Here is a 230,686-nt window from a genome sequence, read left to right on the forward strand (position 1 = left end):
CTGGGTCCAGCCGAAGACCCAGGGGATGGCGCGCAGGCCGTCGAGCGAGACGCCGGAGCCGGGGCGGCGGGAGGGCCGGGAGCCCAGGTGCAGGTCGGCGAGCTGGTCGACCGGGGTGGAGGCGAGGAAGTAGGTCGGCAGGTCCGGGTCCTCGACCAGCTTGCGGTAGGCGGCGTGGGCGGCGTCGGAGACGACGTCCATGGCGGCGTCCCAGCGGGCGAGGGCCTCGTCGGACTGGCGCGGGGCGGTGTGCAGGGCGGAGGCCTGGAGGGTGGCGGCCACGGTGAGTTCCAGGTTCTCGCGGGCGAGCGAGGGCACCAGGTACTTGTCGGAGATGACTTCGCCCTGCTCGGTGACCTTGATCTCGCCTTCGAGGGTGCCCCAGGGCTGGGCGAGGATGGCGTCGTGCGAGGGGCCGCCGCCGCGGCCGACGGTGCCGCCGCGGCCGTGGAAGAGGCGCAGGCGCACGCCGTAGCGGTGGGCGACGTCGCGCAGGCGGCGCTGGGCGCGGTGGATCTCCCACTGGCTGGTGGTGATGCCGCCGAACTTGGAGGAGTCGGAGTACCCGAGCATGACCTCCTGGACGTCGCCGCGGAGCGCGACGAGCCTGCGGTACGAGGGGTCGGCGAGCATCTCGTCGAGGATGACGTCGGCGGCGCGCAGCTCGTCGGTGGTCTCCAGGAGCGGCACGATGCCGATCTTGGCCCAGCCGGCGTGCAGGTCGAGCAGGCCGGCCTCGCGGGCGAGGACGGCGGCGGCGAAGACGTCGTCGGCGCCCTGGCACATGGAGATGATGTACGACTCGATGACCTCGGGGCCGAAGACCTCCAGGGCCTTCCGCACGGTCTCGAAGACGCCGAGGGTCTTGTGCCCGGCGGCGTCGAGGGGGGCCGGGGACGGCGCGAGCGGGCGGCGCGACCTGAGCTCCTTGGCGAGCAGCTTCTGCCGGTACTCGCGGGGCATGTCGGCGTAGCGCCAGGACTCCTCGCCGAGCCGGTCGAAGAGCTGGCCGAGGGCGTGGTGGTGGGCGTCGGCGTGTTCGCGTACGTCCATGGTGGCGAGCTGGAGGCCGAAGGCGGCGAGGGTGCGGATGGTGCGGTTCATGCGGCCGTCGGCGAAGAGGGCGCCCTTGTGGGCGCGCAGCGACGTCTGGATGAGCGTGAGGTCGTGCAGGAGCTCGGTGGTGCCCAGGTAGTCGCGGCCGGGTTCGTGCGCGGTGCCCTTGGCCAGGCGCTGCTTGGTGTTCTCCAGCTTCTGGCGGACGCAGGTGGCCTTGAGGCGGTAGGGCTCCTCGGCGTTGAGGCGCTTGTAGCGGGGGCTGATCTCGGGCAGGCGCTCCAGGTCGGCCTGGAGGGAGGCGAGGAGCTCCTCGGTGGCGCCGGTGTAGCGGATGGAGTTCGACAGGAAGCTGCGGAGTTCGTCGATGGTGTCGAGGGCGTCGTTGATGCCGTGCTCGTGCTGGAGGATCAGGACGTCCCAGGTGACCTCGGGCGTCACGTTGGGGTTGCCGTCGCGGTCGCCGCCGATCCAGGTGCCGAAGGTCAGCGGGCGGGTGCCTTCGGGCAGCTGGACGCCGACGCGCTCCAGTTCGGCGGTGAGGTCCTCCAGGACGTCGCCGACGGCTCCGGCGTGCAGTTCGTCGAGGTAGTAGATGGCGTTGCGGGCCTCGTCGGCGGGCTCGGGGCGGACCACGCGCAGTTCGTCGGTCTGCCAGACGAGGTCGATGTTCTCGGCGAGGCGGATGTCGTGGCGGCGCCGGTCGGAGGGGATGACCGGGGTTTCCAGGAGTTCGGCGACGCGGCGCAGCTTGTTGAGGACGGAGCGGCGGGCGGCCTCGGTGGGGTGGGCGGTGAAGACCGGACGCACGTTGAGGTGCTCGACGGTCTGGCGCAGGTGCTCGGGGTCGGCGTCCTTGAGCCGGTCCGCGGTGCGGGCGAGCAGGCCGCCCTCGGCGGCGCGGCGGGCGCGGAGCTCACGGCCGCGGTGCACCTGCTCGGTGACGTTCGCGAGGTGGAAGTAGGTGGAGAAGGCCCGTACCAGCTTGGCGGCGGTCTCCAGCTCGGTGCCGCCGAGCAGCTTGGCGGCGGCCTCGCCGTCCTCGCGGGTCAGGCGGCGGACCTTCTCGACGAGGTCGAGGAGCTCGGGGCCTTCCTGGCGGACGAGGGTCTCGCCGAGGAGGTCGCCGAGGCGGCGGATGTCGGCGCGCAGCTCGCTGGTGGCCGTGGCCGTCGCGGTGCTCGCGGCGGCCTGCGGGGCGGTCTGGTCGTCGGCACTGCTCACAGGTGCGGCTCCTTGCGGTGAATCCCGGCCCCGCGGGGCGCTGGGAGACGGTGGGCACGTCTGGGAGGGGTCCCGGTGGGTGAACCGGGGGAGATAACAGAGCGGACCGCGCTGTCCGACCGATCCAAGGATAGGTGTCGATGCGTTCCGGCTGTCTCGCGGCCTCTTGCCGCCGGGCCGCGCGCTGCGATACTTACGTGCCCGTAGGTTACGGTCCCGTAGGCGCGGCATGCGCCGGCCGCGGCGCGGGCACTCGCTCTCATGGCACATGGCCTGCGCACACACCCTCGACCCCCCAGGGGAACGCCCAATGACCACAAGCCCCGATGTCATCGAAGAATCTCAGGGGGCGCCGAGCGGCGCCCCGCTCCCGTCCGCGACGCTGGGCGGCGAGCAGAAGGGTTCCCTGGAGCAGATCACGCTGCTCCTGTTCATCGCCGTCCCCTTTGTCGCCCTGGTCGCGGCGGTGCCGCTGGCCTGGGGCTGGGGGGTGAGCTGGCTCGATCTGGGTCTGCTCGTCTTCATGTACTTCGTGGGCTGTCACGGCATCACGATCGGTTTCCACCGGTACTTCACGCACGGCTCGTTCAAGGCCAAGCGTCCGCTGCGGATCGCCCTCGCGGTGATGGGTTCGCTCGCGGTCGAGGGCCCGCTGGTGCGCTGGGTGGCCGACCACCGCAAGCACCACAAGTTCTCCGACGCGGAGGGCGACCCGCACTCCCCGTGGCGGTACGGCGAGACGGTGCCCGCCCTGATGAAGGGCCTGTGGTGGGCACACATCGGCTGGCTGTTCGACCAGGAGCAGACGTCTCAGGAGAAGTACGCGCCGGATCTGATCAAGGACCCGGCGATCCGGGCCGTCTCGCGTCAGTTCGTTCTGTGGACGCTCGTGTCGCTGCTCTTCCCGCCGCTGGTCGGCGGTCTGGTGACGATGTCGTGGTGGGGCGCGGTCACGGCGTTCTTCTGGGGCTCACTCGTCCGGGTGTCGCTGCTCCACCATGTGACGTGGTCCATCAACTCCATCTGCCACGCGGTGGGCAAGCGGCCCTTCAAGTCCCGTGACCGCTCGGGGAACGTGTGGTGGCTGGCCGTCCTCTCCTGCGGCGAGTCCTGGCACAACCTGCACCACGCCGACCCGACGTCCGCGCGGCACGGTGTGATGCGGGGGCAGATCGACTCCTCGGCGCGCCTGATCCGCTGGTTCGAACAGTTCGGCTGGGCGTACGACGTGCGGTGGCCGTCGCGGTCCCGGATCGACGCGCGCCGCAAGCCGGCCGACGCGATCGATGCCCCTGGCAACCGTCGGGCCGCTGACGCGGCATGATGGAACACGTGGCGACCGACTCCAGCACTCCGGGCACGAAGGGCTCCTCCCGGGCCCCGAAGAGCCCGTCGAATTCGAACAACGACAAGCCCCGGCGTACCCGCCGGACCCGTATGACCGGCGCCGAGCGCCGCGAACAGCTGCTGGACATCGGCCGCACCCTGTTTGCCGCCAAGGGCTTCGAAGGCACCTCCGTCGAGGAGATCGCGGCGAAGGCCGGCGTCTCCAAGCCGGTCGTGTACGAGCACTTCGGCGGCAAGGAGGGCCTGTACGCGGTGGTCGTGGACCGCGAGATGCGGCAGCTCCTCGGCATGGTGACGGGGTCCCTGACCGCCGGGCATCCGCGGGAGCTGTGCGAGCAGGCGGCCTTCGCCCTCCTCGACTACATCGAGGAGTACACGGACGGCTTCCGCATCCTGGTCCGCGACTCCCCCATCCCCCAGTCCACGGGCTCCTTCGCCTCGCTGATCTCCGACATCGCGACGCAGGTCGAGGACATCCTCGGGCAGGAGTTCAAGACCCGCGGCTTCGATCCGAAGCTGGCGCCGCTGTACGCGCAGGCGCTGGTCGGCAGCGTGGCCCTGACCGGGCAGTGGTGGCTGGACGTGCGCAAGCCCAAGAAGGCGGAGGTGGCCGCGCACCTGGTCAACCTGGCCTGGCACGGGCTGGACGGGCTGGAGCCGAAGCCGCGGCTGATAGGCCACCGCAAGGCCTGACGACGGTTCGCGAGCCCCCCACCGCTACCGCGGCGGGGGCGTCTCCCACCCGCCCGGCGGGGCCTCTCCCACCTGCCCGGCGGGGGCGTCTCCCACCTGCACGGCGGCGGCCTCCCCCGCCCGCCCGGCGCAGGCCTCCCCCGCCCGCCCAGCGCAGGCCTCCCCCGCCCACCCAGCGGGGCCTTTCCACCCACCCGCCCGAGGCTCCCCGCCTTGCGAGGCCGGGCCCTGACGCGGAGCACCACCCCCGAGGCCGCGATCCCGCAGCTGACGCGCGCGGTTCCCTTCCCACCCACCCACCCGAAACTTTCGGCCTTGCGAGGCCGGGCCCCGACGCGCAGTGCCGCCCCCCAGGCCACGGTCCTGCGGCTAACGCGGCGGTTCCTTCCCCGCCCACCCGCCCGAAACGCCCCCGCCTTGCCAGGCCGGGCCCCGACGCGCAGCGCCACCCCCGAGCCCACGGCCACCGCAGCGGTCCCCTCTCCCACCCACCCGCCCGAAACTCCCTGGCCCACAGCGCGGGACGCCTGCCGTCGGTGCCCCACGCTGGCGCCCCGGTGACACGGGGCTTGCGCTGCGCGCCCCCGGGCGGTCCCACCCACCCGCCCCCACCGGGGCCGGGCTCTCCCAACGGGAACGCCCCGCCCTTGCGAGCCCACCGTCTCAGCGCGGGGCGCTACCGCGGCGGACGGCTTCCCACCCGCCCACCCGAATCCCCCCGGCTTCGCGGGCTCGGCCCCGACGCGGAGCGCATACGGCCCCCACCCGGGGTGGGGGCGGGCGGCGGGACCGCCCCGCCCTTGCACGGCCCGACCCGACGCACAGCACTTACGGGTAACACCGCCAGACCTCCACCCCAGGCCGGGGCAGGAGGCGGGCCCCGGCATTGCACGACTCGGCCCCAACACGCAGCGCTCACGGGTAACACCGCCAGACCTCCACCCCAGGCCGGGGCAGGAGGCGGGACCCGGCATTGCACGACTCGGCCCCAACACGCAGCGCTTACGGGTGACGCCCCCAGACCCCACCTCAGGCGGGGGCAGGACGCAGGACGCACCCCCGCCCTTGCACGGCCCGGCCCGACGCACAGCGCTCACGGGTGACACCGCCAGACCTCCACCCCAGGCGGGGGCAGGAGGCGGGGCCACCCCGCGGCATTGCACGGCCCGGCCTCGACACGCAGCGCTACGGGTGGCGCCCCCAGAGCCCACCCCGGGCCGGGGGGGGGCGGGCGGCGGGACCGCCCCGGCTTTCCACGGCCGGGCCCCGACGCGGAACGCATGCCGCTGACGCCCCTCCAACCTCCGTCCCAGGCTGTGCACGGCCTGCCTCCGGTACGGGGCGCTTGCCGCTGGCGCCCCCAGACCCCACCTCAGGCGGGGGCGGGAGACGGGCCCCCGGCATTGCACGGCCCGGCCCGACACGCAGCGCTTGCGGATGGCGCCACAGCCCCCCCACCCCGGGCCGGGGGGGGCGGGCCCCGGCGTTGCACGGCCGGGCCCCTCCACAGCGTGCTTGCGGGTGGCACCCCCAGGCCCCCGCCCGGGGCGGGGGGCAAGCGGGCTGCGAGACGCCCCCCGGCATGGGGCAGCCCGGCCCGACGCGAAGCGCATGCCGCTGACGCGCCATCCCCCAGCCCGGCGGCACCGGGCCGCGCTGCGCGCCACCGGGGCAGGCCCACCCGCCCACCTCACCTGGCCGAACTCCCCGGGCGGGACCACCCTCGACGTGCGAAGCCCGGCCCCGGCGCGGAGGGCTGCCCCCGCAGACGTCTCCCACCCAGCTCAACTCCGCCGACCCGGCCCCGACGCGGAACCCTTGCCGGTGATGCCCCACAGCCCCCGGCCCGGGCTGCTCAAGCCCCATGCGGGCGCTCGCGGTCGGTGACCCATCGACCCCACCCCGGGTGGGGGCGGGCGGTGGGACCATCCCCCGCCCTGGGCGGCCCGGCCTCGGCAAAGGCGCTTGCGGTCGGCGCCCCCAGCGGCACCGCCCCGGGTGGGGGCGGGTGGCGGGACTGTCCCCGGCCTCGGGCGACCCGGCCTCCGCGGAAGCGCTCGCGGGTGGCGCCCTTCACCACCGCCCTGGCCCGGGCGAAGGGCGGGGCGGGACCACCCCGGCGCACCGGTGGTGCCCATGGACTCCCGGCCTGGGTGGGGGCGGCGGGAGGGCTCCCCCCCCCGGCTCTACCCGGCTTGGCCCCGGCGAAGGCGCGGGCAGTGCGAGGCTGCCCCCGGCTCCACGCGACTTGGCCCCGCCGAAGGGGCGGGCGGCGGTCCCCCACGGAACTCGTACCGGGCGGGGCGGGTGGCGGGGCCGTCCTGGTCCGGCGAAGCCTGACTCCGGCGTGGGGTGAGGGGCCTACGGGCCGGGCCCCTGACCGCCAGGTACCGCCCCGGCGGCGCGCAGCGCAGCCCCGTGTCGCCGAGGCCGCGGGCGAGCACCCCGCCTCGGGGCCCCGCGGCCGGGCGGTGAGGCGGCCCCCTCGGCGGAGCCCATGCCCGGACCGTGGGGCGGCGAGCGGGGAGCCCTCCTCGCTGGGGCCCATGCCCAGGCCCTGGGGCGGCGACCGAAGAGCGCCCTTCGGTGAAGCCCAGGCCCGAGCCGTGGGGCGGCGGGCAGGACCGACCCTCGGTAGAGCCCATGCCCGGACCGTGGGGCGGCGGGCGGGGAGCGCCCCTCGGCGGAGCCCGCGCGCGGGCCCTGGGGCGGCGGGCGGGGAGCGCTCCTCGGTAGAGCCCGCGCCGGAGCCCTGGGGCGGCGACCGGCGCTCCTCGGTGGGGCCAGCCGCGGGGGCACGGTCCGAGGGCCCCGGGTGGGGCTCAGGCCCGGGCGGACGGTTCCAGGAACTCCAGGCGGTTGCCTGCCGGGTCGTGGGCGTAGAAGCGGCGGTGGCCAGGGAGCGCGTCGTCCCAGACGACGCCGACCCCGTGGGCCACGAGCCGCGCGGCGTACGCGTCGATGCCGACGACCCGCAGCCCGGGATGGGCCTTGCGTGCGGGCCGGAAGCCGTCCTCGATCCCGAGGTGGAGCTGGACGGCCCCCGCCCGGAACCAGCAGCCGCCGCGCGCCGCGAGCCCCGGCGGCTTGGGCACCTCCTCCATCCCGAGGGCGTCCGCGTAGAAGGCGCGCAGGGACGGTTCGCTGCCGGGCGGCGCGGCCAGCTGTACGTGGTCGAGGGCGGTCAGCATCACACCGCCTCCTCGGCCCCGGCCTTGCGGGCCACCGCGAAGAGGCGGCGGAAGGGGAAGACCGTGCCGTGGTCCCGCCGGGGGTAGGCCGCGCGCAGCAGGGCCCCGTACTCGTCGAGGAAGTCCCCGGTGGCCCGGGGGTCGTCGGCGAGGGCCGTGAGGACGGGCCGGAGTCCGGTGCCCTTGACCCAGTCGAGGACCGCGTCCTGACCGGGCAGGACCTGGAGGTAGGTGGTCTCCCAGACGTCGGCGGCGCAGCCGAGCCCGCTGAGGAGGTCGAGGTAGGCGGCGGGTTCGAGGACCGCGTCCGCGTGGCGCAGGCGCCCGGCGAGGCGTGTGCGCCAGCGCGGCGCCGCCGCCAGGTCCCGCATCAGCGCGTGGCTGGGCGCGTCGAAGTTGGCCGGGACCTGGAAGGCGAAGGTGCCGCCGGGCGCGAGGGCGTGGATCCAGGCGGCGAAGGAGTCGGCGTGCCCGGGCACCCACTGGAAGGTGGCGTTGGACAGGATCAGGTCGTACGGCTCCGGCGGCGCCCACCGGGCGAGGTCGGCGTGGGCGAAGTCCACGCGGCCCCCGCCGGGCGTGGCCCCGGCGTGGTCGGCGGCGCGCTCCAGCATCTCGGGCGAGTTGTCGTAGCCGGTGATGTGGGCGCGGGGCCAGCGTTCGGCGATGAGCGCGGTGGAGTTGCCGGGCCCGCAGCCGAGGTCGGCGATGCGCGGGGGCCGCCCGTCGGCGGGCGCGCTCACGTGGGCGAGCAGATCGGTGAGGGCGCGATTGCGGTGGCCCGCGTGGCGCAGGTACTGGTTCGGGTCCCAGGTGGGGGACGCGGGAGACGGCGTGGACGGCATGAGGGGGCTCCTCTGCGGCGCACGGGCGCGTGCGTACGGCGATCGCGTGCGTACAGCGGTCGCGTGCGTACAGCGATCACGTGCTTACAGCGATCGCGTGCGTACGACGGTCGCGTGCGTACGGCGATGACGTAGGGGCGCGGGTGCGGACGGGCGGGGCCGTACGGGAGGGGCGCGGCGGCGGGCGTCCGCGCGCGGCCCGGGGTGTGCGCGGCGCGTGGCGCGCACACCCCGGGCGTGCGGATGCACGCCGTACGGCCACCCCGTGCGGACTGGGCGTGCCGATCGGTCCTCGCCATCCTCACCCCCCAACTATCTTGACGTCAAGAGACTTCATGTCGACAGACCCCCTACACTGATCGTCATGGAGGACGAGGTCGACCGGCTGGTCGCTGCATGGCGTCGGGAGCGCCCTGACCTCGACGTGGAACCGCTCGAGGTGCTGAGCCGCGTGAGCAGGCTGGCGCGCCATCTCGACCGGGCACGTCGGCTGGCGTTCTCCGAGCACGAGCTGGAGCCCTGGGAGTTCGACGTACTGACGTCGCTCAGACGCGCGGGCGCCCCCTATCAGCTGTCCCCGGGCCAGCTCCTCACCCAGACCCTGGTGACCTCGGGCACGATGACGAACCGCATCGACCGGCTCGCCAAGAAGGGGCTCGTGGAGCGCCTGCCCGATCCGAGCGACCGCCGTGGCGTGCTCGTGCGGCTCACTGATGAGGGCCGCGACCGCGCCGACCAGGCCCTCGCGGGACTCCTTGAGCAGGAGCGGGCGATCCTCGGCGAGCTTTCGCGCGCCCAGCGCGGTGAACTGGCGGCGCTGCTACGCCAGTTGACCGCCCCGTTCGACAACGTCCCCGGCTAGGTCGACGGGCCCGACCCCGGCCCTGCGGGCGAGGGCGACGGCGGCGAGCGTGGAGTGCACGCCGAGTTTGCCGAGCACGTTCTGCATATGGGTGCGGACGGTGTGCGGGGACAGGAAGAGGCGTTCGGCGACGGCCTTGCGGCCGAGTCCCGCGACCATGCAGCGCAGCACCTCGCGCTCGCGCGGCGTCAGGGACTCCACGAGCCGCTCGGACTCCGTGCGGTGCTTGCGGGCGGCCGTCAGCTCGCGCAGCACGCCGGTGAGCAGGGCGGGCGGCAGATGCGTCTCGTCCCGCAGTACGCCGCGGATGACGGTGAGCAGCCGGGACAGGGAGCAGTCCTTCGCCACCCAGCCCGAGGCCCCGGCCTGGAGCGCGAGCGCGGCGCGGCGGGGGTCGTCCTTCTCCGCGAGGACGACGGTCCGCACGGCGGGCTGCGCCGAACGCACGCCCGTGACCAGGGAGATGCCGTCCACGAGCCCGTCCGCCTGGCCGTCGTGCACCGGCACCGCCGGGCGGGCCGCGCTGTGCAGCACGGGCGCGGTGCCGCCGAGGTCGGCGTCGACGAGCAGCACGTCGTATCTGCGGCCTTCGGCGGCCGCGCGGTCAAGGCAGCGCAGCGCCGCCGGGCCGCTGCCCGCGGCGGACACGTCCACGTCGGGCTCGGCGGCGAGCGCGGCCGCGAGCGACTCGGCGAAGATGCGATGGTCGTCGACGACCAGGACTCGGATACGAACCACGGAAACCCCCACAGGCTGGAGGACGGTGGACCAAGTGCGGATACGGCGCCCGGCATGAGGGAGCGCCACAGCCGCACGGCCGCCGCCGTGCTGTGACTGCCACCCCCAGGCCGGGCGTCGTACCCGACTGTCTCGCCCCCTGAACGGCGCCGGCCCCCACCGGCGCTGTCCTTCAGAGTACGGACGGGGGCCCGGAGCGGAAGTGGATTTGCAGAACTGATTGTCCGGCGCGTTTATGGTGAGCCGTATGTTTCGTATTGAGACGGGAGTCGACAAAGAACGGCTTCGTCTGCTTCGGGCGCGCCTGCGGGCGGCCAATACGGACGCCTCACCCGTGCTGCGGGCGATGCGGGGGACCCCTGCCGAGCGGGAAGTTCCGCTCGGGATCTGGGCGTTGGGGGACGACGACGCGCTGGTCGGGGGCCTGTCCGGGCACACGTGGGCGGGGTGGCTGCACGTGGGCCTGCTCTGGGTCGCGCCGGGCGCGCGGGGCGCGGGCCTCGGCGCGCGGTTGCTCGCGCGGGCGGAGGCGGTGGCCCTGGCGGAGCGGGGCTGTCGCAACTCGCGCCTGGAGACCTGGGACTTCCAGGCCCCCGCGTTCTACGAGAAGCAGGGCTACGCGGTGGTGTGCGCCATCCCCGACTACCCGGAGGGCGTCACGGAGTACACCTTGACGAAGCGCTTGGGCTAGCCCTGCCGGGGGCCTCCCCAATCCCGCCCCTTCCCGAAACTGGGGGCTCCGCCCCCAGACCCCCGCTCCTCAAACGCCGGAGGGGCTGGAATACAGCGCCGTTTTCGGGGGTCCGAGGGGGCGGAGCCCCCTTGTTCGGGAAGGGGCGGGTCTGGGGCGCTCCGCGAGGGCTAGGCCAGGCGGCAGGCCCCCCGCGACGGCTCCGCCTCGAAGATGCGGGGGGCGGGGAAGCCCGCACGGGCGAAGGCGGTGCGGAGGGCCTTCGTGAGGGCCTCCGTCTCGCCCGCCTCCGCGAGGACGACCGCGGAGCCCCCGAACCCGCCCCCGGTCATGCGCGCGCCCAGCGCCCCCGCCCCGCACGCCGTCTCGACGGCGAGGTCGAGTTCGGCGCAGGAGATGCGCAGGTCGTCCCGGAGGGAGGCGTGGCCTTCGGTGAGGAGCGGCCCGATGCCGCGTACGTCGCCCGCGTCGAGGAGCGCCGCGACCCGCTCGACCCGGTGGTCGTCGGAGACGACGTGCCGCACGTAGCGGCGGACGCGGTCGTCGCTCAAGCGGTCCAGGGCCGCGGGGAGTTCGGCGTGCGGGACGTCGCGCAGATGGGTCACGCCGAGCGCGCGCGCCCCGGCCTCGCAGCCCGCGCGCCGCTCGGCGTACGCCCCGTCGCCCAGCTCGTGCTTCACGCGCGTGTCGACGACGAGGAGGCGTAGGCCGTGCGCGGCGAGGTCGAAGGGGACCTGGCGCACGGACAGGTCGCGGCAGTCGAGGTGCAGCACGTGGCCGGGCTCGCAGACGGCGGACGCCGTCTGGTCCATGACGCCGCACGGCACGCCCACGAACGCGTTCTCGGCGCGCTGGGCGATGAGTGCCAACTCCCGCCGGTCTAGGCCGAGTTCGTAGAGGTCGTTCAGGGCGAGCGCCGTCACCACCTCCAGCGCCGCCGAGGAGGACAGGCCCGCCCCGGTCGGCACCGTGGAGGCCAGGTGCAGATCCGCGCCGGCGACCGGGTGCCCGGCCTCGCGCAGCGCCCAGACGACGCCGGCGGGGTAGGCGGCCCAGCCGCCGCTGTCGGAGAGCGGCTGCAGGGCGGCCGCGCCGAGTTCGACGACGGGTCCCTCGACGTCGGCGGAGTGCAGCCGCAGGATCCCGTCGTCGCGGCGGGCGACCGCGGCCACCGCCGTGTGCGGCAGGGCGAGCGGCATCACGAAGCCCTCGTTGAAGTCCGTGTACTCGCCGATGAGGTTGACGCGGCCCGGTGCCGCCCACACCCCGGCGGGTTCGTATCCGTAGAGGGTGGTGAACTCCTCGGCGACGGACATGGGCCGGTTACCCCTTTCGCTGGGCGAAGGCCCAGGCGTCGGCGACGATGCCCGCGAGGCCGGCGCGGGCGGGCCGCCAGCCGAGGCGCTCGTGGGCGGTGGCGGCGGAGGCGACGAGGACCGCCGGGTCGCCGCCCCTGCGCGCGGCCACGACCTCGGGGATCGGGTGCCCGGTCACCTTGCGGACGGTCTCGATGACCTCGCGCACGGAGAAGCCGCTGCCGTTGCCAAGGTTGCAGATGAGGTGTTCGCCCGGCGCGGCGGCGTCGAGGGCGCGCAGATGGGCGTCGGCGAGGTCGGCGACGTGGATGTAGTCGCGCACGCAGGTGCCGTCGGGGGTGGCGTAGTCGTCGCCGAAGACGGAGATCGCCTCGCGCCTGCCCTGGGCGACCTGGAGGACGAGCGGGATGAGGTGGGACTCGGGGTCGTGGCGCTCGCCGAACTCTCCGTAGGCGCCCGCCACGTTGAAGTAGCGCAGGGAGACCGCGCCCAGGCCGTGGGCCTTCGCCTCGCCCGTGATCATGTGGTCGACGGCGAGCTTGGAGGCGCCGTAGGGGGAGGTCGGCGCGGTGGGGTCGGTCTCCTTGATGGGGGTGCTCACCGGTTCGCCGTAGGTCGCGGCGGTGGAGGAGAAGACGAGGGTGCGCACGCCCGCGTCGCGCATGGCGGCGAGGAGCGCCATGGTGCCGCCGACGTTGTTGTCCCAGTACTTCTCGGGCTTGGCGACGGACTCGCCGACCTGGGAGAAGGCGGCGAAGTGCAGGACGCCCGCGTACGAGGAATCCAGCCACTTGGCGGCATCGCGGATGTCGCCCTCGATGAAGGTGGCGCCCGCGGGGACGGCTTCGCGGAAGCCCGTGGCGAGGTTGTCGAGGACCGTGACCTGGTGCCCGGCCTCGATCAGATGCTGTGCGACGACGCTGCCGACATAGCCCGCGCCGCCCGTGACCAGGTACTTCGCACTCATCAACTCGCTACCTCTCGCAGTCGCTCGGCCGCGGTCTCCGGCGGCACGTCATTGATGAACACACTCATGCCGGATTCGGAACCCGCGAGGAACTTCAGCTTGCCCGAAGTGCGGCGAATGGTGAAAAGCTCGAGGTGGAGCGCGAAGTCGTCGCGGTTGACGCCGTCGGGGGCGGCGAAGGGCGCCTGGTGCCAGGCCGCGATGTAGGGGGTCGGGGACCCGTCCGCGGCGAAGAGGCGGTCGAAGCGCTTGAGCAGCTCCAGATAGACGCCGGGGAACTCGGCGCGCGCCGCCTCGTCGAGGGCGAGCAGGTCGGGGACGCGGCGCTTGGGGTAGAGGTGCACCTCGTAGGGCCAGTGCGCGGCGTACGGCACGAAGGCCACCCAGTGCGCGGCGTCCAGGACGACGCGTTCGCCCGCGCGCTCGTCGGCGAGGACGTCGTCGAAGAGGTTGCGGCCGCCGGTGGTCTCCTTGTGCGCGGCCAGGGAGCGCAGCATCAGGGCCGTGCGGGGGGTCACGAAGGGGTAGGCGTAGATCTGGCCGTGCGGGTGGCCGAGGGTCACGCCGATCTCCGCGCCCCGGTTCTCGAAGCAGAACACCTGCTGGACGGCGGGCAGGTGGGACAGCTCGGCGGTGCGGTCGGTCCAGGCGTCCAGGACGAGGCGGGCCTGCTCCTCGGTGAGGTCGGCGAAGGACGCGGCGTGGTCGGAGGTGAAGCAGACGACCTCGCAGCGGCCCGCGTCGCCCGCGAGGGAGGGGAAGCGGTTCTCGAAGACCACGACGTCGTACGTGGACTCGGGGATCTCGGTGGGCCGCTCGGGGGTGGAGGGGCACAGGGGGCACTGATCGGCCGGGGGGTGGTAGGTGCGGCCCTGGCGGTGGGAGGCGATCGCGACGCTGTCGCCGAGGAGGGGGTCCCGGCGGATCTCGGAGGTGGTGGCGACGGCGTCGAGGGGGCGCCGGTCGGGGGCGGCGCGGACGGTGTCGTCGCGCGCGTCGTAGTAGATGAGCTCACGACCGTCAGCGAGACGCGTCGAGGTCTTCTTCACGTGTGGGGCTCCTCATCCGGCCCGCCAACAGAACCGAACATAACAAACCACAAGCCAACAGCATCGTCAATGCCCACCGCCGGTGCGCATCCCCCACACCGTCAGTAATCACGTAAACCAGGCGCCCAGAGGGACTCGATCACAATCAAACAAAGAACATCAACAGAACTGTTCACTTACTGAAGCGGGCGGCGTAGGTTCCCGTCTGATCGGTTCGCGTGCCGAAGCGAGTTCTCATCGGATCCCGGAGTTCTGCATGCCCGCACCCACGTACACCCTGGCCGAGGGGCTCCGGCTGCCCACCAACGGCCTCGACTACACCATCCTCGCCCTCTACTTCGTGGTCGTCCTCGGCATCGGGTTCGCCGCCCGGCGCTCCGTGCGGACCAGCCTGGACTTCTTCCTGTCCGGCCGCTCGCTGCCCGCCTGGGTGACCGGCCTCGCCTTCGTGGCCGCCAACCTCGGCGCCACCGAGATCCTCGGCATGGCCGCGACCGGCGCGCAGTACGGCGTCGCCGTCGTGCACTGGTACTGGATCGGCGCCATCCCCGCGATGGTCTTCCTGGGCCTCGTGATGATGCCCTTCTACTACCGCTCGAAGGTGCGCTCGGTCCCCGAGTTCCTGCTCCAGCGCTTCGACAGGTCCGCCCATCTGCTCAGCTCGGCGCTCTTCGCCTTCGCCGCGATCCTCATCGCGGGCGTGAACCTCTACGCCCTGTCGATCGTCGTGGAGGCGCTGCTCGGCTGGCCGCAGTGGGTGGCGATCGTGGTCGCCGGGATCTTCGTGCTCGCGTACATCACCATCGGCGGCCTTTCCTCGGCGATCTACAACGAGGTCCTCCAGTTCTTCGTCATCCTCGCCGCGCTCATCCCGCTCTGCGTCATCGGCATGAAGAAGGTCGGCGGCTGGGACGGCCTGAGCGGCAACCTGGAGAAACAGCACGGGGACAACTTCCTCACCGCCTGGGGCGGCACCGGCATCGGCGACCCCAACCCGCTCGGCGCCAACTGGCTGACCATCGTCCTGGGTCTCGGCTTCGTGCTCTCCTTCGGCTACTGGACGACCAACTTCGCCGAGGTGCAGCGCGCCCTGTCCGCGAAGAACCTCTCCGCCGCGCAGCGCACCCCGCTGATCGCCGCGTTCCCGAAGATGTTCATCGTGTTCCTGGTGATGCTGCCCGGCCTCATCGCGGCCGTGCTCGTCCCGAAGATCGGCACGGCGGACTCGGACCTCACCTACAACGACGCGATCCCCTATCTGATGCAGGAGCTGCTGCCCAACGGCGTCCTCGGCATCGCGGTCACCGGCCTGCTCGCCGCGTTCATGGCGGGCATGGCGGCCAACGTGTCCTCCTTCAACACCGTGTTCACGTACGACATCTGGGCGCGGTACGTGGTCACGGGGCGCGAGGACGGCTACTACCTGAGGTTCGGCCGGCTCATCACCGCGATCGGCGTGCTCGCCTCGATCGGCACGGCCTTCATCGCCTCGTCCTTCTCCAACATCATGGGCTACCTCCAGACGCTGTTCTCCTTCTTCAACGTCCCGATGTTCGTGGTCTTCGTCATCGGCATGTTCTGGAAGCGCGCCTCCATGAAATCCGGTGTGTGGGGCCTGGTCGCGGGCACCAGTGCCGCGATGCTCAACTACTTCTGGATCTACAAGCAGGGCGTCGTCGACATCCCCACCGACCAGGGCGCCAACTTCGTCTCCGCGATCGTCGGCTTCGTCGCCGGCGCGGTGGTGATGGTGGTGGTCACGCTCTTCACCGCGCCCAAGCCCGAGGCCGAGCTCGCCGGGCTCGTGTACGGCACCGCGTCGCCGGGCCTGGAGGACGACGGCGCCGAGCCGGGCGACTCCGCCTGGTACCGCAGGCCCGCGCTGCTCGGGTGGGGCGCGGTGGTGCTCGCCGCGGCCTGCTACGTCCCCTACTCGTTCTGACCGGAGGTCCGAGCCACCATGTCCGACCTGCAGAAGGAAGTCTCCGACCTGGAGCGGAAGTCCGCGACGGCCGCGCGCCTCTTCGACATCCGGCGCATCATCGGGGGCCTGTTCGTCGTCTACGGCGTGATCGTGACGATCGCGGGGATCACGGCGTCCGACGCCGACCTCGACAAGGCCGAGGGCATCAACATCAACCTCTGGACCGGCCTGGGCATGCTCGCCCTCGGCCTCTTCTTCCTCACCTGGCTGTGGCTCCGGCCGACGCCGCCCCCTGTCCGGGAGGACTGACCCACGTGGGACGCCCCTGACCCGCCCCTTCCCGCTCCGGGGGCTGCCGCCCCCGTACCCCCGCTTTTCGGCGCTCCGCGCCTCGTCCTCAAACGCCGGACGGGCTGGATGTCTCCGGTGCGGGCCGCGTCTCGTCCGCAGGCCGCGGACCCATCCCGGCCGGCAGACGGGATGCGGCGCGCAGCGGCACTCTTCAGCCCGTCCGGCGTTTGAGGACGAGGCCGGAGGCCGATAGCGGCCGGGCCACGGTGGGCTGTGGGGGCTACTGGGGCGTGCCCGAGTTGTTCACGCGGCCGCCCGAGGCGGGGCGTTCCGCGCGGTCGAGGAGCCCCGTGCGGGCAGCGAGGGCGGCCGCTTCGAGGCGGGAGCCGACGCCCAGTTTCATCAGCACGCGCTGCACATGGGTCCGCGCCGTACTGGGCGCGATCCCCATGCCCGCCGCGATGAGCCGCGTGTCCTCACCGTCCGCGACCCGTACGAGCACCTCGACCTCACGCGGCGTGAGCATCTGGAGGAGCCGCTGCCCCTCGTCGTCGGGCTGTGCCGCGGGGTTGAGCAGCTCGCTGAAGGCGCCTTGGAGCAATTGGGGCGCGACGGCGGCCTCACCGGCGCGCGCCTTCATGATGGCGCGCTCGACTCCTTCGATGCGCTCGTCGTGCCGTACGTACCCGGAGGCGCCGGAGGCGAAGGCCGCCGCGATGCCGCGCGGCGACGGCACGGGCCCGAGCACCACCACGGCCACCTGCGGACGCTCCCGCTTGATCTTGACCACGGGGTCGAACATGCCCGGCTCGGCCGGTGTCGCCGTGCCGAGGAGGCACACCTCGGGGGCCCTGCTGATGACCAGTTCGGCCGCGCCCGCGGCCGGGGCGGCCGCGGCCAGCACCCGGTGCCCGCGCAGCTTGAGCGCCGACGCGAGCGCCTCGGCGAGCAGACGGTGGTCGTCGACCACCATGAGCCGCACACCCATCGAGCAACCCCCCAATGTCCCCCACGGATTCCCCCACTGGTCCCCCCACGGACCCGGGGCCCCGGCCCTCCATCCCCCGGAAGCTACACGCTTGTTCGACGTTGCGCTGCCCCTACCGTCCAGATGCAGCCCTGGATGCCGAAATCACTGCCTTTGGGGTAGCGGCAGTACGGGAGTACGGAGAGTGAACGGCCCCGGAGACGGGAAAGGCCCCGGACCGCGTGGTCCGGGGCCTTTCGTGGCGGTGTGTGACCGGTGCCCGAACGGTCGGGCACCGGTCGCACACCGGCTCACTCCGTGGTGAAGCCGAGCGCGATGTACTCCTTGTCGTCCTTGGAGTACGGCTTGCTGATCAGCTCCTTGCCCATGAACAGATGGCCGTTGCCGTACAGGACCTCGTTGGACTTGGGGACCATGCCGCTGATGGCGCTGCTGACCGATTCGGTCGCGGGCGTCTCCAGGAGCGTGGTCTCCTTCATCGACTTGCCGTCGAGCGAGACGACCTTGGCGCCCTTGTTGTAGCCGCCACCCTTGTACGCGAGGACGTTGCCGCCGTCCATGCGCAGCGGGAACATCTCGCCGTCCTTGCCCGCGTCCGCGCGGTCACCGGTGGTCTTGCCCGTGGCCAGCGAGAAGCCGATGATCTCGTTGGTGAAGCCGTAGCCGGAGCCGCCCGCGTCGTGCTGGCGCGTGGGCACGTACAGCTTGTCGTTGCCGACGGCGATCGCGCGGCAGCTGTAGACCTTGTTGACGTCGCAGTCGTGGGAGTACTTGCCGTCCTCCAGCTTGATGCGGGCGCGCAGCTTGCCGTTGTTGCTCAGCGAGAAGACGTCCGTGGCACCGCTGGCGGTGATCTCCTCGGTGTCCTGGCCGAAGACGACCGGGCTGGTCGAGATGATCTTGGCGTTGTCGATGCCCGCGGCCAGCGCGTAACTCCACTTGACGTCGCCCGACTTGGGGTCGATCAGCTGGATCTTCAGCTTGGGGTCGTCGTAGTCGCCGCACTTGCGGACCGCGACGAGCTGCTCGCCGCCCGCGTAGCCGACGTCCTTGCACTTGTCGCCGATCTGCGGCTTCCACAGGAGCTTGCCGGAGAGGTCCCAGGCGGCGCCGGTGCCGCCGGTGCCGGAGCCCGCGGCGATGGTGGAGCCGGAGATGGTGATCTCCTCGAACTCCACCTTCATGCCGCTGTTGGTGACGTCCTTGGTCCACAGCTTCTTGCCGGTCTTCACGTTGACCGCGGAGACCTGGCTGCAGTCCGGGTACTTGTTCGCCTTGGTGGCCTTGGCGTCCTTGGCGACGACCGCGGCGATGCCGTCCTTGGTGATCTCCTTGGAGACCGCGCAGGTCTCGCCGGTGAGCGGAACCGACCACTTCTGCTTGCCGGACGCGGGGTCGTAGGCGATCAGGGCGTGGTCCTTGTCCTTGCCCTGGTAGCCGGACTTGACGACGACGTCGTCGGTCAGCCAGGAGCCCTCGACGCTCCACACGTCGTCCTTGGGGACGGCCGGGGCGGGGACCTGGAAGGCCACCTTGGCGCCGGTGTCCGCCGGGGCCTTCTCCTTGGCGGGGCCGCCGGAGGGCAGGTCCTTCTTGTCGCCGCCCTTGCCGTCCTTGCCGCCGTCCTTCTTGGCGCTGGCGCTCTTGTCGTCGTCCTTCTTCGTGGACGCGTAGATCACGCCGCCGCCGACGATCAGCGCGATCGCGGCGACCGCCGCGACGATGATCGTCATCTGCTTCTTCTTGCCGCTGGCACCGCCGGGGCCGCCGGGGCCCGTGGGCTGCGGCTGCATCGACACGGTGGGCGGCTGCGGGTAGCCGTACTGCTGCTGTCCCGGCGCGCCGGGCTGGCCCGGGTAGCCGTAACCGGGCTGCTGGCCGTAGGCGGGCGCGGCGGGCTGGCCGTACGCGGGGGCCGCGGGCTGGCCGTACGCGGGGGCCGCGGGCTGGCCGTACGCGGGGGCCGCGGGCTGGCCGTACGCGGGGGCCGCGGGCTGGCCGTACGCGGGGGCCGCGGGCTGGCCGTACGCGGGCGGGGCGGGCGGCGCCTGCGGCGGAGCGGCGGGCGGCGGGGTCTGCGGCGGGGCCGCGGGCGGCGGCGTCTGGGGCGGCGGCGTCTGGGGCGGCTGCGGGGCCTGGGGCGCCTGGGGCGCCTGCGGGTAGCCGTACGGCGCCTGGCCCGGCTGGCCCTGCGGGGGCGGCGGCGGGGTGCCCGGTGCCTGCGGGTAGCCGTAGCCCGGCTCCGGGGCCTTGCCGAAACCGCCGGACGGCGGTTCCTGCGGGGCGCCGAACCCGCCCTGCGGGGGCTCGTTGGGCGGCTGAGGCGGCTGAGTCATGACGTGTTTTCCTTGGGGGGACGGAAGGGGAACGAGGCGTGGGGGAGGGTCACTTGCCGTAGGCGAGCATCAGCTTCTCGCGGCCCTGCGCGCTGCCGGACAGCCGCGTGGTGGAGAGGTAGAAGCGCCCGTCCACGTAGTCGATCGCCTTCGAGAAGAAGCCGTTCTCGATCTTCGCCGTGCCCTCGGGGTTCCTGAGGAGCGTCTTCGGCGCGTGCGAGCCGCTCGGCGCGATGGAGACGACCTGACCACCGGTGCTGTACGACGGCTTGACGTAGGCGACGAGCCGGCCGTCCTGCATCTTCATCGGCATCATCGAGGTGTCCGACGGCGACTTGACGCGCCAGTTCGCCTTGCCGGTGTTCAGACCGATCGCGACGATCTCGTTGGCGCCGCTCGTCTTCTTGGTCGGCAGGTAGAGGTACGTGTCGTCGGCGACGGCGCCCTCGCAGCCCTGGAGGTCGCTCACCATGACGCCGCCCCAGCCGCACTCGGGCGCGAAGTCCTCGTTGACCCGGACCTCGGAACGGGTCGCGGAGCTACCCGGCTTGAGCGTGGTGATGTTCCACTGCTTCTTGTCCTCGTTGGTGAGGTAGAGGACGGCCGGGGTGGTGGAGTAGACCTTGTTCAGACGCCAGCCCTTGGGGAACTTCTTCGTCCACTTGGCCTTGCCCGTCTTCGGGTCCAGCTCCTGGACCTCGTCGTGCTCGGTGGGCGTGCTGGCGCCGCAGGACAGCGCCCGCAGCATCCGGTCACCGCCGGTGAAGCCGTTCGGGAAGCAGGTGCCCTCGTCCTTCTTGCGGGAGACGAAGAGCTCGTCGCCGCCGCTCATGCTGTACGCGGTGCCTGACTGCGAGCGGCCGACCATCAGCGTGTCGCCGGTGATGGTCAGCTCGATGCTGAGCGTGGAGTCGAAGAGACCTTCCTCCTTGATCTGCTTCTGCCAGCCCTTCTTGCCCGTCTTCAGGTCGACGACCTGGAGCTGGTCGCACTTGGCGTCGCTCTTGGTGCCGCCCTTGTACGCGATGACGACCTTGCCGTCCTCGCTGACCTGCTTGGACGCCGCGCAGATGTCCTGGGGCAGTTCGAGGGCGGGCCAGGCGGGCTTGCCCGACGCGGCGTCGTAGCCGAGGACTTCCTTGTAGACGGCCTTCACGGCGACGCCGTCCTGGACCCACATGCCGGGGGCGTCCGCGCCCTTGCCGGGGGCCTTGGGGGCCTCCTTGTACCAGAGCACCTTCGACTCGCCGGGCTTGCGGCCCTCGTTGAGGTCCTCCTTGCCCGCGTGGCCGTCGCCGCTGCCGTCGCCCGGGTTGACCGGGGCGGAGGCGGTGGGCTTGGGGCCCTTGTTCTTGGACTCGGACTTCTTCTCGTCGTCACCGCCGCTGGTGAGCGCGTACACCGCGCCGCCCGCGACGAGCAGGGTGGCCACCGCGGCCCCGATGATCACCGCGGTCTTGCCCTTGAAGGGGCTCTTGCCGCCGCCACCGCCGGGCGGGGGCGGGGTCGCCGGGCCGCCCGGGTACTGCTGCTGCGGGAAGCCGTAACCGGCGGGCTGCTGCTGGCCGTAGGGGCCGGGCTGCTGGGGCTGGCCGTAGGGGCCGGGCTGCGGGGGCTGGCCGTACGGGCCCGGCTGCTGGGGCTGGCCGTAGGGGCCGGGCTGCGGGGGCTGGCCGTACGGGCCCGGCTGCTGCGGATAGCCGTACGCGCCGGCCTGCGCGGGCGGCTGCTGGGGCCGGCCGTAGCCGGGCTGCGGGGCCGGGGGAGGCGACTGTGGCGGACCCGCGGGAGGCGACTGCGGCTGCCGCGGGTCCTGTGGATCCTGTGGAGCTCCGAAGCCGCCGTGCGGCGGCTGATTGGGCGGCTGAGTCATCAGCGCTTCCCCCTTCACTGATTTTTCGGCACGCCAAGTGGTGCTCAGGCCGACCTTTCTATCACTCCAATCAAGCCATGGCCGGGACCGGTCCTGACCCTGTACCCAAGGGCGGACCGGCCCGTGATGCGTCTGTTATGCGATGCTCACGCGTTCTCCGCGAGCTCCAGCCAGCGCATTTCCAACTCTTCACGCTCGCTGCCGAGTTCGCGCAGTTCGGCGTCCAGTTTGGCCACCTTCTCGAAGTCTGTGGCGTTATCGGCGATCTGCGTGTGGAGGGTGCTCTCCTTGGCCGAGATCTTGTCCAGCTGCCGCTCGATCTTCTGGAGTTCCTTCTTCGCGGCGCGCACGTCGGCGGCGGAGGCCGCCTTGGTCTCCGGCTCGGGGCGCGCGGCGGGCGCCGGGGCCGCGGCCTCGGTCATCCGCTGCCTGCGCTCCAGGTACTCGTCGATGCCGCGCGGCAGCATCCGCATCGTGGCGTCGCCGAGCAGCGCGTGTACCCGGTCCGTGGTGCGCTCGACGAAGAACCGGTCGTGGGAGATCACGATCATCGAGCCGGGCCAGCCGTCGAGCAGGTCCTCCAGCTGCGTCAGGGTCTCGATGTCGAGGTCGTTGGTGGGCTCGTCGAGGAACAGCACGTTCGGCTCGTCCATGAGGAGGCGGAGCAGCTGGAGCCTGCGGCGCTCACCGCCGGACAGGTCGCCGACCGGCGTCCACTGCTTCTCCTTGCTGAAGCCGAACGTCTCGCACAGCTGGCCCGCGGTCATCTCCCGGCCCTTGCCGAGGTCGACGCGCTCGCGCACCTGCTGCACGGCCTCCAGGACGCGCGTGGCCGGGTCGAGCTCGGCGACCTCCTGGGAGAGGTAGGCGAGCTTCACGGTCTTGCCGACGGCGATCCGCCCGGCCACGGGCTGCGTCTCGCCCTCGGAGCGGGCGGCGTCCGCCATGGCCCGCAGGAGCGAGGTCTTGCCCGCGCCGTTCACGCCCACCAGGCCGATGCGGTCGCCCGGGCCGAGCTGCCACGTCAGGTGCTTCAGGAGCAGCTTGGGACCGGCCTGGACGGACACGTCCTCCAGGTCGAAGACGGTCTTGCCGAGCCGCGTGGTGGCGAACTTCATCAGCTCGCTGGTGTCGCGCGGCGCCGGGACGTCCTTGATCAGCTCGTTGGCGGCCTCGACGCGGAAGCGCGGCTTGGAGGTGCGGGCGGGGGCGCCGCGGCGCAGCCACGCCAGCTCCTTGCGGACCAGGTTCTGCCGCTTGGTCTCCTCGGTGGCGGCGATGCGCTCGCGCTCGGCGCGCGCGAAGACGTAGTCGGAGTAGCCGCCCTCGTACTCGTAGACGTCTCCGCGCTGGACGTCCCACATGCGGGTGCACACCTGGTCGAGGAACCAGCGGTCGTGCGTCACGCACACGAGCGCCGAGCGGCGCTCGCGCAGGTGCCGGGCGAGCCAGGAGATGCCCTCCACGTCGAGGTGGTTGGTGGGCTCGTCGAGCACGATCAGGTCCTGCTCGGCGATGAGCAGCTGGGCGAGCGCGATGCGGCGGCGCTCGCCGCCGGACAGCGGGCCGATGACGGTGTCGAGGCCCTGCGGGAAGCCCGGCAGGTCGAGGCCGCCGAAGAGGCCCGTGAGGACGTCCCGGATCTTGGCGTTCCCGGCCCACTCGTGGTCGGCGAGGTCGCCGATGACCTCGTGCCGCACGGTCGCCGCGGGGTCGAGCGAGTCGTGCTGGGTCAGTACGCCGAGGCGCAGGCCGCCGCTGTGCGTGACGCGCCCGGTGTCGGGGTCCTCCAGCTTGGCGAGCATCCGGATGAGGGTCGTCTTGCCGTCTCCGTTGCGTCCGACGACGCCGATGCGGTCGCCCTCGGAGACGCCGAGCGAGACGCCGTCGAGCAGCGCGCGGGTGCCGTACACCTTGCTGACTGCCTCGACATTGACGAGGTTGACGGCCATTTCACTCCTGACGACGGAAGACGAACCCGACCGTCCAGCGTAGTCGCCCGCCGCACGGACCTCCGGCGCCAGGAGCGCGCGGAACCGGCAGAGCGCGCGGGCTAGCGGAGCGCGCGGGGCTGACGGAGGGCGCTGGGCCGGCGGACCGTGGCCCCGGGCGCGGGCGAGGTCGCCGTGCGGGCCGTGCGGCAGGTGCCGGACGCGCGCAGGGCCGCGGCGACCTGCTCGGCGGCGTCCGCGTCCTTGACCAGGAAGGCGGTCGTCGGGCCCGAGCCGGAGACCAGGGCGGCGAGCGCGCCCGCCGCGGTGCCCGCCGCCAGGGTGTCGGCGAGCGCGGGGAACAGCGAGAGCGCGGCGGCCTGGAGGTCGTTCGACAGGGCGGCCGCGAGGGCCGTGGCGTCGCCGGTGCGCAGCGCCTCCAGGAGGGCCGTGGAGGCCTGCGGGGCGGGGGCGTCGGGGGTGAGGCGGTCGAACTCGCGGTACACGGCGGGCGTGGAGAGGCCGCCGTCGGCGAGGGCGAACACCCAGTGGAAGTCGCCGCCCACCGCCAGTTCCTGGAGCCGCTCGCCGCGCCCGGTGCCGAGGGCGGCGCCGCCGACCAGGCTGAACGGCACGTCGCTGCCCAGCTCGGCGCAGATGTCGAGCAGCTCGGCGCGGGTCGCGCCGGTCCCCCAGAGCGCGTCGCAGGCGAGCAGGGCGCCCGCGCCGTCCGCACTGCCGCCCGCCATGCCGCCCGCGACGGGGATGTCCTTGGCGATGTGGATGTGCACGTCGGCGGAGCGGCCGTGGCGCTCGGCGAGGGCGAGGGCCGCGCGGGCCGCGAGGTTGCCGCGGTCCAGGGGCACCTGGGCGGCGTCGGGGCCCGAGCAGGTGACGCGCAGCTCGTCGGCGGGCGCCACCGTCACCTCGTCGTAGAGGCCGACGGCGAGGAAGACGTTGGCGAGGTCGTGGAAGCCGTCGGGGCGGGCGGGGCCCACGGCGAGCTGCACGTTGACCTTCGCGGGGACGCGGACGGTGACGCTCACGCCGCGGCCCCCTTGTGCTCGGCGATCCGCGCGAACTCCTCGACGGTCAGGGACTCGCCGCGCGCCTGCGGGGACACGCCCGCGGCGACCAGGGCGGCCTCGGCCGCGGCGGCGGAGCCCGCCCAGCCGGCGAGGGCGGCGCGCAGCGTCTTGCGGCGCTGGGCGAAGGCGGCGTCCACGACGGCGAACACCTCCTGCTTGGAAGCCGTGGTCTTGACCGGCTCGGCGCGGCGGACCAGGGACACGAGGCCGGAGTCGACGTTCGGCGCGGGCCAGAAGACGTTGCGCCCGATGGCGCCCGCGCGCTTGACGTCCGCGTACCAGTTGGCCTTCACGGACGGGACGCCGTACACCTTCGAGCCGGGGGCGGCGGCGAGGCGGTCGGCGACCTCGGCCTGCACCATCACGAGGGTGCGCTCCAGGCTGGGGAAGGTGTCCAGCATGTGCAGCAGCACGGGGACGGCGACGTTGTACGGGAGGTTCGCGACCAGGGCCGTCGGGGCGGGGCCCGGCAGCTCGCGCACCAGCATGGCGTCGCTGTGCACGAGGGCGAAGGAGTCCGCCTTCGCCGGGAGCCGGGCCGCGATCGTCGCCGGGAGGGCCCCGGCCAGCACGTCGTCGATCTCCACGGCGGTGACGTGCGCGGCCGTCTCCAGGAGCGCGAGGGTCAGCGAGCCGAGGCCCGGGCCCACCTCGACCACGACGTCGGCGGGGCGGACCTCCGCGGTGCGGACGATGCGGCGGACGGTGTTCGCGTCGATGACGAAGTTCTGGCCGCGCTGCTTGGTCGGCCGGACGCCGAGGGTCGCGGCCAGCTCGCGGATGTCGGCGGGGCCCAGGAGGGCGTCGTGCTCGGTGCTACTCACCGCCCCAGGGTATCCGCGTGCCGCCCTGCCCCCGGCCGGACGGCACCCCTGACCCTGCGGGCCGATGGGCAGGTGGGCGGGGCCCCGGTGATCGCTGCTGGTCGGAGCCCGGGGCTAGAGGCGTTTGCCGCAGTGCGGCCAGGGGCTCGCGCCGCGCTGGACGTAGAGCTTCTTCGCGCGGTGGGTCTGTTCGGCGGCGGGGGCGTCCTGGGGGCGTCCGGAGCCGCCGAGGCCCTGCCAGGTGCGCGTGTCGAACTGGTAGAGCCCGCCGTAGGTGCCGGAGGGGTCGACCGCGTTGGGCCGTCCCCCGGACTCGCAGTGCGCGAGGGCGCCCCAGTCGAGCCCGTCGGCCCCGGGCACGGACGTGGGCGGGGCCTTCGTGCCGACCTTCACGATGCGCGTCTGCGGCTCGCGCACCACCTCGCTCTTGATGCGCCGCGGCTTCTGCTTCACGCCGTTGACGGTGCGCAGCGCGTAGGTGACCCGCCGGGCCCCTGCGTGCCCGGCCTGCACCACGGCCTCCGTGCCGCGCAGCAGCGAGGCGTCCTCGGTCTTGCGGACCTCGAAGGGGATGACCTCCTCGCGCACCTCCTTGCGGCCGGAGATGCGCATGACGGTGATGGTCTGCCCGTCGCGCGGGAAGCTGTCCGGCGGCACGGACGTCGTGTCGGAGCCGCGCAGGGTGACGCCGGACTCCTCCACGGCCTCGCGGACGGTCGCGGCGTTGGTGCGGAGGGTGCGGGCCCGGCCGTCGGCCATGACGGTCACGGTGCGCTCGGTGCGGACGTCGAGTTCGAGGCCCTCGCGGGCGATGCGCTTGCTGCGCGAGGCCGACAGATAGGCGCCCTCGGCGCGCACGCCGAGCTGGCGCAGCGCGCCGTCGACGGTGCGGGCGGTGGTCCACACCTGGCGGCTCCTGCCGTCGAGGGTGAGTTGCACGGGGCGGCCGTAGCGGACGGCGATCTCGTCGCCGCTGGCGAGCACGGTCCCGGCGGTGGGCGCCACGATGTCGTGGGTGCCGACGTCGACGCCCTCGTCGGCGAGGAGCTCCCCGACGTCGTCGGCGAAGGTGTGCAGGGTGCGGGACTTGCCGTCGACGCTGAGCTGGATGGCCTTGTCGTTGGCGACGAAGGCGGAGGTGCCGCCCGCGAGGAAGGCGACGACGAGGGCCTGCGGGACGAGCCTGCGCAGGCCGTCGGGCCGCTCGCCGCTCCGCTTGCGCCGCGCGGCGCGCCGGGTCCGGGCGCGCCCCGCGCTCCGGGGCCCCTCGGCCTGCCGGGGCAGCGGGGGCACGGTGTCGGCCTCGGCATCGGCGTCCTGGGCGGGCTCGGCGCTCCCGGGCCCGCCCGGGTCGTCCAGGGCCCCGGCCCCGGCGTACTCGACGTGCCCGTCCTGCTCGGCGTATCCGCCGTACTCCGTGGCGCCGGGCGCGCTCCCGTCGCCGCCGACCGCGTACGCGCCGTACTCCCCGGCCCCCGGGGCCATTTCGTACGCGGGCCGGTACGGATCCTCGTACCCTCCGTGCCCCACGGCGGCCGTGCCGCCCCCGTACGGCTCGTGGGGCGCGAACGGCGCCTGCCCATACGTCTCGTACTGCGGTGTGCTCACGGCGACGCTCCAGCTGACATGTGAACCACTGACAAGCCATGTGCAGATCGGCTTGCAGAACCTAGCGGAGCGGCCGTCACTCTCCAAAGCAGGGTGACTACTCTGTGTCGCGGCACTGCCCCAGGCTGTCAGGCCCTGGAACGCTTCGGCCGTTATCGATCAGTAAGCAAAGGCGCGGGCCGTGTTCGCCGAGACGGCCGCGGCCATGGCGTCCTCGTCGAGACCCTTCACCTCGGCCATGGCGCGCAGCGTGACCGGAATGAGATACGGGGCGTTGGGCCGTCCGCGGTAGGGCGCGGGGGTCAGGAACGGGGCGTCGGTCTCGACCAGGACGAGCTCCAGCGGGGCCACGGCGAGCGCCTCGCGCAGGTGTCCCGCGTTCTTGAAGGTGACGTTGCCCGCGAAGGACATGAAGTAGCCGTGCTCCGCGCACACCTCGGCCATCGCGGCGTCGCCGGAGTAGCAGTGGAAGACGGTGCGCTCGGGGGCGCCCTCCTCCTTGAGGACGCGCAGCACGTCGTCGTGGGCCTCGCGGTCGTGGATGACCAGGGCCTTGCCGTGCCGCTTGGCGATCTCGATGTGGGCGCGGAAGGACCGTTCCTGCGCGGCCATGCCCTCCGGGCCGGTGCGGAAGTGGTCGAGGCCGGTCTCGCCGACGCCCTTGACGTGCGGCAGCGCGGCGAGCCGGTCGATCTCGGCGAGCGCCTCGTCGAGCGCGGCCTCGCCTCCGGCCGCGCGCGCCCCCTGCCGCGACCATCCGTCGGGATCGCCGTGCACGATCCGCGGCGCCTCGTTCGGGTGAAGGGCCACCGCCGCGTGGACGGCGGCGTGCGCCGCGGCGGTCTCGGCGGCCCACCGGGACCCGGCGACGTCGCAGCCGACCTGGACGACCGTGGTCACGCCCACCGACGCGGCCTTGGCGAGCGCCTCCTCGACGGTGGCGGACTGCATGTCCAGGTGGGTGTGGGAGTCGGCGACCGGGACCCTGAGCGGGGCGGGGGCCGGGGGCGGGGTGGTGTCGGCGGGCATGCCCCGATCCTACGGAGCCCGTCCTGCGGAGCCCGGCCGCGGGCCCCCTCGCCCCGCCCCCGCGCCGCAGCGGGCCTCAGCCCGCCTTGCGGTGGTTCTGGAAGGGGTGCAGCAGGTCCGAGAGGTGCCAGTGGTGCTTGGCGGAGCCCTCCGCGTCCTCGGCGGAGCCGTCGCTCGCCGGGACCTTCGTGGCGGACGGCGGGTGCTCGGTGTGGGGCTGGCGGTGCATGGACTCAAGAGCGGACCGCACGGTCGACACCTGGCCCGCGCGCATGATCCGTACGACGTGGCCCCCGCAGTTCAGGCAGGTGGGCCGGGTGAGCGGGGACGGCACGCGCTGCCCGCCCGCCAGATACATCACGAACTCCTGCCCCTTGGCGTCCACGTGGTGCTCTATCTCGTACGACTGTTCCCAGCCGTGCCCGCAGCGCATGCAGGCGAACGCGTAGGACTCATGGACGACGTCGACAGCCGTGCGGTGACCGGTGTCTGCGATCTCACTCATGCGAGCTCCTCTTGTCCGCAGGACAAGCGCCACCGGCCCGGAGCGTCCTGCCCGGACCCGGGCCTGGCGGCGAGGGACGGGTGCGTCCCTGACCACCAGTGGACGCCTTTCCCGCAGCGAGTGCACCAGACCTGTGCACTGTTGGGCCCGATTTGGCATTCCCATAGGAATTCGGCCGGACGCGGGGCCCGCGCTTTTGCCTTTCACGATAGTCCTTTGCCAGGCGATGGGCCGCTCGGAGGAATAAAACCCCCGCGCCCCCGACGCCCGGCGGGGACGTAAAAGGTGCAGGTAGCAAGCGTGTGCGCCGGTATCTCACGCCCCTGCGCACACGCTGTCGCACCCGTCTCGCGCCACGCCTCAGGGCGCGTGCTTCGCCGCGACCACGGCGTCGAAAACGCGCCGCTTGGGGAGCCCGGCGTCGGCGGCCACGGCGGCGATCGCCTCCTTGCGCCGCTCCCCCGCCTCCTCGCGCACCCGGACCCGGCGCACCAGCTCGTCGTCGTCGAGCGCGTCGGCGCTGGGCTCGGGCGCGCCCGTCACGACGACGGTGATCTCGCCGCGCACCCCGTCGGCCGCCCACTCGGCGAGCTCCTTGAGGGGGCCGCGGCGGACCTCCTCGTACGTCTTGGTCAGCTCGCGGCAGACGGCGGCCCGGCGCTCGGGCCCGAAGGCCTCGGCCATCGCGGCGAGGGCGTCGGCCAGGCGGTGCGGGGCCTCGAAGTACACCAGGGTGCGCCGCTCGTCGGCGGCCTCGCGCAGGCGGGCGAGGCGTTCGCCCGCCTTGCGGGGCAGGAAGCCCTCGAAGCAGAACCGGTCCACGGGAAGCCCGGAGAGCGCGAGCGCGGTCAGCACGGCGGAGGGCCCGGGCACCGCGGTGACCCGGATGCCGCGCTCGACGGCGGCCGCGACCAGGCGGTAGCCGGGGTCGGAGACCGACGGCATGCCCGCGTCGGTCACGAGCAGCACCCGCGCGCCGCCTTCGAGCGCGTCGGCGAGCTCGGGCGTGCGCGCCGATTCGTTGCCCTCGAAGTACGACACCACGCGGCCGCCCACCGTCACGCCGAGCGCCTGCGTCAGCCGCTTGAGCCTGCGGGTGTCCTCGGCGGCCACGACGTCGGCGCGCTCCAGTTCGGCGGCGAGCCGGGGCGGGGCGTCCGCGGTGTCGCCGATGGGGGTGCCCGCGAGGACGAGCGTGCCGGTGCCGCCGGGAGAGCCCGCGGGCGTGGTGCCGGGCGTGCCGTCGGGGCTTGAGTCTGCGCTTCCTGTCACGGTTCCATCCTCGCAGGGGCGGGCCGCGGGACTGTCACAGTCTGGTTCCCTACGATGGCGCGGTGACCAGTACCGCGTCGTCCCCGGACACTCGTGAGGGCCGCCGAGCCGAGGAACAGCAGCCGTCGCCCTGGCACCGCAGACTGCGCCGCTTCGGCCACGCGGCCCGGACCGGAGCCGACGTGCGGGCCCGGCTCGTCCCGCCGTACGCCGAACCGGGCGCGCGGATCTGGGCGGCGCTCGGGGTGCCCCCGGACACCGCGCGGCGGCTGACCCGCTGGTCGGGCTGGGGCGGGCCGCTCCTGGTCGCCCTGGTGGCGGGGCTGCTGCGGTTCTGGAACCTGGGCAGCCCGAAGGCGGTGATATTCGACGAGACGTACTACGCCAAGGACGCCTGGGCGCTGCTCCACCGCGGCTACGAGCTGAGCTGGCCCGACAAGATCAACGACGCGGTCGTCCAGCAGGGCGACGGCATCGCGCTGCCCACGGACGCCGCGTACGTGGTGCATCCGCCGGTCGGCAAGTACGTGATCGCCGTCGGCGAGTGGCTGTTCGGCTTCGACCCGTTCGGCTGGCGGTTCATGACGGCGGTGCTCGGCACCCTGTCGGTCCTGATGCTGTGCCGGATCGGGCGGCGCCTGTTCCGCTCCACGTTCCTCGGCTGCCTCGCGGGCGCGCTGCTCACCGTGGACGGGCTGCACTTCGTGATGAGCCGGACCGCGCTGCTCGACCAGGTCCTCATGTTCTTCGTGCTCGCCGCGTTCGGCTGCCTCCTGGTGGACCGGGACCGGGCGCGCGCCCGGCTCGCGGCGGCGCTGCCGCCGGACGCCGACGGCGCGGTGCGCCCGGACCGGCGCGTCGCCGAGACCACGCGCCTGGGGTGGCGGCCGTGGCGCTGGGCGGCGGGGCTCTGCCTCGGCCTGGCCTTCGCGACCAAGTGGAACGGCCTGTACGTCATGGTGTTCTTCTGCCTGATGACCGTGGCCTGGGACGTGGGCGCGCGCCGCGTGGCCGGGGCGCGGCGGCCGTACGCGGCGGTGCTCAGGCTGGACGTGCTGCCCGCGTTCGTCGCGACGGTGCCGGTCGCCGTCGGCACGTATCTGCTCTCCTGGCTCGGCTGGATCCTCTCGCCGAGCGACGGCACCGGCGGCTACTACCGCAACTGGGCGGCGACGGACGGCAAGGGCGGCAGCTTCACCTGGCTCCCGGACTGGCTGCGCAGCCTGTGGCACTACGAGAACAAGGTGTACGACTTCCACGTCGGCCTGTCCTCGCCGCACACCTACCAGTCGAACCCGTGGAGCTGGATCGTCGACGGCCGTCCCGTCTCGTACTTCTACGAGTCGCCGCTGCCCGGCAAGGACGGCTGCCCGGCCGACACCAAGGAGAAGTGCGCCCGCGAGGTCCTCGCCCTCGGCACCCCGCTGCTGTGGTGGGCGGCGGGCGCCGCGCTGCTCTACGTGCTGTGGCGGTGGTTCTTCCGCAGGGACTGGCGCGCGGGCGCGATCGTCTGCGGGGTCGCGGCGGGCTATCTGCCGTGGTTCATGTACCAGGAACGGACCATCTTCTACTTCTACGCCGTGGTCTTCGTGCCGTTCCTGTGCCTGGCCGTGGCGATGCTCGTGGGCGCGCTGATCGGGCCGCCGGGCTCCAGCGAGCGGCGCCGGGTGGCGGGCGCGGCGAGCGCGGGCGTCCTGGTCCTGCTGATCTTCTGGAACTTCATCTACTTCTGGCCGATCTACACGGGCACCGCGATCCCGATCGAGTCGTGGCGGTCGCGGATGTGGCTGGACACCTGGGTCTAGCCGGGGGGGGCGGGCGGGGCTCAGCGCACCGGGAAGCCGAAGGAGTAGCCCTGCCCCTTGAGCCAGGGCAGGAGGCGGCGCAGGGCCTCGACGGTCTGGGTGCGGTCGCCGCCCGCGTCGTGGAAGAGCAGCGTCGGGCCGTTGGACAGCTCGCGCTGGACGGTGGCGACGATGGCGTCCGTGCCGGGCCGCTCGAAGTCCTTGGTGTCCACGTTCCAGCCCAGCGGGCGCATGCCGCGGGAGGCGGCGAGCTTGCGGCTGTAGGGGGTGAAGGCCCCGCCGGGCGCCCGGTAGTACATCGGCCGCACGCCCCCGGACGCCTTGGTGATCATGCGTTCGGCGTCGAGTATCTGCTTCGACTGGTAGGCCTGGGTGTCCTTGTCCATGGCGGTGTTGTGCGACACCGTGTGGTCGCACAGCCGGTGCCCCTGCGCGACCACCTTCTTGACGAGGTCCGGGTGGGCCTGCGCCTGCGTGCCCACCATGCAGAACGTGGCCTTCACGTCGTACTGGCGCAGCAGGTCGAGCATCGGCGGGGTCCACTGGGGGTCGGGGCCGTCGTCGATGGTGATGTTGACGGCGCGTCGGCCCTTCTCCGAGGCGTGCGCGATGGACTCCGGGACCGGCTTGACGGCGGGCTCGGCGGGGCCGGTCGCCTGCGGTGCCGCGTCCTCGGCGTCACCGGCCTGCGCGGTCCACACCGAGGCGCCGGTGGCGAGCAGCATCACCCCGAGCGCCGCCCCGACCACCTTGCCGTACCAGCCCCGCCCGCCGCTGTGCCGCGCCATGTCCGCCCCTCTCAACAGTCCCCAGCCCGTCCCCGGTCGCCTCGCGACCGCACGGCAAGATGAGGCGCGGCGGCCGGAGGATCCCGCTGTTACGGATCACGGACAATTCCGGGAGGGTTCGCGGACAACTCCCCCGCACGGCGGCTGGAACCACGCCAGTTGGCCCGATCCCGCCCCCGCTCCTTCCGGGCCCTTTCCGGGCCCTTTCCGACCGATCCTCAACGGATCCGTGATTCGCACTGATTAATCACGATCGAGAATGCGCCAGAACATCCGGCCAGGACCCGCCTGCCCTTGTGAAAGCCCGGGTGGAGCGCTCTTCCTCCTCCTAAAGTGAGGGCATTCCTGGGGAGGGAGCGCTTCATGCGCAAACGAGTGAAGAGCGTCATCGTCGGCGGGGTCTTCGCCGTCATGGTGGGGGGCGCCGGCTACGGCACGTACAACGTGGTGAACGCGCTGAACGACGACGGCGGTTCGGCCTCGCCCGCGGCGGCGCGGAAGAGGCCGCTCGACGCGAAGGAGGTCCGCGACACCGCGCGGACGTTCCTCGCGGCGTGGGCGAAGGGGGACGCGGACACGGCGGCCGTGTACACGAACGACCAGGAGAGCGCCGCGCGCGCCCTGACCGGCTACCGCGAGGACGCGCACATCCGCCGCGTGCGCCTGACGGCGGGCCGGATCGACGGCACGCACGTGCCGTTCTCGGTGCGCGCCACCGTGTCGTACGAGGGCACGTCCAAGGCCCTGGCGTACGAGTCGTCGTTCGAGGTCGTGCGCGGCCGGACCACCGGGCGGCCGCTGGTCGACTGGGAGGCGTCCGTCGTGCACCCCCGGCTGCACGACGGCGAGAGCCTGGAGACGGGCGAGGCCTCGGCGCCGCCCATCAGGGCCGTGGACCGCGACGGCAGGGTCCTGACGGCCGACGCCTACCCCTCGCTCGCACCGGTGCTCGCGGAGCTGCGGTCGGCGTACGGCGAGAAGGCGGGCGGCCGCCCGGGGATCGAGCTGTATGTGAAACGGGCCTCGGAGGACGCCGGTACGACGACGCTGCTCACGCTCGCCGAGGGCAGACCCGGCACGCTGCCGACGACGCTGAGCGCCGCCGCGCAGCGGGCCGCCGAGGACGCGGTCGCCCGGCACCCCGAGTCGTCGGCGGTCGCGGTCAAGCCGAGCACCGGTGAGGTCCTCGCGGTCGCCAACCACCGCGAGGACGACTTCAACGCGGCCTTCCAGGGCAAGCTGGCGCCCGGCTCCACCATGAAGATCGTGACCGCGGCGATGCTCATCGACAAGGGCGTCACCAAGGCGGGCGGCCCGGCGCCGTGCCCCTCGACGGCGACCTGGCAGAGCCAGACGTTCACCAACCTCACCGGCCTCGCGCCGGACGACGGGGCCACGCTCGCGGACAGCTTCGCGCGCTCCTGCAACACCGCGTTCGTGAAGCTCGTCGACGAGAAGCCGCTCACCGACGCCTCGCTCGCCGAGGAGGCGCGCGACAACTTCGGCCTGGGGCGCGGCGACTGGCGCACCGGCATCCCCTCCGCGGACGGCTCCGTGCCCGCCTCCACCGGCCCCGACCGGGCGGCGAACGCCATCGGCCAGGGCCGGGTGCAGCTCAACCCGCTGAACCTGGCGTCGGTGACGGCCACGGCCATGACGGGCGCCTTCCGCCAGCCCGTGCTCGTACCCAAGTCGTTCATCGACGGCGAACCGGCCACCGCGCGCGGCCTGTCCGGGACCACCTCCGCCCAGCTGCGCCAGATGATGCGGCGCACCGCGCTGTCCGGCACGGGCGCGCGGGCCATGGCGGGCCTCGGCCCCGGCGTCGGCGCGAAGACCGGCTCGGCGGAGGTCGACGGGCAGCAGAAGCCCAACAGCTGGTTCACGGGCTACCGCGGGGACGTGGCGGCCGCGGCGGTGGCCCAGGAGGGCGGCCACGGCGGGGACACGGCGGGCCCGATCGTGGCGGCGATCCTGCGAGCCACCCGCTGAACGGGCCCCGAAGGGGCGCGGGGCTGTGTCCCTATGCGGCTCCGCCGCGCGGGCGCGCCCAGCCACAACCGTCCCGCAGGCTGAACACAGCCCGATCCGACGATACTGCGAACCGTGCCCGGACGGGCGCCCGCTAGGTTGGGCCCTCGGTGAGTTGAGCAGAGTGCGGCGGGGGCCGACGGGGAATCGCGGAGGGCTGGTTCGTGGGCAAGAGAAGACGTGTCGCCGAGCGCAAGAAGGTGCGTCCGGGCGTGCTCGGCGGGGCCGCGGTCGCCGTCGTGTGCGGCGTGGGCTTCGCCGCGTACGCCCTGGCCGGGGAGCCGGAGAAGGGCGGCTCCGGCGGGGCGGACGGCAAGCCGGTGGCGACGGGCCCGCCGACGGCCGCGGAAGTGCGCACCACCGCACGGGGGTTCCTCTCGGCCTGGGCCGCGGGCGACGTGGACCGGGCGGCCGCGCTGACGGACGACCGCGCGGCGGCCCGGACGGCCCTGCGGTCGTATCAGAAGGACGCCCGGATGACGAAGGTGCGGCTCACGCCGGGCAGGCCCGCGGGCCGCACGAGCCCGAAGGTGCCGTTCAAGGCCGCGGCGACGGTCTCGTACGAGGGAAACCGCAGGGCCGAGGGCGCGGTGGGCACGGTCCGCAAGCCGTACGCGTACGCGTCGGCGCTGCGGGTGGTGCGCCGGGCGTCCGACGGCAGGACGCTCGTCGACTGGCGCCCGTCCGTCGTCCACCCGGAGCTGAAGCCCGGCGACCGCCTGGTCACCGGCGAGGCGGGCACCCCGCCGATCAAGGCCCTGGACCGCGACGGCGGCGCGCTGACGGCCGCGAAGTACCCCTCGCTCGGCACGGTCCTCGACGGCCTGCGCGACAAGTACGGCAAGAAGGCGGGCGGCACCGGCGGCATCGAGCTGCGGATCGTCCGCAAGGACGCGCGGGACGCGGCGCGCACGAAGACCAAGAGCGACGACGCGAAGGTGACGCCCGACAAGACGCTCCTGACGCTCGCGCCCGGCACCCCGGGCACGCTGAAGACGACGATCAGCCCGAAGGCGCAGGCGACGGCCGAGCGGGAGACGGCCAGGCGGAAGCGGGCGTCCGTCGTGGTGGTGAGGCCGAGCACCGGCGAGATCCTGGCCGTCGCCAACTCCAGCCCCGGCGGCTTCAACACGGCCTTCCAGGGCTCGCTCGCGCCCGGCTCCACGATGAAGGTCGTGTCCTCGGCGATGCTCCTGGAGAAGAAGCTCGCGGGCGTCGACAAGAAGCACCCCTGCCCCAAGTTCGAGACGTACGGCGGCTGGAAGTTCCAGAACGACGACAAGTTCCAGATCAAGAACGGCACGTTCCGGGCGAGCTTCGCGCGGTCCTGCAACACGGCCTTCATCAGCCAGGCGAAGAAGCTCTCCGACGACGACCTGACGAAGCAGGCCCGGGACGTCTTCGGGCTCGGCAACGACAACTGGTCGATCGGCGTGTCGTCGTTCGACGGCGCGGTGCCGGTGCAGTCGGACGCGCAGATGGCGGCGTCGCTCATCGGCCAGGGCGGGGTGCGGATGAACCCGCTGAACATGGCGTCGGTGGCCGCGACGGTCAAGTCCGGCGCGTTCCGGCAGCCGTACCTGGTCTCCCCCGCCCTGGACAAGCGGAAGCTGGCGACGGCCGCGCGGAGGATGTCCCCCGCCACGGCGTCCGCCCTGCGCGACCTCATGCACTACACGGCGGTCGCGGGCACCGCGGTCAAGCCGATGTCGGGCCTCGGCTCCGACTCCGGCGCGAAGACCGGCTCCGCCGAGGTCGACGGGCAGAAGAAGCCCAACGGCTGGTTCACGGCCTACCGCGGGGACGTGGCCGCGGCGGCGGTGGTGCAGGCCGGCGGCCACGGCGGCGACTCGGCGGGCCCGGTGGTACGGGCGGTGCTGCTGGCCGGGGGCTGAGGGCCGCGCGACGGGGCGGCGGGGCGGCGGGACCGCGGGCTGACGGATCGGCGTGCTGACGGGGCGGCAGGCCGGCGGGGCGGGCCGTCCGGTCTGCGGATACCTGGTCGCGTGGCGCGTACACGCACCGCTAGCGTGCGCCGCATGGGTACTTCTGCGAGCGACGCGTACGACACCGGCGGTTCAGCCGCGCACCCCCGATTCGCCAGGGCCCTGCGCGAGCTCGGCCTCGGCGAACTGAGCGGCGCGGTCCGGCGGTTCCCCGACCGGACCCGGACCGCCGCCGAGGCCGCCGCCGCGATCGGCTGCGCGCTGAGCCAGATCTGCAAGTCCCTGGTCTTCGCCGCGGACGGGGTGCCCGTCCTCGTCCTCCTGGACGGCGCCTCGCGCGTCGACGTCGAGCGGGTGCGCCAGGAGCTCGGCGCGCGGCGGGTCACGCGGGCCGACGCGGCCCTCGTCCGGGAGACCACCGGGTACGCCATCGGCGGGGTGCCGCCCTTCGGGCACGCCACCAGGACCCGGGTCCTCGCCGACCGTTCGCTGCTCGCCCACGACGTGGTGTGGGCCGCCGCGGGCACCCCGCACACGGTGTTCCCCATGGCTCCCGAGGCCCTCGTCGCCCACGCCGGGGGCACCCTGGTGGACGTGCGCGAGGCCGCCGGAACCGCTCGATGACCCCGCTGGTCACCGCGGCCGTCCTGCTCGCCGCCGTCGCCCACGCCGCCTGGAACGCGCTCGCCCACCACATCACCGACAAGCTCGTCGGCTTCACGCTCATCTCGGGCGGCGGCGCCCTCATCGGGCTGCTGCTCGCCCCCTTCGTGGCCGTCCCCGACGCCGGGGCCTGGCCCTGGCTGCTGCTCTCCGCCGTCCTGCACGTCGCCTACTACGCGCTGCTCATGTGGTCCTACCGGCTCGGGGACTTCGGGCAGGCCTACCCCATCGCGCGCGGCACCGCGCCGCTGGTGGTGACCCTGCTCGCGGCCATGTTCGTGGGCGAGGTGCCCGGCGGGTGGCAGGCCGCCGGGGTCGCCGTCTGCTCGGCCGGGCTCACCGGGCTCGCCCTGTGGGGCATCCGGGGCTCGGGGCGGCGGCCCGACTGGACCGCGCTCGGCGCCGCGCTCGCCACCGGCGTCTCCATCGCGGCGTACACCGTCGTCGACGGGCTCGGCGTACGGGCGTCCGGCTCGTCCCTCGGGTACGTCGCCTGGCTCATGCTCGTGCAGGGCACCGTCGTGCCGCTGTACGCGCTGTGGCTCTGGCGCGGGGGGTTCGTGGGGCGGGTGCGGCCGGCGGCGCCGCTCGGGCTGATCGGGGCGGCCCTCTCCGTCTCCGCGTACGCGCTCGTCCTGTGGGCGCAGACGCGGGCCGATCTCGCGCCGATCTCCGCGCTGCGGGAGTCCTCGATCATCGTGGGGGCGGGGATCGGGGCGGTGTTCTTCAAGGAGCGGTTCGGGGCGCCGCGGATGCTTGCTGCGGGCGTGATGGTGGCGGGGATCGGGCTGATGCTGCACGCGGGCTGATGCCCTCGCGGGGCGCCCCGGACCCGCCCCTTCCCGATCCGGGGGCTGCCGCCCCCGTGCCCCCGCTTTTCGGCGCTCCGCGCCTCGTCCTCAAACGCCGGACGGGCTGGAAGACCCAGCCCCTCCGGCGTTTGAGGAGCGGGGGGTCTGGGGCGCCTCCCGCGAGGGCTACGCCGGTACCGTGCGCAGGGCGCGGAGCACCGCCTGGGGCCGGGCGTCCGCCGTGATGCCCTTGGCCATGGTGTTGGTGACGTAGGCGAAGGCGAGGGCCGAGTCGGGGTCGGCGAGGGCGAGGGTGCCGCCGCGGCCGGGGTGGCCGAAGGAGCCCGGGGACAGGAGCGGGGCGGCGGGGCCGTGGAGCATGTAGCCGAGGCCGAAGCGGGTGCGGGTGACGAGGACCCGGTCGGGCCCGGCGGACGCCTCGCCGCGGGCGAGGGCCAGCGTCGGCGGCGCGAAGAGGCGCCCGCCCCCGTCGACGTCGCCGATGAGCGAAGCGTAGAAGCGGGCGAGCCCGTCGGCCGTGGCGACGCCGTTCGAGGCGGGCAGGGCCGCCGCGCGGTGGGCGGGGTCGTTCTCGTCGGGCGCCGGGTCGATGACCGCGAAGGCGCGCCGCGTCAGGGAGGCGGGGTCCGCGTACGCCGCGGCGACCTCCGGCTTGGGCCGGGCGCGCAGCCCGCCGCGCCCGGTGCCGGCCGTGAGGGGGCCGAGCCGCCCGACCCGGGGGGCCTGTGCGTCGGGCAGCCCCAGCCACAGGTCGAGGCCCAGCGGCCCCGCGACCTCGTCCGCGATCCAGTCGCCGATGGCGCGGCCGGTGACGCGGCGCACCAGCTCCCCGGTGAGCCAGCCGAAGGTGTGCGCGTGGTAGCCGTGGTCGGTGCCCGGCTCCCAGGCGGGCGCCTGCGCGGCGACGACCGCGGCCGCGAGGTCCGGCGAGTACGCCTCGGCGGGGGTCAGCGGCCGGTCGAGGACCGGCACCCCGGCCCGGTGGGCGAGCACGTGCCGCACGAGCGCCCGCTCCTTGCCGCGCGCCTTGAACTCCGGCCAGTACTCCGCCACGGGCGCGTCCAGGTCCAGGCGCCCGCGCTGGTGCAGCAGGAGCAGCGCGGCGGCGGCCACGCCCTTGGTGGCGGAGCGGACGATCTGGGCGGTGCCGGGTTCCCAGGGGGCGGGCGCGTCGGCGTCGCGCGTGCCGCCCCACAGGTTCACCACGCGCCGCCCGTCTCGGTACACGACGACCGCCGCGCCCCGCTCGCCGAGCGCGGTGAAGGTGCGCCGGAAGGCGTCCGCGACCGGTTCGTACCCGGGGGCGACCGTGCCGTGCACGTCCGTGTCCGCCCCCGCCACAGCCACTACGTCAGCGTCCATACCTGAGCCAACCAGCCCGCGCCGCCGAAGATTCCGCTAGCGGGCCGCTCCCGCTGTCTTCGGATCGAAGCCGAAGGGGAGTTCGAGGCGGTGGCTGCGCATCAGCTCCTCGTCGGCGAGCAGCTCGCCGGTGGCGCCGTCGGCCGCGATGACGCCCTCGCTGAGGACCAGCGCCCTGGGGCACAGTTCGAGCGCGTACGGCAGGTCGTGCGTGACCATCAGGACGGTGACGTCCAGCGCCCGCAGGATGTCGGCGAGTTCGCGGCGCGAGGCCGGGTCGAGGTTCGACGAGGGCTCGTCCAGGACCAGGATCTCCGGCTCCATCGCGAGGACCGTCGCCACGGCGACGCGGCGCCGCTGGCCGAAGGAGAGGTGGTGCGGCGGGCGGTCGGCGTACCCGTCCATGCCGACCCGGGCGAGCGCCCGGTGCACGCGGGCTTCGAGCTCCGGGCCGCGCAGGCCCGCCGCCGCGGGGCCGAAGGCGACGTCCTCGCGCACGGTCGGCATGAACAGCTGGTCGTCCGGGTCCTGGAAGACGATGCCGACCTTGCGGCGGATCTCCGCCATGTGCCGTTTGCCGACGGGCAGTCCGGCCACGGTGACGGTTCCGGCGCCCGCGGTGAGGATGCCGTTGAGGTGGAGCACGAGGGTCGTCTTGCCCGCGCCGTTGGGCCCGAGCAGGGCGACGCGCTCGCCGCGGGTGATCGTCAGGTCCACGCCGAACAGGGCCTGGTGGCCGTCGGGGTAGGCGTAGGCGAGGCCACAGACCTCCAGGGAAGCGGTCACAGGGTCCATCCCAACAGGCAGACGACGAGGGCGGTCACGGGCAGGGCGAGGGCGTACGACCACTGGGCGCGGCTCGCCGTCACCTCGTCGATGACCGGCATGGAGCCCGTGTAGCCCCGGCTCATCATCGCCAGGTGCACGCGCTCGCCCCGTTCGTAGGAGCGGATGAAGAGCGCGCCCGCAGACTTGGCGAGCACGCCCCACTGGCGTACGCCCCTGGCCTCGAAGCCGCGGGACTCGCGCGCGACGCGCATGCGGCGCATCTCGTCGGCGATGACGTCGCCGTAGCGGATCATGAAGGAGGCGATCTGGACGAGGAGCGGCGGGAGCCGCAGGCGCTGGAGGCCGAGGAGCAGTTCGCGCAGTTCGGTGGTGGCGGCGAGCAGCACCGACGCGGCGACGCCGAGGGTGCCCTTGGCGAGGACGTTCCACGCGCCCCACAGGCCGCTCTCGCTGAGCGAGAGGCCGAGGACGTGCACGCGCTCGCCCTGGGCGACGAACGGAAGCAGCAGCGCGAACCCCACGAAGGGGAGCTCGATCAGGAGCCGCTTCAGGACGAACAGGGGCGGTACGCGGGCCGCGTACGCGACGGTCGCGAGCAGCGCGGCGTACGCGGCGAAGGCCCAGAGCGCCTCGCGCGGGGTGGACACCACCACGACCACGAAGCAGAGGACGGCGGTGAGCTTGGCGTGCGGCGGCAGCGCGTGCACCGGGGAGCGGCCGTGGCGGTACAGGCGGTGCGCGTGGCCCGCGCCCACGTCAGGCGCTCTCGGCGGGCTCGGTCACCGCGGCGGTCCCCGCCGGGTCCGCCTGGTCCGCGTACGGGGCGCGCCGCCTGCGCAGCGCCCAGAAGACGCCGGTGCCCGCGACGACGGTCACGCCGACGCCGATGACGCCCGCGAGGCCGCCGGAGAGGCGGCTGTCGGTGATGCCCTGCACGCCGTAGTCGAAGAAGGGCGAGTCCTTGGCGGCGTGCTCCTCCTCCTTGCGGTCGATGCCCTTGTCGTGGGCGACCTTCTCCAGGCCGTCGGGGTTCGTGGAGGCGTAGAAGGAGACGAATCCGGCGAGGACGAACGAGGTGACCAGGCCCGCGGCCCACAGCTTGCGGTGGGAGGAGCGGGCCGCCGGGGCGGGGGCGGCGGCGGGCGCGTCGACGAGTGCGCCGCCCACGCGCAGTTTGAGCGGCGCGCTCAGGCCGCGGGCGCCGTACACCAGGTCGGGCCGCACGGCGATCACCGCGCCGACCGTGAGCGCGGTGATGGCGGCCTCGCCGACGCCGATGAGGACGTGGACGCCGATCATGGCGGTGGCGACCTTGCCGATCGGCACGTCGGTGGTGCCGCCGACGGCGTAGATGAGGGTGAAGGCGGCGGCCGCGGCCGGCACGGAGAGCAGGGCCGCCGTGAACGCGGCGGCGGTGAGCGAGCGGCGGCCGCGCGGCAGGAGCCTCGCCAGGCCCCGGAAGACCGCGTACGCGACGACCGTGGTGACGACCGCCATGACGGTGATGTTCACGCCGAGTGCGGTCAGGCCGCCGTCCGCGAACAGGACGCCCTGCATGAGCAGCACCACGGAGACGCACAGGACCCCGGTGCAGGGGCCCACGAGTATCGCCGCGAGGGCGCCGCCGAGGAGGTGGCCGCTCGTCCCGGCGGCGACGGGGAAGTTCAGCATCTGCACGGCGAAGATGAAGGCCGCCACGAGACCCGCGAGCGGCGCCGTGCGCTCTCCCCCGCTCACGGCTTCGCCCGGGCGGGAGGCGCCCCCCTGTTCACGCCGTGCCCCGCGCAGCGCGACGGCGACGGCACCCACCGCGGCCACGCCCGCGGCGGCGGATACGGGAGCGTTGATGAATCCATCGGGGACATGCATGCGCGCGCTCCTGGAAAGGTGCATGTCGTGAGCGTGGGGAGGCACTCACGCGAAATGAGCGGATCGCTCCCGAGCGGGACGCTCGTGAACCTTCCAATGATGTGCGCTCTTGCGAAAAGGTCGCAAGAGCGTAGGAGCACCAATACGCGCCCCCGCCCGCGCCCCGGAACAGCGCCCCTCCCAGCGCCTCAATATCTGTACATATGCGACATTGGGGAGAGGGCCTCCGCCTGTGCGCGGGCCGGGACGACGAGAGGACAGAGCCATGTCAGTGGTCGAACAAGTCACCCGGGCCCACCTCGTCACCGACTCCCCCGACGACCACGTCGTCGTCCCCGTCGCCCTGCGGTACGACCCGCAGACCGATCCGCGCTCGGTGCGCATCGGCCTGCCCGGCACGGTGGCCGCGGACCACCCCGGATCACCCGACTGGGTCCTCGACCGCGACCTCCTGGAGCGCGGGCTGAGGGCCCCCGCGGCCGACGGCGACGTACGGATCTGGCCGTGCGGGCGGGTGCAGGCGGTGGTGGAGTTCCACACGCCCAAGGGCGTGGCGGTCGTGCAGTTCGACTCGTCCGCGCTGGTGCGCTTCCTGCGTCGTACGTACACGGCCGCCACGCCGGTCAGTCACTGAGCGCCCGGGGGCGCGGGCGTCACACGCCCACGGGCTCCCGCCGCTCGTCGCGGTCGCCGGTGGCCGGGGGTGCCATGTCCTTCAGGCCCTCGCCCTCGACGTCCACGTTCGGCAGCGCGCGGTCGAGCCAGCGCGGCAGGCTCCAGGCCTTGCGGCCGAGGAGCGCGAGCACGGCCGGGACGATCGCCATGCGCACGATGAACGCGTCGAAGAAGACCGCGATCGCGAGGCCGAAGCCGATCATCTTGACCATCTGCTCGCCGGAGCCGATGAAGCCCGCGAAGACGGCGATCATGATGACGGCGGCCGCCGTCACGACCCGCGCGCCGTACTTGAAGCCGGTGACGATCGCGTCCTCGGGGCTCTCCCCGTGGACGTACGCCTCGCGCATGCGGGTCACCAGGAACACCTCGTAGTCCATCGCGAGGCCGAAGACGACGCCCACCATGAAGATCGGCATCATGCTCATGATCGGGCCGGTCTGCTCCACGCCGAACAGCGAGCCGAGCCAGCCCCACTGGAAGACCGCGACCACCGCGCCGAGCGCGGCGAGCACCGAGAGCAGGAAGCCGAGCGCCGCCTTGAGCGGGACGAGGACCGAGCGGAAGACGACGATCAGGAGCAGGAAGGCCAGGCCCACGACCAGCGCGAGGTAGGGGATCAGCGCGTCGTTGAGCTTCTGCGAGACGTCGATGTTCATGGCCGTGGTGCCGGTGACCATGACCTCGGCGCCGCTGTCGGCCTTGACGTCCGCCGCCTCGGCGCGGATGGCGTGGACGAGGTCCTCGGTCTCGGTGCCGCTCGGCTTGGAGGACGGCACGACGCTGATGATCGCCGTGTCGCCCGCCTTGTTGAACACCGGCGGGCTCACGCTGAGCACGTCGTCCAGGCCGCCGATCTTCTTGGCGACGGCGGCGGCCTCGCCCTTGGGGTCGGCGACGCCCTTGAGGTCGGTGACGGTCATCAGCGGGCCGTTGTAGCCGGGGCCGAAGCCGTCCGCGATGAGGTCGTAGGCCTTGCGCTGGGTGGTGGAGGTGGGCTGCGCGCCGTCGTCGGGCAGGCCGAGTTCGAGGCCGGCCACCGGCACGGCGGCGGCGCCGAGGCCCAGCACGCCGAGCAGCAGGACGGCGAGCGGGCGGCGGACCACGAAGCGGGCCCAGCGGGTGCCGAGGTTCTCCTTCGCGGGCGCGGCGGACTCCGCGGCCCGCGGCGCGCCCTTCCGGCCGCGGCCGAACCGCTTGCCCTGCGTGCCCGCGGGCCTGACCTTGCGGCCCGCGTACCCGAGCAGCGCCGGGACCAGGGTGAGCGCGATCAGGACGGCGATGGCGACCGTACCGGCCGCCGCGACGCCCATCTTGGTGAGCATCGGGATGTTGACGACGGCGAGGCCGACCAGCGCGATGACCACCGTCAGACCGGCGAAGACCACGGCGGAGCCCGCCGTGCCGACGGCCCGGCCCGCCGCGTCCTCGCGGTCGCGGCCCTCGGCCAGCTCGGCGCGGTAGCGCGAGACGATGAACAGGGCGTAGTCGATGCCGACCGCGAGGCCGATCATCATGGCGAGCGTCGACGTGGTCGTACCGAGGTCGAGCGCGCTGGCGAGCGCGGCGATCGACGAGACGCCGATGCCGACGCCGATCAGGGCGGTGAGCAGCGGAAGCCCGGCCGCCACGAGCGAGCCGAAGGTGATGACAAGGACGACGGCGGCGACGGCGATGCCGATGACCTCCGTGGCGCCGGTGTGCGGCACGGCCTGGAGGGCGTCACCGCCGACCTCGACGGTCATGCCGCCGGTGCGGGCCTTGTCGGTGGTCTTCTCCAGGGCGTCCCGGCTGTCGTCGGACAGCTCCATGGAGGTGACCTTGTACGTCACCGACGCGTACGCCGTGGTGCCGTCCTTGGAGACCGTCCTGGCCGCGAACGGGTCGTCGGCGCGCGCCACCTGGTCCGATCCTGACGCGAGGGCGCCCACGGTCTTGGAGATCGCGGCCTTGTTGTCCGGATCGGTGACCTTCTCGCCGTCCGGCGCCTTGAACACCACCCGGGCGCTCGCGCCGTCGGCGCTGGCCTCGGGGGCGCGCTTCTCCAGGAGGTCGAAGGCCTGCTGGGCCTCCGTGCCCGGGATCGAGAAGGAGCTCGACGCGGCGGTCGGCGCGGAGGCGGCGCCCACTCCGGCGAGGGTCAGGAGCGCCACCCAGATCAGGGCGACGAAGTGCCGTCGCCGGAAGGCGATTCGGCCTAGTTTGTACAGGAACGTGGCCACGAGGGGGTACTCCCGGTCAGGTCGTGGGGTGGCTACAGGGCAGGGGGGATCGGCCCGACGACGTGAGCGGCTCGCGTCAGGTGGAACGTTCTTCGAGGGGGCCCGGGCTTCGAGGAGGTCCCGGGTCAGACGCCGAGGGCGGGGAGGATCACGGCGTCGATGTACGTGATGAGGAACTCCTGGTCGACCGTGCGCTCCTCGATGAGCTCACGGGCGGCGAAGCCGCCGACCAGCATGTGGATGACGTACTCAAGGGCCGGGTTGTCCGCGGCGACCTCGCCGCGCTCGACCGCGCGCCGCAGCATCGCGTCGAGCCCGGTGAGCTCCGGTTCGATGAGCAACTGGCGCAGCGCCTGGTGGAGTTCGGGATTGCCGTGGATGGCGTGGAACAGGCCGCGCATCAGGGCGTGGTCCTGCTCCATCTTGCAGTCGTCCTGGAGGGTCGCCATGCGCATGAGGTCGCCGCGCAGCGAACCGGTGTCGATGTCCGCGAGGGACGCCGGCTTGTTGTGCCTGAGCGCCCGCGCGACGAGCTCCGGCTTGCCGCCCCACTGGCGGTAGAGCGTGGCCTTGCTGGAGCGGGTGCGGGTGGCGACGGCGTCCATCGTGAGGTTCTCGTAGCCCACCTCGCGCAGCAGCTCGAGCACGGCCTCGTACAGCTCCGCCGCGCGCTCGGGGGAGATCCGGCTGCGCCGGGCCGTTGCCGTCTCCGCCATGACCGTCGCCTTTCCTCTCACTGGTTGCCCCGCACACTGTACGCGGATCCCGTATCGAAACGAAACGGTTTCGTTCATGAGCTGGGTCACACACATCCAGCCCGTCCGGCGATTGAGGACGAGGCGCGCAGCGCCAATGAGGGGGAAAGGGGCGAAGCCCCACAAGTTGCAGCGACCGGCGCGCCGGAAAAGCATGGGGGCGTGCCCCAGGCGTACCTCCGCTTCCCCCACATCAGCGGCGACCGGCTCTGCTTCGTCGCCGAGGACGACCTGTGGGTGGCCCCGCTCGCCGCGGCGGGCGCCCCACCGGGCCGGGCCTGGCGGGTGACGGCCGACCGCACCAAGCTCGGCCACCCGCGCTTCGCCCCGGACGGCCGCCACATCGCGTACACGAGCTGGCGCAGCCTCGACCCGGAGATCCACCTCGCCCCGGTGGACGGCGGGGCCGCGCGGCGCCTGACCTACTGGGGCTCCCCGGACACCCGCGTCTGCGGCTGGACGCCCGACGGGCAGATCCTCGCCGTGTCCTCGCACGGCCAGCCCTTCTCGCACTTCTGCTGGGCCTACAGCGTGCCCACCGACGGCTCCCCCGGCGGCAAGCTGCCCTGGGGCCCGGTCCACGACATCGCCGTCGACGACCTCGACGGCGAGCGCAAGACGCTGCTCCTGACCGGCAAGCCGCCGCACGAGCCCGCCGCCTGGAAGCGCTACCGGGGCGGCGCCACGGGCCGTCTGTGGCTGCACGGCGAGCACGTCCTGAAGGACCTCGAAGGGCATCTGGACGCGCCCATGTTCGTGGCCGGGCGCCTCGCGTTCCTCTCCGACCACGAGGGCGTCGGCAACCTCTACTCCTGCCTGCCCGACGGCAAGGACCTGCGGCGCCACACCGACCACGACGCCTTCTACGCCCGGCACGCGGCCAGCGACGGCACCCGCGTCGTCTACCAGTGCGCGGGCGAGATCTGGCTCGTCGACGACCTGGCTCCCGACGCGGAGCCGCGCCGCGTCCCGGTGACCATCGGCGGCCCGCGCGCGGGCCGCCGCACCTACCAGGTGCCCGCCGCCCACCACGTCGACGCCCTCTCCGTGGACACCACGGGACGGGCGAGCGCGGTCGTCGTCCGGGGCAGCCTGTACTGGCTGACCCACCGCGACGGCCCCGCCCGCACCATCGCCGACACCCCCGGCGTCCGCGTCCGGCTCCCCGAGATGCTCGGCACCGGCGGGCAGGTCGCCTACGTCACCGACGCCGAGGGCGAGGACGCGGTCGAGATCGCCCATCTGCCCCGGGCCAGCGGCGAGCGCGCACCGCGCCGCCTCGCGGCCGGGGAGCTCGGCCGGGTCCTGGAGCTGGTGTCCGACCCCGACGGCGAGCGGCTCGCGATCGCCTCGCACGACGGACGGCTGCTCCTCATCGACGCGACAGAAGACTCCAACGGCGAGGTCACCGAGCTGATCCGGTCCCTCAACGGGCCGGTGCGCGACCTCGCCTTCTCCCCCGACGGCGCCTGGCTCACCTGGTCGCACCCCGGCATCGGCCGCTCCCTGCGGCAGATCAAGCTGGCCCGGATCGAGGGCCCGGGGGTGCGCACGGTCATCGACGTCACCAACGGCCGCTTCGAGGACGAGAACCCGGTGTTCACCCGGGACGGCCGCTATCTCGCCTTCCTGTCCTGGCGCGGCTTCGACCCCGTCTACGACGTGCACACCGGCGACCTGTCCTTCCCGCTCGGCTGCCGCCCCTACCTCGTACCGCTGTCCTCCGCCACGCCCTCCCCCTTCGCGCTCCTTCCGGACGGGCGGCCCGCGGCGGGCGGCCTCGACCCGGACGACGACGAGTCCCGGGACGGGCAGGTGACCGTGGAGGCGGAGGGCCTGGAGAGCCGGGTGACGCCGTTCCCCGTGTCGGCGTCCAAGTACTCGGCGCTGTACCCGGTGAGCGGCGGCGGCCTGGTGTGGCTGCGCTGGCCGATCTCGGGCGCCCTCGGCGAGACCTTCGCCAACCCGGCCGACACCTCGGGGCGGCCGACCCTCGAGTACTTCAACATCACCAAGGCCAAGAAGTCCGAACTCGTCGACCACCTCGACTGGTTCGCGCTCAGCGGCGACGGCAGCAGGCTCGTCGTCGTCGACGAGGGCGAGCTGCGGGCCGTGCCGTCCACGGAGTCCGGCGACGGCGACACCACGGTCTGGATCGACCTGCGGCGCATCCTGCACGACGTCGACCCGGCCGCCGAGTGGCGCCAGTCCTTCGACGAGGCGGGCCGGCTGATCCGCGCCTACTTCTGGGACCCCGGGATGTGCGGCATCGACTGGGACGCCGTCCTCGACCAGTACCGGCCGCTCGTGGAGCGCGTCGCGTCGCCCGACGAGTTCGCCGACCTGCTCCGGGAGGTCCTCGGCGAGCTGGGCACCTCCCACGCGTACGTGACCGCCGCCCGGCGCAACGAGGGGCCCGCCCACTACCAGCGCGCCATCGGCCTGCTCGGCGCCAACCTCGTGCGCCGCGACGACGGCTGGATGGTGAAGCGCATCCTGCCCGGCGAGTCCTCCGACTCCAAGGCGCGCTCCCCGCTCGCCGGTTCGGGCATCCGGGAGGGCGCCGTGCTCACCCACGTGGACGGGCGCCCGGTGGACCCGGTGACCGGCCCGTCCCCGCTGCTCGCGGCGGCGGGCGGGACCACCGTGGAGCTGACCTTCGAGCCCGCCGAGGGCGAGGGCCGCGCCCGGCGCGTCGCCGTCGTACCGCTGATCGACGAGCGGCCGCTGCGCTACCAGGACTGGGTCGCCAAGCGCCGCGGTGTCGTACGGGACCTCAGCGGCGGCAAGTGCGGCTATCTGCACATCCCCGACATGGGCGGCTCCGGCTGGGCCCAGTTCAACCGCGATCTGCGCCTGGAGGTCTCCCGGCCCGCGCTGATCGTCGACGTGCGCGGCAACGCGGGCGGCAACATCAGCGAACTCGTCGTGGAGAAGCTGACCCGCAAGATCCTTGGCTGGGACCTCACGCGCGACGCGCAGCCCGTGTCGTACGCCTCCAGCGCGCCCCGGGGCCCCGTGGTGGCCCTCGCGGACGAGGCGACCTCGTCCGACGGCGACATGATCACCGCCGTGTTCAAACTCCTCGGGCTCGGGCCCGTGGTGGGGCAGCGGACCTGGGGCGGCGTCGTCGGCATGACCGGGCGCCACGTGCTCGGCGACGGCACGGTGATCACCGTGCCGATGAACGCGGGCTGGTTCGACGCGTACGGCTGGGGCGTGGAGAACCACGGCGTCGAGCCCGACCTCGCCGTGCTGCGCACCCCGCTCGACTGGGCCGAGGGGCGCCACGCCCAGCTCGACGACGCGGTGCGGCTCGCGCTCGACCTCCTCGCCGCGCGCCCCGCGGCCGTCCCTCCCGGGTACGACGACGTGCCCGACCGGCGGCGGCCGCCGCTCCCCCCGCGCGCGTGAGCGGAGCGTAACTGTCCGACATGCGTGGGATGTCGGGCCGTGTCAGGCTGGTCGAGGCCCAATCCCCTCACCCACATTGGGAGTGAACCTCCATGGGCATCAAGGACCAGTTCCAGGACAAGGCGCAGGAGCTCTCCGAAAAGGCCAAGCAGGCCGCGCAGCGGGGGCGCGGCGAGGCGGGCGAGCGGTCCTCGCAGGCGCGCGAGCAGTCGCAGGAGTCCCTGGACGACGCACAGCGGGAGGCGGAGGACCGGTTCAACCGGGACTACGACGCGTAACGCTGCGCTGTGCTCGGGCGGGTGGGCGCCCCTGCCGCTATCGCGGCAGGGTTTCGCCCACCCGCCCACCCATGTCTCCCCAGCCTTGCGAGGCCCGGCCCCGACGCGGAGCGCCGCCGCCGGGTGGGGGCGGGCGGGCGGGACCGCCCCGCTCCCCGCTGTGGGCAATCGTCCCGCAGGGCGGGACGGGTGGGCACAGCACCGAGGTGCCGCCCGGCCGTTCCGCCAGGGCCCAAGGCCCAGCCGGGGTGCCGCCCGGCCGCTCCACCGGGGCCCGAGGCCCAGGCGCCGCCCGGCCCCTCAGTGCGGGCGGGCGGCCTCGTCGGCGGTGCCGCCCGCGCCCACCAGCCCCCTGGACACCTGGCCGAGCCGCGGCTCCAGACGCCGCATCTCGCGCTGCCCGACCCCCGCGATGATCCCGGGCAGATAGGGCCGCGCCCCCTGCAGCCCCCGCAGCCACCACTGCCCGTAGACATGGGCGGAGCGCCGCTCGATGCCCGCCACGAGCCGGTCGACCGCGGGCCCCAGCGGATAGGTCTTGTTGGAGGGCCACGGCAGCCGCTGCCGCAACTCCCGCATCACGTCGTCCTGGTCGGCCCCCCGCACCATGTCGGTGTCCGTCCAGGACAGATACCCGACCCCCACCTTCACGCCCTTGTACCCGACCTCGGCCCGCAGCGCGTGCGCGTACGCCTCCACGCCGGACTTGGACGCGCAGTACGCGGTCATCATCGGCGCGGGAGTCATCGCCGCGAGCGAGGCGATCTGCAGCAGATAGCCCCGGCTCTCGGCGAGCACGGGCAGGAACGCCCGTGCCGTCACCGCGCTGCCGATCAGGTTGACCTCGATGACCCGTCGCCAGGCGACGGGGTCGGAGTCCATGAAGGGCCCGCCGCTGGCGACGCCCGCGTTGGCGACCACGACGTCGGCCTTGCCGAAGCGCTCCTTGACCTCCGCGGCCACCCGCGCCATCGCCCCGTGGTCGGTGACGTCCGCGTACCAGAAGTCGCTCTCGGTGTGCAGCCGCCCGCTGACCCGCTTCAGCTCCTCCGGTTCCAGGCCGACGAGCGCGACGCGCGCGCCGCGTGCCGACAGCTTGCGGGCGAGGAGTTCACCGACCCCCCGCGCCGCCCCGGTGACGACCGCGACCTGCCCCTCCAGGCTGACCCTGCTCACGCGCCCTCCTTCAGTCGTGCGGACGTTCCGTCCAGGTAGGTGTCGGCGAGGTCCGCGACGGCCCGCGTCACCGCCTCCGGTGCCTCCACCGGTGTCATGTGCCCGATCCCGACCAGCTCGGTCAGGCCGGTGCAGTGCGGCAGTGCCGCCGCGAGCCGCCGCGCGTGGACGAGGGGTGTCAGCCGGTCCGCGGTCCCGGCGAGCACGGCCGTGGGCACCGTCAGGTCGGCGAGCCCGGCGTCGAGCCCGAGCCCGTCGAGCACGTGCGCCCAGCGGTACCGCGGCACGCGCGGGCACGCGTGCACGATCCGCGCGCACGCCTCGACCCGCTCGGGGGCCGAACCGGGGCCCATCGTCGCGTACTTGAGCAGCCTGCGGGCGAGCGGTGTGACCGGGCCCAGCGGCGCCCGCGCGGCGAGCACCCGCCGGGTGAGCAGGGTCCGTGCCGCGCCCGCCCGCAGCGGCAGCACCGTCGACTCCGCGACCAGGCGCGAGCTGCCCGTGCTGCACAGCAGCGCCGCCGCCGCGTGCGCGCGCACCGCTGGCCGCGCGGCCGCCGCCATCAGCGTCATGCCGCCCATGGAGTGCCCGACGAGCACCGCCCGCTCGCCGGGCGCCAGCGTCGCGGCGAGCACGGCCTCCAAGTCGTCGGCGAGCGCCCGCGTGCTGTATCCGGCGGCCTCCACCGGCACTCCGCTGCGTCCGTGCCCGCGCTGGTCGTACGCGATGACGCGGCGCGTGGCCGACAGGGCGCGGAGCTGCGCGGCCCAGAACGCGGTCGAGCAGGTCCAGCCGTGGACGAGGACCACGGCGGGCGCGCCGTCGGGCCCGTGCGCCTCGACGTGCAGCCGGGTGCCGTCGGCCGACACGGCGCTCAGCTCGCGCGCGGGTACGGGCGGCGCGAACGGACCGGCCAGGACGTGCCCCCGGCCCCTCACGCGGAGACCTCCACCGCGTGGCCGCCCCGGGCGGCGGGGACCGGGGCCGGGGGCCGCAGCACCTCGTACTCGTTCAGGTCCACACCGCGCGTCGCCGCGCGGAACTCCGTCGTGGTGCCGGGCCAGACCGTCGTGTTGACGCCGTTGGCGTCCAGGTACCAGCTGGTGCAGCCGCCGGTGTTCCACACGGTGCGCTTCATGCGCTCCTGGACGCGGCGGTTCCACGCGTTGACGGCGCTCGGCCGGGCGGCGAGGGCGGCCCGGCCGCCGAGGACGTCCAACTGCCGCAGATAGTCGGCCAGGTAGTTCAGCTGGGACTCGATCATGAGGATCATGGAGGAGTTGCCCAGGCCCGTGTTCGGGCCGATGACGGTGAGGAAGTTGGGGAAGCCCGCCGCGGTCGCGCCGCGCAGGGCCTTCATGCCGTCCTTCCAGGTCTCCATGAGCGTCCTGCCGTCGTCGCCCACCACGCGGTCGGCGATCGGCATGTCCGTGACGTGGAAGCCGGTGCCGAAGACGATCGCGTCGACCTCGGCCTCGGTGCCGTCGGCGGCCACGGCCGTGGAGCCGCGCACCTCCGCGAGGCCGCTCGCGACCACGTCCACGTGCGGCTGCGCGAGCGCCGGGTAGTAGCTGTTGGACAGCAGGATCCGCTTGCAGCCGATGCGGTACGTCGGGGTCAGCTTGGCGCGCAGCTCCGGGTCCTTGATGGCGCGTGCCATGTTCCGCTTGGCGATGCTCTCGACCAGGCCCAGCTCGTTCGGCCGCTTGGTGAACGCCTGCACCTGGAGCTCGCGGATGCCCCACAGCAGGCCGCGCCGCAGCTGCGTGGTGAACGGCAGCTGCCGGTGCAGCCAGCGCTCGGCCCCGGTGATGTCCCGGTCCGCGCGCGGCATGACCCACGGCGGCGTGCGCTGGAAGAGCGTGAGGCGGCGTACGTCGCGCTGGATCTCCGGCACGATCTGGATCGCGGACGCCCCGGTGCCGATCATCGCTACGCGCTTGCCGCGCAGGTCGTAGTCGTGGTCCCAGCGGGCGGAGTGGAAGACCTTGCCGGGGAAGGTGTCGAGGCCCGGGATGTCGGGCGTCTTCGGGTCGGACAGCGGCCCGGTGGCGGAGACCACGACGTCGGCGGTGAGGTGCCCCTGGCTGGTCTCCAGCTCCCACAGCAGCCGCTCGCCGTTCCAGCGCGCCCCGCGGACCTCGGTGTCGAGGCGGATGTGCGGCCGCAGCCGGAAGGTGTCGGCGACCCGTTCCAGGTAGTCCCAGATGTGCTCCTGGCCGGAGAAGGTGCGCGGCCAGTCGGGGTTGGGCGCGAAGGAGAACGAGTACAGATGGGACGGCACGTCGCAGGCGCAGCCCGGATAGCTGTTGTCGCGCCAGGTGCCGCCGACCGCGCCCGCGCGCTCCAGGACGACGAAGTCGGTGACGCCCTCGCGGCGCAGGCGCACGGCAGCCCCGAGGCCGCCGAACCCGGATCCGATCACCGCCACCCGGACGTGCTCCTGCGCCTTGTCGCGTACCCGCTTGCGCTCGGCCATGCCGCCGCCTCCCGAAGTCCATGACTCTGCCAGTAATCGCTGGCACAATCGGAGCGTAGAGCAGCTCCGTACTCATGGGTAGGGGTCGACGGAGGAAAGTTACCGACGGTAGGGCTCGGGCCTGCGCATAGGGTGCGGGTTGTGGCGGGAGACGGGGCGGACGCGGTGACGGACGGAACGGCAGGAGCGGCGGGCGCGGGCGACGGCCGACCGCCGGTGCGCGAGTACCGCATGGACGAACTCGCCGCGGCGGCCGGGATCACCGTGCGCACCGTGCGCTTCTACCGCGAGCGCGGCCTCATCCCGCCCCCGCGCCGCGAGGGCCGCATCGCCTGGTACGACGACCACCACCTGGCCCGCCTGCGCACCATCGCCGCCCTCCTTGAGCGCGGCCACACCCTCCAGGGCATCGCCGAGCTGGCCGAGGCCTTCGAGAAGGGCCGCGACGTGGCCGAACTCCTCGGCATCGACGGCCCGTCGGAGGAGACCCCGGTCCGCCTCACCCCCGAGGAGCTGGCCGACCGCTTCGCGGGCCAGGTCACCCCGGAGAACCTGGCGGCCGCGATGGAGTTCGGCTATCTGGGCACCGACGGCGACGACATCGTGCACGTCAGCAACCGCCTGCTCGACGCCTCGGCCGCCCTGGTGCGCAAGGGCATCCCGCTGGCGTCCGTCATGGAGGCGGGCCGGCGCATCCGCGAACACGCCGACGCGCTGGCCGAGTTGTTCGTCGCGTTCACCGTCGAGCACGCCGCCGAGCACCCGGAGGTCACCGCGGACGAGCTGCGCCCGCTCGCCAAGAGCGTGGTGGAGGCGGAGCTCTCCCTGGCCCTCGACCGGCGCCTGAACCGGCCCTGAGACCGCCCGCCCCGGCCCGGCGGCCAATCGGCCCGGTCAGCTCGGCAGCCACCAACGCGCCTTGTAGATGCCCCCGTTGACCAGGTGATAGCTGCCGCTCGGCCGGTGCACGCCGACCCGCGTCGTCCACCAGGTCTCCCCCAGGCCGCCCTCCGGCACGGTGCTGAGCACCTGCCCGGTGCGCGGGTCGTTGCCGACCGCCTTCACCTTCTCCCGGTCGATCAGCTCGTGGCCCGCGTAGTCGCGTACGAAGGCCCCCGTCCGCTTCTCGTACTGGAAGACCGCCGCGTTGGTCGTCACCCAGAGCCGCCCCGGCCGCCCCGCCACCGGGAACAGGTCGTGGCCGCCCGCCGTCCGCCCCGGCACGGCCACCGGCAGCGGCGTGGCGGAGGTCCGGGTGAGCGCGGGCCGCGCGGGCTCCCCGCCGACCTCGTACGTCACCAGCTCGTCGTCGCCGACCGCCCACAGGACGCGCCGCGCCCGGTCCCAGTGCAGCCCGTGCGCGCCCTTGAGGCTCGCCTGCGCGTACCGCGTGGCGCCGGGGCCGCACGAGGCGGCGTACAGGCGCACCAGCGCGCCGGTGCTGCACGCGACCGCCACGTTGCCGTCGGGCAGCAGCTCGGCGGAGTGCGGGTTGAACAGGTCGTCGCCGGGGCCGATCGCGGTCCCCCAGTAGCGGCGGCCCGACGGGTGCTCCACGGCGGCCACGAACCCGAAGGACGCCGTCGTCAGGACCAGCGTGCGGCCCCGCAGCCGCCGCGGCCTCGCCTCGCACGGGTAGACCCAGCTCTCCTCGGGCCGCAGGTCCGCGTAGCGCGGGTCGCCGAGCGGCGAGAACTGCCAGCGCACGACGGACGGATCGGCGGCCGGGTCCCACTCCCGCCGCCTCGGGTCGAGGACGAGCAGGCGCTTGCTCGCCTGTTCGGTGACGAGCACGGGCGGGGTGCCCGCGGGCACCCCGCGCGGCGCGGCCCCGGCCGCGGCGGGGGCCGCGCCCAGCGCGCCCGCGGCGCCCGCCCCGATCAGAAAACTCCGTCTGGAAAGACCAGCAGCCATGAAGCCCCCTCGTCCGACCGGCAGTTGACGCGCTCGCCGTGTACGCGTCCGCAATCTGCCATGCCGCACGGAGGCGGGACAGCCCTCCGCCGGACCTTTCACCGGCGGTTCGCCCGGAGGGCGCAAGCAGGCGGCCTCCCGGGCCGGGCCGCTCGTACCGGGCCTACTCGTAGACGACGGTCACCGGGGCGTGGTCCGACCAGCGCTCGTCGTGCGTCGCGGCCCGCTCGACGAAGCCCTTGACCGCGCGGCCCACGAGGCCGGGCGTCGCGACGTGGTAGTCGATGCGCCACCCCGAGTCGTTGTCGAAGGCGCGGCCCCGGTAGGACCACCACGAGTACGGGCCCTCGACGTCCGGGTGCAGGACGCGCATGACGTCGCCGAACTCGGCGAACACCTCCGACATCCAGGCGCGCTCCTCCGGCAGGAAGCCGGAGTTCTTCTTGTTGCCGCGCCAGTTCTTGAGGTCCGCCTCCTGGTGGGCGATGTTCCAGTCGCCGCAGACGAGGACCTCGCGGCCGTCGGCGGCGGCCCGCGCCTTCAGGTCCTTCAGATACGCGAGGAACTCCCCCATGAACCGGATCTTCTCGTCCTGCCGCTCGGTGCCGACCTCGCCCGAGGGCAGATACAGGCTCGCGACCGTGACGCCCGGCAGGTCCGCCTCCACATAGCGCCCGCTCCCGTCGAACTCGGCGGACCCGAAGCCGACCCGCACGCGCTCCGGCTCCCGCCGCGAGTACAGCGAGACGCCCGCGCGGCCCTTCGCCGCGGCCGGGGCGTGCGTCACGTGCCAGCCCTCGGGCGCGCGCACCTCGTCCGGCAGCTGGTGCGGCTCGGCGCGCACCTCCTGGAGGCACAGCACGTCGGCGCCGGTGCCGTCGAGCCACTCCACGAACCCCTTCTTGGCGGCGGCCCGCAGCCCGTTCACATTCACGCTGGTCACAGTGAGCATCCCGGCACCCTACCGGCACACTGGAGGCGACCGTCGCAGCCACCACACCTCTGCATAGGGATACGATTCATAGCATGGACATACGCCGGGTCGCCTTCGACCACCCCGACGCCGTGAAGCTCAACGACCGTGTCCAGGGCGAGTACGCCGAGCGCTACGGGGACGAGGGCGACGTCACGCCGCTGGACCCGACGATGTTCCGGCCGCCGCGCGGCCTCTACCTCATCGCGTACGACGCCGCGGACGTGCCCGTGGCGACGGGCGGCTGGCGCGTGATGGACGCGAACGGCGAGGGGTACGCGGACGGCGACGCCGAGATCAAGCGCATGTACGTCGTCCCCGAGGCGCGGGGCCTCGGGCTCGCCCGGCGGATCCTGGCCGCCCTGGAGGAGGACGCCCGTGCGGCGGGGCGGGCCCGCATGGTCCTCGAAACCGGCACCAAGCAGCCCGAGGCCATCGCCCTCTACGCCTCCAGCGGCTACGCCCTCTGCGAGCGCTTCGGCTACTACCGCTTCCACGACCTGAGCCGCTGCTACGCCAAGCCCTTGCGCTGAGCTCCGCGCCCCCCGGCCCACGCCGGGCCGCGCCGGGCCGTCGTCCGTCTACCGGCCCGTCTCGGCCGCTCGCGCAGTTCCCCGCGCCCCTGACGGGGCCCTCCACCCGCCGGGCCACACCGGGCTGCGCCGGGCCGTGCCGGGCCGCCCCGCGCCGTCGTCCGCCTGCCGGTCCGTCGCGGCCGGTCGCGCAGTTCCCCGCGCCCCTGACGGGGCCCTCGCCCACCCGCTGTGGGCAATCGTCCCGCAGGGCGGGACGGGTGGGCACAGCACCCGGGCGCCGGGCAACCGTGGAACCAGGCCCCCGCCCGGGGAAGGGCCAGGGCGGCTACCCCCCGCCCGGGGCGGCCCGCACAGCGGCACTGAGGTCAAGGGTCGCCACCGCCCCACCCCCCTCATTGGCGAAGCGCACCGAGGCGCCCAAGACCTCCGCCTGCCCCCGCGCGATGGTCAGCCCGAGCCCGAGCCCCGTCTCCCTCGCCCCCGTACGAAACCGCTGCGGCCCCCCGGCGAGCAGCGCCTCCGGGAACCCGCCCCCCTGGTCCCGCACGGACACCACGCCCCCCTCCACCGCCACCACCACCGGCACCCGCCCGTGCCGCAACGCGTTGGTGACGAAGTTCGCCACGATCCGCTCGACCCGCCGCGGGTCGGTCGCCACCTCCACGTCCCGCACCACCCGCACGGACACCCCCTCCGCGTCCCCCACCGCCCCGCCCACGGCCCGCCGCACCACGTCCCCGAGCCCGCACACCTCCGTGCGGACCTCCTCGCCCGCCGCGTCGAGCCGCGCCACCTCGATCACGTCGTCGACGAGCTCCCGCAGCCGCCCCGCGGCCTCCCGTACGAGCTCGGCGGGGCGCCCCGGCGGCAGCAGCCCCGCCGCCGTGACCATGCCCGCGACGGGCGTCCGCAGCTCGTGGGCGATGTTCGCGGTGACCTCCCGCTCGGCCCGCAGCCGCGCGGCGAGCGCGTCCGCCATGGTGTTCACGGCGGCGGCGAGCCGGGTGATCTCGTCCTTGCCGTGCAGCGGCAGGCGGGCCGTCAGATCGCCGTCCGCGATCCGCTGCGCCGCGTCCGCCTTCGCGGTGAGCCGGCGCCCCAGGCGCGTCGCGACCAGCAGCCCGGCCACGCACGCGAGCGCGGTGCCGATGCCGCCCGCGGCCCACAGCACCCGGTCCAGATCGCGTACCGTCTCGGTCTCCCAGCGGTACGGCCACTTCACGGCGACGATCTCGTCGCGGTACCCGCTGGCCGCCCAGAGCTGCGGCACCTTCCCGCTCCGGTCGAGGAACACGCCCCACTTGCCCGCCCGCGCCGCGTGCGCCAGGGGCCTGGGCAGGTCGGGCGGGTCGATGAGGGTGCGGTCGCCGTCGATCCCGGCCGCGTGGTCCTGCACGGCGGTCCGCAGCCGCTCCCCGGCCTGGCTGCGCGCGCTGTCGTACTGCGCCTCGACGGTGCGGTGGTGCACGAGCAGCCCGATCACCACGGACACGACGGCCGCCGTGCCCGCGATGGCCAGGCCGATCTTCGTCCGCAGTCCCATGGGCGCCCCGGCCTCAGAAGTCCGGCGCCATCAGCCGGATGCCCTGGAACTGCACGTTCACGGCGGCGGGCGGCAGCGCCTCGGGCTTCGCGGGCTCGACGGTCGCCCGCCGGTAGTAGGCGGCGGAGTCCTCCCGCTCGACCCCGCTGAGCGTCAGCGTCGCCTCGTACGGCTCCCGGCCGCAGCCCGGCAGGCACCAGCTGCCGCTGAGCCGCCCCGTGGCCCGCGCGGTGGGCCCGCCCCAGTCCTTCCAGCGCAGCGAGGACATGGCCACGTCGTCGGTGACGCCGAAGGCCGTGGGCCGCTGGAGGGGCCGCGCGAGCGCGTCGGCGACGTACACCGGACCGCTGATCCGCGTCGGCTTGAGCGCGGAGCCCTCGACGTGCAGCCCCTCGTGCTCCGCGCAGCCCCCGGCGAGCACGACGGCCAGCGCCGTCCCGCCGACGGCTCCGGCACGCCTCCTCCAGCTGCCCCGCATGCCCCAAATGTAACGATCACCCCATTGGGGCACGCGCGGAGACCAGCCGGAGGAGGGACGCCCGGCCCCGGGGCCCTCCCCGGCCTAGAACGACTCCGCCAGCTCCCCCACCGCGTCGCGGGCCCCGGCGAGCGACCGCTCCCCGAGCTCGCGGAACCGCCCCAGCGCCGGAATGTCCGCGGCCCGCGTCAGCTCGGCCCGCACCACGCGCAGGTTCTCCTCGGCCACCCCGAGCTGCGCGAAGTACGCCCGCAGATACGGCAGCTGGAAGTCGCACCCCTCGCGCGGGGTGCCGGGACCGTAGCCGCCCCCGCACGCGGCGGCCACCACCACCCGGGTCCGGGCGAGCAGCGGCCGCCCGCTGTCCGGGTCGGCGTACGCGCCGGGGAAGGAGACCCGGTCGATCCAGGCCTTCAGGGCGGCGGAGACGGAGAAGTTGTACATGGGAGCCCCGACGAGCAGCGTCGTGGCCGCCCGCACCTGGGTGACCAGCGGCAGCGTCGCCGCCCACTCCCGCTCCTCGTCGGCCCCCTCGGCCAGCGCGGCCACCTTCTCCAGGGGCAGCGCGCCCTGCCGCTCCGCCCGTGTCCCGAGCCGGACGTACCCCTCGCCGACGAGCGGTACGGGCTCCGCGGTCAGGTCCCGGTACCGGTACTCCGCGCCCGGGTGCCGGGCCAGCCAGCCGCGCGCGTACGCGGCGCCGAGGGCGCGGGTCACCGAACCGTCGCTCCGGTCGGCACTCGAATCCAGGTGCAGCAGCACCGGTGCCTCGGTCCGTACGGCCTCATCCATGTCTGTTCACTCCTGTCACCACAAGGTGGTTGGCTACGTCACGGCCCTGACGGAGCGACCCGGGAAAAGGTGACCGATGGACGAGCGGCACGAGGCGGACGGCCTCGCGGACCTCTTCGAGACGCACCGCGGCCGCCTGCGGGCCGTCGCGTACCGCATGCTCGGCTCCGCCACCGAGGCCGACGACGCCGTGCAGGAGACCTGGCTGCGGCTCGGCCGCACCGACGTCACGGGCGTCGAGAACCTGCCGGGCTGGCTGACCACGGTCGTCTCCCGCGTCTGCCTCGACATGCTGCGCACGCGCGCGTCGCGCCGCGAGGCCTTCCTGTCCGACGAAGGCGCCCTCGACCGCGTCCCCGGCCGCACCACGCCGACCCCCGAGGAAGAGGCCGTCCTGGTCGAGTCCGTGGGGCGCGCCCTGCTCGTGGTCCTGGACACGCTCGGCCCCGCCGAACGGGTCGCGTTCGTGCTGCACGACACCTTCGCGGTGCCCTTCGACCGGATCGCCCCCATCGTGGAGCGCTCCACCGTCGCCACGAAGAAGCTGGCGAGCCGCGCCCGCCACAAGGTCCGCGGCACCCCCGCCCTGCCCGGCGCGGAGCTGGCCCGGCACCGGGACGTCGTGGAGGCCTTCCTCAGCGCGGCCCGCGGCGGCGACCTCACCGCCCTGCTCGCGGTCCTGGCCCCCGACGTCGTCCGCCGCGCCGAGGCCGCGGCGCTGCCCGCGCGCACGCCGCCGGAGATCCGCGGCGCCGACGCCGTCGCCCGCGAGACGGTGGTGCTCGCCCGCAACGCCCGGTTCGCCGCCCCGGCCCTGGTCAACGGCCGCCCCGGCCTGGTCGTGGCCCCCCACGGCCGGCTGCGCCTGGCCCTGACCGTCACCGTCGAGTCCGGCCGCGTCACGGCGTACGAGGTGATCGCCACCCCGTCCCGCCTGCGCGCGCTCGACCTCGCGCTCCTGCCGGACTGAGGCCCGCCGGGCCCCGTACGGACACGGCTGCGCGGGATCGACGCCTGGCGGAAGCCACGTTCCCGCAGGTCAGTCGATCCCGCCGGTGGCCCTAGGGGATGACGAGTAGCTTGCCGGTGGTACGCCGAGCCTCCAGATCGCGGTGAGCCCGGGCGGCCTCGGCGAGCGGGTAGCGGGCCGTCACGGTGGTCTCGAGCGCCTTGGTGCGCACCAATTCAAGGACGTCGGCGGCGCGTCGGAGCAGCTCGGACCGGTCGGCGATGAAGTGCCCGAGGCTCGGCCGGATCAGGGTCAGCGAACCGCCCTGGGCGAGCCGCATGGGGTCGAAGGGCGGCACCGCACCACTCGCGGCGCCGAAGAGCACCAGGTGGCCGCGGGGTCGCAGGCTGGCGAGGCTCGCATCGAAGGTGTCCCTGCCGACGCCGTCGAAGACGACGGGCAGGCCCTGGCCGCCGTGGAGCCGCTTCACCTCGGCCGCGAGATCGTCCACCGCGGAGTAGAGGATCACCTCGGCGGCCCCGGCGCGCCGCGCCAGCTGGGCCTTCTCCGGTGTCGAGGTCGTGCCGATCACTCGGCCGCCGAGATGGGTGATGAGCTGGGTCAGCACAAGCCCCATGCCACCGGCGGCAGCGTGCACGAGCACCGTGTCGCCCGGCTGGACCGGATAGGCGTCCTTGACGAGGTAGTGCGCCGTCATGCCCTGCAGCAGCACGGCGGCGGCGGCCTCGAAGCCGACGCCGTCGGGCAGGGGCACGAGCCGGGAGGAGTCCACGACGGCCCGCTCGGCATAGGTGCCGGGAATCTCCACCCAGCCGACCCGGTCTCCCACAGCGACGTGGGTGACGCCGGGTCCGACCTCGAGGACCGTGCCCGCGCCCTCAGTGCCCGGGGTGAAGGGCAGCGGGAGGGTGTACCGGCCCTGGCGGTGGTACACGTCGAGGAAGTTGACGCCGGACGCGGCGACCTCCACGACCGCCTGGCCCGGGCCCGGCGTCGGTTGATCCATGTCGACCAGGCGCAGCACCTCGGGACCGCCCACTTCGGAAACCTGAATCGCTCGCATGACCCCTCCTGGAACGGCTGACTTCCCTCACCAACTCCGGTCGTGGCGATCCGATTCCCGCTCGCGGTGAGGTGTCGTACCGACGCAGGACGAACCATCACACACGACGATCACGGCACCACACCGCCGCAGGGCAACGCGTCCACGGCTGCGGATCGCCGTCATCGCTCACCCTGAACAGCCTCGAACAGACCCCGGAAACGACGAAGATCCCGCGCGATCATGATGATCGCCGGGATCTCGTCAACCGACCTTGAGCCAACTCAAGAACGGCTGTGCAGTGGACCTGAGGGGATTTGAACCCCTGGCCCCCTCGATGCGAACGAGGTGCGCTACCGGACTGCGCCACAGGCCCTTGCAACGAGTGAAACTCTAGCACCCCCACGGGGGTGCTTGGAAATCCGTTCCCCGCTGGTCAGCGAGCGGGACCCCGCGACGGCGCGACGGGGTCCCGGGGTGTGCCGCCGGTCACTCGTTCGCGGCGCGCGGGCGGCCGTCGGCGGAGGCGCCGTCGTCGTACTGGTCGAACAGCGGGGTGCGGCCGCGCTCGCGGGAGCGGCGGGCGGACGCGGCCCTGCGGGCGTCGCTGCGGGCGTCGTCCCCGGCGGCCTCGGCGCGCTCCTCCCGCTCCGGGTGCTCCTGCTCGGCGCGCTCGGCCCCGTCCCGCCCGGCGCGGTCCGCCGTGCCGTCCGCGGCCGGTTCCGCCGTGCTCGACCGGGCCGAGCTCCAGGTGTCGGGCGCGCCCAGGTCGACGCTGCCGGTGGCGCGCGGGGCGACCGGGGCCGTCACGTACGTCGGAAGGGGCACCGGGACCGGGTCCCAGCTGTCGCCGCGGGCGGGGCCGTGCCGCCGCTCGCGCTGCTGGTCGACCCACTCGGCGTGGTCGGTCTGCTCGACGAGCGCGCGCCGGTCGGCGGCGAGCGCGGACAGACCGGGGTCGGCCTCCGGGACGGGCTCCTCGGCGACGGGCTCGGCACCGCGCTCGGGCCTGCGCGGCTGCCGCTCGCGCAGCTGCCGTGCGGCGGCCTCGGCCCGGCGCCGGTCCATCGTGTACGTGAAGCGCCGCCGCTCCTGGCGGCGCAGATAGACGATGTACGCGCTCAGCAGCGCCGCGGGCACGCCGGGCACCCACAGGAGCCCCACGCCGCCGACCGCGGCGACGACCGCGGCGAGCGTGAAGGCGAGGAACAGCATCACGGTGGTGCGGCGGCGGCGCGCGAGGACCTTGGAGCGCCGGGCCCGGGCCGCGGCCTCGGCGGCACCGCGGGCGGCCTGCCGGTCGGCCGCCGCGCCGCGGGGGTTCCCGCGGTGGGCCTGCTGCCGGTCGGGGGCCTGCCGGTCGGGGCCCCTGCGCCGGTCCGCGGCGTCCGGCGCGGACGGCTGCCGGCCGTGCGGCTCCGTGTCCACGCCCGCCTGGGACCGGGGCCGTTGCCGCCCCGTCGCCCGGCCGCGGGGCTCGGTCGCCACGTCCTCGTCCGGGAGCATGGCGAAGGCCCGGACGTCCACCGAGTCGGTGGCGGCGTCCGGTTCGGCGCGCGACTCCTCCTCGGACGAGTCGGACGTACGCGCGCGCAGGTCCTTGGCGTATCGGCGCTCCATGCCCGCCCGTCCGGACAGCAGCCGGATGGCGGTGCTGAAGCGTTCCGTCGGACGGGCTTCATTGAGCTCGTCCTGCCTACGGAGCCACATCGGCACCAAGTAGGCGGCCCAGGCCCCGACGATGACTGCGTAGAAGAGGCCGCTGCTGCTCACGCCTCACACGGTAGAGGGGTTTTGTCGAGGCCATCCGCCAATTGGGCCGGTGTGTCGCACGATCTGGCTGATATCTCAAACTTTTTTTGCGACTGATGCGATCAACAGGCCGCGCCCGCAAGGAATTTAACGGTCACTCACCGAGCAATTTCGAACAGGTATTTCATTTATGAGAGAGGCAGCATCCGCGCCCCGCGGCCACCGCGGAGCGCCAACTCGCCCCGTCCGCGCGCCGAAGCACCCAGGTGAGCACCCTCCTCGACCGCTCCGGACGAGGCGTTGCGCCTGCGCCGCGCACACGCTCCGCTACGCGGTGTGCCGTGGCCGGGCCCGGTGCCAGCGGTGCAGCAGGCCCTCCGGGACCTCCTCCGCGGTGAGCGCGAACACGAGGTGGTCGCGCCAGGCCCCGTCGATGTGAAGATATCGTGGACGAAGCCCCTCCTCACGGAATCCGAGTTTCTCCACGACCCGGCGGCTCGGCGCGTTCTCCGGCCGAATGCAGACCTCGACGCGGTGCAGCCCGACCGTCCGGAAGCAGTGGTCGACCACGAGCGCCACGGCGGTCGGCATCACCCCGCGCCCCGCGACGGACTCGTCCACCCAGTACCCGACGTGCCCGGAGCACATCGAGCCCCAGGTGATCCCGGCGACCGTCAACTGCCCGACGAGCCGCCCCTGGTACTCGATGACGAACGGCAGCATCCGGCCCGCGCCGGCCTCCGCCCGCAGGTGCCGGACCATCTGGCGGTACGTGGGCCGGTGCGCGACCGGGCCGCCGGGCGTGGGCGGCGGAATCGTGGCCTCCCAGGGGCGCAGCCAGTCGCGGTTGCGCCGGTTGACCTCGCGCCAGGCGCGCTGGTCACGCAGCTTTATGGGGCGGAGGGTGACATCACCGTCCGTCAGCTCGGCGGGCCAGCTGGGGGCGTTCAGCTCGCACCCCCGTCGGTTCTCGGATGGTCGCCGCCGCGCAGCTGGTCGACGGCGTGCCGCAGCAGCGGCCCCAGGACCGCGAGGCCGTCGCGCACCCCGCCGCTGGAGCCGGGCAGGTTCACGATCAGGGTGCGGCCCGCGACCCCGGCCAGGCCCCGGGAGAGCGCGGCCGTGGGCACCTTCTCGCGGCCGTACGCCCGGATCGCCTCCGGGATGCCCGGCACCTCGTGGTCGAGGACGCCGCGGGTCGCCTCGGGCGTGCGGTCGGTGGGCGAGACGCCGGTGCCGCCGGTGGTGAGGATGACGTCGTACCCGGCCTCGACCCCGGCGCGCAGGGCCCGCGCCACGGGGTCGCCGTCGGGCACCACCCGGGGGCCGTCGACGGCGAAGCCGAGCGCGGCGAGCCCCTCGGCGAGGATCGGTCCGCCCGTGTCCGCGTAGACACCGGCGGCGGCGCGGTTGGACGCGGTGACGACGAGTGCGCGGTACGGGGCCGGGGAGCCCGGGGCGGCGCCGGTGGAGGCGCTCACGCGCCCTCCCCCTCGCGGCTCCAGGTGCCGGACTTGCCGCCCGTCTTCTCCTCCACCCGTACGTCCGTGATGACGGCCCCCTTGTCGACGGCCTTCACCATGTCGACGACCGTGAGCGCGGCGACGCTCACCGCCGTGAGGGCCTCCATCTCCACGCCCGTGCGGTCCGTCGTCTTCACGGTGGCGGTGATCTCCACGGCGTCGTCGGCGACGGACAGGTCGAGCTTCACCCCGGAGACGGCCAGCGGGTGGCAGAGCGGGATCAGGTCGGGCGTGCGCTTGGCGCCCATGATGCCCGCGATCCGGGCGGTCGCCAGGGCGTCGCCCTTCGGGACGCCCTCGCCGCGCAGCAGCTCGATCACGCGTGGCGCGACCAGGACGCGCCCGCTCGCCCGCGCGGTGCGCGCGGTCACGTCCTTCTCCGATACGTCGACCATGCGGGCGGCACCCGCTTCGTCGATGTGCGTCAGTCCCTGCTGGGTGCTCATGTGCTGTGGCGCTCCTGGTCCGGACCCCGCGCGGGCGCGCGGCCTGCTGTGCGCGACACCGTACCGCCCGTCCGTCGCGCGCGGTCGCCCCACCCGAGCCCGGCGCCCCTCGTCCCCGCCCGGGGCGGGCGTCAGCCGAGGAGCACCACGTCGACCTCGGTGCCCGGCTCGACCGACGTCGTGTCCTCGGGGACGACGATCAGCGCGTCCGCCTGCGCGAGGGCGGCGACGAGGTGCGACCCGCTGCCGCCGACGGGCGTCACCGTGCCCGCGTCCGCGTCGTGGCGGCCGCGCAGGAACTGGCGCTTCCCGGGCGGCGACGCGAGCGCCTCGGCGGCGCCCAGCCGTGCCCGGACGGTGGTCCTGTGCACGTCGGGCAGGCCCATCAGGGTGCGCACGGCGGGCCGCACGAAGACCTCGAAGGAGACGTACGACGACACGGGGTTGCCCGGCAGGGCGAGCAGCGGGGTGTGGTCGGGGCCGATCGAGCCGAAGCCCTGCGGCTTGCCGGGCTGCATGGCGAGCTTGCGGAACTCCACGCCGCCGCCCGCCCCGAGGCCCTTCTCGTCGTCCGGGTCGCCGATCGCGGAGAGGGCCTCCTTGACGACGTCGTACGCGCCGACGCTGACGCCGCCGGTGGTGACCACGAGGTCGGCGCGGATGAGCTGGTCCTCGATGGTGGAGCGCAGGGTCTCCGCGTCGTCGGCGACGGCGCCCACCCGGTAGGCGATCGCCCCGGCCTCGCGGGCGGCGGCGGTGAGGGAGAAGCTGTTGGAGTCGTAGATCTGACCGTCGGCCAGTTCCTCACCGGGCTGGACCAGTTCGCTTCCGGTGGACAGGACGACCACGCGCGGGCGCGGGCGCACCGTGACCGTGCCCCGGCCGATCGCGGCGAGCAGGGCGATCTGCGCGGCGCCGAGGACCGTGCCCGCGGTCAGGGCGCGGTCGCCCGCCCGCACGTCGCTGCCTCGCGGGCGGACGTGGGCGCCGGGCTTCGCCGGGCGGTACACCCGGACCTCTCCAAAGGCGCCCTCGGGGGCCGCGCTGTGGGCCCGCATCCCGGAGACCGGGCCCTCGCCGAGCCCGCCGTCGGTCCACTCCACGGGCACGACCGCCTCGGCGCCGGGCGGCAGCGGGGCACCGGTCATGATGCGGGCGGCCTGCCCGGGGCCGACGGTGGGCGGCTCGCCCTGCCCCGCGGCGACGTCGCCGACGACGGTCAGGACGGCGGGGAACTCCGCGCCCGCGCCCGCCACGTCGGCGGCGCGGACCGCGTACCCGTCCATGGAGCTGTTGTCGAACGGCGGCAGCGACACGGGCACCGTGACGTCCTCGACCAGGACGCAGCCCTGGGCGTCGAGGAGCTGGAGCTCGATGGGCTCCAGCGGGCGGACGGCCGCCAGGATGTCCTCCAGGTGCTCGTCCACCGACCACACGTGCTCCTGGCCGGTGTCCTGCCCGCGGGGCACCCCGGTGCCGTCGTGCGTCGTCGTGCCGCTGCTGCTCAAGTGCTACATCTCCTCGGTGACGTAACTGCGGAGCCAGGCCTTGAAGTCGGGGCCCAGGTCTTCACGTTCGCACGCGAGTCTGACAATGGCACGCAGATAGTCGCCGCGGTCGCCGGTGTCATAGCGGCGGCCCTTGAAGACCACGCCGTGCACGGGACCGCCGACCTTCTCGTCGGCGGCGAGCTGCTGGAGGGCGTCGGTCAGCTGGATCTCGCCGCCGCGGCCCGGCTCGGTCTTGCGCAGTATGTCGAAGATGTGCGGGTCCAGGACGTACCGGCCGATGATCGCGTAGTTCGAGGGGGCGTCCGCCACGTCCGGCTTCTCGACCAGGTCGGTGACCTTCACGACGTCGTCCTCGTCGGTGGCCTCGACCGCCGCGCAGCCGTAGAGGTGGATCTGCTCGGGCGCGACCTCCATGAGCGCGATGACGCTGCCGCCGCACCGGTCCTGGATCTCGACCATGCGGGCGAGCAGCGGGTCGCGCGGGTCGATCAGGTCGTCGCCCAGGAGCACCGCGAAGGGCTCGCGGCCCACGTGCGGGGCGGCGCACAGGACGGCGTGACCGAGGCCCCTGGGGTCGCCCTGGCGGACGTAGTGCATGGTGGCCAGGTCGCTGGACTCCTGGACCTTCGCGAGCCGGGATTCGTCGCCCTTCTTCTCCAGGGCGGACTCCAGCTCGTAGTTGCGGTCGAAGTGGTCCTCCAGGGGGCGCTTGTTGCGGCCCGTGATCATGAGGACGTCGTCCAGGCCCGCGGCGACCGCCTCCTCCACCACGTACTGGATCGCCGGCTTGTCGACGACCGGCAGCATTTCCTTGGGCGTGGCCTTGGTGGCGGGCAGGAAGCGCGTGCCAAGACCAGCTGCGGGGATGACAGCCTTGGTGATCTTGGGGTGAGACTCAGTCATGCCCGTCACCATATCCGGTGCCTATGCGGAGAATCTGCGGCTTCGGATTATTGGCCCATATTCGAGCACAATAGGAAGGATGTGTGACTTCGCCATGGATCACCCCGACTCCGGCAAGGGAATCAAGCGCACATTGCGTGCGGAGATCCTCGCGGCAAGAAGGGGGTTGCCGCCAGATGACGCACACAAGGCGGCGGCCGAACTGGCCGGGCGCGCGCTGGATCTGCCCGAACTCGCCACGGCCCGCACGGTCGCCGCGTACGTCTCCGTGGGCGGCGAACCGGGCACCCGCGCGCTCCTCGACACCCTCCACGCGCGCGGGACCCGCGTCCTGCTGCCGGTGCTGCTCCCGGACAACGACCTGGACTGGGCGGCGTACACCGGACCGGGTTCGCTCGCCCGCGTCCAACACCCCGGCAAGATGGCGCTGTTGGAGCCCTCCGGCCCGCGACTCGGGCCGGACGCCGTCCTGGAGGCCGACGCCGTGCTGCTCCCGGGACTCGCGGTGGACGGGCGCGGCACGCGCCTGGGGCGCGGCGGCGGCTCGTACGACCGGGTCCTGGCGCGCCTGGAGCGGGCGGGCGTCGATCCGGCGCTCGTCGTGCTCCTGTACGACGCCGAAGTCGTCGCGCACGTCCCCGGAGAGGCGCACGACCGCCCGGTGCGCGCCGTCGTGACGCCTTCAGGGGTACGGCGTTTCGACTGAGGCCCCCGAAGAGGCCCGCATGCGAAAGGGCCCTCCACGCGTGCGTGGAGGGCCCTTTCGCAGCACCTGCCCGTGCGGGCCTCAGCTCCGGCTCAGGGCTTGAGCACCAGGGTGTCGCTCGTGCTGTCGTCGACGCCCTTCTTGGAGTAGGACCACGGCAGCAGCTCGCCCTTGACCCACTTGCTGGTCTGGTCGGTGTAGTGGTCGCTGTAGGCGTGGCCCGAGGCGCCGGTGAGGTTGATCCACTTGGACTTGTCGAAGTCCTTCAGGTTCACCACCATCCGCATCGACGGCACCCAGATGACGTCGTAGCCGCCCGCCGCGTTCCAGCCGGTGGCGTTGACCGTGGCCTCGCCGCCGCCGAGCTTCCAGGGGCCGCGGTTGAGCACCCACTGGATCCAGCCGGGGCCGTCCGTGCCGAGCGTCTGGTTCTTCAGCGTGAGCCGGTGCAGACGGCCCCAGCTCCAGGTGTCGATGTCCTTGCCGAGCTTGGCCGTCAGGTCCCAGCGGGCGTCCGCGAGAGCACGGGCGAACAGCTGGTCGCGGTTCTTCGTCTCCTTGTCGGTGCGGTTGCCCGGGGTCTTCCACCAGTCGTTGCCCTCGTCGTTGAGGATCTTGCGGATGACCTCGAAGTAGCGGTCGCCGCCGTCGGGCTGCGCCGAGTCCGCGTCGCGCTCGCCGCACTCGCGGACCTTCTTGTCCTCGTCGGCGGGCTGGGTGTCGCTGGTGCGCTCCACCCACAGGCACTGGCCCTTGACGCGCAGCTCCTTGGGCAGCTTGTTGCCGATGGACAGCTGCAGGATCGAGCGCCAGACGGCGTTGAAGTACGCGGCCGCCGCCGAGTCGGCGTCCTGGGTGTAGTCCCAGCCCTCCAGGAGCTTCTGCGCCTCACGGACGTGCTTGTCGCCGATGTCGACCTTGAGCAGCTTGGGCACGAGCAGGCGTGCGATCTCGCTGCTGTTGTCGGTCTGCATCAGCCGCATGTCCTCCGTGGAGATCTTGCCGCCGTTCTTGGTCTTGGCCTTGATCAGGTCCTCGATGCGCTGGCTGCGCGCGCCGTAGCCCCAGTCCGTCGTGAGCTTGTACGGGTACTTGTCGCTGACCACGGCCTGGTTGGCGGTGACGATGTAGCCGCGCTTGGGGTTGTACTCCCAAGGGAGTTCATCCTGTTTGATGTAGCCCTTCCAGCGGTACTTGGAGTCCCAGCCCGGTGCCGGGAGCGAACCGTCGCTGCCTCCGCCACGCTTAGGGATCCTGCCCGGCGCCTGATAGCCAATGTGACCCTTGGTATCGGCGTAGATCAGGTTCTGCGAGGGCACTTCGAAGGAGCTGGCTGCCTTGCGGAACTCCTGGAAGTCCTTGGCCCGGTTCAGCTCGAAGACGGCGTCCATGGACTTGCCGGGCGTCAGTGCGGTCCAGCGCAGGGAGATGCCGTAGCCATCGCCGCGGTCGGGAGCCACCGCGTCGACCGGGGCCTTCCGGCCGACCTTGCGAAGTTCCTCGTCACGGTCGGAGATCAGTGGGCCATTGCTGGTCTCACGAACAGTGATCGTCTTGGTCTTGCCGCCCGCGACCTTGATCTTTTCCTCGCGCGACTTGAAGGGCACCGTTTTGCCGTCGTACTGGTAGCCGTCGCTGCTGAACTTCTCCAGATAGAGGTCCGTCACGTCGGCGCCCAGGTTCGTCATGCCCCAGGCGATGTCCTGGTTGTGGCCGATGACCACACCGGGCATCCCGGAGAACGTGTAGCCGCTGACGTCGTACTGGCACTTCGCCGAGACAGAGCGGCAGTGCAGGCCCATCTGGTACCAGACGGACGGCAGCTGCGGCGCCAGGTGCGGGTCGTTGGCCAGCAGGGGCTTGCCGGTGATGGTGTGCGCGCCGGAGACGACCCACGAGTTGGAGCCGATGCCGTTGCCGTTCGAGCCGAGGCCCGCGTCCGGGACCTCGTCGAGCACGTCGGAGAGGCCGGAGAGCTGCGACTGGAGGCCGTTGGGGGGCGGGGTCCCGCCCGCGACACCGGTGCCCGCCGTGCCGGTGCCGGTGCCCCCGGCGCCAGTACCCGTGCCCGTGCCGGTGCCGGTGCCGGTACCACCGGTGCCCGTACCCGTACCGGTGCCCGTGCCGCCGGTGCCGGACTGCGTCTGGGAGTCGTCCGTGGCGTCGCTGCTGAACTTCCCGGCGACCGGGTCGTACGCGCCCTCCTGGACGATCGGCTTGTTCCGGTCGTACGGGTAGTCCGGGTACAGGTCCTTGATCTGGGACGGGCCGAGGCGGCTCGTCATCAGGGAGCGGTCGATCTCGTCCTGCATGTTGCCGCGCAGGTCCCAGGCCATGGCCTTGAGCCAGGCCACCGAGTCGACCGGCGTCCACTTCTGGGGCTTGTAGTCGTTCTCGAACTCGAGCGCCGCGTACTCGAGCGAGATCTCCTTGCCCCCCTTGCCGTCGAGGTAGGCGTTGACCCCCTTGGCGTACGCCTGGAGGTACTTCTTCGTCTCGGGCGAGAGCTTGGAGTCGTACTCCTTCTTCGCCACCCGGTGCCAGCCGAGGGTGCGCAGGAATTCATCGGTCTTGACCTGGCTCTTGCCGAACATCTCGGAGAGCCGCCCGGAGGTCATATGGCGGCGGACGTCCATCTCCCAGAAGCGGTCCTGCGCCTGCACGAAGCCCTGGGCCATGAACAGGTCCTCGGCGGAGTCGGCGTAGATCTGCGGGATGCCGTTGCCGTCGCGCTTGACGTCGACCGGGCCCTTCAGGCCCTTCAGGTCGATGGTGCCCTTGGTCTGTGGGAAGGAGGCGCGGACGGTGCTGATGCTCCAGTACGCGCCGAAGCCGATGCCGCCGACGACGGCCAGGACCAGGAGGATCACGATCAGTCGGGCGCGGCGCCCCTTCTTCTTCCCGGGTTTGGCGCCGGAAGGGGCGGTGGTGTTGGAGGGCATCGCTGTCCTTGCTGTCCTTCGCGAGCGGCAGTTCGGGGCATGGGCGGGTCCTGGAGTGCTGGAGCAACCATAGGCGCAGGGCGAGACGGCCCCGGACGCGGAGTCGGAAAGAGACATCGAACGGAAGTTCGCTCAATGTGGAAGAAGTACAGGGGCCCACGTCAAGGAAGCGTTAAAACTTAGGTAAAGTAACGAAGCATCACGGCTCGCACGACGGAAGGAACGCCCCTGTCTGTCCACGACCTCAACCAGCTCCTGCTCGTCTCGTCGCTCGTCCTGCTCGTCGCGGTGGTCGCCGTGCGCATCTCCTCGCGCAGCGGACTGCCCAGCCTGCTGCTGTACCTCGGCATCGGCGTCGCCATGGGCCAGGACGGCATAGGCAACGTCACGTTCAACAACGCCCAGCTGACCCAGGTGATCGGCTACGCGGCACTCGTCGTGATCCTGGCCGAGGGCGGCCTCGGCACCAAGTGGGGCGAGATCAAACCGGCCCTTCCCGCGGCCGCGTCCCTGGCGCTCGCGGGCGTCGCGGTGAGCGTCGGCGTGACCGCTGCGGGCGCGCACTACCTGGTCGGGCTCGAATGGCGGCAGGCGCTCATCATCGGCGCGGTGGTCTCCTCGACGGACGCGGCCGCGGTCTTCTCCGTCCTGCGCCGGGTCCCCCTCCCCTCCCGGGTCACCGGCGTCCTGGAGGCGGAGTCCGGCTTCAACGACGCCCCCGTGGTGATCCTCGTCGTGGCCTTCTCGGCCGCCGGTCCCGTGGACCACTGGTACGTCCTCATCGGCGAGATCGCCCTGGAGCTCGCCATCGGCGCCGCCATCGGCCTCGCGGTGGGCTGCATCGGCGCCTACGGCCTGCGGCACGTGGCACTGCCCGCCTCCGGCCTCTACCCGATCGCGGTGATGGCCATCGCCGTGACCTCCTACGCGGCCGGGGCCATGGCCCACGGCAGCGGCTTCCTCGCGGTGTACCTCGCCGCGATGGTCCTCGGCAACGCCAAGCTGCCGCACTGGCCCGCCACCCGGGGCTTCGCCGAGGGGCTCGGCTGGATCGCGCAGATCGGCATGTTCGTCCTGCTCGGCCTGCTCGTCACGCCGCACACGCTGCTCGACGACATCTGGCCCGCCGTGCTCATCGGCCTGGTCCTGACGATCGTCGCGCGACCCGTCTCGGTCGTCGTGAGCCTGCTGCCCTTCAAGATGGCCTGGCAGGAGAAGGCCCTGATGTCCTGGGCGGGCCTGCGCGGCGCCGTGCCCATCATCCTCGCCACGATCCCCATGGTGAACGGGGTCGAGAACAGCGAGCGCATCTTCAACATCGTCTTCGTCCTGGTCGTCGTCTACACGCTGATCCAGGGGCCCACCCTGCCGGGGCTCGCCAAGCTGCTCGACCTCGGCAAGGGCACGACGGCCTCCGACCTCGGCATCGAATCGGCCCCCCTGGAGCGGCTGCGCGGCCATCTGCTCTCCGTACCCGTACCGGAGGGCTCACGGCTGCACGGCGTCGAGGTCAACGAACTGCGGCTGCCCGCGGGCTCGGCCGTGACCCTCGTCGTACGGGACGAGACCTCGTTCGTGCCGCTGCCCACCACGGTCCTCCGGCACGGCGACGAGCTCCTGGTGGTGGCGACCGAACCGGCCCGCGACGCGGCCGAGAAGCGGCTGCGCGCGGTGGCCCAGGGCGGCAAGCTCGCGGGCTGGCTGGGGGTGCGGGGCGCGCAGCGGTAGCCGTGCCGCCGCGGGGTGCGGCCGGGCGCGGCCGGGGGGCTCCCGGGCGTGCGGGGCGCCGCGGGCGGATTCCCAGGCCTGCCAGGCGCGGCCGGGGATTCCCAGGTGTCACCGGTCTCACTTCTCGTACATCACAGGCCTCATTTGTGATGTACCTGTACGATGAAGGCGCACTCGGCACGTCCCGCTCAGCGCGCTGCACAAGCGTCGGCGGTGCGCGTACCGGGATCCACGCACCGACACTGATCGAACCAACTCTGTCTGACGCAGAGCTGGCGCGACCGTATGGCGGCCGCGGCGCCCTCGCAGTGGGCTGCCCGGTATCTACCGCAGTTCTGCGCTAGAGGACAGCTCTCGGCGCCCCCGCACGGGCGCGCTACCAGGCAGCAGAAAGGCATGGGCCGTGGCGTCCACGGTCACTGACCCCCGCCCGGGCTACGGGCAGTTGCTGCGCACCCCCCGCGCCTGGACGTTCCTGCTCCCCGGCTTCGCCGCGCGGCAGCCGTTCGCGATGCTCACCATCTCCATCGTGCTGCTCGTGCAGCACACCACCGGCTCGTACGGCGCCGCCGGCGCGGTCTCGGCCGTCACCGGCGTCTCCATGGCGCTGTTCGCCCCCTTCAGCGGCAAGCTCGCCGACCGGTTCGGGCAGTGGGCCGTGCTCCTGCCCGGCGTGCTCGTGCACACGGCGTCCGGCGTCACCCTCACCGTGCTCGCGCTGTCCGGCGCCCCCCTGTGGGCCCTCTTCGTCGCCGCGGTGCCCACGGGCGCCTCGACGCCGCAGATCGGCCCCATGGTGCGGGCCCGCTGGGGCGTGCGGCTCCAGGGCTCCCCGCTCGCCCAGACGGCGGCCGCCTTCGAGTCCGTCACGGACGAGCTGACCTTCGTGCTCGGCCCGCTGGTGGCGACCGCGCTGTGCACGGGCGTCGACCCGGCCGCCGGGCTCCTCACGGAGGCCGGTCTGACCCTGGTGGGCGGCCTGCTGTTCGCCGCCCAGAAGAGCACCCAGCCGCAGCCGGCCGCCGCGGGCGACGCCCACGCACGCGTGAAGCACGATTCGGCGCTCCGGGTGCCCGGTGTGCGCGTGCTGATCGTGACGTTCCTCGGCATCGGCACCGTCTTCGGCGGCATGCAGGTCTCCCTCGCCGCCTTCACGGAGTCCATCGACCGTCCCGGTCTGAACGGCGTCCTGTACGGCACCTTCGCCGCGGGCAACATGCTCTCCGGGATCGTCTGCGGCGCCCTCGCCTGGAAGGTCTCCCCGCAGCGGCGCCTCGTCGTCGGGTACGCGGCGCTGACCCTGATGGCCTCGGGGCTGTGGGCCGCGCAGTCCGTGCTGCTGCTGGCCGGGCTCGGCCTGCTCGTCGGCGTCTGCATCGCGCCCGCCCTGATCACCGGCTACACGCTGGTCGACAGCCTGGTCGCGCCGACCGCCCGTACGGAGGCCTTCACCCTGCTCACGGGCGCCGTCGCGCTGGGGCAGGCCGCCGCCGTCACGGTCGCCGGACAGCTGGAGGACCGCCTCTGGGACGGCGCCGGGTTCCTGGTCCCGCTCGGCGGCACCGCGCTCGCCCTGGCCGTGCTCCTGTCCCTGCGTTCGCGGCTCACTCCCCCGAGCACGGGCCGGACCGTCGCACGTGGCGTGGGTCACCGCGTACCGGTGGCGGTGGACTGAACCCGCGGAATACGTCACTATGGACCGTCGTTAGCACTCATCGAGTGAGAGTGCCAGGAGGAAGCAAGTGCCGACGTACCAGTACCAGTGCACCGAGTGCGGCGAGGGCCTCGAGGCGGTGCAGAAGTTCACGGACGACGCCCTGACCGTGTGCCCGAACTGCGACGGACGCCTCAAGAAGGTGTTCTCGGCGGTCGGCATCGTCTTCAAGGGCTCCGGCTTCTACCGCAACGACAGCCGCGGCTCGTCGTCGAGCAGCTCGCCCGCGTCTTCGTCGACGCCGTCATCTGCGTCTTCTTCGTCTTCTTCGAAGTCGGCTGCTTCGTCTTCGTCCTCCTCCTCGTCGTCCTCGGACTCCAAGGCGTCGAGCACCACCTCGTCGAGCTCCTCGGCCGCGTAGCGCGCCGGTTCTCCGCTCTCCGAAAGGCCCCGCCGTCCCCGGGACGGCGGGGCCTTCGGCGTACTCCCGGCCGTTTCCCCCGACGGCTACTGTGCGAGCCATGGTGAACACGGCGAACGCGCAGCAGGCCGATGTCGGCGTCATCGGCGGATCGGGCCTCTACTCCTTTCTCGACGACGTGACCGAAGTGCACGTCGACACCCCCTACGGCGCCCCGAGCGACTCCCTCTTCCTCGGCGACATAGCGGGACGCCGGGTGGCCTTCCTGCCCCGCCACGGCCGCGGCCACCATCTGCCGCCGCACCGCATCAACTACCGCGCCAACCTGTGGGCCCTGCGCTCCCTGGGCGTGCGACAGGTGCTCGGCCCGTGCGCGGTGGGCGGGCTCCGCCCCGAGTACGGGCCGGGGACGCTGCTCGTGCCCGACCAGTTCGTGGACCGCACGTCGGGGCGCCCGCAGTCGTACTTCGACGGCCTCCCGCTGCCCGACGGCAGCGTGCCGAACGTGGTGCACGTGTCGCTGGCCGACCCGTACTGCCCGGCCGGGCGGGCCGCCGCGCTCAAGGCCGCGCGCGGCCGGGACTGGGAGCCGGTGGACGGCGGGACGCTCGTGGTGATCGAAGGCCCGCGGTTCTCGACCCGCTCGGAGTCGCGCTGGTACGCGGCGCAGGGCTGGTCCGTGGTGGGCATGACCGGCCACCCCGAGGCGGCGCTCGCCCGGGAGCTGGAGCTCTGCTACACGTCGCTGACGCTGGTCACCGACCTGGACGCGGGCGCGGAGTCGGGCACGGGCGTCTCCCACGACGAGGTCCTGCGGGTGTTCTCCGCGAACGTGGACCGGCTGCGGACGGTGCTCTTCGACGCGGTGGCGGGGCTGCCGACCGACGGGGAGCGGGACTGTCTGTGCGTGGGGGCGCTGGGCGGGATGGATCCGGGGTTCCGGCTGCCGTAGCGCTGGGCGGCCTTGGGCGGCTGTGGGCGGCCTGGCGCGGCCTCGGGCAGTCGTGGGCGAACTTGTGCAGCCGTGGGCGGACTTGCGCGGCCGTGGGCGGCCTGGCGCAGCCGTGGGCGGCCTGGCGCGGCCCTAGGCGGAACGTGCCCTTCGGGTGAGGGAGTTGTCCACAACCGGGCGGTAGCGCACCGGGCTCAGCGGAGTCGGCGGCGGGCGCGCATCGTGGGATCGGAATCCGAGCTCATCGGTCCGACATCCTCACGGCGGGCGGTGGTCGTCATGACGCAGGACGCTTCACACATCGGTACGCGCACCGGCACCTGGTCCGGTGCCCGGACCGTGGCGTACGGGGCCGGGGCGCGCCCCGGAGCCGGGCCCGAGGCGCGGACCGGGGCCGGGTCGCGGCCCGGGTCCGCGCCCGGCGGCGGTGGAGGCGGGGGCGCCCCGCCACCGCCCTGCCAGGTGCCCCACTTCTCCCCGGTCCACGTGCGCGGCGGGCGCCAGCGGCTGCGGCGGCTCGCCCGGCACCGCAGGCGGGCCGTGGCCGTGGGGCTCGCGATGACCGCGGCCGCACTCGCGGCGGCGGGCCCGCGGGACGCCGGGAGCGGGCGGCCCGGGGACTCCGCCGCGTCCGTGGCCGCCAAGGGGACGGACCGGGGCCGGGAGCCGGTGCGGCGGGCGGCCCGGCCGGTGACCGCCCCGGTCCGGATCGCGGACGCGGCGACGGCACGCCTGCTGCGCCCCGGCGACCGCGTGGACGTGGTCGCGGCGGAGGACCCGGCGACGGGCCGCGGCACCGCACCCCGCGTGATCGCGGCCAACGCCCGGGTGACCGAGGTGCCCGAGACCGCCGATGGGACGGCCGGGGCCGGGGCGCTGGTCGTCCTCTCCGTGCCGGGAGCGACGGCGGCGCGGCTCGCGGGAGCGAGTGCCACGGCACGCCTCGCGGTGACGCTGCGATGAACCGCAGGCCCAGGCAGACGGCTGATGCCCTGTCAAGTCGCTCGTTCGCGTTACGGAAGTGGACAGGGCTGCCGGGCGCTGCCGTAGGTTGCGAAGCGGTTTGCCGCACAACCCGCATTTGCAACGAAAGGCCTAGTGGTGAGCGAGAAGAAGGAACCGAGCGTCTGGCAGGGCTTCAAGGCCTTCCTGACCCGCGGCAACGTCGTCGACCTGGCGGTCGCGGTCGTCATCGGCGCCGCGTTCACGAGCGTCGTGAACTCCGTGGTGAAGGGCGTCATCAACCCGCTGGTGGGCGCCTTCGGGACGAAGGACCTCGACCACTACAGCTCGTGTCTCAAGGACCCGTGCGTGGTGAAGAACGGCGAAGCCGTGAGCGGCATCCCGATCATGTGGGGCTCGGTGCTCAGCGCCACCCTCAGCTTCCTGATCACGGCGGCCGTCGTCTACTTCCTCATGGTCCTGCCGATGTCGAAGTACCTGGCCAAGCAGACCGCGCGCCAGGCGGCCAAGGAAGGCACGCAGGAGGTCATCGAAGTGACGGAGCTGGAGGTGCTCAAGGAGATCCGCGACGCCCTGGTCGCCCAGCGCGGCGCGAGCCCCGGCGGGACGGGGCAGAGCGGCGGCGACGCGCGCTAGCGGGGCCACGGGTCCGCGCCGCGCGGGCGGCGGCGCGGGCTCAGATGTGGTGGGGCGGCTTCTCGTCCAGGAAGCGGGCGAGGTCGGCGGCGCTGTCGCCGCCCGCGCTCGGCCGCTCGCCCCAGCCGCGGTCCGAGTCGTCCGCGGACTGCTGCGACAGCGGATCGTCGAAGATCAGGGCGCTGGCCGGCTTCTTGGGGGCCTGCCGGGGCGTGGCGTCCTCGGGGTCGCGCGACTCGGGGGCGGGGGCGGTGCTCATGCCTCCAGCGTACGTCCGCCCCCGCCGCTCCGGCCCCGCGGTGGCCCTCACCCGGCTTGCGCGGGCCGCGCCCCGAGGCGTGACGAACCCGGCGCGGTCCACGGTGGCCCCGGCCCGGCACGTGACGGACCCTGCCCGAGCCGTGGCGGCCACGGCCCGGCCCATAGCGGCCGCGGCCCGGCGGGTGACCGCCGCGGCCCGGGGCGTAGCGGCCGCGGCCCAGCGCGTGACGAACCTGGCCCGGCGCCTGGCGGAGGGTCGCCGCCCACCCGGGTGCTCCCGCCCCGACACGGCTCGCCCCGGTCCTCCGGGCCGCCCGGCTCTGCTGTTCTTGCCCCATGATGTCCACTCCTTCCGCCGCGAGCCCGGCTCCCGCCTCCCCTCCCCCGCCGCTGCGCCCGATGGTCGCCCGCGGGCGGGAGGAGGCCCACCGCGCGGCGACACCGCTGGAGCTCTTCTTCGACCTGTGCTTCGTGGTCGCGGTCGCCCAGGCCGGGGTGCAGCTGGTGCACGCCGTGGCCGAGGGACACCCGGGCGACGGGGTCCTCAACTACGCGATGGTGTTCTTCGCCGTGTGGTGGGCCTGGATGAACTTCACCTGGTTCGCCTCGGCGTACGACAACGACGACTCGCTGTACCGCGTCGTGACGCTCCTCCAGATCGCCGGTGTCCTGGTGCTCGCGGCCGGGGTCTCGAAGGCCTTCGAGGACCATCAGTTCCTGGCCCTCTGGCTCGGCTACCTGATCATGCGGCTCGCGCTGATCGCCCAGTGGCTGCGGGCGGCGGCCTCGACGACGGGCGACGAGCGCCGCACGGCACTGCGCTACGCGGGCGGGGTCGCGCTGTGCCAGGTGGGCTGGCTGGGCCTCCTCGTCCTGCCGGAGGGCGCCCGGTCGTGGACGTTCCTGGTGATGGCGATCGCCGAGATGGCCGTGCCGACGATCGCGGAACGGGCGCGGACGACGCCGTGGCACCCGCACCACATCGCCGAGCGGTACGGCCTGTTCACGATCATCATGCTCGGCGAGACGATCTCCGCGGCGACGATCGCGGTGAAGTCGGGCATCGACGAGAACGACGCGCTCGGCGAGCTGCTGCCCATCGCCGTCGGCGGACTCCTGTTGATCTTCTCCGCGTGGTGGATCTACTTCGTGGTGCCGATCCACGGCCACCTCCGCTCCAACCAGCAGGCGTTCCTCTGGGGCTACGGCCACTACGTGATCTTCGGTTCGGCCGCGGCGATCGGCGCGGGGATCGAGGTGGCGGTGGAGCAGGCGGTCGGCAAGGCGCACATCTCGGAGACGGCGGCGTCGGCGGCGGTGACGGTCCCGGCGGCGGTGTATCTGTTCGCGGTGTGGCTGTTGCACTCGCGCCACTTCAAGGTGGGGCTCGCGCAGCAACTGGTGCTGCCGGTCACGGCGGTCGCGGTCCTGGCGTGCACGTTCGCGGGCCGCTGGGCGGTGCTCGCCGCGGGGGTCGTGGCGGCGCTCGCGGTGGCGGTCGGGGTGACGCTGACGACCCGGATGGTGCGGTCCGAACAGGCCGTCTGAAAGCCGCCGCAGGCGGGCTCCCGCCCGTCCCGGGCGCCCTGCCCCTCCGGCGAAGCCCGTGGTACGCATGCCGCATGACGACATCTGACGCACCTGAGGCAGGGACGCGGGACGGGTCGGCCGGGGCGCTGACCGACGTCGCGGGGCTGCGGGTCGGGCACGCGGGCCGGGTGGGCGGCGGCTGGCTCAGCGGGACGACCGTCGTGCTCGCGCCGGAGGGCGGAGCCGTGGCGGCCGTGGACGTGCGCGGCGGCGGCCCGGGCACCCGGGAAACGGACGCGCTCGACCCGCGGAACCTGGTCCAGCGGGTGGAGGCGGTCGTCCTGACGGGCGGCAGCGCGTACGGCCTCGACGCCGCGACCGGGGTGATGGCCTGGCTGGAGGAGCAGGAGCGCGGGGTGCGGGTGGGGCCCGAGAGTTCGCACGTGGTGCCGGTGGTGCCCGCGGCGTGCGTGTTCGACCTGGGGCGGGGCGGCGCGTTCCGGGCGCGGCCCGACGCGGCGCTCGGCCGGGCGGCGGTGGAGGACGCGGCGGCGCGCCCGAGCGGTCACGCGGTGGCCGAGGGCAATGTGGGCGCGGGCACCGGCGCGGTGGTGGGCCTGCTCAAGGGCGGCGTCGGCACGGCGAGCACGGTCCTCGGCTCGGGCGTCACGGTGGCCGCCCTGGTGGTGGCGAACGCGGCGGGGTCGGCAGTGGATCCGGCGACGGGGGCGTTGTACGGGCGGTTCTTCGAGGGGGCGCCGGTCGAGCTGCCCGCGGCCGGGGTCCACGAGGCGGCCCGGCGGCGCCTGGCCGAGGCCGCGGCGCGCAACGGTCGGCCGCCGTTGAACACCACGCTCGCCGTCGTCGCCACGGATGCCGAGCTCACCAAGGCCCAGGCGCAGAAGCTCGCGGGCACCTCGCACGACGGCATGGCGCGGGCCGTGCGCCCGGTGCACCTGCTGAACGACGGGGACACGGTGTTCGCCCTGGCCACCGGCGAGCACCGGCTCGACGCCGCGAACCCCTTGGCGCCGAACGAGATCCTGGCGGCGGGCGCGGACGTGGTGACGCGAGCGATCGTCAGGGCCCTCCTGGCGGCAGAGCCGGTGGAAACCCCGGGCGGCACCTTCCCGTCCTACCGAAGCCTCTACGAATCCAACGCGAGCGGCGAGGCCGGGAAGGCCGGTGACTCCAGCCCGTCCGGCACGTAAGGACGAGACCGGGAAGGGCCAGCGATTCCAGCCCGTCCGGCATGTAAGGACGAGGCCCGAAAGGCCAGCGATTCCAGCCCGTCCGGCATGTGAGGACGAGGCCCGAAAGGCCAGTGACTCCAGCCCGTCCGGCGCTTGAGAACGAGGCCCCAAGGGCCGGTGACTCCAGCCCGTCCGGCGTTTGAGGACGAGGCCCGAAGGGCCAACAAAGGGGGAAAGGGGCGAAGCCCCATATATAGGCAGCAACCTCATCAACTACCGCCAAACCGAAGGACCTTGAGAACAGCCGCGGGCGCAGCCATGTGCCAGCGCTCACACCCGTGCCCCGGAACCAATTCTCGACCAGTCGACTCTTTACCCGTACTGGATCAGACCACGTACATACCAAGAACGTGCTGAACGCAGACCGAATGGGAGCAGCCCGTGACAACGCCGGACATTGCAGCGCAGCCTCAGCCCCGTCGCCGTCGGCGGGTCATGCTGGCGACCGCCGCGCTCGCAGCGGTCGGCGCGCTGACCCTGACGGCCTGCGGCGGTGACGCCGACGCCAAGGACGACAAGAAGTCGGGGGCGGCCAAGGACGCGTCCGGCGCCCAGATATCCATCTCCTCCAAGGACGGCGCGACCGACGCCTCGATCAACGCCACCGGCGTGAAGGTCAAGGACGGCAAGCTGACCGGCGTGAAGATGACGCAGGTGACGTCCGGCGCCGCGGTCGAGGGCTCCATATCCGCCGACGGCAGCACCTGGAAGCCCAAGGCCCAGCTGGAGCGCGGCACGAAGTACAAGGTCACCGCCAACGCCAAGGACGGCGACGGCCGCCCGGCGACGGAGAACGCGACGTTCACGACGGTGTCGTCGGCGAACAGCTTCATCGGTTCGTACGCGCCGGACGGCGGCACCACCGTCGGCGTCGGCATGCCGGTGTCGTTCAACTTCGACAAGGCGATCACCAACAAGAAGGACGTGCAGTCGCACATCACGGTCACGTCCAGCAGCGGGCAGAAGGTCGTCGGCCACTGGTTCGGCAACCAGCGCCTGGACTTCCGGCCGCAGGAGTACTGGAAGGCCGGCTCCAAGGTCACGATGAAGATCGCCCTGGACGGCGTGAAGGGCGGCAACGGCATCACCGGCGTCCAGAACAAGACGGTCACCTTCACCATCGGCCGCAAGCAGGTCTCCACGGTCGACGTGGGCGCCAAGAAGATGACGGTCGAGCGGGACGGCAAGGTCCTCAAGTCCGTCCCGATCTCCGCGGGCAGCCCGCAGAACCCCACGTACAACGGCCAGATGGTGATCTCCGAGAAGTTCGTCCAGACGCGGATGAACGGCTCGACGGTGGGCTTCGGCGGCGAGTACGACATCAAGGACGTGCCGCACGCCATGCGTCTCTCGACGTCCGGCACCTTCATCCACGGCAATTACTGGAGCTCGCCCTCCATCTTCGGTAGCACCAATACCAGCCACGGCTGTGTGGGGCTCCAGGATGTGCAAGGGGCGCAGGGCGACACGATGGGCAAGTGGTTCTACGACAACTCGCTGATCGGTGACATCGTGACGGTCAAGGGTTCGCCGGACAAGACCATCGCCCCCGACAACGGCCTGAACGGCTGGAACATGTCGTGGAGCCAGTGGACGGCGGCCGGCGCCGAGTGACACGGGCCTGAGGGACACCGCCACAAAAGGGGCGCGCGTGGCGCCCCGAACGGCGCACTCGAGGCCTCAACGGAGCGAGCCGCACGGGAACTTGCCGTGCGGCTCGATCGTTTTCCTGTTCCCGGACATGATGTCGGACCCAGGGGCTACGGTATGCACGCACAAGGTGACATGCAGCAACGCCGGAAGCATCCGGGAGTATCCGTGAGCGTTCCGTACGAGACAGCGTACGAACCACCTGAGTCGCCCGAGCCCCTTACTCCAGAGGAGCACCTCGAGCGACTGCTCAGCCGCGCGCTGAACTCCTTCGACCTGCCGGACGAAGCCGTCCGGCGCCTGGAGCGGTCCCTGGCCTATGACAGCTCGCTGCACTCCGCGCACCACAGCGCGGGCCTGCACCGCGAGACGTACCGCCACACCTGGCTGCTCGCCGACGGCAGCGCGCTCACCCTCTGGGAGCTCGTGCACAACGCGGGCCCCGGCAGCCAGGCCCAGTACGAGCTGTATCTGGACGAGGAGGAGGCCGGAGTCGCCACCGCGCGCCTTCCGTTACCGCCCGACACCCCCGCCAGGGACCTGCCGGTCGTCCTCCAGCTGACCGCGGCGCACGTACGTGCCGGACGACTCGGCCGACCACGCGCGCAGGCTGCTGCGCCGCGCCGAGAACCCGGCGAGCGTGGACCGCCCCGGCGAGGACATGGCGCGACTGCTGCGCGCGGCCTTCGCCCACCAGATCACCCAGGCCTTCGGCCGCTCGGGCCTCACCGGCGAGGCCCGGCTCGGCTTCTCGCTGTACGAGCACGCCTTCCTGCTCTTCGACGGCTCGGAAGTCAGCCTGTGGGAGGTCGAGCACACGGCGACGACCGACGGCCGCCACATGTGCGAGGTGTATGTGAGCGAGCGCGCGGCCCGCGCGGCGATGGAGCGGCGGGCCCGGGCGTTCCCGGTGACGCGCAGCCGCTAGCCGCCCGGGCGCACCCGCGCCCGAGCCTCCGGCCGCGACCGCACCTGCGGCTCAGGCCTGGTCGCGGCCCTTGCCGAACTGCCGGACCAGACCGGCGAAAGCAGCCCGCTCGGCCGCCGTCAGCTGCACGGACTCCGCGCCCGGCGGACCCGACTGGACGGGCAGTGAGCGCAGCGCGGGACCGCCCGCGCCCGAGATCTGTGGTCCGGCCTCGCGGCCGCGGCGCAGCCGCAGGAAGGTCACGGCCCAGAGGGTGGTCACGGCGGCGAACAGCGCCACACTTGTCTGCTGAACGATCGAAGCACCGTCGAACATGCCGCTCAGTAGACAACAGCCGCCAGCCTAACAACAGGGGCGTTTATGGGACTTTGGCCTTGAAGTGACGCATCTCCCATCGGGCGGGGCGGATCCGGGCGTCAGGATTCCGGTTCGCGCTCGCCGGTGACCAGGCCCGCCATGCGGACGCAGATCGCGGGGAGTTCGGGGGCCTCCAGGTCCCAGTCCTCGGTGTCGACGCCCGCGAGCAGGCAGGATGCCCACAGGGTGGCGAGCAGTCGGGAAGCGACGTCGGCGCGGGCCGGGCTGGCGGCGGGGGCCTGGCGGCGGACGGCGTGCGCGGCGTACTCGATCAGGGAGGGTTCGAGCAGCCAGCGGATGCCCGCGCCGGTCTCGATGAGGAAGCCGGAGTAGACGGCGAGAAAGACGCGGTCGGCCTCCGAGGGCCGGCCGAGGCCGGCCCGCGCCTGCTCGGTGAGTTCGGTGACCATGCCGAGCAGGCTGCTGAGGTGGCTCTGCTGAAGCTGACTCATGGTGGCCCCCACGGGTGTGGCCCGTGTCCCGGGCGCCCATGCCGCAGTACCAGCAGTATGCCCACGCGAGGGGGGCCGGGGAACGTCCGATCAGACGGCGACCGGAACCCGTGGCTCGTCCGCCGCGTCCCGTTCGGGGGTGACGGCCGTCTTCCGGGCGCTCTTGAGCAGCACCACCACGGCCGTCGACACGCAGACGCCAGCGGCGATCGCGAGCAGGTACAGCAGCGGCCGGCCGATCAGCGGCACCACGAAGACACCGCCGTGCGGGGCGCGCAGCGTGCAGCCGAACGCCATCGACAGGGCGCCCGTGACCGCGCCGCCCGCCATCGACGCGGGGATGACGCGCAACGGGTCCGCGGCCGCGAAGGGGATCGCGCCCTCGGTGATGAAGGAGGCGCCGAGGAACCAGGCCGCCTTGCCGTTCTCCCGCTCGGTCCGGGTGAAGAGGCGGCCCCGGACGGTCGTCGCGAGCGCCATGGCGAGCGGCGGCACCATGCCCGCGGCCATCACGGCTGCCATCACCTTCAGCGAGCCGTCGGTGGGGTGGGTGAGGCCGCCGACGGCGAAGGCGTACGCGACCTTGTTGAGCGGGCCGCCGAGGTCGAAGCACATCATCAGGCCGAGGATCACGCCCAGGATGACGGCGTTGGCGCCGGACAGTCCCTCCAGCCAGTCGGTCAGGGCGCTCTGCAGCGAGGCGATGGGCTTGCCGACGACGAGGAACATCAGGAAGCCGACGACCGCGGCGGAGACCAGCGGGATCACCACCACCGGCATGATGCCGCGCAGCACTGCGGGGATGCGGATCCGCTGGATGCCCATGACCACGGCGCCCGCGAGCAGACCGGCCGCGATGCCGCCGAGGAAGCCCGCCTTGATGGTGACGGCGACCGAACCGCCGACGAAGCCCGGTACGAGGCCCGGCCGGTCGGCCATGCCGTACGCGATGTAGCCCGCGAGGACGGGCACCAGGAAGGCGAAGGCGAGGCCGCCGGTCTGGAAGAGCAGGGCCGCCCAGCTGGTGTGGTCGGTCCAGACGAAGTGCTCCGCGACGGACGGGGCCTTGTCGATCTTCCAGCCGCCGATGGCGAAGCCGAGCGCGATGAGGAGGCCGCCCGCGGCGACGAACGGCACCATGTAGCTGACGCCGGACATCAGCCACTTGCGCAGCTTGGTGGCGTAGCTGTCGCCGCTGTCGCCCGCGCCGTCCACCGGACTCGGGCGGGCCGGGGCCGTGGCCTCGCCGCGGGCGGCCTTCTCCCGCGCTTCGGCGATGAGTGCGGCGGGGCGGCTGATGCCCGCCTTGACGCCGACGTCGACGGTGGGCTTGCCCGCGAAGCGGGACTTGTCCCGTACGGGGACGTCGTGGGCGAAGATCACCGCGTCGGCCCGCTCGACGGTCTCGGGGTCGAGGCGGGTGAAGCCCGCGGAGCCCTGGGTCTCGACGGTCAGCTCGACGCCGGCCTCGCGGGCGGCGTTCTCCAGCGCCTCGGCGGCCATGTAGGTGTGGGCGATGCCGGTGGGGCAGGAGGTGACGGCGACGATGCGGAAGCGGTCGGCGCCGTCCTCCGGCTCCCCCTCCCCCTCCGCCCCCGTGTCCGGTGGCTCGGCGCCGGGGGCCGTGTCCGCGGCCAGGTCCCCGGAGACCAGCGCCGCCGCGTCCGCCGCCGAGGTCACGGCGCGCAGGGCCGCCGTGAACTGTTCGTCCATCAACTGCCGTGCCAGGGAGGACAGGATCGTCAGATGGGCGTCGTCCGCGCCGGTGGGGGCCGCGATGAGGAAGACGAGGTCGGCGGGGCCGTCGGGGGCGCCGAAGTCGATGCCCGCCGCGCTGCGGCCGAAGGCCAGGGTGGGCTCGGTGACGTGGGCGCTGCGGCAGTGCGGGATGCCGATGCCGCCGTCGAGGCCGGTGGGCATCTGGGCCTCGCGGGCGGCCACGTCGGCGAGGAAGCCGTCCAGGTCGGTGACGCGGCCGAGGGCCACCATGCGCTCGGCGAGGGTGCGGGCCGCCGCCTCCTTGGTGGTGGCGGTCCTGTCGAGGTCGAGATCGACCAACTCCGCGGTGATCATGGCGTGGTTCTCGCTCATCGCGGGCTCCTTTGCGCGCGGACTGCCCGGGGACACGGGCGAGGAAGGGGACGGGGACGGGGACGGGACGGGGGCGGAGACGGGGTCAGGCGGCGGGCCCGGTCAGGGGCGCGGGCTCCGTCGGGACGGAGCCAGGCCGTGGGCCCGGTCAGGACGGGGTCAGGCCGCGGGCTCCGTCGGGACGGGGTCAGGACGCGGGCTCAGCCAGGACGGGGTCAGGCCGTGGGCCCGGTCAGGAGAGGGTCAGGGCGCGGGCTCCGTCAGGGCCAGGTCGAGCGGGACCCGGTCGGTGACGGTGACGGCGTCCGGGACGAGGTCGGACGGGGTGGGCATGAGGCTGCCGGGCAGCTGCACCGCGGCGGCGCCGTGCGCGACGGCGGCGGCCAGGGCGCGCGGCCCGGTGCCGCCCGCGACGAGGAGCCCGGCGAGGGAGCTGTCGCCCGCACCCACGTCGCTGCGTACGGCGTCGACGCGGGCGTGCCCGAAGTACGTGCCCGAGTCGTCGACGAGGAGTTGGCCGTCGGCGCCGAGGCTGGCGAGGACGGCGCGGGCGCCGCGCTCGCGCAGTTCGTCGGCGGCCTTGAGGGCGTCGCCGACGGTCGCGAGGGGGCGGCCGACGGCCTCGGCGAGCTCCGCGGCGTTGGGCTTGACGACGTCCGGGCGCCCCGCGAGGGCGGCGAGGAGGGCCGGGCCCGAGGTGTCGAGGGCGATCCGGGCCCCGGTGGCGTGGCAGCGGTCGGCCAGGTCCGCGTACCAGGACGGGGGAAGGCCGCGCGGGAGGCTGCCGCAGCAGGCGATCCAGTCGGCGCGGGCGGAGTGCGCGGCGACGGCGGCGAGCAGGGCCTCGCCCTCCGCCGCGGTGAGCTCGGGCCCGGGGGCGTTGATCTTCGTGAGGGTGCCGTCCGGTTCGGCCACGGAGATGTTCGAGCGGGTGGGGCCGGTGACCGGGACCGGGGCGACGTCGATGCCCTGCTCGTCGAGGAGCTGGGCGACGAGGGCGCCGGGGGCGCCGCCGAGCGGGAGGACGGCGAGGGTGGGCACGCCCGCGGCGGCGACCGCGCGGGAGACGTTGACCCCCTTGCCGCCCGGGTCCATGCGGTCACCGGTGGCGCGGACGACGGCGCCGCGGGTGAGGGCGGGGACGTCGTAGGCGCGGTCGAGGGAGGGGTTCGGGGTGACGGTGAGGATCATGCGCGCACCACTTCCGTGCCCGCGCGCTCGATGGCGGCGGCGTCGTCGGGGCTGAGGCCCGTGTCCGTGATCAGCAGGTCCACGTCGGTGAGGTCGCCGAAGCGGGCGAAGTGCTCCTGGCCGTACTTGCCGCTGTCGGCGAGCAGGACGACGCGGCGGGCGGCGGCGACGGCGGCGCGCTTGACGGCGGCCTCGGCGAGGTCGGGGGTGGTGAGGCCGTGCGCGGCCGAGAAGCCGTTCGCGGCGAGGAAGAGGACGTCGGCGCGGATCTCGGCGTACGCGCGCAGGGACCAGGCGTCCACGGCGGCGCGGGTGCGGTGTCGCACGCGGCCGCCGACCAGGTGGAGCTGGATGCCCGGGTGGTCGGCGAGGCGGGCGGCGGTGGGCAGGCTGTGGGTGACCGCGGTGAGGGCGGACTCCAGGGGGAGCTGCGCGGCCAGGCGGGCGACGGTGGAGCCCGCGTCGAGGATGACCGTGCCGGTGCCCTCGGCGGGGAGTTCGGTGAGGGCGGCGCGGGCGATGCGGTCCTTCTCGTCGGCGGCGGTGCCCTCGCGCTCGGCGAGGTCCGGCTCGAAGTCCAGGCGGCCCGCCGGGATCGCGCCGCCGTGCACGCGGCGGAGCAGGCCCGCGCGGTCCAGGGCCTTCAGGTCGCGGCGGATGGTCTCGGCGGTGACCTGGAACTCGGCGGCGAGCGAGAGGACGTCGACGCGGCCGCCCGCTCTGGCCAGGCGCAGGATCTCCTGCTGCCGCTCTGGCGCGTACATGGCTCGGGGCCTCCTGCTTGTGCCCGGGTGTGTGGGTTCTCTTGGATCGTACGGACCCTCCGGATGGAAGTAAACAGGATCGGGCATCATGTGGACACAAACGGGCCCCGCCGGAGCCCGGAGCGGACTTGGCGGGGCCTTGGGGGGGACCTAGCGGGGGGGGCACCCGTTCCGGGGAGCGGGCCCAGCGCCCGCCCCCCGGAGGGGCCTCAGGAGGCGAGGGCCGGCTCGCGGTCCTCGGGGGTGGTCTCCTCAGGGGCCTCCGCGCCCTCCACGTGCTGCGCGGGGCGGCGCGGCAGCCCCAGCATCAGCAGGAAGATGACGGCGAGGACGCCGAACACCCACCACAGCGCGTTCTGGAACCCGTGGGCGAACTCCGCGGCGACCTGCCGCGGCACCACGTTCTCGTCCATGACGCCGAAGAAGACCACGGACACCAGGCCGAGCCCGAGCGCGTTGCCCATCTGCTGCACGGTGTTGATGAGGCCGGACGCGGAGCCCGCGTGCTCGCGCGGGACCTCGGAGAGCACCGCGTCCGTCAGCGGGGCCACGATGAGGCCCATGCCGAGGCCCATCACCACGAGGGGGAGCGCCATCTGCCAGGGCGCGATGTCCGCGCCGTACCGGTCGGACTCCCAGATGTAGATGAGGACGCCCGCGGCCATCAGCAGGGCACCCGCCTGGAGGACCTTGCGGCCGAAGCGCGGCACCAGCTTCTGCACGGAGAGGCCCGCGGCGACGGAGACGGCGATGGAGAAGGGCACACCGGTCAGGCCCGCGCGCAGCTCGCTCCAGCCGAGGCCGACCTGCATGTACATGGTCCAGACGAGGAAGAAGATGCCGAGCGAGACGCCGAACACGGTCTGCACGGCGATGCCCGCGGCGAAGCTGCGCACCTTGAACAGGGACAGCTCCACGAGCGGCGAACCGTCCCGGGCGGCCTTGCGCCGCTCGTAGGCGACGAGCACGCCGAACACGACGACCGCGCCCGCCATCATCGCGTAGCCCCACAGCGGCCAGCCCAGCTCGCGGCCGCGCGTCAGCGGGTACAGGAGCATCAGCAGACCGGCGGTGACCAGGACGACGCCGACGAGGTCGAGCCGCAGCGCGCGCGGCGCCTTGGACTCGGTGATGAACTTCCGCCCGAGCAGCAGGCCCGCGATGCCGACCGGCAGGTTGATGAGGAAGATCGGGCGCCATTCGAGACCGAAGAGGTTCCACTCCGTCAGGAGCGCGCCGAGCAGCGGCCCGGACACCGCGCCGAGGCCCACCACCATGCCGAACAGGCCGAAGACCTTGCCGCGCTCGTGCGCGGGGAACGTGGCGTGCACGATCGAGAGGACCTGCGGCACCATCAGCGCGGCCATCGAGCCCTGGAGGATGCGGGACGCGACCAGCATCTCCGGGTTCGCGGCGAAGCCGCACAGCGCCGAGGCGACGGTGAAGCCCGTGATGCCGATGAGGAATATCTTCTTGCGGCCGTAGATGTCGCCGAGCCGTCCGCCGGTGATGAGGCCCGCGCCGAGCGCGAGCGCGTATCCGGCGGTGATCCACTGGATCTGGCTGAACGTGGCGCCCGCGTCCCGCTGGATGGAGGGGATCGCGATGTTCACGATCGTCACGTCGACGAGGTCCATGAAGGCGGCCGTCATCACGATCGCGAGGGCGAACCACCGACGGCGGTCGGACGGTGTCTCCGGGGACGGAGCAGCCGCGGTGGGGGTGCTGGGAGAAGTCATGCCGTGAGGCTAGAGGCCGTATAGGTCAGCTCATGACCTAGTTCTCCGGGACCATGGGATCACGTTCCCGGCGCTCGGTTCCCGGCGGACGCACGACCACGGCGGCGGGAGACCCCATGACCACGGACACACCGGCACGGCTCCTTCAGCTGCTCTCGCTGCTCCAGACCCCCCGCGAATGGCCCGGCGGCGAGCTCGCCGGGCGCCTCGGGGTCTCGCGCCGCACGGTGCGCAGGGACGTCGACCGGCTGCGGGAGCTCGGCTATCCCGTGCGGGCCACGCAGGGCTCCAGCGGCGGCTACCGGCTCGTCGCGGGCAAGGCGATGCCGCCCCTCGTCCTGGACGACGAGGAGGCCGTGGCCATCGCGGTGGGGCTGCGCGCCGGGGCCGGGCACGCCGTCGAGGGCGTCGAGGAGGCGTCGGTGCGGGCGCTCGCCAAGCTGGAGCAGGTCCTGCCGTCCCGGCTGCGCCACCGGGTGTCCGCCCTGGGCGCCGCGACGATGTCGCTGACCAGCGGGGACGGGGCGCGGATCGCGCCGGAGACGCTGACGGTGATCGCGTCGGCGACGGCCGCGCACGAACAGCTGCGGTTCGCCTACGAGGCCAAGGACGGCACCCCGTCGAGGCGCCTGACCGAGCCGCACCGGCTGGTGTCCACGGGGCGGCGCTGGTACCTGGTCGCGTTCGACCTGGAGCGGCAGGACTGGCGCACGTTCCGCGTGGACCGGGTGACGGAGCCGTTCCCCACGGCGGTGCGGTTCGCGCCGCGGATGCTGCCGGGCGGGAGCGCGGACGCCTATGTGCGCCGCAGCGTGCTGGCGCGGCGGCCGGAGTCCTCGGCGTACGAGGTGGACGTGGAGTTCCACGCTCCGCTGGACCGGGTGCGGGGGCGGCTGCCCGCCGCCCTGGGTGAGCTGGCCGCGGTCGGCGAGGACCGCTGCCGGCTGCGCGGGACGGTGACCGAGCCCGTGGAGTGGGTGGCGGGCCGGCTCGTCTGGGTCGAGTGCGACTTCACGGTGCACGGGCCCGAGCAGCTGGTGTCCCGCGTACGGGACCTGGGGCGTCGGTTCAGTACGGCGGTGGACCGGACCGGACGCTGAGGCCCGGCGCCGCGGGTCGGGGCCGGGGCGGACAAGGCCAGGGCAGAGCAGGGCGGCGCCGGAGCAGGGCCTGGGTCGCGGTCGCGCGGGGCCGGGCGCGGGCGGGGCGGGCCCGCCCGGTGCCGCTCGGCGGCGGGCCCCCGGGCCTAGGCCGCCGCGTCGAAGCCCGTGTCGCGCGCCAGCTTCTTCAGTTCGAGCAGGGCGTGCTTCTCTATCTGGCGGATGCGCTCGCGGGTCAGGCCGTGCTCCTTGCCGACCTCCGTGAGCGTGCGCTCGCGGCCGTCGTCGATGCCGTACCGCATCTTGATGATGGAGGCGGTGCGCTGGTCGAGGCGGCCGATGAGGTCGTCGAGCTCCTCGCTGCGAAGGAGCGTGAGGACGGACTGCTCGGGGGAGACCGCCGAGGTGTCCTCCAGGAGGTCGCCGAACTGGGTCTCGCCCTGGTCGTCCACCGGCATGTTCAGCGAGACGGGGTCGCGGGCCCAGTCGAGGACGTCCGTGACGCGCTCGGGGGTCGACGCCAGCTCGGCGGCGATCTCGGTGGCCTCCGGCTCACGGCCGTGCTCGCGGTTGAACTCGCGCTGCACGCGGCGGATCCGGCCGAGCTCCTCCACCAGGTGCACGGGCAGCCGGATGGTGCGGGACTGGTCGGCGATGGAGCGGGTGATGGCCTGGCGGATCCACCAGGTCGCGTACGTGGAGAACTTGAAGCCCTTGGCGTAGTCGAACTTCTCGACCGCGCGGACCAGGCCCGCGTTGCCCTCCTGGATGAGGTCGAGCAGGGGCAGGCCGCTGCGCGGATAGCGGCGGGCGACGGCGACCACCAGGCGGAGGTTCGACCGGATGAAGACGTCCTTGGCGCGCTCGCCGTCGGCGACGAGGGCGCGCAGCTCCTCCTCGGAGGCGGTCACGGCCGACTTCTCCTCGACCTCGCCCGCGAGGATCTTCTCGGCGTAGACACCCGCCTCGATGATCTGGGACAGCTCGACTTCCTTCGCGGCGTCGAGCAGAGGTGTGCGCGCTATCTCGTCGAGGTACATGCCGACCAGGTCGCGGTCGGCGATCTCGCCGCCTGAAGCGCGAACACTGCGTGCCGCGTCGGTCTCGCCGGTGTCGGCGGACTTGCGACGGGCGACGGCACGGGTTGCCATGCGTGCTCCCTTGCGTGGTTGTCACTGGTCGGTCCGGCGGGGACCCGTGGTGGCGGGCGGGCCGGGCGGTCCGGTATGGACCTGTGGTGGACGGCACACCCTCCCAGGTGCCCCGCATCCGATGGATACAACGACTGGAATCCGGACAGAATTCCCAACCCGCGCGTCCATTTTCCTGACCATGCAGTACCCTGTGCCGCCACACAGGGAGGCAGGGTGGCGCAGGAACTCACAGAGGTGCAGGTCAGACCCGGCGACGAGGCGGATCTCGGGGCCCTCACGGAGATCTACAACCACTACGTCCGTGAGACAGCCGTCACATTCGACACCGTCCCGTTTCTGCCGGAAGAGAGACGCCGTTGGCTGCTCTCCCACCCCAAAGACGGCCCGTACCGCCTGATGGTTGCCCAGGTCGGCAAACCGGGGAAACCTGACATTCTCGGCTATGCCACATCGGGCCCGCTGCGCGCCAAGCCCGCCTACGCGACCTCCGTGGAGGTCAGCGTCTACTGCGACCCGCGCGCGGCCGGGCGCGGCGTCGGCACCCTGCTCTACCGCGCGCTGTTCACCGCCCTGGAGGGCGAGGACCTGCACCGGGCCTACGCGGGCATCGCGCTGCCCAACGCGGCCTCGGTGCGGCTGCACGAACGGTTCGGTTTCCGGCACATCGGTACGTACGCGGAAGTCGGCCGGAAGTTTCACCGCTACTGGGACGTGGCCTGGTACGAGCTGCCCCTAGGGCCGAGGGACTAGTTCCGCAGACCGTTCCTGGCGGCCGGTCGGCGCGCCTAGCGTGCCGCCATGAACGAGATCAGCGGCACCTCCGGCACGCCCTCCCCCGGCTCCGGTTCCCGTTCCGGTTCCGGCCCCGACTCCGGATCCGGTTCCGGCCCCGACTCCGGCGGCGTCCTCGACGAAGCCCTCCAGCGCCTGCACGCGAGCGGCCCCGAGCGGGTCGTGCGCCTCACCAACCACGGCCCGATGGCCGTCGAGTCCCTGGTGCACAACGGCCAGGCCCACACCGTGCACCGCTGGCTCGACCACTACCGCCACAAGCTGGAGGACATGCCCGCGCGCGTGGCCCCCATCGGCGACGACGACTGGCGCGCGGCCCTCGGCGACCCGCGCCGGGCCGCCGACTGGATCGACCACTTCGCCCGCGCCCTGGCCGAGCGGCCCTGGCGCGAGGTGCTCGCCGCCTGGTGGCCGGTGCTCCTTCCCGGCATCGCGGGCGGCTCCACGCACCCGGTGATCCGTGTCGGGCACGCCGTGCGCGGCCTCACCGCGCCGGGCGGGGAGACCGCGCCCCGCGTCGCCGAGCTGGCGCACGGCCTCGGCTACTGGGCGGCCCGGCACACCCCGCTGCCGCCGCGCGCGCCCCGCCCCCTGCCGGCCGCGGCCGGTGCCGCCGCCGCGCTCGCCGCGGTGGAGCGGATCCCGGTGCAGGACGGCGGCCTTCCGGACCGCTTCGCGCAGCTGGCCTCCGTGCCCGTGTGGCCCGCCGCCCCGGCCGCCGACCCGGACGCGGCGCGCGCCCGCCTCGGCGACCTGGTCACCGCCGCCGTGCACCGGTACGCCACCCACGGCCACACCGACCCGATCATGCTGGTGCACGCGGCGACCGCGCCGAACGCCGTCCTGCGCGCCCTGCCCGCGCTCCCCCGCGCGCTGTGGCCCGCCTCGCTGGCGGCGGCCTGGGCGGCGAGCGCCGCCGTCACCGCCGCCTACGGCCCGGCGGCCCCGGCACCCGCCGACGAGCTGCGGACCGCGTACGGCGAGGCCGGGCGCAGCACCTTCGACGAGGTCTTCGCGCGGGCCGCGGCGCACGGCGACGACCACACGATCAAGTTCGCGGACACCGCCCTGGACGTCGGCGACGAGCGGGCGCGCGCGGCCGCGCTGCGGGGCGTGGAGCTCAACCCGCCCGCCCTCTGAGCGCGTTCACCACGCCCCGGCGGCGGACACCCCTGCCGGGAGCACAGGAAAGGCTCGTACAGTGGGTTACATGGACAGGCCATCCACCGAGGCACCGGACGCCGCCGGGGAGCGCGCCGCCGCCGGGCCGCGCTGGCTCGACGGCGAGGAGCAGCGCACCTGGCTCGCGTACATCCACGCCTCCACGCTCCTGGAGGACTACCTCGACCGTCAGCTCCAGCGCGACGCGGGCATGCCCCATCTGTACTACGGACTCCTGGTGCAGCTCTCGGCCGCGCCGCGCCGCCGGATGCGGATGACGGAGCTGGCCCGCGACTCCAAGATCACCAGATCCCGGCTCTCGCACGCGATCGCACGGCTCGAACGCAGCGGCTGGGTGCGGCGCGAGAACTGCCCGACCGACAAGCGCGGGCAGTTCGCGATCCTGACCGAGGACGGCCAGGAGGTGCTGCGGCAGACCGCGCCGGGGCATGTGGAGGCGGTGCGCCAGGCCATCTTCGACCGGCTCACCCCGGAACAGCAGAAGTCCCTCGGCGAGATCATGCGGATCGTCGCCGAGGGACTTCAGCCGAAGGAGGCCGGGGCCGACCTGCCCTGGCTCCGCTGACCCCGGCCGGGGTGCGGACGCCAGGGCGGTTCAGCCCCTGCGCGGGGGCGTCAGTGCGCCACCACCGGGATCTTCACCTCGTCCTCGACGCCGTCGCCGTCGCCGGAGGCCGCCTGGCCGTTCTGGGCGCCGGTGTTGATGAGTACGGCGGCGATCACCGCGGACGCGGCGAGGATGCCGACCGCCCACCAGATGGCGGCGGTGTAGCCCTCCACCATGGACTGCGCGGCGAGCAGCTTCTGCGCCGCCGGGGTGGTCGCGGAGGCCGCGTGGTCCTCGATGTACGCCGTGGTCGCGGAGGCCGCGATGGTGTTCAGGAGGGCCGTGCCGATGGCGCCGCCGACCTGCTGCGAGGTGTTGACCATCGCGGAGGCGACACCGGCGTCACGCGGCTCGACGCCGTGCGTGGCGAGCGACATGGCGGGCATGAACGCCGTACCCATGCCGAGGCCGAGCAGCAGCTGCGCGGGCATGATCAGACCGGCGTACGAGGTGTCGACCTCCAGCTGCGTCAGGAGCAGCATGCCGACGGCGGCGACCAGGAAGCCCGGGGCCATCAGGTAGCGCGGGGGCACGCGGATCATCAGGCGGGTGCCGATCTGCGTGGAACCCGTGATCATGCCCGCGATCATCGGCAGGAAGGCGAAGCCCGTCTTGACCGGCGAGTAGCCCTTCACGATCTGGAGGTAGTACGTGAGGAACAGGAACAGGCCGAACATCGAGATGATCGCCAGGCCGAGCGACAGGTAGACGCCGCCGCGGTTGCGCTCGGTCAGGACGCGCAGCGGGAGCAGCGGGTGCTTGACCTTGGCCTCGGTGAGGACGAAGGCGGCGAGGAGCACGACGGACGCGACGAACATCGCGATGGTCACGCTGTCCGACCAGCCCTCGGACTCGGCGCGGGTGAAGCCGTAGACGAGCGCGACCAGGCCGAGCGTCGACAGGAACACGCCGGGGATGTCCAGCGGCGAGCGGTTGCGGCCGCCCTCGGGCTCGCGGATCACGAAGTAGGCACCGGCGGCGGCGACGATCGCGAAGGGGATGTTCACGAAGAACGTCCAGCGCCAGTTCAGGTACTCGGTGAGGAAGCCGCCGAGGATCAGGCCGACGGCGCCACCGCCACCGGCGATCGCACCGTAGATGCCGAACGCCTTGGCGCGCTCCTTGGCCTCGGTGAACATCACCGCGAGCAGGGAGAGCGCGGCGGGCGCGAGCAGCGCGCCGAACACGCCCTGGAGGGCGCGGGCGCCGAGCATCATCGCCTCGCCGGTCGCGGCGCCGCCGAGCGCGGAGGCCGCGGCGAAGCCGATGAGACCGGTGACGAAGGTGCGCTTACGGCCCCAGAGGTCGGCGATGCGGCCGCCGAAGAGCAGCAGACCGCCGAAGGCGAGGGCGTAGGCCGTGATGACCCACTGCTTGTTGCCCTCGGATATGCCGAGGTCCTCCTGGGCGGAGGGCAGCGCGATGTTCACGATGGTCGCGTCGAGGACGACCATCAGCTGGGCGAGCGCGATGAAGACCAGGGCCTTCCAGCGCTTTGGGTCCGGAGCGAGTGATGTGACGGGTGATGCAGACATGGGTGAAGCCACCTAGAGACGCAGGAGTGAACGAGGCGAGTGCTGATTCAGACGTAGTCGGCGAATGCTGATTCAGACGGGGTCACGGGGTTCGGGCACGGACGCGGAGTTGCGCACGGACACGGAGTTCGGGCACGGACACGGACAAAGGAGACACCGGGCGGGCGGGACGGCACATGGGCCGCGGGCGTGAGGCCGGCTCGTCCTTTGGTCCCCGGTCCGTGGACCGGGGCGGCGGGGAGCCGGGGCCGCGGGCGGCCGTCACCGGGTCAGTGGGCCTTCTGGCGTAGCTCCTCCAAGGTCGCGGGGTGTCCCGGGAGCCGGGAGCGGGCCGGTGCCATGAGGCCGTCGAGGAACAGCTGGAGATGGCGGTGCACGAACCGGTCGAAGTCCAGGAGGCAGCCGCCGGACCCCGGCAGCGGCCGGGTGAGCTGCCCCAGGGCGATCATCACGTCGGCGACGCCGATGTCGGGGCGCAGCTGCCCCACGGCGAGCGCGCGGTCCATGAGCCCCTGCACCGCGCCCTCGACGCGCAGCCGCGCCGCGTGCAGTTCGGGGTGCTCGGGGTCGAGGGCCTCGGAGACGATCGGGCACAGGGCGCCGATGCGCTCCTCCACCGCGGCGTGCGCGAAGCCGCGCAGCGCCTCGAAGGCGCTGTCCGGCTCCGCGTCGACGGCCTCGATGGCCTTCTCGGCCAGGACCGAGACGCGGTCGGTGACGAAGAGCAGGACGTGGTGCACGAGCTCGCCGCGGTCGGGGAAGTGACGGTAGACCGTGGCGTTGCCGACGCCCGCGCGGCGCGCGATCTCGTCGAGCGGTACGTCGGGGCCGTGCTGCACGAACATCTCGCGTGCGGCGGCGACGATCCGCTCCCGGTTGCGCAGGGCGTCGGCCCGCGGTCGCGGTGCGGTGCGCTGCGCGGCGGTGGCGGTGGACACGGCAGGTCTCCTCGAAGCGGTCAAAGGCCTCAGGTTCGCAGGGCCCCGGGTGGCGGGTCCAACGAATTTCCCGGCGGGAGCTGAGGCGCGCGATCCGGGGAGTGGATCCCCGTTTCGCTCGGACACCGTCTAAACGGGGAGAGCGTCCCCGGTTATTTCCCACCCTTCGCGTGACCTGCGTCACATCCCTGAAAGCCCCCGGAGTCCGCGTCACACCCCCGGCCCCGCTCCCCCGGAACTTTCCGAGAAACCCACGATCGGTCGCGCTCAGCGCGCGCCCGCGCACCCCCCGGCACAGGGTGATCGCACAGGGCGCAGCCGGACCCGGCGGCTGCCGCGGAGCGGAGGGCCCACGCATGCAGCAGCCGAGGTGGAAGGGCATAGGCCGGGGCCGCGGCGCGGGGACCCGGGCGCCGGGAGGGCCGCGCCGCCACCGGGTCGCCAGGGCCGTGGCCCTCGGCTCGGCCGCCGCGGTGGTGCTCGCCGTCACCACGTCCGCGAGCACCGGCCGCCTCCTCGCGGACACCCCCTCGGCCGCGGGCCCCGTCTCGCAGGCCCGCTCCACGGCGCTCGGCCCCTGCATGATCAGCGGCGAGCTCGGCGTGCAGATGTCGGAGGGCATCCCGACGGGCCCCGGCTACACCCGCTCCACCGGAACCGTGCGCGCCCTGAACCTGATGATCGACTTCTCCGACGCCCCGGGCGAGGGCCCGGCGCTCGACCGGCTCGGGGAGTTCTTCCCGCAGACCTCCGACTGGTTCCGCACCAGCTCGTACGGCCGTCTCGACTACCGCTCCGAGGTGCCGGTCCCCGACTGGCTGCGGATGCCGAAGCCGTTCAAGAAGTACGGGATAGAGCGCGGCGCCCCCTTCGACCCGGGCTACCGCGACCTGGTCCGGGACATCGTGACCGCAGCCGACCCTGCCGTGGACTTCCGCGCGTACGACCTGCTCAACGTCCTCATCACGCCGAACGCGGGCCCCTCGGCGCTCGACACCGTCCTGTCGGTGACGTTCGCGGGCAACCACGAGGCGCCGGTGGCGGACGGGGTGCCGATCGCCAACGCCTCCTTCGTGTACAGCCGCCAGGACGACGGCTCGGGCAGCTACGACCGGACCGGCTACCGGGTGCTGCCGCACGAGAACGGCCACGTCTTCGGCCTGCCCGACCTGTACACGCGCGACGGCGGCGGCGCGGTCGGCCACTGGGACATCATGAGCGAGGACTGGGGCGCCAACAACGACCTGCTCGGCTGGCACAAGTGGAAGCTCGGCTGGCTGGACGACACCCAGGTCGACTGCGCCCCGGCGCACGGCACCACGGAGCACCTGCTCACCCCGCTCGCCGGGCGCGGCGGCACGAAGCTGGTGTTCGTGCCCGTCGACGCGAAGACGGGGTACGCGGTGGAGCTGCGCACCCGCGCGGGCAACGACGAGGCGGTGTGCCGCCCCGGCGTGCTCGTGTACCGCGTGGACGCGGACGTCGACACCGGCCACGGCCCCATCACGGTCACCGACGCGACCCGCGACAGCGGCGGCTGCACCCGCAGCCCCAACGTGCACGCGGAGCTCTCGGACGCGCCGTTCGCCCTCGGCGAGACCTTCACGGACCGCCGGACGGGAGTGAAGGTGAAGGTGGCGGGCGTGGACCTGGACGGCAACTACCGCGTCCTGGTCACCCGCACCTGAGGCGGCGGGCACCCTCACGCCTCCGGCACGGCCCCGGGCACGGACAGGCGCACCTGCCGCAGGAACGCCGCGTTGGAGGGCGCCTTGCGGAGCTGGTCGAGGAGCGCCTCGAACCCCTCGCGCCCGTCGCGCCGGGCCAGCGCCCGCCGCAGCCCGCGCACGGCCGCCAACTCCTCGGCCGGGACGAGCAGTTCCTCGCGCCGGGTCCCGGACGGGGTGACGTCCACGGCCGGGAAGACCCGGCGGTCGGAGAGGGTCCGGTCCAGGCGCAGCTCCATGTTGCCGGTGGACTTGAGCTCCTCGAAGTAGTACTCGTCGGCGCGCGAGCCCGTCTCCACCAGGACGGTGGCGAGCATCGTCAGGGAGCCGCCCTCCTCGGCCAGGCGCGCGGCGCCGAAGAGCCGCTTGGGGCCCTGCACGGAGGCCGCGTCGACGCCGCCGCTGAGCGTGCGGCCGCCGCTCGCCGCCGTGTTGTTGTACGCGCGGCACAGCCGGGTCAGCGAGTCGAAGAGCATGACGACGTCCTTGCCGTCCTCGACGAGCCGCTTGGCGCGCTCGACGGCGAGTTCGGCGAGTGCGACGTGCGCCTTGGGCACCCGGTCGAAGGTGGAGGCGAGCACCTCGCCGCGCACGGCACGGCGCATCTCGGTGACCTCTTCGGGCCGCTCGTCGAGCAGTACGACCATGACGTGGCACTCGGGGTGGTTGGCGGCGACGGCGTCCGCGAGCTGGCGCAGCAGCACGGTCTTGCCCGCGCGCGGCGGGGCGACGATCAGGCCGCGCTGGCCCTTGCCGACGGGCGCCACCAGGTCGACGAGGCGCGGGGCGAGAGCGCCGCCCGGCACCTCCAGGCGCAGCCGCTCGCGCGGGTGCAGCGGGGTGAGGTCGCCGAACCGGGGCCTGTCGCGCAGGCCTTGGGGGGCACGGCCGTTGACGCGGGTGACCTCGGCGAGGACGTGCGGCCTGCCGCCGCAGGTGCCCTCGACGAAGTCGCCCGCGCGCAGGCCGAGCCGGCGCACGAGGGCGGCCGGGACGAGCACGTCGGCGGGCCCGGGCAGGCAGCCTTCGGCGCGCAGGTGCCCGTCGGCCTTCGCGATGTCCAGGACACCGCTGTGGATGCGCAGGTCGGCCGCGGGGGCCGGGGACGGGATGGCCGAGACGGCCCGGACGGCCCGGACGGCCTGGGTGGTTTGAGTGGTCTGGGTGGTCTGGGTGGGGTTCATGGGGTGGGTGGTCCTTTCGCGAAACCGCGGGACGTGCGCGAACTGCGCGGAGAAGGCCGGTCGCGAGGGGCCGTACGCACCGGGTGCCGGGCACGGCGGATGCCGTGCGCACCGGGTGCCGACGGCTCGTGGCCTCGTACGACGGGCTGGTTGAAGCGGGAGTCCGGGCCGGGCGGAGAGTGCGCCGGGTCGGAGAAGGAAGGCACGGCGCCCAGAAGGGGCGTACACACGTGCTGCTCGCACCGTAGCACACGACCTGGCGTGCGCGGCCGCCCGTGCACGGGATCTTGAGCTTCCGCACGCCGGTGACCGTCCGCGTGTGATCGCGTACGTTCGGTTACCTCGCGGGCCGCGCTCGGCGGCCCCGGCAGGCAGGAGAACCGCTCATGCGCCGTCGTGTCGCCCTCGCCCTCGGCTCCGTCCTCGCGGCCGGAACGCTGGCCCTGGCGCTGCCGGGCTCCGCGCTCGCGGCCGAGGGCGTGCTGGTCGTCGGCGGCGTCGCGTACGCCGACCCCAGCGGCTGCTACGACACGGACAGCAGGCCGCTCACCGTCGACAACCACACCGACGAGGTCGCCCTCGTCTTCTCGGGGCCGGACTGCACCGGCGGCCTCCTCGAACTGGTCGTTCCCGGCGAGTCGTCGGTCTCCGAGTTCGGCACCAGCGTCTACGTCGACTGACCCGCCAGGGGCGCACGCGGCGCGGCGCGGTCCGCGTGCGACCCTGGAGGGTCCGCAAACCCGAGGGGCACAGGAGGCCGAACGACCATGACGGATACCCGCGTTGTCCTCGTCACCGGCGGTGGAACGGGCATCGGCGCCGCCACCGCCCGGCAGTTGCGCGCCGCCGGGCACCACGTGGTCGTCTCCGGGCGGCGCCCGGAGCCGCTGCACCAGATCGCCGAGGAGACCGGCGCGCTCGCCCACCCCGCCGACGCGGCCGACCCCGAGGCCGTCGCCGGTCTCGTCGAGGCGACCGTGAAGGCGTACGGACGGCTCGACGGCGTCGTCCTGAACGCGGGGACCGGCCGCCCGGGGGCCGTCGGCGACGTGACCCCCGAGGACTGGGAGACCGTCCTCAGCACCAACCTCACCGGCCCCTTCCACCTGCTGCGCACCGCGCTGCCGCACCTGCTCGAAAGCCGCGGCTCGGTCGTCGCCGTCGCCTCGGTCTCCGCACTGCGCAACGGCGTCGGCAACGCCGCGTACGCCACCTCCAAGGCGGCGCTGCTCCAGCTCTGCCGCTCCGTCGCCGTCGACTACGGCGCGCTCGGCGTGCGGGCCAACACCGTCTGCCCCAGCTGGGTGCGCACGGAGATGGCCGACCGGCGCATGGGCGCGTTCGCGCGGTCCGCCGGGCTCGGCGACGGCGAGGAAGGACTCGACGCCGCGTACGAGCAGGGGACGCGGCTGATTCCCGCGGGCCGCCCCGGCACCCCGGAGGAGGTCGCCGAGGCCATCGCCTGGCTGCTCTCGCCCGCGGCGTCGTTCGTCAACGGCGCCACCCTCACGGTCGACGGCGGAGTGACGGCGGTCGACCCGGGCACGCTGGCGTTCGGCTTCGACATCACCCGGCGGGACTGACGGCACCGGTCGCGGCACAAGCGGCCCCGGAAGGCCTGCTTCCGGAGCCTTCCATCTCCAAAAGTCGCCTGTTCACGGGCCGTTGGGCAGTGTGGCTGACGCCCCATCACGACGTACGGTTGGACCATGCCCGAACTCCAGCGCCTGCGCGCAGACCACGCCCCGGCCCTGCTCGCCTTCGAGCGGGAGAACCGCGCCTACTTCGCCGCCTCGGTCCCGGACCGCGGCGACGCCTACTTCGCCGCGTTCGACGAGCGCCACCGCGCGCTGCTCGCCGAGCAGGAGACGGGGGCCTGTCACTTCCACGTCGTGGTCGGCGGCGACGGCGAGATCCTCGGGCGGGTCAACCTGGTCGACGTGGCGGACGGCTCGGCCGAACTGGGCTACCGCATCGCCAAGAAGGCCACCTCCCAGGGGCTCGCCACGTCGGCGGTGCGGCAGGTGTGCGTCCTCGCCGCCACCGAGTACGGCCTGACGTCGCTGCGGGCCGGGACCACCACCGACAACCCCGGCTCGCAGGCCGTGCTCGCCCGCACCGGCTTCGTGCCCACCGGGGAGACCGTCCTGGACGGCCGCCCCGGGATCACCTACGTCCGCGACCTGACCGGGCCGGACGTCCGGCCGGCGGACCGCGCGCCGGGCGCCTGACGGACCCGGCGCGCGACGGCTGCGACGGCGGCGGCTGCGACTGCGACTGCGACTGCTGCTACAGGAAGCTGACGTTCTGCGCGAGCGCGAGCCCGCCCGAGTAGTTGACGGTATTCGTGGCGGACCGCATGTACGCGCGCCACGCGTCGGACCCGGACTCGCGCCCGCCGCCGGTCTCCTTCTCGCCGCCGAAGGCCCCGCCGATCTCCGCGCCCGACGTGCCGATGTTCACGTTCACGATGCCGCAGTCGGAGCCTTCGGCGGACAGGAACAGCTCGGCCTCGCGCTGGTCGCGCGTGAAGACGCTCGACGAGAGCCCCTGCGGCACGTCGTTGTGCAGCGCGATCGCCTCCTCGAAGGTGTCGTACGTCAGGACGTACAGGATCGGCGCGAAGGTCTCCTCCTTCACCACGCCCGTCTGCGCGCCCATGCGCACCACGACGGGCTCCACGTACGCCGCTCCGGGCGCGATGTCGGCCAGGCGCCGCTGCCCGCCCGCGAGGACCTTGCCGCCCTCGGCCTGGGCGCGGGCGAGCGCCTCCTGCATGCGGTCGAGCGCGGCCGGCGAGACCAGCGGCCCGACGAGCGTCGCCGCGTCGAAGGGGTCCCCGACGGGCAGCTTCCGGTACGCGCCCGCGAGCCGCGCCACCAGCGCGTCCACCACGTCCTCGTGCACGATGAGGCGGCGCAGCGTCGTGCACCGCTGGCCCGCCGTGCCCGCCGCGGCGAACACGGCGCTCCGCACCGTGAGGTCGAGGTCGGCGGAGGGCGCGACCACGGCGGCGTTGTTGCCGCCGAGTTCGAGCAGCGAGCGCCCGAAGCGGGCGGCGACCCTCGGCCCGACCTCGCGGCCCATGCGCGTCGACCCGGTGGCGCTGACGAGCGCCACCCGCGGATCGTCCACGAGCCGCTCCCCCACGGCCCGGTCGCCCAGCAGCAGCCGGTGCACCCCGGCCGGGGCGCCCACGTCGTCGGCGGCCCGGTCGAGCAGCCGCGCGCACGCGAGGGAGACCAGCGGCGTCAGCTCGGACGGCTTCCACACCACGGTGTCGCCGCAGGCCAGGGCGACGGCGGTGTTCCAGGACCAGACGGCCGCCGGGAAGTTGAACGCGGAGATCACACCGACGACCCCGAGCGGATGCCAGGTCTCCGCGAGCCGGTGCCCCGGCCGCTCGGACGCGATGGTCCGCCCGTACAGCTGGCGCGAGAGCCCCACCGCGAAGTCGCAGATGTCGATCATCTCCTGGACCTCGCCGAGCGCCTCCGAGCGGATCTTGCCCGCCTCGATGGTGATCAGATCCGCGACGTCCTCCTGGTGCTCCCGCAGCAACTCGCCCAGGCGGCGCACCAGTTCCCCGCGGCGCGGCGGGGGCACCGCCCGCCACTGGAGGAACGCCTCGTGCGCGGCGGCGACGGCCTCGTCGACGGCGGCGGGCGCGGCCCCGGCGAGCGCGAAGAGCCCCTCACCGGTGATCGGCGTACGGGCCTGGCACCCCCGGCCCTCGGGGATCTCGGCGCCGACGCGGGCGAGGGCCTCGTGGGCGCGGTGGCGGAGGGTGTCGGTGGCGGGGAGGGTGGGCGGCACGGGGGCTCCTTCGGAGAGGGCGGTGAGGACGGGGCGCATCAGCCCGTCCGGCGTTTGAGGACGAGCGCGCAGCGCGACGCGGGGGTCTAGGGGGCGCAGCCCCCAGCGGGGGCGCCGGGGCCGGGGACGCGGAGCTTCCGCGCGACCACAGCCAGAGAAGCCCGCTGCCGCGCTTCGTACAGGTCGAACGGATCCAGGACCTCGCGCCCCATCGCCCCCGACAGCCAGGCGCTGTCGTACGCGGCCCCCGCGACCGCGTCGTCCCGTACCCCGGCCCCCTCCAGGTTCGACTGGAAGATCCCGGCGGCGGAGCGGGGCAGGAAGTCCTCGTACACGAGGGGCTCGGCCCGCACCCACCCCGCGTCGAGGAGGTCGCCGAGCCCGGTGGGCGGCGGGGCGCCGTCGCGGGGCCGGTCCGCCACCACGTGGTACGTGAAGTGGCCGAGCCCCCGCGCGGCCAGCTCGCGCTCGGTGCGGGGCAGGGCGGCCGACCAGACCGCGCGGGCGGCCTGCGCGCGCTCGGCCGGGGTGGCGGGGCGGCGCCCGTCGCCGCGGGCGAGGCGGTCGCCGCCGCGGGCGAAGCGGTCGCCGTCGCGGGCGGGGCCCCCGTCACCGCTGGCGAGGCGGTCGTCACCGCTGGCGAGGCGGTCGTCGACGCGGGTGAGGAGCTCGTCGTACAGGGCGCGCCCCGCCCGTGTGAGGGCGATCCCGCGGGCCTCCACCTCGCCGAACCGCACCCGCAGCACCCCGCTGGTGACGCTGCCGTCGGCCAGGCGCAGCGCGCGCGGCTCGTCGAGCGCCCGGAACGAGGTCTGCCGCAGCAGCACGTCGGGCCCGTCCCACGCGGGCGGCCCCTGCACGGTGTCGATCATCCGGACGCCGCGCGCGGTCATCCGGCGGTACAGCTCGTCGATGTCGAGGACGCGGGGCGTGAGGTGGTTGATGTGCGTGCCGCGGACGCCGCCGATGTCGGCGGCCACGGCGGAGACCCGCTCCAGCTCCTCGTACCACGCCTTGTCGATCGGCTCGCGCGACAGCTCGAAGGCGGCGACGGCGAGTCCGAGGAACCGCTCGGCGTCGGCCCCGGCGAGCCCGCCGTCGGCCTCGGCCCGGTCGGCGAGCGCGAGCAGCTCCGGCGGGAACAGCTCGCGCGCGGCGAGGAAGTCCTCAAGCCGCTTGCGCAGCCCCTCGTCGAAGAACCGCGGGTCGGCGGGGGTCAGGAGCGAGGTGAACACCCGGAACGGGTTGCGGGCCAGCTCGTCCGCGTCGACGGGCCGGAAGGCGGTGGACACCACGGGCACGGCGCTCGCGGCGGCCTCGCGCAGGTCGTAGAAGCCGACGGGCCGCATCCCGAGCGCCCCGAAGACCCGCGCGACCTGGCCGAGTTCGGCCGGGGTGCCGACCCGGATCGCGCCGTGCCGCTCGGCCGTGACCCGGCCGATGGACCCGAGCCGCTCGGCGGCGGCGCCGCGCTCGCGCAGGACGTCCTCGTTCACCGCGCGGGTGACGTCGACGAGGGTGGTGTACGCGGGCACTTCGCGCCCGTACATGTCGGAGAGCCGCGCGGCGAAGGCGGCGCGGAGCTGCCAGGGGGCGTACCGGGGGTTCATGGTGCTCCTCTCGGCGGGTACCGGCTGGGGGCGGCGGCGACCGTCACACCACGTGCGCCTCCGGCCTGCCGCCCGCGCCGACCCGGAACCGCTCGGCGCTCAGGGACGCCACGTCCACGCACGGCTCGCGCTCCAGATACAGATCGCGTACGACCTCGCCGACGGCCGGGGCCTGGAGGAAGCCGTGCCCGGAGAACCCGGTGGCGTACAGGAAGTTGGGCACGTCCCCGGCGCGCCCGACGAGGGCGTTGCGGTCGGGCGTGACCTCGTAGAGCCCGGCCCAGCCGCCCACGACGTCGAGGTCCGCGAGCGCGGGCGCGCGCCGCCGCATCACGGACCGGAACAGCTCCACCCACTCCTCGGTCCACGTCGTGTCGAAGCCTTCCTCCTGCTCCGGGTCGGCGAGCCCGAACAGCAGCCCTTGGCCGCTGGTGTGGAAGTACGCCGTGGAGGAGAAGTCGATGGTGAACGGGGTGCGGGGCGGGGGCGGCACGAGCGGGGCCGTGAACGCGATCTGCCGCCGCAGCGGCCGCACCGGCAGCTCCACCCCCGCCAGCGCGCCGACCCCCGCGGACCAGGCGCCCGCGGCGCACACCACGGCGTCGCAGGTGATCACCCCGCGGTCGGTGCGCACGGCGGTGACGCGCCCGCCGGTCACGTCCATCCCGGTCACGGTGGTCCCCGTGACGAAGGAGACCCCGGCCGCGGCGGCGGCCCGCGCGTACCCGGCGACGACGGCGCCGGGCCGGGCGTGCCCGTCGTCGGGCGAGTACGCGGCGGCGAGCAGCCCCTCGGGCCGTACGTACGGACACAGCTCGTGCGCCTCCCGCGGCCCGACGATCCGGCCGCGCACCCCCATCCGCTCCTGTACGCGGACGCTCTCCTCGAAGGCCTCGACGTCCTCCGGCCGGTCGAGCAGGAACAGATAGCCCACCGTCTCCAGGCGGATGTCGCCGCCGGGACGCGCCGCGAAGTCACGGAAGGCCCGCAGGCTGCGGGCGCCCAGGGCGATGTTCACCGGGTCGGAGAACTGCGCCCGCACCCCGCCGATCGGCTTGCCCGAGCTGCCGCCCCCGAGCGCGCCCCGCTCCACCACGACGACGTCCCGCACGCCCGCCTCGGCGAGGTGGAAGGCCACGGAGACCCCCATGACCCCGCCCCCGACCACCACGACCCGCGACGCCCGAGCCACCGAGACCACCTCTTCCGCCACCACCGGGGGTGCCATCGTGACGCACACGATCAGTGGAGGTCCATCACCGGACAGTAACCACCCGCCCCCGCCACCCCACTGCCCGCCCCCGCCCCCACCGCACTCCCTCCGGGCGCCCCCGGCCCCCCATCGGATACCCTGTCCAAAGCCGCCCTCACGGACGGCACGCCTTCGTAGCTCAGGGGATAGAGCACCGCTCTCCTAAAGCGGGTGTCGCAGGTTCGAATCCTGCCGGGGGCACAACGCGTTACCGCTCTGACCTGGGATTTATCCCCCAGAGAGGGCTCCTACTCGGCCTCGGACTCCTCGTCCGGGGCCGTTTGCGTGAGCGGTGCGTGAGCGGACGGGGAGTTGATCTCCCGGATATCGCCCGATGGGGCGGCATCATCCGGCACGGACTCCGGGCCGGACTTCTCTGCGTCGCCAGGCTTGGACTCCCCTTCGGGAGCGGCGTTCTCGGAGATCGATCGGGCGCGCGGCACTAGCCGGGCCGCGGCCTCAGCGATAGCAAGGTCAGCCTCGGGCAACAGGCTCGTGTACGTATCGGCCGTGATGGTGATCGAGGAGTGGCCGAGCATCTCCTGGATGTCCTTCAGGTCGGCCCCGGCCGCGTGGGCGAGCGTCGCAGCACCATGGCGGAGGTCGTGGAGGCGGACCGGCGGCAGGCCGATCTCCTCATACAGCTCGATGAACTGCCGTGTGACGTTGGCGGGATGGAGCATCTCGCCGTTCTCCTTGGTGAAGACGCGTCCAGTCTCCGCCCAGGCGGTCTCCCACTCCTCGCGGTCCTTGTCCTGCTGGGCACGGTGCCGCTTGAGGGCCTGGACCGTGTCCGAGTCCAGCGCGATGGTCCGCGCGCCGGCGTCGGTCTTGGGGTCGTCCTCGTACACCTCCCAACCGTCTACGACGAGTTGCTTGGCGACGGTGATGAGCCCGGCGTCCAGATTGGTGTCCGTCCACTTCTGCCCACATACCTCGCCCCGCCGCAGCCCGCGGAAGGCAATCACGTGGAACAGTGCGTACAGGCGGTCCTCCGCGACATGGTCGAGGAACAGGCCGGTGTGCTCCGGAGTCCAGACCATCACCGGCGAGGGCTTCTCGCCGGTGCGCTTCCAGTGAAGGATGCGCTCCTCGGTCCACACCAGCGCCTTCGGGCGCTTGCCCGCCTCCAGCTCGACATGGGTGGCCGGGTTGAAGGTGATCAGCTGCTGGGCGATCGCGGCGTTCAGCGCGGCCCGCAGCGTGGAGCGGACCCGCTGGCGCGTGGCCGGACCGACGATGCGGCGGTAGGGCTCCATCTCGGCGATGGCGGCCTTCATCGCCTTACGGCGGGCACGGTGCTCGCGCCCCTTCCAGGGGATCTGGGAGAGATCCTCGAACGCCTTGCGCCGCGCGGCGTTGCCCTCAGCTATCTCGACGTTGGCCTCGGCGATCGCCTCGAACATCTCCGAGAGGTGAGCGACCCGCAGCCGGTCGAGCCGGTAGTGCCCGATCCGCGGCTTGAGGTGCACGCGGATGTTGCTCTCGTCGCGGCTGATGGCGCTCTGCCGCCCCTTCTTGCCCGCCAGCCACATGTCCAGCCACTCACCGACAGTGAGCCGACTGGTCAGGTCCAGACCGTGGCTGAGGCGCCTGCGGGTCGCCTCAATTTCCGGCAGCGGAGCCTTCTCGTCGGCAACCCTCTCCAGCAGCGCGGCGATCTGGGTCAGCCCCTCGGAGTCGTCGGCTTCGGCGAGACCGAGGAGCGCGCGTATGTGGTCGAGGTCAGCCTGAGCGGCCTTGAGCGTCTCGTAGCCAGCGCGACTGAAGGAACGGCGGGTGCCGTCCTCTCGGGACGGGAGCTCCTGGCGTACGGAGTAGGAGCCGTGCTTGCGGCTGGAGAGCTTGGGGCAGTTCTTGCCGAGCGGCTTGCCGGTCTTGGGGTCGCGGCAGTAGCAGCGGCGGTGGGTAGAGCCCTTCAAACGTCTGTCTCCTCAATGCTGGTGGGGTGGAATTCTGGTGGGTCGACCTCGGTGGCGAGCTCGGGCAGCAGGTAGGGAGGCGTGACGCCTTCCTCTCTGATGAAGGCGCGGGTCTTGCGCAGGCGGACTTTGGCCGCCTCGGCTGCCTCGGCGGCATGGGCCTGAGCGCGGAGGGCTTCGGCCTTCCGGTCGGCGTTGTTGGCACTGCGGGCCTTGTAGCCCGCGTACTCCTCCTCTTTCCCTGCGGTCCTGAGCCTTTCCTCGGCGGCGCGGTGGGCGCGGAAGTAGCGCAGCATGTCGTCCTCGGCGCCGAGTTCGGCTCTCTCCCCGGTGAACCACTTCAGGGCATCCAGCGTGGGGGTGGGGTCTTGGAGGGGGAGTCGCTGCACGTACTCGACGTAGCCGACGGGGTAGATGAGGCAGATGGGGGATGTGTTCAGGGCCTGGGCCAGGACCATGACGTCGACCAGGGGCAGGTTGGAGCGGCGGCCTGACTCCATGTTGGCGATCACGTTGCGGGGGATCGGGTGACCGATCGCCTCGCACTTGTCGGCCAGGTCCTGTGCGCTCCACCTCAACTCCTTCCGTCGTCTGCGGACCTCGCCGGCCACGGTGGCCATGACCTGATCCATCCACTCGGGGATGTCGTCCTCGTCGTCCGTCTCAGTTCCATGGTCGGAATCATGTTGCGTCATGAAGACACATTAACTCGCTTAGCGTTGATTTCATGACCTGGAGACGGGCGCGATCGTCGTGTTCGCCGAGGGCTCAGTCATGGATGGAGCGCGCATGCGCGAGAACGAACCCGTCGACCGGGTGAAGGGCATGAGCCGCGAGGAGCTACTGGACCTTCCCGCCACTGTTGACCTGGGGACCGGAAACCGAGCGTTGGGGCTCGGTCGGAGCAAAGGGTACGAGCTGGCCAAGCGCGGCCAGTACCCGTGCAAGGTGCTGCGCCTAGGCAATGCCTATCGGGTGGTGACCGCCGACCTGTTGAACCTGCTGGGACTGGCTGCATGACCACAGGCGCGCATAGCAGACGCTTCTGCGCTGAGCTGACACAGAAATGCTGGACTGTGGCGGGGCGTGACCGTACGGTTCGTGATCCCTCGCCATGGCCCAGTGCCCGCGAGAAGAGGGAAGGCCCCCGGCGGTGCGACGCCGGAGGCCCCAGTGACTCCCTTGCCCCCGGTGACAGGAACCGACCCGGCGGCCAGGGCGTGCGAGCCCGCCACCGCCAGACGAGGAGCTGCCGAGTGCAACCCACCAACCCCGACTCCTATTCCATGCCCTCCAACGCGGCCTGGCCCGCAACTGCCATCCCCGGTCAGCCCGGTGCGCACCTGCGCAGCGAGGGAGACGAGGAGACGGATGCCGACCGGAGTGATTGCTCCCACGACACCGAGGAGCAGGCCCTGAGTGGGGTCGGGGAAGTACCCGGTACGGAGCCAGAGGCGACCGAGGGTGCGCAGGTGCTGTCTGATCTGCGGGCGCAGATCACCCGGTATGTCGTCATGCCGAGCGAGGAGGCCCTCGCAGCGGTGACGCTGTGGATCGCGGCCACGCACCTGCAGCCTGCCTGGCAGCACGCGCCTCGTCTGGCCGTGGTCGGTCCGGCCAAGCGGTGCGGCAAGTCACGACTGCTGGACATGGTGACCGAGACCGTGCACAACCGGCTGATCACGATGAACGCCAGCCCTGCGGCGATCTTCCGCTCGATCACCGACGAGGACCCGCCGACGCTCCTGCTGGACGAGGCCGACACCCTCTTCGGCACCGCCAAGGCGGCGGAGAAGAACGAGGAACTGCGCGGCCTGCTCAACGCCGGACACCAGCGCAACCGACCCACCCTGCGGGTGACCGGTCCCGAGCACAAGCCGGTGGCGTTTCCCACCTTCGCCATGGCCGCGCTCGCCGGGATCGGCGACCTGCCGGACACGATCATGGACCGGTCCGTGGTCATCCGGATGCGCCGCCGGGCGGCGGGCGAGAAGGTGGCCTCCTTCCGCGTCGGCCGCGACACTCCCGCCCTGAACGCGATCCGCGACCGGCTCTCCGCCTGGCTGACGCCGCTGCATGCGCGGGCAGTCGACCTGGAGCCGTCCATGCCGGTCGAGGACCGTGCGGCCGACACCTGGGAACCGTTGGTGATCGTGGCCGACCTAGCCGGAGGCGACTGGCCCGCACTCGCCCGCGCCACCTGCCGCTCCATGGCCGCGTACGAGGCCGGGCAGGACGAGGACAGCGGCCTGAAAACCCGCATCCTCACCGACATCCGCCGCGCCTTCGCCTTCCACGGCGACCCGCCCGCCCTGCGGACCCGCACCCTGCTCGACTACCTCAACGAGGACGCCGAAGCGCCGTGGGCCGAGTACGGCGCCAACGGCCTGACCCCGCGCGGCTTGCAGCTCCTGCTCAAGGACTACGGCATTGGCTCGACCACCCGCCGTTTCCCGGACAGCGCCCAGGCCAAGGGCTTCGCGCGCAACCAGTTCCTCGACGCCTGGGCTCGTTACTGCCCGGAGCCCGAGCCTGCTGGTGAGTCTGGCCCCGGCACCGCAGCCTGACCCGACTTGTCCCGTACCACTCGTATCCGCGCAGGTCATCGCGGGTACGAGTGGTCGACCGACAACGAGTCCTCCCGTCATCGCCCTTTCTCTCGTACCTGCCCTGACCAGGCACGTAACGAGTGGTACGAGACACCGCGCCGCACAGCGGCGACCCCTGCCCACATCCCCGGCGGGGTAGCCGCCGCCCAACCCCACCTGGAGCACCTCCGCTTGCCTGCCCCCACCGCCATACGCGGCACGGATGCGATCCGCGCCGGGATCGCCCTGCTCGCCGGGTTCGCCTTCTCCCTCTCTTATGACGCCCTGCGCCAGATGGCCGTCGCCATCCACATCCGCGGACCGCTCACCTATGCCTTCCCGCTCGTCATCGACGGCTTCATCGCCATCGGCGTCGGCGCCCTGCTCATGCTCCGAACCGCCCCGACGCTCTCCCGCGCGTACGTGTGGGCACTCGTCGGCGCGGCCACCGTGACGAGCATCTGGGCCAACGCCCTGCACGCCGTCCGCCTCAACCAGCAGACCCGCCCAGGCGGCGGCCTCCGGCTCGACGACCTCACCGTCGGCGCCCTGTCCGCCATCGCCCCGCTCGCCCTGGCCGGCGCCGTTCACCTCTACATCGTCGTCCACCGCCACTCCACGCCTCGCCCCCAGGAGCCCCACGCCACAGAGCGCGACAACCTCGCCGACGTGGCGTCCGATGTCCCCGACGTGGCTTCGGACAACAACGAAGCGGCCCAGGAGCTTCAGCCCTCCGCCGAATCGCAGGGCCACAAGACCAACGAGATCGCCCCCGAACGGCTCGCCCTCGCGCGCACTGCGCCACTGGGACGAAAGGGTCGCGCCTCGCGCCGCCACATCGAGGACACGTTCCGCAGCCAGGGCCTCACCATCGGCCGGAAGGAGGCGGACATGATCAAGAAAGTCCTTCAGGCCGAACTCGACGCAGCCGTCTCCCAGCGGCATGGGGAACTCGACGCAGCCCCCGTCGGCGCCGCCTGACCCGGTGGCCGCGCTGATCTACCTCACCTCCCCGCCCCATGTCCCCGTAGAGACAAGCGTGGGGACAGGAGGGCGCGCGCAGCGAAGCACCTGACACCAGAACCTCACGGAGAACCACCCATGCACGACTCGCACGGCGAACTCCCCATTGCCCACCAGCAGATGACCACCACCGCAGCCACCGCGTCAGCAAGGTATGCCGCTGGACCGTCCAAAGGCCGGTCCCACGGAGAAGCCTTCGCCCCGGGGGTGGCGGAGGCAGGCGGACACCAGGGGGCGCCCGCAGAGGAGCAGCCCACCGCCGCAGCTGTGCCGCTGCCGCGGGCCGCCGAAGCAGCCGCCCTGCATCGCGTCGCCCGCCGTCGCAAGCCCGACCCAGGCGGCCAGCGCAAGCAGCGTGTCGACGCCCGCTACAGCAGCGAGGAGAAGGCCGCCATCCTCGCCAAGGCCCGCTCGCTGAACGTCAGCGGCGCCCACTACGTCGCCGTCGTCACCCTGGCCCACGTACACGGTGACCTCACCCTGCCCGGCCAGCGCACACCACTGGACGACTACATCGACGAACTCAACGCCCTGCGCCAGCAGGTCGCCGCCATCGGCCACAACGTCAACCAGATCGCCAAGAAGCTCAACTCCGGCGGTCATCCACATCCTGGGGACAGTGCCTTACTGGCCCAGACCGTCCACACTGTGGACGCCGTCGGCACGGCCGTGCGCCACATCGCGGCAGCCGCCAACCAGGCCGTCAGCCACAAGGTGGCCCGATGATCGCGAAGATCAGCAGCGGCAAAAGCACCGCCGGTCTGATCCGCTACCTCTACGACACCAAGAAGGCCAAGGACCACACCGACCCCCACCTGGTCGCCTCCTTCGATGGCTTCGCCCCCGACCCCGGCCGCGCCGACGACTTCACCGTCACCAAGAAGCTCCTCGTGGCCGACCTCGACCTGCACGTCAAGCAGGCCGAACGCCTCGGCCGCGCCCCCGAACGCCACGTGTGGCACTGCTCGATCCGCGCCGCCGAGACCGACCGCCACCTCAGCGACGAGGAGTGGGCCGACATCGCCCGCCGCATCGTCGCCGCCACTGGCATCGCCCCCGCAGACGACCCCGACGGCTGCCGCTGGGTCGCCGTCCGCCACGCACCCGACCACATCCACATCGCCGCCACCAAGGTCCGATCCGACCTGCGCACCGCACGCCACTGGAACGACTACTTCACCGCCGACCGCGAACTCGCCGCCATCGAGAAGGAGTACGGCCTGCACCAGGTCGTACGCGGGGACCGCACCGCCGCCAAACGCCCCACCCGCGCCGAACAGGAAAAGGCCAAGCGCGCCAACCACGACCGGACCGCCCGCGAACGCCTGCGCACCACGGTCCGCACCGCCGTGGCCGCCGCCACAAGCACCGAGGAATTCATCCGCCTGCTCCAGCACACCGACGGCATCCTCGTCGACGTCAAGCACTTCCCCTCCGGCGACGTACGCGGCTACACGGTCGCCCTCCAGGGCGACACCAACGGCAAGCAGGAGCCCATCTGGTACTCCGGCTCCGAACTCGCCCCCGACCTGTCCTGGCCCAAGATCACCGAACGGCTGGCCGCCACGGCCAGGACCAGCCATCCCTGGCAGATGGCCCTGGCCGCCACTGAACACATCCCGCACGCCCTCACCCACGACGACCCACCCGCCGCCCAAGCCCACATCACCGCACTCGCCGAAACCATCGACGCCCTGCCCCTCCTCGCTCCCACCCTCTACGAGGAGCAACTCCGTCAGGCCGCCGCTGCCTTCGAACGCGCCTCCCGCTCCCGCATCCGCGCTCGCAACGAGCACGCTGCCTGGCTGCGTGGTGCTGTTCAGGGCATGCTCCGCACTCCACCGCCCAACAGTGCGGACGGCACCCTGTTGGCCCTGTTCCTCGACACGATCGTCCTTGCCGTCACCGCCGCCATCCGCTGGCACGAGGTGCAACGGCACGATCAACAGGTCGCCGCGGCCCGTGAAGCCCTCACCTACCTCCAAGCCGCCGCAGACCAGGCCGCCACCATCCCCTTGACCATCCTGGCGCGGGCAGCACCAGTCAGCGTGACGGCCCAGCTCCGGTACGCGCACATCGTCCGTGTCGTGCTCCCCGAGCACGCCGAGAGGATCCTCGACACTCCCGACTGGGGCGCCCTCGCGGCAGTGCTCGCGCGCGCCGACGAGGGCGGCCGTGACCCTGCCGAGGCCCTCCGTGAAGCCGCCGGCCAGCGCCCCCTTCACGACGCCAGGCGCCCTGCCCGCCTGCTCACCTGGCGCATCCAACACACCACCGCTCAGCAGAGCCAGACGCCCCAAGCCACGCCCTCGGTGTCGTCGTCGGTACCCCCGCCCGACGCGCGTCGCACCCGCCGCTGACTTCCGCCCGCCGCCCCGCCCCAAGGGCCCTCCGCCCTCGTAGCCCACACCTCGTCGAACCAAGGCGCACCCCATGCCCCGAGCACCGCCCGTCGGCAGAGCCTCGAACCACCCGCTACAGCACACCAATCACACGAGAAAACACAGGGAGCCGCCCATGCCCCAGCCCTCCGTTCGCGCCGACGTCGTCGTCCTCCTCACCGAAGTGGACTACGACCGCCACGACGACGCCTCGCGCCTGTACCGCTGCGACGGGAGCCCGTTCACGGCCGCTGAACATGCTCTGCTGTCCACCGCGACCCGGGCAGAGTTCTCCGCCGCGAATGCGCAGATGCGCCTTGAGAACGAATGGGCACATGAACTCGACGCGATGAAGGAAGCATTCGTCGAGCTGCTCATGAAGTACTTCCCCCGCCTTCCCGAAGGCTCAACCGTCAGCGACGTCGTCGGCATCATGACCGACGAGGACTACGCGGAGTACGAGCGCCTGCTTCCGATCGTCACTGCGCAAGACACCCTCGAATACGTCGCCGAGCACGGAGACGACTGACCCGCCGTACACCAGCGGCCGCACATCAGGACTCCACTCGTTCAACATTGGCCCTGGCTCCACCTATGCCGCAGGCCCGGCCGGAAGGGTTTCCGGCCGGGCCTGCGGCATACCCATGCAAGCTCAAGGGGGAGACGGGCTTTCGCCACCGCCTTCTGCACATGGGCATCGGCTGGCCCGGCCGGGCGGCACGCCCCGACCGTCGTCACCCGCGGACCGTGGGGTACGACGATCGCGGGCGGGCTCAGCCCTCTACGCCGGACGCCTTGAGCACGGCGCCGAAGATGTCCGAGTCCGTCTCCCGCTGCCACTGCGGCAGCTCGGCCCAGTCGGCCACGTAGCTGGGCTTCGGGTCCTCGAAGTGCTTGAAGATCTGCGCCGTCCAGCAGAGGGCGACGAACCGCCCCTGCTGTTCCCGCGTCAGCTTGGCGGCCTTACCACCGCTGGCCGCGATGAGGTCGCGGACCTGCCCGCACACCGCGGCGGCGGCCTCTCGCTCCCAGTCCGGCGTGTCCTCCCAGGGGGTGATGTACCCGGGCTTGGGCTCGCCGGGGAAGTGCTTCTTCACCCCGGCGATCCATGCCTCGCGGAAGATGCGGCCGTCGTTGCTCATGAGGTCCTTTCGCTAGGCGCCGATGCGCTGGGAGAACCGGCGCAGGCCGGAGATCTCGCCGTTGAGGACAAGGAGCTCGCGGGCGATGCCCCTGATCTTGGGTCGGCGTACCTCTTCGGGTGCGTACTTCTCCATGGCTCGCAGGGCGGCGAAGGCGCGTTCGGGTTCGCCGTCGTCCTTGTAGACGCGGCACACGTCCATCATCATCCGGGCCCGGCGTTCGGCGTCGGGCAGGCGCATCGGCTCGACCTGCCTCGCGTATCGCAGGGCCGGGCCGGGCTCGCCGAGGGCGTGATGGACGCTGATCCGGAAGAGCCGGGTGTGGTCGACGCTGAAGTCCCTGGGGGCGGGGAGCTTGCGGTGCTCCTCCTCCATGCGGCGGGCCGTCGCCTCGGCCTCTTCGAGGAAGCCCATGGCCTGGCCCTGCCGCCCGGCCTGAGCGGCGCTGTAGGACGCGGTGAGCAGGAGGACGCCACGCATGGCCTGATAGTCCGGAGAACGCCCCTCCAGACCGGACGCAGCCCCTTGGAGCTGGCCGACGGAGGCGTCGTACTCACCGGCTCGACGCATCGCGATGGCCATGGCCTGAGCGGCTTCACCGGCCAGCACCGGACTACTCGTCAGCTCCGCCTGCGCACGGGCCCGGTCGGCGGCGAGCCAGGCGTATTGCTGGTAGTTCTTGGTCGCCAGTTGGGCCAACAGCACGTAGGCCCGGGCGGCCACGTCGTGGGCCCCGGCCGCGAGCGAGCCGGAAATGAGCCGGGGCAGCGTCCTGCCGAGCTCGACGTAGTGGGCCTCGTGGAAGCTGGTCCGGGCCCGGCCAAGGGCCATCGTCAGGGCCTCCCGCGACGGTGGCGGGACCTCCGGCAGGCGGAAAAGCGAACGCTCCACGAGATCTTTGGGGTCCGGCGCCGTGGCAGAGGCCGGAGCGGGCGAGACCGCTACCGCAGCACCAAGCCCCACACCCAGGGCCAACACATCGCGCCTGTGCACATCGTCCCCTTCAAGCCCAACGTCCTCCGGCATCAGGTCAAGAACATCACAGATGCTCTCCAGAATCCGGGCATCGGGCCTGACCAGGTTGTTCTCCGCCCGGGAGATGGAAGACGGCGAGCAGTGCACCGCGTGTCCCAGGGCCTCCTGGCTCATCCGTCGGCCGACCCGGGCCCGCCTGATCACCTCGCCGAACTCCCAGTCCATGCACGGATTATGCGCTTCCATGCACGGACCTTGCAGCCCTTCAGCAGCACGTATCCCCCCTGGAAGTACGGGAGTTGACTGGATCCACCGCCCACTCTTCACCGGTCCCCGGGGACGGAGACGACCATGAGCGCACCAGGAACGACGCACCTTCCCTCACAAGGGCGGGAGCTGGGCACGGCGGCCCCGTTCTTCCCACGCCTGCACGAGCTGGCCGCCGACACCGCACAGGACGGCCGGATCGGCGTGGTGACCGCCCTGCCGGACGGGGAGCGGAACACCTTCCGCCTCGCCAGCCCCGTCGGAGGTGACCAGGAATGGTCGGCTCCGGCCGACGGGACCACGCTGCGGCCGGTACCGGCCAAGCCCACCTGCGCCACCCTCGCGGAGCCACTGGGGGCCGTCTACGACGCGCGGGCCGGACAGGGGTCCGTGCGCGTCCTGATCCACTTCGAGGACGGCACCCAGGACGAGGCCGTCCTGATCCTCACCCCGGCCGACATGGAGCGGCTCTACGCGCAGACCGGCCGCATGCTCGGCGACCGCGACCAGCACTGGACCAAGACGTGAGCGGCCACGGCACCCACCGCGACCCCGGGCACCACCGCGACCTGGTGACGCCCGCGCTGGGCATCTTCGGCGTCCTGTGCTCGCTGGCGAGCGTGTACCTGTTCGGCACGGCCGCGAAGGTCGAGCTACGCGGGCAGGCACCGTCGCCGTCCCCGGCGTCCGTGCCGGACACCGTCCCGGACGACGACGCCTTCTAAGACCAGCCGCCGCCCCTTGCCCCCCGAGCGACGGGGCGGCGGCATCCGGCCGGGGTCCGGCGGGCCCGCTGAGGGACAGCCCGCCGGAACGCGAGTCCCCGGCACCCCTGGGGCCGCACCGCTCCTGAGCGCGGGCGGTGCGGCCCTCACCCCACCGCGGCCTGTGTCGCACGACATGAGGCCGGCGCGCATGTCGCACGACACACGAGCCAGGGAGGCCATGTGTACGACCTGATCGCCAGTCCGCAGCAACGCACGTACCTGATCGCACGGCCCGGTGTGCGGCGGGCCGTCCAGCTCCCCGCCGCCCGCTACGAGGAGCTCGCCGCCGTCGCGGCGGCCGATGGCCTGGTGCCGGGGTGGGCGGCCGACGCCGCTCACCGGGCGTGGGGCCTGGACCTGGCCGGGCGGCCGCTGAACGGCGCCGTCCTGGTGAGGCCGCGCACCAGGCTGAACTACTCCCGCGCGACGTGGGAGGTGAACAAGGGCTGCAACTTCAACTGTGAGCACTGCTATCTCGCGCAACGCCGCTTCGAGGGCTTGCCCTGGAAGGACAAGGTCCGGCTGATCGACATGATGTGTGAGGCCGGGGTGTTGTGGCTCCAGTTCACGGGTGGGGAACCCACGATCGACCGCGACTTCCTGCGGGCCTACGCCTACGCCGCCGAGCGGGGCATGCTCCTGGAGATCCTGACCAACGGCTCCCGTCTGCACCGTGACGACGTCCTCGGCGCGCTCACCGCGATGAAGCCGCACAAGGTGACGGTGTCCCTGTACGGGGCGAGCGAGCAGTCAGCGGACTCCCTGACCCGTACGCCGGGATCGTTCCGCCTGGTGATGAAAGGCCTGAAGGCGGCCCGCGAGGCAGGCGTCCCGGTGGAGATCGCGATCATCGTGACCACGCACAACGCACACGAGGTCGACCAGATGCGGGCCATCGCCGCCGACTACGCCGACCGGTTCAGCCAGTACGCGTCGATCTCTCCCACCTACGACGGACAACCCGACCCGCTGGCCGTCCAGGCGCCCGAGCACCAGCGACGGACGGCCGTCTTCGACGGCTGCCCGGCCGGTCACACGTTCTTCCACGTCGACCCGTTCGGGCTCGCCACGATGTGCAAGATCGGGCGGGAGAACCCCATCGACCTCATGGAGACCGGCGTCGCCGGACTGCTGGGACTGCCAGCGGTCGCCGATGCCCAAATGCTTCGCGCCGGTGGCTGTACGGGCTGCACGTTCGCCAAGAAGTGCCGGGTGTGCCGCCCGGTGGCCAAGGCCATGCAGGCCGCGAAGGCACCACTGCAAAGTTACTGCCGACACGGAGAAGGGACCTGAGCCATGACCGCTGTAGCCGTGGAGATCACCGCCCGGCCGAAGGCGCCGCAGGAGCCGGAGGGGCTGACCTTCGTTGACGACGTGGAGTCGCTCACCGAGGACTCGTCCGCCGCGTGCAACGACGACAACCCGTACCGGTAGAGGCCGAGCCTCGCCTCTGGCGTGAGGAGGGTTCCGCGCAGTGGTCGCGCTGTGCGGAACCCTCCGCGCTTTCGTGGCAGGGTGCCCGCATGCCGACCGAGCGCATCGACTTCGCCGACCTTCCCGACACCGTCCAGCACGACGTGATCGCTCATACTGGCCCGCTCCTCAAGGTGGAGACCACGGCGTCGGGCTTCAACTCCGCGATCTCCGCGCGCCTGACCACCGAGACCGGTGACGTGTACGTCAAGGGCCTGCCCGAAGGCCACCCCCGCCAGTGGACCCAAGGCCGCGAAGCGGCCGTCGGGCCCCTCCTGGAAGGGATCTCGCCCCGCGTCCTGTGGCGGGTGGAGACAGGCGGGTGGGACCTCCTCGGCTTCGAATACGTCCAGGCCCGCCACGCCGACTACGCCCCCGCCTCGCCGGACCTTGAGGCCATGGCCGTGCTTCTGGCCCACCTGTCCACGGTGCGGGCGCCGGAAGGGGTGGAGCTGAAGGAGGCCGGCCACCGGCTCCGCGACCACGCGCCCAAGGAAGCCCTCGCCTACTTCGCCGGGGACGCGCTCCTGCACACCGACCCGAACACCACCAATGTGATGATCACGCCCGGCGGAGGCGCACGGCTGGTCGACTGGGCCTGGGCGACGCGCGGGGCGCCCTGGCTCGATGCCGGGTACTGGGTGGTGTGGCTGATCGCCGAGGGCGACCACAGCCCCGCGAGCGCCGAGGCTTGGGCCGCCCGCATGCCCGCCTTCCAAGCCGCGCCGCCGGAGGCTGTCGACGCTTTCGCCCTAGCCAACGAGAGCGTGTGGAGTGGAACCTTCAAGGAACAGCCGGACGACTGGACCCGGCGCGTTCACGAGGCAACGAAGACGTGGGCCGCGCACCGCTCCTGCCGCCCCTGACTTGAGGGTGTGCGTCGTGCGACACAGACCGCAGCCGCCGTCGCACCGGGCTCGGCGGGCCTTCTTCTGGGAATCTCTCGGATAGAGGGCCCGACCGTGCCGGGGCCACCAAGCCCGGAAGGACGCGCCCCGTGACCGTCGAGACCAAGCCGGACGAGCTGGAGCTCCGCCGGGTTCATCTGGCCTCCGATTCCGCGCCGGCCTTCGTCGCCGAGGCGCACGCGCGGGGTGGGCGGCCGTCGTGACCGTGGCCGTAGGTAAGCCGGTCGGCTTCGTCCACGGGACCCCTCTACGCGACGACGGCACCGACCCGCACGAGATGGCGTCAGTGTTCTAGGACACCGACACCCCACCGACGGGCAGTGGCAGTGCATCTCGGAGCCCAAGCCGCTGCGCGCGACGGCCGGGAACTTGGAGCGTGCCGCTGTGCAGCGCTGTGTGAGCGGACGGTTCCTCAAAGCTCGTCATCGTCTGGATCACGCAGCACTGCCCGTGCCCTCCGACATGAAACGCGGCGTCGGCGGGGAGCCGGCCGGGAGGTCTCAGCTGGTGTCCTGACCGGTAAAGGTGACCGTCGGCGAGGAGTTCATCCTGCGCGGTGAGCCTTTACGCCGACACACCGGGCGCCGTCGTCCGCGCGGGAGACGAGAACGCCTTCAGGATCTGGGTCCGGCACCCAGCCCCGGACCAGGACCAGGGTCCTGGTCCGGGATCGTTCCCGGGCGCCTGCCCAGGCGTTGGAGCCGCTGCGAGAATGGGCCGCGGACACTGACTCCTCCCGGGATCGCAGGCCGCCGCGGGAACGGCTCACGAACGACGGTCGCGGCAGACCGGCGAAGGCCGGGACCGACCGGTCAGGGAAAGGACCACTACCAGCATGTCGACGCACCACCGGCCCCTGCCGTCGTCGAGAGCCGACGGCCTGCCCTGGACCGCGGGTGACGCACTGGTGGCTGTCGGGGCGGCCGTCGTCGACCTCCTCGGCTACACGATCGGCGACCCGGACGGCGGTCGGCCGGTCTCCCTGACCGCGCTGGTCCTGCTCGTACTGGCGGCCGTACCGCTGCTCACCAGGCGTGGCTACCCGCTGGCGTCGCTTGCGGGTGTGCTGGTCCTCGGTCTGGCACTGAACCTGAGCGGGCCGATGCCACACCACTTCAACGGCACACTCGCCGTGGCGCTGTTCGCCGTGGCCCGGTCCTGCGGTCTCGCGGTGGCGGCGCCGGCCGCTCTCGTGGCGGCCGCCGTGCCGCTGCTGGGCCGGGGGCGACCGCTGCCGCCGCCGGTCGCGGACATGGCGAGCAACGTGTGCGCCGTGGTGCTGGTCGTTGCTGTGGCCGAGGCGCTGAAGCGCCGACAGCGGGCGGTGGAGGTCCGGCGCAGACTGCTGGCCGACCGTGCGGTGGCCCAGGAACGTCGCCGCATCGCACGGGAACTGCACGACATCGTCGCCCACCACATCACCACCATGCAGCTGATGGCGGGCGGCGCCAGAGCCAACCTCGGGGGCGATGCCGAAGTGGTGCGCGACGCGCTGGTCACCCTGGAGGGTTCCGGGAAAATGGCGCTGCACGAGATGCGCCAACTGCTCGACGTGCTCCGGGCCGGCGACGAGCCGGACGAGGCGCCGTCCGCGCCGCAACCCGGTGTCGAAAGCCTCGGACAGCTCGTTGATGAGTCCAGGAGCGTCGGTCTGCCCATCGACTTCGCTGTTCTCGGGGAGGAACGCCCGCTGCCACCGAGCACCGGCCTTGCGGTGTTCCGGATCGTCCAGGAGTCCCTCACCAACACCCGCAAGCACGCCGGCCGGGCCCAGGCGCGGGTGCGGCTGACTTACCACCCGGACCGGATCACCGTCGAGGTGTCCGACAACGGCACGGCCGCACCGGCCGAGACCCTGGTGGGCGCCCTGGCGGGGGCGGGCGGTGCGGGTGGACCGAGGTCGCGCGGCACCGGGTACGGACTGATCGGCATGCGCGAGCGCGTCGCGCTGCAGGGCGGCAGCATGGTGGCCGGTGGCCTTGATGGCGGTGGCTTCCGGGTGGCGGCCACCCTGCCGGTGGAGCCGGTCGACGGAGAGGAGCGGCTCGGATGACGGGACCGTCGGAACGGATCAGGGTACTGATCGCGGACGACCAGCCCCTCGTACGGCGGGGTGTGGCCCTGATCCTGAACCCCAACCCGGTGTTCGACGTGGTGGCCGAGGCGGACAACGGGCAGCAGGCGGTCGAGCTCGCGCACCAGCACCGGCCCCATGTCGTGGTGATGGACATCCGGATGCCGGTTCTCGACGGCGTGCAGGCGACTGAGCGGCTCGCGCGGGAGCTGCCCGCATGCCGAGTCCTGGCGTTGAGCACCTTCGACATGGACGAGTACGTGGTCGCCGCCCTGCGCGCCGGCGCCTCCGGGTTCCTGACCAAGGACGCCTCCCCGGAGGAGCTGGTGGCGGCCGTGCGCACCGTGCACACCGGAGAGGCGGCCGTGGCGCCCCGCCTGCTCACCCGGCTGATCTCCACCTACGTCACCGCAACCCGCCGTCCGAGGCCGCCGTCCCGGGTGCCCGGTGCGGGCGAACTGACACCTCGCGAGGTCGAGGTGTGGCACCTGCTCGCCACCGGCCTCGACAACGCCGGGATCGCGTCGGCGATGGACGTCAGCGCCTCCACGGTCAAGAACCACATCACCAGCATCTTCGCCAAGCTGAGTGTCCGCGACCGCGCCCAGGCGGTAATCGCGGCCTACGAGTCGGGCCTGGTCGAGGCCGGATCGGTGAACTCGTTGGGCTGAACCTGGCTGTCCCCGGGGGTGGCGCCGATCAGCGGCACAGGGCCGCGTCGACTGCGGCCTCCACATGCTGCTCGGCTCAACTCCTTCTTCACCGCGCTCCTCCGCGGCCGACTCCTGCCCCGGTCCCGAGTGATGCGGGGGGTGGTCCTTTGTCCACGTATTCGAGCAGGCCGCTGGTGTGCTGGAGCAGTTGGCGGACGGTGATGTTGTGTCCGTCGATGCCGTCGCCGCGCAGCAGGCCCGGCAGGTAGGTCTCCACCGGCGCGTCGAGACCGACCTTTCCTTCGGCGACGAGTTGCAGGACGACGACGGTGAAGGTCTTGGCGGTGCTGCCGACGCGTATCCGGCCGTCGACGGGGACCTTGGCCCTGGTAGCGAGGTCGCCAGCGGTGTAGGTGCGGGTGCGGCCGTCGCGACCCTTGACGGTGGCCAGTGCGGCGGGAAGGCCGCCGTCCTTCACAGCGCGTTCAGGCTCGACTGGACACTGTCGGGCCTGACGACCGCGAACGCCGCGGTCGGTGCCGACCGGTCCGGCCGCCATGACACCGGCGGCCACGAGCGCCACCGCCCGGTGTCGACCGTACCGACAGGGCGTGGGAAGCGACTGCGCGATGCGTGCTCGTGCACGGAGGAACCCCTCGGATGGATGGTGCTGGTGATTCCCTGCCTTCGCCAAGAGGAGTTCGTCCGCCCCCAGGACGAGCCCGGCCCCGGGAGCGGACTCCCCGGGATAGCCCGAGGCAGGACCGTGCTCCTGGCCGCCGTCGATCTCTAGGACCAGATTCGCCAGGATCCTCAACTGCCCTGCTTCCGGGCGCAGTCCCTCCCTGCAACCACGGTTCACCGTGTCACCTAAAGCATCACGAAAGGCGCACGGGCCGGGGTGAGTGCCGCGACCGCGGCACGGCATGCTCAGACCGCAAAGGAGCACGGCATGGCAGTACGTCGACGAGTGCACACCGGGATAGTGGGGCTCGCCGCGGCGGCAGTGGCCGCTACCGCGTTCACGTCCCCCGCACACGCCGGGCCGGGGAAGGGGCACGCGGCGACCCAGCGTGCGATGGACGCCATGGTGGCCGACGAGGTTCCCGGGGTCACGGCCGCGGGAGTGGACAAGGGTGATGCCTGGCGGGGCACTTCGGGGGTCGGCGACCTGAAGACGGGCAAGCCGCGAGGCACCGACGAGCGGTTCCGGATCGGCAGCATCACCAAGACGTTCGTGGCGACCGTGCTGCTGCAGATGGAGGCCGAGGGCAGGCTCGACCTCGACGACACCGTGGAGCACTGGCTTCCCGGCCTCGTACAGGGCAACGGCAACGACGGCCGCAAGATCACCGTGCGCCAGCTCCTCAACCACACCAGCGGGCTCTTCAACTACACCAGCGACATGGAGTTCGCGAAGGATGTCCTGCTGGAGGGCTTCCCCGCGCACCGCTACGACACCCACACGCCGCGGGAACTGATACGGGTGGCACTGGCACACAAGCCGGACTTCACGCCTGGCGCCAAACACTCGTACTCCAACACCGGTTACATCCTGGCCGGGTTGATCATCGAGAAGGTCAGCGGCAACAGCTACCGGCACGAGATCCGTGAGCGCATCATCAACCCGCTCGGCCTGCGGAACACCCGCCTCCCGGGCGCCGATCCCCTCCTGCCGAAGCCGAGCAGCCGGGCGTACTCGAAGCTGAGCAAAGACCCCGCCGCGACGAGGGTCCACGACGTCACCGAGAACAACATGACCTGGGCCTGGGCGGCAGGCGAAGGCATCTCCACGACCGGCGACCTCAACCGGTTCTTCAGCGCTTTGGTGCGCGGCAAGCTGATGCCCGAGAAGCAACTCGCCGAAATGCAGGCGACGGTGCCCACGCCCGACGACCCCGTTTACTCCGGCTACGGCCTCGGGCTGTACAGCGTCAGGACGAGCTGCCAGGCGAAACTGTGGAGCCACAGCGGCGGAACCCCCGGCTCCATCACGGAGACCGTGACCACTGAGGACGGCCGTCACACCTTCACGTACAACGCCAACGGCGACTGGAGCGCGAGGGGCTACGTGATCGACGCGGAGTTCTGCGGCGTGGTCGGCAAGGGCAAGCAGGGGGAGCGTCCGGCGCCTCGGCTGTGAAGTGCCGCCAGGCCAAGTGAGGTGAGGCGAACCGGCAGTCCGCTCCCAGGGAGGTTCTGGGAGTGGGCTCCCGATAAGGCCGAGGGTCTGGTCAGGGTCATCCCTGATGGTGACGGTGGGTGCCTCCAGCAGAGTTGATTTCGCCGCTCAGGCCCGTCACCCCACTCTGGAGGAACCCCGATGCATAAACGTCTCGCCCTGACCACCCTTGCCCTGGCCACCGCTGTCACCGCCGGTGTGGCATCCCCCGCGAGCGCCGCCCGACCGGACCCCGTGAGACAGGGTCTTGAGACGCTGGTTGACTCGGATCACGCACCCGGCGCGCTGGCGAGCGTGCTGGACGGCAAGGGGAAGTTCCGTACCTACACCGCAGGGGTGGGAGACCGGGACACGCACGCGAAGATGCCCCGCAACGCCCAGGTGCGGATCGGTAGCGTCACCAAAACATTCACCGCGGCGGTCGTGCTGCAACTGGTCGGTGAGGGCAAGATCAGCCTCGACAAGCCGGTCGACGAGTATCTGCCGGGACTCGTCCGGGGCGAGAGGATCGACGGGAACCGCATCACGGTGCGCCAGCTCCTGCAGCACACCAGCGGACTGCCCGACTACGAAGACGACGTCACCAGTGACATCTTGGAGCGCCGCTACCTCTCGCCCCGCGACGCCCTCGACATCGCCCTCAAGCACAAGGCCGTCTTCAAACCCGGCAAGAAGTGGTCGTACAGCAACACCAACTACCTGGTGGCCGGCCTGATCGTGGAGCGGGTCACCGGACGGCCCCTCGCTGAGCAGATCGACAAGCGCGTCATCCAGAAGCTGGGGCTGCGCCACACCTACTTCCCTGCCCCCGGCGAGACGACCATCCGGCAGCGCCACCCCCAGGGCTACCGCCCGGACCCCCAGGGCGCCCCCGCGCGCAACGTCACCGAGATTGACCCCTCCGCGGGCTGGGCGGCGGGCGCGATGGTCTCCACCAACTCCGACCTCAACCGGTTCTTCTCGGCGCTGCTCAAAGACGACGGCAACCCTCTCCTCAAGCAGGCCCAGCGCAAGCAGATGCGCACTACCGTCCGCATGCAGAAGGGGAAATCCCGTTACACCATGGGACTGGGGATCATGCGGGTTCAGCAGTCGGACAAGTGCGCCTTCTGGGGCCACAGCGGCGGCATCCCCGGCTTCGGAACCTGGGCCGGTGCCACCGACGACGGCCGCGCCGCCAGCGTCACGATGAACCTCGAACCGAAGACCGGCGAAGCCGTAGGGCACCTTGAGGAGACCGTGACAGCGGCCCTGTGCCGACGCTGAACCAGGCCGCCTGGCCGACAGAGGCGCTCGCTCACTCATGGCCTGCCCCGTTCGAGCGCGGTTCCACACCTGGCTACGGGCACTCCGCCGCACTCTCGCATGCGTGAGCGATGCGTGAGCGGACGACGCACCACGGGTCGTCCGCAGAGGGATCGGCGACCCTGCCGCGCGGCGCTGGCCAGGAAGAACAGCACCACGTGGCAGGGGTAAACACCACCGATCATGGATTCCGTCCCACTCCTAAAGCGGGTGTCGCAGGTTCGAATCCTGCCGGGGGCACAGAGAAACACCTGGTCAGAGGCCCTTTCGCCCGACGGACGGGAGGGCCTTCGTACTCGCAGCACACATATGGCACACATGCGGCTGCGGGCAGAGGTGGGGAGCTGTGCGAGATGCCCGCGAAGGACGAGCTGGCCCGGCGCCGGTACGAGAGGCTGGTCGCCCGGCTTGAGTCGCTGTTGCGGGCCGCGCTGAAGCCGGAGTACGAGGGGTACTACGGGCAGCTGATCCTCGGCACGAACGATCTTGCGGAGATGGGCGAGCTCAAGGACGTCCGGCGTGCCGCCAGGGAAGCGGGACGGCGTCTCGGCTGGAAGACGACCACCCGCCTCGGCGGTGACCGGCTCTTCGTCCTCGACGAGCGGAAGGCTCCCGAGGAGATCGAGCGACTGGCCGGAGATGCAGCCGCTGCCGCGATCAACCGGGCCCGGCAGGAAAGCCACCGACCGCGCGGCTGATCTGATCCGAGGGAGACGCAAGGCGCCGCCCAACCGCATCAGCACGGTGGGGCGGCGCCCTCGGTTACAGCTCCCCGGCACGGATCAGGCACACATCACGCGGCATCGTCCTCCAGGGTGGCCACCGCCTCGGCGGCCTCACGGGCCTTCCGCTCCGCCTTCTCCAGCTTGGCCTTCGCCTTGGCCAGTTGCTTGGAGCGGCGCTTGTGCATCTTCTTCGAGACCTCGTCCAGGCGGTCCGGGAAGAGGTGCCCATACGTGTCCAGGGTCAGCGTCGCGGACTTGTGGCCCAGCATCGTCTGTACGACGTTGACGTCCGCACCGCTGGCGATGGCGAGCGAAGCTGCCGTGTGCCTCAGCTTGTGCGGGGTGACCTTGAGATGCCCCAGCCCGGCCTTCACGACCGCCGGCGCGAAGAACCGCTGACGGAAGTTGCGTGCCCGTAGCGGTCCACCCTGCGGGGCCGTGAAGAGCAACTGCTCGTCTCCCCGTCCCCGGACGTGCGGCTTCAACTCCTCGGCCAGGAACCGCGGGATCGGTACCGACCGGCGCTCGTGGTTCTTGGGGGTGTCGAGGTAGAGCTTGCCGTTGTCCTCGGCGTACGCCTCCACGATGTGCGCCCGGCAGGCGTCCAAGTCGACGCGGCCCACCTTCAGCGCGGACGCCTCGCCCCAGCGCAGGCCGGTGTAGGCCAGCAGCAGGATGAACACGCGGTAAGCGCCTGACGCGTTGGCCAGTGCGTCGACCTGCATGTCGTCGAGGTACACGTGGTCAGCCGGCATCGCCTTGGGCAAGGGCACGCCGACAGCCGGGGTGGCCGCCAGACGACGGGCCTTGACGGCATAGTCGAGAACTCGGCTGAGGACGACGTACGCCTTGCGGACCGACCGGGGGCTGAGCTTCCTGCCGCCGGTCGCCTCGCCGGACAGCAGATCCGCGAGCCACTCGGCGATGTCCTCGAAGTGGATGCGGTCCAGTGGGGTGGTGCCCCACTTGGGGATCACGTGGACGTCGAGAACACCGCGGTACCGAGCCCGGGTTGAGCGCTTGAGGTGGAGCTGCGCCGCCAGCCAGGACTCCGCCACCTCGGCGAACTTCACCCGTGCGGCGGCCGGATCACGATAGGAGCCGTCGCTGAGACGCGACTCCATCCTCGTCCGCTCCGTCTCGGCGTCGACCTTGCGGGCGAAGGTCTTCATCTTGGGCTTGCCGTCGGGGCCGTACCAGCGCACGCGGTAGCGCCCCGGTGGCGTACGCCCGGCCCGCTTGGCTTCCGCCACGGCCTCTACGTACGCCGCGTGCCCTATGCGGTCCTCAATCCAGACCCGCGCCAACTAGCACCCCCTCCGGTCATCACGGGACACCGACGGGAGCGGCAGGAGCAGGGTCGTGGGAGCAACACCGAGCGCCGTGGCGATGGCGACGAGGTCGTCGATGTCGCAGCGGCGGCGGGCGCGCTCGGTGCGGCTGAGGGCGGTGTTGGTCATCGGGCGGCCCAGTGCGGTGCAGCGGGCGGCGAGCTGGTGCTGGGTCAGGCCGCGCACGAGGCGTAGGTGCTCGATGGCGCGGGCGGCGTGGAGGCCGGCGGGGCCTATTTCGACAGGTCGGTTTGGCATGACAGATAGCTTTAGCTTGCAATCGGCCGCCGTGGCAATAGCTTGCTCAACTATCCGAGAAAAGTGATTGCGACTGCCTCTATTCCATTTTTCTTGAGTAAGCGAGGCTGGGGTGAAGGTGTCCCCTCACGCTGGGTCCGTCGGGCCATCTGATGCCCTGAGCAGCTGTGTTTCCCCCGCCAGGGCAGGGGGGCGGAAATCAGGGGTCCGGTTGACAGCGATTTCGGCAACCGGGGATCCGCCCTTACTGTTTTGTCATCGTCGGCCATACCAAGAAGTTGTACGGAGTTTCAAAGTAAACACTGGACTTCTTCGCCGACGCTGTGGCTTTGTTGTCCAGGCCCGATTGACCGATATCGAAAAGGAGCCCTGTGCCGAACCCTTCCGCCCGCCACACCCGCACCCCCGCCACCGCCACCGCCACCGCCACCGCCGATGCGACCAGGCGCGGCCCGCTGGCCACCCCCGCGGAGGTAGCCGCGTACCTCGGGGTGCCGGTGAAGACGCTCTACCAGTGGAAGTACCGGGGCATCGGCCCCAACGTGCACAAGGGCGGCCGTCACCTGCGCTACCGCTGGCACGAGGTGGACGCCTGGCTGAACGCCCAGGCCACGTACGACCTCGCGGTCTGAAACCCGTCTCGGGACAGCAAAGCGGCTCCCGGCGAGCCACCGCCGGGAGCCGCGGGAGTCCCTGCCTCATCGCCCTTGCCCGAACGATCGAACCGGTGCGGCCGGACATTGCCCGCCCAGCCGCACCAGAGAGGAACGCCTGTGGACGAACCTACGTCCTCCACCGCCCCCACCTCGACGCCCGACGTGCCGGCCAGCGTCGCCATTCTCGGCCAGTCGGCCATTCCCGCCGCAGCTCCCGCAGACCAGGACCGCGACGGCGCGGCCTCAGCAGGGCCACTGCCCGAGGGCGCGCAGATCCTGGCTGCCCTGCGGGCGCAGCTCCGGCGGTACGTGGCGATGCCGAGCGAGGAGGCCGTCACGGCCGTGGCGCTGTGGATCGCTGCGACGCATCTGCAGCGTGCGTGGCAGCACGCACCTCGCCTGGCGATCGTCGCTCCGGAGAAGCGGTGCGGTAAGTCCCGCCTGCTGGACATCGTGACGGAGACCGTGCACAACCGCCTGATCACGGTCAACGCCAGCGCGGCGGCGATCTTCCGGTCGATCGATGGGGACGACCCGCCCACCCTCCTGGTCGACGAGGCCGACACGCTCTTCAGCAGCCCCAGGGCCGCGGAGAAGAACGAGGAGGTACGCGGGCTGATCAATGCCGGTCACCAGCGCGGCCGGCCCACCCTGCGGGTATCCGGGCCCGAGCACCAGGTGCAGGAGTTCCCCACCTTCGCCATGGCCGCACTCGCCGGGATCGGCGACCTGCCCGACACGATGCAGGACCGGGCGGTGGTCATCCGCATGCGCCGCCGCGCGGCGGGCGAGAAGGTTGCATCCTTCCGCACCGGCCGGGACACCCCCGCCCTGAACGCGATCCGCGACCGCCTCCATGCCTGGCTCCAGCCGCTGTACGCCCAGGCCATGGAGATGGAGCCGCCCATGCCGGTCGAGGACCGCGCGGCGGACACCTGGGAACCGCTGGTCATCATCGCCGACCTCGCCGGGGGCGACTGGCCCGCGCTCGCACGCACCGCCTGCCGCACCATGACCGACTACGAAGCCGGCCAAGACGAGGAGGGCGGGCTGCGCACCCGCCTCCTCGTCGGCATCCGCCGCGCCTTCGCCACTGTGGGCGATCCGACCGTGCTCAGCACGAAACACTTGCTGGAGTACCTGAACGCGGACAGGGAAGCACCGTGGGCGGAATACGGCGCCAACGGGCTGACCCCGCGCGGACTGCAGCTGCTCCTGAAGCCCTACGGCATCGGCTCGGCCAACCGCCGCTTCCCCGACGGCACCCAGGCCAAGGGCTTCGCGCGCAACCAATTCCTCGACACCTGGGCCCGCTACTGCCCCGAACCGAAGGCGGCGGACGCGCCCGCCTCGTCAGCCGACGGGCCGATGCCCGGCACCGCAGCCTGACTCGACACCACTCGCATCACTCGTCCCCGCACAGGTCAGCGCGGGGACGAGTGAACAGCCCGCAACGAGTCGTCTCGACATCACCACGCCACTCGTACCTGTGCTGACCAGGCACGCGACGAGTGGTACGAGTCCCAGCACCTCGCAGCCACAGCGCCCTGCCCCGCTGCCGGCCTGCTCGCAGGTGCCCACCCACCGGAGGTCTCCCCTGCCCCCACACGAACCCACCACACCCAGATCCGCCGTGCCCAAGACCGGCGCCATCCGGTTCGGCATCGCCCTGCTCGGCACGATCGGCTTCGTCCTGTCCTATGACGCCCTGTGGCAGATGGCCGTGGCCGCCCATATCCGCCCGCTCTTCGCCATCGGCTTCCCCCTCGTCATCGACGGGTTCATCGCCATCGGCATCGGCACCCTGCTCCTGGTACGCACCGCGTCGAAGGCTGCCCGCCTGTACGTGTGGCTCCTCGTCAGCCTGGCGACCGCGCTGAGCATCTGGGCCAACGCGCTCCACGCCGTACGTCTCAACCAGCAGGCCCTGGGCGGCGGTCTGCAGCTCAACGACTGGACCGTAGCCGTGCTCTCCGCGCTCCCGCCGCTCGCGCTGGCCGGCGCGGTGCACTTCTACCAGATCATCCAGAGTGACCTCGCGCTGGCTGCCGATCGGGAAGACACCGACCCGGTAGCCAGCGGCGCCACCTCGGACGTTCAGCTGCCCACACACCTCAAGGTGGCGGGTGCCCCGCCAGAGGTGGCGGAAGACGCTTCCCATGTGGCGGATGCCTCCGCCGCTTCCCCTGCGTCCGACACAGAGGAGTCGGACACCGTCGATACCGAGCTGCTCGCCCTCGCCCGCCGTGCGCCGCGTGGACGCGGAGGCAAAGCCTCACGCCGCCACATCGAGGACGCGGTTCGGAGCACCGGCCGCACGATCGGCAAGGACGAGGCGGAACGCGTCAAGGACGCGCTCCAGGCCGAACTCGACGAAGCCGCAGCAGCCAAACCGAGCGAGACCGCGCCAGCGGCGATCGCCTCCTGACCACCGGCCGCTGCCAACCGCGTCCCGCACCTCTCGTCCCCGCGCACGTCAGCGCGGGGACGAGTCTCCCTTCGGTGACGAGTCGACCCGACATCACCGCACTCCCCGATCCACACCCCACCGAGTAGGCCCCCATGCCAGCACCACAGCACGAACTGCCCACCACGCAACAGGAGATGACCACGACCACAGCAACCACCACCGCGTCAGCAAGGTATCCCGCTGGACCGTCCACAGGCCGGTCCCACGGGGAAGCCTCCGCCCCTGGGGTGGCGGAGGTACTCGGGCACCAGGGGGTGCCCGAGAAGGAGGAGCAGCCCGCCGACGCCGACCCCGCCGTGTCGCTGCCGCGCGCCCGCCGAAGCAGCTGCCCTGCACCGACTCGCCCAACGTCGTAAGCCCGACCCAGGCGGCCGTCGCAAGAAGCGCGTCGATGCCCGTTACAGCGTTGAGGAGAGGGACGCAATCCGTGCCAAGGCCACGTCGCTGAACCTCAGCGGCGCTCACTACGTCGCCGCCGTCACCCTGGCCCACGTTGAAGGTGACCTCGCTGTGCCCGGCCAACGCACCCAGCTGGACGACTACATCGACGAGCTGACCGCCCTGCGTCGCGAGGTCGCCGCCATCGGCCACAACATCAACCAGATCGCCAAGAAGCTCAACTCCGGCGGCCATCCACACCCTGGGGACACCGCCGCCCTGGCCCAGGCCGAGCACACGCTGACCGCCGTCGGCGCCACGGTCCGCGACGTCGCGGCGGCCGCGAACCAGGCCGTCTCCAAGAAGGCGGCCCGATGATCGCGAAGATCGGCGGCGGCAAGGACACCGCCGGCCTGATCCGCTACCTCTTCGACACCAAGAAAGCCAAGGACCACACCGACCCGCACCTGGTGGCCTCCTGGGACGGCTTCGCCCCCGACCCCGGCCGCGCCAACGACTTCGACACCACGAAGAGACTCCTGGTGGCCGACCTCGACCTGCACGTCAAGCAGGCTCGGCGGCTCGGCCGCGCACCCGAGAAACACACCTGGCACTGCTCGATCCGGGCCGCCGAGACCGACCGCCACCTGAGCGACGAGGAGTGGGCCGACATCGCCCGCCGCGTCGTTGCCGCCACCGGCATCGCACCCGACCGCGATCCGGACGGCTGCCGCTGGGTCGCCGTACGCCACGCACCCGACCACATCCACATCGCCGCCACCAAAGTCCGCGGCGACCTGCGCACCGCACGCCACTGGAACGACTACCTCACCGCCGACCGCGAACTCGCAGCCATCGAGAAGGAATACGGCCTCCACCAAGTCGTGCGCGGGGACCGCACCGCCGCCAAACGGCCCACCCGCGCCGAGCAGGAGAAGGCCCGCCGCCAAGGACGCAAGACAACCTCACGCGAACAGCTGCGCACCACCGTCCGCCAGCTGGTGTCCATCGCCACCAGCCCGGAAGAGTTCCTCCGCCTCCTCGACAGTGTCGACGGGGTCCGCGTCGACGTCCAGCACTTCCCCTCCGGGGACATACGCAGCTACAAGGTCGCCGTCGAAGGCGACACCAACGCCGCCAGCGAGCCGGTCTGGTTCTCCGGCTCCCATCTCGCCCCCGACCTGTCCTTCCCCAAAATCCGCGAGCGCCTCACCGGCATCGAACCCCCACCAGCCACCGAGCCGGGCAGCCGACGCAAGCCGAACCTCTGGCACCAGGCCACCGCCGCGGCCGAACGCATCCCCCACCACCTCGACCACAGCGACGACACCGTCGCCCAGGCACACATCGCGGCCTTCGCCGAGGCCCTCGACATCCTGCCGCTGCTCGCCCCCGACCACCTGTTCCGGCAGCTCCAGCAGGCTGCCCTCGCGTTCGAACGCGCCTCCCGCTCCCGCATCCGGGACCAGCAGGACCAGGCCCGCGCCCTGCGCGGCGCCGTACGAGCGCTACGCACGACACCGGCCACCGGCGACGGGAGCGGGCTGGCGATGTTCCTCGACATCGCCGTCCTGGTCGTGATCGCCGCCACCCGCTGGCACCAGGCCCGCCACCATGACCAGCAGGTCGCCGCTGCCCAGCAGACCTTGGTCCACCTCCAAGCGGCCTACGAGCAGGCAGCGGCTCAACCACTGTCCGCCCTGGCTCAGCGCAGGCCACCTGCCCGCGCCGTGAAACGCCACGCCCGGCACCTACGAGCCGTCCTGCCCGACCACGCCGAGCAAGTCCTCGCAGACCCCGCCTGGCCGGCACTAGCCGCCACTCTCACCCAAGCCGAGATAGCAGGCCACGACCCCCAACAGCTCCTCCAGCACGCCGCCCGTCAGCGCTCACTGGACGACGCTCGCTCACCTGCCAGAACCCTGACCTGGCGCATCCAACGCCTCGGCACGAGGCCGGCACCCAGCGAGCAAGCGCGAGCCGCCCAAGCCGGCATGGCCGCGATCGGGCGACCGGGGCAGCCTGCTGCCTCTGCCAACCTTGCACCGAGCCTCGCCCACCAACCTGGCACGACAGCAGCACGTCGCCGACGCAGCTGATCCCTGGCGTAGGGGTCACGCGGCCACGGATCTGGACAGCCAACGGATGACACAGTGGCAGGCCCTGAAAGAACACGCAGATCACAGCGTCGGCGTACGCGGAGATCGAGGACTTACACGAAGTTGGTCGGGTAGGGGATCGGTTTCGTCGACGAATCTCATGGCGGATGGAGGGAAGCGCCGACGAGAGGCGTGTGGGGCCGCCCGCCCAGTGCAGGAGGTGGGCGGGGCGGCCGATGTACCGGATGGCCGGTCGGGCTAGACGACCGCGATGTCGTCGGCGGTCTTGGTCAGGAGTGCACTGTTCGCAGCGGCGTCGTGAGTGAGCATGAGTGACCGGTGAGGCAGCTGGCCAAGCTGCTCGACGAGAGCTGTGGTGTTATCTGATGCGGTGGCTGGGATGAGGCCGAAGATGTCCGGGTAGCGGTCCTCGGTCGTCGTGCTGAACACGTCGCTTTCGGTGAGGGCGCGGTCGTCTGCGAGCACAGCCGGAGACGCCTCGGGGTTGACCGTGGGGAAGAGCAGTCCGGCGGCTGTGGCTTCGGTGGCCAGGGTGAGGCCGAGCCAGGTGGCGAGCTGGTCGGGGAAGAACTGGGGCTTGAGTTCCTTGCCGTCCGCGCGCCACACGGGCTCTCGGCGCCCGTCGCCCAGGGCTTCGGTCACGCTCGGGTGCTGGGTGGGGTGGAGCTGTTCGCCGGCGAGCACCCTTTCGCGTACCGGGTCGTACAGGCCGGTCGCGTCCAGCAGGCCGAGGCCGATGGCGGCGGCCGACGGCCACGGCAGCACCTTGACTGTTCCGTCCGCCTCGGTTCGGGCGAACACACGGTCGTTGGCGAGTAGCCCCCACCCCTGGCGGGCCAGCAGAAGAGCCGTGGTGGTCTTCCCGGCGCCCTTCTTGCCGAGGGTGAGCACCGCGCGGCCGTCTTTGACGGCGGCGGAGGCGTGGAGGACGGTCCAGCCGTCGGCGAGGAGCTGGGCGCGTACGAGTTCGCGGGCGAGGCGGGCGGCGGCCACGGCGACGGGCTGGGGGTGCTCGCCGACGATGGTGAGGCGGTACCGGTCGGCCTGGTAGGCGAGGCGTTCGTCGGGCTGCGCGGCGTGCGTGACGCCGTCGTGTCGGGATAGGAGGGTGCGGGCGCCGGCGTATTCGGTCTCGGCGAACCCGTAGTCGTGGATGAGGGTCTCGATGTCGTCCACCCGGTTGGGGCCGGTGTCGGCGAGGACCAGGGCGCCGCGGCCTTCGGCGATGCCAGTGCCCGTGGGGGCCTTGGCGGGGGTGGCGTTCCACCAGGGGCCGAAGTAGCGGCGGGACCATTCGGTGATCTCCTCCATCTGGGAGGCGACCGTCACGGTGGCGGTATCGGCGGCGATATGGGTAGCGGTCAGCGGCACGAGGGTGCTCCTTCGGGGTTGATGATGCGGTAGGCGGCGCCCAACTTGGTGCGGGCGGCGGTGAACTGGGCGGTTTCCCGTTCGTTCAGGTTCAGGGGGGTGACGGTGGGCTGGCCGTCGGTGATCTGCAACCGGATTCCGAGCCAGACACCATCGCGGTTGACGGACAGCACATCCGTGCCGTCCTCGACGGCCAGGAGTTTGCGCAGGGCGGACACCACGGCGGCGCTCGGGCCGTTGCGCACGCGTCCGATCCCGGTGTTGATCCGGCGTGGCCGGTCGCGGAGTTCGGCCGTCACGATGTCGAGCGGCACTGTGGCGGAGCGTCCGTTGATGGTGGTCGACGATGCGCAGATCACGGCGCCGTCGCCGTGTTCGCCGATCACGTAGCCGTCCACGGTCTCGACCGGCACGGCGTGGTGCTGGGCGAGTGCGAGCCGGTAGCGGGCGGTATCCGTGGCGGAGCCGATCCCGAACACCCGGCGCGCGCGGGACAGCTCGGCGAAGTAGCGGGCCAGCACGTCGACCGGATTGGTGACCATCACCACCGTGCCCGGGTAACCGGTCAGGGTGTGGGCCCACTCGGCGATGACGGGGGCGTTCGCGGCGAGTCCGGCCATGCGCACGTCCGCGGTGCGGGTGTTGGTGAACGTCGCGCGAGGGCAGATCACCAGCGCGTCCGCGTCGCCCATATCGGCGCGCGCCGCCGTGAACGCGCGGGCGCCTGCTGTGAGCTGCCGGGCATCTTCCAGATCGGTCACCAGGCCGTGCGCGGCCTCGGCTGTGCGGGAGGTGACCAGCAGCCGGGAACACCACGGCTCGACAGCCAGGAGGGCAGCGACCGTCTGGCCGATGGCGCCGGCGCCGATGACGCCGACCGTGTAGCCCCCGCTCATCGGGTGGCCGCCCGGGTCACGCAGGCCAGGGCCAAGCGCCAGGCCGACTCGGGCTCGGTCCCGGCGGTCAGTGTGGCGCTGACGGAGTCCAGGACCTGGCACAGTGCCGGGGCGGAGTCGACGACTGCCTGGGCGTGCTCCGGCAACGGCAGCGCGGACGGAGCGGCGAGGTACGTCGACACGATGTTCACGCTGTCCATCAGCCATGTGACCATCAACCGGCGCAGCCACATCCCGCGCTCGGTACGACCGATGCCCCGGTACTGCTCGCGGATGAAGGCGTCGATGCCCTCCACCACCAGGGTGGCACCGTCGACCGGCGACGCAGCGATCACGGCAAGGAGCGCGCGGGAGGCGAGTTTCGCGGCGTCCTGGTGAGAGCCCCCGCGCGACAGTCCCGGGTCGATGAACACCGGCTGCTCGTCGGGTCCGTCCGGGAACAGGACGTGTTCGGGTTTCAGGTCCCCGTACACGACCATGCGAGGGCCCGGGGCAGGGGTGAGGCGGAGTTTCAGCAGACGGGACACCACTACTGCTAGCACGGCCACCGCACCCCGGCGGGTGCGCTCCTCCAGCAGGTCGACGCCGAGCCGTGCCACGTAGGCGCGGCCGGAGATGCCGTTGAACTTCCGGCGGAACGTGGTGTCGATGCCGCGCTCTGCGATTGCCGCCTCGTCGGCCACAGCCGCCACCGCCGGGGACTGAAGCGAAGCGAGAGAGCGCACGGCACCGCTCATTAAGTCAGCGGCTCGGGCGGGGTCCTTGGCGATCAGGTCGAGCAGATTCGGGCCGGTCACGGCCTCGGTGAACAGCACTCCTTGCCGGTAGCCGACGCAGCGGCCCACCCGGATTCCGGCGGCGTCCAGGGCGCGGAGCTGGGCGGCCTCCCGCGCCAGCAGCGATGTGGGCGACGTTGCGTAGGCAGCCTGCGCGGCCCGGACCTGGTCTCCGTCCCCGGCGACGCCGCGCAGCACGGAGACCAGGGAGAGGCCAAGGACGGAGTCCTTCGCGAACACCTCACGTCCGCCGAGGTGCACCCGGCGGACGTAGCCGGTGACAGACGGCACGTGAGCGCCGAGCGTCACCGACTCGCTGGGCCACTCCTCGGCCGCCACACGGCATATACGGTCGGCGGCCAGTTCGAACAGTGCTCCGGGTTCGGGCAGGGCGGCGTGCGGCATTGTGGAGCCTCCTCGACGAGGGAAGCGGGACAGAACCTTGCGCCGTCCCGCCCACGTGGCCTGGCGTGGGAGTGGGGCCACGGGGCGGGACGGAGTCAGACCGGCGGCCGGGCAGGAAGGGGAAGCACCGTCCGGCCGCCGGAGATCACCAGTCGGCGCCGCCATAGGCGAGCAGGGCGAACACGAAGGCGGTGACCGAGACGGCGAAGAGGAGTTGTGCGGTCACTTGCCGCCAGCCGATCCGGGTTCGCCGCCGACGCGTCGGCCGGGTGGCCTCACCCAGCTCCTTGTCCAAGCCGTCGAGCATCACGGGGCCGCCTGCAGCGCCGCCAGCGGCTCCCACGAGTAGCTGATGGTGACACCGTGCTCGGCCAGGGCCTCCGCCTCGCGGAACCGGAATTCATGGTGGGACTCGGGTGCGAGGGCAGCAGGCCAACGGGTGATGACGTCGGTGATCTCGCCGCGCGCGGCCATCTCGCACACACGTCGCCAGCCCTCGCGGCGCTGAGGGTCCGGCTCCCCGTACGGGTCGGTGACCGTATCCACCAGGCGCAGGCCACGCCCTTCCGCGAACACGCGGCCCTCCTCAACAGCCCGCTCTTCGGGCACCTTCGAAGCCGGTCGGACCTGGTCGACGCACACGTACAACACCGCGGCGCGGGTGCTCATCGAGCGGGCCTCCCCCGGTGATGAGGGCACCGGCAGTTGGGCCACGCTCCCGTGAGATCGGGCACCTTCGACGGGGTGACCGCTGACGTCTCCCGCATCGTTGTGCGGGTCCCGTCCGGCCCGAGCCGGTACACCTTCAACGTCATCCCACTGGGCAGTTCCGCTGCTGCTGTCATCGTCACGCCTTGGTCAGGGGGTTGGGGGGGGGAAGAGGGCTGCGGCCCACCGAGGGGGGCGAGGGGTGGCCCGTCATCGCACGCGTGCCCGAACTCCTGGTGTGGGGACGGGCGTTGCACTGACAACCAGTCAACGATCACTAGCAGTCATGCGACCATCACTCATGCGGCACCCGCATACGGATATGCGCTGAGCGGGTACGGGTAGGAGCTCGACGCCGCAGAGGCTCTTAGCGTGGGGTGCGCCGTGGATTTCCAGACGGGGCCGGTCCGGGAAGCATCCAGGACCGGGGATTACGGCCGAGTGATCGAACTCGTCCGTACCGACCGGCGGAGGACGCAGACCGCCCTGGGCCAGGCCCTCGGCATGAGCCAGTCCGCCGTATCCCGTCTGGAGAAGAAGGGCACGAGCGCGTACAGCACGGACATCCTGGCGGCGGCAGCGGCGCACCTGGAGATTCCGCCAGCACTGGTGGGTCTCGCCGACGGCCGACAGCCGGGGCCACAGAACGACGGTGACGACGTGGACCGACGACGATTCCTCGGCGGAGCGGTGGCCGCAGCCGCAGCCCCCGCCCTGGCCGTCCTCCCTGATAGCGCAGACGCGACCGGCGGGCAGGCAGCAGCCCTCCGGCTGTCCACCACGGCGTATCGCAGACTCGACGGCACCACGCCCAGCCGGGACCTGTCGGAGGCGGTGCGCGCCCACATGCGCCTGATCCAGACCATCACGCATACAGCGCCCGCAGACACGGAGCGGGGCCGCCTGGCTGCCGTCGGCAGCGAGGCCGCGAGCTTTGCCGGATGGCTCGCCTGGGACATGGGTGACAACGGATCGGCCCGCTCCTGGTACGGGGCGGCGGTCAAGGCGGCTCGGTCGGCCGGCGACCCGCTGCTGACCGCCTACCAGACCGGGAGCCTCGCCCAGTTCGAAGCGCACGTCGGTAACGGGGTGGAAGCCCTGAACCTCACCCGTCGGGCCCGGCGCGTGCTCGGGTCCTCCCGCCCGGCCGTCGCGGATGCGTGGCTGTCATCCGTCGAAGCTCTCGCCCACGCGGTGGCCGGAGACCGACGCTCCGCGGACAAGGCGCTGACGGCGGCACGCGCAGGCGCGGAGAACCTGCCCGAGGAGGCGCCGCCATGGCCGTGGGTGTTCACCTTCACCCCGGCCAAGGTCGCCGCCGCACGGGTGGCCTGCGGGGCCCGGCTCGGCCTCGCGGACTGGGTCTTGTCCGAGGACACCGAAGCCCTCGCGACCGGCCACGACAAACAACGCGCGCTCCTGGTACTCGACATCGCCGCCGGCCACCTCGCCACCGGTCGCGTTGACGCCGCGTTCGCCCTTGCTTCCCGCGCGCTGGAATCCGGACTCCGCTACCGTTCCGGCCGGATCGTGGAGAGGGCGCGTGCCGTGCGCCGGTCGCTGATCACCAGCTCACCGCCCAAGGTGGTGCGCGAGTTCGACGAGCGGTTGCACGGCGTCTATCTGTAGGAGGACAGACAATGCGGGTGGGGATCACCGGTCACCGTGGACTGAGCGCAGAGGTTGAGGCGCGCGTGCGAACGCTCCTGGCCGATGCGGTGAGCGGGTACGACGCGGCGGAACTGGTGGGGGTCTCGTGCATCGCCGACGGCCCCGACGCGTGGTTCGCCGAGGCTGTGCTGTCCGTCGGCGGACGCCTTGAGGTCGTCGTCCCGGCCACCGAGTACCGCGACAGCCTGCCGGAGTGGCACCACTCCACGTACGACGCGCTCATGTCCCTCGCGAGCGACGTGCACACGACCGGCATGACCGCGTCCGACTCCGAGGCACACATGACCGGTTCCGAGATCCTCGTCGGGCTCGCTGACGAGCTGGTCGCCGTGTGGGACGGGAAACCCGCATGGGGGTACGGCGGCACGGCGGACGTAGTTGCGTACGCCGAGCGGAACGGCGTACCCGTCCGGGTGCTGTGGCCAGAGGGCGCCTCACGCTGACAGGCACCCAAACCTAAAGGCAGGACCTCGCGGTAACTCGGGGGTGTCGAAGCTAACGGGCCATACCGCCCAGTACAGCCTGAGCAACCGATCATGTTCGCAAGCCGGAAGCCTTATCGGTCCATGTGCGTGTTCTGGTCGGTGGAGTCTTTCGCCTGAGCTGGCCCACGTGGGCAAGGGGAGGTCCTGATTTCAGCACACGTCGCCGTACCAGCCTTCGTCCCGGCTCAGATGTTGGTACCCCACCCATTCCTGTGCCAGCCGTCGCCCACTGACCAACAGGGACGTCGATACTGTGCAGTGGTCCGCAGGCAGCCAGTCGACCAGCTCTGCAGCCGTGGACATTTCAGCAGGGGGCTCTTTGCCCCGCCGTGGGACGCCCATGTCCAGCAGTGCTGTGTAGAGCCGTTCCGTGGGCCGGACCGGTGGAAGGTCCTGCTTACGCGCGATGTCCGCGGCCGCAGCCGGGATGCGGAGGCCGCTGAGGTCGAGATCGCCGAAGTACCGAACCTCGGCGATGTCTCGCTTCGCCGAGATGGTGTTGATGGAGGCACGGAAGGTGCCACCGAGACCCCACGCCACGTACCCGAGCCGATGATTGTCGGGGAGGGTGTTGACGAGGGACCACCACGTGGTCACGTTCTCGACGACCAGCAGCACGTCCCCCGTACCGACGCGCTGGTAGTAACCGTCGCCCACCTTTTCGACGAAGTCCTCCGCCAGCAGTGGCGGATGGACCGTGAACGTGCGCAGAACTTCGTGGAGTCGATCGCGGTCCCCGAAGAGCGGGCCAGAACGGAGGGTGTCGAGGGTCTTCTCAGGCATGGGGAAGTCCTCCTCCGAGCCGAATCGGCCGAAGATCTCCAGAGCGCGTTCCCGTAGGGGTACGCGGAAAAGATCCGGACCGGAGAAGAACCATGCGTTGACGGCCAGGTAGGCAGCCCGTTGGCGATCAGTTGCGGTGCGCCACTCCTTCGCCAACCAGTACAGCTCGTGGTGCCAGATCGGCATCGGCGGCACCGGCCTGGGAGCGGCGTCGGGTAGGAGCCAGATGCCCACCGGCAGTGTCACTGTCTCGCGTGTGCGCTTCCGGAATTGCTCGATCTTGCCGTGTTCCTCTAGGGAGTCCAACTGCCGTGCGAGAACAAGGGGTTCGTATTCGTTCTCGGGATTCCGCAGGGGAACTCGCCGGAAGGCGGTCCACACCTCGTCCAGTCCGATACGGGTACGGCTGGTCTTACGGCCCTTCTTCCGCTTCGCCATGGCGGTGAGGAACCCCAGGAAGTCAATCTCTCGCTGCTTCATCAGCATCTCCTTCTCCGTCGGGGTCATGGCCGTCCTCGTCGGTGTCATTCCCATCCGAGGCACCCGAGTCCGCGCCGAGGTGCATGATCCGGGTCGCCGTGATCCTCCCTCCGCCATCCGGGGCGTCGAGGGCGTCGAGCTGCTCCTGGACGCGCTGGGCCACCGTCAGGTACTTCCGGCCGGTGCGCAGGTCCGCGTCGTTTCGGAGCCGAAGTACGAGCGGGAAGCGCTTGAGCGTGTTGTCGTCCGAAAGCCCTGTGGTGTAGATGAGCTGCACGCCGAGCGCCTCCGCCACCTTGCGCTGCAGGTCCAGCAGATAGTCGGCGTTGGCCCGGCCGATGGGGTTGTCGAGGAAAAGGACACCAGAGTGGGTGTGCCGCACGTGCCCACGGTCATTGGCACGAAGTGCGGCCATGGTGCAGTAGAGCAAAATCGCCGCAGTGAGCACCTGGCCGCCGGAGAAGACATCCTTGATCTCCGACACCCGGACACGTTCGGTACGCAGAACCGCATCGGGCTTCAGCACCTCCACATGGAACCCGCGTGGGACGGCTGCCCGTACACCGCGGAGCAGCAGTGACATGCCGTCGCGCTTGACGGTACGGCCGTCGGTGTTCTGGCCGGCCGCTGCTTCGTCGATCACCTGCGCGAGTGCCTCCGTGAGGTGTACGTCGTCGGTGTGCCGGAAGCGGAAGCGGAGGAACTCCTCGCCCGACCAGTCGCCCAGGGTGTCGGGAAGACGTGAGACGCGTTGTGCCCGCCGGAGCGTGTTGAGGGCATTGCTGACGAGCCCGCGCAGGTTATCCACGATCAGCCGACGGTGGACTTCCGTCTGTTCTAGATCTTCGTCAAGCGACAGCAGACGCGGGTGCAGGGCCTCGGCCCATTCTCCCGCGCGAGCAGCGGTCGTCTGCCAGCCCGACACACGGATCTGGCTCTGCACTGGCAGGAGAAGATCCTTGAACTCTGCGGCGGTGGCATGCCTCTGCAACGCGCCTGCCCGCTCCTCAAGGGCCCTCTCATCGGCCTCACGGGTCGTCGCAGCGGATGTGACAGCCTTGCGCAGCACCGTATACGCGTACTGCGCCGACTCCGCATCACCCGAATACGGTTCTACGTCGACGGAGCCTGGAGCCGTTGCGTCGGCAGCATGCTCCGTGTCGCCTGCCACGGTTCCGGTGATGAATCGGAAGGAGCGCGCCGCCGTTTGCGCTTCCTCCAACCGCTGCTCAGCCTCTACATGCTCCTTCTCGCACTCAGCGTGTGCTTGAAGAGCGGCGGCGCTGCGTGCGGCGGCGTGTTCTGCGGCCGCGATGCACCGAGGGATGTCTGCGGGAGCCTCCGGCAGCAGCACCCGGCTGGTGGCCCGCTTCGTCGCCTCGTCGAACTGATCCCTGCACCTCGAACGGGCGACGACCGCGTTCTCCTTGGCCTTTTCCCGTAGCTTCACGAGACGTTCCGCGCTGTCCGTCTGGGCTGCGCGTGCGGATTCCTCGGAGCCTTGTGGGGTCTTCAGCAGCGCTGCGGCACGTACACGCACGCGCCCGTCCAAGGCCAGGTATGCAGCGTTCGCCCGGGCGGCCCGCCCCTCGGCGTCGCTCTTCTCCTTCAGGAGATCGCTGCCGACCTCCACCCGAGTGTAGTTCTGGACGGCTTGTGCATACGCACTGTCCAGCAGGGCGATGGACAGGTCGGGGACGGGGTCCGAGACCGGCACCTCCTCGCCGCCGGGCAGCTTGGCGCGCCGTTCGTTGAGCGAGCGAACGGTACGGCGGGCCTCGTCGGCGCTCCGTCCATGTTCGGAGACCTGCGTCTGGTGCTGTTCGGCAAGCTTCTCGGCTTCCTCAGCCTTCTTGTGGTGCGCCTCTGCCTGGGCCCGTGCGTTCTTCTCCTTCTCGGCCAACGCCGGGACACGACCCGTCTGCACGGACAGGTCGGCAAGCTGGCGCTCTTGCTTGTCTAGCTTCTTCTCCGCGCCGTACAACTCAGGCAGTTCCTTGCCGACCTCTCCCCTCCTGTTCTGGACCGCCTTAAGAGCGGTCTGGCAAGAAGTGACAACGTCCAGGGCCTGGGCATGGAGACGCCGCGTATCCGCCCACTTTTGTTCCAGAGCCGCGAGCGATCCCACGGGATACGCTGCACGCCATTCCTCAACCCGGTGCAGGAGCCGTTGATCCGCTGTACGCCGAGCCTGCAGATCCATCAGTTCCGAGATGCGTTCGGCGTGGCGCAGCTTGATCTGCCGGTGCTCGGCGGCAGCCGCCTCCGGGTCGTGCAGTGCCGGGTGCAGCGGAATCGCGGTGGCCACACTCGCTATGGGATCGGCTCCGGCTTCGTCGAAGGCACGGGTCGTGGCGACGGCGACATGAACTGTCGGCTGAGGACGCAGTTCGGTGAGCAGGTTTTCGGCCTTGGGAAGGTCAGCAGGGTCGTTCAGGATCACGCCAGCCGCGAGGTGAGGCGATCGCCGCACCCACGCACGCCGCCGCTCCAGGTCCGGAATGCCGGCCAGGTAATGCCATCCCGAAGTGGCGATGATGCCTGCGTCTTTGAGGAGTGCGCACGCGTCCCCGATCACCGCTGGAGGTGGCAGGAGTTCCCCGTCGGCCAGTGCCAGCCGCGCCCGCTCGTCAGCGTATTCAGCGGCGTTGAGGGCGGTAATGTCACGTTCTGCTGCTGAGAGCGTCTCACTCAGCCGCCTGCGCAACTCCTGCGCATCGCGGTCGAAGTCCGCCTGTTCGCTGTCTAGCAGTTCGAGCGTGCGGGGCTCGTTCTCCAGCTCCCTGGTCCGCCTGACGGCTTCCTCGTGGTCACTCGACGCCTTGTCGCGAGCCTGCTTGCGTTCCGCCGCTTCTTCCGCCGCCTCCCGCAGCTCGTCCTGAGTAGTGGCTTCCCGCTCGGTGAGTTCTTCTCGCTCCTTCTCCAGGTCGGCGATACGACTGCGCAGCTTCCCTAGCTCATCCCGTACTTCACGAAGGCGGCTCGGCAGCGCCTCGGCCTCGGACAGCAGTCCTTTGGTGACTGCATCGCTGACGCGCGCCATCACCTCGGCAATGTCCTTGAGGCAACCATCGGCCGTGTTCTCCGCGACGACGGCGGTCTTGAGTTCGTCCCGCGCGGTCGCGCGGGCGGTGGCCAATTTCTCCTTGTGGAGGTCTCGCTGCTCAAGTTCCGTGGCCTCGACTGCGGCTGCCTCGTCGGAGCCCGCCAAGAGCGCACGCGCCAGACGACGTGCCGCGTCGTCCCGCTCCTTGAGCGCCGGCCGGGCCTTTTCCTCGGTCGCGACGACCAGAGCGGTGAGGTCCTTCACAGCTGCGGCACTGACGTCGTGTTCCAGAACCTTCGGTGTTGCCTCCCATGCCTTCCGCTCCTTTTGGGCCTGTACGAGTTGCCTGTCACAGGTCTCCACGAGGGCATTGGCCTCGGAGAGCCGCATCTCAGCGAGGAGCCGGGAGAGTTCCGTCTGGATGTCCTCGCACTCCTTCTTGTGGCGCGCGGCCAGCGCCACTTCCTTGCGGGTGCGCTCGCTTTCCTTGCCGAGTACCTCCTGCTTGCCTTCCTCGACCTCGGCACGGGCACGTACCTGGGCGGCGAAGCGGGCGAGCGCCAGCTCCGCCTCCTTGTACGCGCGAACCGAATCCTTCAGCGCACGGCCCGCCGCATCAACCGGCCCCAGAAGATCGAGGGCTCCGGCCACGAACGTGCGCTCCGTGACCAGGGCGCCGCGATTGGCTAGCCGCTGCACATGGTCGTTCACCAGGGCCGCAAGAGGGTCCAGTTCCTTGGTACGGATCACAACACCCAGCAGGAACTCTACGAACTTGGCGTCGGAATCGAGCGTCAGAGCATTAGCTGCCTCGCCCTCGTCAACGTTCATGGCCCGCTGGTAGCGGAACAGCTCTGGGTCGATGTCGAGTTGCTGGAGCCGCTCCTTCCAGTCGCCTTGATGGGAAAACCACGCCAGCTCAAGGCTCTGGTCCGCTGCGTAAGCCTCGTGCAGCTCTCGCTTGTACGGCGCCATGCGCAGGGGCTGGCCCTCGGCCTTGAAGGGCAGCACGTCCAGCGACATCCCGTCGTTGGGACGCAGGCAGTACCACTGCTGTTTGAGGGCGTCGATCGCGGCAGAGGCCGACTGCTGCCGCCACTCCATCACCTTGCCAGTCAGCAGCAGCTTCCCGGTGCTGACGTCCGTCCATTCGAGAACGATGTGCGAGACGTCTTTCGCAAGGACGAAGTTGTCGAGGACGCGCGTGTTCGTGGTGCCCAGAGTCTGCCGTCGGTCGGGGAGCAGAACGGAGAAGATCAGCTTCAGCAGCACTGACTTCCCGCCACCGTTCTCCAGGAGGATCACCGTGGCCGGCGAGGGCCGCAGCACGGGTGCAGCGTCACCGAAGACCGAGTCCTGGTGGTGCTCGACGGGGCGGCCGGCGCCGCGCAGGTCCAGCACGACATCGGGAAATCGCGCGCCGGTAGGGCCTACGGACCGCAGCCGGACCCGGGAGAGTTCGTACACGTGGTGCCTTTTCTCGGTCGTAACGTCAGTCGTCGTACAGCGTGGTCTCGTCCGTCACGCTCAACCCGCCTCGTTCCGCGGACAGGGGCGCCTTGAGATCGAGCAGCTCCTGGTAGGCACGGGTCGCCGCGAGTTCCCGTACGTGGAGCTGGTACCGGTGTGTGGACCGATACATCTGCTCCCGTCGCTCGGGATCAACCCCCATCGACTTGAGCATCCCGTAATCGCACAGGTAGGTGAGGGTGTTCGTGACTACCGTGCGCGTCGCCGCGTAACCGGCGCGACGCTTCTTAGTGGGGGCGACTTCGGGGCGGTTCCGATAGGCGTGCCAGGCACGTTCGAGTTCGGGCGCGTCGGCGGGCGGATCGTCGTCTTCTTCGGCTTCCGCCGCTCGTTCAGCGAGGGTGTCGCACACTGAGCGGACGTAGCGGTCCACCTCGGAAACCCATACGCGGCCGGTGCGGCCGTCGTCCACAAGATCCTCGGCTCGGGGAAAGCAGAGTGCGGCAACTGCCAGATGGGCGATGCCATGAAGGACACGCTCGGCCGTCCGTGGTTCGCGCACTCTTGCCTGTCGCACGAACTGGTCCATACGTGTCTCGAACACCGAGTTCGGCAGCGCCGTGTGCACGATGCCGGAACGCATGGAGACACCGAGGACCCGAAGGCCCAGGCCGGCGGCCACTCGTTTCACGAGAAACCCGAAATCGGGATCTTCCTCGTATCGCCTGACCAACATTGCGTAGTCGTCGTCCCGGGACGGAAGGAGCTTGGCCCGAAAGCCATAGCCGACGAGCAGAGCGGCAGCCTCGGCGTCTTCGCCCGCCGTTTCGATGGTCACCGGTTTAGATTCCTTTCCTCTGCGTCCTCCACTCTCCTGACACTTGCGGGCCGGTCGAGCCTTGCCGTGGACAGCAATAGGTCGTCACCGGAAAAGCCGTGTTCCTCAAAAATGGAACTGGCCGACACCGCAATAAGCAACCGGTCTTGGTCGTTGCGCAGCGCGGATCCCAGCTGAGGGCTGAATGCCCGCAGGGCCGCCAGCACGATCAATTCCGGCAGATCGTCGTCCAGAAGCGCCGCCTCGGCCAGTACGTCCGAGAGAGTGCGCGCAGAGTCCGGTATGTCCAGCAGTTCGCGCGCCAAGTGCTGCTGCTCCGCACTGAATCGGACCTCGTCCTCGGGAGCCAGCGGTCCCGGAACGTCCTCCTCCTCAGCAAAACGGCTGTACACGGGCGGTGGCGCAAGGAGCGTGGGGACCAGTGCCGCCAGGTTGACCTGATCCTGACGTTCAGGACCCACGGCACCCTCCACAAACGCCTCCAGGGAAGCGGCAGCCTCTCCGACTGTCAGAGCGAGGGAGGGGTGCAACAGATCGCTGTGCAGATCCAGCAAAGCCCGCCGAGGCGTTCCGGAGAACTGCTGTCGGTCTTGCTGGGTGCGGAAGAGCGCGCGCGCCCCCAACAATCGGTGCTGCAGCACCGTGTGTCGGCGAATGCAGTCTCCGACGATATGGACCAACTCGGCAGCCCGCCGCTTGGTGCGGAAGTCCTGCGCAGAATCACGATTGCTCAGGATTGATCGTTCGATCGCCTGCTCCTCATGGATGCGCGACTCCACATGGGTCAACGCCTCGTTGAGGACATCGGGCACTTCCTGCATCCAATCGACTGTCCGGATGTTCCGCTCAGTGGCGTCAAGGTGTCGACGGATGGTTTCGCCGTACTGAATCGTGCGCACTCTGGCCTGCTCGGCAACATGCCGGGCGTCCGCCAATCGGCCTCGGTCGATCAGGTTGCGCAGCCGCACCTCGGCAGCGATCTGAGCGGATTCCACGTCGGTGTCGAGAGCGCCCACGAGAACGTTAAGGGCCTCGTGAGAGGCGAGGAGGTACAGATCACCTTGAGCGTCGGTACGCTCTTCGAGGATTCGAAAACCGAAGTCCTTGAACTCATACGCCCCCGAGGAATTTATCGACCCGTATTTCCAGCGGAATGCACGGTCGGATTCCCGGACGTTGATGAGACTCTCCAGCACCCAGGCGGCAACCCTGCCGTGCTCGCCACCAGGGCGGTCCGGTGCCTGCCGTGCAACAAAGCGTTGCGCTCGTTCCAACACGTGCTCGTGACGTGCCCCCGACTCGAAATCCATGGCGATGGCGACCTGATCAATGATGAACAGCGCCACCTCTGCCGTCTGGTAGCGCTCGCCCTCCATCCAAGGCTGATTCGCCTTGCGAACCTCAAGATCGTGCAACGGTGCGGTACACGCCAGAGCCTTCATCCGGCGGGACAACCCCTCGTCCACCCACCCGTCTTGCACTCCCTCCCCATAAGACATGCGCAGAACCGTAGCTTCTTCCAAACCCCCTGCCTCATCGACACATTTACGATCATGGCGGGTTTTCGACAGTGAGGCAGTCTGCATGTACGCAACAAGTGACCTTCGTTCACCATTACCGCAGGAAGAGCTCTTTTCGGAATCACGTCGTCCGGAAATTTCAGCATGCGCCGTTTGATAGATCGACCGAAAAGGGCCGATTTTGGAGTCCGGCGTTCAGCAGTCCCTACGAGCTCCCGTCATCGCCTACGTGAACCCGGTCGCTTATTCGGCGGCGTCTACTCGGCGGGGCCAACTGCGATGGGGCTGAAGGAGTCCAGGCCTACTTACCCTGCTGATCGGTGTCGGTGGCGAGGGGCCAGGGCATACATCACGTTCACCACAGGTCAGCCACGCCCACCACCCTGCTCATTTTGAAAGGTCTAGGCGAAATCCGAATACGCTCGGTCCCGACCGACGTCACCCGGCAGGCGGTTCAGCGTTGTTGACAGCGACGATCAAGTACGGGTCAACCCGAACCCAGAATGCACTGCCGTCCCGTTGAACCGCGCCCTCCAACTCCATGGCGCGCAAGCTCTCCCATGCCGCTTGGACGTCGCGGATGGCAATACGGAGCTGGGTCGTCGGAAATCCTGCGGTCCATTCCCCTGCGGGGGCTTGTCTGATGACGAGATTCTCGTAAGAGACCCAGTCGTTCCCGCGGCGTGGTGCGGTCAGCCCCAGAGCGGTAAGGGCCTCGGTCACGCGGCTGATGTCGACCACGGGCAAGTAGGCGCCTTGGAGTCGGGTTTGGGTCGGCTGCCGGACCGGTCGATGCTCGGCTCCCTGTGCTGTCTCAGTGCGCGAGGATTCTTGGACGCGTTCTGCTTCAATCCGCTGGACCCCGCGGATGAGGAAGAGGCTCTGACCGTCCTCAGTGAGCAACTGAGTTCGTCGCGCTGACCAGTTGCCAGACGTAAGGGTGGACCCGGCGACGACACGGGCCTGGCGGCGATCCGGCAACAGGAGACCTACTCGTGTGTCGGCTCCGTCGAGTTCCTGAAGAAACCGTGACCTAGCCTCGCTGACCTCATCGTTCGAGGGCGGGGGCAGTGTCACGGAGACGGCATGGAGCAGCTTCTCGGCCAGCGTGATCAGCAGGGCCCCGTCCTGCACAGTACGGCCGAACGAGCCGAGCCATTCCTGACCCAGACCCGCTCCGAGCAGACTGGCGGTCATGGACGCCAGGGTGTCCGTGTCCGCGCCTTCCTGACGGGCCGGAACACCGATGCCACGCTCAGGGCTAGCTGCGGACCGTGCCGCGAGGTAGATGGCGGCCACCGCGCACAGGGTCCCCGAGCCACGGGTCCTCGTGCGGGTCAGCCCGTGCTCCTCAAGAAAGGCTGAGGGTGCACTGAGCGCACCGCTGTCCAACGAGGACCGCGCGCTACTGAGGAGGTCTTCCACCTCCTGCACAGTGTCGTCCCAGGCACGCTCGTAGTCGCCCGGGAACGCCTCGGAGGCGGCATCGCGCCAGTGGTGATCCAAGACCTGCCAGACCTGTTCCCGCCAGTCCTTCAGCCCGTCCAGGGTCGCTTCGACGAGCCAGCCGTAAGCCAGCGGGGCGGGTTGTCGCAAACTGATCCACAGCGCGTATGCATGCACCAGGGCGCCCAAGAGAGCACGCGGGTGCCCGTGGGTCGTGGCCGCGTCGCGGACCACATCAGCGGCTAGGTCGCCGAAGGAGCCCTCGTAGTGAACGATGACGTGTGGCGCGATGCGCATTGCCGCACCATTGGCCCCGGCGCTGAAGTACTTCTCCAGGTCGTCGCTCTTGTGGCCCCAGGCTGCTTCGTGCTTCTCCCAGGCACGGCAGGCGCGTTTGACGCTGGCACCGGCGCCGCGTTCGTAGTGAGGGAGGAAAGGCCACTCGACTCGTTGCAGCCAGGTGAGCCAGTCGTCGCCCGCGCTGAGGCGAGCGCGAGCGACAGCGATAAGCATCTGGGTGTCGTCGCTGTACTCGCCGGGTCCGATCTCCTCAAGGATCGGACGGAACCGGCTGCCGGCCATCCGCTGCCAGGCGAAAAATCGACCCGAGACCTGGCTGAGTGGCGGAAGTGAGCGGGTCCGGTCCCGCCGCTCGTAGGGCCAGCCCATGGCGTCCCCGACAGCTGCCCCGAGGAGCATGCCGCAGGCCCTGTCGGTCCATGGGTGAAGCTCAGCGTTCACGTGTTCACTCTGCCAGAGTTGTTCCGGGGATGTACGGGGTCTCCAGTGGTCGTTTACCGGAGCGCACCGACCTACTCAGGGCGTACTTCTCGAAGAGCACGGGAGCAACGACCAAGGGTGGCAGCAGAGCCGCCATACCGAACCGGGCGTGCCTGAAGTGCTCCAGCTCCGCCTGCTGCTCGTCTCGAACGATGACAGAGCGCACGGCGGGCAGGGGGATGGCGCCGGGTATTTGGATCTCTGCCTGATCGTCCGTGGGCCACCAGGACGGATGCCCGCGTTCTCGCCGCAGAGTCATCTTGCCGGTCACCGTCGGCGCGAACATAGCGTTGAAGCCGTCGGCGCCGGTCCGGGCGCCGGCGCTCCTGTCCCGTGCGGAGTTGTATGCGCAGAACCGGGCGCCGGGAGCGGCGAGCAAGTCGACGTTCAGTGTGAGGACCACCCAGTCCTGGAAATGGCGGTCCCGGCTCGCGGCCTGCGCCAGGTACCAGGTATTCGGATACTCCACGCTCAGGAAGGTGAACTCCGGTGCGCCGTCCAAGCGCTGTGTGTCGACAGGCCGGTAAGCGTCGGCGGCCGTCTGCAGCACGGCTACGGGACGTATCTGCCGGGTGTCGAGAATGTGGGACAGGTTGGCCGACTTAGTGAAGTGGCACAGACGGGTAATTCCGCGGTCCCGGGCCTGCTCAAGGACGTCGTTCACAAGCTCACCCGCACATACAGGTCGGACATCTCGTGTGGCAACAGATCGGTGAGCTTGCTTGAGTGCAGCATGATGAGCTCCGTACGAGCCCGGGTGATAGCCACATACAACCGGCGGGCCTCGCGGGCCTGCGCCTCCTCCAGGCCGTGAGCCCCCACCTCACTTGGCTTCGGCAGCTCGTCCGCATCGCAGAACGGGAGGATGACCGAGTCGAACTCGAAGCCCTTCGCCGCGGAGTAGGTCCCGTAGAACACTCCAGGCTCGTCGGTCCAGCAAGCAAGATCGCGGTGCAGACGGCGAATGGGGACGCGGCCTCGGTCGAGGAGAGACCTGAGTTTGCCCTCGTGATCCCGCGTGCGCATGAGGATGGCGACCTGGCGGTCCGCGCCCAGCGCCAGGGCATTGCGCGCCGCCTGAACGAACTGCTCATCCTTGCTTGCGGTCTCCAAGATGGTGGGCTTCGGGCCGTCGGCAGCCGACCCGGTCGGCTGAACCAGATCAACGTCGTCCTTGAAGTGCTGCATATCCGATATGCCCTGGGCGAGTTGCCCAACCTGACGACTGTTGCGATAGTTGTGGGCGAACTCCACCACATTTGCTACATGGAGGCCCAGGGAGCGCCAGGACATCCGGCTTCCGTAGATTTGCTGCGCGTAGTCCCCAAAGAAAGTTAGCGAACCGTCGCCGGGAATGGCAGCTGCCAGGCTTCGGATCATCTCAGGCGTGAAGTCCTGACCTTCATCGACGACGACATGCCGGTAGAGCCGCTTGGTCGCGTCAACCTTGAGGGCGGCCAGGACAGTCGACGCCATGTTGTCGAAGTCGTACTCGAACCCCGCTTCTGCACGCAACTGTGCGTAGCGTTGGTAGACCTCGAAGACGACTTCACGGTCGGGTTGCTGAAGTGGCTTACCCCGGCCAACTCGGCGCGTGCGGCTTTCCACGTACGTCTGCTGGTCGACGATGCCGTGCCCGACCATCCAATGCAATTCGTCTAGGAAGAAATCGAGCGGGCGGTGAATCACTGCCCGGGAGGAGTGACGCTCGCGGGCCTCCAACAGTGCCCGCTCGACCATCTGCTTCTTGGACTTGCATATGCGCACCGGCGCTTTCGTCCAGTGTGCGAGGTAGCCGCGCGCGAAGGTGTGGTAGGTCTCAATCTGCAGGTTCGGGGGCGCAGTACTCATACCCCGGAGGTAGGTAACGAGAGCCTTGTTGAAGGTGACCAACAGGGTGTGGCCTCCGATACCGGGAGCCATGGCCAGATAGTGAGCCCGATGGACCGCCATCGTCGTCTTGCCGCTGCCCGCCGTACCCAGAACGACGCAGTGACCGCGGTCGTTCAGGAAGACGACATCCCGCTGGTGACCCTTCGGTTCAGGTAACGAAAGCCCCATCAGGCCATTATGACGCGTCCATGGTCACTTGGTACAGGTATCCACGACTTGGCATCAAGACCCTACACAAAGGCAACTTGACCCCGGAGGCAGTGCGTAGTGGCCCCCCTGGCGATCACACCGGCCGCTGGCGGCAGTGGACTGGATCGGCACGAGCTAGAACCTCGATACAAACGGCATGGCCTCTCGCATGTGCCGTGCGGGATGAGCCGATGGCTGCCTCTCGGGCAGTCCCCCGCCAGAACGGATTCAGCACACATGAGGCCGGGAAGCCCCGAGAACACCCGAGAACTACAGAGGCGTGTTTCCCCAGGCCAGACACCCCGTAGCCGACGTTTCCGCAGGTCACAGCCCCGCCCAGGGAAAACTCCTAAAGCGGGTGTCGCAGGTTCGAATCCTGCCGGGGGCACGGACGGCATCCGCCTGGGGTGTCCTCGCGCAAGGGCTCGTGACCTGTTCGGTCGCGGGCCCTTGTGCGTACCGGGGCCCGGTGGGCGTCCGGGTGGGGCGTGGGGCGCCAGGGGCTGTTGCGCGTGATCCGTCGGGCGGGGTGGGATGGGTGTATGACCCCTCCGACTCTGTACTTGTTCGGTTCGGCCGCGCCGCCGCTCTTCGACGTGGCGAAGGTGATCGAGGCGGCGCAGGCCGACGGGTGGGACGTCTGTCTCGGGCTGACGTCGACGGCGGCGCGGTGGCTGGAGGGGAGCCTGGACGGGCTCGCCGTGCTGACCGGGCATCCGGTGCGCAGCGCGTACGCGCTTCCCGGCGAGGCGGACGTCTGGCCCGGGGCGGATGTGATCCTCTTCGCGCCCGCGACGTTCAACAGCATCAACTCCTGGGCCCTCGGGCTCACTCCGGACTTCGTGCTGGGGGTCGCCGCCGAGGCCATCGGCGACGGCGTTCCGACGGTGACGGTGCCGTGCGTCAGTGCCGCGCACGCCCGGCACCGCCAACTGGAGCGGAGCATCGTGGAGTTGCGGGAGCAAGGGGTCACGGTCCTGCACGGCGAGGACGCCTTCACCCCCGACGCGGCGACGGACCAGCCGTGGGACACCGCACTCGCCGCCGCCAAGTGGCGGCTGACCGGCGCCGCCTGAGCTACTGGGTGGCCACGATCCACAGGCTGAGGAGGAGGGCGCCCGCCCCGATGGCCGTGTGGAGCGCCACCCAGAGGATCCAGACGCGCATCCGGGAGGCCAACGGGAACTCCGCGCGGTGCTCGGTCCGGTTCGCCGCGACGAGGGCGTCCAGGTCGAGGTGCGGGTGGCGTGCCGCAAGCTCGTCCCGGAGGCGGTCGGCCAGGCCCGAGTGGACGGCCCAGCGCTCCCCGTACTTGCTGCTCGCGGCCGCGCCGAACGCTCCCAGGACGCACAGCGGTACTGTCACGCCGAGCGACGAGAGCTCCAGGTGGCCCTGTTGCGTCAGGAAACCCAGCGCGGCCGCCGCCACGAGGATCACGATGTTGGTCAGCGCCGCTCGCTGGTTCTCCATCTGCCGGGCCTCGTCGCGTTGCCCCTTCCAGAGTTCGAGCAGGACGTCACTCTCGTCGGCCATGGGTCCCTCCCCTGGAGTCCAGGAAAGCCCCGACGGCACCGACCGCCAAGAGGCCGGTCCTGAGAGCGACTTGCCGAGTGCGTCGAGCAGAGGGGCAGCGGCGATAATCCAGGCATGCCAACAACGTCGTCTTCCCTCCTCGCCGGGCCCTTCGGGCGGATCCCCCTATGAGCCCCGCCGAGCTGCGGCTCCGGCTCGTCGTCGATGTGCTGGAGGCGGGGGCCTCGTACCCGCTCGTGCTCGCGGGCGGGGGTGCTCTGCGGGCGCACGGGCTCGTCGGGGAGTGCGGTGGGGGGCTTGAGTTCGCCACCGAGAGTCCGGAGGGGATGGACGGGCTCGTCGCGCTGGTGTGTACGGGGATCGAGGGGCGCGGGTGGGACGTGTGGGGGTGGGAGACGGATCCGCTGTCCGCGCGGATGGCCGTCGCCGATCCGGACGGCGGGGACGAGTGCGAGGTGTACGTCCAGAAGGAGGCCTTCTGGCGGCCGCCGGTGCTGAGCGCGTACGGGCTCGTGCTGTCCCTGGAGGACACGGTCGGCACGAAGGTGCGCGCCCTCGCCGACCGCGGCCTCGCCCGCGACCTCGTCGACGTCCGGGCCGCCGCGGACCGCTGGAGCCGCGTCGAACTGGAGGAACTCGGCCGCCGGCACGCCCGTGACGCCTTCGACCTCACCGACCTCCACGCCCGCCTGGGCGGCACGGAGTGGATCGACGACGGGGAGTTCGCCTCCTGCGGCCTCGACGCCGGAGCCGTCGACGCCCTCCGCCGCTGGGCCCAGGAGTGGGCGGACGACATCGCCGAACGCCTCCAGGAACTGGCCGCCCCGGAGGACGCGTGACGGGCCGCACCCTCCGTGCGGCCATGTCACCCGGGGCGTCGCTCAGTTGATCGCGGGTGCCGGGCGGGCTCTCGTGGCGGTCGGGGTCGGGTAGCGGGCCGGGGCGGCGGATTCCCTGGTGAGGGCCGTGGCGATGTGGTGGGCCAGGAGGGGGTCGGCGGGGAGGACGTGGGAGGCGAACCAGCGGGCGGCCGTCGGGTCGGGGGACGGGTCGACGAACTCGGCGCCCGCGTAGTCGTCGAGCGGCGGGTCGTAGATGTAGCCGCAGACCACGCCCCGCCGGACGAGGCGGTCGACGAGCGCGTCGCGGTCGCGGACCAGGAGGGGTGCGCGGAAGAGGGCGGGAGGGCCGTCGTCGGTGGCGCGGGCGCGGAGCTCCGGCGTGGCCCAGATGGTGCCGGAGAGCTCGGCGACCCCCGCCCTGCGCCGGGTGAGGCCCGCGTCGAGCGCGGCCATGCGCAGCCCCAACTGCCCGCGCACCAGCGCCCCGTGGCGGGCCCGGTAGCCGTGCAGGTCCACCCGGACCCACGGCTCGTACGCGGACAGGTTCGGCGCCCGGTGCGCGCAGCCCGAGAGGCGGGGCGCGTGCAGGGGCATGCGGAAGGAGTCGCGTTCGAGGAGGCCGAGGCGCTGGAGGGTGCGCCACACCGGGCGCACCAGGTGCAGTCCGCGTACGGCCGAACGCGCGAGGGGGCGCACGGTCGTGTACACGTCCTCGCGCAGGCGGCCGGGGACGAGGAGGTCGTCGCGGAGCACCTCCAGCTCGCGGCGGGTGCGCGCGTCCTCGACGGCGAGGAATCCGCCCGCCATGCCCGCCACGTGCTTGGACAGGCTGAAGGCCGCCGCCTTCCCGAAGGTGCCGACCGGCTGCCCGTCCACGTGCGTGCCGATCGCGTGCGCGGCGTCCTCGAAGAGCGGGATGCCCAGTTCGTCGCAGCGCGCCTTGAGTTCGACGACGCGGTCGGGCATGCCGTAGAGGTTCGTGGTGAGGACCGCGTCCACGGAGGCCCAGGTGGCGTCGGGCACGGCGGCCGGGTCGATGTTCCCCGTCCAGGGGGAGACCGGGGCCTGCACCGGGCGCAGGCCCGCCGCGAGGACGACGAAGAGGATCACGTCGTCGTTCACCGGCGACATCAGCACCCGGGCGCCGGGCCTGCACCAGCGCCGCAGCGCGAGGTAGAGGGCCAGGCGTGCCGAGGGCGTGTAGACGCATTCGCGTCCCAGTCGCCGCGTCATCGTCGCGGCGAGCCGTGAGCCGTACGGCATCGTCACCTCTTTCGTCGAGGAGCCTGTTGGGGGTCGCGCTGAGAAGGTGCCGGTGGTGCTGACGGTGCCTGCGGTGCCGATGGTGACGATGGTGCCTGCGGTGACGATGGTGTCTGCGGTGCCTGTCGTGTCTGCGGTGCGTTGTGTTCGGGGCTTCGCCGGGTGTCCGGCGCGCCCGTGCGCAGGGCGCCCGCCGTCTTCAGGAGGCGGTCCGCCGGGTCCCGCAGACGCGGGTGGGCCAGGACCGTGTTCCGCAGCCCGCGCACCGGTCTGCGCCACAGGCGGTACGCCGCGGCCACCGGGTGCGGGCGCGTCGCGAAGCCCTCGCCGACGCGCAGCTCGCGGGTCTTGAGCCAGTCCTTGTACTCCTTGTCGCCGCGCCCCAGGTCCATGAGCCGCACCCCGTCCCTGCGCGCCGCCTCGGCAAGGCGCAGATGCATGATCAGGCCGGGCGAGTAGTAGCGGAAGTCGGGGTCGTACGCGGTGAACCAGCACGCGAAGACCGTGCGCGACCTCGGCCCGAAGTGCGCGGCCACCGGGCGGTCGCCCGCGTACAGGACGGAGAGGACCCCGGTGAAGTGCTCGTCCCTGACCTGGGAGAAGTGCCGCACCAGGTCGACTATCCAGGGCCGCGCGAAGCGGTCCATGCGCCCCGTCCTGCGGTACTGGGCCGACTTCCAGCGCATGAGCTGGCGCAGCGGCGCGGGGTCGCGCTCGTCGAAGACGAAGCGCATCTCGCCCGCGTCGCGCCCCAGGCGGCGCTCCTTCTTCAGGGTCGTCTTGGCGATGCCCGGGTACGCGCCGCGCAGCCACTCGGGGTAGCCGACGTCGTCGTCGCCGTCCTTCAGGTCGATCACGGGCGAGTCGAACATCCCCGTGACGTACCGGCCGAAGGGCTTCTGCTCCTCCACCAGGTGGTCGAACTCGAAGGCGGAGAGGCGGCAGGCGCGCAGCAGCTCCTGGGCGTTCCAGGTGACTCCGGGGCGGTGCACGAGGGCCTGGCAGTCGGACAGGCCGAGGCCGACGGCCCGGCCCACGCCGACGGCGTTGCGCTCGTACGGGAAGAAGCCGACGGCCTCGCCGGCCTCGCGCAGGACCGCGACCCGCGCCCCGCCCCGGTGGCCGCCGATGCCGGCCGCGAACTGCGGTGCCAGGAAGGGGTTGGCGTAGTCGGGCGACTCGTCCATGGCCCGGTACCAGGCCGCGCGCAGGGAGTCGGTCAGCGTCTCGGGTCTGTGGATCTCGATGTCCACGTCGGATCAACCGCCCTTCTGCGCCGGTGCGGCCTCGCGGGCGATGCGCTGGATGCGGGGGCGGTGCCGCGCGGGGGCGGCGCCTCGGGCCGCGGTCGGCGGCACTCCGGAACCGGCCCGGATTCCCTCGGTCCCGGCCCGGGTCCCCCCGGCTCCGGTCCGGATTCCCTCGGACCTGTTCCCGATTCCCTCGGCTCCGGCCCGGGTTCCCTCGGACCCGTTCCGGATTCCCTCGGCTCCGGCCCGGATCCCCGGGGCGCGCGGAGCCTTCCTGACGGATCGCACGGGCGACCCCTCCCCCCAAATCCCCCATGGCACTGTGCGCTTCATGCCCCTCCGGCGGACGGTCCTCCAACCGTTCCGACGCCGCTCAAACCTGGCGAAGCAGTACGCACCCTGTCAAGGGTGCCTGCGGTGCCGTCAGGGGTTGCGCGCGCCCGGCGCAGGGCGCGCGCCCAGCGCGTTCGGCCCGTTCGACCGGTTCGGCGCGTTCACGGCGTTCAGGGCGTTCAGGAGCGCCGCCCCGCGCTCCGCGTCGTCCACCGACACCGCGAAGGCCTTCCCCTTGGCCCGTACGACCAGGCACTCCCCGGCGCGCAGCATCACCGTCGTACCGAGGCCGCTCAGGCGGTAGCCCCAGCCGCCGACCTGGCCGGGCGTGCGGTGCTCCGCGTACGCGGCCTCGATGGTCTCCGGGGCCCAGCGGCGCACGGGCCTGCCGAGCGGGCCGAACGAGACCCGCAGCCCCTCGTGGGTGACGGCCGCCTCGACGGAGGCGCAGGCCAGGCAGGCGACGGCGACCAGGGCGAAGGGCGCGGCGAGCGCCCACAGCGGGTCGGTGAGCCCGGCCACCGTCACCACGGCAGCGGCCACCGCCCCCGCGCCGAAGACCGCGGCGAGCGCGTGCATCCAGGGGCTCGACGTACGGGACACCCAGTCGACGGGCTCGCCGGGCGCCGGCTCCGCGTGCGGGGCGGCGGCCCGCGGCGGGGCGTCCGGCACCCGGCGGCGGGAGAGCAGCACCCCCAGGACCGCGGCCGCCACGGCGGCCACCGCCACGACCACGCCCCACACGGGCGCCGATTCCGCGTCGCGCCAGTCGGCGTGGTCCACGTTGGCCCGCACGATCGCCGCCTGCGCGCCGACGAGCGCCACGCCCGTGGGCAGCAGCACGGCCGCGCGCCAGGTGTCCGCGCGGCGCCCCGCGAGCAGCGTGCCTCCGGCGAGGACCGCCCAGATCAGCGCGGGGAACAGCGTCGCCGCCCACAGCGGCATCGAGTCGTCGGGGCGCGCGGAGCCACCGCTCCAGTGCGTGGCGAGCCGGTCGGGGAGCCGGTGCGCCGCCGCGAGCGGCAGCGCGAGGAGCAGAAGCAGGGGCGCGGCACTCGCGCCCAGGGCGCCCCACGGCCGCCGTCCGCTCCCCCGGTCCGCCCCTGCGCCGCCCACGGCTCCCCCTTGATCAGTCCGACGAGGTCGCTCCCACCGTAACTCGCCGCGTCCGGCCGGGACCTGGCGAGACCCGGCGCCCAACCGCCGCGCGGCCGGGCGGGACGCGGCGTCCACACGGACCGCGTACGGGCGGGACCGGCCTCCCCCCATCCGCGCGCCAGGGCGCCACAAACCGGCTCGCCCCATCGGACGCCATTCGTCCGTTTACTGCCAACACGCCCTGACCTGCGGCTTGTTACGAAGAGCTGACAGCTTGACGATCAACCTCGCGCAGGTTTTTCACTTCTCCTCCAGCATGGGCACACACTCGGCGCGCAGCGCCAAGGACCGTCGGCGGCGCCGGCTCATCGACTATCCGCGGCGCGGCCGTCGGGGGGTGCGCCGCTGGCTGCCCTCCTGGCGGCAGTGGCTCAGCGCGTTCGGGCTGTGCGGCGGCGCCATCGGCGGGCTCTTCGCCTACGTCTACGCGGCCGTCGACATCCCCGACGAGAACGCGGCGGCGCAGCAGGAGGCCAACGTGTACTACTGGGCCGACGGCACGCAGATGGTCAGCACCGGGGACGTCAACCGGCAGAACATCCCGCTGGACGAGGTGCCCGTGGCGGTCCGCAACGCCGCCATCGCCGCGGAGAACGCCAGCTTCTACAGCGACTCGGGCGTCTCCCCCAAGGGCCTGCTGCGGGCCGTGGCGAGCATGGCGAGCGGCGGCGACACCCAGGGCGGCTCCACCATCACGCAGCAGTACGTGAAGAACACCTACCTCTCGCAGGACCAGACGGTGACGCGCAAGGTCAGGGAGTTCGTCATCTCCCTGAAGGTGGACCGGAGCAAGAGCAAGGACGAGATCCTCCAGGGGTACTTGAACAGCAGCTGGTTCGGCCGCGGCGCCTACGGCATCGAGGCCGCCGCGCACGCCTACTACGGCATCCCCGCGCGGAAGCTGAACCCCAGCCAGGGCGCTTTCCTCGCCGCCCTGTTGAAGGGCGCCGAGCTGTACGACCCGTCGGTGAGCGCGGCCCACCACCGCCGGGCGAAGGCGCGCTGGTCCTGGATCCTGGACCGCCAGGTGGAGGTCGGGCGGATGGGCAAGGCCGAGCGCGCGCGGTACCGCACCTTCCCGGAGCCGCTCGCACGCTCGCGCTCCACCAGCCTCAACGCCCACAGCGGGCAGGCCGGATACCTCGTCGACATCGCCAACAAGTACGTCCGCCAGCGCACCGGCCTCACCGACAAGGACCTGGCCCGCGGCGGCTACCGCATCCGCACCACCTTCGACGAGCGCCGGGTGCGGCAGCTCGCCCGGGCCGCGCAGCGCGTGGCCCGCCGCGACCTCGCCCCCGAGCGGCGCGAGCAGGACCGCGGGGTGGAGATCGGCGCGGCGTCGGTGCGGACCTCGGACGGGGCCGTGCTCGCCCTGTACGGCGGCGCCGACGCCACCCGGCACTTCAGCAACAACGCCGACACCTCCGGCGTCCCCGCGGGCTCGGCGTTCAAGCCGTTCGTCCTGGCCGCCGCCCTCCAGGACGGCGTCGACACCGGCAAGGGCGCCACCGGGATGACCCCGCGCCGGGCCCTGATCGAGGGCGGCCACGCCACCTATCTGCACCTGGGCAAGCAGATCGGCTGGCAGCGGATGCGTGAGGTCGCCGTGGACTCGGGGATGCTGCCCGCCAGCATGGGGCCGAAGGAGGACATGTTCGCCATCGGCACCTCCACGCCGAGCGCCATCCGGCTCGCGGGCGCGTACGGCACGCTGGCGCGCGGCGGGCTCCAGCACGACCCGTACTCGGTGACCTCCGTGACGAAGGACGGCGAGGAGATCGAGGGCCTGGAGCGGCCGCCCACCCGGCGGGCCCTGGACTCCCGGGTCGCGGGCCGGGTCGCCGACGCGCTGCGCGGGGCGGCGACCGACAGCCTGGGCCGGGTGTCCAGCACCCGTGGCCGCCCGGTCGCGGCGGGCCGCACCACCGACCGGGACCGGCTGCGGTCCGCCTGGTTCGCCGGGTACACGCCCGAGGTGTCCACGGCCGTCACGCTGTTCCGGATGCGCAAGGGCGACCCGCTGCTCCAGCCGCTGTCCGGCGTCGGCGGCAAGGGGTCGCGGTACGGGAACGCCCTGGTGGAGCGCGTCTGGACGGACGCGCTCCGCGGCATTGACCTTGCCCCTGGGGCAGGGTCCAGGCTCTCCGGTGCCGGGGAACCCTCCCCGGCGCCCCGCTGACCCGCCTCCGGTCGCAGAAGATGAGTCCCGTGGACAGCGCACAGGACACGGACGCACCCGACCGGCCCGAGGACCGGCTGAGCATCGGTGCCTTCGCCCGCCGCACCCGGCTCTCGGCGAAGGCGCTGCGGCTCTACGACCGCCAGGGCCTGCTCACCCCGGCGTACGTGGACGAGTCGACCGGCTACCGCTCCTACCTGCCCGAGCAGATCGAGCAGGCCCGCACCGTGGCGATGCTGCGCCGTCTCGACATGCCGCTCGCGCAGATCGCGGCCCTCGTCCGCCTGGACGGCGAGCGGGCGGCCGAGGCGCTCGCCGGTTACTGGGCCCGCGTCGAGGAACGGCACGCGGGTCAGCGCACCCTCGCGGGCTATCTCCGCGCCAGGCTGTCCGGAAGGAGCACGACGTTGTACGGAGACTTCGAGGTCGAGACGGTGGAGGTGCCCGGCACCCCGGTCCTCTGCGAGACGCGGCACCTGTTCAACGAGGAGCTGCCCCCGTGGATCGACGCCGCGGTCGGCCGGCTGGAGCGGGCCGCGGAGGAGGTCTGCGGCGGGGTCACCGGCTCGCCGTTCGTGATCTACCACGCCGAGGTCACCGAGGAGAGCGACGGCCCCGCCGAGGCCTGTGTGCCCGTCGCCGACCTGGCGGCGGCCCGCGCCTGGGTCGCGGCGCAGGGGCGCGGCCGGGACCTCGCCGCCCGCACCGAGCCCGCGCACCGGCTCGCGTACGTCCGGATCACCAAGGCGCAGGTGGCCTATCCGCAGATCGTGGCCGCCTTCGACGCAGTGGAGGAGTGGATCGCCCGGGAGGGCCTGGCCCAGGCCGGGCCGTGCCGCGAGGTGTACTTCACGGACTGGGACGCGGCCGGGCCCGAGGACGACGTGTGCGACGTGGCCTATCCGGTGCGCTGACGGCGCCCTCCTCAGCCCGCCGCGCAAGCCCGCCGCGCACCCTCCCGCACCCCCTGGGCACCCTCTGTGAGCAAATGCACGCGCGCAAATTCCGAGGCCGTCGAACCCACCCCCCAGAGGCCCCTCCACCTGCTCCCACAGGGGTCGGGACGCCTCTGACGTGGATGTACTGCGACCGTCCGCGATCGGTCGCATACTGACGGATACCTGGGCCCGGGGTCGCTGTCCGCCAACCATTCCGCAGCGGTTAGCGTCTACTCCGAAGGAGTTGACCCCGCCAGCCGAACGGATCGCCGCCCGTGGCCTCTGCCGAACTGTCTCCGCCGACACTCTCCCGAAGCCATCAGGGGAGTGACATGAGGGAGCCCTGGTACTGGCGCTACCGCTTGCCACTGATGATCACGCTGGGTCTACTGCCGCTCTACGCGCTGTGGTGGACGGTCTTCGCGACGGGCGGCGGCGACCTCGCGGCGCAGCAGGCCTGGGCCGGCTTCGTCCGGCGCTACCCCGGCTCGGCGTACGGGCTCTTCTGGTACGGCGGGGTGCACACCGCCAACTACAGCGTGATCTCGCCGTACCTCATGGCGGCCTTCGGCGTGCGGACCGTGGCGATGGCCTCGGGCCTCGCCTCGACCTGGATGGCCGTCGCGCTCATCACGCGCGTCGGCATCCGCAGACCCCTGTGGCCCGCGATCATCGTCGGCTTCTCGCTGTGGTGCCAGGTGGTGTGCGGGCGCGCCACCTTCATGCTCGGAGTGGCCTTCGGCGTCGGGGCCGTCCTCGCCGCCTCCGGGAAGGCCGGTCGCGGCAGGCTCGCGGCCGCCGTGGCGTGTGCGGCGCTCGCGGCCATGGGCAGCCCGGTGGCGGGCCTGTTCATCGTCGTGGTGGGCGCCGCCTATCTGCTGTCGCGGGAGTGGGGCAAGGCGCTCGCCCTGATCCTGCCGCCGTTCGCCGTCGTCGGCCTCACCACCTGGCTGTTCCCCTTCGAGGGCGAGCAGCCGATGGCGTTCGTCCGGATCTTCCCGCCGGTCCTGCTCTGCCTGGTCGTCATCCTGGCCGCGCCGCCCGCCTGGCGGCTGCTGAAGCTCGGTGCCGCCGTGTACGCGGTCGGCGTCGTGCTGACCTGGATCATCCCCACGCCGATCGGCACGAACGTCGAGCGGCTCGCGGAGCTCGCGGCCCCGGCCATAGTGCTCGCCGCCGTCCTGAACCGCGACTTCCCGCGCGGACGGCTGCTCAGGCCCAACGGCAGGCCCGCCCTGATCTGGCGGCACGCCCTGCTCATCAGCGCCGTCGCCCTGTCCCTCATCTGGGTGTCGATCAAGACGACCTCCGACATAGTGGCGTACACGAAGGTGCCCACCTGGGCCGTGGAGACCGACGGCGTCGTCAAGGAGCTCAAGCGGCTCGGCGCCGACCGCACCCGCGTCGAGGTCGTCCCGGCCCGCGACCACCGCGAGGCCGCCGTCCTGTCGCCGTACATCAACATGGCGCGCGGCTGGAACCGCCAGGCCGACGTCGAGCGCGGCCGCCTCTTCTACGAGGGCCGCCCGGTCTCCGAGGTGAAGGAGGGCGCCTTCTCCTCGGCCTCCTACCGCCAGTGGCTGAACCAGTGGGCCGTCGGCTTCGTGGTGCTCTACAAGGGCGACAGCGTGCCGGACGGCGCCGCCGAGCGCGAGCACAACCTCGTGACCAGCGGGCCCAGCTACCTCAAGGAGGTCTGGCACGACGACAACTGGCGGATCTACCGGGTCAAGGACCCGGTGCCGCTCGTCGACAAGCCCGGCACCCTGGTCGCCGCCGACGGCGCCAACATGACCGTCCGGATGTCGCGGCCCGGCTCCGTCATCGTCCGCGTCGCCTACTCGCCCTGGCTGTGGGCCGAGGGCGCCTGTCTGCGCAAGGACGGCGACTTCACGCGCCTGACCGTCACCAAGCCCGGCGAGGTGCGCATCGGCTCGAACTACAGCGGCCCCTCGGGCCCGCAGCCGCGCTGCGCGCCCGGGAACGAGAAGGACTGACCGGGGTACGGCGAAAGGGGTGGGGGCGAGCCTTGAAGGCTCGCCCCCACCCCTTTCGCTCGCGCTCCCGCGCGCCGCGTCAGCCGATCCGCGTGAGCTTCGCGCCGAGGCCCGGCTCCGCGAGGTCCTTGCCCAGGGCCACCGGCACCTTGATGGCGCCGTTGGTGCCGTCGCCCACGGACAGGACGCCGACCTTCGTGCCCTTCTTCGCCGTGTGCGGGACCTTCTTGCCGCCGTCGGTGAGCTCCAGCTTCGCGGTCAGACCGGACCAGCCCACGGCCGTGACGTCCTTGGTGGTGACGACCGGCGTCTCGCCGCCGAGGCCGTCGTCGACGTGGCCGACGACCGTGCCCTTCTTCACCACGGTCTTCGCCGTGAGCGCGTCCTGGCCGCCGCTGATCAGGTCCTCCACGACCTTCGTGACCTGGTCGATGTTGGCGACGCCGGGCTTGCCGAACTGGGCCAGGGCCGCGCCGATGATCACCTGGGTCTTGCCGCCGACCTTCTTCTCCGCGGCGAACAGGATGTTGCCGCCCGCGGCCGTGGTGGTGCCGGTCTTGATGCCGATGGCGACCGTCGGGACGAGGCCGAAGTAGTTCTTCTGCTCGTCGCCGTTGAGGTCCTCGTACTTGGGCTGGCGGGCGATCTCCTTGAACGTCGGGTTCTCCATCGCCACCCGGCCGAGCTTCACCAGGTCCTCGGCGGTCGACACGGTGGTCTTGTCGAGGCCGCTGGGGTCCGTGTAGTGGGTGTTCGTCATGCCGAGTTCCTTGGCCGTCTTGTTCATCTTGGCCACGAACTTCTTCTCGTCGCCGCCGCTGTCCCAGCGCGCGAGCATCCGCGCGACGTTGTTGGCGGACGGCAGCATGACGGCCTGGAGGGCCTCGTACTGCTTGATCTTCTGGCCCTCGGTCACCTTGACCACGGACTCGTTCTCCGGCTTGCCCTTCTCGTAGTGGCGCTGCGCCTGGGCGTCGACGGTGAGCGTCTTGCCCTCCGTCCCCTTCTTGATGGGGTGGTCGCGCAGGATCAGATACGTCGTCATCACCTTCGCGATGCTCGCGATCGGCACGGGCTTCGGCTTGCCCGAGGTGCCGAAGGTGCCGATGCCGTCGACGTCCATGGCCGCCTGCCCGTCGGCGGGCCAAGGGATGGAGGGCTTGCCGCCGCCGAAGGAGAACGTGTCCTTGGCGGTCATGCTGAGCTTCGCGTCCGGGAGCGGACGTACGGCCTGTACGACTGCAAACACAATCGCCAGGAGCGCCACGAGCGGCGTCCAGATCTTGAACCGCCGTACGAGGGTGCGGGTCGGGGTCTCCGGGGGCGGCGGCGTGTTCGTCAGCTCGGCGAGCAGATCGAGCGGCGGCTTGGGCGGCAGCGGCTGCTGCGTGGTCCGCTCCGCGGGCTCCGGCTTGGGCGCCTGCGGGGCCTGCGCGGCGGCGGCCGGGGCCTTGGGCGCGCCCTGCGGCGGGGCCTTCCGCTCGGGCGTGGCGCGGGGCTCGTCGAGCGGCTTCAGCGCGACGAACTTGCTGGTCCGCTCGGACTCGGACTCGGCCTTGGGCTTCTCGCCCTTGACGTCGCCGAGCTTGAGCATGGTGGTGGGCTGGTCGACACCGCCGGAGCCGGCACCGGGGCCGGTGGGCTTGACGGCCTTGAAGACGGCGGTGGCCTGGTCGACGTCCTTGGCACCCGCGGACTCGGCCCCTTCGGGCTTGGCGTCGCCGGGCTTGACGCCTTCGGGCTTGACGCCGCCGGGCTTGACGCCTTCCGGCTTGGCGTCGCCGGACTTGGCACCCTCGGCCTTGGCGCCTCCGGGCTTGGCGCCGCCGGACTTGGCACCCTCGGCCTTGGCGCCTCCGGGCTTGGCGCCCTCGGCCTTGGCATCGCCGGACTTGGCACCTTCCGGCTTGGCGTCGCCGGACTTGGCGTCGCCCGGTTCGGCGGCGCCGCTCTTGTCGGCTTCGCCGGACTTGGCTTCGCCGGACTCGGTGCCTTCGGACTTGGTGCCCCGCGGGGTACGCGGGTCGGCGGCGGCCGCCTTGCCCTCGCCCGGCTTGGCCTCGCCCGCCTTCGCGTCCGCGTCCGGTACGACGGCCTTGAACACCGCCGTCGCCTGGTCCGCGGGACGCTCACCGGAGCCGGACCCGGCGTCGGAGTCCGCGGCGGCCTCCGGCTCGGCGTCCTCGGCCTCGTCCTTCTTCGCCCACGACGGCACGGTCTTGAACACCGCGGTCGCCTTGTCGGCGGGAGGCTCACCCGCCTCGGCGCCGCCGTCGCCAGAGGTCTCGACCCGGGGCCGGTCGGTCCGGAACACGGCGGTGGCCGTGTCGGACTTCGGCGCGTCCGACGCGTCGCGGGAAGCCGCCTCGCTCCCGTCCGCACCCTCGTCCGAGGTCCCGCCCCGGGGCCGGTCGGTCCGGAACACAGCCGTGGCCGTGTCGGACTTCGGCGCGTCCGACGCGCCCGGCGCGTCGCCGGAGGCCGACTCCGCCACGGCCTCGTCCGCGCCCTCGTCCGAGGCCCGGTCCGCCGCGTCCGCCGCCTCAGGGGAAACGTCACCTCCGGCCGGAGAACCGCTCTCGTCCTCGCCGCCCTCGGCCTTCGCGTCCGCCGTGGCGACCCAGGCCGCCACCGCGTTCCGCAGGCGCGCGTCCCCGTTGGCCGCACCGGCCGAGGGGGGCGTGGGGGGCGAGGCGGCCGCGTCGTCCTCAGAGGCGCCCCCGCCAGAAACCGTCTTCGAACTGTCGGGGTACTCGCCCGCCACCGATTCCTCCTCGTACTCGCCGTACTACGCCGTACTCGCCGTGCTTCGCCACACCGACCGAGGCCCGGACCCACTGTCCGAACCATGTACCAGTGTCCTGTGTGAGGGCTTAACCCCCGTGGTAGACGAGAACGACATACCTACTGGTTCCCGTACGTACCGCCCACGCGCTCTCGACAGACCAATGTGAGAGGGGTCACCCTGTCATTCATCCACGCGGGGAGGCATGGATGGGCAGGAGCCGCAGAACAATTCCGGAGGAGCTTCTGCTGCTCGCTTTGGACCCGGCCACGGGTACCACAGCGCAGCCGCAGTCGCTCGACCTCGGTCTGGCCGGAGCACAGCTAGTGGAGCTGGCGCTGGCCGGACGGATAGCCCCTGACGGGGATCGTATCGCCGTGGTGATGCCACGGCCGACGGGAGATCCGACTCTGGACTCCGCACTGGAGCTGCTGCGCAGGCGCGGCAGCCCGGTCCGCGCGGTCCACTGGATCGGCGGGCCCCGCCTGGGGCTGCGCCAGACCTACCTTTCGCACCTGGAGCGGTGCGGCATGGTGCATGCCGTGGCGGGCCAGATGTGCGGAGTACTGCCGACGACGCGCTACCAGGCGACGGACACGGCGATCAGCCGGGAGATCAGGTCCCGGCTGGACTCGGCGATCCGCACCGGCGTGCCGCCGGACCCACGGACCGCGGCGCTCGCCGCGCTGGCCCACGCGGTCGGCCTCGGCAAGCACCTGTATCCGGGCAACGAGGGGCGGTCGTCCCGCTCCCGGCTGCGGGATCTGATCCGCCACGACCCCATGGGCGGCCTCGTGGCACACGCCGTGATGGATGTCCAGAACGGCGTGGCGGCGCAGCCCCGCCGCAGTCCCGCGACGGCGGGGCAGGCACAGCCGCAGGGCGCACGGCCGCCCGCACGGACGACGGCGAGGGCGGCGACGGAACCCGGCAGGGTGCCGATGCAGCCGCGCCGGGGTGCGGGAGCCATGGCCCGCGCGGTGGCCCACTGATCGAACGGCCACGCACGGGGAGCCGATCCCCGGGCAGCGCGGCCGCGGCACAGCACGAGCACGCACCGGCACCGGTACGGCCGCCGACACCGGCACCGGCACCGGATCCGGCACACCGGCACACCGGCACCACGAGCGCACCGGCCCGCACCGGCCGCGGCGCCCGGCACGGCACGGCAGCACAGAGCAACCCGCAGCACCCGCGGCACGCGCGCTCACCCAGCGCGCCCGCCCGCGGCACCGCGTCACCCGCACCGTGTGACGCACCCCGCGCCTTCGCACCGTGAGGCGCACCCGCACCCCAAGGTGCACACGGCACCGCAAGGTGCACACCGCACCACCAGGTGCACACCGCGCCGTGAGGCGCGCCGCACCACCACCAGCTCCGCGCCGCAGTCCCCGAGACCCGGTTCGGGAGCCGCCGGTCCGTGCGGGGTCCGGGCGCCGGCCACATCGGCGCCCGGGCCCCGCACGGCCGCAACCACCGCACGCGACACGCCCGTTGAGCAGCACACGCGACGCCGCGGGGCGTCGGCACCCCCACAGAGCCGCCGTATCTGCTGTTTCCCAGCGGCGAGTTGCCCCTTGGTGGCACTCTGCTCCACAGCAGACACGCAATGTAGAGGCATATTTGCCGGAGGTGCACTTCCCGTGGCGTCCAACGTCAATCCCACCGTCAGGCGTCGCCGGCTCGGCCAGGAGCTGAGGCGGCTCCGTGAGCTCAAGGGCATGACGGCGGAGGAGGTGGCGGAGCGTCTGCTCGTCTCGCAGTCGAAGATCAGCCGCCTGGAGAACGGCCGCCGCTCCATCAGCCAGCGCGACGTCCGCGATCTGTGCGGGGTGTACGAGGTGGAGGACCACCGCATCGTCGACTCGCTGATGCAGATGGCCAAGGACTCCCGCCAGCAGGGCTGGTGGCACTCCTTCGGCGACATCCCGTACAGCGTGTACATCGGTCTGGAGACCGACGCCGCGTCGCTGCGCGTCTACGACCCGCAGGTCGTCCCCGGACTGCTCCAGACCAGGCCGTACGCGGAGGCGCTGATCACCGGCGCGCTGCCGGAGACCACGCCGACGGACATCGAGAAACGGGTCCAGGTCCGCATGCGCCGCCAGGAGCGCATCGCCGCGCCGGAGAACCCGCTGCGCCTGTGGACCGTCCTCGACGAGTCCGCGCTGCGCCGCGTCGTCGGCAACCGCGCGCTGATGCGCGAGCAGCTGGAGCACCTGGTCGAGCAGTCCCAGCTGCCGCACGTGACGGTGCAGGTGATCCCCTTCGAGATGGGCGCGCACCCCGGTCTGAACGGCCAGTACGCGATCCTGGAGTTTCCGGACGCGTCGGATTCCAGCGTCGTCTACATCGAGGGCGTCACCAGCGACCTGTATCTGGAAAAGGCCAATGACGTGCAGCAGTACAGCGTCATGTACGAGCACTTGCGGGCCCAGGCGCTCAATGTGGACCACTCCCGGCAGTTGATCGCCGACATCGCCAAGGACTACGCCCGCTGACCTCACGCCCATACTCGGAAGCAAGCCTTCCGGGCGTCCCCTGCGGCCCTCCGGCCGCGAAGCCGCCGCACGGTACACCTTTGCCGCGCCGGGACGGAAGACCCCTCTGGAATATGCCATCCGGTTGAGTGAACGAACCATCCGCCACTCGATGTTGGCGAGTAGCGTCATTCACGCCAACAGAGCAACGGCGTTGGCGTATACCGCTCTCCCGCGGGATACCGCAATTCACCAACTGCGCAAAACGGAGCAAACATGGCAATCCAGCAAGGCGCGTCGCCCTCGTGGACCAAGTCGTCCTACTCCACCGGGAACGGCGCGTGCGTCGAGGTCAAGTCCCCCGTTCTGCACGCGATCTCCGTGCGGGACTCCAAGGTCACGGGCGGCCCGGTGCTCGCCTTCCCGGCCGACTCGTGGAACGCCTTCGTGAGCGAGGTGCGGGAAGGGTCCCACGACCTCGGGTGATACGTGCCAGTGAAGGCAACCGCAGAGACAACCGCATAGCTCCACCCGCAGAGCCCTCTCGACTGGTCCGCCGTCCCGGCCGAGGGGGCTCGGCCTCGTCCCGGGGCGCTAGCGCAGCTGGTCGACGTAGCGGTCCGTGCCCGGCACCGTCGGGATGAACGGCGCGAGCAGCTCCACGCGGCCAAGGCCCGACGCGGCCACCTCCGCCTCGCGCGCCGCGAAGCGCTCCGCCCAGCACGCGCGCGGATCGCACTCCAGGAACCACAGCAGCGTGAGCCGGGTGTCCACGCCCTCGACCTGCTTCACGTACGTCATCCGGTCGCCCGGCAGCGGCGTCGGCCGGAAGAGCGTGACCAGGGCGGCGGGCGAACCCCCGAGCGCCCGGGGCAGGTGCCGGGCGCGCAGCCACTCAAGCAGCTCCGCGCGCTCCCCAGGACCGGCGGCGTCGATCACCTCCAGGACGAGTCCCTGGTACGGGTGGTCGAGGGCGTGCAGATCGCGCGGCCCGGCGGCGCCGTCGCGGTAGACGGTCGCCTCGTGGTCCTGGAAGGCCGTGAAGACGTGGGTGCGGGCCTGGTGGACGCGGCCGTCGCGGTTGAGGCGCTTGTTGATGGCCACGGTCCACTGCATGTGCTCGGCGTAGCGCCCCTCGGTGATCCAGTACGTCGACAGATAGCAGCCCGCCGTCACCGGCCGGGCGACCGCGGACTTCTCGGGCACGCGCAGGAGCTGCAGTTCCCGGGTCGCCACCCAGCGCCGGCCCGCGTACATCCAGGGCATCGCCATCGCGCCCGCGTAGTAGTGGTCGTCCTCGTACCAGCGGTTGTACGCGAACTCGTGCCCCGGGTGCGGCTCGACCATGGTGATCAGCGCGTGCCCCGGGCGCACGCCGTAGGGCCCGACCGCGGCGAGCGCGCCGTACGCCTCGCCGGGGGCCTTCGTGGACCGGGTGTCGTCGCCCATGCCTCTCCCCTTCTTCCGCACGGACCCATACCCTGACGCCCCGTCAGACAGAAGGCCAGAGCCGGGAGGCCCGCATGCCGCTGCTCCAGGGAAAGACCGTGATCGTCTCCGGCGTCGGCGCGGGGCTCGGCCACGAGGTGGCCGCGGCCGTCGTGGCCGAGGGCGGCAACGCCGTGCTCGGCGCGCGCACGGAGGCCAACCTCGCCAAGACCGCGGACCGGCTCGACCCCGAGGGCGCCCGCACCGCGTACCGGACGACGGACATCACCGACGAGGCCCAGTGCGCGGCGCTCGCGGGCCTCGCCGTCGAGCGGTTCGGCCGCGTCGACGCGCTGGTCCAGGTCGCCGCGCTCGACAGCCACTTCGGCGGCCTCCAGGACGCGGACTTCGCCGCCTGGGCGAACGTCCTGGACGTGAATCTGCTCGGCTCGCTGCGCATGGCCCGCGCGTGCCTGCCCGCCCTGAAGGAGCGCGGCGGCTCGGTGGTCCTGATCGGCACGCAGTCGTCGGTGGCGGCCCCCTCGCAGGTGCGCCAGGCGGCGTACGCGGCGTCGAAGGGCGCGCTGACCTCGGCGATGTACTCCCTGGCGCGCGAGCTGGGCCCGCTGCGGATCCGGGTCAACACCGTGCAGCCCGGCTGGATGTGGGGCCCGCCGGTCCAGGCGTACGTGGCGCTGACCGCGCGGGCCGAGGGCGTGCCGGAGGACGAGGTGAAGCGGCGGCTCACCGCGCGCATGGCGCTGCCCGACCTGGCCACGGACGGGGACGTGGCGCAGGCCTGCGTGTTCCTGGCCTCGGACCGGGCGCGGTCCATCACCGGGCAGTCGCTCCTGGTGAACGCGGGGGAGCTGATGCGCTGAGCCACCCGTCCCCCCTTCCCTCGCATGGTCACGTATGTGAATGAAGGTCGCCAACTCGAACGATTTTACGTCCTCTTGACCGTGCGGGCGGTTGTCCGCGCTGCGCGGCCGAACCGACGATGAGCGGGCCCTTCCCGGCCGCTTCCGCGCCGCACGGGTGAAGTCCCCACCAGATCAGCGGAGTTGACCGAGTTCACAAGGCGGACCCCGGGAGGGGGATATGAACGGTCTCGACTGGGCCGTGCTCATCGGCTACTTCGGCGTGATGGTCGCGATCGGCGTCTGGTCCCACCAGCGCGTGGACAACGTCAGCGACTTCTTCACCGCCGGCGGCAAGATGCCGTGGTGGCTGTCCGGCATCTCGCACCACATGTCCGGCTACAGCGCGGTGATGTTCACCGGCTACGCCGGAATCGCCTACACGTACGGCGTCACGTCCTTCGTCACCTGGTCCTTCCCCATCGCGCTCGGCATCGCGATCGGCGCCCGCCTCTTCGCGCCGCGCATCAACCGGCTGCGCTCGCGCCTGCACGTGGCGTCCCCGCTGGAGTATCTGAAGAACCGCTACGACCTGCCCACCCAGCAGGCGCTCGCCTGGTCCGGCATGCTCCTGAAGATCGTCGACGTGGGCGCGAAGTGGGCCGCGATCGCGACGCTCCTGTCCGTGTTCACCGGGGTCTCCCTGAACCAGGGCATCCTCATCACCGGCGCGGTCACCGCCGTGTACTGCACCATCGGCGGCCTGTGGGCGGACGCCCTGACCGAGCTGGGCCAGTTCGTCATCCAGCTGTTCGCCGGGATCGCGATGTTCGTGGCCGTCGTCGTGAAGCTCGGCGACCACGGCGGCTTCTTCGGGGTGTGGGACCGCCCGGAGCTCGACGGCCACGCCAAGCCGCTGGTCGGCCCGTACGGCACGGTGTTCCTGCTCGCCTTCCTCTTCATCAAGCTCTTCGAGTACAACGGCGGCATGCTCAACCAGGCCCAGCGCTACATGGCCACGGCCAACGCCCGCGAGGCCGCGCGGTCCGCGAAGCTGTCCGCCGCGCTGTGGCTGGTGTGGCCGCTGGTCCTGTTCTTCCCCATGTGGATGTCGCCGCTCCTGGTCGACGCGAAGAAGCCCGACGGGTCGGACGCGTACGCCCTGATGACCGAACAGCTCCTGCCGCACGGCCTGCTGGGCCTGGTCATCGTCGGCTTCTTCTCCCACACGATGGCCATGTGCTCCTCCGACGCCAACGCCATCGCGGCCGTCTTCACCCGCGACGTCGCGCCGGTCCTGTCCCGCAGGGCCCGGCAGTGGACGGACCGCGCGGGCCTCGTCGCGGCCCGCCTCACCACCGTCGTCTTCCTCGGCCTCTCCATGGCGGTGGCCACCCAGGTCAACTCCCCCACCTTCAACGACATCATCACCGTCGTCATCAAGTGGGTCGCCGGGCTCATGGGCCCCATCGCCATCCCGATGATGCTCGGCCTGCTGCGCACCTTCCGGCGCTCGGGCCCCACGGCGGCGCTCACCAGCTGGGGCCTCGGCCTGCTCGCCTTCTGGCTGGTCAACTACCCCATCAGCTGGAACGTCGACGGGGGCGTGCCCCTCCAGTACCAGGTGTCCATACCGCTGGCGGTGTCGCTGGTCCTGTACGTCGTCATCGGCTGGATCAAGCCCGAGGACACGCCGGAGCGGGACGCGCTCATCGAGCGCATCAACACGGACGACGACGGCTCCGCCGCCGCCCTTCCCCTGGCGGGGCAGGCTGAGGCCGCGCCTTCCAAGCCGGGTCCCTAGCGGGTGCCTCTTCGTCTGCGGGTCCGTCCTGGCTGGTCGCGCAGTTCCCCGCGCCCCTTCGGGGGCGCCCTCGAAGCCGGGTCCCTAACGGCGGCGTGGTGGGATGGCTTCATGCCCAGCGCGAGGCGCGTTCTTATCGTTGCGTACGACGACACGCAGATACTCGATGTCGCCTGTCCCAGCGGGGCGTTGGACATCGCGAACCGGTACGGGGCCGAGCCGCCGTACGAGATCGAGCTCGGCACCGTCGGCCGCGCCCCCGCGCGCAGCAGCTCGGGCATCGCCCTCGGAGCCGGGCGGAGCCTGGAGACGGTCGCCGGGCCGCTGGACACGCTGCTCGTGGCGGGCGGCGCCGGGTACGCGCGGGCGGCGGCCGACGCCCGCCTGGTCGCCCAGGTCCGGCGGCTCGCGCGCACGAGCCGCCGGATCGCCTCCGTGTGCACCGGCGCCTACGTCCTGGCCGCCGCCGGGCTCCTCGACCACCGCCGCGCCACCACCCACTGGGGCTACGGCGCCGAACTGGCCGCCCGGCACCCGGCGGTGGCCGTCGACACCGCCCCGCTGTACGTGCGCGACGGCAACGTCTACACCTCGGCGGGCGTCACCAGCGCCCTCGACCTCACCCTGTCCCTGATCGAGGACGACCACGGCCCGACCCTGGCCAGGGCGGTCGCCCGCGAACTCGTCTCGTATCTGCACCGGCCCGCCGACCAGGCGCAGATCAGCATGTTCCTGGCCGCGCCGCCGCCGGGCGACCGCCTGGTCCGGGACCTGGCGGCCCACATCGCCGCGCACCTCACCGAGGACCTGTCGCCCGCCGCGCTCGCCGCCCGCGCGGGCGTGAGCACCCGGCACCTGACCCGTCTGTTCGGCGCGCACCTCGGCACCACTCCGGCCCGCGCGGTGCGCGCCGCCCGCACGGAGGCCGCCGCGCACCTCGTGCGCTCCAGCGAACTGTCCCTTGCCGCCATCGCCCGCCGCTGCGGCTTCGGCTCCGCGCAGACGCTGCGCCAGGCCTTCCTCGACGCGTACGGCGTCAGCGGGGACACGATGCGCAAGATGCCGGACATGCCCCGCCCGCGGCAGGCACCCGGGCGGCAGACTCCCGGGGCATGACGCACCCCACCACCCGCCGCACCCTGCTGCGCGGCAGCGCGGCCACCGCCGCCCTCGCCACCGCGGGCCTTGCCGCCCGGCCCGCCGCCGCCCACGCCGACGCACCCCGCAAGCCCGGCGCCGGGGGCCCGCGCATCGGTATCCTCCTCTACGACGGCTACAGCCTCCTCGACCCCACAGGACCCGCCGAGGTGCTCTCGCGCCTGCCGGGCGCAAGCGTCACGATGGTCGCCGAGCGGCGCGGCCCGGTCCGCACCGACACCGGTGACGTGGCCGTCGTCGCCGACCGCTCCCTCGCCGAAGCGGGCCGCCTCGACGTGCTCCTCGTCCCGGGCGCGGGCAACCGGGGCGTCATCGCCGCGATGGAGAACCAGACCCTCCTGAAGTGGATCCGCGCCACGGACCGGCACACCCGCTTCACCACGTCCGTGTGCACCGGCTCCCTCGTGCTCGCCGCGGCCGGGCTCCTCGACGGCCGCCGCGCGACGACGTACTGGGCGTCGGCGGAGTACCTGGAGAAGACCTACGACGTCACGTACGTACCGGAACGCTTCGTGGAGTCGGGGAAGTTCATCACCTCGGCCGGGGTCTCCGCCGGGCTCGACATGGCCCTGCACCTCGCGGCGCGGCTCACCGACGACGACACCGCGCGGGCGATCCAGCTGGCGGTCGAGTACGATCCGCGTCCGCCCTTCGACTCGGGCGACTGGCGTCGGGCCAGTGCGGAGTTGAAGGCTCGGGCCCTCAAACTCCTGGAGGACTCGCAGGTTTAGGCTGTTTCTTCGTCTGCGGAATCGCCGTGGTTGATCGCGCAGTTCCCCGCGCCCCTACGGGCGCTCCTCTCAAGCCCGGGGATAACGGGCCAGCCAGCCCGGGGACGCGCCCGACGGGCTGTGGAGGGCGGGGCCCTGGGTCATCTCCATGGCGAAGTCGTCGGCGAGCTCCAGGACGGTGGCGCGGCCCTCCAGTTCGGTGAGCCAGCCGGGCGGCAGCGCGGTCTCGCCGTGCAGCGCGCCGAGCAGGGCCCCGCACAGCGCGCCCGCCGCCGTGGAGGACGCGCCGTGGTTGACGGCGAGCCGCAGGCCGTGGCGGACGTCCTCGCCGACGAGGGCGCAGTACACGGCGGCGGCGAGGACGCCCTCCGCCTCGCCCTCGCCGAGCAGCTCCTCGACGCGGGCCGCGTTCGGCATGCCCTGCCGTACGGCGCCGAGCGCGTGCCGCAGCCCGTCGGTGACGGCCTGGTGGCCCGGCCGCGCGGCGAGCAGGGACAGCGCGCGCTGCACGGCCCCGTCGAGGGACTCCCCCCGGGCAAGGCCGTGCACGAGGACGGCGTGCGCGCCCGCGGCGAGGTAGGCGTGGGGGTGCCCGTGGGTCTGCACGGCGCACTCCACGGCGAGCTGGAGCACGAGCTGCGGCTCCCACCCCACGAGCAGCCCGAAGGGCGCGGACCTGGCGGCGGCCTCCGGGCCGCGCTCGCCCGGGTTCTTGGGCACGTCGAGGGTGCCCATGCGGTCGTCGGCGAGCCCGGTGAGGCAGGCGCGGGCGGGCCCGCGCCGCGAGTACAGCCACTCCTCGCGGGCCAGCCAGCCGTCCTCCTTGCGCCGCTCGTCGGGCCCCCAGTCGCGCTGGGTCACGGCCCACCGCAGGTACGCCCGGTGCAGATCGGTCGGCGGGTGCCAGGCGCCGGTGTCGCGCCGCACCTGGGCGCGTATCAGACCGTCCACGGTGAACAGGGACAGCTGCGTGGCGGCGGTGACGGCGCCGCGTCTGCCGTGCGCGGGGGCGAGTTCGGTGAGGCCTTCGGCGCCGTGCGCGGCGCGGATCTCCGCCAGGTCCGCGCCGTCCACGGGCGCCCCGAGCGCGTCACCGACGGCGGCCGCGAGCAGCGTGCCGCGGACCCGGCTGCGGAAGTCCTGCTGCTCGGTGCGGCCCCACACCGAGGTGGCTGCTACGGCACTCACCGAACCCCCTTTCCCGTGCCTCGCCGTCCGACTCCGCAGCACTGTAATCGAACGGGAACGGTGGGTTCAGGGGGCAAGTGGTTTGTGCCGAAGGTGCGGTTTCCCTAGTTCCCGTCGGGAGTTGGGCGGTGTTCGACGTATTCGACGACCGTGCCGTCGGGGTGCCGGACGGTGAAGCCGGTGCCGGTCGGGACGCGGTGCGGCGGGTCGAGGACCTCCGTGCCCTCCTCCGCCGCGAGCCGGGCCAGATAGGTCTCGGCGGAGTCGATGATCAGCGTGCCGTCCGTGGCCCGGAACGGCGCGAGCGTCTCCTCGTCGCCCTCGACGATCAGGAAGCTCCCGACGACGGCGAGCGCGAGCCGCTTCTGCGGATACGTGAACCACATGTCACGCTCCACGCCGAGCAGCCGCTCGTAGAAGCCGGTGACGCTGTCCAGGGTGCCCAGGGGCGTGTACACGCGGATGAGCGTGCGGGGTTCGGTGAACCCGGAGGAGTCGTTGACGCGGCGCCGGACGATGGGGGTGGGGTCGGTGTCGTTGCTCATGCGGCAAGCCTCGCCCCGGGAATGGACGCCAGCCAGGCGGGTGTTCATGCGGTGAGCGGAGGTAACACGATGACGGACCCGGTGGCGTTCCGCCGTGAGCTGGGCGGCTTCCTGCGGGCGCACCGCGAGCGCGTGACCCCGGCGGACGTCGGGCTCCCCGGCACGCCCCGGCGCCGCACCTCCGGCCTGCGCCGGGAGGAGGTCGCGGCGCTCTCCGGGGTATCGGTGGCCTGGTACACCTGGCTGGAGCAGGGCCGCGTCGACACCTCGCGGCAGGTCCTGGACGCGGTGGCGCGGACCCTGCGCCTGGACGCCGCGGCCCACCGCCACGCCCTCGCCCTGGCGGGGTACGCCGCCCCCGACGCGGCCCCCGCGGCGCCGTCCGACCACCAGCCCCTGCTGGACGCCTTGGCCACGCCCGCGGCGCTCCTCGCCCCGTCCCTGGACCTGCGCGCCTGGAACGCGCCGTACGCCGCGCTCTGGCCCGACCCGGCCCGGGTGCCCGCCGACCGGCGCAACCTCCTGCTGCTCCTGGCCACCGACCCCGCCCACCAGCGCGTCCTGCCGGACTGGGAGCCGCTGGCCACGGACCTCTACCGCCACTTCCGCACCCGCGCCGACCGCGAGCCCCCGGCGTCCCGCAGTCACGAGGTGACCGCCCTGCTGCGTGCCGAGCGGCCCGAACTCGACGCCTGGTGGTCCTGCCGCTCGGTCGCCGACTTCGCTCCCCGCACCGTCACCCTCACCACGCCCGGGGGCGACCCGCGCCCGTACGCGCTGACGCTGCTGCTCGCGCCGGAGCCCGGGGGCGGCGCGTTCCTGGTCCACACACCGGTCGGCGCCGAGCCTTCCGCGCCGGGCCGACGACGCTACGCGGGCGGCTCCGCGTAGCGCGCCCGGAAGGCGTCGCGGGCCTCGGCCACCCGCGCCACGCGGGGCGCGAGGCGGGCCCGGTCGGCGCCGGGGGCGCGGAGCAGTTCCGTGAGGAGGGCGGCCAGTTCGGCGCGGTCCGCCCAGTTCGCGCGAGGGGCGTCGAGCGGGACGCAGCGGGCGAGGCGGGCGTCGAGCGCGGCCCAGTCGGCGAGCCCGGCGGCGACCACCGCGCCCAGGTACGCGGCCTCGGCGGGCCTGCGCCCGTCGGCCCGCAGCAGCCGGGCCGTCTCCTGCCAGTGCGTGCGGGCCGCGGCCGCCCCCTCGCGGCCGCTCACGGCGAGGGCGAGGGCCAGCGCGCCGAGCGTCTCGTCGTGGGCGCGCAGGGCCGAGGCCGCCGCGCGCGCCTGCGGCCAGCGCCCCAGGAGGCGGTACGCCTGGGCCAGCGCGACGGCGCCGCCGACGAACCGGGGGGCGGCCCCGTCGTTGGCGGTGAGTCCGGCGAGTGCCAGGTCGGGGCGCCCGTTCATGAGGTCGAGCGCCGCTCTCATGCAGCACGCCCAGTCGGTGGGCTCGCCCCGGGCCGTGAGACGGGCGAGGTCCTCCGCGGCTCCGGCGAGCCGGCCGACGAGCACCTGGATGAAGCATCTGCCCTCGCGGAGCGTGGGGCGGTCCTCGTCGGTCGCCACCGCGCGGTCCAGGTCCGCCAGGGCCCGCTCGTGGAGCCCGAGCTCGGAGTGGACCCTGCCCCGCAGGACCAGCGCGTCCCCGTAGTCCGGCTCCTTGCCGATGATCTGGTCCAGGTCCGCGCGGGCGTCCTCGTGCCGGTGCAGGTCGACGAGGACCCGGGCCCGGCAGTACCGCACCCACGACGAGTCGGGCCACAGCTCGACCGCCCGGTCGGCGTCGGCGAGGGCCCCCGCGTGGTCACCGAGGCAACGGCGCGCGCGGGACCGCTGGGCGAGCGCCCACGCGTGGTCCGGGGCGAGTTCGAGGGCCCGGTCCAGGTCCACGAGGGCCTTGCGCGGCCGGAAGAGGCCGAGCAGCGCGGCACCGCGGCCCGCGTAGCCCGACGCGTACCCGTTGTCGATCCCGAGTGCGCGGTCGTAGTCCCCGAGCGCTTCCTCGTAGCGGCGCGTGACGCGCAGCGCGTCGCCCCGCATGCTCCACACCCACTTCCAGTCGGCGGAGAGGCCGACGGCCCGGTCCAGGTCCGCGAGGGCGCACTCGGACCGGCCGAGGTTCAAGTGGAGCCGCGCGCGCTTCACCAGCGCCCAGGTGTACTCCGGCTTCAGCTCCAGGGCCCGGCCGAAGTCGCGGAGCGCCTCGTCGTGGCGGCCGAGGCTGTGCAGGGCGGCGCCCCGTGACGCCCAGGCGTACTCCTGCTCGGGGGCCAGCTCGATCGCCCGGCCGAGGTCGTCGACGGCCTTCTCGTAGTGCCCGAGGACCCGTTGGAACTCGCCCCGCATGCGGAGGGTCACGATCTGGTCAGGAACGAGCGCGTCGGCCCGGTCCAGGTCCGCGAGCCCGGCGGCGTAGTCGCCCCGCTTGCCGTGGGTGCTGGCTCTGCCGCGGTAGGCGCGCATCAGGTCCGGGTCGAGGGCGACGGCCCGGTCGTAGTCGGCCAGCGAGTCTTCGTAGGCACCGCTCTGGCGCCGGAAGCGGCCCCGCACCGCGTGCGCGAGGGCCCGGCGCCGGGGGTCGAGCCCGGCCCGGTCGAGCAGCAGCCCCAACGGCACGGTCAGGTCGTCGTGGGCGAGCGCCGCCAGCAGGTCGCGCCCCCACTCCTCGGCTGCCCGGCCGGTGGAGTCCCCGCCCGCGTCGGCCAGGACCCGCGCCCACTGCCGGGCGACGGACTCCCCCTGGTTGCAGGCGCTGACGACATCGCCCAGGACGTCCGGCAGCGCCGCCCGCTCGCCCGCGCACAGCAGGTGGTACGACTCCGCGAGCCGCAGCTCCCGCCACCGTCCGTCGGCCCATGCTTCGTCGGCGCCGAGTGAGGCCTCGGTCTCGGCCCGCCACGCCCCGAACGTCTCCGCGAGCCTCCCGTGCCGCTCCGCCCAGCCCCGCGGTGACCGCTGCCGCTGCAGCCGCAGCATCGGGTCGCGCACCACGTCGTGGTAGCCGAGCCGGTCCCCGCGGTCGCTGACGAACGGCAGCTTCCGCAGCCACGCGAACAGGCCAGGCACCTCCCCGTCCGCGCACAGGCCGTCCACCGCCGCCCGGAACACGTCCTCGTCCAGGCCGCGCGGCAGCGCGCACGCGAGCGCCACCGCGCGCCGCACCGGGTCCGGTTCCCACTTCAGGAAGCGCTCCACGGCCGTGGCACACGGGTCACCGACGCCGTCCGGCCCGGTGGGGCGGCTCTCGGCGAGCGTCGACACCAGGACGGGCAGGCCGCCGGAGAGGCGGAGCACCTCCTCGACGACCGGTTCGGCGGTGACGCCCTTGCCCGCCAGGAGTCCGCGCGCCTCCAGGTCCGTGAACGGCTCCAGCGGGACGTCCGCCATGAAGTCGAGGTATCCGTCCCACCGCGCCGCGTCGAAGGCCTGCTGCCCGGCGGTCACCACGACGAGGTGGGCGGGCAGCGCCCCGTACCGGTCCGTCGTCATCAGGTCGCACAGCCAGCCGTCGAGGAACGGCCCGGTCCGTTCGTACGTGTCGAAGAAGAGGACGACCCACGGATACGCGCGGGCGGCCTCGACCAGTTCGCCGAGGAACACCGGGGTCAGGACCCGCTCGGGGGACAGGACCAGCTGGACGTCCTCCTGATTGCGGAACCGGGCGCTCAGGCCCGCCCGCAGCCGGTCGGCGCCCTGCGCCAGCTGCGCGGGCTCGATGGCGCCCGCGAACGCGCCGACGCCGGGCAGCAGGCCGAGCCCCGCGAGGCCCGCGCGGGCCGCCGTCATGCTGCCCGCCGACGGGGGCGGGACGGTGCCCGGGTCCTGGCCGGGGTCGGCCGTCGCCGCGAGGCTCGCCATCTCGGCCTCGTGCCGCCGTTCCCGGTGGGTGGCGAGCATCCGGTCGAGCTCCTTGCACCTGCGGCCCCGCCGGGCGAACTCGGCGCTGACCGCGGCCATCGCGTCCGGCACGCTGTCGACGACCTCGTCCACGTAGGCGGTCAGCGCGCCCTGCTGCCGGGCCACTTGCTCCAGCTCGCGGACCAGCGACGTCTTGCCGACGCCCGCGTTGCCGTGCACGTGGAAGAGGAATCGGTGCCGCTCGTCGGTCACCGGCACGTCGAAGTTGGCGCGGAACGCGGCGAGTTCGCTGCGGCGCCCCACGAAACCCGACCGCCTGCGGCGGCGGATCAACTCCTGCATCGACGGCTCGCTCATCGCCCTCCCCTGCCCCGCGCCCCTGGCACTCCAGTGTCCCCCAGGAGCCCCCGCGGCGCCGGGGATCACGCCCCTGGGCTGATCTGGCGGCCCGGGGCCCTCACCCCGCGTGGGGGTTGAGGAAGGAGTGGTGGAGCGTGTACCGCTTGGCGGTGCGGGCGGCGGGGCGGACGGCCGCTTCGAAGGAGGCGGCGTCGGTCCACTCCTCGATCACGAAGGGCTCCTCGCTGTTCTCCGTGCGGTGGATGTGCGCGGCGAGGAGGCCCGGCGCCGTGTCCGGTGTCGTCCGGGTCAGCGCGAGGGCGCCGGGCGGGCGGCCCCCGTCGTCGTGCACCACGCTGCGGTGGAGGCGGGTCCGGTGGAGCCCCGGGCGCTGGATGCCCGGCACGAGCGTGTCGACCCGGCTCACGAGCGCGCCGCGCCGGGCGCGGGCCCACGTCAGGTGCTCCTCGTCGCTGGTCCACTGGGCGTAGAAGAGCAGGCCCGTGCCGTCCGTCGCCCGGAACACGTGCTGGGAGAGCAGCGCGGGCGGCCACTCCCCCGCCGCCCACTCCTCGGTCACGGCATCGGCGGCGGCACGCGTCCGCTCGTCGGTACCGGTGATCCACTCGCTGATCAGGGCCGTTCCGGCGGCGGGGTGCACGAGGTCGCGGAAGTACGTCATGCCGGACGACTCTCGTACGTCAAGCGCGCTTGAGGTCAAGCGGCCGCGTACGGGCGGCAGTCCCGGCACCGCCCCGGGCGGGCCGCCCGGAAGGCGCGGTCGCAGCCGTCGCACGTCTGGAGCGGATCGGGCGGCGGGACCGGGCGCCGGTCGGGCAGTGGCGGTGGCAGCAGGGCGGTGAGCCGGTGGGCCAGGAGGGCGGCCGGGTGCCGGATCGCCCCCTCCGGCAGGCCGTTCGTCAGCGCCCCCCGCACGACGTCCGGCGGCACGCCCCGCGCCAGCCAGGCGGTGACCCCGGGCGCCAGGCGTCGTACGTCGCGCTCGGTGAGCAGCAGGCGGGGGTCGCTCGCGCGCAGCCCGAGCAGCAGGTCGGCCGGGGCGCCGACGGGCGCCGGGTCCGGGGGCGGGTCCGGCTCGCGCGGGGCCTCGGCCTCGGCGGGCGGGGCCGTCGGTGTCATCGGCTTGTTGTACGACACCGTCCGCGTCACGATCCGCCCGGACGGCAGCCGCTCCTTGACCCGGGCCAGATAGCCGTGCGCCTCCAACTCCCGTAACGCGGAAGCGATCCGCATCTCGCCCTCGGGGAACCGCTGCGCCAGCGCCTTGATCCCGATCCGGGACCCCGCGGGCAGCGACTGGATGTGGGTCGCCAGGCCGATCGCCGTCAATGACAGATCTTGATGCTGTGCGAGGTGGTTTCCGACCACGGTGAAGCGTTCGCGGTGCGAGACGGTGACGTGACGGAGTCCGGAGCCGGAACGTCCGGACGCCGGGCGCGACGGCGCGCTAGGCTGCTGAGTAGTCATCGGGAAGCTCTTCTCTTCCTCGGTGAACAGGCCCTCGCCGTGGGATGCCAGCCCAGGCGAGGGCCGTTTCATGTCTGCGGTTGTCGGCGCCGACGCTGCACCATCGACTGCCCTACGCGCCAGCCGAGTTGGGGATGTTCACCCTTGAGGGTGAGCTGCGGGGGCGGTGGGGCGTGGGGGTACTTCCCCCGGCTTCTTTCTCCTTTGCGTCGGGCCCGACCGGGTCACGGATCCGCGCGATCCGGCGCGACCTCCGCCCACACCGTCTTGCAGCCCGCCGGTTCCTCCACCACCCCCCAACGGTCCGCGTACCCACCGATGATCAGCAGCCCCCGTCCCGACTCCGCCCAGCCCCCCGGTTCCGGGTCCTGGATACGCGGGACCCGGTCGCCCCGGGCGTCGGTCACCTCGACGCGGAGCGTTCCGGCCGGGTCCAGGTGCAGCGCGAGCCGGAAGTTCCGGCCGGGCACGTGCCCGTGCAGCACCGCGTTCGCGGCGAGCTCGGCGACGACGTGGAGGGCGGCGCACGACGGCGCACCCCAGGCGTCAAGTTGACGCTCCGTGAGCGTACGCGCCTGCCGTGCGCCCTTGCGCGTCGCAGGCAGCAGCTTTGAGAACAGCCGTACAGGGACGGCGGCTTGGGTCACTTCACCATTCACATCACTCAGCGTGGCCACTCGTGTCTAGGCTGCACAGCAGAGAAGCCGGTACGCAGAGCGACTGTCCGGGTGCCGCTCGGGGCCGTCCGGCTCGTACGCGGAGAGGTGGCGGCATGGAGGACGAGGAAGCGGCGGCGGTACTCAAGGCGGTGGGCCGCCAGATCAAGGCGTGGCGCGAGGCGGCGGGCATGACCCAGGTGGAGCTGGGTGCGGCCATCGGGTACGGCGAGGAGATGGTGTCGTCGGTGGAGCGGGGGCGGCGCGTCCCTAAGCCGGAGTTCCTGGACGCGGCCGACGAGGCGCTCGGGGCGGGCGGCAAGATCGCGGCGATGAAGAAGGACGTGGAGGAGGCCCGGTACCCGAAGAAGGTACGGGACCTGAAGAAGCTGGAGGAGGAGTCGGTCGAGCTGGGGGCCTACGCCAGCCTTCACGTCCACGGGCTGCTGCAAACCCCGGAGTACGCCCAGGCCTTGTACGAGATGCGGCTGCCTGCGTACTCGGAGGACGAGATCGAGAGTCATGTAGCGGCACGCATGGCTCGGAAGTCCGTCTTCGAGCGCACTCCTCGGCCACATCTCACGTTCGTCCAGGAAGAGGTGACATTGCGGCGGCCGATCGGGGGCAGACTGGTTCTGCGGCGCCAGCTCGAACACCTGTTGGAGGTCGGCAGGTTGAGGCACGTGGAGATCCAGGTGATGCCGACGGACTGCGAGGATCACGCGGGCATGGCCGGGCCGCTTCGCCTGCTGAAATTGCGCGACGGCAAGACGCTGGGGCATTCCGAAGCCCAGCTCCACAGTCGCGTGATCAGCGATCCCCGGGAAGTCCAGATCCTGGAGATGCGCTATGGAATGATCCGGGCGCAGGCTCTCACGCCCCGTGAGTCACTCGCGTTCATCAAGAAAGTGCTGGGAGACGAGACATGACGGCCGAGCTGGCGTGGTTCAAAAGCAGCTACAGCAGCAACGACGGACCCGACTGCGTCGAAGTAGCCCTGGAATGGCGTAAGAGCAGCCACAGCAGCAACGAAGGCCCCAACTGCGTAGAGGTCGCCCTGGGGTGGCGCAAGAGCAGCCACAGCAGTAACGACGGGCCCGAGTGCGTCGAGGTGGCGATAGCGCCCGCCACGGTCCACATCCGCGACTCCAAGAACAAGAACGGAGCCCAGGTGGCCGTCGGAGGCGCGGCCTGGGCTCCGTTCGTCGGCTTCGCCGCCGGGGCTCAGACCGTGTAGGCGGTCCAGCCGACGGTCTCCGTGACGTGCTTGCCGTCCGCGCTGACGCCGCCGCCGAGGATCTCGTTGAAGCGGATCTTGAAGCCGGTGCGGGTCACGTCGTGCAGGCGGACGCCGGGGGTCTCGGGCCCGTTGAAGGTCTGCACGGTGACCTGGACGACGACGTCCGACCCGGTGGGGAACGGGGTGGGGAAGGTGACCTGGTTGAAGGTGTCGGTCTTCCCGCCCTGGGTTTCGGTGGAGTGGGACGAGTCCATGGTCAGCTTGCCGCTCTGGGTCATGCTCATGGTGGTACCCCTCTCTCGCTCCCGCGGGAGTGCCGGGCGGCACTCCCGGTTTGCCCCTGTGCGAGGAGGGAGTCAAGCAGCGGGACGGCGGTCCGCAAAGGGCGCTTTCGGGACATTCGCCCGAGGGGCGGCGGCACCCTGAGATCCGTCAGGGTGTTCCCTGATCTTCGCCGGCGGCCGTTGCCGGGGTGTTCGGGCCGCGCGCACACTGGGGGCATGGGAGACGAGAGGACCGGAGCATCCGCCCTGGCAGCCGGGCTGCGGGTGTCGCACGAGGACCGGGACCAGGCGGTGGAGATCCTCAGGTTCGCGGCGGGCAGCGGCAGGCTGACGGTCGCGGAGCTGGACGAGCGCGTGGAGGCGGCGCTGGCGGCGAAGACGGTCGGCGACCTCCGGGACCTGACGGCGGACCTGCCGCTGGAGGGCCTGCCGCCGCAGCCGCGCGAGGTGCTCCGGATAGACCAGCGCTTCGGGGACGCCAAGCGCGCGGGGCGGTGGCGGGTGCCGCGCCGGATGGAGGTGCGGCTGATGTTCGGGGACCTGAAGCTGGACTTCACCGAGGCCGTGATCGCGCACAGCACGCTGGAGATCGAGGTGGACCTGCGCGTGGGCGGCGATCTGACGCTGGTGGTGCCGCCGGGAGTCGTCGTCGACGCGGACGGGATCACCAAGAGCCGTGGCGACATCAAGCTCCCCCCGGTCCCGGGCCCGGAGACACCGATACGCCTGCGCGTCCTGCTCTCCGGCACGTCGACCGGCGGCGACATAGTGGCCCGCCCACCCCGCCGCCTCCCCTGGCGACGCACCAGGCCCGGCACGATCACCGAGCACTGACCGGCCGCTGGGCAAAGTCAGGAATCGCGCAAGCTTCTGCAAGTATGTGCGCTGCCTGAAGAGTTGGGGGCAGGCTCGTCAACGGAGACCATCTCCGTAACCAGGCAGGAGATCGCGATGGCACTGCACATGCTTGGGAAGGACCCCGCATCCAAGGAAGGCAAGTCCGCAACGGTCTACTACGACGACGTGGCGGACCGCTATTTGATCCAAGGGCTGAAGGTGCTCGACCAGGAACGGCTGTCGAAGATGGACCTCCCGGACCACGAGACGGTCGTAGAGATCCCGACCTACATGGTGAAGTTCTTCCCGGAGGTGAGCGGTGGCGGAGGAGCCGACGTTTGAGGACCTGTTCCGGCAGGCCAAGCACTCCGCCGTGCACCTGGAGATGCGGGACGGGTACATGCGGTCCGACCTGGAGTTCGTCTCCTGGTCCCGGGACCCGCACAGCGTGCCTGCCCTCCGCGACCCGGCGTCGCGCCCCTGGTTGTCGTTGATGAGGGAGATCACGGGCCGTGGCGTGGTGGTGCGGCGTGCTCGAATCTTCTCGGAGCCAATGAGTGACTACCTCCGGTTCGAGCACCACCTGACGCCGAGCAACGCGGCAGCCGGAGAACAGGTCCGCTGGCTGCCACGGCGCAGGGCCTCGGACTTGGCGCTGCCCGGCAACGACTTCTGGCTCTTCGACGACACACTCACCGTGTTCCTGCACTTCACCGGCGAGGGCGAGCTGTCTCCCGATGGCGACGAGGAACGCACGACGGACCCTGCCGTGACCCGTCTCTGTTCCGCGGCCTTCGAGTCCGTATGGGAACGGGCCGTTCCGCACGAGGAGTACCAGCCGGTCTGAACCCGAGCTGATGCTCCATGCCGTCACTGCCCCCATCCAGCATCCAGCAGGCCCGCGCGGCTCTCGGTGGGCGTCTTCGCGACATCCGCAAGGACGCCGGCCTGACCGCGCGGGCCCTGGCGGCGGCAGCCGGATGGCATGAATCGAAGAGTTCCCGGCTTGAGAACGGCAAGACGTCGCCGTCCGACGCCGACATTCGGATCTGGACGAGCATCTGCCAGGCGGAGGAACAGACGGCGGATCTCATCGCGGCGGCGCGCGGTATCGACGGCATGTACGTCGAGTGGCGCCGCATGGAGCGAGCCGGACTCAAGCGTGTCCAGGAGTCCGTGCTCCCGCTGTACGAGCGAACCCATTGGTTTCGCTTCTACCAGTCGCAGGTCGTTCCCGGTCTGCTGCAGACCGCGGACTACACGAGGGCCGTCCTCACCACGGTCGTCGCCCTGCGCGACGCCCCCGACGACATCGAGGAAGCCGTTTCGGCCCGTATGGGGCGGCAGCATGTGCTCCGCTCCGGCGGGCGCCGGTTCGCCTTCGTGATCGAGGAGTGGGTTCTCCACTCGGTCATCGGCAGCCCGAGCACCATGGTGAAGCAACTCCGCCATCTGATCGGCTTGACGTCCGTTCCCGCGCTGAGCCTGGGTGTTGTCCCCATGGGTGTCGCACGCGGAAATGCATGGCCGTGTGAATCCTTCTCCATGTACGACGACAAGCAGGTCGCTTGCGAACTGGTTTCAGCAGAGCTGACGGTGACACAACCGAGCGAGATTGCCGAGTACGCCAGGACCTTCGCAGAGCTGTCTGGGATCGCTGTCCATGGCGCGTCTGCCAGAAGGCTCATCACAGAAGCGATCGACACCCTCGGGTGAAGCGGCGCAAGTCCGTAGAAGTTCATTGAGCGCAGACTTTCCCCCTCCGTACCTTCAACACACGCCCTGGAAATCCAATGGGTTGAAGGAATGAGTCGAGGAGGAGGAACTCAGTGACTCTCAAATCAGCATTGCTCCACCGGGTCTCCGTCCATGGTGGCGAGGGCGACGACACCGACAACACCGACATCGAAGACGGCGACGGCCAGGGCGGCGGCGGCTCGCCCGGCCATTGACCACACTCATTCAACTCAGCCCCCGGCTCCGCCCGGGGGCAACCTCCCACCACCGCTTCTCCGCCCAGGAAGGCACTGTCCAGTGCATCTGCTGTGCGTGGACTGGGATTTCTTCTTTCCCACTCCGACTGCGGGGGCAGCCCTCAGTGAGCATTCCAGGCTGTATGCATGGCCCATCGCTGAAGACGTCCACCACGTCGAGGTGATATGGCTCCAACGCATTCGCCGCTTTCACGAGGCAGGTGTCCAACTACCTCGCTGTCACGGGTACGAGGGATTCTGGAACCGCTTCACCATCGCTCCCGCCGCCCCCGTTTGGTACGCCGACTCCAACGCGTGGGCCGCCCAAGTTTTCCCTTCCGACATCGGCGGCGAAGGCTCCTGGGCCAGCGTCCACTTGTACGACGCTCACCACGACTGCGGATACCGACGCAACACCGCGACCTTCGAGGAGTGGAAACAGCGCGGACGCATCTCCGCGGAAGACTGGATGCTCGCGCACCACTGGGCGGGCTCCCGGTTGTTCGTTCACTTCCCCCCATGGCGTGAGTCCATGGCCAGGCCCACGGAAGAGCCCGTCATCCCCGTGAACATGAACATCGACGACGGGGAAGCGCCGACAGTCACCTTTGACGCGGTCTTCGTATGCCGTTCCGGTGCCTGGGTTCCGAGTTGGTGCGACCGCCAGTTCACGGAGTTCATCGAGGCTTGCCCAGCACGGCCGGTGGAGCACCCCAGGAACGTGTGGCGGCATCCGCGACACGACGTCGAGCGGATGGAGCGGCTGTCTCGGCGAACGGGTCGGTTCAGGCACTGACCAGGACGGGAGCGGACCGGCCCCGGCGGGCTGAGGCGGGGCTTCCGTTTCTCCTCGTTCAGGATCGTGCAACCCTCGCGTCACCTCGGCTGTCTCCTCTCTGTCGGTCCTTGATCAAGAAGGGCCACCAGTCACAGGAGGAACAGTGCGTCGCTCCCTCGTCGTCGCCATCGCCGCCGCCACCCTCGCCGCACCGCTGGCGATGGGCACCGGCACCGCGTCCGCCGCGCCCAAGGCGAGGGCGGCCACGGCCCCCGTCGTCGACTTCAACAAGGACGGCTACGCCGACCTCGTGCTCGGCGCCCCGCACGCGACGGTCGGCGGCAAGCAGGAAGCCGGGTACGTGGCCGTCGTGTACGGGTCCAAGAGCGGGGCGGACCGGGCCCACCGGAAGGTCATCGACAGGTCGAGCGCGGGCGTGCCCGGGGAGGTCGGCGAGTACGGGGCCTTCGGCCGGGAGCTGACCACCGCCGACCTCGACGGGGACGGGTACACGGACCTGGTCGTGGGCTCCTACTCGGGCGCCACCGTGGTGCTCTGGGGCTCCGCCGCCGGTCTCGCCGACGCGGCCGCCGAACTGCCGGGCGCGGGCGGGTCGCTGGCCACCGGCGACTTCGACGGCGACGGGCACCGCGACCTGGTGACGCAGGAGTACAAGTCCGCGCCCGAGAGCGACGACACGGGCATGACCGTCTCGTACGGGCCGTTCACGCGCGGCGGCGAGGCGGCCAGGAAGGACGCGATCGGGTTCGGCTCCTTCCGCGAGCTCGGCGACTTCGTCGCGGGCGACCTGGACGGCGACGGCGTCGACGACCTCGTCACCAGCCACGGCTTCGAGGACCGGGCGTACGGCAGCCGGTTCTGGAAGGGCTCCAAGGCCGGTCTCGGCCACACGTACAAGGGCATCAAGGCCTCCGTGGGCGGTGCCGTCGCGGACGTCGACGGCGACGGCTACGGCGACTTCGTCACCCGCGACAACGGCTCCAGCAACGAGGACAACGACACCGAGGCGGGCACCGTCCGCGTCGACTACGGCAGCAAGAACGGCCCCGCCGCCACCCGCAGCGTGAAGATCACCCAGGACAGCCCCGGCGTCCCGGGCGTCGGCGAGACGGGCGGGTACGTCGGCGACGAGTTCAACAGCGGCGACCAGTTCGGCGCCTCGATCAGCGCGGGCGACGTCAACGGCGACGGCTACGCCGACATCGCCGTCGGCGTCCCCGGCGAAGACGTCACCGCCTCTGGAAAGAACGTTCTAGACAGCGGCAACTTCGTTCTCCTCAAGGGCGCCAAGAGCGGCCTCAGCGGCACCGGCGCGCAGGCCTTCACCCAGACCACGGCGGGCGTGCCCGGCGCGTCCGAGAAGGGCGACCGCTTCGGCGCCCACGTCCTGCTGTCCGACGTCAACGGCGACAAGAAGGCCGACCTGACGGTCACCGCGCCCTGGGAGGACGGCACGTACCAGGACTCGGGCGCGGCCTGGGTGTTCAAGGGCGCCGCCACCGGCCTGACGACGGCCGGGATCGCCTCCTTCGGCCCGGCCGCGCTCGGCGCCCCGGAGAAGGAAGCCCGCCTGGGCGAGCGCCTCGCGCGCTAGTCCCCGTACCACCTCCGAAACACCACCTCGTACGCCCACCAACTCGTATGCACACCCCAGGAGATCCAGTGCGCCGCTCCCTCATCGCAGCCGTCGCGGCGGCCGCGGTCGCCGTACCGCTCACGCTCACCGCGACGGGCACCGCGTCCGCGGCACCCAGGCCCCCCAAGGCACCGGTGACGGACTTCAACAAGGACGGGTACGCCGACCTCGCGTTCAGCGCCGCGTACGGCTCCGCCGGAGGCAAGAAGGGCGCCGGGTACGTCGCCGTCGTGTACGGGTCCGAGAACGGCCCCGACCGCGCGCACCCGCGCCTCATCGACCGCACCACCCCGGGCGTCCCCGGTGACGCCCGTGAGGACGACCTGTTCGGCAGCGAACTGGTCGTCGGCGACTTCAACAAGGACGGCTACACCGACCTCGTCGCCGGCGGGCACCCCATGACCAAGGCGGTCCTCCTGTGGGGCTCCGCCACCGGTCTGACCGGCGCCTCCGGCGAAGTCGCCAACGGGGCGTACGGCAACATCACGGCCGGGGACTTCGACGGCGACGGGAACCGCGACCTGGTGAACGAGGTCTACCCGGAGCACGGCAACGACGTGGCGACCCTGACCGTCTCCTACGGCCCGTTCACGGCCCAGGGCCACCCGGCCAGGAAGAAGGCCGTGCGCGTCCCGACGGAGCCCGGCCTCCTGGACCTCGTGGCCGGGGACCTGAACGGCGACGGCGTCGACGACCTCGTCACCAACAACGGCGACGAGGACGGACCGCTCGCCAGCCGCTTCTGGAAGGGGACGAGGAACGGCCTCAGCGGCACCTCCGCCAAGGCCCTCAAGCCCTCCCGGGGAGGCGTCGTCGCGGACGTCGACGGCGACGGCTACGGCGACTTCGTCACCCGCGCGGTCAGCGGGGACGGCGAGGCCCAGTCCGACGACAAGGGCACCGTCCGCGTCGACTACGGCAGCAAGAACGGGCCCGCCGCCACCCGCAGCGTGAAGCTCACCCAGGACTCGCCGGGCGTGCCCGGCACGGGCGAGCGGGGCGGCCCCATCCCCGGCGCGGACGGCGAGTACCACCGCGGCGACCGGTTCGGCGCCTCGCTCGGCGCGGCCGACGTCAACGGCGACGGCTACGCCGACATCGCCGTCGGCATCCCCGGCAAGGACGTCACCACCGGCGGCAAGAAGGCCTACGACACGGGCGGCGTCGTCCTGCTGAAGGGCGCGCGGAGCGGCCTCAGCGGCAAGGGCGCGCAGGCCTTCACCCAGTCCACGGCAGGCGTTCCGGGCGTGTCCGAGACGGGTGACGGCTTCGGCTCGGAAGTCCTACTCTCCGACGTCGACGGCGACAAGAAGGCCGACCTGACCGGCACCGCGCCCCTGGAGGACACCACCGTGCAGGACGTGGGCGCCGCCTGGGTCCTCAAGGGCACGAAGTCCGGCCTGACGGCCACCGGCAGCACGTCCTTCGGCCCCGCCGCGCTGGGCGCCCCGGACGAGCGCTCCTACTTCGGCGCCTGGGTGGGCCGCTGACCCCGCTCCGCCCCGGCCGCCGGACGTCCGGGGCCGGGGCCCGGGCCGGGGAGTGCAACGGCCCGCCGTACGCCCCGCCTTCACCGTTGTGCAACCGTCCCTTCGCCTCGCGGGTCTCCCCCAGTGCACCCGCGCAGCCCACAGCAGCCACAGGAGGATCCGTGCGACGCTCCCTCACCGCAGCCATCACAGCCGTCGCGGCGACCGCGATAGCCGTACCGCTCGCCGTCGGCGGCACGGCGCACGCCGCCGCGCACGCCGCGCGGGCACCCCGCGTCCCCGTCACCGACTTCAACCACGACGGCTACGCCGACCTCGCGATCTCCGCGCCGTACGCCACCGTCGGCGGCAAGACGAACGCCGGGTACGTCGCCGTCGTCTACGGCTCGAAGAACGGGCCCGACCGGGCGCACCCGAAGATCGTCGACCGGGGCACGGCCGGGGTGCCGGGCGAGATCGAGAAGGACGGCACCTTCGGCACGCAGGTGACCGTCGGGGACCTGGACGGGGACGGGTTCACCGACCTCGTCGTGGGCAGCGGGTACAGCGACAAGCTGGTCACCCTGTGGGGGTCGAAGGACGGCCTCACCGGCGCCGCCCAGGAACTGCCCGCCACCTCCGCCGGATTCGCCACCGGGGACTTCGACGGCGACGGCCACCGCGACCTCGTCAGCAACGACTACCCGGACAACGACGAGGACGAGGAAGGGATGACCGTCTCGTACGGCCCCTTCACGCGCGACGGCAAGCCCCAGCGGCAGGAGGCCATCCACACCAGCCAGACGTTCGGCCCCGCCTACCTCGTCCCCGGCGACCTGAACGGCGACGGCATCGACGACCTCGTCACCGCCCACGGCTTCGAGGAGAGCGCCTACCCCAGCCGCTTCTGGAAGGGCACCAAGGACGGGCTCACCGGCACCCCCCAGAAGCTCAAGTCCTCCCTCGGCGGCGCCGTCGCGGACGTCGACGGCGACGGCTACGGCGACTTCGTCACCCGCGACAACGGCACCAGCAACGACGACAACGAAAGCGACAAGGGCACCGTCCGCGTCGACTACGGCAGCAAGAACGGGCCCGCCGCCACCCGCACCAAGAAGATCACCCAGGACTCGCCGGGCGTGCCCGGCGTCGGCGAGACCGGGGACGGGTTCGGCTCCGACATCAGCGCGGGCGACGTCAACGGCGACGGCTACGCCGACATCGCCGTCGGCGTGCCCGGCGAGGACATCGGCAGCGGCTCCGCCCGCGTCCCCGACGCCGGGTCCTTCGTCCTCCTCAAGGGCTCCCGCACCGGGCTCAGCGGCACCGGCGCCCAGGCCTTCGACCAGTCCAAGCCCGGCGTGCCCGGGGCCTCCGAGAAGCGGGACTACTTCGGGAACCGGGTGCTGCTGTCCGACGTCAACGGGGACGGTAAGGCCGACCTGACCGTCACCGCGCGCGGTGAGGACGGCGCGTACAAGGACTCCGGCGCCGCCTGGTACTTCCCCGGCGCGCGCGCCGGGGTCACCACGACCGGGCTCGTCTCCTTCGGCCCGAAGGCCCTCGGCGCCCCGGAGGCCAACGCCACGTTCGGCCAGGACGTGGGCCGCTACTGAGGCCCCCCGCGGGGGCGCCCCAGCAAACGCCGGACGGGCTACAAGTAGCCCCTCCGGCGTTTGAGGAGCGGGGTCTGGGGCGGAGCCCCAGTTTCGGGAAGGGGCGGGATCGGGGAAGCCCCCGGCAGGGCCTACACGTCCAGGACCGGCAGGAGTTCCGGGAGGTGGCCGTCCGAGGCCGTGGCGGCCTGGACGCGCTCGTCGGGGACCTCCCCGTACAGGGTGGTGCGCGGCCTCGCGGGCCGCCCCGCGGCCTCGGCGATGGCGACGAGGTCCTTCACCGAGCGGTACGAGCCGTAGCTGGAGCCCGCCATCCGGGAGATGGTCTCCTCCATCAGCGTCCCGCCGAGGTCGTTCGCGCCGGAGCGCAGCATCTCAGCGGCCCCTTCGGTACCGAGCTTCACCCAGCTGGTCTGGATGTTGGGGATGTGCGGGTGGAGCAGGAGCCGGGCCATGGCGGTCACCGCGCGGTTGTCGCGGGTGGTGGGGCCGGGGCGGGCGATGCCCGCGAGGTAGACGGGCGCGTTCGTGTGGATGAAGGGCAGCGTCACGAACTCCGTGAAGCCGCCGGTCTCCTGCTGGATCCCGGCCAGCGTGCGCAGATGGCCGAGCCAGTGCCGGGGCTGGTCGACGTGGCCGTACATCATCGTGGACGAGGAGCGCAGGCCCACCTCGTGGGCGGTCTTGATGACCTCGATCCACGTCGCCGCCGGAAGCTTGCCCTTGGTGAGGATCCAGCGGACCTCGTCGTCGAGGATCTCGGCGGCCGTACCGGGGACGGAGTCGAGGCCGGACTCCTTGGCGCGCAGGAGCCACTCGCGGATCGAAAGGCCCGTGCGGGTCGCGCCGTTGACGACCTCCATGGGGGAGAAGGCGTGCACGTGCAGGCCGGGGACGCGCTCCTTCACCGCCTGCGCGATGTCGAAGTAGGCGGTGCCGGGCAGGTCGGGGTGGATGCCGCCCTGCATGCACACCTCGACCGCGCCGACGTCCCAGGCCTGGGCCGCGCGGTCGGCGACCTGCGACAGGGACAGGGTGTAGGCGTCCGCGTCGGTGCGGCGCTGCGCGAAGGCGCAGAAGCGGCAGCCCGTGTAGCAGACGTTCGTGAAGTTGATGTTCCGCGTGACGATGTACGTGACGTCGTCGCCGACCACGGACTTGCGGACGTCGTCGGCGACGGAGCAGAGCGCGTCCAGGGCGGGGCCGTCCGCGTGCAGCAGCACGAGGGCCTCGGCGTCGGTGAGGCGCGTCGGGTCGTCGGCGGCCGTGGCGAGGGCGGAGCGGACGTCCCCGTCGAGGCGGGAGGGCACCATGCCGGGCGCGGCCTGCTCCCGCAGCGCCTCCCAGTCGCCGTACACCTCGTCGAAGTCGTCGCGCCGGTCGGCGGTGCGGCCCTCCGTGTCGATGGTGCGGTGCAGATCGGTGCGGCCGGACGAGGCCACGTACCCCTCGTCGGGCTCCTGCCAGGGCAGGCCCCGGACCGGGGCGTCCGGGTTCGCGAGGCCCGTCTCCGGGTCGGCGAGCGCGCGCACGTGCGGCATCAGGCGCGGGTCCAGCCACGGCTCGCCCCGCCGCACGAACTCGGGGTAGACGCACAGGCGCTCGCGCAGCTCGAAGCCCTCGGCCGCCGACTGCTCGGCGAGCGCCTCGATCTGCGGCCAGGGCTTTTCCGGGTTGACGTGGTCGATGGTGAGCGGCGAGACGCCGCCCCAGTCGTCGATCCCGGCGCGGATGAGCAGGGCGTACTCGCCGTCGACGAGGTTCGGCGGGGCCTGGACGCAGCCGGAGGGGCCCATGATGTGCCGGGCGACGGCGACCGTGGCGACCAGGTCGTCGATCTCGGCGTCCGGCATGCCGCGCATCGCCGTGTCCGGCTTGGCGCGGAAGTTCTGGATGATCAGCTCCTGCACGCCGTGGTACGACCGGGCCACGCGGCGCAGCGCGAACAGCGAGTCCGCGCGCTCCTCGTACGTCTCGCCGATGCCGATGAGCAGCCCGCTGGTGAAGGGCACGGAGGAGCGGCCCGCGTCCTCCAGGACGCGCAGCCGGACGGCCGGTTCCTTGTCGGGCGAGCCGTGGTGCGGGCCGCCCGGCTCCGACCACAGCCGCTCGGCGGTGGTCTCCAGCATCATGCCCATGGAGGGCGCGACCGGCTTGAGCCGCTGGAAGTCGGTCCACGACATCACCCCGGGGTTGAGGTGGGGCAGCAGGCCCGTCTCCTCCAGGATGCGGATCGATATGGCCCGCACGTAGGCGATCGTGTCGTCGTAGCCGTGCGCGTCCAGCCACTCGCGGGCCTCGGGCCAGCGGTCCTCGGGCTTGTCGCCGAGGGTGATGAGGGCTTCCTTGCAGCCGAGCGCGGCGCCCTTGCGGGCGATGTCCAGAACCTCGTCCGGGGACATGAACATCCCGTGCCCGGCCCGGCGCAGCTTGCCCGGCACGGTGACGAACGTGCAGTAGTGGCACTTGTCCCGGCACAGCCGGGTGAGCGGGACGAACACGCTCTTCGAGTACGTGATGACCCCCGGGCGCCCCGCCGCCTCCAGGCCCGCGTCCCGCACCCGGGCCGCCGAGGCCGCCAGGTCCTCCAGGTCGTCGCCGCGCGCCTGGAGCAGCACGGCGGCCTCCGCCGCGTCCAGCGCGACCCCGTCCCTGGCCCGCCGCAGGGCCCGCCGCATGGCGTTGGCTGTGGGACGTCCGTCCTCGGGGGGCTGTGCGCTGTTGGTCATGTCCTTGAGCATACGAGCGACAACACGCGACACCCACAGACACTTCCGCCAGGTCGGGGCCGCCTCCCGGGCTCCGGGACGGCCGCCCCGGAGCGGCCCCCTCGTCCTCCGCCGGAAACCTGTCGATCCCCTTCCCTTACAAGGGAGTTCACGGCTCAATACCAGAGTTGCAGGCACCACTCACGTGTCGTCGTCACCGTCGTCACCGACTCCGGGGAGCATCCATGTGCCAGGACGAAGGCCACCTGAACAGACGGGCGCTGCTCGTGACGGGCGCGGCCACGGCCCTTACGTTGGGAACCGTGAGCTTCACGGACGACGCGGAGGCCGCCGAGCGGCGCTCCGGCAAGGAGACGAAGACCGTCAGGGGCACGCTGCCCACCGGCGCCCCGGACTTCGTCTACCTCCCGGTGGACGTGCCGCGCGGCGTGCGGGAGATCCACGTCTCCTACACCTACGAGAAGCCGCCCGTCCCCGCGGGCACCGCCGGCAACGCCCTGGACATCGGCATCTTCGACGAGCGCGGCACGGACCTCGGCGGCAAGGGCTTCCGCGGCTGGTCGGGCGGCGCCCGCACGGAGTTCTTCCTGCGCGCCGACGACGCGACCCCCGGCTATCTGCCGGGCCCGGTGCGCGCGGGCCGCTGGCACATCGCGCTCGGCCCGTACACGGTGGCCCCGCAGGGCCTGCCGTACGAGGTGACCATCACCCTCACCTACGGCGCGCCCGGCACCACCCCGAAGCCGTCGTACCCGCCGGAGCGGGCGAAGGGCCGGGGGCGTGCCTGGTACCGGGGCGACTGCCATCTGCACACCTGGTACTCCGACGGGCGCCGCACCCCCGCCGAGATCGGGGCGCTCGCCCGCGCGGCGGGCCTGGACTTCATCAACACCTCCGACCACAACACGCAGTCGTCGCACGCCCACTGGTCCGACGTCGCCGGTGACGACCTGCTCGTCCTGCTCGGCGAGGAGATCACCACCCGCAACGGCCACGTCCTCGCGATCGGCACCGAGCCCGGCACCTTCGTCGACTGGCGCTACCGGGCCCGCGACAACCGCTTCGGCCACTACGCCCGCGCCGTGCGCCGCTCCGGCGGCCTCGTGGTGCCCGCCCACCCGCACGCCACCTGCGTCGGCTGCAACTGGAAGTTCGGCTTCGGCGAGGCCGACGCGGTCGAGGTGTGGAACGGCGCCTACTCCCCCGAGGACGAGGTCGCCCTCTCCGAGTGGGACAACGCCCTGGTGGCGGCCGCGCGCGGCGGGCGCCGCTGGACGCCCGCGATGGGCAACAGCGACGCCCACCGCGACCCGGACCCGGTGGGCCGCCCGCAGACCGTCGTCCTCGCCGACGACCTGACCCGCGAGGCCGTCCAGGAGGGCATCCGCGCGGGCCGCTCCTACATCGCCGAGGCCAAGGAGGTCGAGCTGACCTTCTCCGCGGCCGGCGGCAAGGGCCGCCACGCGGGCATCGGCGAGCGCCTGCGCGTGGACGCCGACGACCCGGTGACGGTGCGCCTGGACGTCAAGGGCGCCCCCGGCTGCGTCATCCGCTTCGTCACCGACCAGGGCGTCCTGTTCACCGGCCCGCCCATCGACGACACGGGCACCGGCTCGGCCGAGTGGCGCACCACGGCCTCCTACGCCGCCTACGTGCGCGCCGAGGTCCGCAAGCCCCAGCTGACCCCGCCCCTGCCGGGCCCCATGCGGGCCCTCACCAACCCGATCTTCCTGGGCCGCTGATCACCGCCCGGCCGGGGGCACCACGCGGACGTTGAACGTGTGGGTGCCGAGGGCTCCCGCGAGGGCCACGAAGAGGTGCGCGAAGTGTTCCTGGCCCCGGGCGGTGTCGATGCCGCCCAGGTCCAGGTGGGAGGCGGGAGGCCAGCCGAGGTCGGTGAGGAGGCCGGCGGTGACGGCCTTGGCGGCGGGGTCGTCGCCGGAGAGGAACACCGTGCTCTCCCCGGCCAGGGCGTCCGGCGCGACCATGGCGGCGGAGTCCATCGTGGAGAGGGTCTTGACGACGCGGGCGGCCGGGAAGGCCCGCTGCATCTCCTCACCGAGGGACCGCTCGGGATGGGTGAGGACGAAGCCGTGGGGTTCGACGGTGAATCCCACGGCGACGTCGATCAGCACCTTGCCGTCGAGGACGTCGGCGCAGGACGCGCGCAGCAGGGCCACGGAGTCCGCGCCCGGCGTCGCGTTCACGACGACCTCCGCCCCGGCCGCCGCCGCCCGCACGCCGGCGAGCGGCAGGCCGAGCTGTGCGCCGGTCTCCTTCCTGGCCCCGGGGTCGCGCGAGCCGAGCACCACGTCGTGTCCGGCGGCGGCCCACGCCGTGGCGAGGGCGCGGCCGACGTTCCCGGTTCCGATCACTCCGATTCTCATGCCCGGGACGCTAGTTCGGGCAGTACGCGGCGCGTATCCGTCCGGAGGACCAGGCCGGGACCAGGCCGGGCCTAGTCCCCCGGTCCCGTACGGCCCGATCCCGCGCGGTCAGCCCGACCAGACCACGGACTGCGTCTCGCTGTACGCGGCGAGCGCGTACGAGCCGCAGTCGCGGCCCACGCCACTGGCCTTGAAGCCGCCGAAGGGGGCCTCCATGTTGCGGGCGATGGTGTTCACGCCGACGCCGCCCGCGCGCAGGCGCCGCGCGACGCGGAAGGCGCGGGCCACGTCCGCCGACCAGACGTAGGAGAGCAGGCCGTAGTCGCTGTCGTCGGCCAGCGCCACCGCGGTGTCCTCGTCGCCGTCGAAGGGGACGACCACGACGACAGGACCGAAGATCTCCTCGCGGACCACGCGCATGTCGGGGGTGCAGTCGGCCAGGAGCGCGGGCGCGACGTAGAAGCCGGGGCCCGGGGGCCGGGTGCCGCCCGTGAGCAGCCGCGCGCCCTCCTTGCGGCCGAGCTCCACGTACGCCTCGACGCGGTCCCGGTGCGCCGCCGAGATGACCGGGCCCACCACCGTGCCCTTCGCCCGCGGGTCGCCGACCTTCAGATACGAGGCGTAGGCGGTCAGCTTCTCCAGGAGGGGCGCGCAGACCTCGCGCTGGACGATCACCCGGGTCGGCGCCGTGCAGATCTGGCCGCTGTAGAAGGAGAACGTGGTGCCGATCCCGGCCACCGCCGCGTCCAGGTCCGCGTCCGCGAAGACGACCGCGGCGCCCTTGCCGCCCAGCTCCATCAGCTGCCGCTTCAGGCCGCGGCCGCACACCTCGCCGATGCGCCGCCCGACGGCCGTGGAGCCGGTGAAGCTCACCATGTCGACCTCGGCGGCCGCCACGGCGGCCTCGCCGACCGCGGTGGAGGTGCCGCCGACGACGTTCACCACGCCGGGCGGCGCCCCCGCCTCGGCCAGGGCCGCGGCCATCCGGTGGACGGACAGGGGGTCCTGGGGGGCCGGTTTCACGACGACGGTGTTGCCCATCGCCAGGGCCGGGGCGACCTTGCCCACCGCGTTGGCCCAGGGGTTGTTGTACGAGGTGACGCAGGTGACGACGCCGACCGGCCCGCGGACCGCCACGGCGCCGACGACGGCCGCGCGGCCCAGCGGCCCGGCCTCGTTGACCTGCGGCGGCAGGGCCGTCTCGACGGGTTCGAGGGCGCCCTTCGCATAGCGCCGGAAGCGCGCCGCGGCCACCGCGACCTGCATGCCGCGCGCGGTCGCCGTGGTCGCGCCGGTCTCGGCCTGGGCGAGGGCGGCGAGCGCGTCGAAGTCCCGCTCGATGATCCCGGCGGCCCGGTCGAGGACGGCCGCGCGCTCCTCGGGCGCCGTGCGCGACCACGGGCCGAAGGCCGCCCGCGCGGCCGCCGCGGCCTGCCGCGCCTGCGCGGGGCTCGCCTCGGGCGCGCGGCCCACGACCTCCTCGCTGGCCGGGTCGATCACCTCGTAGTGGCCGCCGTCGGGCTCGACCGGCTCGCCGCCGATGAACAGGCTCTCGGTGAAGGTCACTTGGTGGCCACCGTCCGTGTGTCCCGGCCCGACCGGAGGACCCGGCCCGGCACCGCGCCCGTCACCACGTCGTCCCGGATCGCCTCGACGCCGTTGACCCACACGGCCCGCACCCCGAGCGCCTTGGAGTCCAGGCGCGGGCTGTCCCCCGGCAGGTCGTGCACGAGCGTCGCGGGGCCCGCGGCGACGGTCTCCGGGTCGAAGAGGACGAGGTCCGCGTGGTAGCCCTCGGCGACGCGGCCGCGCCCGCGCAGGCCGAACAGGCGCGCCGGGTCGTCCGTGAGCATCCGCACCGCCCGCTCCAGGCCGACCAGCTTGCGGCCGCGCAGGCAGTCGCCGAGGAACCGCGTCGTGTACGGCGCCCCGCACATGCGGTCCAGGTGCGCGCCCGCGTCGGAGCCGCCGAGCAGGACGTCCTCGTGCTCCCAGGTCTCGGCGCGCAGGGCCCACGACGCCGGGTCGTTGTCGGTCGGCATGGGCCACAGGACGGTCCGCAGCCGGTCGTCGGCGCAGATGTCGACCAGGCAGGCGAAGGGCTCCTGGCCGCGCTCGGCCGCGATGTCGCCGACGACCCGGCCCGCGAGCCCGGCGTTGGCCTCGGAGTACGTGTCCCCGATGACGTACCGGTCGAAGTGCGCGAGCCGCCGGAAGACGCCCGCCTCCTCGCTGGTGGCCCGGCGCAGCAGCTCCGCGCGCACGTCCGGGTCCCGGAGCCGCGCGATGCGCTCGGGGACCGGAAGGCCGAGCACGTCGCCCCACCCCGGGATGAGGTTCAGGGCGCAGAACGTGCCGAGGGACATGTTCATCGGCGTGAGGATCGGCATGGTCAGGGCGACGATCCGGCCGCCCTCCTTCCGGGCCCGTTCGCTGGGCACGAGCTGGCGCGGCACGCGGTCGGGCACGGCCGCGTCGATGGTGAGCACGTTCCAGTTCAGGGGGCGCCCGGCGGCCGCGCTCAGCTCCACGAGCAGGTCGGCCTCCGCGTCGCTGAACCGGTCGAGGCACCCGGAGACGATCGCCTCCAGCTGGGTGCCCTCGTGTTCGCCGACCGCCCGCGCGAGCGCGAGCAGCTCCCGCGGCCGCGCGTGCCGGGACGCCACCGGCGCCCCGTCGCCGTCCGAGTGCGTGGACGACTGCGTCGTGGACAGGCCCCAGGCGCCCGCCGCCATCGCCTCGTGCAGCAGCGCGACCATCCGCTCCAGCTGCCCGGCGGACGGCTGCCCCCCGACGGCGTCGGGCCCCATCACGTACCGCCGCAGCGCGCAGTGCCCCACCATGAACCCGGCGTTGACGGCGATCCGCCCCTCAAGGGCGTCGAGGTACTCCCCGAAGGACCGCCACGACCAGGGCGCCCCCTCTTCGAGCGCCACCAGCGACATGCCCTCGACCTTGGACATCATCCGGCGCGTGTAGTCGGCGTCCTCGGGCCGCCCCGGATGCAGCGGCGCCAGCGTGAACCCGCAGTTCCCGCCCACCACGGTCGTCACCCCGTGGTTCAACGACGGCGTCGCGTACGGATCCCAGAACAGCTGCGCGTCGTAGTGCGTGTGCGGATCCACGAACCCGGGCGCGAGCACGAGGCCGTGAGCGTCTTCGCTGCTACGGCTGTCGTCGGTGACCCCCGCGGCGACGACGGCGACCCGCCCGTCCTTGATGCCCACATCGGCCACGCGGGCAGCGGCACCGGTCCCGTCGACGACGGTGGCCCCCGTGATGAGGTGGTCAAGCATGCGAGACGGCCTCCCATATCCAGCCCGTCCGGCGTTTGAGGACGAGCCGCGAAGCGGCGAAAAGAGGGGGCACGGGGGCGAAGCCCCCGGATCGGGAAGGGGCGGGCCTGGGGCGCACCCGCGAGGCCTAAGCCCCCGCACGGAACCGGCTCGTGCGATGCACGGGATCCGTATCGATCTTGGGAATCACATGCTCCCCGATCAGCCGGATCGTCCGCAGCGTGTCCTCCGCCGAGATCCCCACGGGCAGCCCGAAGGACAGCTGGTCGGCCCCGGCCTGCTCCCACCGCTTGCACTGGCGGAGGACCTCGTCCGGATCGCCGCAGATCATCAGCTCCTCGGCGATGAGCAGCTCGACGATCTCCTCGGTGTAGGGGGGCAGGACCTCGGGCCACCGGGGGATGCCCTCGGGCCGGGGGAAGGTGTCGTGGTAGCGGAAGACCAGGGACTGGAGGTAGTTGAGCTCGCTGTGCACCGCCGTGCGCACGGCCTCCTCGTGCGTGGGCGCGCAGATCGCCGTGGACGTCACCATCACGTTGTCGTTGACGAAGCCGCCGACGGGGTCGGCGTCCCGGATCGCGGTCTTGTACTGCTCGAGGACCCACTCCATGTCGGAGACCTTCTGCACGCTGAAGCCGAGCACGCCGAGCCCCTTCCGCGCCGCCATCGCGTACGACGGCGGGGACCCGGCGGCGTACCACATGGCGGGGTGGGAGGACCCGTACGGCTTGGGGAACACCTTGCGCGGCGGCAGCGACCAGTGCTTGCCGCGGAACCCCTCGTACTCCTCCTGGAGCCACATCTTGGGGAACTCGGCGATGGTCTCTTCCCAGATCTCCTTGGTGTGGTTCATGTCGGTGATGCCCGGCAGGAAGCCGAGGATCTCGTGCGACCCGGCGCCGCGCCCGCTGCCGAACTCGAACCGGCCCTCGCTGAGGTGGTCGAGCATGGCCACCTTCTCGGCGACCTTCACCGGGTGGTTGACCTGGGCGAGGGGGTTGAAGATGCCGGAGCCGAGGTGGATGCGCTCGGTGGCGTGCGCCAGATAGCCGAGGAAGACGTCGTTGGCCGAGAGGTGCGAGTACTCCTCCAGGAAGTGGTGCTCGGAGGCCCACGCGTACTTGAAACCCGCCTTGTCCGCCGCGATGACGTACTCGGTCTCCTCCATCAGCGCCTTGTGCTCGGCCAGCGGGTCGGTCTGCGCCCGCTTGCCGACGTATCCCTGTACGAAGAGCCCGAATTCCAAGGCGGTTCACCGTCCTCTACGTTTCTGACGCACCGTCAGATCGAGTGCCTCGACTGTTCCACCGGGCGCCGGGAGCGTCAAGAGAGGTGTCCAGCCGAACTGACGACCCGTCAGAAGACGTTGACCCCGGCCAGCCAGCCGCCGTCGATCACGAACGGCTGCCCGGTGATGTACGCCGAGTCCTCCTCGGCGGTCAGGAACAGCGCGAGCCGCGCCACCTCGTGCGCCTTGCCGACCCGGCCGAGCGGCACGTACCTGCGGTACAGCGCGTCGAGCCCCCGGGCCGCCTGCTCCGCGTCCGCCCCCGGATCCAGCTGGGCGGGGTTGCTCATGGGGGTGTCGATGGCGCCGGGGCAGATGGCGTTCACGCGGATGCCCCGGGCCGCGAGCTCCAGCGCGGCGACGCGCGTCAGACCGACGATCGCGTGCTTGGTCGCGCTGTACGCCCCGATGTACGCCATGCCCGTGAGCCCCGCGTACGAGGCGGTGTTCACGATCGTGCCGCCGCCCGCCTCGCCGATGCGCGGGGCCACGGACCTGATGCCGAGGAACACGCCGGTCTGGTTGACCTGGACGACGCGCTGGTACTCCTCCAGAGGCGTGTTGACCAGCTCGTTGAAGCGCAGGATGCCCGCGTTGTTCACGAGCCCGTCGACCTTGCCGAAGGCGTCCTCGGTCGCCTCGACCGCGGCCCGCCAGTCGTCCTCGCTCCCCACGTCCAGGCGGACGTAGCGGGCCGCGTCCCCCAGCTCCTTGGCCAGCGCCTCCCCCTGCTCGTCCAGGACGTCCCCGATGACGACCCGCGCCCCCTCGGCGACGAAGAGCCGCGCCTCCTGCTCCCCCTGGCCGCGCGCCCCGCCGGTGACGATGACCACGCGTCCGTCGAGCTTGCCCATCCCGGTTCCCTTCAGCCGAGCAGCGGCGCGACCTGTGCGCCGAACGCCGCCATCTGGTCGGTGAGTTCGCTGCGGCTCCGGCTGCGGAACCGCACCTGGATCTGGTGCACGCCCATCGCCGCGTACGCGCGCAGCGAGTCGGCGAGGGCCTCCGGCTTGCCGGTGAGGGTGCGCCGCCCGACCGGCCAGGAGGGATCGCCCACGTACAGGGGCTCGGTGAGGGCGCCGACCGTGATCGGCTCCGTGATCCCGGCCCGCTCGCGCAGCCGCAGCAGCTCCCCGATCCGGGCGGGCATCCGGTCGCGCGGATCGCCCTGCGGCAGCCAGCCGTCGCCGCGCGTCGCGGCGCGGCGCACGGCGGCGGGCGAGGAGCCGCCGACCCAGACCGGCACCCGCTCCCGGGCGGGCCGCGGCCGCTGCCCGAGGTCCGCGAAGTCGAAGGCGGGGCCGTGGTGCTCGGGGTACTCGGCCGGGCCGAGCGCGGCCCGCAGCGCGTCCACCGTCTCGTCGAGCAGCGCACCCCGGCGCGCGAAGTCCACGCCGAGCGCGGCGAACTCCTCCGGCACGTGGCCCGCGCCGACGCCGAGGATCAGCCGGCCGCCGCTGAGGTGGTCGAGGGTCGCGTACTGCTTGGCGGTGAGCAGCGGATGGCGCAGGGCCACCACGGCGACGTGGCTGAGCAGGTGCACGCGCTCGGTGACCGCCGCGAGGTGGGCGAGCGTGGCCACGGGGTCGTACCAGGTCGTGCCCATCGCGTCGGCGAGCCGCCGCGGGATCGCCACGTGGTCGCAGCACGCCACGTACGCGAACCCCGCGCCGTCGGCCGCGCGCGCCACCGCCACCAGGTCGGCCGCGCCCGCGCCCGCCTCCCAGGGCTCGGCGAAGAGCACGCTGCGGGCCTGCACGGGCAGTTGCATGCCGTAGGCGAGACGCCCCGGAGGAAAGACGTCCGCCAGGTCGGGCACCGGCGCCATAGGAACTCCATCCCTCGCCCTGATGCGCGCCCGCCGGGTCCGGCGGACGGCCCGTCGCGCACGTCGACGCAGCACGCCGCCGACGTACCGCACTGCCGACGGCCCGCGTCGGCGACGAACCACATCGTCGTACCTGACGACCCATCAGACAAGGGTCACGGGCGCCGGGCCCGCCCCGGCTCAGCCCACCTCGAAGCCGAGCGCCCCGGCGATCACCCCCGCCTGGTCCAGGTCGACCTTCGTGCCCCCGATCGCCACGGTCAGCGGGTCGAGGGAGGACAGCTCGCTGCCGCGCAGGTCGGCCCCCATGAGCTGGGTGCTGTGCAGCTGCGCGCCCGACAGGTCGCAGCAGGTCACGACGGCCTCCTCAAGACGGGCCGCCGTGAGGTCCACCTCCCGCATCCGCACCCCGTCGAACACGGCCTTGCGCAGATCGGCGCCCGGCAGCGCGACGAACGACCAGTCCCCGCCGCGCACCTCGAGGACCGTGAACGTGCACTGCTGGAAGAGGCTGCCCACCGCCTTGCACTGCTCGAACCGGGTGTCGAAGAACACGCAGCGCTTGAAGGTGCAGTTGGTGAAGGCCGCCGAGGTGAACCGCGCCGCGTTGAACTTCACTCCGGCGAAGGTGCACCCGTCGAACACCGCCCCCTCGGCGACCGCCTCCGTCAGATCCGTGTCGAAGAACGTGAAGCGCTCGTACGCCTCCCCCGACAGGTCCCTTCCGTACCAGTCCCCGCGCCGCACCACCCGCTCCGCGTCCGGCACGGGCGGCTCGTGCGAGAAGGGATCGACACCGGCCCGCTCACGTTTGATCGCCATGCCTCCGATTGAACCCCGAGGCACTGACAACCGCCCGGGAGACGGCGGTCGGCCCCGCTCAGGCCCCGGGCCCCGGCCACAGACCCGCCGGGGTGAGGCCGAGCAGGTCGATGGCGTTGCCGCGCACGATCCGCTCCACGACGTCCGGAGCCAGGTGTTCCATCTGGGCCTCGCCGACCTCGCGCGACTTCGGCCAGGTGGAGTCCGAGTGCGGGTAGTCGGTCTCGTACAGGACGTTGCCGACGCCGATCGCGTCGAGGTTCCGCAGCCCGAAGGCGTCGTCGAAGAAGCATCCGTAGACGTGCTCGGCGAACAGCTCGGAGGGCGGCCTGCGGACCTTGTCGGCGACGCCGCCCCAGGCCCGGTTCTCCTCCCACACCACGTCCGCGCGCTCCATGATGTAGGGAATCCAGCCGATCTGTCCCTCGGCGTACATGACCCGCAGGCGCGGGAAGCGCTCGAACTTGCCGCTCATCAGCCAGTCGACCATCGAGAAGCAGCAGTTCGCGAACGTGATGGTGGAGCCGACGGCGGGCGGCGCGTCGGCCGAGGTCGAGGGCATCCTGCTGGACGACCCGATGTGCATGGCGACGACCGTGCCGGTCTCGTCGCAGGCCGCGAGGAACGGATCCCAGTAGTCGGTGTGGATCGAGGGAAGCCCCAGGTGGGGCGGTATCTCGGAGAACGCGACGGCCCGCACGCCCCGGGCCGCGTTGCGCCGCACCTCGGCCGCCGCCAGGTCCGCGTCCCACAGCGGGACCAGGGTGAGCGGTATCAGACGACCTCGGGCGGCGGGCCCGCACCACTCCTCCACCATCCAGTCGTTATACGCACGCACACAGTGAAGGCCCAGGTCACGGTCCTCGGCCTCGGTGAACGTCTGGCCGCAGAAGCGCGGGAAGGTGGGGAAGCACAGGGCGGACTGGACGTGGTTGACGTCCATGTCGGCGAGGCGCTCCGGGACGCTGTGGGAGCCCGGACGCATCTGCTCGTAGGTGATGACTTCCAGCTTGATCTCGTCGCGCGCGCAGCCGACGGCCGTGTCGAGGCGGGTCAGGGGCCGGTGCAGATCCTCGTACACCCACCAGTCCCCGATGGGGCCTTCGTCCCCCTTCGCCCCCATCACCGGGGCGAACTTACCGCCCAAGAACGACATTTCCTTCAGGGGGGCGCGGACGATGCGCGGGCCCCGGTCGCGGTACTTCTCCGGCAGCCGGTCCGCCCAGACGTGCGGGGGCTCCACCGTGTGGTCGTCCACCGAGATGATCCGGGGGAACGGGGGCCTGGTGACGGCGGTGCCCTGGACGCTCTCCGCAGTGTTCTCCACGGTCTCCATGCCGCCCACGGTAGCGCGCATCTGACGATCCGTCAGTTGTCCGAAACCGGTCACTGGTGCGATGACCCTGTGAGAGCCGTCTCGCACGGCTGACGCATTCGCCCTCGACAAGGCAAACTGTGCACCGCAGTACGTCGTGCGGGCTGGGCAGACCCGTATCGGGCACAGCAGGCAGGAACCGGGCACAGCCGGGCACAGTTGGGCGTATTTGATCAGACATAGGCAACTGCGTGCGGCAGGGCAGCAGGGGGAGCGATGGACGGTCTACCGCGAGTTCCGGAGCAGCGGCGTCCGGCTGCGGGAAGCGCTTCGCTTGGCGCGAGCCAGGAGCCGGGCCCCGGCCGGGGCCCGGCCGGGCCCGAGCCTGCCCCGGACCCCGCCCCCGCCAAGCCCTCTGCCCCGGGCCGGGCGACACGCGGCGGCCGGAGCAAGAGGGGGCTGGCGGCAGGGCCGCTGTCCGGCCGGGCGGGTGCCGTGGGGACGGCGGGCGCCACAGGCTCGGCAAGCGCCACAGGCGCGGCGGGTGCCACAGGCTCGGCGAGCGCCCCGGGCGCGGCAGGTGCCACAGGCTCGGCAGGCGCAGGCGCCAGGGGTGCCGCAGGCTCGGTGAACGTGGCAGACGCTCCGGCCTCGGCGGGTGCCGCAGGCGTAGGCGCGGCCGAGGTCTCCGGCGCAGCGGCCGCAGGCGGCGCGGGCTCGGGCGGCAGCTCGGGTGAGGCCGAAGGGGACGTGCAGGCGACCGCGCGGTTCAGCGTGTTGGGGCCCGTGCGGGCCTGGCTCGGGGAGCAGCAGCTGTCCACGGGGTCACCGCAGCAGCGCGCGCTGCTCGCCGCCCTGCTGCTGCGTGACGGCCGCACGGCCACCGCGTCCGAACTCATCGACGCCATCTGGGGCGAGGAGCCCCCCTCGCAGGCCCTCGCCGCCATCCGCACCTACGCGTCGCGGCTGCGCAAGGTCCTCCCGCCCGGCGCCCTGGTCAGCGAGTCCGGCGGCTACGCCGTGCGCGCCGCCGAGGGCGCGCTCGACCTCGCCGAGGCCGAGACCCTGTCGGCCGTGGCCGAACGGGCCCGCGCCCAGGGCGACCTGTGCCAGGCCCGCGCCCTCGTCAACAAGGCCCTGTCCCTCTGGGACGGCGAGCCCCTCGCGAACGTGCCGGGACCGTACGCCGACGCCCAGCGCACCCGCCTGGAGGAGTGGCGCCTGCAACTCGTCGAGGCCCGCCTCGACATGGACCTCGAACAGGGCTGCCACGCCGAGTCCGTCTCCGAACTCACCGCCCTCACCGCCGCGCACCCGCTGCGCGAGCGCCTGCGCGAACTGCTGATGCTGGCCCTCTACCGCTCCGGCCGCCAGGCCGAGGCCCTCGCCGTCTACGCGGACACCCGCCGCCTGCTCGCCGACGAGCTCGGCGTCGACCCGCGCCCCGGCCTCCAGGAGCTCCAGCAGCGCATCCTCACCGCCGACCCGGCCCTGGCCGAGCCCTCGGCCCCCGCCGCCGAACCGTCCGCGGGCGTCATCCGGCCCGCCCAGCTTCCGGCCACCGTGCAGGACTTCACCGGCCGCGTCTCCTTCGTCAAGGAGCTGAGCGACATCCTCTCCACGGCCGAGGGCCGGGTGATGGCGGTGTCCGCCCTCGCCGGCATCGGCGGCGTCGGCAAGACCACCCTCGCCGTGCACGTCGCGCACGCCGCGCGCCCGCACTTCCCCGACGGCCAGCTGTACGTCGACCTCCAGGGCGCGGGCCCCAGAGTCGCCGAGCCCGAGACGGTCCTCGGCGCCTTCCTGCGCGCCCTCGGCACGGCCGACCCCGACATCCCGGACACCCTGGAGGAGCGGGCCGCGCTGTTCCGCTCCGTCCTGGACGGCCGCCGCGTCCTCGTCCTGCTCGACAACGCCCGCGACGCCGCCCAGGTCCGCCCGCTCCTGCCCGGCACGGAGGGCTGCGCCGCCCTGGTCACCTCCCGCACCCGCATGGTGGACCTGGCCGGGGCCCACCTCGTCGACCTGGACGTGATGTCCCCCGACGAGGCGCTCCAGCTCTTCACGAAGATCGTCGGCGAGGAGCGCGTGGCCTCCGAGCGGGAGGCGGCCCTCGACGTGGTCGCCGCCTGCGGCTTCCTGCCCCTGGCCATCCGCATCGCGGCCTCCCGGCTCGCCGCCCGCCGCACCTGGACCGTCTCCACCCTGGCCGCGAAGCTGGCCGACGAGCGCCGCCGCCTCGACGAGCTCCAGGCGGGCGACCTCGCCGTCGAGGCCACCTTCGAGCTCGGCTACGGCCAGCTGGAGCCCGTCCAGGCCCGTGCCTTCCGCCTCCTCGGCCTCGCCGACGGGCCCGACATCTCCCTCACGGCCGCCGCCGCGATGCTCGACCTCGCGCCCGAGGACGCCGAGGACCTCCTGGAGTCCCTGGTCGACACCTCGCTCCTGGAGTCCGCGGCCCCCGGCCGCTACCGCTACCACGACCTCGTCCGCCTCTACGCCCGCGCCTGCGCCGAACGCGACGAACTCCCGCCCAGCGAACGCGAGGCCGCGCTCTCCCGGCTCCTGGACTTCTACCTGGCCTCGGCGGCCCGGGTGTACGCGATCGAGCGTCCCGGTGACCGGACAGTGGATCACCTGGAGTCCGTCGACCACCCCGTACGGGGCTTCGAGGACGACGCCAGGGCCCTGGACTGGCTGCACGCGGAGGCGGCCTGCATCCTGGCGTGCGCCCAGCAGTCCCTGGGCCGGGCCGGGCTGCGGCGGGCGGTGGACCTGCTGCTCGCGGCCAAGGACCTGGCGGAGTCGGGGGCGAGCTCGCACCGCTTCGAGCTGGTGACCCGGGCGGCCTGTGCCGCCGCGCACGAGGCGGGGGACCCGCACGCCGAGGGCCGGGCCCGCGTGACCCTCGGGCAGGTCCTCAACAAGCTCGGCTCCTTCGAACAGGCCGCCGTGGAGCTGCAGCGCGCCGCGGACCACGCCGAGACCACCGAGGACCCGTGGACGCGGGGCAACGCCGCGAACGAACTGGCCATCTCCGTGGGCTGCATGAACCAGCACGCGGGCAGTGATCCACTCGCACTCAAGACCGTCGAGACCCACGTCCTGCGCGCCATCGAGGCCTTCCGGCTCGACGGCAACCGGCACGGCGAGGCGAGCTCCCTGTGCAACTGGTCCCGGACCCTCGCCATGATGGGGCGCACCGACCAGTCCATCGAGCTCGCCCGCCAGGGCGTGGCCCTCTACGACGAACTCGGCATCAGCTTCCGGGTCGCCAACGCCCGGTACGCGCTGGGGATCGGCCTCAACCAGGCCGGACGGTACGCGGAGGCGCTCGTCCAGCTCACGGACGCCCAGCGGGTCTTCGCGGAGAACCGCCAGCGGCTGTGGGAGGGCGCGGCGCACTACCGCATCGCCCAGGTCCACCTGGCGGCCCGCCACCCCGCCCAGGCCGCGAAACACGCCGAGCAGGCCCTCGCCACCGGCTGCGTCGGCGGCGACTGGATGCGCGCCAACGTCCTGACCGTGCTCGGCAAGGCGCTCGACAGCCTCGGCCAGATCGACCGGGCCCGGGCCTGCTGGAGCAAGGCCCTGGCCCTGCACGAGCAGACGGGGGCGCCGGAGGCGGACGAGGTGCGTGTCCTGCTGCGTCCGGTAGCGGCCGCATAGGGCCTCAACCGCACCGCGCAGGGCCGTCTTCGAGCACGTTCATCGAACGTTTATGACGGGCTGCCACTCTTATTTCAACGATCCGTCGCGTCGGGGGGCAGACGGGTCGCGTGGGCCCCACAGCTATCGTGAGCGGCCCTGGACCGCCCGCTCGGCGACCCTCGGGGGAGTTGCCGAGCGGGCGGTCTAGTCCCGGAGCCCCGCACCAAGCTGGAGTCACACATGAGCGACAGCAAGAAGAAGAAAGTCCTCAAGCCCATGGGGGACGGGCACATGCCCGCACCGCCTGAGGACGGACCGATAGTCCCGACCGGCGATGGTCACATGCCCGTCCCTCCCAAGGGCGGCGCGACCACCAAGGGTGACGGCCACATGCCGGCCCCGCCCGCGAAGGACGCCTGAGACTTTCATCCTGACGGGGATCGGCCGCGGCGGCGCGGAGGGGGAGCCGCCGCGGCCGAGGCGTTTCCGGGGTGACCCGATTGCGCCAACTCGACGATTTTCAACAGCATTTGTTCGAATATAGGGCTTATGTACGGCTAGAGTCAGTTGTGGAAAGTCTGTCCCCCTCCAAGGAGTTGGAATGACTCGAACCAGAAAGATCCTCGTCACCCTGGCCGTGGTCGCCGCGGCCTCCGCGGGAGCCTCGACGACGGCCTTCGCCGACAGCCACTCCCCGGTGGCGGCGCCGCTCGGGGACGGCCACACCCCGGTCACCCCGCAGGGCGACGGGCACTTCCCGGCACCGCCCGGCGACGGCCAGATGCCGACCCCGCCGCGGAGCTGAGCGCCCCCGGGGCCGAGCTGCCCGCTCGGCCCCGGAGCCGTTCGAGGCCCGGAGCGTTCGAAGCCCGGAGCCGTTCGAAGCCCGGGGGCCGGGCCGGAAATCGGTGGACAGGCCCGGCCGCGTGTCGCATAGTCCGCCGCATGACCACACTGGTGCGCCACATCACGTTCGACTGTCGCGACGCCTACGGGCTCGGCACCTTCTGGGCCGGGGTGCTCGGCGGGTCGCTCGCCGAGGACGACGCCCCCGGGGACCCGGAGGTCCTGCTCAGGACGCCCGGGGGGACGGACCTGCTCTTCGTCGTCGTACCGGACGCCAAGACCGGGAAGAACCGGGTGCACTTCGACCTCCAGCCGCAGGAGCGGTCCCGTGACGAGGAGGTGGAGCGGCTCCTGAAGCTGGGGGCGACGCTCGTCGCCGACCACCGGCGGCCGGACGGGCTCGGCTGGGTGACCCTGGCCGACATCGAGGGCAACGAGTTCTGCGTGGAGCGCAGCGCGGCCGAGCGGGCCGCGACCGACGGCTGAGCCGCCGGCCCACGCCCCGGCCGCACCCCGGCCACGGCCCGGCTAGCCGGTCACGCCGCGTCGGCGCAGTTCGCCCTTCAGGACCTTGCCGCTCGCGTTGCGGGGCAGGTCCGGCACGAACTCGACCTCGCGCGGGACCTTGTAGTTCGCCATCTCGCGCCGCGACCAGGCGATCACGTCGTCGGCGGTGAGCGTCGCGCCGGGACGGCGCACCACGTACGCCTTGCCGACCTCGCCCAGACGCGCGTCGGCGACCCCGATCACGGCCACGTCGGACACGTCGGGGTGGACGCCGAGGAGCTGCTCTATCTCGGCGGGGTAGGCGTTGAAGCCGCCGACGATGAACATGTCCTTGATCCGGTCCGTGATGCGGAGGTTGCCGTCCTCGTCGAGGACGCCCACGTCGCCGGTGCGCAGCCAGCCGTCGCCGGTCAGGACCTTCTTGGTCTCGGACGGGTCCTCGTAGTAGCCGCTCATCACGTGGTGGCCCCGGACCAGGACCTCGCCGGGGCTGCCCGGCGGCAGCGTCTCCCCCGCCACCGACACGATCCGGACCTCGGTGCCGGGTATCGCGCGGCCGGACGTCGTCGCGACGACCTCCTCCGGGTCGCCCCTGCGGCACATCGTGACGATGCCGCTGGCCTCGGAGAGCCCGTACGCGGTCAGGACGGTGGAGATGCCCAGCTCGGCGCGGAGCCGCTGCACCAGGCGCGGCGGCACGACCGCGGCGCCCGTCACCACGAGCCGGAGCGCGGACAGGTCGTGCGCGTCCCGGGCCGGGTGGTCGAGGAGCGCCTGGTGCAGGGTGGGCGGTCCGGGCAGCACCGTGACGCCCTCGCCGACCACGTTCGCGAGGACGGTGTCCACGTCGAACACCGGCTGCGGGATCATCGTGGCGCCCCGCATCAGACAGGCGATGATCCCGGCCTTGTAGCCGAAGGTGTGGAAGAAGGGGTTCACGATCAAGTAGCGGTCGCCTTCGCGGAGTCCCGCGAGGTCGCTCCAGATCTCGTAGCAGCGCAGGGTCTGCGCGTGGGTGATCACCGCGCCCTTGGGGCGGCCCGTCGTGCCCGAGGTGTAGACGACGTCGGAGGGCCAGGTGCCCTCGACCGCGTCCGCGCGGGCCCGCACCTCGGCGTCCGGCACCGCGTCGCCGCCCGCGAGGAAGTCCTTCCAGGTGCGGAAGTCGGCGGGGGCGTCGTCGGCGAGCACCACCACCTCCTCCAGGTGCGGCAGGCCGGGCAGCGGCCCGTCGCCGGAGCCGTCACCGGCCGCGCGCCGGAGGGCCGCCACGTACGACGTGCCGAGGAACGTGCCGGTGACGAAGAGCAGCCGGGCGCGCGAGCGGCGCAGGACGTACGCGGCCTCCGTGCCCTTGAAACGGGTGTTGATCGGCACGAGGACGGCGCCCGCGCTGACCGCGCCGAGGGCGGACACGATCCAGTCGAGGGTGTTCGGCGCCCAGACGGCGACGCGGTCCCCGGCCCGCACCCCGCGCGCCAGACACGCGGCGGCGGCCCGCTCGACGCGCTCGCCGAGCTCCTCGTACGTCACCCGCGTACGGCCCTCGACGACCGCCTCCCGGTCGCCGAAGCGCCGCACCGCCGCCCGGACCAGGCCCGGGACGCTGCCCCACTCCAGGTCACCGCGCATCCTCACCCATCCCCCTCCGTCACGTAGCTGACTAACCGTCAGATTAGCTGTAGCCTGGCGCGCTGTCAGCAGCGTGGCGCACCGCGAGGCGTCTGGAGGCACCCGGATGACTTCCCCCAGAAAACTGCCGGCAACCGACGGTTCCACAGGACCCGCGGCGGCGGATAGGGCCGCACGCCCCGCGGGCCGCGCCAGAAGGCCCGCGGGAACGGCCTCGATCAAGGACGCCACGGCGATCGTCGGCATCGGGCAGACCGACTTCGCCCGGCAACTCCCCGAGAGCGAGAAGGCCTTGGCCTGCCGCGCGATCCTCGCCGCGCTCGCCGACGCGGGCATCGCCCCGGCCGAGGTCGACGCCTTCGCCTCGTACACCATGGAGGAGACCGACGAGGTGGAGGTGGCCAAGGCCATCGGCGCCGGGGACGTGACCTTCTTCAGCAAGGCGGGCTACGGCGGTGGCGGTTCCTGCGCCACGCTCGCCCATCTCGCCGCCGCGATCACCACGGGCCAGGCCACGGTCGGCGTCGCCTGGCGCTCCCGCAAGCGCGGCAGCGGCCCGCGGCCGTGGAAGAACACCGCCGTCCAGCTCCCCACCCCCGCCCAGTGGACCCGGCCCTTCGGGCTCCTTCGTCCTGTCGACGAGATAGCGATGCTCACCCGCCGCTATATGCACGAGTACGGCGCGAGCCGCGACCACCTCTTCAACGTGGCCCTGGCCTGCAGGAATCGCGCCAACCAGAATCCGGCCGCGATCATGTACGAGCGTCCGCTCACGCGTGACATGTATATGACGTCCCGCTGGATCAGCGAGCCGCTCTGCCTCTTCGACAACTGCCTGGAGACCGACGGCGCGCTGGCCTGCGTCCTCGTCTCCGCCGCCCGCGCCCGCGACTGCCGCCACCGGCCCGTGTACGTCCACTCCGTCGCACAGGGGCTGCCCGCCCAGCACCACGGCATGGTCAACTACTGGAACGACGACCCGCTCTCCGGGCCCGCCTGGACCGCCGCCCGGCACCTGTGGAAACACGCGGACTTCGGCCCCGAGGACGTCGACGTCGCCCAGATCTACGACGCGTTCACCCCCCTCGTCCCGCTCTCCCTGGAGGGCTACGGCTTCTGCGACCGGGGCGAGGGCGGCGCGTTCACCGAGGGCGGCGCCCTGGAGATCGGCGGCCGCCTCCCCCTCAACACGGCGGGCGGCGGCCTCAGCGAGGCGTACGTCCACGGCTTCAACCTGATCACGGAGGGCGTGCGGCAGCTGCGCGGCGCGGGCACGGCACAGGTGCCCGGAGCGTCGACGTGCCTGGTCACGGCGGGCGAGGGCGTACCGACGTCGGCGGTCCTGCTGCGGAACTGAGCGTCGGCAGCCGCGCGTTCGCGCGGCCCACGGAGAAGCCGTTCACGCGGCCCACGGAGGAGCTGGGAGACCCATGAACGAACTGCTGACCCCCGTCGTCGACGACGACGGCGCCCCCTTCTGGGAGTACGCGGCCCGCGGCGAGCTGCGCGTCCAGGCCTGCGCCGCCGACGGCTGCGGCGCGCTCCGCTTCCCGCCGCGCCCCTGCTGTCCGCACTGCGGGTCCTTCGCCTCCGACTGGCGCCGGATGAGCGGCAAGGGCCGGATCTGGTCGTACGTCGTCCCGCACCCGCCGCTCCTGCCCGCCTACGCCGCCCTCGCTCCGTACCACCCGGTCGTCGTGGAGCTGGCCGAGGCCCCGCACATCCGGCTCGTCGGCAACCTCGTCGCGCGGGCGGGGGCCTCCCTGGACTCCGTGGCGGCAGGGCGCCCCCGCGTCGGGGCCCGGGTGCAGGTGGTCTTCGCCGACCAGGGCGGCGTCGTCGTGCCGCGCTGGGTCCTGGAGCGGCCGTGACGGGGCCTGCGAACGGAGCCGGGGGCGCGAGCGGAGCCGGAGCCGTGTGCGGAGCCGGAGCCGCCGCCGGGCTGCGGGTCGAGCGGGACGAGGAGACCGGGGTGGCCGTCCTGACCCTGGACCGGCCCGAGCGGCACAACGCGATCGACCTGCCCCTGGCCGCCGGACTCGCCGCGGCCTGGCGGGAGTTCCGCCACGACGACGCGGTGCGGGCCGTGGTCCTCACCGGCGCGGGCGACCGGGCGTTCTGCACGGGCATCGACCGGGCGGCCGAGGTGCCCCAGCCCTCCTCGCCGTACTCCCTCGACGACCCGCTCCTCACGGTCGGACCCAAGGCCAACGACCTGTGGAAACCGGTGCTCGCCGCCGTCAACGGCATGGCCTGCGGCGGGGCGTTCTACCTGCTCGGCGAGGCGGAGTTCGCCCTCGCCGCCGAGCACGCCACGTTCTTCGATCCGCATACGACGTACGGGATGGTCAGCGCCTACGAGACCGTGTACATGGCACAGCGGATGCCGTTCGGGGAGGTGGCGCGGACGGCCCTGATGGGGACCGCCGAGCGGATGTCCGCGCGGCGGGCGTACGAGGTGGGGCTCGTCTCCGAGCTGTGCCCCGGCGACGGGCTCCTGCCCGCGGCGCTCCGGGCGGCGGCGACCATCGCCTCCTACCCCACCGAGTCCGTACAGGGCACGGTCCGGGCCCTGTGGGCCACGAAGGAGGCGGCCCGCGCGCAGGCCCTCGCCCAGGCGCCGCACCTCATCGCCCTGGGCAACGCGCCGCGCGCGCGGCAGGCGGCGCTCTTCGCGGGGCGTGCCCGGGGTGGGGGCGGGGGGCACCGGCTGCGGTAGGTCCAGCCCGGTGGGTCGGGAGGGCGCCAGTGGGTGGGGCGGGCCCTAGTGAGCCGGGCGGGTCCAAGTGGGCCGAGCGGGTCCTAGTGAGCCGGGCAGGTCCTAGTGAGTCGGGAGGGTCCTAGTGAGCCGGGAGGGTCCTAGTGAGCCGGGCGGGTCCTAGTGGGCCGCGAGCCTCTCCACGAGGCCGATCCCCCGGGCCAGCAGCTTCCGCTCCTCCGGCGTCAGCTCCGCCTCGATCGCCCGCGCGAGCCAGTCCGCCCTGCGCCCCCGCTCCTCCTCAAGGAGGGCCCGCCCCGCGGTGGAGAGCTCGACCAGGCTCTTGCGGCCGTCGGTCGGATGCGCCCGGCGCGTGATCAGCCCCTGCTCCATGAGCAGCCCCACGGCCCGGGCCATGGACTGCGGGCGCACCCGCTGATCGGCCGCCAGCTCGCTGGTCGTCATCGCACCGCTGCGGTCGAGGGCGCCGAGGACGGCCACCTGGCCGTGCGGCATCTGGTCCTCGAGCTTCACGCGCCGCGTGAGCTTTCCCATCGCGGTACGCAGTTCTGCCGCGACGGCGGCGGATTCCGGAAGGGGCATACCGAACTTTAACGCAGCGGTGCTGCTCAGGCCCGCTGCGTAGCAGGCCTGAGCAGCACGACTGAACAGCTGAGCTGAACAGAGAAACTGAACAGCACAACTGCACAGCACTGCTGTAGAGTGCGGTGCGCCGGGTCCGCGCCACCGTCGCCGCAGCCGAACCCCGGCCACGCATGCGACAACGGGAGGACTCCCATGACCGCCATCACCTCCGTCACCGGCCGCCGCGTCCTCGACAGCAGGGGCAACCCCACCGTCGAAGTGGACGTGGAGCTGGCGGACGGATCCCTCGGCCGGGCCGCGGTCCCCTCCGGCGCCTCCACCGGCGCCCGCGAGGCCGTGGAGCTGCGCGACGGCGAGCCGGGCCGCTGGCACGGCAAGGGCGTCGACCAGGCGGTACGCCACGTCAACACGGAGCTCGCCGCCGCCGTCCTGGGCCGCGAGGCCGAGGACCAGGCGGGTCTCGACGCCGTCCTCGTCGCCACGGACGGCACCCCCGGCAAGTCCCGGCTCGGCGCCAACGCGATCCTCGGGGTCTCCCTGGCCACCGCCAAGGCCGCGGCCGCCGCCCACCGCCTGCCGCTCTACCGCTACCTCGGCGGCTCCGGCGCACGGCTGCTGCCCGTACCGATGATGAACATCGTCAACGGGGGCGCGCACGCCGACAATCCCCTGGACTTCCAGGAGTTCATGATCGCCCCGATCGGCGCGGAGAGCTTCGCCGAGGCCGTACGCATGGGGTCCGAGATCTTCCACACCCTGCGCCGCGACCTCCTCGCCGCCGGGCACTCCACGGGCGTGGGCGACGAGGGCGGCTTCGCCCCGGCCCTGCGCACCGCCGAGGAGGCCCTCGACTTCGTCGTCGCCGCCGTCGAGCGCACCGGGTACCGGCCGGGCGCGGACATCGGCCTCGTCATGGACCCGGCCTCGTCCGAGTTCTTCCGCGACGGCGTCTACGACTACGCCGGGGAGGGCGTGCGGCGCACCCCCGCCGAACACGCCGACTACCTGGTCGAGCTGGTCGACTCCTACCCCGTCGTGTCGATCGAGGACCCGATGGCCGAGGACGACCTGGACGGGTGGCGGGACCTGACCGCGCGCGTCGGGGCGCGCTGCCAGCTCACCGGCGACGACGTCTTCTGCACCAACGAGACCCTCCTGCGCGAGGGCATCGCCACCGGCGTCGCCAACTCCGTCCTCGTGAAGGTCAACCAGATCGGCACCCTGACCGAGTCCCTGGCCACCGTCGACGCCGCCCACCGGGCGGGCTACACCGTCGTCATGTCCCACCGCTCCGGCGAGACGGAGGACACGACGATCGCGGATCTGGCGGTGGCGACGGGGTGCGGGCAGATCAAGACCGGGTCCCTCTCCCGCTCCGACCGCACCGCCAAGTACAACCAACTCATCCGCATCGAGGAGTCCCTGGGCCCCACCGCCCAGTACGCCGCCACCCAGGCCTTCCCCCGGTAACTCCCCCTCCACCCCAAGCCCGGCTTCCACCACCAGCCCTTGCTTCCACAGCCAGCCCTGCTTTCATCGCCGGCCCTGCTTTCATCGCCGGCCCTGCTTTCATCGCCGGCCCCCCTCCTCCGCCAACTCTGCCTCCGCTGCCAGCCCCTTCCGCCCCAAGCCCTGCCTCCGCTGCCAGCCCCCTCCGGCACCAGCCGCCACCGGGCCCCAGCCACCGCCCGTCCTGCCAGGCCACCGCTTGGGCCGGCCACCGCTTGGGCCCGGCAGTGGCCACCAGTTGGGCCCGGCCGTGGCCACGGCTTGAGCCCGGCCGGGCGTCGCCTCCTGCGGAGGTCTCCCCCACCCGCCCACCCGTACCGCCCGGCTCCGCCCGCCCGGCCCCGACGCGGGGCGCCGCGCCTGGCACCCCCGCCGCCCGTCGCTACCGCGACGGGTGCCTTCCCACCCACCCACCCGACTCTCCCCAGCTGCGCGAGGTTCGGCCTGAGGGGGCGCCACTGGGCCCGTCCGCCGGGCGGGGGCGGGCGGCGGGACCGCCCAGAAGCCCGTTTCCGGCTGACCCCGACCCTCGGGCGGGGCGAAGTTGGGGCCGCGCTGCCCCCCGAGGCCGGCGAATGGCAGTGCTCGCCGCCCTGCTCGGCGTGCTGCCTCCGGGCGGCACCCCGGGTGGGGGCGGGTGGCGGGACCACGCTTGCTCCGGACGGGAGCTGGTGGTGGGGCCCGCACCGGTGTGGCTCGGTTGGAGTACTGCTGCTGGGCGCATGCCCTGGGCGGGGGCGGGCGGGGGGACCACGCCTACTTCGGGCAAGAGTTGACGGGGCCAGTACTGGTACGGCTTGGCCGGAGCACTCCCGCCGAACGCACGCCCCGGGCGGGGGCAGGTGGCAGGACCACGCCTACTTCGGGCAAGAGTTGACGAGGCCCATACCGGTACGGCTTGGCCGGAGCACTCCCGCCGAACGCACGCCCCGGGCGGGGGCAGGTGGCAGGACCACGCCTGCTCCGGGCAGGAGCTGGCGGTGGAGCCCACACCGGTGCGGCTTGCTCGGAACACTCCCACCGAACGCACACCCCGACACACTCCCACCGAACGCACACCCCGACCGGGGCCGGGCGGACGGATCACGCTTACTCCGGGCGGGAGTTGACGGGGGCCCGCACCCGTGCGGCTTGGTCAGGGCAATGCAGCTGGGCGCGCGCCCTGGGCGGAGGCGGGTGGTGGGACCACGCCTACTCCGGACAGGAACTGACGGTAGAGCCCACACCAGTGCGGCTTGGTCGGAACACTGCCGCCGGACGCACGCCCCGGCCGGGGGCGGGTGGCAGGACCACGCTTACTCCGGGCAGGAGTTGACCGGGGGCCGACACCCGTGCGACTTGGTCAGGCAATGCAGCTGGGCGCATGCCCTGGGCGGGGGTGGGCGGTGGGACCGCACCCCCTCCGGACAGGAGCTGACGGTAGAGCCCACACCAGTGCGGCTTGGTCGGAACACTGCCGCCGGACGCACGCCCCGGCCGGGGGCAGATGGCGGGACCACGCCTACTCCGGACAGGAGCTGACGGTAGGGCCCACACCAGTGCGGCTTGGTCGGAGCGCTGCTGCCGGGCGCGTGTACCGGGCGAGGGGCGGGTGGTGGGACCGCGCCTGCTCTGGGCGGGAGTTGGTGGTGGGGCCGTGCGGGCCGCGGGCCGGGGGTGGTGGCTGGCGGCGGCAGCGGTGTGGCTTGGTTCGTCGCGCTGGTGCCGGGGCCGTGTGCTTGGTGGGGCTGCGCCGGGGCCGCTTGTTGGCCGGGGCCGGTGCGAGGCAGCGCCTAGGGGCGGGCCTCGTGGCGGCCGGAGTGGGTGTGGCCGGGCTATGAGCACCGCTGCCGGGCACGTGTGGCGGGGGCGGGTGGTGGGACCGCGCCGGGTGCTGGTGGCTCGGCCGGGGCTTCGGAGGGGGCTCCTGGGGCCCCATCCAGGGCCTGTGCGTGGCGGTGCTGGGGGTGGGGGTTCGCTGCGGCCAGGGTGAGCGTGGCCCGGCTCGGGCCCAGGGGTCCAGGTGAGGGCTGACCGCGGCGGGCCCGCGCTGGTGGTGGACTCCGTGTCCGCCACGGTGGAGGGCGGGTGGGTGGGGGGCTGCCCCGGGGGCGCGCAGCGCGAGGCGTTGGGGCGGGCGGGTGGGAGCTGCCCCAGGGGGGCGCGCAGCGCTAGGAGTTGGGGCGGGCGGGTGGGGGCTACCCCGGAGGCGCGCAGCGCTAGGAGTTGGGGCGGGCGGGTGGGGGCTACCCCGGAGGCGCGTAGGGCGAGGCGTTGGGCCTGGCCGGGCACCGTCGGCCCGTCCGGGGCGGGCCCCGGCCGTTCATCGCCGGGGCGAGGGGGACAGCCCGGGCAGGGCCAGGGCGAGGGGGCCGCCCGGGTGGGACCGGGGCGAGGGGGCCGCCCGGGCGGGGTCGGGGCGGGGGGTCAGCGGGCTGTGGCTGTGCCTCGTTCCGCGTCGAGCGCGTACACGCAGCGGTCCTTGCTGCACGCGTACACCACCCCGTCCCGCACCACGGGCGCCCCCGTGATCTCGCCGCCGGTGGCGAGCTTCCAGCGGAGGCGGCCGTCGTCGGCCTTGAGGGTGTAGAGGAGGTGGTCGGTGGCGCCGAAGTGGATGCGGCGGTCGGCGACCACGGGCGAGCCGACGACCTCGCCGCCCGCCTGGAAGCGCCACTTGGGCGTGCCGGTGACGGCGTCGAGGGTGTAGAGGCCCTTGCCGCTGCCGACGTGCACGTGGCCGTCCGCGACCAGGACGGGCTCGACGGAGGAGCGGGACTCGGTCGCGATGCGCCAGCGGTCGCGGCCGTCCGTGGCGTCGAGGGCGTACACCGTGCCCAGGTAGTCGGCGAGGTAGACGCCGCCGCCGGTGACGGCGGGACCGGGCGCGAAGGCCGGCGGGGAGAGGAACGCGGCGGGCGCCTCGAAGTGCCAGCGCACGTGCCCGGCCGCGACGTCCAGGGCGAGGACGCGGGTGCCCGCGGCCACGTACACGAAGCCGTCGGCGGCCTGGGTCACGCGGACGGGCACGCCGCCGCAGGACGCGGCGTCGCCGATGGGGTAGGACCAGCGCTCGATGCCGCTGCGGGCGTCGACGGCGCGGAGCCTGGCGTCCTTCCAGACGTACACCGTGCCGTCGCGGATGACGGGCGCGGCCTCGGGCGTCTCGAACTCGGTCTGGGCGCCGGTGATCTCCCAGAGCTTCTCGCCGTTGGCGGCCTCCCAGCCCTGGACGCCGCCGCCGCGTGTGGCGGTGACGACGGTGCCCCGGTCGGCCTGGAGGGCGTACACCCAGGCGTCGGTCGACAGGCGCCACAGGTCGGTGCCGTCGGAGCCGTCGAGGGCGTAGAGGGTGGGGCCGTCGGAGGCGTGGATGCGGCCGTCGGCCACCGCCATGGACCAGGCGACGTCGCGGGTCTTGAAGCTGCGCCGCCCGGTGCCCACGTCGAGGGCGTGGACCTCGAAGGAGGTGACGTACACGAGGTTTCCGGCGACGGCGGGGGTGCCCCACACGTCGTTGGACATGCGGAACCGCCAGGGCCGCCAGGAGCCGCCCGCGGCGGCCCCGGCCCCGGTGGGCGCGGAAGCGGGCGCGGCGGCGGCGGGCGCGGTGCCGTTGGCGCGCGGCTGCGCCGGGGCGGGCGTGGCGGAGCGCGACCAGGACCCGGCGAGCCCGGAGGGCGGCGGCACGACGGCGGCGCGGGCCTCGGCGACCCGCGGCCCGGGTCCGATCGGCACCTGGGCGCCCGCGAGCCGCACGGGCCCGGCGTCGGGCACGCCCCCGTGAAAGCCCGGCGCACCCCCGGGCGCACCCCCGTGGAAGGGGGCGTGGGAGGCCGCGTGCGAGGGCGTGGACGGCGCCGCCTGCGAGGGGGCGTGCGCGGGCATGGCGGGCGCCTGCCGCGGCGGGGGCGGCAGGGACACGGGCGCGGACGCGGCCCCGGCGCGGCTGTTGCGCCCGGCGGAGCCGGTGGTGGCGGCGCGCGCGGGCGGGCGGCCGCCGCGCCGGGCCTCGATCAGGGCCACGGCCCGCTCGGGCAGCCAGGCGGACGCGGTACCGCTGTCGTCGCCGGAGCTCTCGGAGGCGAACAGGTGCGGGGCGAGCTGGGCCTGGAGGTCGTTCGGGGTGGGCCGGAGGGCGGCCTCCATCTGCATGCAGGACTCGATGAGCGGCCGCAGCTCGTCGGGCAGGCCCTCCAGGTCGGGGCCCTCGCGCAGGAGCATGAAGACGGTCTCGACGGGGTTGGCGCCGTGGAACGGCGCGTGCCCGGTGGCGGCGAAGACGAGGGTGGAGCCGAGCGAGAAGACGTCGCTGGCGCCGGTGACGCTGCGGGAGTCCTTCGCCTGCTCGGGCGACATGTAGGCGGGGGTGCCGACCGCGACGTTCGTCATGGTCAGACGGGTGTTGGAGACACCGGACGCGATGCCGAAGTCGATGACGCGCGGGCCGTCCTCGACGACGAGGACGTTGGACGGCTTCAGGTCGCGGTGCACGAGGCCCGCGCCGTGGATGGACTCCAGGGCCTCCGCGATCCCGGCGGCGAGCCAGCGCACGGCCTGGGTGGGCAGCGGCCCGTGCTCGTTCACTATCTCCTCGAGCGAGGGCGCGGGCACGTACGCCGTGGCGAGCCAGGGCACCGCGGCGCGCGGGTCGGCGTCCACCACCGCGGCCGTGTAGAAGCCGGAGACGGCGCGCGCGGCCTCCACCTCGCGCGTGAAGCGGACCCGGAACAGCTGGTCCTCGGCGAGCTCCGTCCGCACCGTCTTGATCGCCACGCGGCGCCCGGACGCGGAGCGCGCCAGATACACGAGCCCCATGCCGCCGGCGCCGAGCCGCCCCAGGACCTCGAACGGGCCGATCCGCCGCGGATCGTGCTGCGTCAGCTGGTCCACCACTTGCCTGCCACCTCCCCGTACCCAGCCACCGTCGAAGGGCGGCCTCGTGCAGCGTCTCACCACCGAGCCGCTCGGGCGGCACGCACCCTGATTCTTCCTGTCCCGGGCGATGGTTGCGAACCCGGGGCAACATCGGGATGTTTCCGTACAAAAGCCGCGTAACGGTACCTGATGGGGGACTTCAGTCCTGGAGGATGCCGAATGCCGCCCCTTGGTTGTCGACGAGGACGGCCACCCTTCCGTACGGGATGTCGTACGGCTCGGTCCGCACCCGTCCGCCGAGGTGTCGCGCCGCGGCGGCGGTCGCGTCGCAGTCGGCCACGGCGAAGTAGCTGAGGAAGTGCGCGGGCATCGCGGCGGGCACCGAGGCGGACATCACGGCACGGCCCCCCACCGCGGTGTCGGGCCCGGCCTCGGCGCCCTCCGGCGACCAGGTGCGGAACTCCTCGCCGCCGAGCTCGACGTCGTGGCCGCCGTAGCCGAAGACGGCCTCGTAGAAGGGGTCCACGACGCTCTTGTCGCGTACGTGCACCTCGGTCCAGCAGTAGGCGCCCGGCTTGCGCAGCGCGCCGAAGCCCGGGTGCCCCCCGGCCTGCCAGAGCCCGAAGACCGCGCCCTCGGGGTCGGCCACGAGCCCCATCGTGCCGTAGGCGCCCACCGGGACCGGCTCCGTGATCACCTGCCCGCCCGCGGCCGTGACCCGGGCGGCGGCCGTGGCGGCGTCGGGCGTCGCCAGATAGACCGTCCAGGTGGTCGGCATGCGGCCGTCCGGCTTGGGGGCGAGCGCGGCGACGGGTTCGCCGTCGAGCAGCGCCTGGGCGTAGCGCCCGTGCTCGGGGCCCGCGCCGGAGTCGAAGGTCCACCCGAAGAGCTCACCGTAGAAGCGCTTGCCGCCCTCCACGTCGGGCAGCATCGCGTCCACCCAGCAGGGGACGCCTTCCGCGAATTCCATGGAACCGTTTCCTCAGCTCTTGCCCGTCGGCGCACCAGCTCTTGCCCGTCGGTGCACAGGGAGGGCCTTCCTATGGCCTCCGTCACAGTCAAGCTAACCCCCGGCCCGGCACCGCGCAGCCCACGAAATCGAACACATGGCCAATTCTTTTCGGACGGCGCGCACCACCGCCCCCGGGCGCCCTCCGGCGCACTCCGGTCCCCCTCCAGCGCCCCTGCGCCACCGCTCCAACCCCATTTGCACTCGGTCGAATCGCGCTCCGATCACCCCTCGGTAAGCTGACGGCATGACAGGACAGGTACGAACCGTCGACGGCCGAGTGGCCGGTCGACGCGGTCAGGCGACACGTCAGAAACTGCTCGACTGCCTGAGCGAGATGCTCAGCTCCTCGCCCTACCGCGACGTGAAGGTCATCGACGTCGCCCGGAAGGCGGGCACTTCACCGGCGACGTTCTACCAGTACTTCCCGGACGTCGAAGGCGCCGTCCTGGAGATCGCCGAGCAAATGGCCACCGAGGGCGCGGAGTTGACCCACCTCCTGGAGGGCCGCTCCTGGGTCGGCAAGGCGGGCTGGCAGACGTCGCAGGACCTCGTCGACGGCTTCCTCGACTTCTGGCGGAAGAACGACGCGATCCTCCGGGTCGTCGACCTGGGCGCCGCCGAGGGCGACAAGCGCTTCTACAAGATCCGGATGAAGATCCTGAACTCGGTGAACAACTCCCTTGCGGACACCGTCAAGGAGCTCCAGTCCAAGGGCAAGGTCGACAAGGACGTGAGCCCCGCGGCCCTGGCCGGTTCGCTGGTCGCGATGCTCGCCGCGGTCGCGTCCCACCAGCGCGGCTTCCAGACCTGGGGCGTCAAACAGGCCGAACTGAAGCCGAACCTCGCCGCGTTGGTCCACATGGGCGTCACCGGCAAGAAGCCCACGAAGTAGCGGCGGCAGCCCCGAACAGTCCTGTCACCCCGGCGCGGCCCCCGGGCCGCGCCCGACGGGGCTGCGCCCCTTTTCCTCACTTTCTCCCCTTTCCTGCTTTTCCTGCTTTTCCTGCTTTTCCCGCGTTTCCCGCGTTTCCCGCCGTTCCAGGCGGAACACCCGTATCTCCCGGTCCACCCGTTCCTGGTACGCCGCGTACGGCGGCCAGAACTCCAGGGCCGCCGCCCACGCACGGGTCCGCTCGTCGCCCGTGAGCAGCCGGGCCCGCACCGGTACGTCCCTGCCGCGCCAGCTGACCTCGGCGTCCGGGTGGGCCAGCAGATTGGCGGTCCACGCGGGATGGGCGGCCCGGCCGAAGTTGGAGCCGACCAGGAGCCAACTCCCGTCCCGCCCCGGCACACAAGCCAGCGGCGTCCGCCGCACCAGCCCGCTCCTCGCACCCCGCGCCGTGAGCACGAGTCCAGGCAGCATACGCGCGCTGAGCAGCACCTTTCCCCGTGTGAGCCGGTGCACCGCGCGGTCGACGGCGGGCACCACGCGCGGCGCGAGCCGGGCGAAGGCACGGGTCGCCGACACCTTCCGTACGAGCCGGACGCCGGGCCCGGCCATCAGACCGCCGCCTCCTCGGCCGTGGCGCCCCGCCCCACCCGAACGGGCGCCCGCCCGGGGTGGGAGTGGGGCGCGAACAGTCCGGCTCGTTCGGCCGCGTGCGCCCGCAGCCGGTGCGCGGGGCCGAAGAGCAGCTCGTCGCCCGACGCCCGTTTGAAGAACAGGTGCGCGTCGTGTTCCCAGGTGAAGCCGGTGCCGCCGTGCAGCTGGACGGCCTCGGCCGCCGCCGTCCGCAGCGCGTCCAGGGCACACGCGAGCGCGAGACCCGCACCGGGCTCGACGCCCGCGGCTACGGGTGCGGATGCCACCGCCTCCCCGTCCACCGCCGCCTGCCCGTCCGCCGCCGCCTCCCCGCCCAGCGGGCCCGCCGGGCCCACCGCGCCCGCCGCCCAAGCCGCGTAGTAAGCCGCCGACCGCGCCGCGCACACCCTCACGTACACGTCCGCGAGGCGGTGCTTCACCGCCTGGAACGACCCGATCGGGCGGCCGAACTGCTCGCGCTCCCGGACGTGGCCGAGGGTGCGCGCGAGGGCCTCGTCCGCGGCGCCGACGGCCTCGGCGGCCAGCACGGCGGCGGCCCGCTCCCCCACGTCCGCGAGGGCCGGGAGCACGTCGGCGCCCTCGCCGTCGCCGAGCAACTCCGCGCGCACGTCCCGCAGTTCCACGCGGGCCTGCGCACGCGTCTCGTCCAGGGTGGTCCGCCGGGTGCGGACGAGCCCGGGGGCGTCGCCCCGTACGAGGAACAGCAGGGTCCGCGAGCGGGCGAAGCCGCCCGCGTGCGCGGCGACGAGCAGCAGCCCCGCGCTGTGCCCGTCGAGGACCTGGTCGGCCTGGCCGTAGAGGTGCCAGGTGCCGGTGGCGGCGGTGGCCTGGACGCCGCCCGCGCGCCCCCCGCCCGCCCAGTCGCCGCCGTTGCCGCCGGTGAGGCCGAGCGCGGCGCCGAGCTCGGCCCCGGGCACGGCGAGGGCGGCCGTCAGCCCGCCCGAGGCGACGCGGGGCAGGAACGCGGCGCGCTGCCGCGCGGTACCGAGGCGGAGCAGCAGCGGGGCGGCGAGCACGGCCGTGGCGAACAGCGGGGAGGGGGCGAGGGCCCGGCCCAGCTCCTCCCCGGCGAGGGCGAGTTCGACGGGCCCGCACCCCACCCCGCCGTACTCCTCGGGCAGCGCGAGCCCGGGAAGCCCGAGCCGCCCGGCGAGGGCCTCCCAGAGCGCGGCGTCGTACCCGGCGGGGGTGCGCACGGCGGCGCGGAGGCCCTCGGCGGCCCGGCGCTTGCTGAGCACCTCGCGCACGGCGCGGCGGATCTCGTTCTGCTCCACGGTGCAGGCGGCGTCCATCGGCGGGCTCCTCCCCGGGCGGCACACCCGTATCTGACGAACCGTCATGTACGGCGACGGGCCGACATGCTAGGACCGCGCGGGGCAGATGCCCAGGCCCGCGACGTCCGCAAGGCGGCGCCGGGCGGGCACCCTCCCCCCGGCCCCACATCTGATATACCGTCAGATCCATGCCGAGCCCCTCGCGCACAGGAAGCAGGAAGGTCGCCGTCGTGGGGGTCGCCCTCGCCGACTGCGGCCGCCTGGACGACGCCACCCCCTACGCCCTGCACGCCCAGGCCGCGCGCCGGGCGCTCGCCGACGCCGGGCTCGGCCGGGACGCCGTGGACGGGCTCGCCTCCGCGGGCCTCGGCACCCTCGCGCCCGTCGAGGTCGCGGAGTACCTGGGCCTGCGCCCGCGCTGGGTGGACTCCACCGCCGTGGGCGGCGCCACCTGGGAGGTCATGGCCGCGCACGCGGCGGACGCGATCGCCGCGGGACACGCGAACGCGGTCCTGCTCGTGTACGGCTCCACGGCGCGCGCGGACGTCCGGGCGGGCCGCCGCACGGGCAACCTGTCCTTCGGGGCGCGCGGCCCCCTCCAGTTCGAGGCCCCGTACGGGCACTCGCTGATCGCCAAGTACGCGATGGCGGCCCGGCGCCATCTGCACGAGTACGGCACCACGCTCGAACAGCTGGCGTCCGTGGCGGTGCAGGCGCGGGCCAACGCGGCGACGAACCCGGAGGCGATGTTCCGGGAGCCGATCACGGTCGACGACGTGCTCGGCGGGCCCGTGATCGCCGACCCGTTCACCAAGCTGCACTGCTGTCTGCGCTCCGACGGCGGCTGCGCGGTCCTGCTCGCGGCCGAGGACCTCGTGCGCGACTGCGCGCCCCGGCCCGTCTGGGTCCTCGGCACCGGCGAGCACGTGTCGCACACCACCATGTCCGAGTGGCGGGACTTCACCGTCTCCCCCGCGGCCGTGAGCGGGCGCCTCGCGTTCGAGCGGGCCGGGGTGCGGCCCGCCGACATCGACGTGGCGCAGATCTACGACGCCTTCACCTATATGACCCTGGTGACCCTTGAGGACCTGGGGTTCTGCGCCAAGGGCGAGGGCGGCGCCTTCGTGGAGAAGGGCCGGCTGCTGCGGGACGGCGAGCTGCCGACCAACACCGACGGCGGCGGGCTCTCCGCCCAGCACCCCGGCATGCGGGGCCTGTTCCTGCTCGTGGAGGCGGTGCGGCAGCTGCGCGGCGACGCGGGCCCCGGCCGCCAGGTCCGCCGCGCGGACGGCCGCCTCCCGGAGCTCGCGGTGGCGTCGGGCACGGGCGGCTGGTTCTGCTCCTCGGGAACGGTGGTACTCGCCCGCGGTTGAGCGCCCCAAAGGGGCGCGGGGCCTTGTCGACATGCGGCTCCGCCGCGCGGGCGCGACCAGCCCCCACGAACCCGCAGACGACCACCGGCGCACAATCGAGCCATGACGACGAACCGCTTCCGCGACCTGCTCAGATCCCAGAAGGTCTGGGACACCGACCTCCCCACCTTCGACCCGGCGGCCACGCCCGACGCGCCGCTCGGGCTCTTCCACCACTGGTTCGCCGAGGCGGTGGCCGCGGGCCAGACCGAGCCGCACACCATGACCCTGGCGACGACGGACGGGGCGGGCCGCGCGGACGCGCGCACCGTCATGCTGCACGACGCCGACGCGGCGGGCTGGCACTTCGCCTCGCACGACATCAGCCGCAAGGGCCGCCAGCTCGCCGAGCGGCCGCACGCGGCCCTGCACTTCTACTGGCCCGCCCAGGCCCGCCAGATCCGGCTGCGCGGCCCGGTCGCCGTCGCCCCGCACGCCGAGGCCCTCGCGGACCTGCACGCGCGGACGACGGGGGCGCTCGCCGCGGCGCTCGTCGGACACCAGAGCGAAGTCCTCGGCTCGCGCGCCGAGTTGACCAGGGCGTCGGAGGACGCCTGGGAACGTGCGGCCGAACGACCGGACGCCGACGCGCCGAGCTGGACGCTGTACGTACTGGCCCCCGATGAGGTGGAGTTCTTCCAAGGGGACGCCCGACGGCGGCACGTGCGCCTGCGGTACCGGGCGGCGGACCAACAGGGGGCCTGGCTGAGGGAGTTGCTGTGGCCGTGACCGAAGAGGAAGGCCTGACCGGGGAGGACGCCGGACTCGTCCTGCGCCCCGCGCGCGCGGAGGACGCCGCGGCGGTCGCCCGGATCTGGCACGCGGGCTGGAGCGACGGCCACCTGGGGCACGTCCCCGAGGCGCTCCTCACGGTCCGCACGCCCCAGTCGTTCGTGCTGCGCGCCCCGCGCCGCGTCGACGACACGGTGGTCGCGCTGGTCGCCGGGGTGGTCGCCGGTTTCGTGATGGTGGTCGACGACGAGGTCGAGCAGGTCTACGTGTCCGCCGCGCACCGGGGCACCGGCGTGGCCGTGGCGCTGCTCGCCGAGGCCGAGCGCGTGGTCGCCGCCAAGGGCCACCGGCGCGCGTGGCTCGCGGTCGTCGACGGCAACGCCCGCGCCCGCCGCTTCTACGAACGCCAGGGCTGGCGCGACGAGGGCCTCTTCGAGTACCTCGCCGCCAGCGCCACGGGCCCCATCCGCGTCCCCTGCCACCGCTACGTGAAACACCTCACCGCGCCCGCCTGACGGTGCACCGCGCGCGGCCCCGCACGGGGCGGTGGCCGAACTCGGCGGGGTCGGCCGTCAGGCGCCGGAGTCCGGCGGGAGCCGTGGTCATGCGGCGTGCTCCCGCCGCGGGGCCTCTCCGGGCTCGAACACCGGCACCGCAAGTCCCTCCGCCGCCTCGCGGAACGCGACCCGCAGCGGCATCCCGATCCGCAGGCCGCCCTCCGCGCCGCCCACCAGCTCCGTCATCATGCGCGGCCCCTCCACGAGGTCGACGACCGCGGCGACGTACGGGACGCGGGAGGCGAAGGGCGGCAGGTCGTTGCGGTGGACGACGGACCAGGTGTAGAGCGTGGCGTCGCCGCGGGCGCGCTCCCAGGTGACGTCCTCGCTCCAGCAGTGGGGGCAGAACTCGCGCGGGTAGTGGTGGGCGAGCCCGCAGCCGGGCGCGTGGCAGCGGCGGAGCAGCAGCCGGCCCTCGGCCGCGGCGTCCCAGTAGGTCCGGGTGAAGGCGTCAACTTCGGGGAGGTCGAAGCGGGGTCGTCCGTCGGCGGTCACCGGACGGGCCCCGCGCCCCGCTCGAACCGGCCCTTCTCGGCCCCGCGCCACCGGCTTCCGGGCCGCCCGGGGACGGGCCCGGCGCGGGGCGTGGCGGGCCGTGCGGCACCCTGGGGGCAGATGGTGTCCATGCGGGGATCTCTCCTGATCAGCAGGGGTGATGACGCCGAACTGACGGTACGTCAGTTCAGCGCATCGGTCAGTGCGTGCGCAAGAGGCCGTCGGACGTGATCAATTCGCAACCGGTTTCGGACTTGTCCGTCACCCATCAAGTGACGGCGTGGTTACTCTCCCGTCATGGCCGACTCGAACCCACCTCCCCCCAGCACCGACCGGCCCCTCGCGGACAGACCGGGACCGGCCCGCCCCGTGTACGTCATCGGCGGCGGCCCCGGCGGTCTCGCCGTCGCGGCCGCGCTGCGCGCACGCGGCGTGCGCGCCGTCGTCCTGGAGAAGTCCGAC

The 230,686-nt window shown here is 72.4% G+C and carries 195 protein-coding genes, 2 tRNA genes and 4 pseudogenes (2 of these 201 cut by a window edge); 98 read left to right on the forward strand and 103 right to left on the reverse strand.

All coding sequences use genetic code 11. The annotated features are described in order from the left end of the window. Positions 1–2,208: the 5' portion of a phosphoenolpyruvate carboxylase gene (gene ppc / locus C9F11_RS17355; RefSeq protein ID WP_138966609.1), read on the reverse strand. 483 nt of this gene lie to the left of the window's left edge; only the first 2,208 of its 2,691 coding nucleotides appear in the window; it begins with the start codon at positions 2,206–2,208; its stop codon lies off the left edge, out of view. 382 nt (positions 2,209–2,590) lie between these two features. On the opposite strand from ppc, the gene C9F11_RS17360 reads away from it, so the two are divergent. Both C9F11_RS17360 and C9F11_RS17365 read left to right on the forward strand, forming a co-directional pair. Next, complete coding sequence (locus C9F11_RS17360) at positions 2,591–3,604, forward strand: fatty acid desaturase (protein WP_138960153.1); 1,014 nt, start codon at positions 2,591–2,593, stop codon at positions 3,602–3,604. Then, positions 3,604–4,320 carry a TetR/AcrR family transcriptional regulator gene (locus C9F11_RS17365; protein WP_171076094.1) on the forward strand — a complete coding sequence of 239 codons (717 nt, stop codon included), beginning with the start codon at positions 3,604–3,606 and terminating at the stop codon, positions 4,318–4,320. The genes C9F11_RS17360 and C9F11_RS17365 overlap by 1 nt, the downstream gene beginning before the upstream one ends. A 2,822-nt stretch (positions 4,321–7,142) precedes the next feature. On the opposite strand, the gene C9F11_RS17370 is transcribed toward C9F11_RS17365, so the two are convergent. Next, positions 7,143–7,511 (reverse strand): VOC family protein, encoded by a 369-nt coding sequence (locus C9F11_RS17370; RefSeq protein ID WP_138960155.1) that lies wholly within the window; start codon positions 7,509–7,511, stop codon positions 7,143–7,145. After that, the gene (locus C9F11_RS17375) at positions 7,511–8,356 is read right to left on the reverse strand and encodes a trans-aconitate 2-methyltransferase (RefSeq protein WP_138960156.1); all 846 of its coding nucleotides are present in this window, start codon (positions 8,354–8,356) and stop codon (positions 7,511–7,513) included. The genes C9F11_RS17370 and C9F11_RS17375 overlap by 1 nt, the downstream gene beginning before the upstream one ends. Positions 8,357–8,720: 364 nt before the next feature. Here C9F11_RS17375 and tamR point away from each other — a divergent pair, with 364 nt between their 5' ends. Then, positions 8,721–9,218, forward strand: coding sequence for a MarR family transcriptional regulator TamR (gene tamR, locus C9F11_RS17380; protein ID WP_138960157.1), 498 nt, complete (start codon positions 8,721–8,723; stop codon positions 9,216–9,218). Here tamR and C9F11_RS17385 read toward each other — a convergent pair. Further along, positions 9,177–9,956 (reverse strand): response regulator transcription factor, encoded by a 780-nt coding sequence (locus C9F11_RS17385; RefSeq protein ID WP_138960158.1) that lies wholly within the window; start codon positions 9,954–9,956, stop codon positions 9,177–9,179. The genes tamR and C9F11_RS17385 overlap by 42 nt on opposite strands. A gap of 235 nt (positions 9,957–10,191) precedes the next feature. Here C9F11_RS17385 and C9F11_RS17390 point away from each other — a divergent pair, with 235 nt between their 5' ends. After that, positions 10,192–10,647, forward strand: a complete 456-nt coding sequence (locus C9F11_RS17390; protein WP_138960159.1) for a GNAT family N-acetyltransferase — start codon at positions 10,192–10,194, stop codon at positions 10,645–10,647. A 170-nt stretch (positions 10,648–10,817) separates the two neighbouring features. Here the strand turns inward: C9F11_RS17390 and galK are convergent, their stop codons facing one another. From galK to galT, 3 genes are read right to left on the reverse strand one after another with little or no spacing between them, the layout of a single operon-like run. Beyond that, positions 10,818–11,963 carry a galactokinase gene (galK, locus tag C9F11_RS17395; protein ID WP_138960160.1) on the reverse strand — a complete coding sequence of 382 codons (1,146 nt, stop codon included), beginning with the start codon at positions 11,961–11,963 and terminating at the stop codon, positions 10,818–10,820. A gap of 7 nt (positions 11,964–11,970) precedes the next feature. Next, positions 11,971–12,930, reverse strand: a complete 960-nt coding sequence (galE, locus tag C9F11_RS17400; RefSeq protein ID WP_138960161.1) for a UDP-glucose 4-epimerase GalE — start codon at positions 12,928–12,930, stop codon at positions 11,971–11,973. Further along, positions 12,930–13,979 (reverse strand): galactose-1-phosphate uridylyltransferase, encoded by a 1,050-nt coding sequence (galT, locus tag C9F11_RS17405; protein ID WP_138960162.1) that lies wholly within the window; start codon positions 13,977–13,979, stop codon positions 12,930–12,932. The genes galE and galT overlap by 1 nt, the downstream gene beginning before the upstream one ends. A gap of 256 nt (positions 13,980–14,235) precedes the next feature. Here galT and C9F11_RS17410 point away from each other — a divergent pair, with 256 nt between their 5' ends. Continuing rightward, complete coding sequence (locus C9F11_RS17410; protein ID WP_138960163.1) at positions 14,236–15,921, forward strand: sodium:solute symporter family protein; 1,686 nt, start codon at positions 14,236–14,238, stop codon at positions 15,919–15,921. 18 nt (positions 15,922–15,939) lie between these two features. Further along, entirely contained in the window at positions 15,940–16,212 is a 273-nt protein-coding gene (locus C9F11_RS17415) for a hypothetical protein (RefSeq protein ID WP_030673779.1), read from the forward strand. 262 nt (positions 16,213–16,474) lie between these two features. Here the strand turns inward: C9F11_RS17415 and C9F11_RS17420 are convergent, their stop codons facing one another. The 10 genes from C9F11_RS17420 to rsmI form a co-directional block, all read right to left on the reverse strand. Next, entirely contained in the window at positions 16,475–17,182 is a 708-nt protein-coding gene (locus C9F11_RS17420; RefSeq protein ID WP_030673776.1) for a LuxR C-terminal-related transcriptional regulator, read from the reverse strand. 290 nt (positions 17,183–17,472) lie between these two features. Then, a complete protein-coding gene (locus tag C9F11_RS17425; RefSeq protein ID WP_138960164.1) occupies positions 17,473–19,518 on the reverse strand; it encodes a PQQ-binding-like beta-propeller repeat protein in 2,046 nt (681 codons plus the stop codon). Positions 19,519–19,567: 49 nt separating this feature from the next. Beyond that, on the reverse strand, positions 19,568–21,391 hold the full coding sequence (locus C9F11_RS17430) for a PQQ-binding-like beta-propeller repeat protein (protein ID WP_138960165.1): 1,824 nt from the start codon (positions 21,389–21,391) through the stop codon (positions 19,568–19,570). Positions 21,392–21,537: 146 nt separating this feature from the next. After that, positions 21,538–23,343, reverse strand: coding sequence for an ABC-F family ATP-binding cassette domain-containing protein (locus tag C9F11_RS17435; protein WP_138960166.1), 1,806 nt, complete (start codon positions 23,341–23,343; stop codon positions 21,538–21,540). A 101-nt stretch (positions 23,344–23,444) separates the two neighbouring features. Beyond that, complete coding sequence (locus C9F11_RS17440; RefSeq protein ID WP_138960167.1) at positions 23,445–24,368, reverse strand: 4-(cytidine 5'-diphospho)-2-C-methyl-D-erythritol kinase; 924 nt, start codon at positions 24,366–24,368, stop codon at positions 23,445–23,447. Then, positions 24,365–25,234, reverse strand: a complete 870-nt coding sequence (rsmA, locus tag C9F11_RS17445; RefSeq protein WP_138960168.1) for a 16S rRNA (adenine(1518)-N(6)/adenine(1519)-N(6))-dimethyltransferase RsmA — start codon at positions 25,232–25,234, stop codon at positions 24,365–24,367. The genes C9F11_RS17440 and rsmA overlap by 4 nt, the downstream gene beginning before the upstream one ends. Before the next feature lie 114 nt (positions 25,235–25,348). Then, positions 25,349–26,842: a resuscitation-promoting factor gene (locus C9F11_RS17450; RefSeq protein WP_249401767.1), complete on the reverse strand. Its 1,494-nt coding sequence runs from the start codon at positions 26,840–26,842 to the stop codon at positions 25,349–25,351. Positions 26,843–27,001: 159 nt separating this feature from the next. Next, a complete protein-coding gene (locus C9F11_RS17455; protein ID WP_138960169.1) occupies positions 27,002–27,871 on the reverse strand; it encodes a TatD family hydrolase in 870 nt (289 codons plus the stop codon). 76 nt (positions 27,872–27,947) lie between these two features. Then, a complete protein-coding gene (locus C9F11_RS17460; RefSeq protein ID WP_138960170.1) occupies positions 27,948–28,376 on the reverse strand; it encodes a hypothetical protein in 429 nt (142 codons plus the stop codon). Between the two features lie 360 nt (positions 28,377–28,736). Continuing rightward, positions 28,737–29,549 carry a 16S rRNA (cytidine(1402)-2'-O)-methyltransferase gene (gene rsmI, locus C9F11_RS17465; protein WP_249402191.1) on the reverse strand — a complete coding sequence of 271 codons (813 nt, stop codon included), beginning with the start codon at positions 29,547–29,549 and terminating at the stop codon, positions 28,737–28,739. A gap of 161 nt (positions 29,550–29,710) precedes the next feature. Here rsmI and C9F11_RS17470 point away from each other — a divergent pair, with 161 nt between their 5' ends. Next, a complete protein-coding gene (locus tag C9F11_RS17470) occupies positions 29,711–31,453 on the forward strand; it encodes a phospholipid carrier-dependent glycosyltransferase (RefSeq protein WP_138960172.1) in 1,743 nt (580 codons plus the stop codon). A gap of 20 nt (positions 31,454–31,473) precedes the next feature. Here the strand turns inward: C9F11_RS17470 and C9F11_RS17475 are convergent, their stop codons facing one another. Then, a complete protein-coding gene (locus tag C9F11_RS17475) occupies positions 31,474–32,241 on the reverse strand; it encodes a polysaccharide deacetylase family protein (protein ID WP_138960173.1) in 768 nt (255 codons plus the stop codon). Between the two features lie 363 nt (positions 32,242–32,604). Between C9F11_RS17475 and C9F11_RS17480 the strand changes: the two genes are divergently transcribed. The 4 genes from C9F11_RS17480 (at position 32,605) to C9F11_RS17495 (ending at position 37,690) form a co-directional block, all read left to right on the forward strand. Further along, positions 32,605–34,233: a penicillin-binding transpeptidase domain-containing protein gene (locus C9F11_RS17480; RefSeq protein ID WP_138960174.1), complete on the forward strand. Its 1,629-nt coding sequence runs from the start codon at positions 32,605–32,607 to the stop codon at positions 34,231–34,233. A 203-nt stretch (positions 34,234–34,436) separates the two neighbouring features. Then, the gene (locus C9F11_RS17485; RefSeq protein ID WP_138960175.1) at positions 34,437–36,167 is read left to right on the forward strand and encodes a penicillin-binding transpeptidase domain-containing protein; all 1,731 of its coding nucleotides are present in this window, start codon (positions 34,437–34,439) and stop codon (positions 36,165–36,167) included. A gap of 144 nt (positions 36,168–36,311) precedes the next feature. Further along, positions 36,312–36,842, forward strand: coding sequence for a YbaK/EbsC family protein (locus C9F11_RS17490; protein ID WP_138960176.1), 531 nt, complete (start codon positions 36,312–36,314; stop codon positions 36,840–36,842). Next, the gene (locus tag C9F11_RS17495) at positions 36,839–37,690 is read left to right on the forward strand and encodes a DMT family transporter (RefSeq protein WP_138960177.1); all 852 of its coding nucleotides are present in this window, start codon (positions 36,839–36,841) and stop codon (positions 37,688–37,690) included. The genes C9F11_RS17490 and C9F11_RS17495 overlap by 4 nt, the downstream gene beginning before the upstream one ends. Before the next feature lie 168 nt (positions 37,691–37,858). On the opposite strand, the gene C9F11_RS17500 is transcribed toward C9F11_RS17495, so the two are convergent. The 4 genes from C9F11_RS17500 to C9F11_RS17515 are packed head-to-tail and all read right to left on the reverse strand — an operon-like array spanning position 37,859 to position 41,713. Continuing rightward, positions 37,859–39,055 carry a serine hydrolase domain-containing protein gene (locus C9F11_RS17500; RefSeq protein WP_138960178.1) on the reverse strand — a complete coding sequence of 399 codons (1,197 nt, stop codon included), beginning with the start codon at positions 39,053–39,055 and terminating at the stop codon, positions 37,859–37,861. A gap of 36 nt (positions 39,056–39,091) precedes the next feature. Next, positions 39,092–39,850, reverse strand: a complete 759-nt coding sequence (locus C9F11_RS17505; protein WP_138960179.1) for an ABC transporter ATP-binding protein — start codon at positions 39,848–39,850, stop codon at positions 39,092–39,094. Then, on the reverse strand, positions 39,838–40,599 hold the full coding sequence (gene cbiQ, locus C9F11_RS17510) for a cobalt ECF transporter T component CbiQ (RefSeq protein ID WP_138960180.1): 762 nt from the start codon (positions 40,597–40,599) through the stop codon (positions 39,838–39,840). Before cbiQ ends, C9F11_RS17505 begins: the two co-directional genes overlap by 13 nt. A gap of 1 nt (position 40,600) precedes the next feature. Beyond that, positions 40,601–41,713: an energy-coupling factor ABC transporter permease gene (locus C9F11_RS17515; RefSeq protein ID WP_138960181.1), complete on the reverse strand. Its 1,113-nt coding sequence runs from the start codon at positions 41,711–41,713 to the stop codon at positions 40,601–40,603. Positions 41,714–41,978: 265 nt separating this feature from the next. Between C9F11_RS17515 and C9F11_RS17520 the strand changes: the two genes are divergently transcribed. Further along, entirely contained in the window at positions 41,979–42,347 is a 369-nt protein-coding gene (locus tag C9F11_RS17520; RefSeq protein WP_138960182.1) for an SsgA family sporulation/cell division regulator, read from the forward strand. A gap of 19 nt (positions 42,348–42,366) precedes the next feature. Here the strand turns inward: C9F11_RS17520 and C9F11_RS17525 are convergent, their stop codons facing one another. Both C9F11_RS17525 and C9F11_RS17530 read right to left on the reverse strand, forming a co-directional pair. Next, positions 42,367–44,610, reverse strand: a complete 2,244-nt coding sequence (locus C9F11_RS17525) for an MMPL family transporter (RefSeq protein ID WP_138960183.1) — start codon at positions 44,608–44,610, stop codon at positions 42,367–42,369. 125 nt (positions 44,611–44,735) lie between these two features. Further along, entirely contained in the window at positions 44,736–45,326 is a 591-nt protein-coding gene (locus C9F11_RS17530) for a TetR/AcrR family transcriptional regulator (RefSeq protein ID WP_138960184.1), read from the reverse strand. Positions 45,327–45,527: 201 nt separating this feature from the next. On the opposite strand from C9F11_RS17530, the gene C9F11_RS17535 reads away from it, so the two are divergent. Further along, positions 45,528–48,779: a S41 family peptidase gene (locus C9F11_RS17535; RefSeq protein ID WP_138960185.1), complete on the forward strand. Its 3,252-nt coding sequence runs from the start codon at positions 45,528–45,530 to the stop codon at positions 48,777–48,779. A gap of 92 nt (positions 48,780–48,871) precedes the next feature. Then, positions 48,872–49,057, forward strand: a complete 186-nt coding sequence (locus C9F11_RS17540; protein WP_138960186.1) for a hypothetical protein — start codon at positions 48,872–48,874, stop codon at positions 49,055–49,057. 300 nt (positions 49,058–49,357) lie between these two features. On the opposite strand, the gene C9F11_RS17545 is transcribed toward C9F11_RS17540, so the two are convergent. Genes C9F11_RS17545 through C9F11_RS17555 form a run of 3 tightly spaced genes read right to left on the reverse strand, consistent with a single transcriptional unit; the run spans position 49,358 to position 52,712 of the window. Further along, entirely contained in the window at positions 49,358–50,233 is an 876-nt protein-coding gene (locus C9F11_RS17545) for an SDR family oxidoreductase (RefSeq protein WP_138960187.1), read from the reverse strand. Next, positions 50,230–51,171, reverse strand: a complete 942-nt coding sequence (locus C9F11_RS17550; RefSeq protein WP_138960188.1) for an alpha/beta hydrolase — start codon at positions 51,169–51,171, stop codon at positions 50,230–50,232. The genes C9F11_RS17545 and C9F11_RS17550 overlap by 4 nt, the downstream gene beginning before the upstream one ends. After that, on the reverse strand, positions 51,168–52,712 hold the full coding sequence (locus C9F11_RS17555) for an NAD(P)/FAD-dependent oxidoreductase (protein WP_138960189.1): 1,545 nt from the start codon (positions 52,710–52,712) through the stop codon (positions 51,168–51,170). Before C9F11_RS17555 ends, C9F11_RS17550 begins: the two co-directional genes overlap by 4 nt. Before the next feature lie 231 nt (positions 52,713–52,943). On the opposite strand from C9F11_RS17555, the gene C9F11_RS17560 reads away from it, so the two are divergent. After that, positions 52,944–53,570: a MerR family transcriptional regulator gene (locus C9F11_RS17560; protein WP_138966614.1), complete on the forward strand. Its 627-nt coding sequence runs from the start codon at positions 52,944–52,946 to the stop codon at positions 53,568–53,570. Between the two features lie 36 nt (positions 53,571–53,606). Here C9F11_RS17560 and C9F11_RS17565 read toward each other — a convergent pair whose 3' ends face one another. Then, positions 53,607–54,626 (reverse strand): DUF6528 family protein, encoded by a 1,020-nt coding sequence (locus C9F11_RS17565; protein ID WP_138960190.1) that lies wholly within the window; start codon positions 54,624–54,626, stop codon positions 53,607–53,609. A gap of 163 nt (positions 54,627–54,789) precedes the next feature. After that, the gene (locus C9F11_RS17570) at positions 54,790–55,578 is read right to left on the reverse strand and encodes an exodeoxyribonuclease III (protein WP_138960191.1); all 789 of its coding nucleotides are present in this window, start codon (positions 55,576–55,578) and stop codon (positions 54,790–54,792) included. A 74-nt stretch (positions 55,579–55,652) separates the two neighbouring features. Between C9F11_RS17570 and C9F11_RS17575 the strand changes: the two genes are divergently transcribed. Then, positions 55,653–56,132, forward strand: a complete 480-nt coding sequence (locus C9F11_RS17575; protein WP_138960192.1) for a GNAT family N-acetyltransferase — start codon at positions 55,653–55,655, stop codon at positions 56,130–56,132. Between the two features lie 328 nt (positions 56,133–56,460). On the opposite strand, the gene C9F11_RS17580 is transcribed toward C9F11_RS17575, so the two are convergent. The 3 genes from C9F11_RS17580 to C9F11_RS17590 form a co-directional block, all read right to left on the reverse strand. Further along, positions 56,461–57,678 carry a HAMP domain-containing sensor histidine kinase gene (locus C9F11_RS17580; RefSeq protein WP_138960193.1) on the reverse strand — a complete coding sequence of 406 codons (1,218 nt, stop codon included), beginning with the start codon at positions 57,676–57,678 and terminating at the stop codon, positions 56,461–56,463. Between the two features lie 13 nt (positions 57,679–57,691). Continuing rightward, the gene (locus C9F11_RS17585; protein ID WP_138960194.1) at positions 57,692–58,156 is read right to left on the reverse strand and encodes a hypothetical protein; all 465 of its coding nucleotides are present in this window, start codon (positions 58,154–58,156) and stop codon (positions 57,692–57,694) included. Positions 58,157–58,240: 84 nt separating this feature from the next. After that, the gene (locus C9F11_RS17590) at positions 58,241–58,948 is read right to left on the reverse strand and encodes an NAD(P)H-dependent oxidoreductase (RefSeq protein WP_138960195.1); all 708 of its coding nucleotides are present in this window, start codon (positions 58,946–58,948) and stop codon (positions 58,241–58,243) included. A gap of 76 nt (positions 58,949–59,024) precedes the next feature. Between C9F11_RS17590 and C9F11_RS17595 the strand changes: the two genes are divergently transcribed. After that, positions 59,025–59,918 carry a sigma-70 family RNA polymerase sigma factor gene (locus C9F11_RS17595; protein WP_138960196.1) on the forward strand — a complete coding sequence of 298 codons (894 nt, stop codon included), beginning with the start codon at positions 59,025–59,027 and terminating at the stop codon, positions 59,916–59,918. 91 nt (positions 59,919–60,009) lie between these two features. On the opposite strand, the gene C9F11_RS17600 is transcribed toward C9F11_RS17595, so the two are convergent. From C9F11_RS17600 to galU, 8 genes are all read right to left on the reverse strand, one after another. Beyond that, the gene (locus tag C9F11_RS17600) at positions 60,010–60,981 is read right to left on the reverse strand and encodes a quinone oxidoreductase (protein WP_138960197.1); all 972 of its coding nucleotides are present in this window, start codon (positions 60,979–60,981) and stop codon (positions 60,010–60,012) included. 281 nt (positions 60,982–61,262) lie between these two features. Next, positions 61,263–61,336, reverse strand: a tRNA-Ala gene (locus C9F11_RS17605). A 113-nt stretch (positions 61,337–61,449) separates the two neighbouring features. Then, entirely contained in the window at positions 61,450–62,733 is a 1,284-nt protein-coding gene (glpR, locus tag C9F11_RS17610; RefSeq protein ID WP_138960198.1) for a gephyrin-like molybdotransferase receptor GlpR, read from the reverse strand. 306 nt (positions 62,734–63,039) lie between these two features. Next, a complete protein-coding gene (locus tag C9F11_RS17615; protein WP_138960199.1) occupies positions 63,040–63,663 on the reverse strand; it encodes a GNAT family protein in 624 nt (207 codons plus the stop codon). Then, entirely contained in the window at positions 63,660–64,193 is a 534-nt protein-coding gene (locus C9F11_RS17620; protein WP_138960200.1) for a MogA/MoaB family molybdenum cofactor biosynthesis protein, read from the reverse strand. The genes C9F11_RS17615 and C9F11_RS17620 overlap by 4 nt, the downstream gene beginning before the upstream one ends. After that, positions 64,190–64,681 (reverse strand): cyclic pyranopterin monophosphate synthase MoaC, encoded by a 492-nt coding sequence (moaC, locus tag C9F11_RS17625; RefSeq protein WP_138960201.1) that lies wholly within the window; start codon positions 64,679–64,681, stop codon positions 64,190–64,192. Before moaC ends, C9F11_RS17620 begins: the two co-directional genes overlap by 4 nt. A gap of 131 nt (positions 64,682–64,812) precedes the next feature. Then, a complete protein-coding gene (glp, locus tag C9F11_RS17630) occupies positions 64,813–66,150 on the reverse strand; it encodes a gephyrin-like molybdotransferase Glp (protein WP_138966616.1) in 1,338 nt (445 codons plus the stop codon). A 42-nt stretch (positions 66,151–66,192) separates the two neighbouring features. Continuing rightward, positions 66,193–67,095 (reverse strand): UTP--glucose-1-phosphate uridylyltransferase GalU, encoded by a 903-nt coding sequence (galU, locus tag C9F11_RS17635; protein WP_138960202.1) that lies wholly within the window; start codon positions 67,093–67,095, stop codon positions 66,193–66,195. Between the two features lie 94 nt (positions 67,096–67,189). Here galU and C9F11_RS17640 point away from each other — a divergent pair, with 94 nt between their 5' ends. Beyond that, positions 67,190–67,801 carry a 5-formyltetrahydrofolate cyclo-ligase gene (locus C9F11_RS17640; RefSeq protein WP_138960203.1) on the forward strand — a complete coding sequence of 204 codons (612 nt, stop codon included), beginning with the start codon at positions 67,190–67,192 and terminating at the stop codon, positions 67,799–67,801. A gap of 92 nt (positions 67,802–67,893) precedes the next feature. On the opposite strand, the gene C9F11_RS17645 is transcribed toward C9F11_RS17640, so the two are convergent. After that, positions 67,894–70,743 (reverse strand): penicillin acylase family protein, encoded by a 2,850-nt coding sequence (locus tag C9F11_RS17645; RefSeq protein WP_138960204.1) that lies wholly within the window; start codon positions 70,741–70,743, stop codon positions 67,894–67,896. 198 nt (positions 70,744–70,941) lie between these two features. Here C9F11_RS17645 and C9F11_RS17650 point away from each other — a divergent pair, with 198 nt between their 5' ends. The 6 genes from C9F11_RS17650 to mscL all read left to right on the forward strand — a co-directional run bounded on the left by C9F11_RS17650 (position 70,942) and on the right by mscL (position 77,097). Then, positions 70,942–72,471 carry a potassium/proton antiporter gene (locus C9F11_RS17650; RefSeq protein ID WP_138960205.1) on the forward strand — a complete coding sequence of 510 codons (1,530 nt, stop codon included), beginning with the start codon at positions 70,942–70,944 and terminating at the stop codon, positions 72,469–72,471. Positions 72,472–72,874: 403 nt separating this feature from the next. Continuing rightward, positions 72,875–74,146, forward strand: coding sequence for an MFS transporter (locus C9F11_RS17655; RefSeq protein ID WP_138960206.1), 1,272 nt, complete (start codon positions 72,875–72,877; stop codon positions 74,144–74,146). Positions 74,147–74,213: 67 nt separating this feature from the next. After that, positions 74,214–74,546 (forward strand): FmdB family zinc ribbon protein, encoded by a 333-nt coding sequence (locus C9F11_RS17660; protein ID WP_138960207.1) that lies wholly within the window; start codon positions 74,214–74,216, stop codon positions 74,544–74,546. A 100-nt stretch (positions 74,547–74,646) separates the two neighbouring features. Further along, complete coding sequence (locus C9F11_RS17665; RefSeq protein WP_138960208.1) at positions 74,647–75,498, forward strand: S-methyl-5'-thioadenosine phosphorylase; 852 nt, start codon at positions 74,647–74,649, stop codon at positions 75,496–75,498. A 279-nt stretch (positions 75,499–75,777) separates the two neighbouring features. After that, positions 75,778–76,461, forward strand: a complete 684-nt coding sequence (locus C9F11_RS17670) for an RcpC/CpaB family pilus assembly protein (protein WP_138960209.1) — start codon at positions 75,778–75,780, stop codon at positions 76,459–76,461. Between the two features lie 138 nt (positions 76,462–76,599). Next, entirely contained in the window at positions 76,600–77,097 is a 498-nt protein-coding gene (gene mscL, locus C9F11_RS17675) for a large conductance mechanosensitive channel protein MscL (protein WP_138960210.1), read from the forward strand. Positions 77,098–77,137: 40 nt separating this feature from the next. Here the strand turns inward: mscL and C9F11_RS17680 are convergent, their stop codons facing one another. Continuing rightward, positions 77,138–77,356: a hypothetical protein gene (locus tag C9F11_RS17680; protein ID WP_138960211.1), complete on the reverse strand. Its 219-nt coding sequence runs from the start codon at positions 77,354–77,356 to the stop codon at positions 77,138–77,140. Between the two features lie 338 nt (positions 77,357–77,694). Between C9F11_RS17680 and C9F11_RS17685 the strand changes: the two genes are divergently transcribed. The 4 genes and pseudogenes from C9F11_RS17685 (at position 77,695) to C9F11_RS17700 (ending at position 82,719) form a co-directional block, all read left to right on the forward strand. Beyond that, on the forward strand, positions 77,695–78,906 hold the full coding sequence (locus C9F11_RS17685) for a low temperature requirement protein A (RefSeq protein ID WP_138960212.1): 1,212 nt from the start codon (positions 77,695–77,697) through the stop codon (positions 78,904–78,906). A gap of 74 nt (positions 78,907–78,980) precedes the next feature. Then, entirely contained in the window at positions 78,981–80,099 is a 1,119-nt protein-coding gene (locus C9F11_RS17690; protein WP_138960213.1) for a P1 family peptidase, read from the forward strand. A gap of 423 nt (positions 80,100–80,522) precedes the next feature. Then, the gene (locus C9F11_RS17695; protein ID WP_138960214.1) at positions 80,523–81,755 is read left to right on the forward strand and encodes an Ig-like domain-containing protein; all 1,233 of its coding nucleotides are present in this window, start codon (positions 80,523–80,525) and stop codon (positions 81,753–81,755) included. A gap of 204 nt (positions 81,756–81,959) precedes the next feature. Beyond that, positions 81,960–82,719: pseudogene (locus tag C9F11_RS17700) on the forward strand (DUF6227 family protein). Between the two features lie 51 nt (positions 82,720–82,770). Here C9F11_RS17700 and C9F11_RS17705 read toward each other — a convergent pair. The 6 genes from C9F11_RS17705 to C9F11_RS17730 form a co-directional block, all read right to left on the reverse strand. After that, positions 82,771–83,034 (reverse strand): hypothetical protein, encoded by a 264-nt coding sequence (locus C9F11_RS17705; protein WP_138960215.1) that lies wholly within the window; start codon positions 83,032–83,034, stop codon positions 82,771–82,773. 101 nt (positions 83,035–83,135) lie between these two features. After that, positions 83,136–83,528 (reverse strand): hypothetical protein, encoded by a 393-nt coding sequence (locus C9F11_RS17710; RefSeq protein WP_138960216.1) that lies wholly within the window; start codon positions 83,526–83,528, stop codon positions 83,136–83,138. Between the two features lie 90 nt (positions 83,529–83,618). Next, complete coding sequence (locus tag C9F11_RS17715) at positions 83,619–85,619, reverse strand: fructose-specific PTS transporter subunit EIIC (protein WP_138960217.1); 2,001 nt, start codon at positions 85,617–85,619, stop codon at positions 83,619–83,621. A 243-nt stretch (positions 85,620–85,862) separates the two neighbouring features. Continuing rightward, on the reverse strand, positions 85,863–86,810 hold the full coding sequence (gene pfkB, locus C9F11_RS17720) for a 1-phosphofructokinase (RefSeq protein WP_138960218.1): 948 nt from the start codon (positions 86,808–86,810) through the stop codon (positions 85,863–85,865). Further along, on the reverse strand, positions 86,807–87,574 hold the full coding sequence (locus C9F11_RS17725) for a DeoR/GlpR family DNA-binding transcription regulator (protein WP_138960219.1): 768 nt from the start codon (positions 87,572–87,574) through the stop codon (positions 86,807–86,809). Before C9F11_RS17725 ends, pfkB begins: the two co-directional genes overlap by 4 nt. A gap of 209 nt (positions 87,575–87,783) precedes the next feature. Continuing rightward, the gene (locus C9F11_RS17730) at positions 87,784–89,313 is read right to left on the reverse strand and encodes an MFS transporter (RefSeq protein WP_138960220.1); all 1,530 of its coding nucleotides are present in this window, start codon (positions 89,311–89,313) and stop codon (positions 87,784–87,786) included. Between the two features lie 116 nt (positions 89,314–89,429). Between C9F11_RS17730 and C9F11_RS17735 the strand changes: the two genes are divergently transcribed. Beyond that, on the forward strand, positions 89,430–90,413 hold the full coding sequence (locus tag C9F11_RS17735; protein WP_138960221.1) for a WYL domain-containing protein: 984 nt from the start codon (positions 89,430–89,432) through the stop codon (positions 90,411–90,413). A gap of 146 nt (positions 90,414–90,559) precedes the next feature. Here C9F11_RS17735 and C9F11_RS17740 read toward each other — a convergent pair whose 3' ends face one another. Next, positions 90,560–91,564: a sigma-70 family RNA polymerase sigma factor gene (locus tag C9F11_RS17740; RefSeq protein WP_138960222.1), complete on the reverse strand. Its 1,005-nt coding sequence runs from the start codon at positions 91,562–91,564 to the stop codon at positions 90,560–90,562. 216 nt (positions 91,565–91,780) lie between these two features. Between C9F11_RS17740 and C9F11_RS17745 the strand changes: the two genes are divergently transcribed. The 3 genes from C9F11_RS17745 (at position 91,781) to C9F11_RS17755 (ending at position 94,106) form a co-directional block, all read left to right on the forward strand. Continuing rightward, positions 91,781–92,317: a GNAT family N-acetyltransferase gene (locus tag C9F11_RS17745; RefSeq protein ID WP_249401768.1), complete on the forward strand. Its 537-nt coding sequence runs from the start codon at positions 91,781–91,783 to the stop codon at positions 92,315–92,317. Between the two features lie 48 nt (positions 92,318–92,365). Continuing rightward, on the forward strand, positions 92,366–93,499 hold the full coding sequence (locus C9F11_RS17750; RefSeq protein WP_138960224.1) for a questin oxidase family protein: 1,134 nt from the start codon (positions 92,366–92,368) through the stop codon (positions 93,497–93,499). A gap of 70 nt (positions 93,500–93,569) precedes the next feature. Beyond that, positions 93,570–94,106, forward strand: a complete 537-nt coding sequence (locus C9F11_RS17755; protein ID WP_138960225.1) for a MarR family transcriptional regulator — start codon at positions 93,570–93,572, stop codon at positions 94,104–94,106. Between the two features lie 50 nt (positions 94,107–94,156). Here C9F11_RS17755 and C9F11_RS17760 read toward each other — a convergent pair whose 3' ends face one another. Together C9F11_RS17760 and C9F11_RS17765 are read right to left on the reverse strand one after the other, a co-directional pair. Next, entirely contained in the window at positions 94,157–95,683 is a 1,527-nt protein-coding gene (locus C9F11_RS17760; protein WP_138960226.1) for an MFS transporter, read from the reverse strand. A 269-nt stretch (positions 95,684–95,952) separates the two neighbouring features. After that, positions 95,953–96,621, reverse strand: a complete 669-nt coding sequence (locus C9F11_RS17765) for a TetR/AcrR family transcriptional regulator (protein ID WP_138960227.1) — start codon at positions 96,619–96,621, stop codon at positions 95,953–95,955. A 356-nt stretch (positions 96,622–96,977) separates the two neighbouring features. On the opposite strand from C9F11_RS17765, the gene C9F11_RS17770 reads away from it, so the two are divergent. After that, positions 96,978–98,309 (forward strand): M6 family metalloprotease domain-containing protein, encoded by a 1,332-nt coding sequence (locus C9F11_RS17770; protein ID WP_138960228.1) that lies wholly within the window; start codon positions 96,978–96,980, stop codon positions 98,307–98,309. Between the two features lie 14 nt (positions 98,310–98,323). On the opposite strand, the gene rho is transcribed toward C9F11_RS17770, so the two are convergent. Then, on the reverse strand, positions 98,324–99,532 hold the full coding sequence (rho, locus tag C9F11_RS17775) for a transcription termination factor Rho (protein ID WP_138960229.1): 1,209 nt from the start codon (positions 99,530–99,532) through the stop codon (positions 98,324–98,326). Positions 99,533–99,918: 386 nt separating this feature from the next. Here rho and C9F11_RS17780 point away from each other — a divergent pair, with 386 nt between their 5' ends. The 3 genes from C9F11_RS17780 to C9F11_RS17790 all read left to right on the forward strand — a co-directional run bounded on the left by C9F11_RS17780 (position 99,919) and on the right by C9F11_RS17790 (position 101,763). Further along, the gene (locus C9F11_RS17780; protein WP_138960230.1) at positions 99,919–100,212 is read left to right on the forward strand and encodes a hypothetical protein; all 294 of its coding nucleotides are present in this window, start codon (positions 99,919–99,921) and stop codon (positions 100,210–100,212) included. Positions 100,213–100,299: 87 nt separating this feature from the next. Next, the gene (locus C9F11_RS17785; protein WP_138960231.1) at positions 100,300–101,115 is read left to right on the forward strand and encodes an SDR family oxidoreductase; all 816 of its coding nucleotides are present in this window, start codon (positions 100,300–100,302) and stop codon (positions 101,113–101,115) included. Between the two features lie 126 nt (positions 101,116–101,241). Next, the gene (locus C9F11_RS17790; RefSeq protein WP_138960232.1) at positions 101,242–101,763 is read left to right on the forward strand and encodes a GNAT family N-acetyltransferase; all 522 of its coding nucleotides are present in this window, start codon (positions 101,242–101,244) and stop codon (positions 101,761–101,763) included. Positions 101,764–101,821: 58 nt separating this feature from the next. Here C9F11_RS17790 and C9F11_RS17795 read toward each other — a convergent pair whose 3' ends face one another. The 3 genes from C9F11_RS17795 to C9F11_RS17805 all read right to left on the reverse strand — a co-directional run bounded on the left by C9F11_RS17795 (position 101,822) and on the right by C9F11_RS17805 (position 106,108). Then, positions 101,822–103,348, reverse strand: coding sequence for an aldehyde dehydrogenase family protein (locus tag C9F11_RS17795; RefSeq protein ID WP_249401769.1), 1,527 nt, complete (start codon positions 103,346–103,348; stop codon positions 101,822–101,824). Positions 103,349–103,434: 86 nt separating this feature from the next. Next, on the reverse strand, positions 103,435–104,958 hold the full coding sequence (locus tag C9F11_RS17800; protein WP_138960234.1) for a DUF1338 family protein: 1,524 nt from the start codon (positions 104,956–104,958) through the stop codon (positions 103,435–103,437). Between the two features lie 43 nt (positions 104,959–105,001). After that, positions 105,002–106,108: an FAD-binding oxidoreductase gene (locus C9F11_RS17805; protein WP_249402192.1), complete on the reverse strand. Its 1,107-nt coding sequence runs from the start codon at positions 106,106–106,108 to the stop codon at positions 105,002–105,004. Positions 106,109–106,338: 230 nt separating this feature from the next. Here C9F11_RS17805 and C9F11_RS17810 point away from each other — a divergent pair. Next, positions 106,339–106,411: transfer RNA gene (locus C9F11_RS17810), tRNA-Arg, on the forward strand. A 47-nt stretch (positions 106,412–106,458) separates the two neighbouring features. Here the strand turns inward: C9F11_RS17810 and C9F11_RS17815 are convergent. Together C9F11_RS17815 and C9F11_RS17820 are read right to left on the reverse strand one after the other, a co-directional pair. Further along, positions 106,459–108,132, reverse strand: coding sequence for a site-specific integrase (locus C9F11_RS17815; protein ID WP_138960235.1), 1,674 nt, complete (start codon positions 108,130–108,132; stop codon positions 106,459–106,461). Continuing rightward, complete coding sequence (locus tag C9F11_RS17820; protein WP_138960236.1) at positions 108,129–108,827, reverse strand: helix-turn-helix transcriptional regulator; 699 nt, start codon at positions 108,825–108,827, stop codon at positions 108,129–108,131. Before C9F11_RS17820 ends, C9F11_RS17815 begins: the two co-directional genes overlap by 4 nt. A 94-nt stretch (positions 108,828–108,921) precedes the next feature. Between C9F11_RS17820 and C9F11_RS17825 the strand changes: the two genes are divergently transcribed. The 6 genes from C9F11_RS17825 (at position 108,922) to C9F11_RS17850 (ending at position 114,653) form a co-directional block, all read left to right on the forward strand. After that, on the forward strand, positions 108,922–109,152 hold the full coding sequence (locus C9F11_RS17825; RefSeq protein WP_171075762.1) for a hypothetical protein: 231 nt from the start codon (positions 108,922–108,924) through the stop codon (positions 109,150–109,152). Between the two features lie 494 nt (positions 109,153–109,646). Continuing rightward, positions 109,647–110,699, forward strand: a complete 1,053-nt coding sequence (locus C9F11_RS17830) for a DUF3631 domain-containing protein (protein ID WP_249402193.1) — start codon at positions 109,647–109,649, stop codon at positions 110,697–110,699. Positions 110,700–110,912: 213 nt separating this feature from the next. Next, positions 110,913–111,701: a DUF2637 domain-containing protein gene (locus C9F11_RS17835; RefSeq protein ID WP_171075763.1), complete on the forward strand. Its 789-nt coding sequence runs from the start codon at positions 110,913–110,915 to the stop codon at positions 111,699–111,701. Positions 111,702–111,821: 120 nt separating this feature from the next. Beyond that, positions 111,822–112,469 (forward strand): plasmid mobilization relaxosome protein MobC, encoded by a 648-nt coding sequence (mobC, locus tag C9F11_RS17840; RefSeq protein ID WP_171075764.1) that lies wholly within the window; start codon positions 111,822–111,824, stop codon positions 112,467–112,469. Next, on the forward strand, positions 112,466–114,103 hold the full coding sequence (locus tag C9F11_RS17845) for a relaxase/mobilization nuclease domain-containing protein (RefSeq protein ID WP_138960237.1): 1,638 nt from the start codon (positions 112,466–112,468) through the stop codon (positions 114,101–114,103). The genes mobC (C9F11_RS17840) and C9F11_RS17845 overlap by 4 nt, the downstream gene beginning before the upstream one ends. 157 nt (positions 114,104–114,260) lie before the next feature. After that, positions 114,261–114,653, forward strand: a complete 393-nt coding sequence (locus tag C9F11_RS17850; RefSeq protein WP_138960238.1) for a hypothetical protein — start codon at positions 114,261–114,263, stop codon at positions 114,651–114,653. Positions 114,654–114,897: 244 nt separating this feature from the next. On the opposite strand, the gene C9F11_RS17855 is transcribed toward C9F11_RS17850, so the two are convergent. Together C9F11_RS17855 and C9F11_RS17860 are read right to left on the reverse strand one after the other, a co-directional pair. Continuing rightward, a complete protein-coding gene (locus tag C9F11_RS17855; protein WP_138960239.1) occupies positions 114,898–115,266 on the reverse strand; it encodes a hypothetical protein in 369 nt (122 codons plus the stop codon). Between the two features lie 12 nt (positions 115,267–115,278). Further along, on the reverse strand, positions 115,279–116,157 hold the full coding sequence (locus C9F11_RS17860) for a hypothetical protein (RefSeq protein WP_249401770.1): 879 nt from the start codon (positions 116,155–116,157) through the stop codon (positions 115,279–115,281). 435 nt (positions 116,158–116,592) lie between these two features. On the opposite strand from C9F11_RS17860, the gene C9F11_RS17865 reads away from it, so the two are divergent. The 7 genes from C9F11_RS17865 to C9F11_RS17890 all read left to right on the forward strand — a co-directional run bounded on the left by C9F11_RS17865 (position 116,593) and on the right by C9F11_RS17890 (position 122,401). Continuing rightward, entirely contained in the window at positions 116,593–117,036 is a 444-nt protein-coding gene (locus tag C9F11_RS17865) for a hypothetical protein (RefSeq protein ID WP_249401771.1), read from the forward strand. Then, positions 117,033–117,233, forward strand: a complete 201-nt coding sequence (locus tag C9F11_RS17870) for a hypothetical protein (RefSeq protein WP_138960241.1) — start codon at positions 117,033–117,035, stop codon at positions 117,231–117,233. Before C9F11_RS17865 ends, C9F11_RS17870 begins: the two co-directional genes overlap by 4 nt. 222 nt (positions 117,234–117,455) lie before the next feature. Beyond that, a complete protein-coding gene (locus C9F11_RS17875) occupies positions 117,456–118,568 on the forward strand; it encodes a radical SAM protein (RefSeq protein ID WP_138960242.1) in 1,113 nt (370 codons plus the stop codon). A gap of 3 nt (positions 118,569–118,571) precedes the next feature. Continuing rightward, a complete protein-coding gene (locus C9F11_RS47415; RefSeq protein WP_171075766.1) occupies positions 118,572–118,709 on the forward strand; it encodes a hypothetical protein in 138 nt (45 codons plus the stop codon). Between the two features lie 89 nt (positions 118,710–118,798). Next, positions 118,799–119,614, forward strand: a complete 816-nt coding sequence (locus tag C9F11_RS17880; protein WP_138960243.1) for an aminoglycoside phosphotransferase — start codon at positions 118,799–118,801, stop codon at positions 119,612–119,614. 877 nt (positions 119,615–120,491) lie between these two features. Then, positions 120,492–121,709 (forward strand): sensor histidine kinase, encoded by a 1,218-nt coding sequence (locus C9F11_RS17885; protein ID WP_138960244.1) that lies wholly within the window; start codon positions 120,492–120,494, stop codon positions 121,707–121,709. After that, positions 121,706–122,401, forward strand: coding sequence for a response regulator transcription factor (locus C9F11_RS17890; protein WP_138960245.1), 696 nt, complete (start codon positions 121,706–121,708; stop codon positions 122,399–122,401). The genes C9F11_RS17885 and C9F11_RS17890 overlap by 4 nt, the downstream gene beginning before the upstream one ends. A gap of 154 nt (positions 122,402–122,555) precedes the next feature. On the opposite strand, the pseudogene C9F11_RS17895 reads toward C9F11_RS17890, so the two are convergent. Next, positions 122,556–122,947: pseudogene (locus tag C9F11_RS17895) on the reverse strand (serine hydrolase domain-containing protein); the annotation flags it as partial. 388 nt (positions 122,948–123,335) lie between these two features. On the opposite strand from C9F11_RS17895, the gene C9F11_RS17900 reads away from it, so the two are divergent. The 3 genes from C9F11_RS17900 to C9F11_RS17910 all read left to right on the forward strand — a co-directional run bounded on the left by C9F11_RS17900 (position 123,336) and on the right by C9F11_RS17910 (position 126,568). Then, positions 123,336–124,526, forward strand: a complete 1,191-nt coding sequence (locus C9F11_RS17900; protein WP_138960246.1) for a serine hydrolase domain-containing protein — start codon at positions 123,336–123,338, stop codon at positions 124,524–124,526. Between the two features lie 180 nt (positions 124,527–124,706). Beyond that, the gene (locus C9F11_RS17905; RefSeq protein WP_138960247.1) at positions 124,707–125,831 is read left to right on the forward strand and encodes a serine hydrolase domain-containing protein; all 1,125 of its coding nucleotides are present in this window, start codon (positions 124,707–124,709) and stop codon (positions 125,829–125,831) included. Positions 125,832–126,223: 392 nt separating this feature from the next. Continuing rightward, positions 126,224–126,568, forward strand: coding sequence for a hypothetical protein (locus tag C9F11_RS17910; RefSeq protein WP_138960248.1), 345 nt, complete (start codon positions 126,224–126,226; stop codon positions 126,566–126,568). Positions 126,569–126,663: 95 nt separating this feature from the next. On the opposite strand, the gene C9F11_RS17915 is transcribed toward C9F11_RS17910, so the two are convergent. Continuing rightward, positions 126,664–127,848: a site-specific integrase gene (locus tag C9F11_RS17915; protein ID WP_249401772.1), complete on the reverse strand. Its 1,185-nt coding sequence runs from the start codon at positions 127,846–127,848 to the stop codon at positions 126,664–126,666. A 54-nt stretch (positions 127,849–127,902) separates the two neighbouring features. Further along, entirely contained in the window at positions 127,903–128,184 is a 282-nt protein-coding gene (locus tag C9F11_RS17920) for a helix-turn-helix transcriptional regulator (protein WP_138960249.1), read from the reverse strand. A gap of 371 nt (positions 128,185–128,555) precedes the next feature. Here C9F11_RS17920 and C9F11_RS17930 point away from each other — a divergent pair, with 371 nt between their 5' ends. From C9F11_RS17930 to C9F11_RS17950, 5 genes and pseudogenes are all read left to right on the forward strand, one after another. Continuing rightward, positions 128,556–128,816 (forward strand): helix-turn-helix domain-containing protein, encoded by a 261-nt coding sequence (locus tag C9F11_RS17930; protein ID WP_171075768.1) that lies wholly within the window; start codon positions 128,556–128,558, stop codon positions 128,814–128,816. Positions 128,817–128,957: 141 nt separating this feature from the next. Next, positions 128,958–130,229 (forward strand): DUF3631 domain-containing protein, encoded by a 1,272-nt coding sequence (locus C9F11_RS17935; RefSeq protein WP_171075769.1) that lies wholly within the window; start codon positions 128,958–128,960, stop codon positions 130,227–130,229. 244 nt (positions 130,230–130,473) lie between these two features. After that, positions 130,474–131,268 carry a DUF2637 domain-containing protein gene (locus tag C9F11_RS17940; protein WP_138960251.1) on the forward strand — a complete coding sequence of 265 codons (795 nt, stop codon included), beginning with the start codon at positions 130,474–130,476 and terminating at the stop codon, positions 131,266–131,268. 269 nt (positions 131,269–131,537) lie between these two features. Continuing rightward, positions 131,538–132,066 (forward strand): annotated as a pseudogene (gene mobC / locus C9F11_RS17945) (plasmid mobilization relaxosome protein MobC). Then, positions 132,063–133,787: a relaxase/mobilization nuclease domain-containing protein gene (locus C9F11_RS17950; RefSeq protein WP_138960252.1), complete on the forward strand. Its 1,725-nt coding sequence runs from the start codon at positions 132,063–132,065 to the stop codon at positions 133,785–133,787. Before mobC (C9F11_RS17945) ends, C9F11_RS17950 begins: the two are co-directional and overlap by 4 nt. Before the next feature lie 258 nt (positions 133,788–134,045). Here the strand turns inward: C9F11_RS17950 and C9F11_RS17955 are convergent, their stop codons facing one another. From C9F11_RS17955 to C9F11_RS17970, 5 genes are all read right to left on the reverse strand, one after another. Beyond that, a complete protein-coding gene (locus C9F11_RS17955) occupies positions 134,046–135,179 on the reverse strand; it encodes a hypothetical protein (RefSeq protein WP_171075770.1) in 1,134 nt (377 codons plus the stop codon). After that, positions 135,170–136,075 (reverse strand): 2-dehydropantoate 2-reductase N-terminal domain-containing protein, encoded by a 906-nt coding sequence (locus C9F11_RS17960; RefSeq protein ID WP_138960253.1) that lies wholly within the window; start codon positions 136,073–136,075, stop codon positions 135,170–135,172. The genes C9F11_RS17955 and C9F11_RS17960 overlap by 10 nt, the downstream gene beginning before the upstream one ends. Then, the gene (locus C9F11_RS17965) at positions 136,072–137,256 is read right to left on the reverse strand and encodes a phosphotransferase (protein WP_171075771.1); all 1,185 of its coding nucleotides are present in this window, start codon (positions 137,254–137,256) and stop codon (positions 136,072–136,074) included. Before C9F11_RS17965 ends, C9F11_RS17960 begins: the two co-directional genes overlap by 4 nt. A gap of 145 nt (positions 137,257–137,401) precedes the next feature. Then, positions 137,402–137,563, reverse strand: coding sequence for a hypothetical protein (locus C9F11_RS47420; protein WP_171075772.1), 162 nt, complete (start codon positions 137,561–137,563; stop codon positions 137,402–137,404). Further along, complete coding sequence (locus tag C9F11_RS17970) at positions 137,563–137,925, reverse strand: hypothetical protein (protein WP_138960255.1); 363 nt, start codon at positions 137,923–137,925, stop codon at positions 137,563–137,565. The genes C9F11_RS47420 and C9F11_RS17970 overlap by 1 nt, the downstream gene beginning before the upstream one ends. 480 nt (positions 137,926–138,405) lie before the next feature. Between C9F11_RS17970 and C9F11_RS17975 the strand changes: the two genes are divergently transcribed. Beyond that, the gene (locus C9F11_RS17975) at positions 138,406–139,593 is read left to right on the forward strand and encodes a helix-turn-helix transcriptional regulator (protein WP_249401773.1); all 1,188 of its coding nucleotides are present in this window, start codon (positions 138,406–138,408) and stop codon (positions 139,591–139,593) included. An 11-nt stretch (positions 139,594–139,604) separates the two neighbouring features. Beyond that, the gene (locus tag C9F11_RS17980) at positions 139,605–140,078 is read left to right on the forward strand and encodes a hypothetical protein (RefSeq protein ID WP_138960257.1); all 474 of its coding nucleotides are present in this window, start codon (positions 139,605–139,607) and stop codon (positions 140,076–140,078) included. A gap of 192 nt (positions 140,079–140,270) precedes the next feature. Here the strand turns inward: C9F11_RS17980 and C9F11_RS17985 are convergent, their stop codons facing one another. The 7 genes from C9F11_RS17985 to C9F11_RS18015 form a co-directional block, all read right to left on the reverse strand. Beyond that, positions 140,271–141,383 (reverse strand): hypothetical protein, encoded by a 1,113-nt coding sequence (locus tag C9F11_RS17985; protein WP_249401774.1) that lies wholly within the window; start codon positions 141,381–141,383, stop codon positions 140,271–140,273. Continuing rightward, positions 141,364–145,896, reverse strand: a complete 4,533-nt coding sequence (locus C9F11_RS17990) for a hypothetical protein (RefSeq protein WP_138960258.1) — start codon at positions 145,894–145,896, stop codon at positions 141,364–141,366. Before C9F11_RS17990 ends, C9F11_RS17985 begins: the two co-directional genes overlap by 20 nt. Before the next feature lie 25 nt (positions 145,897–145,921). Then, positions 145,922–146,737, reverse strand: a complete 816-nt coding sequence (locus C9F11_RS17995) for a hypothetical protein (protein WP_138960259.1) — start codon at positions 146,735–146,737, stop codon at positions 145,922–145,924. Further along, positions 146,734–148,203 carry a hypothetical protein gene (locus tag C9F11_RS18000; RefSeq protein ID WP_249401775.1) on the reverse strand — a complete coding sequence of 490 codons (1,470 nt, stop codon included), beginning with the start codon at positions 148,201–148,203 and terminating at the stop codon, positions 146,734–146,736. The genes C9F11_RS17995 and C9F11_RS18000 overlap by 4 nt, the downstream gene beginning before the upstream one ends. Positions 148,204–148,695: 492 nt before the next feature. Beyond that, positions 148,696–150,444, reverse strand: coding sequence for an ADP-ribosylglycohydrolase family protein (locus C9F11_RS18005; protein ID WP_138960260.1), 1,749 nt, complete (start codon positions 150,442–150,444; stop codon positions 148,696–148,698). A 4-nt stretch (positions 150,445–150,448) separates the two neighbouring features. Then, positions 150,449–151,147 (reverse strand): DarT ssDNA thymidine ADP-ribosyltransferase family protein, encoded by a 699-nt coding sequence (locus C9F11_RS18010; RefSeq protein WP_138960261.1) that lies wholly within the window; start codon positions 151,145–151,147, stop codon positions 150,449–150,451. Beyond that, positions 151,144–152,544 (reverse strand): UvrD-helicase domain-containing protein, encoded by a 1,401-nt coding sequence (locus tag C9F11_RS18015; protein ID WP_138960262.1) that lies wholly within the window; start codon positions 152,542–152,544, stop codon positions 151,144–151,146. The genes C9F11_RS18010 and C9F11_RS18015 overlap by 4 nt, the downstream gene beginning before the upstream one ends. A 563-nt stretch (positions 152,545–153,107) precedes the next feature. On the opposite strand from C9F11_RS18015, the gene C9F11_RS18020 reads away from it, so the two are divergent. Further along, entirely contained in the window at positions 153,108–153,641 is a 534-nt protein-coding gene (locus tag C9F11_RS18020; RefSeq protein ID WP_138960263.1) for a flavoprotein, read from the forward strand. 1 nt (position 153,642) lies between these two features. On the opposite strand, the gene C9F11_RS18025 is transcribed toward C9F11_RS18020, so the two are convergent. After that, positions 153,643–154,098, reverse strand: a complete 456-nt coding sequence (locus C9F11_RS18025; RefSeq protein WP_138960264.1) for a hypothetical protein — start codon at positions 154,096–154,098, stop codon at positions 153,643–153,645. Positions 154,099–154,265: 167 nt separating this feature from the next. Here C9F11_RS18025 and C9F11_RS18030 point away from each other — a divergent pair, with 167 nt between their 5' ends. After that, on the forward strand, positions 154,266–154,937 hold the full coding sequence (locus C9F11_RS18030) for a nucleotidyl transferase AbiEii/AbiGii toxin family protein (RefSeq protein ID WP_138960265.1): 672 nt from the start codon (positions 154,266–154,268) through the stop codon (positions 154,935–154,937). 42 nt (positions 154,938–154,979) lie between these two features. Here the strand turns inward: C9F11_RS18030 and C9F11_RS18035 are convergent, their stop codons facing one another. From C9F11_RS18035 to C9F11_RS18045, 3 genes are all read right to left on the reverse strand, one after another. Further along, entirely contained in the window at positions 154,980–156,203 is a 1,224-nt protein-coding gene (locus tag C9F11_RS18035) for a DegT/DnrJ/EryC1/StrS family aminotransferase (RefSeq protein ID WP_138960266.1), read from the reverse strand. A 2-nt stretch (positions 156,204–156,205) separates the two neighbouring features. After that, on the reverse strand, positions 156,206–157,456 hold the full coding sequence (locus C9F11_RS18040) for a GNAT family N-acetyltransferase (protein WP_249401776.1): 1,251 nt from the start codon (positions 157,454–157,456) through the stop codon (positions 156,206–156,208). 420 nt (positions 157,457–157,876) lie between these two features. Then, on the reverse strand, positions 157,877–158,902 hold the full coding sequence (locus C9F11_RS18045) for a DUF1648 domain-containing protein (protein ID WP_249401777.1): 1,026 nt from the start codon (positions 158,900–158,902) through the stop codon (positions 157,877–157,879). A 256-nt stretch (positions 158,903–159,158) separates the two neighbouring features. Here C9F11_RS18045 and C9F11_RS18050 point away from each other — a divergent pair, with 256 nt between their 5' ends. From C9F11_RS18050 to C9F11_RS18060, 3 genes are all read left to right on the forward strand, one after another. Continuing rightward, complete coding sequence (locus C9F11_RS18050; protein ID WP_346347303.1) at positions 159,159–161,126, forward strand: transglycosylase domain-containing protein; 1,968 nt, start codon at positions 159,159–159,161, stop codon at positions 161,124–161,126. Between the two features lie 29 nt (positions 161,127–161,155). Further along, complete coding sequence (locus C9F11_RS18055; protein ID WP_249401778.1) at positions 161,156–162,040, forward strand: MerR family transcriptional regulator; 885 nt, start codon at positions 161,156–161,158, stop codon at positions 162,038–162,040. A 356-nt stretch (positions 162,041–162,396) separates the two neighbouring features. Beyond that, on the forward strand, positions 162,397–164,061 hold the full coding sequence (locus C9F11_RS18060; RefSeq protein ID WP_138960268.1) for a hypothetical protein: 1,665 nt from the start codon (positions 162,397–162,399) through the stop codon (positions 164,059–164,061). A gap of 79 nt (positions 164,062–164,140) precedes the next feature. Here the strand turns inward: C9F11_RS18060 and C9F11_RS48645 are convergent, their stop codons facing one another. After that, the gene (locus tag C9F11_RS48645) at positions 164,141–166,825 is read right to left on the reverse strand and encodes a D-alanyl-D-alanine carboxypeptidase (RefSeq protein WP_249401779.1); all 2,685 of its coding nucleotides are present in this window, start codon (positions 166,823–166,825) and stop codon (positions 164,141–164,143) included. A 230-nt stretch (positions 166,826–167,055) separates the two neighbouring features. Between C9F11_RS48645 and C9F11_RS18075 the strand changes: the two genes are divergently transcribed. From C9F11_RS18075 to C9F11_RS18085, 3 genes are all read left to right on the forward strand, one after another. Continuing rightward, positions 167,056–167,838: a GPP34 family phosphoprotein gene (locus C9F11_RS18075; RefSeq protein WP_138960269.1), complete on the forward strand. Its 783-nt coding sequence runs from the start codon at positions 167,056–167,058 to the stop codon at positions 167,836–167,838. Positions 167,839–168,489: 651 nt separating this feature from the next. Further along, the gene (locus C9F11_RS18080) at positions 168,490–169,347 is read left to right on the forward strand and encodes a helix-turn-helix transcriptional regulator (RefSeq protein WP_138960270.1); all 858 of its coding nucleotides are present in this window, start codon (positions 168,490–168,492) and stop codon (positions 169,345–169,347) included. A 255-nt stretch (positions 169,348–169,602) separates the two neighbouring features. Next, a complete protein-coding gene (locus C9F11_RS18085; RefSeq protein WP_138960271.1) occupies positions 169,603–169,812 on the forward strand; it encodes a DUF397 domain-containing protein in 210 nt (69 codons plus the stop codon). Positions 169,813–169,920: 108 nt separating this feature from the next. Here the strand turns inward: C9F11_RS18085 and C9F11_RS18090 are convergent, their stop codons facing one another. Further along, a complete protein-coding gene (locus C9F11_RS18090; protein ID WP_138960272.1) occupies positions 169,921–170,775 on the reverse strand; it encodes a hypothetical protein in 855 nt (284 codons plus the stop codon). 74 nt (positions 170,776–170,849) lie between these two features. Here C9F11_RS18090 and C9F11_RS18095 point away from each other — a divergent pair, with 74 nt between their 5' ends. The 4 genes from C9F11_RS18095 (at position 170,850) to C9F11_RS18110 (ending at position 175,307) form a co-directional block, all read left to right on the forward strand. After that, the gene (locus C9F11_RS18095) at positions 170,850–171,635 is read left to right on the forward strand and encodes an SDR family oxidoreductase (RefSeq protein WP_138960273.1); all 786 of its coding nucleotides are present in this window, start codon (positions 170,850–170,852) and stop codon (positions 171,633–171,635) included. A gap of 220 nt (positions 171,636–171,855) precedes the next feature. Next, positions 171,856–173,418, forward strand: a complete 1,563-nt coding sequence (locus C9F11_RS18100; RefSeq protein ID WP_138960274.1) for a sodium:solute symporter family protein — start codon at positions 171,856–171,858, stop codon at positions 173,416–173,418. Positions 173,419–173,529: 111 nt separating this feature from the next. Then, on the forward strand, positions 173,530–174,534 hold the full coding sequence (locus C9F11_RS18105; protein WP_138960275.1) for a DJ-1/PfpI family protein: 1,005 nt from the start codon (positions 173,530–173,532) through the stop codon (positions 174,532–174,534). Next, positions 174,531–175,307 (forward strand): DJ-1/PfpI family protein, encoded by a 777-nt coding sequence (locus C9F11_RS18110; protein ID WP_138960276.1) that lies wholly within the window; start codon positions 174,531–174,533, stop codon positions 175,305–175,307. The genes C9F11_RS18105 and C9F11_RS18110 overlap by 4 nt, the downstream gene beginning before the upstream one ends. A 69-nt stretch (positions 175,308–175,376) precedes the next feature. Here C9F11_RS18110 and C9F11_RS18115 read toward each other — a convergent pair whose 3' ends face one another. Continuing rightward, the gene (locus C9F11_RS18115) at positions 175,377–176,495 is read right to left on the reverse strand and encodes an ADP-ribosylglycohydrolase family protein (protein WP_249401780.1); all 1,119 of its coding nucleotides are present in this window, start codon (positions 176,493–176,495) and stop codon (positions 175,377–175,379) included. 104 nt (positions 176,496–176,599) lie between these two features. After that, positions 176,600–177,040: a VOC family protein gene (locus C9F11_RS18120; protein ID WP_138960277.1), complete on the reverse strand. Its 441-nt coding sequence runs from the start codon at positions 177,038–177,040 to the stop codon at positions 176,600–176,602. A 69-nt stretch (positions 177,041–177,109) separates the two neighbouring features. On the opposite strand from C9F11_RS18120, the gene C9F11_RS18125 reads away from it, so the two are divergent. Further along, positions 177,110–177,931: a helix-turn-helix domain-containing protein gene (locus C9F11_RS18125; protein WP_138960278.1), complete on the forward strand. Its 822-nt coding sequence runs from the start codon at positions 177,110–177,112 to the stop codon at positions 177,929–177,931. Here C9F11_RS18125 and C9F11_RS18130 read toward each other — a convergent pair. From C9F11_RS18130 to C9F11_RS18145, 4 genes are all read right to left on the reverse strand, one after another. Next, a complete protein-coding gene (locus C9F11_RS18130) occupies positions 177,910–181,248 on the reverse strand; it encodes a tetratricopeptide repeat protein (RefSeq protein ID WP_249401781.1) in 3,339 nt (1,112 codons plus the stop codon). The two genes, C9F11_RS18125 and C9F11_RS18130, sit on opposite strands and share 22 nt — an antisense overlap. Positions 181,249–181,348: 100 nt before the next feature. Next, positions 181,349–181,912 (reverse strand): antibiotic biosynthesis monooxygenase, encoded by a 564-nt coding sequence (locus C9F11_RS18135; RefSeq protein WP_138960279.1) that lies wholly within the window; start codon positions 181,910–181,912, stop codon positions 181,349–181,351. 35 nt (positions 181,913–181,947) lie between these two features. Beyond that, positions 181,948–182,580, reverse strand: coding sequence for a helix-turn-helix domain-containing protein (locus C9F11_RS18140; RefSeq protein WP_346347304.1), 633 nt, complete (start codon positions 182,578–182,580; stop codon positions 181,948–181,950). 362 nt (positions 182,581–182,942) lie between these two features. Further along, complete coding sequence (locus tag C9F11_RS18145; RefSeq protein ID WP_138960281.1) at positions 182,943–183,377, reverse strand: ATP-binding protein; 435 nt, start codon at positions 183,375–183,377, stop codon at positions 182,943–182,945. Positions 183,378–183,490: 113 nt separating this feature from the next. On the opposite strand from C9F11_RS18145, the gene C9F11_RS18150 reads away from it, so the two are divergent. Both C9F11_RS18150 and C9F11_RS18155 read left to right on the forward strand, forming a co-directional pair. Beyond that, positions 183,491–184,303 carry a helix-turn-helix transcriptional regulator gene (locus C9F11_RS18150; protein ID WP_138960282.1) on the forward strand — a complete coding sequence of 271 codons (813 nt, stop codon included), beginning with the start codon at positions 183,491–183,493 and terminating at the stop codon, positions 184,301–184,303. Beyond that, complete coding sequence (locus tag C9F11_RS18155) at positions 184,300–184,611, forward strand: DUF397 domain-containing protein (RefSeq protein WP_138960283.1); 312 nt, start codon at positions 184,300–184,302, stop codon at positions 184,609–184,611. Before C9F11_RS18150 ends, C9F11_RS18155 begins: the two co-directional genes overlap by 4 nt. On the opposite strand, the gene C9F11_RS18160 is transcribed toward C9F11_RS18155, so the two are convergent. Beyond that, positions 184,599–184,898, reverse strand: coding sequence for a hypothetical protein (locus C9F11_RS18160; protein WP_138960284.1), 300 nt, complete (start codon positions 184,896–184,898; stop codon positions 184,599–184,601). The two genes, C9F11_RS18155 and C9F11_RS18160, sit on opposite strands and share 13 nt — an antisense overlap. 216 nt (positions 184,899–185,114) lie before the next feature. Here C9F11_RS18160 and C9F11_RS18165 point away from each other — a divergent pair, with 216 nt between their 5' ends. From C9F11_RS18165 to C9F11_RS18200, 9 genes are all read left to right on the forward strand, one after another. Further along, positions 185,115–185,732, forward strand: a complete 618-nt coding sequence (locus tag C9F11_RS18165; RefSeq protein ID WP_212767823.1) for a DUF1707 domain-containing protein — start codon at positions 185,115–185,117, stop codon at positions 185,730–185,732. Positions 185,733–185,849: 117 nt separating this feature from the next. Then, a complete protein-coding gene (locus C9F11_RS18170) occupies positions 185,850–186,077 on the forward strand; it encodes a hypothetical protein (protein WP_138960285.1) in 228 nt (75 codons plus the stop codon). Continuing rightward, the gene (locus tag C9F11_RS18175; protein WP_138960286.1) at positions 186,055–186,582 is read left to right on the forward strand and encodes a DUF6879 family protein; all 528 of its coding nucleotides are present in this window, start codon (positions 186,055–186,057) and stop codon (positions 186,580–186,582) included. The genes C9F11_RS18170 and C9F11_RS18175 overlap by 23 nt, the downstream gene beginning before the upstream one ends. Positions 186,583–186,599: 17 nt before the next feature. Next, positions 186,600–187,451, forward strand: a complete 852-nt coding sequence (locus C9F11_RS18180; protein ID WP_138960287.1) for a DUF5753 domain-containing protein — start codon at positions 186,600–186,602, stop codon at positions 187,449–187,451. Positions 187,452–187,564: 113 nt separating this feature from the next. Further along, a complete protein-coding gene (locus C9F11_RS49660; RefSeq protein WP_269078093.1) occupies positions 187,565–187,687 on the forward strand; it encodes a hypothetical protein in 123 nt (40 codons plus the stop codon). An 82-nt stretch (positions 187,688–187,769) separates the two neighbouring features. Beyond that, complete coding sequence (locus C9F11_RS18185) at positions 187,770–188,504, forward strand: hypothetical protein (RefSeq protein WP_138960288.1); 735 nt, start codon at positions 187,770–187,772, stop codon at positions 188,502–188,504. A gap of 145 nt (positions 188,505–188,649) precedes the next feature. After that, positions 188,650–190,101 (forward strand): FG-GAP-like repeat-containing protein, encoded by a 1,452-nt coding sequence (locus C9F11_RS18190; RefSeq protein WP_138960289.1) that lies wholly within the window; start codon positions 188,650–188,652, stop codon positions 190,099–190,101. Between the two features lie 68 nt (positions 190,102–190,169). Further along, positions 190,170–191,633 (forward strand): FG-GAP and VCBS repeat-containing protein, encoded by a 1,464-nt coding sequence (locus C9F11_RS18195; protein WP_138960290.1) that lies wholly within the window; start codon positions 190,170–190,172, stop codon positions 191,631–191,633. A gap of 161 nt (positions 191,634–191,794) precedes the next feature. After that, complete coding sequence (locus C9F11_RS18200; protein ID WP_138960291.1) at positions 191,795–193,228, forward strand: FG-GAP-like repeat-containing protein; 1,434 nt, start codon at positions 191,795–191,797, stop codon at positions 193,226–193,228. A 131-nt stretch (positions 193,229–193,359) separates the two neighbouring features. On the opposite strand, the gene C9F11_RS18205 is transcribed toward C9F11_RS18200, so the two are convergent. Then, on the reverse strand, positions 193,360–195,957 hold the full coding sequence (locus C9F11_RS18205; RefSeq protein WP_171075775.1) for a bifunctional FO biosynthesis protein CofGH: 2,598 nt from the start codon (positions 195,955–195,957) through the stop codon (positions 193,360–193,362). Between the two features lie 224 nt (positions 195,958–196,181). On the opposite strand from C9F11_RS18205, the gene C9F11_RS18210 reads away from it, so the two are divergent. Then, positions 196,182–197,699 (forward strand): CehA/McbA family metallohydrolase, encoded by a 1,518-nt coding sequence (locus tag C9F11_RS18210; protein ID WP_138960293.1) that lies wholly within the window; start codon positions 196,182–196,184, stop codon positions 197,697–197,699. Here the strand turns inward: C9F11_RS18210 and C9F11_RS18215 are convergent, their stop codons facing one another. From C9F11_RS18215 to C9F11_RS18255, 8 genes are all read right to left on the reverse strand, one after another. After that, positions 197,700–198,443, reverse strand: a complete 744-nt coding sequence (locus C9F11_RS18215) for an NAD(P)-binding domain-containing protein (protein WP_269078134.1) — start codon at positions 198,441–198,443, stop codon at positions 197,700–197,702. A gap of 9 nt (positions 198,444–198,452) precedes the next feature. Then, on the reverse strand, positions 198,453–199,910 hold the full coding sequence (locus tag C9F11_RS18220; protein WP_138960295.1) for an aldehyde dehydrogenase family protein: 1,458 nt from the start codon (positions 199,908–199,910) through the stop codon (positions 198,453–198,455). Further along, the gene (locus C9F11_RS18225; protein ID WP_138960296.1) at positions 199,907–201,640 is read right to left on the reverse strand and encodes a D-aminoacylase; all 1,734 of its coding nucleotides are present in this window, start codon (positions 201,638–201,640) and stop codon (positions 199,907–199,909) included. The genes C9F11_RS18220 and C9F11_RS18225 overlap by 4 nt, the downstream gene beginning before the upstream one ends. A 127-nt stretch (positions 201,641–201,767) precedes the next feature. Continuing rightward, a complete protein-coding gene (locus C9F11_RS18235) occupies positions 201,768–202,886 on the reverse strand; it encodes an LLM class flavin-dependent oxidoreductase (RefSeq protein WP_138960297.1) in 1,119 nt (372 codons plus the stop codon). A gap of 110 nt (positions 202,887–202,996) precedes the next feature. Further along, the gene (locus C9F11_RS18240) at positions 202,997–203,782 is read right to left on the reverse strand and encodes a glucose 1-dehydrogenase (protein WP_138960298.1); all 786 of its coding nucleotides are present in this window, start codon (positions 203,780–203,782) and stop codon (positions 202,997–202,999) included. 11 nt (positions 203,783–203,793) lie between these two features. Beyond that, the gene (locus tag C9F11_RS18245; RefSeq protein ID WP_249401782.1) at positions 203,794–204,756 is read right to left on the reverse strand and encodes a TIGR03619 family F420-dependent LLM class oxidoreductase; all 963 of its coding nucleotides are present in this window, start codon (positions 204,754–204,756) and stop codon (positions 203,794–203,796) included. A gap of 180 nt (positions 204,757–204,936) precedes the next feature. Beyond that, positions 204,937–205,578, reverse strand: a complete 642-nt coding sequence (locus C9F11_RS18250) for a pentapeptide repeat-containing protein (RefSeq protein WP_138960299.1) — start codon at positions 205,576–205,578, stop codon at positions 204,937–204,939. 58 nt (positions 205,579–205,636) lie between these two features. After that, positions 205,637–206,914, reverse strand: a complete 1,278-nt coding sequence (locus tag C9F11_RS18255; RefSeq protein WP_138966658.1) for an amidohydrolase family protein — start codon at positions 206,912–206,914, stop codon at positions 205,637–205,639. 255 nt (positions 206,915–207,169) lie between these two features. Here C9F11_RS18255 and C9F11_RS18260 point away from each other — a divergent pair, with 255 nt between their 5' ends. From C9F11_RS18260 to C9F11_RS18275, 4 genes are all read left to right on the forward strand, one after another. Beyond that, entirely contained in the window at positions 207,170–210,562 is a 3,393-nt protein-coding gene (locus C9F11_RS18260) for a BTAD domain-containing putative transcriptional regulator (protein ID WP_249401783.1), read from the forward strand. A 222-nt stretch (positions 210,563–210,784) separates the two neighbouring features. Continuing rightward, entirely contained in the window at positions 210,785–210,964 is a 180-nt protein-coding gene (locus tag C9F11_RS18265; RefSeq protein WP_138960300.1) for a hypothetical protein, read from the forward strand. 181 nt (positions 210,965–211,145) lie between these two features. Beyond that, positions 211,146–211,349: a hypothetical protein gene (locus C9F11_RS18270; protein ID WP_138960301.1), complete on the forward strand. Its 204-nt coding sequence runs from the start codon at positions 211,146–211,148 to the stop codon at positions 211,347–211,349. A gap of 140 nt (positions 211,350–211,489) precedes the next feature. Further along, positions 211,490–211,876 (forward strand): VOC family protein, encoded by a 387-nt coding sequence (locus C9F11_RS18275; RefSeq protein ID WP_138960302.1) that lies wholly within the window; start codon positions 211,490–211,492, stop codon positions 211,874–211,876. A 42-nt stretch (positions 211,877–211,918) separates the two neighbouring features. Here C9F11_RS18275 and C9F11_RS18280 read toward each other — a convergent pair whose 3' ends face one another. After that, on the reverse strand, positions 211,919–213,529 hold the full coding sequence (locus C9F11_RS18280) for a FadD3 family acyl-CoA ligase (protein ID WP_138966662.1): 1,611 nt from the start codon (positions 213,527–213,529) through the stop codon (positions 211,919–211,921). 106 nt (positions 213,530–213,635) lie between these two features. Between C9F11_RS18280 and C9F11_RS18285 the strand changes: the two genes are divergently transcribed. From C9F11_RS18285 to C9F11_RS18295, 3 genes are all read left to right on the forward strand, one after another. Further along, a complete protein-coding gene (locus C9F11_RS18285; protein WP_249401784.1) occupies positions 213,636–214,886 on the forward strand; it encodes a lipid-transfer protein in 1,251 nt (416 codons plus the stop codon). An 82-nt stretch (positions 214,887–214,968) separates the two neighbouring features. After that, positions 214,969–215,400, forward strand: coding sequence for an OB-fold domain-containing protein (locus C9F11_RS18290; RefSeq protein ID WP_138966666.1), 432 nt, complete (start codon positions 214,969–214,971; stop codon positions 215,398–215,400). A 44-nt stretch (positions 215,401–215,444) separates the two neighbouring features. Continuing rightward, entirely contained in the window at positions 215,445–216,248 is an 804-nt protein-coding gene (locus tag C9F11_RS18295; protein WP_138960303.1) for an enoyl-CoA hydratase/isomerase family protein, read from the forward strand. Positions 216,249–216,407: 159 nt separating this feature from the next. Here C9F11_RS18295 and C9F11_RS18300 read toward each other — a convergent pair whose 3' ends face one another. Continuing rightward, positions 216,408–216,830: a MarR family transcriptional regulator gene (locus C9F11_RS18300; RefSeq protein ID WP_138960304.1), complete on the reverse strand. Its 423-nt coding sequence runs from the start codon at positions 216,828–216,830 to the stop codon at positions 216,408–216,410. 195 nt (positions 216,831–217,025) lie between these two features. Between C9F11_RS18300 and eno the strand changes: the two genes are divergently transcribed. Continuing rightward, positions 217,026–218,303 carry a phosphopyruvate hydratase gene (gene eno, locus C9F11_RS18305; RefSeq protein WP_138960305.1) on the forward strand — a complete coding sequence of 426 codons (1,278 nt, stop codon included), beginning with the start codon at positions 217,026–217,028 and terminating at the stop codon, positions 218,301–218,303. A gap of 2,445 nt (positions 218,304–220,748) precedes the next feature. Here eno and C9F11_RS18310 read toward each other — a convergent pair. Together C9F11_RS18310 and C9F11_RS18315 are read right to left on the reverse strand one after the other, a co-directional pair. Beyond that, positions 220,749–223,217 (reverse strand): serine/threonine-protein kinase, encoded by a 2,469-nt coding sequence (locus tag C9F11_RS18310; RefSeq protein WP_138960306.1) that lies wholly within the window; start codon positions 223,215–223,217, stop codon positions 220,749–220,751. A 181-nt stretch (positions 223,218–223,398) separates the two neighbouring features. Further along, the gene (locus tag C9F11_RS18315) at positions 223,399–224,169 is read right to left on the reverse strand and encodes a VOC family protein (protein WP_138960307.1); all 771 of its coding nucleotides are present in this window, start codon (positions 224,167–224,169) and stop codon (positions 223,399–223,401) included. Between the two features lie 286 nt (positions 224,170–224,455). Between C9F11_RS18315 and C9F11_RS18320 the strand changes: the two genes are divergently transcribed. Next, the gene (locus C9F11_RS18320) at positions 224,456–225,103 is read left to right on the forward strand and encodes a TetR family transcriptional regulator (RefSeq protein ID WP_138960308.1); all 648 of its coding nucleotides are present in this window, start codon (positions 224,456–224,458) and stop codon (positions 225,101–225,103) included. A 138-nt stretch (positions 225,104–225,241) separates the two neighbouring features. Here C9F11_RS18320 and C9F11_RS18325 read toward each other — a convergent pair. Both C9F11_RS18325 and C9F11_RS18330 read right to left on the reverse strand, forming a co-directional pair. Further along, positions 225,242–225,712 (reverse strand): annotated as a pseudogene (locus C9F11_RS18325) (nitroreductase family deazaflavin-dependent oxidoreductase); the annotation flags it as partial. After that, positions 225,712–227,046, reverse strand: coding sequence for an acyl-CoA dehydrogenase family protein (locus C9F11_RS18330; protein WP_138960310.1), 1,335 nt, complete (start codon positions 227,044–227,046; stop codon positions 225,712–225,714). The gene C9F11_RS18330 and the pseudogene C9F11_RS18325, both read right to left, overlap by 1 nt. 170 nt (positions 227,047–227,216) lie before the next feature. Between C9F11_RS18330 and C9F11_RS18335 the strand changes: the two genes are divergently transcribed. From C9F11_RS18335 to C9F11_RS18345, 3 genes are all read left to right on the forward strand, one after another. Next, positions 227,217–228,401: an acetyl-CoA acetyltransferase gene (locus C9F11_RS18335; protein WP_138960311.1), complete on the forward strand. Its 1,185-nt coding sequence runs from the start codon at positions 227,217–227,219 to the stop codon at positions 228,399–228,401. A gap of 102 nt (positions 228,402–228,503) precedes the next feature. After that, a complete protein-coding gene (locus C9F11_RS18340) occupies positions 228,504–229,169 on the forward strand; it encodes a pyridoxal 5'-phosphate synthase (RefSeq protein ID WP_138960312.1) in 666 nt (221 codons plus the stop codon). Next, positions 229,166–229,687, forward strand: coding sequence for a GNAT family N-acetyltransferase (locus C9F11_RS18345; protein WP_249401785.1), 522 nt, complete (start codon positions 229,166–229,168; stop codon positions 229,685–229,687). The genes C9F11_RS18340 and C9F11_RS18345 overlap by 4 nt, the downstream gene beginning before the upstream one ends. An 87-nt stretch (positions 229,688–229,774) precedes the next feature. Here the strand turns inward: C9F11_RS18345 and C9F11_RS18350 are convergent, their stop codons facing one another. Next, complete coding sequence (locus C9F11_RS18350; protein ID WP_138960313.1) at positions 229,775–230,224, reverse strand: OB-fold domain-containing protein; 450 nt, start codon at positions 230,222–230,224, stop codon at positions 229,775–229,777. A gap of 297 nt (positions 230,225–230,521) precedes the next feature. Between C9F11_RS18350 and C9F11_RS18355 the strand changes: the two genes are divergently transcribed. Continuing rightward, on the forward strand, positions 230,522–230,686 hold the 5' portion of the coding sequence (locus C9F11_RS18355) for an NAD(P)/FAD-dependent oxidoreductase (RefSeq protein ID WP_138960314.1). It continues 1,026 nt past the right edge of the window; only the first 165 of its 1,191 coding nucleotides appear in the window; the start codon lies at positions 230,522–230,524; the stop codon falls past the right edge of the window.

This window comes from Streptomyces sp. YIM 121038, from assembly GCF_006088715.1.
GTDB lineage: Bacteria > Actinomycetota > Actinomycetes > Streptomycetales > Streptomycetaceae > Streptomyces.

Bases quoted from the DNA above. Each gene is read 5' to 3' on its own strand.
- C9F11_RS18205 (WP_171075775.1), bottom strand. From the start codon at position 195,957: ATGACCAACAGCGCACAGCCCCCCGAGGACGGACGTCCCACAGCCAAC.
- galU (WP_138960202.1), bottom strand. From the start codon at position 67,095: ATGACTGAGTCTCACCCCAAGATCACCAAGGCTGTCATCCCCGCAGCT.
- C9F11_RS17735 (WP_138960221.1), top strand. From the start codon at position 89,430: ATGACCACGGACACACCGGCACGGCTCCTTCAGCTGCTCTCGCTGCTC.
- C9F11_RS17670 (WP_138960209.1), top strand. From the start codon at position 75,778: ATGACGCAGGACGCTTCACACATCGGTACGCGCACCGGCACCTGGTCC.
- C9F11_RS17920 (WP_138960249.1), bottom strand. From the start codon at position 128,184: ATGCCAAACCGACCTGTCGAAATAGGCCCCGCCGGCCTCCACGCCGCC.
- C9F11_RS17880 (WP_138960243.1), top strand. From the start codon at position 118,799: ATGCCGACCGAGCGCATCGACTTCGCCGACCTTCCCGACACCGTCCAG.
- galE (WP_138960161.1), bottom strand. From the start codon at position 12,930: ATGAGTGCGAAGTACCTGGTCACGGGCGGCGCGGGCTATGTCGGCAGC.
- C9F11_RS18260 (WP_249401783.1), top strand. From the start codon at position 207,170: ATGGACGGTCTACCGCGAGTTCCGGAGCAGCGGCGTCCGGCTGCGGGA.
- C9F11_RS18340 (WP_138960312.1), top strand. From the start codon at position 228,504: ATGACGACGAACCGCTTCCGCGACCTGCTCAGATCCCAGAAGGTCTGG.
- C9F11_RS17985 (WP_249401774.1), bottom strand. From the start codon at position 141,383: ATGAAGCAGCGAGAGATTGACTTCCTGGGGTTCCTCACCGCCATGGCG.
- C9F11_RS17970 (WP_138960255.1), bottom strand. From the start codon at position 137,925: ATGAGCACCCGCGCCGCGGTGTTGTACGTGTGCGTCGACCAGGTCCGA.
- C9F11_RS47415 (WP_171075766.1), top strand. From the start codon at position 118,572: ATGACCGCTGTAGCCGTGGAGATCACCGCCCGGCCGAAGGCGCCGCAG.
- C9F11_RS17410 (WP_138960163.1), top strand. From the start codon at position 14,236: ATGCCCGCACCCACGTACACCCTGGCCGAGGGGCTCCGGCTGCCCACC.
- C9F11_RS17905 (WP_138960247.1), top strand. From the start codon at position 124,707: ATGCATAAACGTCTCGCCCTGACCACCCTTGCCCTGGCCACCGCTGTC.
- C9F11_RS17515 (WP_138960181.1), bottom strand. From the start codon at position 41,713: ATGCATGTCCCCGATGGATTCATCAACGCTCCCGTATCCGCCGCCGCG.
- C9F11_RS18155 (WP_138960283.1), top strand. From the start codon at position 184,300: ATGACGGCCGAGCTGGCGTGGTTCAAAAGCAGCTACAGCAGCAACGAC.
- C9F11_RS17390 (WP_138960159.1), top strand. From the start codon at position 10,192: ATGGTGAGCCGTATGTTTCGTATTGAGACGGGAGTCGACAAAGAACGG.
- tamR (WP_138960157.1), top strand. From the start codon at position 8,721: ATGGAGGACGAGGTCGACCGGCTGGTCGCTGCATGGCGTCGGGAGCGC.
- C9F11_RS17820 (WP_138960236.1), bottom strand. From the start codon at position 108,827: ATGACGCAACATGATTCCGACCATGGAACTGAGACGGACGACGAGGAC.
- C9F11_RS17980 (WP_138960257.1), top strand. From the start codon at position 139,605: ATGCGGGTGGGGATCACCGGTCACCGTGGACTGAGCGCAGAGGTTGAG.
- C9F11_RS17790 (WP_138960232.1), top strand. From the start codon at position 101,242: ATGCCCGAACTCCAGCGCCTGCGCGCAGACCACGCCCCGGCCCTGCTC.
- C9F11_RS17740 (WP_138960222.1), bottom strand. From the start codon at position 91,564: ATGGCAACCCGTGCCGTCGCCCGTCGCAAGTCCGCCGACACCGGCGAG.
- C9F11_RS17500 (WP_138960178.1), bottom strand. From the start codon at position 39,055: ATGGACGCTGACGTAGTGGCTGTGGCGGGGGCGGACACGGACGTGCAC.
- C9F11_RS18015 (WP_138960262.1), bottom strand. From the start codon at position 152,544: ATGGGGCTTTCGTTACCTGAACCGAAGGGTCACCAGCGGGATGTCGTC.
- C9F11_RS17890 (WP_138960245.1), top strand. From the start codon at position 121,706: ATGACGGGACCGTCGGAACGGATCAGGGTACTGATCGCGGACGACCAG.
- C9F11_RS18085 (WP_138960271.1), top strand. From the start codon at position 169,603: ATGGCAATCCAGCAAGGCGCGTCGCCCTCGTGGACCAAGTCGTCCTAC.
- C9F11_RS17565 (WP_138960190.1), bottom strand. From the start codon at position 54,626: ATGGCTGCTGGTCTTTCCAGACGGAGTTTTCTGATCGGGGCGGGCGCC.
- C9F11_RS17910 (WP_138960248.1), top strand. From the start codon at position 126,224: ATGCCCGCGAAGGACGAGCTGGCCCGGCGCCGGTACGAGAGGCTGGTC.
- C9F11_RS47420 (WP_171075772.1), bottom strand. From the start codon at position 137,563: ATGCTCGACGGCTTGGACAAGGAGCTGGGTGAGGCCACCCGGCCGACG.
- C9F11_RS17640 (WP_138960203.1), top strand. From the start codon at position 67,190: ATGGATCACCCCGACTCCGGCAAGGGAATCAAGCGCACATTGCGTGCG.
- C9F11_RS17885 (WP_138960244.1), top strand. From the start codon at position 120,492: ATGTCGACGCACCACCGGCCCCTGCCGTCGTCGAGAGCCGACGGCCTG.
- C9F11_RS17455 (WP_138960169.1), bottom strand. From the start codon at position 27,871: ATGCCCGCCGACACCACCCCGCCCCCGGCCCCCGCCCCGCTCAGGGTC.
- C9F11_RS17705 (WP_138960215.1), bottom strand. From the start codon at position 83,034: ATGTTCGACGGTGCTTCGATCGTTCAGCAGACAAGTGTGGCGCTGTTC.
- C9F11_RS18300 (WP_138960304.1), bottom strand. From the start codon at position 216,830: ATGCCCCTTCCGGAATCCGCCGCCGTCGCGGCAGAACTGCGTACCGCG.
- C9F11_RS18225 (WP_138960296.1), bottom strand. From the start codon at position 201,640: ATGCTTGACCACCTCATCACGGGGGCCACCGTCGTCGACGGGACCGGT.
- C9F11_RS18240 (WP_138960298.1), bottom strand. From the start codon at position 203,782: ATGGGCAAGCTCGACGGACGCGTGGTCATCGTCACCGGCGGGGCGCGC.
- C9F11_RS18060 (WP_138960268.1), top strand. From the start codon at position 162,397: ATGAGGGAGCCCTGGTACTGGCGCTACCGCTTGCCACTGATGATCACG.
- C9F11_RS17555 (WP_138960189.1), bottom strand. From the start codon at position 52,712: ATGGCCGAGCGCAAGCGGGTACGCGACAAGGCGCAGGAGCACGTCCGG.
- C9F11_RS17760 (WP_138960226.1), bottom strand. From the start codon at position 95,683: ATGTCTGCATCACCCGTCACATCACTCGCTCCGGACCCAAAGCGCTGG.
- C9F11_RS17665 (WP_138960208.1), top strand. From the start codon at position 74,647: ATGGTGAACACGGCGAACGCGCAGCAGGCCGATGTCGGCGTCATCGGC.
- C9F11_RS17460 (WP_138960170.1), bottom strand. From the start codon at position 28,376: ATGAGTGAGATCGCAGACACCGGTCACCGCACGGCTGTCGACGTCGTC.
- C9F11_RS18270 (WP_138960301.1), top strand. From the start codon at position 211,146: ATGACTCGAACCAGAAAGATCCTCGTCACCCTGGCCGTGGTCGCCGCG.
- C9F11_RS18255 (WP_138966658.1), bottom strand. From the start codon at position 206,914: ATGGAGACCGTGGAGAACACTGCGGAGAGCGTCCAGGGCACCGCCGTC.
- C9F11_RS17520 (WP_138960182.1), top strand. From the start codon at position 41,979: ATGTCAGTGGTCGAACAAGTCACCCGGGCCCACCTCGTCACCGACTCC.
- C9F11_RS18110 (WP_138960276.1), top strand. From the start codon at position 174,531: ATGACGCACCCCACCACCCGCCGCACCCTGCTGCGCGGCAGCGCGGCC.
- C9F11_RS17495 (WP_138960177.1), top strand. From the start codon at position 36,839: ATGACCCCGCTGGTCACCGCGGCCGTCCTGCTCGCCGCCGTCGCCCAC.
- C9F11_RS17680 (WP_138960211.1), bottom strand. From the start codon at position 77,356: ATGAGCACCGCCCCCGCCCCCGAGTCGCGCGACCCCGAGGACGCCACG.
- C9F11_RS18330 (WP_138960310.1), bottom strand. From the start codon at position 227,046: ATGGACGCCGCCTGCACCGTGGAGCAGAACGAGATCCGCCGCGCCGTG.
- C9F11_RS17430 (WP_138960165.1), bottom strand. From the start codon at position 21,391: ATGACTCAGCCGCCCAATCAGCCGCCGCACGGCGGCTTCGGAGCTCCA.
- C9F11_RS17900 (WP_138960246.1), top strand. From the start codon at position 123,336: ATGGCAGTACGTCGACGAGTGCACACCGGGATAGTGGGGCTCGCCGCG.
- C9F11_RS17830 (WP_249402193.1), top strand. From the start codon at position 109,647: ATGCCGAGCGAGGAGGCCCTCGCAGCGGTGACGCTGTGGATCGCGGCC.
- C9F11_RS18180 (WP_138960287.1), top strand. From the start codon at position 186,600: ATGCCGTCACTGCCCCCATCCAGCATCCAGCAGGCCCGCGCGGCTCTC.
- C9F11_RS17415 (WP_030673779.1), top strand. From the start codon at position 15,940: ATGTCCGACCTGCAGAAGGAAGTCTCCGACCTGGAGCGGAAGTCCGCG.
- C9F11_RS18035 (WP_138960266.1), bottom strand. From the start codon at position 156,203: ATGCCGTACGGCTCACGGCTCGCCGCGACGATGACGCGGCGACTGGGA.
- C9F11_RS18250 (WP_138960299.1), bottom strand. From the start codon at position 205,578: ATGGCGATCAAACGTGAGCGGGCCGGTGTCGATCCCTTCTCGCACGAG.
- C9F11_RS17590 (WP_138960195.1), bottom strand. From the start codon at position 58,948: ATGGATGAGGCCGTACGGACCGAGGCACCGGTGCTGCTGCACCTGGAT.
- eno (WP_138960305.1), top strand. From the start codon at position 217,026: ATGACCGCCATCACCTCCGTCACCGGCCGCCGCGTCCTCGACAGCAGG.
- C9F11_RS17540 (WP_138960186.1), top strand. From the start codon at position 48,872: ATGGGCATCAAGGACCAGTTCCAGGACAAGGCGCAGGAGCTCTCCGAA.
- C9F11_RS17475 (WP_138960173.1), bottom strand. From the start codon at position 32,241: ATGGCGCGGCACAGCGGCGGGCGGGGCTGGTACGGCAAGGTGGTCGGG.
- C9F11_RS17785 (WP_138960231.1), top strand. From the start codon at position 100,300: ATGACGGATACCCGCGTTGTCCTCGTCACCGGCGGTGGAACGGGCATC.
- C9F11_RS17490 (WP_138960176.1), top strand. From the start codon at position 36,312: ATGGGTACTTCTGCGAGCGACGCGTACGACACCGGCGGTTCAGCCGCG.
- C9F11_RS18280 (WP_138966662.1), bottom strand. From the start codon at position 213,529: ATGCGCGGTGACCTGGAGTGGGGCAGCGTCCCGGGCCTGGTCCGGGCG.
- C9F11_RS17575 (WP_138960192.1), top strand. From the start codon at position 55,653: ATGGACATACGCCGGGTCGCCTTCGACCACCCCGACGCCGTGAAGCTC.
- C9F11_RS17825 (WP_171075762.1), top strand. From the start codon at position 108,922: ATGCGCGAGAACGAACCCGTCGACCGGGTGAAGGGCATGAGCCGCGAG.
- C9F11_RS18030 (WP_138960265.1), top strand. From the start codon at position 154,266: ATGAGCCCCGCCGAGCTGCGGCTCCGGCTCGTCGTCGATGTGCTGGAG.
- C9F11_RS18335 (WP_138960311.1), top strand. From the start codon at position 227,217: ATGCCGAGCCCCTCGCGCACAGGAAGCAGGAAGGTCGCCGTCGTGGGG.
- C9F11_RS17370 (WP_138960155.1), bottom strand. From the start codon at position 7,511: ATGCTGACCGCCCTCGACCACGTACAGCTGGCCGCGCCGCCCGGCAGC.
- moaC (WP_138960201.1), bottom strand. From the start codon at position 64,681: ATGAGCACCCAGCAGGGACTGACGCACATCGACGAAGCGGGTGCCGCC.
- C9F11_RS17425 (WP_138960164.1), bottom strand. From the start codon at position 19,518: ATGACTCAGCCGCCTCAGCCGCCCAACGAGCCCCCGCAGGGCGGGTTC.
- C9F11_RS17480 (WP_138960174.1), top strand. From the start codon at position 32,605: ATGCGCAAACGAGTGAAGAGCGTCATCGTCGGCGGGGTCTTCGCCGTC.
- C9F11_RS17725 (WP_138960219.1), bottom strand. From the start codon at position 87,574: ATGTACGCGCCAGAGCGGCAGCAGGAGATCCTGCGCCTGGCCAGAGCG.
- C9F11_RS17690 (WP_138960213.1), top strand. From the start codon at position 78,981: ATGACGACATCTGACGCACCTGAGGCAGGGACGCGGGACGGGTCGGCC.
- C9F11_RS17780 (WP_138960230.1), top strand. From the start codon at position 99,919: ATGCGCCGTCGTGTCGCCCTCGCCCTCGGCTCCGTCCTCGCGGCCGGA.
- C9F11_RS18105 (WP_138960275.1), top strand. From the start codon at position 173,530: ATGCCCAGCGCGAGGCGCGTTCTTATCGTTGCGTACGACGACACGCAG.
- C9F11_RS17685 (WP_138960212.1), top strand. From the start codon at position 77,695: ATGATGTCCACTCCTTCCGCCGCGAGCCCGGCTCCCGCCTCCCCTCCC.
- C9F11_RS17965 (WP_171075771.1), bottom strand. From the start codon at position 137,256: ATGCCGCACGCCGCCCTGCCCGAACCCGGAGCACTGTTCGAACTGGCC.
- mobC (WP_171075764.1), top strand. From the start codon at position 111,822: ATGCACGACTCGCACGGCGAACTCCCCATTGCCCACCAGCAGATGACC.
- C9F11_RS18245 (WP_249401782.1), bottom strand. From the start codon at position 204,756: ATGGCGCCGGTGCCCGACCTGGCGGACGTCTTTCCTCCGGGGCGTCTC.
- C9F11_RS17585 (WP_138960194.1), bottom strand. From the start codon at position 58,156: ATGCGGGGCAGCTGGAGGAGGCGTGCCGGAGCCGTCGGCGGGACGGCG.
- C9F11_RS18135 (WP_138960279.1), bottom strand. From the start codon at position 181,912: ATGACGTACTTCCGCGACCTCGTGCACCCCGCCGCCGGAACGGCCCTG.
- C9F11_RS17950 (WP_138960252.1), top strand. From the start codon at position 132,063: ATGATCGCGAAGATCGGCGGCGGCAAGGACACCGCCGGCCTGATCCGC.
- C9F11_RS18285 (WP_249401784.1), top strand. From the start codon at position 213,636: ATGACTTCCCCCAGAAAACTGCCGGCAACCGACGGTTCCACAGGACCC.
- C9F11_RS17595 (WP_138960196.1), top strand. From the start codon at position 59,025: ATGGACGAGCGGCACGAGGCGGACGGCCTCGCGGACCTCTTCGAGACG.
- C9F11_RS18170 (WP_138960285.1), top strand. From the start codon at position 185,850: ATGGCACTGCACATGCTTGGGAAGGACCCCGCATCCAAGGAAGGCAAG.
- C9F11_RS18165 (WP_212767823.1), top strand. From the start codon at position 185,115: ATGGGAGACGAGAGGACCGGAGCATCCGCCCTGGCAGCCGGGCTGCGG.
- pfkB (WP_138960218.1), bottom strand. From the start codon at position 86,810: ATGATCCTCACCGTCACCCCGAACCCCTCCCTCGACCGCGCCTACGAC.
- C9F11_RS18075 (WP_138960269.1), top strand. From the start codon at position 167,056: ATGGGCAGGAGCCGCAGAACAATTCCGGAGGAGCTTCTGCTGCTCGCT.
- C9F11_RS17505 (WP_138960179.1), bottom strand. From the start codon at position 39,850: ATGGACCCTGTGACCGCTTCCCTGGAGGTCTGTGGCCTCGCCTACGCC.
- C9F11_RS17570 (WP_138960191.1), bottom strand. From the start codon at position 55,578: ATGCTCACTGTGACCAGCGTGAATGTGAACGGGCTGCGGGCCGCCGCC.
- C9F11_RS18020 (WP_138960263.1), top strand. From the start codon at position 153,108: ATGACCCCTCCGACTCTGTACTTGTTCGGTTCGGCCGCGCCGCCGCTC.
- C9F11_RS18025 (WP_138960264.1), bottom strand. From the start codon at position 154,098: ATGGCCGACGAGAGTGACGTCCTGCTCGAACTCTGGAAGGGGCAACGC.
- C9F11_RS17730 (WP_138960220.1), bottom strand. From the start codon at position 89,313: ATGACTTCTCCCAGCACCCCCACCGCGGCTGCTCCGTCCCCGGAGACA.
- C9F11_RS17755 (WP_138960225.1), top strand. From the start codon at position 93,570: ATGGACAGGCCATCCACCGAGGCACCGGACGCCGCCGGGGAGCGCGCC.
- C9F11_RS18210 (WP_138960293.1), top strand. From the start codon at position 196,182: ATGTGCCAGGACGAAGGCCACCTGAACAGACGGGCGCTGCTCGTGACG.
- C9F11_RS18265 (WP_138960300.1), top strand. From the start codon at position 210,785: ATGAGCGACAGCAAGAAGAAGAAAGTCCTCAAGCCCATGGGGGACGGG.
- C9F11_RS17600 (WP_138960197.1), bottom strand. From the start codon at position 60,981: ATGCGAGCGATTCAGGTTTCCGAAGTGGGCGGTCCCGAGGTGCTGCGC.
- C9F11_RS17855 (WP_138960239.1), bottom strand. From the start codon at position 115,266: ATGAGCAACGACGGCCGCATCTTCCGCGAGGCATGGATCGCCGGGGTG.
- C9F11_RS17420 (WP_030673776.1), bottom strand. From the start codon at position 17,182: ATGGGTGTGCGGCTCATGGTGGTCGACGACCACCGTCTGCTCGCCGAG.
- C9F11_RS18275 (WP_138960302.1), top strand. From the start codon at position 211,490: ATGACCACACTGGTGCGCCACATCACGTTCGACTGTCGCGACGCCTAC.
- C9F11_RS17360 (WP_138960153.1), top strand. From the start codon at position 2,591: ATGACCACAAGCCCCGATGTCATCGAAGAATCTCAGGGGGCGCCGAGC.
- C9F11_RS17645 (WP_138960204.1), bottom strand. From the start codon at position 70,743: ATGCCCTCCAACACCACCGCCCCTTCCGGCGCCAAACCCGGGAAGAAG.
- C9F11_RS17770 (WP_138960228.1), top strand. From the start codon at position 96,978: ATGCAGCAGCCGAGGTGGAAGGGCATAGGCCGGGGCCGCGGCGCGGGG.
- C9F11_RS17805 (WP_249402192.1), bottom strand. From the start codon at position 106,108: ATGGGGGTCTCCGTGGCCTTCCACCTCGCCGAGGCGGGCGTGCGGGAC.
- C9F11_RS17710 (WP_138960216.1), bottom strand. From the start codon at position 83,528: ATGAGTCAGCTTCAGCAGAGCCACCTCAGCAGCCTGCTCGGCATGGTC.
- C9F11_RS17715 (WP_138960217.1), bottom strand. From the start codon at position 85,619: ATGAGCGAGAACCACGCCATGATCACCGCGGAGTTGGTCGATCTCGAC.
- C9F11_RS17435 (WP_138960166.1), bottom strand. From the start codon at position 23,343: ATGGCCGTCAACCTCGTCAATGTCGAGGCAGTCAGCAAGGTGTACGGC.
- C9F11_RS17750 (WP_138960224.1), top strand. From the start codon at position 92,366: ATGAACGAGATCAGCGGCACCTCCGGCACGCCCTCCCCCGGCTCCGGT.
- C9F11_RS17845 (WP_138960237.1), top strand. From the start codon at position 112,466: ATGATCGCGAAGATCAGCAGCGGCAAAAGCACCGCCGGTCTGATCCGC.
- C9F11_RS18120 (WP_138960277.1), bottom strand. From the start codon at position 177,040: ATGAGCAACGACACCGACCCCACCCCCATCGTCCGGCGCCGCGTCAAC.
- rho (WP_138960229.1), bottom strand. From the start codon at position 99,532: ATGAACCCCACCCAGACCACCCAGACCACTCAAACCACCCAGGCCGTC.
- C9F11_RS18315 (WP_138960307.1), bottom strand. From the start codon at position 224,169: ATGGAATTCGCGGAAGGCGTCCCCTGCTGGGTGGACGCGATGCTGCCC.
- C9F11_RS17375 (WP_138960156.1), bottom strand. From the start codon at position 8,356: ATGCCGTCCACGCCGTCTCCCGCGTCCCCCACCTGGGACCCGAACCAG.
- C9F11_RS17865 (WP_249401771.1), top strand. From the start codon at position 116,593: ATGAGCGCACCAGGAACGACGCACCTTCCCTCACAAGGGCGGGAGCTG.
- C9F11_RS18095 (WP_138960273.1), top strand. From the start codon at position 170,850: ATGCCGCTGCTCCAGGGAAAGACCGTGATCGTCTCCGGCGTCGGCGCG.
- C9F11_RS17850 (WP_138960238.1), top strand. From the start codon at position 114,261: ATGCCCCAGCCCTCCGTTCGCGCCGACGTCGTCGTCCTCCTCACCGAA.
- C9F11_RS18125 (WP_138960278.1), top strand. From the start codon at position 177,110: ATGACGGACCCGGTGGCGTTCCGCCGTGAGCTGGGCGGCTTCCTGCGG.
- C9F11_RS17960 (WP_138960253.1), bottom strand. From the start codon at position 136,075: ATGAGCGGGGGCTACACGGTCGGCGTCATCGGCGCCGGCGCCATCGGC.
- C9F11_RS17530 (WP_138960184.1), bottom strand. From the start codon at position 45,326: ATGGCGGAGACGGCAACGGCCCGGCGCAGCCGGATCTCCCCCGAGCGC.
- galK (WP_138960160.1), bottom strand. From the start codon at position 11,963: ATGTCCGTCGCCGAGGAGTTCACCACCCTCTACGGATACGAACCCGCC.
- C9F11_RS18100 (WP_138960274.1), top strand. From the start codon at position 171,856: ATGAACGGTCTCGACTGGGCCGTGCTCATCGGCTACTTCGGCGTGATG.
- C9F11_RS17560 (WP_138966614.1), top strand. From the start codon at position 52,944: ATGGACGAACTCGCCGCGGCGGCCGGGATCACCGTGCGCACCGTGCGC.
- C9F11_RS18130 (WP_249401781.1), bottom strand. From the start codon at position 181,248: ATGAGCGAGCCGTCGATGCAGGAGTTGATCCGCCGCCGCAGGCGGTCG.
- C9F11_RS18160 (WP_138960284.1), bottom strand. From the start codon at position 184,898: ATGAGCATGACCCAGAGCGGCAAGCTGACCATGGACTCGTCCCACTCC.
- C9F11_RS18150 (WP_138960282.1), top strand. From the start codon at position 183,491: ATGGAGGACGAGGAAGCGGCGGCGGTACTCAAGGCGGTGGGCCGCCAG.
- C9F11_RS17800 (WP_138960234.1), bottom strand. From the start codon at position 104,958: ATGAACCCCCGGTACGCCCCCTGGCAGCTCCGCGCCGCCTTCGCCGCG.
- C9F11_RS17365 (WP_171076094.1), top strand. From the start codon at position 3,604: ATGGAACACGTGGCGACCGACTCCAGCACTCCGGGCACGAAGGGCTCC.
- C9F11_RS18320 (WP_138960308.1), top strand. From the start codon at position 224,456: ATGACAGGACAGGTACGAACCGTCGACGGCCGAGTGGCCGGTCGACGC.
- C9F11_RS17580 (WP_138960193.1), bottom strand. From the start codon at position 57,678: ATGGGACTGCGGACGAAGATCGGCCTGGCCATCGCGGGCACGGCGGCC.
- C9F11_RS18090 (WP_138960272.1), bottom strand. From the start codon at position 170,775: ATGGGCGACGACACCCGGTCCACGAAGGCCCCCGGCGAGGCGTACGGC.